Raw genomic sequence first — 187,400 nt, forward strand, 5'->3', positions numbered from 1 at the left:
CCCGTCACCCGTCACCGGGGCATGGTTCCGGCCGGGACGTTCACACCGTTCCCGCCGGGACCGGCGGCCGGGCGGCCGGCCTCCACCGCTCGTCGGTCATCCGGATCATCGCGATGCCCACGACGCCGAAGACCAGCAGCAGAATCGCCGGTCCGGCGTAGCTGACCAGCTGGTTCCCGGCTCTCGTCCCGCCGATCCAGATCACCATGCCGGACAGCACCCCGGCCGGGAACCACCAGCCCGCGTGCCCGGCGCGGGCATAGGCCGCGGCCACCGCGACCAGTCCGAGGAAGGAACCCGCCATGCCGGGGATCTGCCAGGCGAAGATCATCGCAGGCTGGGCGGCGTCCCGCATGATCGCGGTGGCCTGTTCCACCGTGAGCTGCTGGTAGGCGACGATGTCGAAGAAGTCCGAGATCATCAGGGCGGAGAAGTTGATCAGGCCCAGCACGGTCACCGCTCCGGCCACGTTGGCCAGGACCGCCCCCTTCCCCCGCACCATGTGGACCAGACCGATCACGCCGGGAACCCAGAGCACCCAGGCGTAGTGCAGCAGGGTCGCGCTGATCCCGGTGGCCACGGGGTTGCGGGCATAGCCGAGGACCTCGTCGGCTCCCGCGATCAGCGGGTCGACGACCATGCCGAGCAGGAGGCAGAGAGGGGCGAGGAGAAGGCTGACACCCGCGGCCCGGCGGCGGAAGGCGTCGGGGTTGCTGAATCCGAACATGGCGGGAACGTTAGAGACGGAGCCCGGTCCGCGTCGTCAACGCCCGCTTCGACGCCCCGTCCGCCCCGCGGGTGATGTCCACACCCTGAGACGGCCCAGCCAACCGGACTTATCCCCCGCAAGACGGATTCCCCGCCACGATCTTCCCTTTACGCTCGCCTCATGAGTCACCGCCCGCCCCCTACCCCCGTCGACTGGCTGATCTCCCTGGCCGTCCTGCTGTTCGGCGTCGCCGAAGAACTCGGCGGGCGCTCGATGGATCTCTCCCGCCGTCCCCTGTGGTGGCTCGGGGTGGTCGCGGCCGCCGCGATCCTGGTGCTGGTGCGGCAGCGGGCGCCGTTCACCGCGCTGGCCGTCTACGCGTCGATCAACACGCCGCTGACCGCGTACTACGGCGAGATATCGGCCGCCTGGCAGTTCTACGTCCATCTCCTCCTGCTGTTCACGCTGCTCGGCGTGGTCCCGCTGAAGGACCGGCGGGCCGTCGCGGGGCTGGCGGCCACGGCCGTGCTCTGCCTGGTCCTCCTCTTCATGGCCAGCTCGATGGTCACGGCCGGCGACGTCGCGGTGCTGCTGGTGATGTCCTCCATCGCGGGCGGCGCGGGCGTGGCCGTACGGCATCACCGGCATGTCGCCCTCCAGGCGCAGGAGCGCGGCGAGCTGCTCGCCCGGGAGGCGGTGACCGAGGAGCGTTTCCGGATCGCCCGTGAGCTGCACGACGTCGTCGCGCACAGCGTCAGTGTGATGGTCATGCAGGCGGGCGCGGCGCGGCTGATGCTCCATCCCGACCAGGCCGTCGAGCGCGAGGCGCTGAACGTGGTGGAGGAGACGGGGCGCGAGGCGGTGGAGGAACTGCGCCTCATGGTCGGGCTGCTGCGGACCGGCCCCGAGAACGACGGGCTCGCCCCGCAGCCGAACCTGACCCGCCTGGACGAGCTGGTGGAGCAGATGCGCGCGGCCGGTCTCGACGTGCGCCTGACCATCGAGGGCACCCCCGTCCCGCTGCCGGCGGGCCTGAACCTGTCGGCCTACCGGATCGTCCAGGAGGCGCTCACCAACACGCTCCGGCACGCGGGGCCCACCGCGTCCGAGGTGAAGGTCTCCTACCGGTCCCGGATGCTCTGCCTGGACATCCTCGACGAGGGCCCCCGCGACGGGCGGGCGCCGGGCGCGGAGGGGACGGGCCACGGCCTGGTCGGCATGCGCGAGCGCGTCGCGCTGTTCCACGGCCGGCTCGCAGCCGGTCCGCGGCCGGGCGGCGGGTACGGTGTGAGCGTCTCGCTCCCCCTCTCCGGAAGGATCACGGTGGTCACGTGACCGTCTCCGTTCTCCTCGCCGACGACCAGGCGACCGTCCGCCGCGGGCTCCGCCTCGTCATCGGCACCCAACCGGACCTGCGGGTGGTCGGCGAGGCCGCCGACGGCCGGGAGGCGGTGGAGGCCGTTCGCCGCCTCCGGCCCGACGTGGCGCTCCTCGACATCTCGATGCCCGGCATGAACGGCATCGCCGCCGCCCGGGAGCTCCTGGCCGATCCCGAACCGCCCAGGATCGTCATGCTGACGACCTACGACACCGACGAGAACCTCGAAGGCTCCCTGCGCGCGGGGGTGAGCGGCTTCCTGCTCAAGGTGTCGCCGCCCGAGCAGCTGTTCACGGTGATCCGGACGGCGGCGAGCGGCCTGGCGGCCCTCGACCCGGCGATCACCGCCCGGGTGATGGCGGGCTACGTGGGGGCGCCGGCGGAGCAGGGCGACCTCACCCCCCGCGAGCGCGAGGTCCTCACACTGATCGGCCGCGGCCTGGCCAACGCCGAGATCGCGGCCGCCCTGCACATCAGCCTGTCCACCGTCGCCACGCACATCAACCGCCTGCTCGCCAAGCTCTGCCTGCGCGACCGCGCCGAGGCCGTCCGCCACGCCTACGAGCACGGCCTGGTCCGCCCCCGCGACCTGTAGGGGCCGGTGGCGCGGCGGCCGGCCCAGGTCCGTGACATCCGGCGCCCGGCGGCCGGCGGCCGGCTCGCAGCCGTCCGGCCGCCGATCCGTGACGCCCCGTCCGGCCGTCAGCGCTGGAACCGTCCGGCCGTCAGCGCTGGAACCGCTCGGCGAGCGCGTTGAGGTTGTGGGCAAGCTCGGCCAGCTCCGTGGCCGCCGTCTCGGTCCTGGTCGCGCCGTCGTGGGTGGTGCGGGTCGCCTCGGCGACGTTCAGGATCGAGCTGGTGATGTCGCTCGAGGAGCGGGAGACCACGTCGATGCCGGCCCCGATGGACTGGGTGGCCTGGCTCTGCACCTCGATCGCGGCGACGATGGAGCGCTGGATCTCGTCGATGCGGTTGATCACCGAGCCGATGCGGCCGATGGCCTCGATCGCGTTCTCGGTGTCGCCCTGCATCGCCGCGACCTTGCTCTCGATGTCCTCGGTGGCGGAGGCGGTCTCCTGCGAGAGGTCCTTGACCTCCCCGGCGACGACGGCGAAGCCCTTGCCCTGCTCACCGGCGCGGGCGGCCTCGATCGTCGCGTTGAGCGCCAGCAGGTTCGTCTGCTGCGCGATCGAGGTGATCATGTTGACCACGGCTCCGACCTCGCCGCTGGAGGTCCGCAGCCGCTCGATCGTACGGTTGGTGGTCGTGGCCAGGCCGACCGCCTCGGCGGCGACCTGCACGGCCTCGGTGACGGCGCCGTTGATGTCCCGGATGGAGGCCTGGAGGCTCTGCGCCGCCTGGTTGGTCGAGCTGACGCTCTCGGAGACCTGGTCCACGTTGGACGAGGCGTTGTGGGCCTGGTCGGCCGCCGTCTGGGCGCCCGTCGCGAGGTTGCGGCTGGTGTCCGAGAGCCGCTCGGAGGCGGAGATGAGAGCCGCGGCGTTGTCGGCGATCTCCCCGATGGCCCCGCGGACCGTGACGACGACCTGGTCGAGGCTCGTGCCGAGCTCGGCGAGCTCGTCGGTTCCCCCGATGTCCGCCCGCACGGTCAGGTTCTTGTCCGCCAGGCTCTTCATGGCCAGCACGCAGGAGCCGATGCGGCGCGACACCCGCCGGGCGAGCAGGACCGCGGCGCCGCCCAGCAGCACCGCGGCCAGTCCGGCGGTGACCAGCGTGAGGGTCTTGGCGTCGTCCGCCAGGGCCACGGCCGCCGCGGAGGTCTCCTCGGCCTCGTCGGCGATCGCCTTCTCCAGCTTGGGCAGCGCCTCGTCGAACCGCTGGTAGCGGCTCTCGAAGTCGGGCCGCGCCTTGGCCGCGCCGATCTGCTGCGGGTCGCTGACCACCCGGCTGGCCAGGGTCACCACCCGCTGCCCGGCGGCGATCAGCTCGTCGGTCGCGCCCTCGAGCTCCTTCACCTCACCGGCCAGCTCCGGCTGGAGCCGGACGATCTGCGCGAAACTGTGGCGCAGATCCGACACGTGGCCGCCGAGCAGGTCCAGCACCTCCTGCCGCTCGGCGCTGTCCCGCGTGGTGATCGCATTCAGGACGTCGCCGCGGAACGCCACCCGGGCGGTGTCCGCCGCCCCGACGGCCTCCAGAGCCGCCGCCGCGGTGCTCGCCTCGCGCTGCGCCTCCTCAAGCTGGGAAATGCCCTGATAACCGATAAGTCCCGCTGTCGTGACCATGACGAAGCCTGTCGCCGCCAGGGCCAGGATCTGGTGTCGGATCGTGAGTCTCATTGCCGCCTCTTCCATTGCTTGTCCGGTGAATCGACAGGCAAGAGGCGAAGCTGAGGGCTCAGGTGACGTGAGTCACTGCCGATTTGCAGATTCGCAGAGAAGAACCGGCAGGCTCTCCGATCATTCAAGGACGTCCCATGCGCATCACCCCGTGGCTGGCGGCTCTCGCCACCGGCATCCTCATCACCGGCTGCTCGGCCGACCCGGGCTCCCCGGAGGGCTCCGGCACGGCGGCGCCCTCCACCGCCCGCTCCCACGTGCCCGACGACATCCGGCGGGCGGGAGTCATCGTGATCGGCTCCGACATGACGTACGCGCCCATGGAGTTCGTCAAGGACGGCGAGCAGACCGGCTTCGACGTCGACCTCGCCAACGCCATCGCCGCCAAGCTCGGCCTGAAGCTGGACATGCGGCAGACCCCGTGGGGCGAGCTGCTCGCCAAGGCGGAGTCCGGCGAGGTCGACGCCTCCATGTCGTCCATCACCGACACCGCCGAGCGGCAGCAGCGGGTCGACTTCGTCGACTACCTCAACGTCGGCTCCGTCGTGGTCGCGCGCGGCAAGATGGACGGCGAGGGCATCACGGCGCTGTGCGGCCAGCGGGTCGCCGTCCCGATCGGGACCATCTACGTCGGCCTCGCCGAGGCGCAGAACGACCGCTGCCCGGCGGGCAACCGGCTGACGATCGTCCCCGTCGAGGCGCTGTCCGACTCCAAGGGCGCGGTGCTCGCCGGGAAGGCCGACGCCTACCTCGACGACTTCCCGCCGGGGGCGGTGGCCGTGCAGGAGAACTCCTCGCTGCGCATCTCCGGGCCGCAGATCGAGGCGGCGCCGTACGGCATCGCGATCGGCAAGGGCAAGGGCACCCTGAAGAAGGCCGTCCAGCAGGCCCTGTACGAGCTGTTCGAGGACGGCACCTACGACGCGCTGCTGAAGAAGTGGGAGATCGCGGAGGGCTCGCTCAAGACCGGCGCCATCAACGGCGGCGCCTGATCCCGGCGCAGCCCCCATCGCGGGATGCCTCGCTGTCAGGATTCCTTCGTACAGGTGAGCACGATGGTGCTGCCGATCTTGACCTTGCTGCCCGGACGATGCGACTGCTTGGTCACCGTCCAGTTCTCCGGGAGGATCACGATCGTGTCGTAGGGATCCTGCGAGCCCAGCTTGATGTTCTTGAACTCGTCCCAGCCCTGGTCAACCAGCCACTGCTTCGCGACTGCCGCGTTCTGGCCCTTGAAGTCAGGCAGTTTGACGTATTCGGGCTCGTCCTGAGCAGCCTCGGGAAGTCCGGTGTCCTCCGGCACCGCCCGCGCGGCCTTGGTGCCGGCCGTCCGGTCCGGTGCCGCCATCGTGTCCGATGTGCTGCTCGTACCGCTCACGGCCACACCGCCGAGGCAGCCCGCCCCCAGGGCGAGGATGGCGATCAGCGCGACGGCGGCACCGGAGAAACCGCGCCGCGCGGGCGGCATGGAGGGCTGGTAGGTCATTGAGAGTCCTTGGGTCAGGCGGCCAGGGCCGCATCCAGGTAGGTGATGTCGCCGGCCACGGCATAAAGGCGCCGGCTGAGCAGGCGGGGACGGGACACGACGGCGACGTGCACGTCGCGGGCGGTCAGCCAATCGGCGAAGGCGACCCGACCAGGTTCTCGATGTCCAGTGAGTGAATCGACCGTCCGTTACGGAGGGATCGCATCGCAACCCCTACTCGCCTCTACTGCATCTCTAAAGAGAGAGTAAAGGCTGTGAACAGGGTATGCAAGTACTTTTACTGTGAAAGGTTCATCAGTTGAGCCGTGGACGGACGACTATCAGCACTCTTATGCAGGGAGGCGGCGACAACATCTCGGAGCGGCGTTGGAAGCATCCGTACGTCGGGATCGTGGTTGACGATCTGGTCGGCGACAGCCCAGGCAGACCGGCCATCGAAGGCCAGGCGGCCGGTGGCGGCGAAGTACATGGTGACGCCCCAGCTGAAGACGTCCGAAGCGGGGCCCACCCGGCGCCCCTCGGCCTGCTCTGGCGACATGAACGCGGGAGTGCCCGCCGCCCCGGCCGAAATGGTGAGACGGTCGACGGCCCGGGCGATACCGAAGTCGATCACGCGGGGACCGTCCTGCGCCATGAGGACGTTGGCCGGCTTGAAGTCCCTGTGCACCACACCGGCTCCGTGAATCCCCTTGAGCGCGGCCGCCGTCACGATGGAGAGCCGGATCAGACTGTCCGCAGGGCGTGGCCCCTCACGATGGATGAGCTGCTCAAGTGAGGGCCCGGGAACGTACTCGCTGACGATGTACGGCGTGCCGTCGTCGATGCCGACATCGAGTACCCGAGCGGTGGCGAACCCCGGCACCCGCGGGTCGGAATCGGCCTCGGCCAGGAAGCCCGCCTGCTCACCGAAGGCCACGCGGGCGTGCAAGAGTTTGAGCGCAACCTGCCGACCGTCAGGCGACCGGGCGAGATAGACCGCTCCCTGTCCTCCTTCACCGAGCTTGGCCAGAAGAGCGTACGGGCCCGCCCAGCGCAACACGGACGAGGTCACATGACCCGCGGACGAAGCCATACGGCCGGGGACGTAACCGACGCGAGGAAGCCGCCAGCACACCCACTTCGACCGCGAAGCAGGCCCCCGCGATGATCCACAAGGTGTGGCTGCGCAGCCGGTAGGCCATGTAGGCGACCACGAACGGGATCGGCAACCCGCCGCAGCAGAAGAACGGCACCAGCACCCAGCGCAGGCTCAGACGCTGAACCTGCCCGGTCCGGCGGGCGACCCGGTCCGAGTAGAAAGTCATGATCCGAATGATAGGCAGCGATCAGTGATGGATCGCGGCTTCAGCCCAGCGGACCCCGGCCGGTGATCCACAGCGGCAACCCCGTCGCGCTGGAGCCAATCGCAACCACAACTTAGTCAACTATAATTGAGTCAACTACAGTGCGGTCATCTATATTTAGACTCATGAGCAAACCCGACCATGTCTTCGATCGCGAACAAGAATGGGCGAGCCTGGTCGGGTTCGCCTCGGATACGGGCGCAGGCGCCCGCCTCGGTGTGGTGAGCGGCCGTCGCCGCCAGGGGAAGAGCTACCTGCTGCAGGCCCTGGCCGGCAGCATGGGCGGCATCTACTTTCCCGCACTGGAGGTGACCGAGGCGGTGGCGCTGCGCCTGTTCGCAGATGAGCTGATCAGGTTCACCGGGGCGCCCGTCCCGGCCTTCCGCGACTGGATCGATGCCATCCCCTACCTTTTCGGCGTCGTCCGCGATCGTGCCATCCCCGTCGTGTTCGACGAGTTCCCCTATCTGGTCAAGGCGTCTCCCGAGTTGCCCTCGATCATCCAGCGAGAGCTGGGCCCCGGAGGTTCCGGAGCTTCCAGCAGCGCCCGCGTTCTCCTCTGCGGATCGGCGATGTCGGTGATGGGCGGTCTGCTGTCGGGCACGGCCCCGCTGCGCGGGCGCGCAGGACTGGAGATGGCCATCAGGCCCTTCGGCTACCGCCAGGCCGCTCGTTTCTGGGACATCGACGACCCGCGGCTGGCGGCGCAGGTCCACGCGGTGGTGGGCGGGACTCCGGCCTACCGCAGGGAATTCGTCCGCGGCGACGCTCCGTCCGGGCCCGGCGACTTCGACGACTGGGTGGTCCGCACGGTCCTGAACGCCGGGGCGCCGCTGTTCAGAGAGGCACGCTACCTGCTTGCGGAGGAGACGGAGATCCGCGATCCCTCGCTCTACCACTCCGTTCTGGCCGCTGTCGCCGACGGCAACACGACATCGGGCGGGATCGCCGGTTACGTGGGCCGCAAGTCCAATGAGATCGCCCATCCGCTGCGCGTACTGGAGGACAGCCATCTCCTGGTCAAGGAGCGCGATCTCTTCCGGCCGAACCGCAGCTACTACCGGGTGGTCGAGCCGCTCATCACCTTCTATCAGGCGATCATGGTCCGCGAGTGGGCCAGGCTGGAGCGCGGGGACGCGGCAACGGTCTGGCGGGGCAGCCGGGGGCGCTTCCTGTCACAGGTCGTCGGCCCCCACATGGAGGTGCTCTGCCGGGAGTACGCCCTGCACGCCGACCCCGCGGCGGGCGAGGTGGGAAGCGGAGTGGTTCCCGATCCGTCCAACCGGACGCAGATCCAGATCGACGTCGCCGTGCTCGCGCCCGCCGACCACGGGCGTCCACGCCGGATCCTCTCCCTGGGCGAGGTCGAGTGGGACCGGGTCATGGGAGCCGAACACGTGGCGCGGCTGCGGCGCGCTCGCGACCTCCTGGCCGTCAAGGGGTTCGATACCCGAGACACTGTTCTGACCTGCTATTCAGGAGCCGGATTCAGCACCGGCATGGAGAGTGACGTCCGCCTGGTCACCGTCGACGATCTCTACGCCTGATCACTCCTCCCCGAACGACATCGCACCGACTTCTGTGAACGATAGACACAGGGATAATCCCCGGTGTGTACATAACCATGAATGAGTGCTAGCGTCGCTGTCAACGGTGCATGCCACCGAGACTGAAGAAGCACATGCTCGTCGATGAGACGCCTGCGAGACTGGGCGGGATGTCCCATTGATCGAAGGAGAAGGGCCACCACGTGGCGAAGCTGACGCTGCCGCAGCTTGAGCGGCACCTGTTCGGGGCCGCGGACATCCTCCGCGGCAAGATGGACGCCTCGGAGTTCAAGGAGTACATCTTCGGGATGCTCTTCCTGAAGCGGGCCTCCGACCAGTTCGACGTGGTCCGCGACGAGCTCATCAAGAAGTGGGTCTCCCAGGGCAGGTCGCAGCAGGATGCCGAGCGGATGGCCGCCGCGCCCAGCTTCTACCGGGGTGAGAGCTTCTACGTCCCGCAGGAGGCGAGCTGGCAGCACATCAAGGGCCGGTCGCGCCAGAAGAACGTCGGCGACATGCTCAACAAGGCGCTGGCGGCGCTGGAGAACGCCAACTCCACCGCGCTCGAAGGCGTCCTCGAGCACATCGACTTCACCCGCAAGGTCGGCCAGTCCACCATTCCGGACAAGCGCCTGCAGCAGCTCATCGACCACTTCTCCCGAGTACGGCTGCGCAACCAGGACTTCGAGTTCCCCGACCTGCTCGGCGCCGCCTACGAATACCTGATCGGCCAGTTCGCCGACTCGGCCGGCAAGAAGGGCGGAGAGTTCTACACGCCGCGTGGCGTGGTCCGGATGATGGTCCGCCTGCTCAGACCCCGACCCGGCATGGCCGTCTACGACCCGTGCGCCGGCTCGGGCGGCATGCTCATCCACGCCAAGGAGTTCATCGACGAACACGGCCTGGACTCCCGCGACCTGACCCTCGCCGGGCAGGAGTACAACGGCGGCACCTGGGCCGTGTCGAAGATGAACATGATCCTCCACGGGGTGCTCAACGCCGACCTGCAGAACGACGACACCCTGGCCGAGCCCAAGCACATCCGGGACGGCGAGCTCGCCCGCTTCGACCGGGTGCTCACCAACCCCCCGTTCTCGCTGAACTACTCCTTCTCCGACCTGAAGCACAAGGAGCGCTTCAAGTACGGCTACGCCCCGGAGACCGGGAAGAAGGCGGACCTCATGTTCGCCCAGCACGTCCTGGCGGTGCTCACCCCCGACGGCCTCGGCGCCACCGTCATGCCGCACGGCGTGCTCTTCCGCGGCGGCAAGGAGCAGGAGATCCGCAAGGGCGTCATCGAGGACGACCGCCTGGAGGCGGTGATCGGCCTGGCTCCCAACCTGTTCTACGGCACCGGCATCCCGGCCTGCATCCTCATCCTCCGCGGGACCGCCCCCCGCCCGGCCGAGCGGCGGGGCAAGGTGCTGTTCATCAACGCCGACCGCGAGTTCACCGCCGGCCGCGCGCAGAACCACCTCGATCCGCAGCACGCCGAGAAGATCGTCGCCGCCTACGAGGAGTACCGGGACATCCCCGGTTTCGCCCGCGTCGTCGATGTCGAGGAGCTGCGCGAGAACGACTTCAACCTCAACATCCGCCGCTACGTCGACAACGCTCCCCCGCCGGAGCCCCAGGACGTCCGCGCCCATCTCCACGGCGGCGTGCCGAAGTCCGAGGTCGAGGCCAAGGCCGGGCTCTTCCAGGCGTTCGGCGTCGACCCGGCGACGCTCTTCACCGAGCGGAGCGGGCGAAGCGATGAGCACAGCGCCGAGCGCGACGCCGACTACTACGACTTCCTCCCCGAGGGCTGGAAGGCGACGGCCGAGCGCCTTCCCTCGCTCGCCGCCCCCGCCGAGGCCCGGCTGCGCGAGGCGTTCTCCGACTGGTGGGGACGGCACAGCAAGCGGCTGGTCGAGCTGCCCGACACGCACAAGGTCATGGAGGTCCGGGCCGACCTCCTCGACTCCTTCGTCACCGACCTCAAGCCGCTCGGCCTGCTGGACCGCTTCGACCTGGCCGGCGTGGTCGCCGCCTGGTGGGGCGAGGCGCAGTACGACATCAAGACCCTCGGCCTCAACGGCTTCGAGGGCGTGGTGGAAGGCTGGCTGACCACCATCGAGTCGGCGTTCGAGCTGGACGAGGAGGAGCTCGAATACTGGGACAAGCAGAAGGTGGCGGCCGAGAAGCGCAAGGCCCGCGACCACCGCGTCGTCCCGGCGCTGATCCCCGACTACCTCGCCGAGCTGGAGGAGGCCGAGGCGGCGTACGCCGAGCTGAACGCCCAGTACAAGGCGGCCACGGCCAAGCCCTCCGAGGAGGACGAGGAGGCCGACGAGCCCGCCGAGGACCAGCTCTCCGAGGATGAGCTCAAGGCGCTGAAGTCCCGTACGGCCGCCGCCCGCAAGAAGGTCGGAGCGTTGGAGGACCACTTCCTGCCCCGCCTCCGCATGGCCGTCGCCGCTCTCGACGCCGACTCCCGCCGCGATCTGGTCCTCGACGTCCTCCGGGCACAGCTCACCTCTCGTCTGGAGTCCCGTACGGCTGCCAACCGCCGACTCTTCGAGAGCGCCTTCCGCACCTGGGCCGACAAGTACGCGGTAACCCTCCGCGACCTCGAAGCCCAGCGGGAAGCTGTCACCGCCAAGCTGGACATCCACCTCAAGGAGCTCGGCTATGTGTGACCTTCCTGATGGGTGGAGGCCGGTTCGGCTACGGGATACGGGAACCTGGCTATCAGGAGGAACACCGTCCACAGACGAGCCACGCTTTTGGGGTGGAGACATCCCATGGATCAGTGCCGCAAGCATGAAGGACTTCTACATTCAGGATTCCGACCGGAGACTCACCAAGAGCGGGTCATCAGCTGGGACCCGGCTCGTGGAGAAGGGCTCGGTGCTCTTCGTGGTTCGGGGCATGAGCCTGAAGAAAGAGTTCCGAGTCGGTGTAGCGCAACGAGAAATCGCCTTTGGACAGGATTGCAAGGCGATTATTCCTCGTCATGACATTTACGGAACTTTTCTCGCACTGGCACTAAAAGTGCGAGCCAACGAAGTTCTAAGTATGGTTGACGAGGCCGGACATGGGACTGGACGTCTACCTACAGACCTGATCTCCAAGCTTATGGTTGGCGTCCCGCCCCTACCAGAGCAGCGGCGGATCGCGGAGGTCATCGACACTTTGGACTCCAGGATCTCAAACCTCAATCTCGCGATGAAAAAGCAGCTCAAGACACTTGATGGAGTCGCGGATCAGCTGCTCACCGAAGATGCGAGCACAGTAGGTCTGGTTCGCCTGGGTGATTCACTCGTGGACATCGAAGCGGGCTGGAGTCCGCTGTGCGAGGAAATCACTCCCCCGCCCAACAAATGGGGAGTCCTCAAGGTGAGCGCAGTAACTTCGGGAAGCTATATCGCATCGGAATCAAAGACGCTTCTTCCTGGAATGCATCCGCGACCTGAGCTTGAAGCTCGTGCCGGTGATCTTATTCTCTGCCGGGCAAACGGTGTAAAAAGTCTTGTGGGCGTGACTACCCTGATTAGGGAAACACCACCCAAGCTTATGCTCTCGGACAAGCTCATGCGTCTTGTCACCAATAGAAATATTGTAGACAACGCGTACTTAGAGCTGGCCCTCGCCTCCGCGGGCGTTCGCCGGCAAATCGACGCGATCACGAGCGGGAGCAGCGGCCAGAACAACATATCCCAAGGCTTCGTCAGGATGCTGAGGATCCACCTTCCCTCGCTTCCTCGGCAACGCCAAGTTGTCGCATGCACCGAAGCGGGACGTGATCTGATGCACGGCCTGAAGGAGGAGCGCGACAAACTGCTGACCCTTAAGCGGGGACTCATGGAAGACCTGCTGACCGGGCGGGTCCGGGTTTCAGAAGCGGAAGCCGTACTGGAAGACCTTTAATCCTTGCCGGGGCGGCCACGCGCCGCCCCGGGACCAGGGTGATTTGTTCAGAGATAACGTTGTTCGGGGGTTTACCGAGGGGAGTCGGACGGTGACCGACTACGAGTACACGCTGGTCGAACGGCCGCTGATCGAGCAGCTGAAGGGCATGGGCTGGCAGCACCTCGCCGGGGCCGAGCATGGCGCCGTGATCCCGATGCTCCCGAGGATGTCGGGGCGACGCTCCTTCGACGAGGTGGTCCTCGAAGACCGCGTCAGGGACGCGATCGAGCGGATCAACGGGGACTGGCTGGACGACCGGGGGATCAGCCAGGCGTTCAACGCCCTGACCCGGGTGCCGGCGGCGAACCTGCTGGAGGCCAACAGGCAGGTCACCGAACTGCTGGTCAACGGCATCCCCATTGAGGACCCCGCGACCGGCAAATCACGAACGGTCCACTTCATCGACTGGCGGAACCCGGGCGACAACGACTTCGTCGTGGTCAACCAGTTCCGCGTGGACATCCCGGGGACGGGCGGACACAAGCAGATCGTCCTGGATGTCGTGCTCTTCGTGAACGGCATCCCGCTGGTCGTCGTCGAGTGCAAGAAGCCCACCGAGAGCAACCTGGGCGCGGCGGTCGCCCAGCTCCGGCGGTACTGCGCCGGCGGCACCGGGAACCCGAAGCTCTTCCACCCGGTCCAGCTCACCGTGGCCACCAGCGGGGAGGACGCCAAGCTGGGGACCTTCACCGCCAAACTCGAACACTACGTGCCCTGGCGCGATCCCTATCCGCTCACCACGGCGCAGCTCGCGGAGAAGCTGGGCAAGGGTGAGAAGCAGCTGAGCAAGCAGGAGATCCTGGCCGCCGGTGTGCTGGAGCCGGCCAACCTGCTCAACATCGTCCACAACTTCGTCACCTTCATGACCACCGACGAGGGTGTCACGGTCAAGGTCGCCCCGCGCTACCAGCAGTTCCGCGCGGTGGAGCGGACCGTCCAGCGGCTGCTGCACGGCGAGCCCGGCCGCAGGGGCGGGATCATCTGGCACACCCAGGGCTCGGGCAAGAGCCTGACCATGACCTTCCTGGTCCGGCGGCTGCGCTCGATCGCGGAGCTGGCCCACTACAAGGTCGTGGTGGTCACCGACCGGACCCAGCTGCAGAGCCAGCTCAGCGAGACCATGCAGCTCAGCAACGAGAAGCTGGACGTCGCCAAGAACAGCGCCCGGGCCAGGACCCTGCTCGGCCGCACCGGACCGGGCCTGGTCTTCGTGATGATCCAGAAGAACCAGAGCGGCGTGCCCACGGACCGGTTCGACATGGGCGAGGTCAACACCGACGAGTCCATCGTGGTGCTGATCGACGAGGTGCACCGCTCGCACACCGCCTCCCTCGGCGCGAACCTCCGGCAGGCGCTGCCCGGCGCCGCCCGGATCGGCTTCACCGGCACCCCGATCATGACGAAGAAGGGGCAGCGCAAGACCAGCGTCGAGCTGTTCGGCTCCTTCATCGACACCTACCGCCTGCGGGAGGCCGAGGAGGACGGCGTGATCGTGCCGATCCTCTACGAGGGTTTCAAGGTCAAGGGCGCGCTCCAGGACGGCCAGGACATGGACGAGCTCTTCGAGGAGGAGTTCGAGGACCTGACCGACGAGGAGCGGCAGCAGCTCCACCGGCGCTGGGCTACCAAGGGGACCGTCTCGACCGCCCAGAAGCTCGTGGACGTCAAGGCCAAGCACATGCTCCGCCACTACGTGGACAAGGTGCTGCCCGAGGGGTTCAAGGCCCAGGTGGTCGCGCACGACCGGGAGACCACCGTGCGCTACCGGGAGGCGTTCCTGGAGGCCCGCGACGAGCTGGTCCGGGACATCGAGAAGCTCTCGCCGCACCTGCTCACCCGGAGCCTGGACGAGCTCAGGCCTCGGCAGGCGCAGCTCGTCAAGGCGCACCGGCAACTCGACCTCATCAAGCGGATGGACTTCGTGCCGGTGATCTCCGAGGGGGACACCGAGCACGAGGACCGCTACGCCGAGTGGACCGACGAGGCCAAGCAGAAGCAGCGCATCGAGGGCTTCGTCCGGCCGTTCGGCGAGAACGACATCGCCTTCGTCATCGTCAAGTCGATGCTGCTCACCGGCTTCGACGCGCCGATCGAGCAGGTGATGTACCTCGACCGCAGGCTGGAGATGCACGACCTGCTCCAGGCGGTCGCCCGGGTGAACCGGACCGCGGACGGCAAGCCGTACGGGTACGTGGTCGACTACCGCGGGGTGGCGCAGAACCTGGTGGACGCGCTCAGGGTCTACGCCGACGAGGAGTTCGAGGCCGAGGAGGGCGCTGACGTGGCCGGCGCGCTCCGCGCCCTCGCGGCGGAGATCGGCAAGCTGGACCCGCAGCGGCAGCGACTGAGGAATATGTTCCGGGACTACCTGGATGTCGAGAGCTGTGTCCGGGAGCTGGCCGACCCGGCGCTGCGGGACCGGTTCACCGTGGAGCTCGCCCGGTTCGCCCGGACGGTCAACACCGTCCTGCCCGATCCGGCCGCCAAGCCGTACCTGGACGACGTCAAGCGGTTCTCGGTGATCAAACTGACCGCGAACCGGCGCTACCGGGTGGACGGCGGCGAGTTCGACCCGGGCGCCTACGGCCAGAAGATCAAGATGCTCATCGACGAGCACGTGACCTCGCTCGGCATCGAGCAGCAACTCCCGCCGATCGCGCTGACCGCGACCAACTTCGCCGCCAGGGTCGAGGCGATGACGGGCGGCTCGCGGGCCAAGGCCTCGGAGATGGAGAACGCCATCCGGCACCACATCACCGTCCACGCCGGTCAGGACCCCGCCCGCTACCAGCTGCTCAGTGAACGTCTGGAGCAGATCCTGACCGAGCTCAAGGACGACTGGGACGCCCAGCTCCAGGCGTTCAAGGACATGATGGCCGACGTCGTGGAGGACCGCCGGGACAATCCGCACGGCTTCAGCCCGGCCGAGTTCGCCGTCTTCGGCCTGCTGGTCCAGGAGCTGGCCACCTCCGCCGAGGATGTCGAGGAGGTACGGTTCGCCGACGCGACCCGGGAGATCGTGCGGCTCGCGAGCGAGACGATCCACCGGCGCGACTTCTGGGACAAGCCCTACGACGTGGACGTCTTCCGCAGCAAGATCTTCGAGATCCTGGTCATGCACGAACTCGGTGAGCCGGACCAGATGGAAGTGGTCGCGGACAAGGCCCGGGACGCCATCAGCCAGAACCGCTCGGCCGTACCCAGGGCGTGAAGCTGGCATGCTGGTGACCGTGAGTGATTTTCCCGGGGTCGTCCGGGTCGGCGATCTGGAGGTCGCCGTCTCGGTGAGTGAGCGGCGCAAGAGCGTCCGCCTCACCGTCGAGCGGGACGCCTCGGTCACCGCGGTCGTGCCACCCCAGACCTCGGCCTCCGAGCTGACCACGCTGGTGAAAGCCAAACGACCCTGGTTGTACGGCAAGATCGCCGAGAAGCGGGAGCTGGGTGAGGCGCCCCCGGACAAGACGCTCGTCTCCGGGGAGGGCTTCCGCTATCTGGGCCGTTCCTACCGGCTCCGCCTGGTGCAGGAGGGTGATGTCCGGCTGATCCGCGGCCGGATCGAGCTTCCGGAGGGCGGCGGCGTCAAGGAGCTGGTCGGCTGGTATCGGCGAGTCGGCCAGCCGTGGCTCACCAGGAGAATCCAGCCCTGGGTGACTCGGATGGGGGCCGAGCTCACCGGGCTGCGGGTCCGCCCGCTCGGTTACCGGTGGGGGTCGTGCTCCCGCGACGGTCAGGTCAACATCCACTGGGCGACCATGCAACTTCCTCCGAGCCTGATCGACTATGTGCTGGTGCACGAGCTCGCGCATCTCCATCGGGCCGATCACGGTGCCGAGTTCCGGCGGATCGTCGAGCGGGCGCTCCCCGGTCACGAGGACTATCGCGAGCGGCTCCGCCGCGCTGGAAATGATCTTTGGTTGCCGGAGGAAGGGCTGTAGATGCACGACGACGTCCTGGTCAACGCCGTGGACATCGCGCGGCTGGCCGACGTCGGCCGGGCCGCGGTGAGCAACTGGCGCAAGCGGTTCGACGACTTCCCCCAGCCGGTGGGCGGCACCGCCTCCAGCCCGGCCTTCTCCCTGGCCGAGGTGGAGCAGTGGCTGCGCAAACACGATCGGTATGTCGAGGTCGCGCCGCTGGAACGACTCTGGCAGCGGCTGCGTAGCAGCACCGACGACCTGCGGCTGGGCGAAGTGGTGGCGGACGCCGGCGCGGTCCTGTTAGGTGAGAAGACCGACCTCGGCAGGGCCCTGGTGGAGCAGATCCAAGAGGTCGGACAGGCGGAGGGAACGGTCGCCGCCTTCGACGGGATCTGCGAGCGCTACGTCGATCTCCACTCCCGGCGCCTGCTGGCCACACCATCCGAGGTGGCCAGGCTGATGGTTGCAATCGGCGCGACCTCGGGCGGCGCGGTCCTCGATCCGTCGTGCGGGATCGGCACGCTGCTGCTGGAGTCCGAAGGCAGCCAGGTGTTCGGCCAGGAACTCAACGAGACCACCGCCAGACTCGCGGACATCCGGCTCCGCCTCCGCGGCTACCGGGTGCGGATCGAAGTGGGCGACTCGCTGCGTGCCGACGGCTTCGCGGGCACGCAGGCCGACGCGGTGATGTGCAACCCGCCTTTCAACGAACGTTCCTGGGGATACGACGAGCTGACCAGCGATCCGCGCTGGGAGTTCGGCCTGCCGCCCCGCGGCGAGTCCGAGCTGGCCTGGGTGCAGCACTGCCTGGCGCACGTCCGCCCCGGCGGACTCGTAGTGATCATGATGCCGGGTACGGCGGCCGGTCGGCGCCCCGGCCGCAGGGTGCGGGGGAACCTGCTGCGCGCGGGAGTGCTTCGGTCGATCATCAGTTTGTTCTCCGGGGCCACTCCCGCCTCCAGCGGTGCGCCGGACCTGTGGGTGCTCCGCAAGCCGGAACCGGGCGACGAGCCACCGTCCGAGGTGCTGATGGTCGACGCGGGCGAGGACACGGCGCTGGCCGAGAGGGCGTGGCGGGCCTTCGACAGAGGTGATGAGCTGCCCGGGAACAGCCGGGTGGTGCGCATCATCGACCTGCTTGACGACGAGGTCGATCTGACGACGAGTCATCGCGTGGCGGTGCAGGAGCCCTCGTCCGGATTCACCGTGATGAGCGATCGCCTGTCGGCGTCGATGAAGGCTCTGGCGCCTCCCAAGCTGGCTTCCCGGCCTCGGCGGGATCTGGCGATGACCACCATCGGCGAGCTGGCCCGTGCCGGGGTGGTCGCCGTCATGCAAGGCCCGGTCAAGCTACCGGACGAAGGCGATCTGCCCGTGCTGACCGCCAAGGACCTGCTGCTCAACCGGGCGCCGAGCGGCCGGATCGGTGACTCCCCGGGGTTGGTGCGCATCGAGGCGGGTGATGTGGTCGCGCCGCTGCTCGCCGGCAGCGGCGCGGTGCCACGGGTGATGGACCGGGCGGGAGCCGTGCTCGGGCCTCAACTACTGCTCTTCCGGGCCGATCCCGAGCGGCTCGATCCCCACTTCCTCGCCGGTTGCCTGCGCGCCGGGGGCGCCGCGGGTGCCCGGACCGGCTCCGCCGTACGGCTGGACTCCCGGCGGGCGCCACTGCCCAGGCTGGCGATCGAGGAACAGCGCAGGTACGGCGAGGCATTCCGGCAACTGCTCGCCTTCGAAGACAGCGCCAGGGCACTGCGAGAGATCAGCGATAATCTTGTCGCTGCCGGGATCGACGGGCTTCTCGATGGGAGCCTGACGCCCGAGTGATCTCTCTGGAGGCACCGTGTCCCTCTTCCTCGGCCGCTACCGGCTCGCCCCGATCCCCCTGGGCCGCGGCGGCATGGGAGAGGTCTGGGGCGCTGAAGACGAGACACTCGACCGCCGGGTGGCGATCAAGTTCGTCTTGATCCCGGACCCGGATCTGGACAAGCGGTTCGCCCGGGAGGCCAGGGCGCTGTCCAGGCTGTCGCACCCCGGCGTCCCGGCCCTCTACGACTTCGGGTCCGAGAACGGCCGCCGCTACATGATCATGCAGTTCGTGTACGGAAACGGACTGCACGACGTCGTCGCCGAGCATGCCCCGGTCTCCGTCGGCTGGGTGGCCTCGATCGGCGCCCAGATCGCGTCGGTCCTGGAGGCCGCCCACGAGCAGAAGATCCTGCATCGGGACCTGAAGCCGTCCAACCTCATCCTGCGCCGGGACGGCTCGATCAGCGTCCTCGACTTCGGGCTGGCCTTCATGCACGAGCCGGAGATGACCAAGGTCACCCGGACCGGGCAACAACTCGGCACCGCCGCCTACATGTCGCCCGAGCAGGTCGAATGCGATCCGGCCACGGAGCGCAGCGACATCTACTCCCTGGGCTGTGTGCTCTACGAACTGGCCACCGGTCGCCCGCCGTTCCACGGACCGAGCGAGTTCAGCGTCATGAGCCAGCATGTGCGGACACCGGCCACCCCCGCAGGACGACATCGGGCCGACCTCCCCAGAGGCCTGGACGAGCTGCTGATGGCGATGATGGAGAAGGACCCGGGGAACCGGCCTGCCGACGCGCGCGAGGTGTATGAGCAGCTCATGCCGTACCTCTCGGGAACAGGGCCTCTGGGAGATATGACGGCCGCCGACGCGAGCCCGTTGACGCTCTACTCCCGTGCGCTGAGCCGGACGGTCATCGCCGGTCCCTCCGCACCGACCCCCAGGGAATCGGCGGCGCGGCACGACTTCAGCCGGGGCGATGTCCGGCGGGCCCGGCGCGAGGCTCAGTCGCTGGTCCGGGAGTCCCGGTACGGTGAAGCCGTCGCCCTCCTGGAGGATGCCGCCGCGCACGCGCCGCAGGAGCCGGGACTGCGGGAACAGCTCGCGGAGGTCTGGATGACCGCGGGCGACCACTACCGAGCCGCCCAGGAGTTCCGGGCTCTGGCAGCGGCGACCTCCCCGGAGGAGGCGTTCCACCACCGGCTCCAAGAGGCGGCCTGTCATCGGCACCTCGGCGACACCGAACTGGCTCTGCACCTCATGACCGCGCTGCTCGCCGACGCCGCGGCGGAAGACGACCCCCAGGCGCTGGAGCTCCGGCGCCAGATCGGTGAACTGGAGCTGGACGCGGGTCTCCTGGAGCGAGCCGAGCGGACCCTCACGGCGCTCCTCTCCGATCTCGATCGGATCTACGGCGCCGGTCATGCCGCAACGGAGCGAGTCCGGAAACTGCTCACATCGCTCTGACCCGCTGGTGGAAGGGCTGTTCAACCGCTGGCGCCATCTCGGGATCAAAGCCCCAATCAGCAGTAAGGATGTCGTAACCGGGCAGCAATCTGCGTGAGTTACCCTCCGGTCACATGCACACCAGGAAGCTCGCCCTCGTCGGCGTGGTCACGGTGGCGGCCCTGGCCGTCCCCGCGACCGCCTCGGCGTCCCCCGACAAGTCCGTGACCGTCACCGTCATGGGCACCTCCGACCTGCACGGCAACACCCTGAACTGGGACTACTTCAAGAACGCCGCGTTCTCCGACAGCCGGGGCAACCACGTCGGCCTGGCCAAGGTCTCGACGCTCGTCGACAAGATCCGGGCCGAGCGCGGCGCGGACCGCACCCTGCTGTTCGACTCCGGCGACACCATCCAGGGCACGCCGCTGGCGTACTACTACGCCAAGATCGAGCCGGTGAACGAGACCGGCGAGCTCCACCCGATGGCCCGCGCGATGAACGCCATCGGATACGACGCGGTGACGCTGGGCAACCACGAGTTCAACTACGGCCTGCCGCTGCTGGCCACGTGGGTCAAGCAGATGAAGGCCCCGGTGCTCGGCGCCAACGCCGTCCACGCCGGGTCCGGCCTGCCCGCCTACCGGCCGTTCGTCATCAAGACGATGCGGATCAAGGGCGAGAAGCCGGTCAGGGTCGGCGTGCTCGGCCTGACGAACCCGGGCGTGGCGATCTGGGACAAGGCCAACGTGGAGGGCAAGCTGCGCTTCACCGACCTGGTGCAGAGCGCCAAGAAGTGGGTGCCGGTCATCCGCGGCCTCGGCGCCGACGTGGTCGTGGTCACCGCGCACGCGGGCGACAACGGCATGTCGTCCTACGGCGGCGACCTGCCGATCGAGAACGCCTCGGCCATGGTCGCCGAGCAGGTCCCGGGCGTGGACGCCGTGCTGTTCGGGCACGCGCACAACGAGGTGGCGCAGAAGTTCGTCACCAACAAGGTCACCGGGCAGCAGGTGCTGCTGACCGAGCCGGGCCGGTGGGGCCAGCGGCTGAGCGTCCTGGACTTCCGGCTCGCCAAGCAGCGCGGCAGGTGGACCGTCGTCGGCAAGTCCTCCACCACGCTGAACACCAACACCGTGGCCGAGGACCCGAAGATCGTCTCGCTCATGAAGGAGCAGCACGACACGACGGTCAAGTACGTCAACACGGTCGTCGCCCAGTCCAGGGAGCAGCTGTCCGCGGCGGAGTCTCCGTACAAGGACACCCCGATCCTGGACTACATCTAGAACATGCGATCAGGCAAGGTTCCCGACGAACCTGCTTCCTGATCACTCCGACGCACCCCGATGCTCAGCAGTCGAGCAGAGGGGTTTTTACATGTCCAAACACGGCTCAACGCTTCACCCCTCGCAACTACGAGCAGGGACGTCAGGGACGCCAAGACATGATCGGCGACAAGTATCACTACAGGGTCAAGGGCAGCCCGCCTGCGGCGGCCTGCCGCGCGTCCGGGCGGCTGCTGGCCGCGCTGCGGCTCTCCGGCCGGTCGCGGCCAGCACCGCCCACGCGCAGATATTCACCTTAGTAAATGCCTGTCTCGATTTGTGCACTTCATAGATCATGTAGTGCAGTTTGCGCCTCCTCATGTCCGAGCGTCGCAGCACGCCGATACCACTCAACAGCATCGTCACGCCTGGTCGGAAAGAAGTGCGATAGTAGGACACCTAGCTGATACATTGCATCAACCTCCCCTGCATCAGCTGCCTTGAGAAGGTATCCCTCCGCTTCCGTAAGGCGATCAACTGCCATTAACATAACGCCGAGATCGCGCATCGCCGGAGGATATCCCTGATCAGCCGCCGCCCTCATCCAGGGGCCCCCATCTGGAAGCTGGAGAGCAAGCATCGTGAAGGAGAGGAGTCTCATAGCCTCATGGTGGCCCGCCTCTGCTGCCTTCGCGAGATGCTCTTTGGCGCCCTCTAGGTCCCCCTGTGAAAGGAGAATAGATCCGGCTTTGAATGAAGCGAGCGGATAATTTGCATCCAGGGATAGGTTCAGCCATCTCTCCGATTCCGCGGCATCCCCCAAAGTGGAAAACCTGTTGCTTAAAGCAAGCATTGCCGATGGACTTCCGAGATCAGCTGCCTCAAGCCACAGTTCCATCGCCTTGTCCGCTTCTCCGTCTTGCATCGCGAGGTGCCCGAGGAAAGACAATGCACGCGCGTTTTGCAACTCTGAAGCACGAATTAAGAGGTCCCGAGCTTCTTCAAGATTACCAAGGATGGATTGCGCCACGGCAAGGTAATACATGGATTCACTATCATTATCTACGCTCGAAGGATGAAAGCCATTCACTACGTGGGTCGCCTTAGCGTCATCCTTCATCATCTCGTCTAGCCATTTTTCAGCCTGACTGTTGCCTAACTCGGCACAACGCAGAAGCCACGAAAAGGCCTCAGTTGCAGTATTATTGGAGAGGCTGGCAAGGTATCCCCAATTCTTCATAGCTTTGATATCCCCCGTTTTTGCGGCCTCCCTAAATGTAAGCATTGCCATTGCTCCGCGCTTCTTGTCCGACTCCGTGAGCGAGCGCGGCTCTAGAGGTTCACCTTCACGGATCAGGGCTGGACTCATAAGAGCTAGGCCCAGTCGCTCCAGGACTCGTGCGTTCTGAGGATCCTCCGCCAAGATGGAGCGATAAGCACGGATTGCGATATCGTCCCTCTTCAAGAGGAAAGCAGCATCACCGATGGCCCGCAATTCATCGTCCCATGCACCTTCAAGCACGACATTCCAGACGCCGTCTGGTATCGCAGCGACACCTTCTCGTTGCGTATGGTCGACCAGATAGTCAAAGGGCTCGTAACCGCCTTCATGTGGAACCAAACAGCCGCTAGCGCCTTGCACGGGCATGGCTGCCCACTCAATTGCGCTCGTCATACCATCGGATTCGAGGGATATATCCCGACGCAAATAGAAGACGCACGCTTGCTGCAACAGTGAAGCCGGTGCTGGTCTGCGAAAACCAGCTCTTCGAATATCTATTGCGGCAGAGACTATTGCAGCGCCAACTTCTTCGTCTCCCGCCATTCCCGATTCCCACTTGCGGAGAATCTTTGGGCCCGCCGACAGGTACTCCGCGAAACCGAACTCGTCGGCTCGCGCAAGAGCTTCACGAATGCGAGGGTCAGAGCTTGAGAGCTCGCTAGCCCGACGCTTCTCCGCGTCGTCCAAATCGCGTCTCACTCTTATTATTCGAGCGCGAGCGAGTGTCTCCGCTACGGATCGCAAGACCTCCCTGTCTTGTGAGTCAAGGATTCGCCTCTCCTCGATTCTGAGGGTACCGATAGCGACTACGGCCCTCTTTTTAGCAGGACATAGGGCCTCCAGAATTCGCGCATTCAGGCCGTGGAGCAAATAATATTCAATATTGTCAAGCCAGATGACTGTACCTTTTAGCTCGACATGGGCGTCAGCTAGGACTTCAAGGGATTTCGCATTTGCTGGAATTAGAAGTTTTCTGTCCGGAAAGAGGCGACTCGCTGCTTCATAGGCGCTTCGTGTCTTCCCTGCCGCTGATCGCCCTTCGAGGATGACAAGACCACCGCATTGCAGAGCCTCTTCAAGTTCCTCGTCGTAGCCACGTGGCACATATACTGGTACGTCATCTAGTTGAGAGGAATCGTCAGAACCGCATGGGACTTCCAAGGAAGGGTGAACTCCAAGCTTCACGGGCTCGAAATAGCTGCCTACCTTGGGCAGGCGTCCGCGGCGATTAACCCCTAGGGCATGGAGTCGGAGAAGCTTTGCACGGCTCGAGCCGGAAATTACCGACCCTTTGATCACTTCCTTAATTGGGTCGGTAAGTATGGCGACGACGAGTACTGCAATCGCGCCAGTGGCAGCGGTTAGCCATGCAGGGAGAGAAAGTTTCTGTAGCAGCGCGCCAGCGATGGCGGCACCTGCCAGTAGTAAGCCTAAGAACCCCAGAACCCAGCCACGTGCACGCATAGCACCAACCTGAGGATAGGATCGGTAGAAAGAACAATATACACCTGAACGCCGACATGAAGCTTGTGCACCGCTTCCAATGCCTCGGGCTTTGGTGGCACTGCGCTCCGGATCAGCTTGCCATAGATCAATGTGGTGCAGCTACCGCTCTTGTTGATGAACAGCAGTGCCGTAGTGCAACAAGACCTCAGGTGATTACATACCCCGCCCGTAATCGGGTTGTGGCCGTGACGATCGCTCACTTCGATTCTCGCCAGCCGTGGTTGGGGCGATCGGCTGCCGCGACCCTCCTTCGTCGGGCCTTGCCACCGGATGACCACGGTTGAGGTGACAGCAGCGCTGACAGCAACGTCCTCACACGCCGACACATCCGCGCCACCCTCCACACGCGCCTGACCAGTGTGCCGATCAGCCGAGCAGGGTGATTGCTCCGCCTGAAAAGCGGATGGTCACGCCACGTCGCTTGACTGAGCGAACGTGGGACATGCTCGGGATGATCGCGCAGGAGTACGAGCCGTCCAGGGCATCCGCACAGGTCGGACGGCGTAAGGCAGCCGTACAGCTGCCACTCTCCCAACGTAGGTGCCTTCGATTTGCTTGCCGGAGCGCACCGCTTCGCCACCGGCCCCAACCGCTACACGGCCCCTACGGGGGCTCCGCATTGGCGCCGGCCGCTCCGCTTCCATGAGCGATCCCCGCGTTGCCGAGACAAGGCGTGGTGACGCCGTCCCTCCAGACCTCACGTCACCACGCCCGTCCTACCGGGCTCTTCCGGACAGGAGGGCTGTCCAGACTGCCCGAGCCTCATTGATCGGCCAGCGCGGAGTCTCGCGCACCTCGGGCATGTCGTCGAGCTGGACGGTGCGCCGGATGAACGCCTGTCCGCCGCCCTGACACAGTTCGTAGACCGTGGCACGGCATACACATGTCCACGCCATCGGTCGCACCCGTTCCAGGGTCCGGTACGGCATCCGCCAGGCTAGGCGGATGTGATCACGCTGGGCCATCGCTACGTGCGGGCTCACACACTCCTCCAGCACGATCATGACGTCCTGCCCGACGACTCCGGCAAGGGATGTACGACCCGCAGAGCCTCATAGCGCCGAGCCACACGGCGAGCGGCCCGCGCCGGATCGGTGGCCGGATGCCAGGCGTATATGAAGCGCTGGCGCTGAGCGTCCCAGCCGGTCCGCCACCAGTAGCGATCGTCCTTGCACCAGACGACCAGGCCCGTCCAGACCGACACCAGCGCCAAGCCGTATCCATCGTGCACGTCAGCGGAGATGCCGCAGCCTTCAAGCGCGAGTTGCAGTTGCTCGGCTATGTAGAGCGGGGAAGCACTCATGCAACGATCATCGATGGGGAGAAAGCCCAGGTGAATGCTGTAGTGCTCTCGGTGCTGAGGGTATTCTCCTCAGGAATATCTGTGCGATGGCATTTCCGCGCCTAACCTAGCGTTATGAATCAGGACGAAGGCCGTCTGCCGCCTCAGTTCTGGTCTATGCCCATCGTGGCCGCCGCTCTTGCCGAATGCGACATTCCCGCCGTTCTCGCCGAGGTGCAGCGCGCCAGCGGATGGACGCAAGGCCAGTTGGCTGAGGTGGTCGGTTACTCCCAGAGCTGGGTGTCCAAGGTGCTGCGCAATCGTCAGCCGCTCACCGTGGACCAGGTCCGGGAGATATCAATCCGAATCGGGATCCCGCTTCACCTGCTCCGATTCGGTGCCCGAGGGGATGACGATCCAACGAAACGCAGAGAGTTCGGCAAGGCGGTGGCCCTCACAGCGCTGACCGCCATACCGCTGCCCAGACGCGCGGAGGTAGACGAGACCACCGCACCTACTCTGACCGGAATCACCGGCGCGCAACGACGCTTGGAGTCCACGACGCCCGCTCGCGAGCTGGCACGGGGAGCCGTTGCCCATGTGGACCTCGCGGGCCGGATTCTCGGACGCGCGGGGCGATCGAGCTTCGCTGATGACATCCGCGCGGTGATGAGCGAGGCCGCCGGGTTCACCGCATGGGTGCATGCCGACATGCACGACACCGGCACCTCGCGCACCTACTACCGTCTGGCGATCGACAGCGCCCGCCAAGCTAGGCATTCCCTGCTGGCCGGTTACATGATCGGCAGCTTGGCTGCCTTCGAGATCGACACCGACGATCCCGCATTGGCGTTAGGACTCCTCACGCAGGCCCGAAAGGAGCTCGGTGAACGGCCGCCAGCGACCGCACGGGCGTGGCTGTCCAGCATCGAGGCTCTAGGTCATGCGACAGCCCGTAACGCCTCTGCCGCTCTAGAGTCGCTGAAACAGGCGGAGTCGGCGGTGGTGGCCAGCGAGAGGACATCCACTCCGCCATGGCCGTGGGTCTTCCCGTTCGACCATGCCAAGCTCGCGGGCTACCGGGCGCTGGTCATGGTACGGCTCGGCCGCGCCGATGAGGCCGTGACCGCGTTCGCCGAATCGCTGTCCTCAGCTCAGCCCGCGACCAAGCAACGCGGGGTGCTGATGACTGAGATCGCTACGGCCAAGGCCCTGTCCGGCCACTACGACGAGGCGTTCCACCTGATATCCAACGCCCTGACAGTCGGGGTTACCTACAGTTCCGAGCGGATCATCCAGCGCGCCAGGCGGTTCCGGAGGACCTACACCGGCCCTATGACGTCCGGCGTCCGCGCGTTCGATGAGCAGCTTCGGGCAACTCTCCTCTAGAAAAGAAGAGCATGATCCGCATCGCCGTCTCCGGCCACCGTGGCCTTTCCCCCGCAACTACCGCCCTGATCGACGACGGGATCAGAAGAGCGTTGGCCGAGTACGCTCCGGAGATCACAGGCTTGTCCTGCCTGGCGGATGGAGCCGACCAGATCTTCGCCCGTGCCGTCATCGACCTGGGCGGAATCCTGGAGGCGATCATTCCGGCCCACCGCTACCGGCAAGGACTGCCCGCCGAGACCTACCCGGAGTACGACGCCTTGCTCAACGCGGCCAAGCGAGTTCACCGGCTGGAGTTCACCGAATCCACTTCCGAGTCGCACATGGCCGCGAGCCTGATCATGCTGGACAACGCCGACGAGTTGTTCGCCGTCTGGGACGGTAAACCCGCGCGAGGGTATGGCGGGACGGCGGACGTCGTGGCCGAGGCCCGTAAACGCGGGTTGACCGTTCGCGTGATCTGGCCAGAGGGAGTTGAGCGCGACTGAGGACACCGGATCGCTATGGGGGTCCGGACCTCTCATCTTCGTACCGGGCGATCCGGCGAGCTGTGGTGATTCGTTGCCGGATGTGCTCGGCCCAGAAGGCTTCGCCGTGGCGGTGCCCGCTCCCGGCGTAGCGCCAGTCTTGCACGGTGATCGTTTCTCCCTCCGCCGGGTCAGGTAGGCCGAGGATCGCCCGTGCTTGCATGGCTCGGTGATCGGCGCGTGCTTGGCGCAGGTCTCCCAGAGTGATGGAGTAGTGGCGGCTCTTGGTCGAGAAGTGCCCACCGTAGCCGAGCATGTGAGCCCACTGCCGGAGCGGCACATCCCGGTACTGCGGAAGATCACCGAGGACGAAACACGTCAAGATCATGCGCCGGGCGTGCTCGGTCACGTCCAAGCTGGTCACGTCCCAGACGTTCCGGATCGGACGGTCTACGGCTCCGGCGGATTCAGCCCCTTTGGTGGCGTACTTGGCCACGTAGGAGGCCACCCGTTGATCGCTGACGCCGTCCAACTCGGTGGAGACGTAGACCGGCCGGACGTCGAGCTGATCACCCCATCCCAGGGCCAGCGACAAACGATGGCCGTCCGGAACGGAAACCGTGACCTGCCGGGCAGCCTGCCGGATCATCTGATCCAGCATGGGAACGGTGGCCCAGTCCGGCGGCCGGTCGGTTGGTCCCTCCGGGCCGTCGAGCCGGATGACGGCATGGAAGTGGACCAAGCCACGCGCCTGGTACTCGGCGACCTTGGCGTACGACAGGCGCAGCATCCGGCGCAGCTCGGTACGGCTGACACCGAGCAGCCGAGCGAAGACGGACGGCACGGTCTTGGTGAACTCCCGCCAGAGCCGTCCCGCATGGGCGTTCCACAACACCGCGTTCCGGTAGTCGTAGCAGTCCATGCAGAGGGGTTGCCCGAGCTGGGGGTCGTCGCGGTCATGGTGGGTGCCGCAGCTTTCGGGCCGCCCGTGCTCGCATACCGGGAAGTCGCGTCGAGGACGGCACGGCAGGACCTTGCCGTTCTTCTCTCTACGAGCATGGACCGCGCCGAAGGAGGGAGCGGTGAACGTGGCGAACACGCGTGGATGTTCACTCACGTCCTCCGGAACGCCCTTACCGCCACGGAGGCCGGAGATGATCAGGTGATAGGTGTCGTCCCGGTAAGTGGCCGAGCAGGACGGGCAACGGGACGCGCGCCGGTTGCCGCATGCGGTCAGCAGAAACCCGGTGGGTTCGTCGGCGGTCCGGTAGATGTCCAGGACCTCACCCGTTCCGGCGTCCACGGTCAGGCGTTCCCCGTGGAGCCGGACGGGCTGAGCGCAGCCGCCAGTTGCGTACACCATGCGTTGCCACCGGGCGAAGTCCGGCATGGCTGCACGCTGTACGGCGGCCAGGATGTCAGGCGAGAACGGCGGGACATCGCTCATGCGGCATCCCTCCCGCTCTCGGCGGGGACGGTTGGAGCGGCATCGGCCCGCTGGTGAGAGAACTCGATGCCGTAGATGGCAGCGATACGCCACCACTTCTCGGGTGAACGCTCAGGGGCCTGAGCGATCATGCGCTTAGTCCACTCCTCGATAAGCGCGGCTTGCGGTACCGGTCCTCTGGGTACCAATTCGCTCCTTTCCTCGCAGGGAAAGCCGCCGCCTGCATCGGGAAAAGGGCGAGCGCCATCGCCGGATATGCCGGAACGGCATATCCGCTCTTGCGGTGGTGTCTCTTTCAGCGAGAGCGCGGAGTGTTAGGTTTTGCGCGACGGTTTAGCCAGGTGAGCACTGCCGTTAGTGTGGGCCTACCGCTGGCCGGGTCCCCCCAGCGGAACGGCTCGTCATCGTTTTATTGCCTGGTGGCGTTCTGTGCTCGATCTGTCGCGGCTGGTGTCTCGCTGCTTCCCGAAGTACGGGGCTTTTTTCGTACTCACATTTGTACCACTCGAAAGGTGAATGTATGCAGACCAAGGTTCCCTGCAGTTCATTAACCGTGCGTCCCCGTGAGAGTGCCTAGACGTCCAGTGGCGTCCGGTTGCGTCCCATGGCGTCCGACCGCATGCGGTTGCATCTGATCGTTTGAGGAGCATAAGTAAGGGAGCTGACGCCTTTTGGTAAGGTAGCCAGCTCCCTTGATCGACGAGGACGTCTCAGGACGTCCGGTCAGTCTTCCCGCCAGACCGGTTCCAGCAGATCGGGGTTGAAGGGCTTGTAGCCCCCGCCCGCCGGATGGACGATCACGGCGAGCAGCTCTTCCCGGATGTGTGCTCGCTTCTGCGACAGAGCCAGACCGCCTTCTTCTTCGGGCAGGTCCCAACGACGGCGGAGTTCGGTGATGTCGATCGCCGAGCTTGCGCGCTGACGCTCGACCGAGGCGGCATGCCTGTTCTTCTCCGCACGGAGCCGACTGATCGTCTTCTCAAGCCGGGGAAGGGCACTGAAGAAGAACTCGTTGCTGACTTCCTCGCTCTCCCATTTCGCCGTCAGAGCATCACGGCGCTTCATGGCAGCGGACAACTCATCTTCTTTGTCCCAGGAGGAATCCTGTTCAGGGGCGTTGAAGACCGCTCCCGCTTCCATGAAGTTCAGGACGAGCTGAGAGATCGCGAAGTCCACCAGGTCACCGCGCCGACTGACACCACCGCACCCGCCCGCGCCTTTCGACTGGCACTGATAGAGGTGATAGTCCTTCCCCTTCGGCTTTGACGCCCGCAGCCGCTTGTTGCAGATCGTGCCGTTGGGCATCAGCCGTCCACACCGGAGGAACCCGGTAAGCAGATAGGTGTGCTCCCGCCAATCCTGTGAGAGAGGGCCGGAGACAGCCCCGTCGCTGCCCACTTGGTGGCCTTTCCGGCTGTCGATGATCGCTTGTACGGCGAGCCACTCTTCCGGGGTGAGAATCGGAGTCCACTGGCCGACGACGGGGTTGCCCTCCGCATCCCGTACGAAGTCTCCGTTGAGCCGACGCCAGCCGCACAACCGGGGAGCGGCCAGCATGGTCCCCAAGGTCTGCACTCGCCAGGGGTTGCCCCGAGGGGTCAGCACGCCCGCCTTCTGCCACTCCGTCACGATCGAGTTGAGGGAACGGCCCGCGATGAAGTCACGCGCGGCCTTCTGGATGAGCGGAGCTTCGGCAGGGTCGAGGGCCAGGCGATCGGCCTTCCAGCCGAACGGACGCACCCCGCCCACCGGCTTGCCCTGCATGGCCCGCGCCTGATGCGAACGGCGCATGCGGCGCTGGATCTTCCGAGCCTCCATCTTGGAGATGACCACGCCGAACATGCCCATGCTCTCTACGTCCTCGCTGTAGAGGTTCTTGACGCTCTTGGAGTCGGCGAAGACGAAGCCATCGTTGTAGGTGAACGCGTCAACGAAGCGTTCATAGTCACCCGAACGCCGGGCAAGGCGGTCATCGGCCACGACCACCACACCACGGACCGGCGTGCCGTCGGGGAGTTGGCCCTTGCGCAGGGCTACGAGCATCGCTTCGAAGCCGTCGCGGACGACATCGGCCTTCGAGGCGGACTTGTCGTTGTCGGTGAACTGATGCACAACAGTCCACCCGCAACGGGCAGCAGTCTCGTGGTTCACGATGTGCTGGTCCTTCACACCGTGTTCGTCCTTCTTGGTGTCCGCCGAGATGCGAGCGTATGAGACCACCGGGATCGGGGAGTCTGGCCCCAGCGCGACCAAGCGTGGCATGACGCCTCCTTGAGAACCTCGCCTCAAGGAATGTTCTACATCCAGAAGGTGCAGACCGAGACGGTGAAGAAGGCCCTGGAGGGGACGGCCGACGCCGCCCTGCCGGTGCTGTCGATCTCCGCGCCGTTCAGCCGCAGCGCGGTCTTCCCCGCCGGCCCGGTCAGCGTCCGCGACATGGCGGGCCTGTACATCTACGACAACACCCTGATGGCCGTCAAGCTCACCGGCGCCCAGCTCAAGGAGTACCTGGAGTATTCCGCCAGGTACTTCAACCAGCTCGCCCCCGACGCCCCGGTCGACCTGGCCGCCCTGACCAACGCCGGCGGCACCCCCGACTACAACTACGACCAGTTCTCCGGCGTCACCTACGACATCGACGTCGCCAAGCCGGTCGGCCAGCGCATCACCGGCCTGTCCTACCAGGGTCAGCCGGTCACCGCCGACCAGCAGTTCGCGGTCGCCATCAACAACTACCGCCAGTCCGGCGGCGGCGGCTTCCCGCATGTCACGACCGCCCCGGTCCTGTACAACGCCCAGGTCGAGATCCGGCAGGCGCTGATCGACTACGCCACCGCCACCGGCACCATCGACCCGGCCGCCTTCGCCGAGCCCAACTGGAAGCTCACCCGCGAGGGCCGGCCCCTCTTCTGACGGGCTGACGGATCGGTGAGCTGACGCCCTCCTGACGGCGGAAGGGGGTGACCGGGCGCCCGGTCACCCCCTTCCACCCGCCGGCGGACCCTAGCGGAGGTCATCGATCTCTTTCAGCAGCGCGGTCGCGGACCCCGGCGGGGCGGCCGGAGCCGGCGGGCGGGGGCTCTTGCGGTCACGGAACAGCCAGCCGCCCAGCAGGCCGCCGATGAAGCCGAACAGGTGCGCCTGCCAGCCGATGCCGTCCTCCTGGGGCAGCAGCCCGGGGAACTGGTAGGAGAAGCACAGCGCCATGACCACGCCGATCACGATGTCGATCAGGTGCCGGTCGAACAGGCCGCGCACCAGGATGTAGCCGAAGTAACCGAAGAGCACGCCGCTCGCCCCCGCGCCCACGCTGCCCGCCTCGGAGGTGAACCAGGCCCCCAAGCCGCTGACCAGGATGATGAGCCCGGTCACCCAGAAGAACCTGGCCACCCCCCGGTAGGCGGCGAGGAAGCCGAAGATGAACACCGGCCCGGAGTTGGCCTGGATGTGGCCCCAGTCCCAGTGCAGGAAAGGCGCCGTGGCGATCTCGGGCAGGCTCGCGGGGTTCCACGCCTGCAGGCCGTGCTCGCGGCTCAGAGCGTAGCCCGACGCCCAGTTGGCGATCTGCACCAGCCAGATGAGGACCAGGAAGCCCACCATCACCCAGAACGCCTTGCGGGCCTCAGCGACCATGATCTCTGCTGTACGGCCTCCGGCCTCCACGCGATCCCTCCCCGCTCACCCGACCCCGCGGCCCGCGCCCCGGAGCGGTCCGCACTCTGAAGCGTCCGCGCTCTGAAGCGTCCATGCCCTGGAGCGGTCCGCGTCCCGGACGCGAGAACCTTATCCGGACGGAGGTCACGAATACAGGCCCAGGACTCAGCCCAGGCGGGAGGCGAGAACCTCGGCGCGGGCCAGCTGGACCTCGCGGGCCTTGCGCGCCGCGAAGGTCAGCAGCGGCCGGGCCCACGCGCGCACCACGAGCGTGTCCTCGACCTCGGTCCCGCCGTCCTTCCCCGTCAGCCGGAACCGGTAGTCCAGCCGTACCCCGCCGGGGCTGGCCACCTCGCCCTCCACGGTCTCGTCCGTGCTCCGCAGCGTCACCTTGATCAGGTTGTCGTACTTCACGACGCCGAAGAACCTGAACCGCTCGACCGAGACGTAGCGCGTCTCGGTCTCCCCGTGCCGGACGTCCTGGACCGCGACGACCAGCGGCGAGAGCCCCACGTAGCTCTGCGGCTGGCTCAGGTGCGCCCGGAGCGCCGCCGGGCTGTTCCGTACATGAAAGGTGTGGCGCAATGTGACTCTTGGCATACTTCGCCCCCATTCGAAGATCTTTACGGGGAGACACTAACGGCTCCGGGCGCGGCGGACCCCCGATGTCACTCATCTCGTCCGAGGCGAATCGGGACGGCGCCGAAGGGGATGCAGGAGGGCGAGACGTCTTCCAGCGTGCGGACTGTTTTCGTCCGACCGCAGGTGGCGAGGGGGACGGGCGCGGAGCCCGCCGCACCTGATGCGCCAATAGGTGTTTCTTGGCCGCCGCATGGGTAACACAGGTGATCAAGAGCAGATAAGGAGCGGCACTGTGAAGAGAGTCCAGATCGTCCAACGTCCGCGCCCACCCCGTAAGCCGGTCTCACTCGACCTGCGGACGCCCTCCGGCCGGATTCTCCCCTTCTGACCCCTCAGCTCGCCTTCAGCGCTTCTGAGAGATCCTCGGCGTACAGCCAGCCGGTGGCCCTCTCGTAGAAGTGCCTGAAGAAGATCGGCATGATCAGCTCATTGACCCGGCGGCCGACCGGTCCCGCCGTCTTGGCGTCCCGGTTCGCGCTCGCGGCCCTGGCCATCTTCGCCACCCGGGCCCGGCGCTCACGGTCGTAGCGGACCAGCGCGGCGGCCACCGAATCCTCCTCCCGCACGGCCCTGGCCAGGACGACGGCGTCCTCGACGGCCATGGAGGCGCCCTGCCCCGCCCCCACCGGATGCGCGGCGTCCCCGAGGAGAACGGTCCGCCCGTCCTGCCAGACCGGCACCTCCGCCAGCACGTGGTGGAGCGTCGGGCGGTGCAGCCGGACCGCCGCTCCCAGCACCGCCGACGGCGCCCCGTCGAGGCGGTGGAGCTCCTTCACGCTCTCCAGGCTCGTGTCCGCGGGCTCCTCCGGACTGCAGACCTGGGCCGACCACCAGACCTCCCCGCCCGGTGCGGTGATGTGGATGAAAGCCCCGTGCCGCGTGAAGACCATGTTGAACACGCCGGGATCGGCCGCGACATCGCCGGGGACCCGCTCCGACACCCCGGAGACCGTGTAGATCCCGGCGTAGCGCGGCTCGGGCGCCTCCCCGGCCAGCGTCCTCCTGGTGACCGACCAGATGCCGTCCGCTCCCACCACCAGGTCGGCGCCGGCGGCCTCCGCCGTGATCGTCTCCGGCCCGACGCGCCTGCCGGTGACGATCTCGGCGCCCGCGCGGACCGCCGCGGCGCGCAGCTCCTCGACCAGGTGACCCCGCATGAGCGTCACGCTGTTGCGGGGATCGCCTGACAGACGTCCGCGGGGGACGTCGCCGAGCAGCCTGCCGGAGCCGCCCCACATCCGCTGGCGCGGCACCTCGAAGCCCCGCGCGGCCACCGCCTCCGCGCATCCCAGCGCGCTCAGGGCGCGCAGCCCGTTGCCCGCCAGGCTCAGGAACGAGCCGACCTCACCGCCGGGCTCCTCGTACGCCTCGACGACGGTGACCTCCGCTCCGACCTTCCGCAGCGCGACCGCGCTCGCCGCGCCGGCCACCCCTCCGCCCACCACGAGTGCGCGCATGGCGCCCCCTTCACTGAATTCATATTCACCGAATGTCGATTCAGTATGAAGATTGCTAACGTCGGGAGTCAAGGGACGGGAGAAAGATCGATGGGCGTGCGCAAGGCGAGGGCGGCGGAGACCGAGGCCGCGCTGAAGGACGCGGCCCGCCGCCTCTTCGCGGAGCGCGGCTACCTGAACACCAAGATCACCGACATCACGGCCGCCGCCGGCCGGGCCACCGGCTCCTTCTACGACCACTTCGCGGGCAAGGAGGAGTTGCTCCAGGCGCTCATGCGCGACATGGCGGCCCAGGCCGACACCGAGATCGGCGTCGACGCCCCCTCCGGTGACCCGCACGGCCATCCCCGCGACCACGATCTGACCGACCCCGCCCAGCTCCGCGACCACGTCGCCGTCGCCTGGCACGTCTTCCGCGACCATCTCCCGGTCATGGTCGCCCTCTTCCAGTCGGCGATGACCGAGCCGCCGGGCTCCGGCCGCGCCTGGACCGCCCTCACCGAGGACACCGCCGTCCTCCGCGACCACCTGGAGTACCTGCGGGAGCGCGGCCACCCCCTGCCCGGCGATCCCACCGTCGTCGGCGCGGCGATGGGCGCGATGTTGTCGATGTTCGCCTACGCGGCGCTGGCCTCGGGCGAGAAGGGCCCGGAGATCACCGACGACGAGGCGATCGACACCCTCACCCGCCTCCTCCTGCACGGCCTGGCGGGTCCGGCCGCCGGCGGGTGAACCCCGCTGTGGCAGGATCGCGATCATGCGCTACATCGTGATCGGGGCGGGGGCCGTCGGCGGGACCATCGGCGGGCGGCTCTTCCAGGCGGGCCACGACGTCCTCCTCGTCGCCCGCGGCGCCCACCACGACGCGATCCGGCGCGACGGCCTGCGCCTGCTCACCCCCGGCTCCGCCCGGACGCTCGACGTCCCGGTGACGCGCGGCCCGGTACGGCTCCGCGACGGCGACGTGCTGATCCTGGCGGTCAAGTCACAGGACACGGTCGCCGCGCTCGATCCCTGGTCCCGGGACGCGCCGGTGGTGTGCGCGCAGAACGGCGTGGCCAACGAGCGCATGGCGCTGCGCCGCTTCGAGCGGGTGTACGGCATGTGCGTCTGGCTGCCCGCCTCGCACCTGGAGCCCGGGGTCGTGGCGGCCCACGGGGCCCCGAAGTCGGGCCTGCTCCAGCTCGGCCGCTACCCGCGCGGCGCCGACGAGCTGTCCGAGCGGATCGCCGGGGACCTGTCGGAGAGCTCGTTCGCCGGCGTCGCCGTACCGGACGTGATGCGCTGGAAGTACGCCAAGCTGCTGGGCAACCTGGGCAACGCCTACGAGGCGCTCTGCGGTCACGCGCCCGGCCACGAGCCGATCATGAAACGGGTGCGCGCCGAGGGCCGGGCCGTGCTGGACGCGGCCGGGATCGCCTACGCCTCCCCCGAGGAGGAGCGCGCGCGGCGCGGCGCGCAGGTGGAGGTCCGCCCGATCGAGGGGGTGGAGCGCGGCGGCGGCTCCTCCTGGCAGAGCCTGGCCCGCTCCAGCGGCTCGATCGAGGCCGACCACCTCAACGGCGAGATCGTCATGCTCGGCCGTGAGCTGGGCGTCCCCACCCCGGCCAACGGGGTGCTGCAGCGCGAGGCCGATCGCGCGGCCCGCGAGCGCCTGTCCCCCGGTTCCATGGCCCCGGAGACCCTCGCCGCCCTCATCGACGCCGAGGCGCGCCGGACCGGTCCGGCCCCGGACTGAGCGCGGGCCGGAAGGTCAGGAGAACGGGGTCTTCGGGCGTTCCTGCAGGACCCCGTCCACGTAGACGTCGACCTTCTCGTCGTAGAAGGCGATCAGCCCCGCGATGCGCTGGCTCTCCTCCAGCGGGGTCCGGTAGGACCAGGCCAGGTCCGCGTGCCCGTTGACCGACCAGTACTCCGCCTGCCCCTTGTACGGGCAGCGGCTCGCCGTCCCGGTGGGCGTGAGCAGGTCGAGGCGGACGTCGGTCTTGGGCAGGTAGTAACGCGGCGGCAGCCCGGTCTCGAACAGGATCCGGGCGTGGCGGGAGTCCGCCACGGTCACCCCGTCGACCTCGACCCTGATGTGGCGGGAGGAGGGCAGGATGTCCACCCGCGCGTACGGGTCACGGGGATGGACGTAGACCTCCTCGTCCTCCTCGAACCAGGCGTCCATCGCCTCCCACTCCAGGCGCACGTGTCCGCGCAGCTCCTCGATCGGGGAGTCGGGGTAGGCCAGCGCGGCGTCGGCCACGCCCCCGATGTCGTAGAGGACCCCGTCACCGCGGCTGGGTGATCGCCTGGTCCCGCCGTTGGGCTCGAGCTCGGCGGTGACGTCCTCGCGGGGGATGTAGTAGGCCGGGTAGTGGGGGATCTCCCAGACCAGCAGCGGGCGGACGGTGTCGGCGACCGCCCTGCCGCCGAGGAAGGCCCGCACTCTCTTGGCCGACGGTTCGATCCGGACGCGTCCACGAGTGATCGGCTCCATTCCCCCGCCAACCCCGCACCGGCCCCCGCTATTCCCGGCCGGATCCAACGGCCGACTCCCACGGGGTTGATCTCCGGGCTGTTTTGTCATTTACGTCTAAGTAAGATCCGGTCTTACGTAGATCCGATCGACATTCCCCGCTTGGCATAAGAAGTGTCACAACGGCTTCCGGTCTTCACCCGGACTCCATACGCCCGATCGGCGGTCAGGATGGTCGCGGGGCGAAGATGTCCGCAGCGGTGACGCACATGACATCGGCGCCCGCGTTGGTGACGGACTCTCTGGCGCATACGGCGTAGCGGAGTTCCCCGGGACTCTTGGTCAAGTGCGCCGCCTTCGCCGCGAGGTCGGCAGCGATCCGTCCCGCGTTCACCCTCCTTCCCCATTTCGCCTCACCGACCAGAATCGGCGTCCTGGACCGGCCGCTGAGGGCCACCGCGTCGATCTGGTGCTGGCCGTCACCCCGCCACCACGGCCCGATCGCCACCACCTCGGGCCCGATCTCCGTGGCTCGGAGTCTCAGATGATCACGGAATGCCTCTTCCCAGGCGTCCCCCATGTGATCGTCCAGGGAGGCCATCAGCACCGGCAGGACCGTCTCGCCGAGACCCCGATCGATCTCGGGCAGGACACGCGAGAGCGCGCCCAGATAGAAGGCGAGAAAGTTGTCGGTGATGCGGTAGACCTTGCGGCGGGTGCGCGCGGACTCCGTGACCGGCTGAAGCCTCTCCACCAGACGGAGGGCCAGCAGATCGTTGAGCGTGCGCGTCGGATCGGCGCCGATCGCGTCGGCGATCTCGTTGTGCTTGGTGCAGCCCTCGGCGATGGCCTGAAGCGTGGCAGCGAGATGCGCTCCCTGCCCCGCCTCGGTGGCGAGCACGAGATCCCCCTCGCGGATCATCCTCGCGTCGGGACGACAGGCGAGCCGTTTGAGGTTGTCCTCGATCGAGAGTTCCTGTCTCCACCACGAGAGGTAGAGAGGCATGCCGCCGAGGATTCCGTACACCAGAGCACGGTCCGCCGGGGTCAAGCCGGGCAGCATCTCGGCCGCCTCATGCGGGCGGAACGGATGCAGCTGCATCGTCAGGTCGAACCGGCCGTAGAGAGGCGCGCGGTATTCCTGGATCGCCTGCATCGTACGGACGGCCGAGCCGCACAAGACAATGCGGAGTTTGGTCTGCCCGTGGGAGTGGTCGAGGAAGGCACGGAGCACGCCTTCCAGCTCCGGCGCCTGCCCAATCATCTCCGGGAACTCGTCGAGCACCAGCAGCAGCGGTTCCTCCCGCGCCTCCCGGCCGAGATGGTCAAGTGCCTCGTCCCAGTTCCCGAAGGGACGTGCGCGAAGGTCCCTCGTAGGAGAGCGGATGGCATCAGCGGCCCGGTAGGAGAACTCCTCTAATTCGCGGCGGGGTGTGCGATTTCCTCCGGTGTGGAAGACCACTCGCCTGTCTGACGCGAACTCTTGAAGAAGGGCCGTCTTACCCACGCGTCTCCGGCCCCAGACAAGGGCGGGCCGCGCGTCCGGCTCCCCCCACCATTCCTTCAGTGCTCCCAGTTGCTCTTGCCGTCCGACGAAAGTCATAGGAACAACGTAACCGACCTGGATGTCGGCGACATCGATATCGCCGACATCCAGGTCGGTGACGTCGGTGTCGGTGATGTTGCCATGCATAGCTGGATCTTCGGAGCATCGGAGCTCTTGAGCACCCCGAACGGGCTTTTCGGGAGCGGCGAGCGCTCGATAACCCCTTGCCAAAGCGGCGGAAACCAGGGAGGTTTGCCCCGGCCGATCGGCGTGCCGACGCGCGCCCCGGCCCGATGTCACCTGCCGAAAGGACCTCCATGACCGATTCGACGCCGCACGTCGACACCCCCGCCGCGGCCCCCCGGCCCGTCCTCGACCCCGCCGTCGGCGATTACCTGCTCGCGCACTGCTCTCCCGCCGACGAGCTGCTCCGCGAACTCGCCGCCGAGACCCGCCAGGCCACCGGCGACGCGGCCGGAATGCAGATCTCCCACGACGAGGGCGCCTTCCTGACCATGCTGGTCCGGATGACCGGCGCCCGCCGGGCCGTCGAGGTGGGCGTGTTCACCGGCTACTCCTCCATCTGCATCGCCCGCGGCCTGCCCGCGGACGGCCACCTGCTCGCCTGCGACGTCAGCACCGAGTGGACCTCCATCGCCGAGCGCTACTGGGAGCGCGCGGGCGTGGCCGGGCGCATCGAACTGAGGATCGCGCCCGCGATCGAGACCCTGCGGGCGCTCCCGGCCGAACCGGAGATCGACTTCGCCTTCATCGACGCCGACAAGACCGGCTACCCCGCCTACTACGAGGAGCTGGTCCCGCGGCTGCGGCCGGGCGGCCTCGTCGTCCTGGACAACGTCTTCCTCGGCGGCCGCGTGTTCGATCCCGCCTGCCAGGACGAGGCGGCCGTCACCATGCGCCGCGTGAACGAGATCGTGGCCGGTGACGAGCGGGTCGACTCGGTGATGCTGCCCGTGCGCGACGGCGTCACGGTCGCCCGCAGGCGCTGACCTCCCGAACGTCGCGCACGCCCGGATCCTCGGGCATCCGCCCGTTCCGGAGGGCCGCCGGGGGGCATTCTGGGGACATGCGGCGGATGGCGAAGGTGCGGGTGGCGGTCGCGACCGCCGGTGTCTGTCTCGTGGCGGCGTGCACGGCGGGCCGTACGGCGGCGCCCGCGTCCTCACCGGCGCCGGAGCGCCCGCCGGCGTCCGCCTCCCCGGCCGCGCCGGGCCGCGCCACGGCTCAGGGCGCGACACCGGACCCGCGGGCCACCGGGGAGGTCGCGGCGGCCCCGGAATGGAAGGTCGCACCCGATCCCGAGCTGTCGGGCAGCGCCGCCCTGGTGGACGTGGCGGTCGCCGGGCCGGGGGACGTGTGGGCCGTCGGCTACCAGGAGAGCGCCGAGGATCGGGAGGGCTCCCCCGCCGTCGTCCGATGGGACGGGACGCGATGGCGCGAGGTGCCCGTGAACGAGCAGGACCTGTACCACGTGGAGGGCGTCAGCGCGGGCGCGCCGGACGACGTGTGGATCGTCGGCAACGGCGAGACCGCCGTCGCTGCGCGCTGGGACGGACGGCGGTGGACGCGGGAGCGGCCGTTCGGGGTCGCGCAGGACTACCGGTTCACCGACGTCGCGGTCTCCGGCGGACGGGCGTGGTTCACCGCCAACAACCGGTCGGGAACGGTGATCCTGGAGTGGGGCGATGGCAAGTTCCGCAACGCCTACCAGAGCGGCGGGACCCTGCGGGCGATCACCGTGAAGGACGGGCACGTCTGGACGGTCGGCGACAACGAGTCGAGGCCGATGATCCTGCACGGCACCGGCGACGCGTGGGAGACCATCCACATCCCGGACATCCCCGGCGGCAGGCTGAACCGGGTCTGGCAGATCTCACCGTCCGACGTCTGGGCGGTGGGCGAGATCACGACCGGCTCCCCCGATGTGCACGACGGCCGCCCCTCCGAGCCGCTGTCCCTGCACTGGGACGGGTCTCGCTGGACGCGCGCGGAGCTGCCGGTCGCCCGGGGCTCGCTGCACGGGGTCACCGCGTTCGGCGGTGACGACGTCTGGGTCAGCGGCGTGGACGCCGACCATTCGGGCCAGCCGCTCCTGCTCCACTTCGACGGCGCCCGCTGGACCGCGCAGTACGGCCCGCTGCTCCGGCCCTACGAGGAGGACCAGCAGTACGAGGTGTCCGACGACGTCCGGCGTACCGGCATCGCCCGGGTCCCGGGCACCGGGACGCTCTGGGTCGTCGGCTCGGTCGGCTGGGGGGACGCGGAGACCGGCTTCACGCTGCGCCGCTGAGCCCCGCCGCCCCGGAGTCCGGATCTGAGACGGGAGGTCTCAGAAAGCGGACGAAACAAGCCGCTGGATGGCGTAGTCTCTCCCAAACTCCAACAAATGGGAGTAAGACATGAAAAGGGTTCAAATCCTGCAGAAGCCTCGTCCGCCCCGCCAGCCCGCCCCGCTCGACCTCCGCACCCCCTCAGGGCGACCGCTGCCCTTCTGACGCGCATATGCCCCCCCTGACCGTACGGGTGCCCTTCCGGCCCGTATGGGCGATCACGGCGGACCGCGCCTGCCATGACCAGGGCGGACGGTTCCGCGCGCCGCAGGGCGCCCGCCGGTCCCGCCCACAATCGAGTCCTTCCTGTAAGCCCCGTGTAAGTGATCCGCAAGGAGAGCCCTCTACCTTCTGATCGTCACACTTTGCAATGAAGGGCTAGAAATGTTCCGCCTTCTCTCTCCCCGCCGCATCGCCGTCGCCGTCGCGGGGGCCGCACTCATCTCCACCACCGCCGCCTGCGGTGCCGGCGCCAACGCCTCCCTCTGCGCCGACGCACAGAAGCTTTTCACCGACTACTCCTCCTCGGCTCCCGCCGCGTCCGCCGACCTCGCCAAGCTCAACGAGCTGAACGCGAAGTTCGCCGCGGACCTGAAGGCGCTGGCCGGCAAGGCCGACGGTGACCTGGCGTCCGCGCTCGGCGACCTCGCCAAGACCTGGGACGGGCTGCAGATCGACCCCAGCAACCCGAGCGCGGCCATCTCCGCCGCTCAGGAACTGACCACCAACCTCACGCAGGCCGCCGCCAAGATCGAAGGCGCCTGTTCCTGACAGATCTCGCAAGATCTTCCAGGACCTGTGTCCTCGGTGGGGCGAGGGCACGACCGGGCACGGCCGCCGTACCGCCTGTCGGGGGGGCAGCGCGGTGCGGCGGTCGCGCCCACCACCGGCCCGGCCGACGAGCCGCCGCGCCGATTCCACACAGGCACGACCATCCGGATTCCTACTCCATGCGAGTGCGCCGCAGGTAGAGCAGCCGGCACGGTGAGGGCCCCCTCCCGTGCTGGCTTCATCGTTTTCCAGACCCTGCAGCTGAACCACCACCTGAGCGCGGTACGGATCAGCGATCCCGAGAGGGATCCCGCCTGTGCGCGGTGATCGACTCGCGAGCATCAGATCGTCGGAGTACGGCGCTCCCGATGGCGCCGCCTCGGCCCCGGACAGCAAGCCCTCCTGGTCCTGGCACATCTACACGGGCGGTGACACCTACGCCCGCCTGGCCGAAGGGTTCGCCATCGGCACCACTACCGCCTGGCGCTACGTGCGCGAGGCGGTCGACCTGGTCGCCGCCTTGGCCGACGACGTGCACACCGCCGCGTGGAAGGCCTCCCGCCTGGCCTACGCCGTCCTGGATGGCACGCTTGTCCCGATCGACCGGCTGGCCGACGATGCGCCGTACTACTTTCGGAAAACATCACCGGCACGGGGTGAACGTGCAGTTCCTCGCCGATCCGGCCGGCCGCCTGGTGTGGGCCTCGCCCGCGCTGCCCGGCGCCGTGCACGATCTGACCGCGGCCCGGCGGACCGGCCTGATCGGCGCCCTTACCGGGGCCGGTGTCCAGGTCTTCGCCGACCAGGGATATCAGGGTGCGGGCGGCACGATCCGCACGCCGTTCAAGCGCCACCGGCACCGGCCGCGCCTGTCGCGCCACCAGAAGTCCGTCAACCGCGCCCACGCCCGTATCCGGGCGATCGGGGAACGCGCCGCCGCGACCCTGAAGGCGTGGAAGGTGCTGGTCCGGCTGCGCTGCTGCCCGCGCCGCGCCGCCACGATCGTCCAGGCCATCCTCGTCCTGCAGCTCATCGAGGAGAACCGCTACTGAGGATGAAAAACGCTCCTGGTGCCCGCTACCTCGTTACGAGCGACACCCTGCAACCATCCAACCTTATATAAGTCCACTGCCACATCATGAAACATTTCCTATTCTACAGGACACGCAAAATTGCTCAGTGCCCAGGCATGGCCTCCGACATACCAGCAGGCCGAACCCACGCCAAGGCCACCGTCCCGAACACTGAGCAATTTAAGGAACTCCAGCTAGACATCGGCTACCCAGCCTTACACAAATGCCGCCCTGTACCCTTCACCGCAAAGGACAGACACCACTGGAATTCCCTAGCGTCAGACAGGTCTAGATTTCCCGCAGCAGATGATATTCAGTGTTGCTGACTCTAGCGCACCTGACATTGATACCCTGCGCCGCGTAAGGGAGACTGTTTGCCGCACACAGGCTAAGTGCACTACGTCCGTAGTATATATCTATGAGCACCCAGGCCGCAGCCCGAACCGTCGAGCTCGCCCCTACGGCAGACGAAGACGCGGCTTGCGGTGACGATGCCGCTTCGGCTGGAGCTGAAAGGAATACACCCAGAGCTAAAGAGATGGCAGCACTGAGCGCCGCATACTTAATCTTCATTGCTCCCTCGACTCTCTTGGAGTTTCTCCAACACCTGAAAGCATTACACTCAAGCAGAATCTGACCAAGAGGCCAAAGGGTGCTTTATAAATTCGTTACCATATAGCGTGTAGCAATTATCTGACCTTCTGCAATACTCATCGCCCCCCTTCTCGTAAGGCAAACACTTTCTGCTCAACGTACTGACCGCAGGGCCGAAGCGTTCGGGAGTGTAAGAACAACGGTGTAACTCCTGATCAAGGAGAACGCACCTGATGAGTACTGTGATCCAGGCATCGACGGAGATCGACCTGGAGGACGCCGCAGTGGCGCGCAACAAGCCCGAGGACTCAACAGGTCGGCAGCTGGTGGCCCGGCTGGTCGATCAGGCCCGCGCCGAGGGCATAGAGCTGGTCGGGGAGAACGGGCTGCTGGGCCGGCTGACCAAGCTGGTGCTGGAGTCCGCTCTGGAGGGTGAGATCACCGACCATCTCGGCCACGACAAGCACGAGCGCTCCGGCAACGAGACCGGCAACACCCGCAACGGCAGCCGGTCCAAGACCGTGCTCACCGATGTCGGGCCGGTGGAGCTCAGCGTGCCGCGCGATCGCGACGGCAGCTTCGAGCCGAAAATCGTGCGCAAGCGGCAGCCGCGCCTGTCCGGCGTCGATGAGATGGTCATCTCGCTGGCCGCCAAGGGCCTGAGCACCGGGGAGATCTCCGCGCACCTGGCCGAGGTCTACGGCGCCGAGGTGTCCAAGCAGACGATTTCCACCATCACCGACAAGGTGCTGGAGGGCATGGCCGAATGGCAGAACCGGCCGCTGAATGCGGTCTACCCGGTGATCTTCGTCGATGCCATCCACGTCAAGATCCGCGACGGTCAGGTCGCCAACCGGCCCATCTACGTGGCACTGGCCGTCACCGTCGACGGCGAGCGCGACATCCTCGGGCTATGGGCCGGTGACGGCGGCGAGGGCGCCAAGTTCTGGCTGCATGTGCTGACCGAGATCAAGAACCGCGGCGTCGGCGATGCGCTGATGGTGGTCTGCGACGGGCTCAAGGGCCTGTCACAGGCCATCGAAAGCGTCTGGCCGCAGGCGGTGGTGCAGACCTGCGTGGTGCACCTGCTGCGCGCGAGCTTCCGCTACGCCGCCCGCCAGCACTGGGACGCCATCGCGCGTGCGTTGCGGCCGGTCTACACCGCGCCGACCGAGGCCGCCGCCCTCGAGCGCTTCATGGAGTTCGCCGAGCTCTGGGGCGGCCGCTATCCGGCGATCGTGAAGCTGTGGGAGGACGCCTGGGCCGAATTCGTGCCCCTTCCTCAACTTCGATGCCGAGATCCGCCGGGTGATCTGCTCGACCAACGCCATCGAGGCGGTCAAGGCCCGTGGCCATTTCCCGAACGAGCAGGCCGCGCTCAAGTGCGTCTACATGGCGATCATGAGTCTGGATCCGACCGGCAAGGGCCGCAAGCGCTGGGTCACCCGCTGGAAGGCCGCGCTGAACGCCTTCGCCATCACCTTCGACGGCCGCCTGACCCCGACCAGCCGATAACTAATCAAGATCGAGATACACCGTTATCTAGACACACCCAGGCTTACGGCGGCTATATCTTCTGGAGGACCCCCAGAGTGCGTTACGTGAGCCTCTGACCGCGATGTCACAGTGTAATCGCATGGACTTGTAGCGTTGCTGCCGGTTGGTGGGTCCGGATGTACTGGGATGACTCGATGACCGAGCGCAAGTCCTACCCGAGCGACTTAACCGACGCGCAGTGGGCGTTGATCGAGCCGGTTCTCACGGCATGGAAGGCCGCCCACCCCTCAGTCAGCGGCCACAAGGGCAACTACGAGCTGCGCGAGATCGTCAACGCGATCCGCTACCAGGGACGAACTGGCGTTCAATGGGACTACCTCCCCCACGATCTGCCGTCAAAGGGCGCGACGTACTACTACTTCGCCAAGTGGCGCGACGACGGCACCGACAAGACGATCCACGACCTGCTGCGCTGGCACCTGCGCGAGAAGAAGAAGCGATTAGCCGACCCGAACCTGGTCGTGCTGGACACCCAGAGTGTCCACGTCGCGGCCGGAGTCTCCGCCTCCGCCACCGGAAAGGATGCCGCGAAACGGGTACCAGGCAGGAAACGGGGCCTGGCCGTAGATGTTCTCGGGCTGGTCATCCCGGTCGTCGTCCTCGCGGCCTCTACTCATGACAACGCCGCCGGGATCGCTCGGGTCGCCGCCGTCACCGAGGGCGCCGTGACCAAAGCGCTGGTCGACCAGGGGTTCAAGAATACGGTCGTCGCCCACGGGGCCGGCCGGGGGATCGAGGTAGACATCGTCGAACGCAACCCCGCCGGCAAAGGGTTCGTCCCCCAGCCGAAGCGCTGGATCGTCGAGCAGACCTACGGAATCTTGATGTTCCACCGGCGCCTGGTCCGCGACTACGAGCACCGTCCCTCCAGTTCCGAATCACGGGTGTATTGGGCAATGACGGATGTGATGTCCCGCCGTCTGACCCGTGCCGCCCCGTCCTGGCGGTGGACATGACCCGGCCTGATGCCCGCCCGACCCCGTAACCTGGCTCCTGGACCGGCTGGACGCCCGTGAGCAGGCTTTGACCTGCCAGATCGCGCAGACCCAGGCCGAGACCGACACCCTGACCGCGCCTAGGCGAACTCAGCGAGATGATCGAGCATCTGCGGATCAGCCGCAAGACCCTCATCTCCCTCGCCGAAGAAGACCCCGCCCCGGCCGAGCCACCCGCCGTCTTCGATCATCCCGCCTACCAGCAGATCCTCACCGTCTTCGCCGAGACCAGCGGCTCTCTGCGCGCCCGCGACCTGGCTCTGGCGATGGACCTGCCCTTGACGCCCAACGGCATCCAAAACGTCCGCGCCAAGCTCAAACGCCTGGCCAGCCGCGGCATCCTCGTCGAAACCGAGCCCGGCTTGTTCACCCAGCCGCGCCCGTAGACCGAACGGTGAATCGCCGACCAACAGAGCTAATCCAGCCGCAACGACGAAAGGGGCATCAGCTCGCGTAACGCACTCTCAGATCATCGCCTGAGCGCGCGAGCCTGTTCGTAGCAGCGGTCGAAGCCCTCCAGCACGGCGGGCCAGGAACTTGCGACCGGCTCGGTCGCCCGATTGTGCGCGGCGATCGACTCGCGCAGCTCGCGGTCGCGGGCCAGCCGGGCGACCGCCGCCACCAGGTCGTCGAAGCTCCGGCCGAGCAGGCCCTCCTTGCCCTGGTGGACGAAGTCCGCCACGCCGCTCTGCGCCCGCGCCACCACCGGGACCCCGGCCGACCTGGCCTCCAGCGCCGCCAGCCCGAACGACTCGCGGGGCGCCGGGGCGACGAACACATCCGCCGAGGCGAGGACCTCCCGGATCTGCTCGCGGCTGTACCGGCCGGGCAGGGAGACCCAGCCCGTCATCCCGTTGACCCGCAGGTAGCGCTCCATCTGCGCCCGCGCCGGGCCGTCCCCGACGATCGTCGCCCGCAGCGGGACCTCGGACGGTACCCGGGCCCGCGCCTCCTTCAGCAACCGCAGCAACCGGACCGGGTGCTTGCGCGGCGCCAGCCGTCCCACGGCCACGACGTGCACCGCCGCCGCCCGGCTCACCGCGTCCCGTACCGCCGCGCCGTCCGGCACCCGCACGGGACGCCAGCCCGACACGTCGAGGCCGTTGGAGACCACGTGCACCGGCACGCCCGGCCCGGCCACGGCGCGGATCGGACGGGCGGCGGCCCCGCTCACCGCGGTGCCGACCAGCCTCCAGCGTTCCCACCCGAACAGCAGGCGCAGCCCCCGGTAGACCCCCGCGGTCACCGGGTCCCACATGCTGTGCACGGTCACGACCATGGGCAGCCGGGCCCGCGCCGCCGCGCGCACGCCCATCCAGGCGAACGGCGAGACCGCGCCCGTGTGCACGTGCACCACATCGGGCCGCCGGGCCGTCATCAGCCGGAGCAGGTGCCCCGTCCCGGCCGGGTGGACCGGGAGATCGAACGGGAGCTTCGCGACGATCCGGTGCACCCCCGGCAGGGGGTCCCCGGGAGTCGCGGTCGCCACCTCGACCTCGTGGCCCGCCTCGCGCTGCATCCGGATGAGATCGGCGACCTGCACCTCGATCCCGCCCAGCCGGGGGAGGTAGCAGTCGCTGACGTGGAGGATCCTCACGCTGCCAGGGTAGCCCCGCATGAGATCATGCTTGCGTGGCCGCTTCCCTGACTTCCCGGACTCCCGGCACCGCAGTCTTCTTCCACGCCCATCCCGACGACGAGGCTCTGCTGACCGCGGGCACCATGGCCATGCTCGCCGCCGAGGGGCACCGCGTGGTCCTCGTCGTGGCGACCTCCGGAGAGCTGGGGCAGGCCGACATCGCGCCGGGCGAGGCGCTGGGCGAGACCCGGATCGGGGAGCTCCGCAAGTCCGCGGCCGCGCTGGGCTGCGCCCGGGTGGTCAACCTCGACTACGGCGACTCGGGGCTGGCGCCCGGCGGCGGGATCGCCGAGGACCGGCCGCCGAACGCCTTCATCGACGCCGACGTCGAGGAGGCCGCCCGGCGGCTGGCCGGGATCCTCGCCGAGGAGGGGGCCGAGCTGCTGACGATCTACGATCCCGCCGGGGGGTACGGCCATCCCGACCACGTCCAGGTGAACCGGGTCGGCAGCCGGGCGGCGGAGCTCGCGGGCACCCCGATCGTGCTGGAGGCCACGGTCAACCGCGACCCGCTGCTGCGCGGCCTGAAGCTGATCAGCAGGTTCTACCCCCAGCTGGACACGCGGGCCTTCGAACGGGCCTACACCTCCGGCGAGGAGATCACCCACCGGGTGAATGTGCGCCGCTTCGCCCGGCAGAAGCGGGCGAGCATGGCGGCCCACGCCACCCAGGCCACCGGCGCCGACACGCGCACGCTGGGCGTGATGCTCAAGGTCCCGCACCCGCTCTACCGGCTGGTCTTCGGAACCGAATGGTACGTCCGGCGGGGCCTGCCCCCCGGCGCCCGGCTGAGGCACCCCTTCGAAGTTCCTCCCCAAGGATGAGCTCCGGACCGGCACACTTGGTCCAGGGGGTTACATGAAGAACAGATGGGTCCAGATCGGACTGTCAGTCATCTCGCTGGGCCTGGCCGCCACGCTCGTCGTCTTCCTCCCGCAGATCGTGCGGGCGCTGACCGGCAAGACGGTCTCCTGGACCGAGATCGGCGCCCGCTTCGCCGCCCTGGACTGGCAGACCGTCGCGCTGATGACCGCCGTCTGGCTGGCGAGCCTGCTCGCCTACACGTTCGTGCTGACCGCCTCCCTGCCCGGGCTGAGCCATCCGCAGGCCCTGACCCTCAACGCCGCCGGCAGCGCGGTGAGCAACCTGCTGCCCTTCGGCGGCGCGGCCGGGGTCGCGCTGACCTTCGCGATGACCAAGGGGTGGGGCTTCCCGGCCCGGGCCGTGGTGGTCTCCACCCTGTCCAGCGGGATCTGGAACACGCTTTTCCGGTTCATCCTGCCCGCGGTGGGCATCGTCGCGCTCCTGGCCAGCGGGCAGGCGCTCAACCCCACGGTCGTCAGGGCGGGCTGGGTGGGGGCCCTGTCCATCCTGATCCTGGTCGCCGTGGTGACCGCCGCCCTCTACTGGGACCGCGCCGCCGCCCTGCTCGGCCGCGCCCTCGACGCGCTGGCCCGGCTGGCGCCCCGCAGGATCCGTCCCGCCGGGCACGCCGCCTCCGGCGCGCTGGAGAGGCTGCGCGCCGACACCTCCACGGTCGTGCGGAGCCGCTGGCCCGGCCTCACCCTGGGAATGATCTCCTTCCTGGGGTTCCAGTGGCTGATCCTGATCTGCTGCCTGCACGCGACCGGCGCCTACCCCGGCCTGGCCCAGTCGATCGCGGCCTTCGCCCTGTCGCGGGTCCTGACCACCGCGGTGGTCACCCCGAGCGGGGCCGGGATCATGGAGGCCGGGACGGTCGGCGCGCTGGTCTTCTTCGGCGCCCCGTCGGATTCGGCGACCGCCGCGGCACTGCTTTTCGGGTTCTGGACCTACACTGTCGAAATCCCCTTCGGTGGTCTGGCCCTGGGCGCGTGGGCACTGCTGAGGCGGCGCGAAGGCGCCGCCTCGACTCCCGTCAAGGAGCCGGTCGGCCGGTAGGGGTGCGTGCGGGTCCTCCCCTCCGGAGAAGGTCGCGGGCACTCCGGGGGACGCTCATACCAGGCCAGATTGGGAAAGACCTTGTGCGCAATTCGAAAGCCCGCATACCGTGGCGGCTGACATGGTGGCGTTCCGGGTTCTCGGTCCGGTCGAGGCGTACTCCGGTGACGACGGGCTCGACCTGGGCGGGCTGCGGCAGCGTGCCGTCCTCGCCCGGCTTCTCGTCGCCCGCGGACAGGTCGTGCCGGTCGACACGCTTCTCTACGATCTGTGGGACGACGACGCCGCCAAGGGCGCCCAGTCGGGCCTTCAGGTCTACATCTCCCGCCTGCGCCGGGTCCTGGAGCCCGGCCGTCCGCGCGGGGGCCCCAACCGGCTGCTGGTGACCGTCGCCTCCGGCTACGCGCTGCGCATCGCGCCCGACCAGGTCGACGCGCTGCGCTTCGAGGCGCTGGTCCGCTCCGCCGGAGAGCACCTGGAGAGCGACGACCCGGCCTCCGCCCGGGTGGGCCTGGAGAAGGCCCTGGGCCTGTGGCGCGGCACCCCGTACTCCGACTTCGCCGACCAGCCGTGGGCCGAGGCCGAGGTGAACCGGCTGACCGAGCTGCGCCTGGTCGCCCGGGAGCGGCACGCCGACACCGGCCTGCGCCTGGGCATGCCCGCCGAGGCCGTGCCCGACCTGGAGGCCCTGACCACCGAGCACCCGCTCCGCGAGGAGGGCTGGCGCCTGCTCGCCCTGGGCCTGTACCGCTGCGGACGCCAGGGCGACGCGCTGGCCGCGCTGCGCAAGGCCCGCACGATCCTCGCCGACGAGCTCGGCATCGACCCGGGCCCGGCCCTGCGCAAGCTGGAGTCCGACATCCTGGCCCAGGATCCCGGCCTGCAGCTGCCCGTCCCGCAGCGCCAGCAGCGTCCCGCGGTGGTCGCCGACACCTGGCCGCCCCGGCCCACCATGGCCCAGGTGGAGCTGCCGCCGCTGGAGCCCGAGCCCTTCGTCGGCCGCGACGCCGAGCTCGACCGGCTGGTCACGGCCGCCGGCCGGGCCGCCCGCTTCACCGCCGCGGTGCTCAGCGGCGACGCGGGCGCGGGCAAGACCACGCTGGTCCGCCAGCTCACCAAGCGCCTGTCCGCCGACGGCTGGACCACCGCCTCCGGAGCCTGCCCCGACAGCAGCGCCACCCCGCCCGGCTGGGCCTGGGTGGAGATCCTGCGCACCCTGGTGGCGATGACCGGGCCCGGCGAGTACGCCCCGCTGCTGGCCCCGCTGCTCGACGACGCGGCCCCCGTCCCCGACGACGACCAGGCCTCCGGCGGCTTCCGGCTGCACCGGGCGGTCGGGGGTTACCTGGCCTCGGTGGCCAGGGAGACCCCGATCCTGCTCACGCTGGAGGACCTGCACTGGGCCGACGACCAGACCCTCGCGCTGCTGCGCGCGCTGCCGAGCCTGCTGGCCGGCAGCCGGGTGCTGCTGGCGGTGACCTGCCGCGACAGCGAGCTGACCGATCAGCAGGCCGACGTGCTGGCCGCGCTGGCCAGGCTCGGCCCGGTCCGGGTGGCCCTGTCCGGCCTCGACCCCAAGGCGGTGGCCGAGCTGGTCCGCGCGACCTGCGTGCGCGAGGTGGACCAGGAGGCCGTCGAGACCATCGTCGAGCGCACCCACGGCAACCCCTTCTTCGTCCGTGAGACCGTTCGCCTGCTCGACGCCGAGGCGACCAGCGACCGCGCCACGGCCGCCGAGGTGATCTCCGGGGTCCCGTCCGGGGTGCGCGACGTGCTGCGGCGGCGGATCTCCCGGCTGCCCTCGGACGCCCAGCAGATCCTGCTCCAGGCCGCGGTGATCGGCCGCGACGTCGACGTGGACGTGCTGGTGGACGTGGCCGGCGACGAGGACGCGGTGGTCGACGCCGTCGAGGCCGCGCTGCTGGCGGGCCTGGTCACCGAGCCGGGTCCCGGCATGCTCCGCTTCGACCACGACCTGGTCCGCGACACTCTTTACTCGGACGCCTCCCGGCTGCGCCGCTCCCGGCTGCACGCCGCGGTGGCGGCGGTGATCGAGCGCAGGAACCCCGGTGACGTGGCCGCGCTGGCCCACCACTACGACGCGGCCGGCACCACCGAGACCGCCGTCAAGGCGGTGCGCTACGCGGGCCTGGCCGCCGAGCAGGCCGAGCGCCGCTTCGCCCATCGGGAGGCGGCCACGCTGTGGGAGCAGGCCATCTCGGCCTTCGACCGCTCCGGCGTCACCCAGACCCCGGAGACCGCCCGCGAGCGGCTCCAGCTCACACTGCGGCTGATCAAGGCGCTGGCCCTCTGCGGCGACATGACCGCGGCCCGCGGGCGGCGGCGTGAGGCGATGGAGGCGGCCCGGCCGCTCGGCGACCTGGAGCTGACCGCCCGGGTGGCCGCGTCGCTGGCCGTACCGCACAAGGGCATGGCCCGCGACTTCACCCGCACCGCGTGGGAGATCGTGGACGTCGCCGAGCAGGCGCTGGTCGAGCTGCCCGCCGCCGAGCAGTCGCTGCGGGCGAGCCTGCTGGCCACGGTCGCGCTGGAGCTGGAGGGCTCGGCCACCTCCCGGGGCGAGCAGGCGTCGCTGGAGGCCGAGGAACTGGCCCGCAGGACCGGCGACCCCGCGCTGCTGGCGACCGCGCTGAGCGGGCGCCTGCGCCAGTCGTACGGCATCACGCCGGTCGGCGAGCGGGAGCTCATCGGCCGGGAGCTGCTGGAGGTCGGCAAGGCCAGCGGCCAGGTCGCGGTCCAGGCGCTGGCCCACCTGGTGCTGATGGAGTGCGCGGCCGCCTCGGGCGCGTTCGCCGACGCCGACGCGCACGTCGCCGCCGCCGAGCAGCTGGCCAGGCAGTACGGCCTGTCCGCCCCGGCCGCCGTCGGCGCCTGGTACGCCGGGCAGCGCCTGATGATCGCCGGCGACTTCACCGGCGCGCAGCGGGCCTACCGGGAGGCGGCCCGGCTGACCGGCCGGGCCGGGATGCTGGAGGGCCGCCAGGACCTGCCGCTGATCACCACGTTCTGCCTGCACCTGGTCAACGGCCGGGCGGCGGAGATGGTCGAGCCGCTGGGCGAGGCCCACCAGCGCGGCGCCAAGTGGACGCTGGACGCCTACGCCGTGGCCCTGGCCTCGGCCGGGCACATGCGCGACGCCCGGGCGCTGCTGACGGTCAAGACGCCGGTCCGGCCCGACTTCCTGTACGAGCTGGCGATGATCTGGCGGGCGCTGGCCGGAATGCTGCTGGACGACCGGGAGCGGATGACCGAGGCGTACGACACGCTGAAGCCGTTCGCCGACCGGATCGCGGGGGCGGGCACCGGAGTGGTCGCCCTCTGGCCGGTCGCGCTGACGCTCGGCGACCTGGCGCTCCGGCTGGGCTTCACCGACGCGGTGAAGCCCCACTACGAGAAGGCCCTGGAGGTGGCCCGCCGGGTCGGCGTGCCCCGGTGGGTGGAGGCGGCTCAGCGTTCCCTGGGCCAGGAGACCGGCGGCTGACCCGTGTCACGGAGATCGGCTGCCGGCCGTCGCCGGGCGACGGTCAGCAGCTGACCTGGAACTTCTCGCTGAGCATGGTGTCCCCGCCGTCGACCGAGAGCTTCACCCGGTACCAGCCGGGGTTGTCGACGATCCGGGGCTCCCACTCGACGGTCTCGCTCCGGCCGGTGAAGGCCGAACCGGAGGTCATGTAGACGCGCCAGCTCTTGCCGGCGGCGCTCCAGCGCTCGAGGCGCCAGCCGTACGAGACGACGCCCTCGGGGTCGGCGTTCTCGATCACGCTCTGCACCCGGTAGGGCTTCGCGCAGCCCTGGGTGCCGGTGATCGCGCTGACGGTGAGCTTGCCCGACGCCGGGATCGCGTCGGTCGTGACGGGGACCGCCTCCGCGGACAGGCTCACCGTCTGCACGGGAGCGCCCGCGGTCGCGTTCGCCCGGGACTCGCCGGAGGCGTCCCGGGACGCCTCCACCCCCACGTAGGCCCCGGTGAAGGCGAGCGTGGCGACCAGCAGCTTCACGACGCTTCCGGCCCCACTCGCCAGTACCGGCGTGACACTGCTTCGCGGACTCATGACACACACCTTCTTTCGTCACTCATATGTGTACGGCGGAAGGGTTGATCTCCGCTTGCGGTGCGCTTGCAGTGCCCCGGCGGCTGAAGATGAGGTAAGCCTGTCCTAATATCTAGTATCAGTTGGCGAAGTGATCCTGGCGGTGGTGCGCGGTGAACCGATACGTTTCGGCGGCTATCCCCGACCCCACCGCCCCGGCGGTCCTGATCCCGTTCCTGCTGGGCATGGTCGGTCTCTTCGCCGCCTTCCAGGTCTACTACTGGGTCGGCCACAAGCTCGGCCCGAAGATCTACGCCTCCCGCCTGGGCAGGAAGGTCGGCGACGACAGGATCCGCCAGGCCGAGGCGTTCGTCGCACGGTGGGGCGCCCTGGCCGTCTACGGATGCTTCTGGGTCCCCGGCGTGCGGCACTCCCTGCCCTGGGTGGCCGGGGTGCTCAGAATCTCCTATCCGAAGTATCTCGTCGCCAGCGCGCTCGGCTGCCTGACCTGGTGTCCCGTGACATACTTCGGGCTCTACTCGGTCATCTGGGGCTGGCTGGCGCTCGCCGGGCGTTCGCCGCTCACGGCGGGGGCCGTCGCCGCGGTCGTGATCGTGGCACTCGCGGTGTTCGTACGGCGCCGCCGCGCGGCCGCCGCGGAGGACGCGCCCACGCCCGCGAAGGGCTCGCCGTCCCCCGGTCCGCGAGGGTGATTCCTCACGATCGAGCCCCTGCGCCACGGATATCAATATTTCAATAGCCAAACTCCCAAGAAGCGTGTCTTTGCGGTGGGTTCTGCCACGATGATCCGTATGCATAACGGGGGAATCCGCCTCATCGCCTGTGCCGCCCTGACCGGCCCAACCCTCCTGGTCTCCGGGTTCGCCACGCCGGCCCACAGCGCGCCTGCCCGCCACGCGCCTGTCTACACAACCGCGCCCGCCCCGCCCGCCGCGTTCACCGCGCCCCTCGCGCCCGCCGTGCACGCCCGCGCGGCCTACCTGGTCGACACCACCACGGGAACGGTCCACCTGAGCAAGCGCGCCACCGAGCGGGTGCCGATCGCCAGTCTCACCAAGGTCATGACGGCCTACGTCGTGCTGCGGGAGGCCCGGCTGGGCGACGTCGTCACGGTCAGGAAGCCGGACGTCCGGCACGCCAGGCGGAACGACGCCACCCACGCCTCCCTGCGCCCCGGGGAACGCCTGACCGTCCGGGACCTGCTCTACGGCGTGATGCTCCCCTCCGGCGCGGACGCCTCCCACGCGCTGGCCCGCGTCTACGGCCCCGGCCAGGCCAGGTTCGTGGCCAAGATGAACGCCGCGGCCCGCGCTCTGGGCCTGGAGGACACCCGCTACAGCAACGCCGACGGGCTGCCCAAGCCCCGGGGCGGCGGCTACTCCACCGCCTTCGACCAGGCGAAGCTGGCCGACGTCGTGCTGCGCGACCCGGTGCTGTCGGTCATCGCCGCCGAGGACCGGTACGTCGTGCCCAGAACCGGGGTGCACCGCGCCCACACCTGGACGAACACCAACAAGCTGCTCCGCCGCGTCCCCGGCGCGCTGGGCGTCAAGACCGGTTACACCCGCGCGGCCGGCTACTGCCTGTCCTTCGCCGCCGACCTCGACGGCCACCGGGTGATCGGCGTCCTGCTCGGAGACCCGAAGTCCGAACGGCGCTTCCGCACCGCCGAACGCCTCCTGAACTGGGCCTCCGCCCAGACGGCCTACGACGGAGGCCTCTGACCGGCTCCCGTCTCCGCTCCGCCCTTCCGAGGCCGGGCGCCGTACCGGGTGGGCGCCGGGATCAGGGGCGCGCGGTCCCGCGCATCAGGCCGTGGCAGGCGATGGCGGCGGCGGCCACCACGTTGAGGGAGTCGACGCCCAGGTCCATCGCCGCCGGGCTCATCGGGATGCACACCGGCTCGTCGGCCTCGTGCAGCCAGCGGGAGGACAGCCCGTCCCCCTCGGACCCCAGCAGGAGCGCCACCCGTTCCCCCATCTCGGCCTCGTCCATGGGGGTGGCGCCCTGGTCGGGGGTCAGCGCCAGCAGCCGGCAGCCCGCCGCCCGGAGCTCCTCCAGCCCCGAGTACCAGTTCTCCATCCTGGCGTACGGGATCGCGAACACCGCCCCCATGGAGACCTTCACCGACCTCCGGTAGAGGGGGTCGGCGCAGCGGGGTGAGAGGATCACGGCCTCGACGCCCAGGGCGGCGGCGCAGCGGAAGATGGCGCCGACGTTGCCGTGGTCCACGAGGTCTTCCAGGACCAGGACGCGGCGGGGCGCGTCTCCCGCGCCGGCGCCCGCACCGGAGGTTCCACCCAGGATCTCCGCCACCGCGGGCAGCGGCCGCCGTTCCATCGAGGCGAGCGCGCCCCGGTGCACCGGGAAACCGGCGATCTTCTCCATCACGTCGTCGTCCACCACGTGGACCCGGTCGCCGAGACCGGCCAGGACGTCGTCCAGGGAGGCGGCCCAGCGGCGGGTCAGCAGCACCGAGCGGACCGGGTAGCCGGCGGCGACGGCGCGGCGGATCACCTTCTCCCCCTCGGCGATGAAGAGGCCGTGCTCGGCCTCCAGGCTCTTGCGGAGTTCGACGTCGCGCAGACCGGCGTAGTCGGCGAAGCGGGGATCGAGGGCGTCAGGCACTTTCGAATCCTGCCATGACCCGCCTGAGCTGCCAGGTGACCGCGTAGGCGAGCAGCCCGAGGCAGCAGCCGACCATCACCCCGGCGCCCAGCCGGGTCAGCACCGCGGAGCGGCTGTCGGGCGGGAAGAGCAGGGGCCAGGCGGCCGTCCACAGCAGGATCGAGCCGGCGGTCGCCGCGAGGACGGCGTAGCGGGTCCGGACGGACAGCGCCAGGCGCTCCGGCACCGGCCGGGGCTCCATCCGGTTCAGCCCTCGCCAGGCCCACGCGACCACGGCGGCCAGGCCGATGACCGTGGAGACGTACTGGAACACGCGGAACAGCGGCAGCACCCCGGCCACCCGCGTGTCCAGCCACTGCCAGCCCCAGAGCTCCGCGCTGTAGGAGTGGGTGAAGGAGTCCCACATCATGTGGGTGAACGCGCCGATCACCCCTCCGGCGAGCACCGCCGGCAGGCGGCGCGGGCCGTACCGGCCGGGGGCGAGGGCGGCCGCGCGGCCGGACAGGGAGGGCGGCAGCAGGGCGGTCAGCGGGTCGCGCAGCAGGCCGTGGAAGACGATCATCAGTAGCGCCACGGCGAGGGGCGCGAGGGTGAGGACCCCCGCCGGGGAGTGCCAGATCACGTAGTCCGGCAGGAACGGCAGGAAGATCGGCAGGTCGGGGACCATCGTGCCCAGCGCCAGCGCCCAGGGGTCGAGCACGCGGCGGATCCGCTCCGAGGAGATGAGCGGGAGCACCGCCGCGATGTGACTGGGCGTGAACGGCATGCTTCCCCCGTAGCGGTTGATATGTCCACGGTGCAGCTTACGCGGCCGGGCCGGTCACCGAGCGTCCGGAAAAGCGAGGCGATATAACGGAGGGTGAACAATCGACCACTGAACGCTCCGACGGGAATCCGGAGGCCACCGTGACCGAGCGGACCGCTGATCACGACGTGCTCCGGCGGGCGCCCGGCGAGCGATGGCTGCGGGACGCGCGCAGGGCGCGCATGTTGTCGCTGGCGACCCTGGTCTGGCTGGGCGCCGAGAGCGGGCTCGGCATCGCCGCCGGGCTGCGGGCGCACTCGGTGGCGCTGATCGGCTGGGGCGTGTGGTCGCTGGTGGAGGCCCTGGCCAGCCTCATCGTGGTCTGGCGGTTCACCGGGGCGCGGACCTTCTCGGCGGACGCGGAGGAGCGGGCGCGCAAGGCGGTGGCGGTCAGCTTCTGGCTGCTCGCCCCCTATCTCGTGATCCATGTGGCGCACGACCTGGACGCCGGGCACCGGGCCGGGCCCAGCGCGCTCGGTATGGCGGTGACCGCGGTGAGCCTGGTGGGCATGCCCGTCCTGGGCCTGGCGAAGCGGAGGCTGGGCGCGCGGCTCCACTCGGCGGCCACCGCGGGCGAGGGAACCCAGAACCTGATGTGCGCGGCGCTCTCCGCGGGAGTGCTGGCCGGGCTCGGCCTCAACGGCGCCGGCTGGTGGTGGGCCGACCCGGCGATGGCCGTTCTCCTGGCCGCGACGGCCGTACGGGAGGGCCGGAAGACCTGGCGCGGGCACTCCTGCTGCCACTGATCCACCCCCTCTTCACAGTCTCCTCCGGAGACCCAGCCGTTCCTTACCGATACGTAGCGTCATATCGGCACTAAAAGGGCTGTTTTGCCACAGTAAGCGTTACCAGTACAGTTCCGTGAATATTGCGGCGTACCTCCAGATAAGGTGACCCGCTAGCTTCATGACACCGACACCGAAGAGGGCATCGTGGGCGGACGGCACCGGACGGATGAACTCGACGACGGCTACGGCTCCTACAACGCGCCGGCCCGGCGGCGCCGGGGCGGGCGGAGCAAGGTGCTGGTCCCGCTCGCGGGATCCGTCGCCCTCGCCGTTCTGCTCGGCGTGGCGGCCTTCGTCATCATCAACCGGGATCCGGAAGGCTGCTCCGGAGACGAGGTCGCCCTCCGGGTCACCGCCTCGCCCGACATCCAGCCCGCCGTGGCGCGGGTCGCCGAGCGCTTCAACAAGGCCGGGCACGACATCGACGGCAAGTGCGCGAACGTCAAGGTGACCAAGGCGGCCTCGGCGAAGGTCGCCGCCGGGCTGAGCGGGAGCGGCGGCAAGATCGGCGCGATGGACATGTGGATCCCCGACTCGTCGTTGTGGGTGGCCGGCGCCCGCGTGAAGAACCCGGACCTGCCCGCGCCGGGCAAGTCCGTCGCCCAGTCCCCCGTCGTCCTGGTGGCGTCGGGCTCGATGGTCCCGAACCTGAAGAAGGCGTTCGGCGAGGCCAGCTGGAGCGGCATGATCAGCGCCACGAACGCGGCCAACGTCGACGGGCCCGGCCGCAAGGTGCGCGTGCTCGCGCTGGACCCCGCGCTCAACGCCGCCGGGCTCGGCGCGCTGCTGGCCGCCTCCGGGGTGGCCACGGCCGCCGGCATCGGCCAGGAGCAGCTGGTCGGCGCGATGAAGACGCTGTCCGGCTCGACCGTCAAGGACCAGGAGGCGCTGCTGTCCAGCCTGGGCGTCAAGGGCCGCCGCACCCCGCTGGGCATCTCCTCCGAGCAGGGCATCTGGGCGTTCAACACGACGAAGAAGCCCGAGGCCCCGGCCGTGCCGCTCTATCCGGCCGAGGGCACCTTCAACCTCGACTACCCGGTGGTCATCACCACCGGGGACCAGGAGGTCCGCAAGGTCGCCGAGGAGTTCACCAAGGAGCTCGGCACCGACGCCGCCCGCAAGGACCTGTACGACCAGGGCTTCCGCACCCCGGACGGCAAGGGCGGCACGGCCATCTCCGAGACCGACGGTTTCCAGGCCAAGGCCCCGCAGGCGCTGGACATGCCCGACGCCAAGACCGTCGCGCGGATGTCCCAGTCGTGGTCGCGGATGAACCTCGGCACCCGCCTGGTCACCCTGCTGGACATCTCCGGCACCATGGCGCTGCCGATCCCCGGCACCGGCCTGACCCGGATGCAGGCGATCAGCAAGATCGCCCTTGAGGGCATGCAGCTCTTCCCGACCAGCAGCGAGATGGGGCTCTGGCAGTTCTCCACCGACCTCGACGGCCCGGGCGTGGACTACCTCGAGACGGTTCCCGTCGGCCCGCTGACCGAGACCGTGGACGGCGTGCTCCGCCGGGATCTCATCCGGCAGAAGCTGGCGACGGTCCAGGCCAAGGCGACCGGTGACACCGGCCTCAACGACACCCTCGCCGCCGCCTACAAGATGATGAAGGACACCTACAAGAGCGACAAGATCAACACGATCCTCATCCTCACGGACGGCGCCGGCAACGACAACCCGGGCGGGATGACCGACCAGCAGATCGTGAGGTTCCTCAAGAAGGAGTTCGACCCGGAGAAGCCGGTCAGCATCATCCTCATCGCCTACAGCCCCGACGCGGCCGGGGGCAAGCGCCAGATGGACGCCCTGGCCAAGGCGACCAACGGCGACGCCTACGTCGCCAAGGAGATCCTCCAGATCCGCAAGTTCTTCCTGGACGGCATGGCGCGCCGCCTCTGCTCCCCCAACTGCTGATCTCCGCGCTGTGCGGCTGGTGCCCCAAGGGCACCAGCCGTTTCAGTTTTCCCAGCTCATGCCGGGTGGGCATACCAGGACAACTCCCTGCGGACAGGTGACGTCCTACGCGTGTGGGGTCTCGGGCGTGGCCCGTGAACGAACCCGTCTCGCGGGAGGAAAAGTCCGTGCCCGTATGGCCGACCGTCGGCCGAGCCGACGACCAACGACTCGCGCAGGCACTCCGGCGTGCCGACACCCAGGCGCCCGCGATCCTCTTCGACGCCTACGCCGAACGTCTCAACGACTACGCCTGCTCGCTGCTGTCCGACCGGGACGGCGCGGCGGAGGCCGTGCACGACGCCCTGGTCACCGCGCAGGGGTGCGCGCACCAGCTGGGCGACCCCGGGCACCTGCGGCCCTGGTTGTACGCGCTCGTCCGGTTCCAGTGCGTGGCCAGGACGTCCGGCGGAGCCCAGAACGGGCAGGGCCCGAAGGGCGGGCAGGGCACGACGCCGCTGCCGGTCGTGGAGGGCCACGACGACCCCCGGGAGCGCGAACTGGCCGCCCTGGTGCAGGAGGCCCTGGCGGAGCTGGGCGGGCAGGAGCGCGAGATCCTGGAGCTGGCCCTGCGGCACGGTCTGAGCACCGGCGAGGTCGGCGCGGTGCTCGGGCTGACCTCCAGGCAGGTCACGGCCCGGCTCGACCGCGCCCGCACCCACCTGGAGAACACCGCCGCCGCGGTCGTGCTCGCCCGGGTCGGCCGGGCGCACTGCCCCGACCTGTCGGCGATGGTCGACTCCTGGGAGGGGCCGCTCCCCCCGATGTTGCGCCGGAGGCTCTCGGGGCACATCGCCCGCTGCGAGGTCTGCGCCGAGCAGCGGGACCGGCACGTCTCGGCCGGACGCCTGCTCGACCTGGTGCCGGTGGTCTTCCCGCCCCTCTCGCTGCGCCGCAGGGTCGTCGAGACCTGCGTGAATCCCGAACTGGACGGGGCCCGCACCGCCATCGTGGAGGCGAGCGACCGCTTCGGCCGCGACGGTTTCCCCGTGGTGCCCGAGCACCGGGCCGCGCCGTCCGCCGCGGCGCGCAAGCCCACGCGGCGCAGGCGGCGGGGCGGGCGCGGCGTCCCGGCGGCGGTGGCGGCCGCGTGCGTGCTGGCCGCCACCGCGGGGGTGATCCTGGTCACCGGGCAGGACCTCGGCTCGGGACCGGCCGGGCGGGCCGAGGCCGCGCCGGGGCCGGAACCGGCGGCGACCACCTTCGCGCCGGATCCGGAGACCTCCGGGCCGGACGTCCTCCCCTCCGGCGAGAGCCCGGAACCGGATCCGACTCCCCCGCCGGACCCCACCGAGAGCGGGACGCCGGCCTCCGCCTCCCAGCCGCCCCGGGCGCCGGCGACCCGGCGTCCGGCCGCCCAGCGCTCCCGGACCAGCCGCGCGCCCGCCGTCCAGCCCCCGGCCGGGCGACTGATCGTCTCCTGCCCTCCGGACGTCGACCAGGGCGCGGGCCAGATCCGGCTCACGGCGCGCACGGCCGCCGTCGCCTGGTCGGCGTCCGCCTCCGGCGGATTGACCGTCCATCCCCGCCAGGGACGGCTCAAGGCGGGTGCGAGCGGAGTGATTTGGGTCACAGTTTCCGACCCCTCCGAGGGAGGCTCAGGGCAGGTCTCGTTCCGCTCCGCCGCAGGTGGGAGCAGTTGCCCGTTCGTATGGGAAACCCCGGAACCACCGGAATCCGAGCCTCCGACGGACCCTCCGCCGACGCCTTCCGAGAGCCCTTCCCCCGACCCCGGATCCGAGACGGCGACCCCTTGACCTCTTGACCACATCTTGGGGCATGTCCCGACATCTCTTTGCTGTCAGGTAAACCATGGACAGATGCCAGACGTCGGCGTTGACGTCCATGCGTGGCAGTTGGTCACATGAAGTGACGATCAGCCACCCCTTTGCCGTCCGGGAGCCAGGAGATGTCGATCAACATGCGGGTGTTCACCTGGGCACTCGCTCTCGCGTGCGTCGCGGGCGCCGTGCTCGCACTCACGGAGAGCGAGAGTCCGCTGCGCCTGTTTTTGACTCCCCTGTTCCTTCTGGTGGTGCCCGGGGCCGCGGTCACAGGGCTGCTGCGCGACCGCGACCCCCTGGCGGCGCTGTCAGTGGGGGCGATGGCCAGTCTCGTGGTCAACGTCCTGCTCGCCACCGCGATGCTCTCCTTCAACGCATGGTCGCCGCGTGCCGGCGTGGCAACGATCGCAGTCCTCAGCGGCTTCATCTACGTACTACGTCTTCTGTATCGGGGGAGCGGGAGCATGCAGACCGAGCAAGGGACCGTGTCACGGTGAACATCAGCATTGTTCGCCCAGACGACCTGGGGGATCCCGAGATCTCCCGGTGGCGGGAGCTTCAGAGGGCGGATCCGGCCCTCGACAATCCCTTTCTGTCCGTGGAGTTCGCGCTGGCCATGGGGCGGCTGCGCGACTACGTCCGCGTCGCCGTCGTCGAGGACGACGGCGAGATCATGGGGTTCTTCCCCTACGAGCGGCACGGCTTCGGGATCGGCAAGCCGCTGGGAGGGTTCCTCACCACCTGTCACGGGCTGATCTCCGCCCCCGGTCTGCGGTTGAACCCGCGCGACCTGCTGCGCGCCTGCAAGCTGACGGTCTTCGACTTCGACCACATGGTCGCGGACCAGCCGGCCTTCGCGCCCTACCAGACCGACGTACGGCCCGTCCCCGTCATGGATCTCGGCGACGGGTTCGACGCCTACGTCGAGCGGGTCCGCGCCAACTCCGCCAAGAACTACAAGACCGTCCGCTACAAGGAGCGCAAGCTCGACCGCGAGCAGGGCGGGCTCCGCTTCGAGTGGGACTCCGCGGACTCCGGGGCGCTGCGGCAGCTCATGCGGTGGAAGTCCGACCAGTACCGCCGGACCGGCCGGGTGGACCGCTTCGCCCAGCCGTGGATCGTCCGGCTGCTCGACGAGATGCACGCCGAGCGGTCGGCCGGCTTCGCCGGCGTGCTGACCATGGTCTACGCCGGGGACACCCCCGTCGCCGGTCACTTCGGCCTGCGGACGGCCGACACCCTGGTCGGCTGGTTCCCCGCCTATGACGTCGAGTTCGCCCGCTACTCCCCCGGCATCGTGCATCACCTGCTCATGGCGGAGCACGCGGCCGGCGCGGGCCTGCGCCGGGTCGACATGGGCAAGGGCGGGCGCGAGTACAAGAGCTGGCTAAAGAGCGGCGATCTTTTCGTCGCAGAGGGGCGCGTTTCTCGCCCGTCGCCCACGGCCGCCGTTCACTGGATGGGTCGGACACCTGTCAACAAAGCACGCACCATCGTGACCGACCGTCCTGAACTGTATCGACTAGCCGACCGTGTTCTGAAAGGTTTCGGCCGGATGCGCACATCCGTCCAGAGCCAATCGGCCAGCACCGTCGTCAAGGAACCGTGGGGGGCCGGCTGAGCCGGCCCCCCACCGTCCCGCGTACCTCACTTCACAGCACCCAGCCGCCGCCAGGACCCTTCATGCATCCCTCACCGCATTCGCCAATCCTCCCGATCGCCACGATCGTGTCTGGCTCCGGGGCCCTCTGGCAGTCATTCCTGACGACCGACCGCCCGGAAGGACATCTGTAAACATGAGTCCCGACAGCACCAACCCCGCGGCCAAGCCACCGCTGATGTCGATGCCGCCGGTTGAGCGCTTCACTCCGCTCACCCCGCACCTCGCCATATCTCCCACGGTCAGCGTGGTGGTTCCCGCCATGAACGAGGCGGAGAACCTGCCGCACGTGTTCGCCACGCTGCCGCAGTGGATCCACGAGATCGTCCTCGTGGACGGCAACTCGGTGGACGACACCGTCGCCGTCGCCAAGAAGCTGCGCCCCAACATCCGCGTGGTCACCCAGACGGGCAAGGGCAAGGGAGACGCGCTCGCCGCGGGCTTCGCCGCCTGCACCGGCGACATCATCGTGATGATCGACGCCGACGGGTCCACCGACGGCCGGGAGATCATCCAGTTCGTCGGCGCGCTGGTCACCGGGGCCGACTTCGTCAAGGGGTCGCGCTACGCGACCGGCGGCGGCAGCGACGACCTCACCTTCACCCGGACCTTCGGCAACAAGATGCTGACCGGCCTGGTGAACAGGATCTACGGCACCCAGTACAGCGACCTGTGCTACGGCTACAACGCCTTCTGGGCCCGCCACCTCGACGTCCTGAACGTCGACTGCCCGGGCTTCGAGGTCGAGACCCTGATGAACATCAGGGCCGCCAAGGCCGGGTTGAAGATCCAGGAGGTGCCCAGCCACGAGCGCTGCCGGATCCACGGGGAGAGCAACCTCCGCGCGGTCCGCGACGGCCTGCGCGTGCTCAGGACGATCATCAAGGAGTGGCGCACCAGGCCCGCCGCCATGTTCCCCGAGCCCCAGGCGGCCACCGCGGCGGCCGACCAGGGCGCCGCCTAGCCATGAAGAGCAGTGTCGTCATCTGCGTCTACACCGAGGAGCGCTGGGAGGACATCCGAGCGGCCGTCGCGTCGGTGGAGCGGCAGACCCGGAGGCCACACGAGATCATTCTGGTGGTCGATTACAACCCGGATCTGCACCTCATGCTCAAGCGGGAGTACCCCGGCGCGATCGTGGTGGAGAACATCTACGAGAAAGGGCTGTCCGGTGGCAAGAACACCGGTGCGGCGACCGCCTCGGGCGACATCGTGGCCTACCTGGACGACGACGCGGTGGCCGAGCCCGGCTGGCTGGAGGCCCTGGAGGGGGGCTTCCGGGACCCCTCCGTCGTGGGGGTGGGCGGGCTGACCGTGCCGCTGTGGGAGACGGGCCGCCGCCCGCGCTGGTTCCCGCAGGAGTTCGACTGGACCGTGGGCTGCACCTACCGGGGCATGCCCACGGCCCGGGCGCCGATCCGCAACGTCATGGGCGGCAACGCCGCCTTCCGCAGGGAGGCCGTCGGCGAGGTCGGCGGCTTCCACACCGGCATCGGCCGCAGCGTCCAGGGGCGCAAGCCGCGCCCCCTGGGCTGCGAGGAGACCGAGTTCTGCATCAGGCTCTCCCAGCGCAAGCCGGGCGCGGTGATGATGTTCGAGCCGGAGGCGCTGATCGGTCACAAGGTGCCGGCCGTGCGCTCCCGCTTCTCCTACTTCCGGTCCCGCTGCTACGCCGAGGGCCTGTCCAAGGCGCTCGTCACCCAGAGCGTCGGCGCCGGTGACGGCCTGGCCAGCGAGCGGGCGCACGCCCTGAAGGCGCTCCCTCTCGGCGCGCTGCGAGGGGTCGGGGAGGCACTGCGCGGCGACCCGTCCGGCCTGGGCCGGGCCGCCGCGATCGTGGCCGGTCTCGCCTGGACCACCTGGGGATACGTTGTCGGCTCTCTCCGTCTGAGGCTGGGACGATCATGATCCGCGTGCCCATCCTGATGTACCACTCGATCTCCGACCGGCCCACCGCCGGGACGGAGCCGCTGGCGGTACGGCCCTCGGCCTTCGCCGACCAGCTCTCCTACCTGAAGGAGAGCGGCTTCACGCCGCTGACGGTGGCCGACCTCGTCGCCTCGCTGCACCGCAACAACGGGCGTTCCATCCCGGAGCGCCCGGTCGTGGTGACCTTCGACGACGGTTACGAGGACTTCCACTCCCAGGCACTGCCCGTGCTCGAACGGCACGACTTCCCCGCCACCGTCTTCCTGACCAGCGGCTGGGTCAGCGACGCGGGCAAGGACGCGGCGGGCCGGCCGCTCGACCGGACGCTGTCGTGGAGCCAGGCCCGCGAGGCCGTCTCCTGCGGGATCGAGTTCGGCGGGCACAGCCACAGCCACCCCCAGCTCGACCAGCTCCCCGACGACCGGCTCCGCCAGGAGCTGCGCCGGAACAAGGCGCTGCTGGAGGACAGGCTCGGCGTCCCGGTCGCGACCATGGCCTACCCGTACGGCTACTCCAGCGCGCGGGTCCGGCGCGAGGTGCGGCGGGCGGGCTACTGGGCCGCCTGCGCGGTGAACAACGCCATCGCCGCCGACCGGCACGACGTGCTGGCGATGCCCCGGCTGACCGTGACCGACGGCACGTCGATGGCGAAGTTCCGGCGGGCGGTCGAGGGCGACCGGGTCCCGCTGATCTACATGAGAGAGCGCCTGCTGACCAGGGGTTACGCCGTCGTCCGGCGTACGAGATACGGCTTGCGCAAGGTCCGTGGACTCACGTGACTGACGCGTCCGCGGACGTGGGGGGAGACAAGGACATGAGCGAACTCGACGAGCGGACGATCGGGGATCCCGTCTTCACGGGCGCCGTCCCGAGTCCGGCCGCGGGTGCGGTCTCGGGTCCGGGCACGGGTGTCGGCGCGGGCATGGGCCGGAGCGCGGGCGCGGGCCCGATCTCCACCGCGGGTCCGGGTTCTGCCGCGGGTCCGGACTCCGGTACGGGCCCGGACGCCGGCAGGGCTCCGGGCGCGCGGCCGCGGACCGCCCCCGCGCCGGTGGGCCGGGTCCGGGGTCTCTGGCGCAGACTCCTGCTGGACCTGAGCAACCCGCTGTTCCGCAACGGCTACGCGCTCATGGCCAACACCGCCATCACCGCCGTGCTCGGCATGGGCTACTGGTGGCTCGCCGCGCAGCTGTACGACCCGGCCGACTTCGGCCGGGGCCAGGCCGTGATCACCGCGATGCGGCTGTTCGCCTCGCTGACCGCCCTCGGCTTCGTCGGGGCGCTGGCCAAGTTCATCCCCCTGGCGGGGCGCCGTACCCCCGGGCTCATCGTCCGGGCCTACGTGATCGCCGGGGCGACCGGTGTGACGGCGGCGGTGGGCTTCCTGGTCACCCTGCCGTGGTGGGGGCCGACCTACGCCGCCCTGGGAGGTCTGGGGCCGGGACTGTTCTTCCTGGCGTCGGTGCTGGTCTGGTCGGTGTTCACCCTCCAGGACGTGACCCTGGCCGGGTTGCGCAAGGCCACCTGGGTCCCGGTCAACAGCCTCGGCTACGGCATGGTCAAGATGGCCATGCTGATCGGGCTAGCGTACACGCTGCCCGGCGACGGAATCTTCGTCTCCTGGATCATCCCCGCCGCCATGGCGCTGATCCCGATCAACATCTTCATCTTCGGGAAGGTCGTCCCCCGGCACGTCCGGAAGACCGACACCGGAGCGCCGCCGCCCCGGCTCCCCGAGATCGGCCGCTTCCTGGCCGGCGACTACCCGGGCACGTTGTCGATCCTGGCGATCGTCTACCTGATCCCGGTGCTGATCGCCGCCCAGGTGGACGAGGTGGCGTTCGGATACTTCTCGATGGCCCACACCCTGGGCTGCCTGATCGAGCTGCTGGCGATGAACATGGCGACCTCGCTCACCGTCGAGGGCTCCTTCGACCGGGACGCGCTGGCGGCGAACTCCCGGCGCGCCCTCCGCAGGGCATTCATGATCATCGTTCCGATCGTGGGTGTGACGATCGTCGCCGGCCCGCTGATCCTGCGCGTCTTCGGCTCGGACTTCGCCGACCGGGGTACGCTGCTGCTCCAGCTGATGGCCCTGGCGGTGCTCCCCCGCGTGCTCATCGAGATCTACCTGAGCGGTCTGCGGGCCCGGGGGCAGGCGCGCAGGCTGGCGCTCGTCCAGGTGGGCCTGGCGGCTCTCGTGCTGGTCAGCACGTTGCTGCTCTTCCCGCACCTGGGGATGAACGCGGTGGGGTACGGCCTCCTGCTGAGCGAGCTCCTCCTCGCGGCCCTGATCTTTAGCGACCTTCGCAAAATGCTCAAATATGGCAAAACTTCGCAGTCAACGATCACGCCGGGAGCCCGCTGACCCCATGATGTCAGACGTGAGGCGACGGGCAGGCAGGACGTGACGATGGAGGCGGCGAAGACCGCCGAGGTCGAGAAGACCCGCTCCACCCCCCATGCCGCGCCTGCCGGCGAGGTTCTGGCCGCAGCGGACGGAGAGGACTCCGGCATGACCTCCTCCGGGACACCGGGCGAGCGGGACGGGACCCCCCGGCCGCACGACGACGCCGGTGAGGCGCGCGCCCCCGGCCGCGACGGTGAGGCGCACGTCCCCGGTGACGATGACACGGTGCGTGCCCCCGGCCGCGACGGCGAGGACGACGTCCCGGGCGGCACGGCCGGGGTGCGCCGTCCCGCGGCGCCCGCCCCCGGGCCGACGAGGTTGTCCGCGCTGACCCGGAGGGCCTCCGACTGGCTGCCGCCGGTGCTGACCGTCGAGGGCCTGATCATCTACGTGCTGGCCCTGCGCGTGTCGCCGGGGCCGCTGCGGGGCGTCGACGTGGCCGACATCGACGGGCTCGGGCTGATCTCGGCCCTGCCCGTCACCGCGTTCGCCGCCGTCCTGCTGATGATCGTGGCGTTCTTCATCACCATCGCGCGGAACACCGACCGCAAGTTCCTGCTGCTCTTCCAGATCTCGGCGATCACTTTCGCCCTGCACGGCGCGTCCGCTCTGATCCACGACGAGCCGCGGTTCCACACCGCGTACGTCCACGCGGGTTTCGTGGAGTTCATCGCCCGCACCGGGGAGTCCTCCCCGCTGCTGGACGCCCGCTTCGCCTGGCCCGGGTTCTTCGCGCTGACCGCGTTCGTCACCAGGGCCGCGGGGATCACCGACCTCAGCACGATCATGCAGTGGACCCCGCTCCTGTCCAACCTGCTCTACCTGCTGCCGTTCGTGCTGATCCTGCGCCAGGTGGTCGCCACCACGCGGGCCCGCTGGTTCGCCGCGCTGCTCTTCGTCGTCGTGCAGTGGATCGGCCAGGACTATTTCTCCGCCCAGGGCTTCACCTACGCCGTCTACCTGGCGTTCGTGGCGATCCTGCTGCGCTGGTTCGGGAAGGTCGAGCCGCGTGAGCCGCCGAGGGTGGGGGGCCGCCTGCGGCGGCTGCTGGCCCGGCTGCGCGGGCTGACCCCGGGCGAGCTCAGCCACTCCACCGGCGTCTACGACCGCTCGATCATGCTGATCATCCTGATCGGCCTGTTCGTGACCGCCACCACCGCCCACCAGATCACCCCGTTCATGATGCTGGGCGCGCTGGCCGGGCTGATCCTGCTGCGGCGCTGCTCGCTCAGCTGGGCCATGCCGTTCTTCCTGGGCCTGATCGTGCTCGCCTGGATCAGCTACCAGACGACCACCTTCTGGAGCGGCCACCTCGACCAGCTCTTCGGCGGTCTGGGACAGCTCCTGGAGAACCTGCGGAGCAATACGGGCGACCGGATCGAGGGCAGCGACGCCAAGCACGCTCTCGTGCTGATGGCCCGGCTCGGCATCTGCGCCGTCATCCTGCTGCTGGCCGCCGTCGGCCTGCTGCGCAGGCTGCGCCGGGGCGTCGGCGACCGGGCCGCGCTGCTGCTGCTGTGCGCCCCGGTGCTCGCCCTGGGCCTGCAGAGCTACGGCGGCGAGATCGGCCTTCGGATCTACATGTTCGCGCTGCCCGGCGCCTGCGTCCTGGCCGCCTACGCGTTCTTCCCCAACCTTCCCGCCGGCACGGCCGACGCCCCCGGCGAGACCGCTCCGGCCCGCGGGCTCACCGCCCGTCTCACCCCCCGTCTCGACGCCCGGCTGACCCGCCGGATCTCCCTGTGCCTGGCCGCGGCGTGCACGATGCTCCTGTCCATCGCCTTCCTGGTCGCCCGCTACGGCAACGAGCAGTTCGAGCGCGTCTCCACCGGGGAGGTCGCGGCGATGCACTACATCTACGAGCACGACGAGCCCAGCGGCCGCGTGCTGTACCTGGTGCCGCTGATCGGCCCGGAGGTCACACCGTCCATCCCCTGGGGCGAGCAGGACTTCGACAAGATCGAGTATCAGCAGGTGCTCGTCGACAAGAACCCCGCCGTGATCTCCTCGGCGATCGACAAGCTCAGGGTCTCACCGCCCAACACCTATCTCGTGGTCAGCCGGGGACAGGCCGCCTACCTGCAGCTCAACCACGGCTTCCCGGCCGGATGGGACAAGCGCTTCCGGGCCGCGCTGGACTCCTCGCGGCTGCTCAAGCGGGTCTTCTCCAACGGGGACGCCGCGGTCTACACGCTGCGGTCGCAGTCCGGGAACGCCGCGATCCCCGCGTCGCGCGGGCTGAGCGGGCCCGGTGACCGCACCTCGCCGTGGACCCCGGTCGGGCTGGGAGCCCTCGTGGCCTCCTGGGCCGCCCTCTTCGCCTACCAGCTGATCCGCCTGCGCGGACCCGGCCGGGGCCGGTGGGCGAGGCGCCTGCTGATGGGGATCGCCGTCCCGGCCTTCGTCGTGTCGGTCGCCGTGGTCGTCGAGCGCTTCGTCGTGATCGGGTTCACCCCGTAGAACTCCGGGTCCGTACAGGCCCGTAGAGCTCCGGGTCCGTACGGCTCGGGCCCGTGGCACTCCGGGCCCGCGGAGAACCGCGGGCCCGCGGGGGTTCACTCCCCGCCGCGCTCGTTCCACCTGATCTCGTACGGCTTCAGCTCGACCCGCCTGCCGTCCACGGTCGCGGTCACGGCCGCGGCCGAGGTGTTCACCATCACGAGCATGCGCCGCTGGGCGAGCACCCGCACCTTGGGATCGGAGGAGACGACCGTCTCCAGCGCGGTGCCGGCCGGGAACCACTTGGTGAAGCCGCTGAGCACTCCCGCCATGGGCAGTTCCGCGCCCGTGCCCGGACGCCACAGGCAGCCGGGGCAGCTCTCACCCTCCTTGCGCTGCGGGTTCCAGTAGAGCGCGGTGGTGGCGCCGCCGGTGGCGAACTCCATCATGGCCACCGCCTGCACGGCGGCGCGACGCTCCTCGGTCCAGTCGACGTCCTCCGGGGCGACGTACCACTCCGCCCACCAGACGGGCAGGTCCCCGCTCCGCTCCCGGAGCCAGGCGGTGATGGCGCCGAACTTGCCGAGCGCGGTGAACTCGTCGGGGTGGATCCCGGCGTCCTTGGTCACCGAGGCGGCGTCGATGACGATGAAGTCGGCGCCCTTCTTGTGCTCGATCCAGTATTCGACGGCGTCCAGGTCGCGCTGGTCGGCGATGCCCCAGGCCCCCCGGAGCTGCGAGGCCGCGCCGTTCTTGTTGCTCAGGATCGGCACGTACGGCCCGCCGACCTTGATGTCCTCGTCCACGGCCTTCAGGGCGTCGTAGACCTTGTTGTACAGCTCGGTGTAGGCCTCGGCGTCCCAGCGGTTCTGGGCGTTGTTCCAGAAGCCCTTGAACTCGTTCCAGACCATGAAGTGCTTGACCGTGGGATAGCGCCTGGCCACGGTCGCGGTCAGCTTCGCGAAGTCGTCGAAGTGCGCGCGCTGCGGCGCGGTCTCCAGGGAGGACTGGCTCCAGTCGGTCCGCCCCTCACTGCCGCCCTTCATCCAGTCGGGCGCGCAGCAGAGCGTGATCACCGGGACGCCCTGGGAGTCCGACATGAGCTTGACGCGGGCGTCGAGATCGCGGAAGTCGTACTTGCCCGGCGCGGGTTCGGGGTTGCCGGCGCCCCAGCCCATGATGTGCTGGTTCTGGACCATCGGGACCCGGGCGAGCAGGTGGCCGGCGACCTCGACGGCCTCCGGCAGCTCGTCGTCCGCGCTGTACTCGGTGTGGGTGACGCCCCAGCGCGGCCACGCCTGCGTGACCGGGGGCGGGGACAGCGTCGGCGCCGTCTGCGTCGGGGGGATCGTCATCGGCTGCCCGCGCGGCACGTCCTCCTCCGAGGAGAACACGGCGAACACGGTGATGAGCACCAGCGCGACGAATCCCGCGCCCAGTGCCACCGGCCAGCTTGGGCTCCTCCTCTGGTGCCGTCCTTTGGTCGGTATCACCGGTTCGTCCCCGTCCTCGTCGTCCGGATTACAGCATCACGCGACCGCCGTCACCGCGGTCGCGTTCCGGCACGCTTCACAGACAAGCGTTACCAGGTGCATTCATACCGTAATCCGCACAGCTTACGGGCCACTTGAATCCGGGGGACGACCCTCGGGATCAGCCGTCCAGCAGCCGGTGAGCGCGGTGCAGGAGAGTGGGGACGGCCGCTCCGATGTGCTCGAAGCCCTCCCCCACCGTCTTTCCCTGGATGAAGCGGGCGTGGATGCCCTCCACGATGACGGCCAGCTTGTAGGTGCCGAAGGCCACATAGAAATCGAGGTCGGAGATGTCGGTCCCGGAGACCTTGGCGTAGTGCGCGGCGAACTCCCGCGCGGTGAGGAAGCCGGGGGCGACGGTCACCCCGGCGGCCACCGGGACCGAGGCGCGCTCCTCGTCGTCGGGGTCCTGCCAGTAGGTGAGGGTGAGGCCGAGGTCGGCCAGCGGGTCGCCGAGGGTGGACATCTCCCAGTCGACGACGGCGAGGATGTCGGGGTCGGGCGAGAGCCGGGCGAGCGTGTTGTCGAGCCGGTAGTCGCCGTGGACCAGGGTCGAGGCCGAGTGAGCGGGCAGGCGCTCGCGCAGCCGGGCCGCCAGGCTGTCGTGCTCGGGCAGTTCGGCGGTCTTCGACCGCTGCCACTGCTGGCCCCAGCGCTCCAGCTGCCGGGTCATGTAGCCCTCGGGACGGCCGAAGTCGCCCAGGCCGACCTCCCGGTAGTCGACCGCGTGGATGGCCGCGAGCACCTCGGCCAGCCGCTCCGACAGCCGGCGGGTCTGCTCGGGGCTCAGGCCCGCGGCGTCCTGCTGGGTCCGTACGGCCGCGCCGTCCACGTGTCCCATGAGGTAGAACGGCGCCCCGACGACGTCCTCGTCGCCGCAGAAGGCCACCGGCTCGGGGACCGGCACCGGGGTCGCCGCGAGGGCCGAGATCACCCGCCACTCGCGCCGCATGTCGTGGGCGGTCGGCAGGACGTGGCCCAGCGGCGGCCTGCGCAGCACCAGGCGGCGGTCCCCGGTCCGCAGGACGTAGGTGAGGTTGGACCTGCCGCCGGAGATCAGGGAGATCTCCAGGGGTTCGCCCACGTCCGGGACGTGGGCGGACATCCAGCCGGTCAGACGGGTCCAGTCGATGCCAGGGACGTTCATAGCCCCTTATTAGAACCCTATTCTGGTGGGCTGCGCCAGTCCGGCCTTCCGGGCGAAGGCGGGGACCTGGGCATTTGACAGCGTGCCACCAGGTAAATCATTTACCGTTACATTACGCGCCACCCAGCATGCTGGTCAGTGCACCCGCCCACCCGAGAGTCCATGCTGGAGGGCGTAGGGGAAGCCGCACGCCCCGAGAACCAGTAGGAGCCCATGCGCGTCTCTATCGTTCACCCTCGCGAGCTCGGACCATCGGACATCGACCGGTGGAGAGACCTCCAGACCGCGTCTCCGGCCTTCGACAGCCCGTTCCTGTCGCCGGAGTTCACGATCGCGGTCGGATCCCTGCGTGACCACGTCCGGGTGGCCGTCATGCACGACGGTCCCGACGTGGTGGGTTTCTTCCCGTTCGAACGGCATCCGCTGGGCATCGGCAAGCCGGTGGGCGCCGGGCTGACCGACGCGCAGGGACTGGTGCACGCCAAGGACGCGGAGCTCGACCCGGTCCGGCTGATCAAGGGCTGCGGCCTGGCCGTGTTCGAGTTCGACCACCTGGTCGCGGGCCAGCCCCTGCTGTCCGCCCGGCACACGCGCCACCCCTCGCCGATCATCGACATGCGGGACGGATACGACTCCTACGTCGAGACGATCAAGGAGACCTCCGGCAAGACCTACCGCACGACGGCCTACAAGAGCCGCAAGCTCCAGCGGGACGTCGGGCCCCTCCGCTACGACCACGCCACCGCCGACACGGCGGCCCTGCGCACGCTGCTCGGCTGGAAGACCGACCAGTACCGCCGGACCGGCCGCACCGACCGCTTCTCCCGTCCGTGGATCGTGGAGCTGGTCGAGCGCCTGCACGCCACCGAGAACGAGCACTTCGCCGGCGTCCTGGACATGCTCTACGTCGACGGCCGCCCGGTGGCCGGCCACTTCGGGCTGCGCACCTCCACCACCCTCGCCGGCTGGTTCCCCGCCTACGACACCGCCTTCGCCAAGTACTCCCCCGGCCTGATCCAGCACCTGAACATGGCGGAGAAGGCCGCCGAGCGCGGGATCCGGATCATCGACATGGGCCGCGGCGAGAAGGAGTACAAGGACAAGCTCAAGAACGGCGAGTACCACGTGTCCGAAGGCCGGCTCGCCCGGCCGTCCGCCGGCGCCGGGGTGCACTGGATGCTCCGGGTGCCGGTCCGCAAGGCGCGTGGAACGGTCCTGGCCAGCCCGGCGTTGCGGAACACCGCCGACCGGGCGCTCAAGACCTTCGGCCGGATCCGCACCTCCGTGCAGTCATAGCAGTCACAGCAGCCACAGCAGTCATGGGAGATCGCCCGGCCATGCGGATCATCGGACTCACCGTCTCCGGCCCGCCCGAATGAGTCCCGACGACCTGATGGCCGGGCGCACCGGCCGCCACTGCCTCGCCCTGCCGTCCAACCGGCTCGGCCTCTACCTCGCCCTGCGCCACTGGTGCGCGCCGGGACAGCGGCTGCTGATGTCGCCGATCTCCGCCGACGAGATCCTGTTCCTGGTGCTCGCCGCGGGCCTGCGCCCGGTGATCGCGCCGCTCTCCCCGGCCGACGGCAACATCGACCCCGGCGCGGTCGACCTCGACGCGGTGGACGCGGTCCTGACCACCAACCTGTACGGCCTGCCCGACCGGGTCGCGGCGTTCGCGGGCAAGCCCGTGATCGAGGACGTCGCGCACGCCATCGAGACCACCGTCGACGGCCGGCCGCTCGGCACGTTCGGCGTCGCCGGGATATACAGCCTCTCCAAGCATCCGGGCGCGGGCTCCGGCGGGGTGATCGCGGTCGAGCACGAGTCGGACCTGCGGACGCTGGAGCGCGAGCGGGACCGGCTGCTGCTGCCGAGGGCGTTCCTCGGAGAGGTCCACTCCGTGCTCACCTCGATGGCCCGGCACGCGGCGCTCCGCCTCCGCCTGGTCCGGCCGGCGCTGAGGCTCTCGCGCAGCCTGGGCCTGGAGGAGGAGCGGGAGGGGTACCGCATCGCCCCGCGCCCCGACGACGTGCGGCTGGCGCTGAAGCAGGTCCCCGACCTGCCGGCCTTCGACTCCTGGGTCCAGGCCGACCTGCACGACTACCGGACCCGGCGGAGCCGTCTGTCGTGCTGGTACCAGTCGCGCCGGCTGCGGGCCCTGTCCGGACAGCGCGAGCGGCGGATCGCCGGGGTGCGGCTCCTGGCCGAGCTGCCGACCGCGGCGGCGGCCGTACGGGACCATCGGGACCAGCCGCTGTTCCGGGTGCCGCTGCTGGTCTCCGACCGGGACGCGGCGGTCGCGGAGCTGGAGCGTCACGGCGTGGCGACCGGCTACCTCTACGACCCGCCCTACGACGACTACCTGCCGGAGTTCACCGAGGCCTCGCCCGCGCCCGCGGTCGCGCGCTGGTGGGGGCGGCACGTGCTGCCGATCGATCCGTTGTACGCGCGGCGGGCGCTGCCCGTGGTCCGCTCCCTCGCCCCGGCCCCGCCCGTCAGCCCGTAGCGTCCACCCGTCCCAGCAGTTCCGCGAGGATCACGATCCCCCGCTTGACTTGGGCGAGGGAGGCGGAGCCGTACCCGAGGACGAGACCGTGCCGGCTCGGCGGCCCGTGATGGTGGCGGGCCGTCGTGTCGAGCAGCACGCCGCGCTCCCCGGCGGCCTCGACCACGGCCGGGACCGCGTGCGCGGGCAGTTCCACCATGACGTGCAGCCCCGCGGTGTCGCCCATCACCCGGGAGCCGAGGACCTCCACGATCGCGGCCCTGCGCCGGGCGTACTCCAGCCGCATGCGGCGCAGGTGCCGGTCCAGATCGCCGTTCTCGATGAGGACGGCCACCGCCTGCTGCGCCGGGCCCCCGGTCCGGTCGGCCAGGGCGTAGCGGGCCCGGGCGACGGCCTCGAGCAGCTCGGGGACCGCGACCAGCCAGCCGACGCCGATGTCCGGGGAGAGGCTCTTGGACAGGGTTCCCAGCAGGATCACCCGGGCCGGGTCGAGGCCGTACAGGGCGGGCAGCGGGGCGACGTCGTAGCGGAACTCGGCGTCGTAGTCGTCCTCCACGACGAGCGCGCCGGCGCGCCGGGCCCAGGCCAGCAGGCGCTCGCGGCGCGGGACGGGCAGGCGGCCGCCGAGGGGGTACTGGTGCGCGGGCGTGGTGTACAGCACGCGCAGGTCCCCGGGGAGGTCATCCACCAGGACGCCGTCCCCGTCGACCGGGCAGGGGACGATCTCGGCGCCCCGGGCCGCGAAGACGTTCCTGGCCACCCGGTAGCCGGGCTCCTCGACGCCCGCCCGGTCACCGGGACGCAGGAAGGCGGCCGCGACCAGGTCGAGGCCGTTGCCGGTGCCCCGTGTGACCATGATGTTCTCCGGGCCGACCGGGATGCCCCTGCTCCTGCGCAGGTGCCCGGCCAGCGCCTCACGGAGCCGGGGCAGGCCGTACGGGTCCGGGGCGTCCCCCGGCGGCAGCTCCGCCGCCCGCCGCCACGCCCTGCGCCACGCGGCCTCGTCGTAGCCCTCCACCCACGGCTGCCCCGGCCGCAGGTCGATCACCTCCCCGCCGTACGGCGCCGCCGATCCTCTCCGCCCCTCCGGCCACGGCGCGTCCCACTCCCCCGACGCCGCGCCGTACCCGCTCCCCGGCACCGCACCGCCGTCCCCGCTCCCCGGTCGGGGAGTGCGGGGTTCGGAGCCGGAGGCGACGGCGCCGGGCGATGCGGGGACGGTCAGGTCGGCCACGTACGTGCCGGAGCCGTGCCGGCCCTCGATCCAGCCCTCGGCGTAGAGCTGCTGGTATGCCTCGGTGACGACGGTGCGGCTGACCGCGAGCTGGCGGGCGAGGGCGCGGGTGGAGGGCAGACGCTCGCCGGACTTCAGGGTGCCGTCGCGCATGGCGAGCCGGAGACCGTCGGCGAGCTGGGCGCAGAGCGGGACCGGGAGGCGCCGGTCCACGCGGACGGGCAGGTCGACGAGGCGGGCGGAGCGCGGAAGGCCGCGACGGGCGGAGACCGGTGGATCGGCGGGAGGAACAGGGCGGGGCAAAGTGGTCTCCTGGAAGCGGCAGCGAGTGGACATGTTCCCTATGTCCGCTTCTCCCTAGATTAGGGTCATGCTCTCGACGACTTCCCGCACCACCCTCGGCCGTGGCAAGAAGCGGGCCCGCACGAGCCGCGACGACCTCTACGCGGTGCTGGACGCCGGCCTGATCTGCCACCTCGGCGTCGTGGTCGACGGTTACCCGATGGTCATCCCCACCGGGTACGGCCGCATCGGCGACACCCTCTACCTGCACGGTTCCACCGGGGCCGCCTCCCTGCGCGCGGGCGGCTCCGGCGGCGAGATCTGCGTCACCGTCACCCATCTGGACGGCATCGTGCTGGCCCGCTCGGTCTTCAACCACTCGGTCAACTACCGCTCCGCCATGATCTACGGCCGCCCCCGCCTGGTGGAGGACCCCGAGGAGCGCCTGGCCGGCCTGCGCGCGCTCACCGAGCAGCTCGCCCCCGGCCAGTGGGACGCCGCCCGCCCGCCGACCCGCAAGGAGCTCGCCGCCACGACCGTGCTCGCCCTCTCCCTGGAGGAGGCCTCGGTGAAGATACGGCAGGGCCCGCCGGTCGACGACGAGGAGGACTACGCTCTGCCGGTCTGGGCCGGGGTCCTGCCACTGCGCACGAGCTGGGGCGTTCCCGAGCCGGACCCGGCGATGACCGCCGATCTGGCCGTCCCGGAACACATCTCGTCCCGAATCGTAGCCATCCAGTAAGGTCTCCGCTGCCAACCAGTCGGTGAAAACGTACGTCTCAGTAGAAGTACGCACCCGGACCGGTGGAGGGCGCGATGACGGCCAGCGGATGGAGCCTGCCCGGCTACACCGAGTTACGCGAGCTCGGCGCGGGAGGCGGCGGACGGGTGGTTCTCGCCCGGCACGACGCCTCCGGCATCGACGTCGCGATCAAGTACCTGTCGGACGACCTCAGGGACGACCGGGACTTCCTGCCCCGGTTCCGTGAGGAGGCCAGGCTCCTGGTCGAGCTCACCGACCCGAACGTGGCCCAGCTCTACGAGTACGTGGAGGAGGCCGGGCACGCCGCGATCGTGATGGAGCTCGTCCAGGCCGTCTCCCTGCGCGAGCTCATCCGCGAGCACGGCTCCACCGGGCCGGAGGCCGCCCTCCTGGTGCTCAAGGGCTCGCTCATGGGCCTGGCCAAGGCGCACTCGATGGGCCTGGTGCACCGCGACTACAAGCCGGAGAACGTGCTCGTCCAGGCCGACGGCGCGAGCAAGCTGGTCGACTTCGGCATCGCCGTGCGCGCCGGCGAGGCGGACCGGCCCGCGGGCACCCCGCCCTACATGGCGCCCGAGCAGTGGGGGAGCGCTCCGGCCTCCCCCGCCACGGACGTGTACGCCGCCACGGTGGTCTTCTTCGAGTGCCTCACCGGGCACCGGCCGTACCGGGCGACCGAGCAGGTCGTGCTGCTGTACCAGCACATGAACGTCCCCGTCCCGGTCGAGGAGGTGCCCGAACCGGTCCGGGCCCTGGTCGCCCGGGGCCTGGCCAAGGATCCGATGGACCGGCCGGCCACCGCCGCCGGCTTCGTGGCCGAGCTGGAGGCCGCGGCCGTGGCCGGCTACGGCGAGGACTGGGAGGAGCGGGGGCGTCGCCACCTGGCCGCGCTGACGCTGCTGCTCCCGCTGATGTTCCGGGGCGGCCCGCCGGAGCCGTCGGGCGGGACCACCCTGTTCCGCACCGTGCTGAACACGATGCGGGGCAAGTCGGCGGGCATCGTGACCGGCGCCGGGCTGGCGCTCGTCGCGATCGGCGTCAGCGCCTACGTGCTGGCCGCCGGCCGTCCTCCGCAGGCCCAGAGCATCGACATCGCCGCGGCCACCGCGCCGACGTCCACGTCCCGGCCGCCGGGGTTCCCGATCCAGGAGACCCCGCCCCCGTCCCCGACGGATCCCCCGGCCGGCGCCGGATCACCCACGGGCGAGCCGTCCGAACCCGGCGGCGGCCTTCCCGAGGGCACCCCCGATCCGCCCGGCTCGTCCCCCACCGCGACGGAGGGCTCCGCCGGCGAGAGCCCCGCGGTCTCACCGACGGCCACTCCCTCCGGGAAACCGCCGGTGTCCACCCCCTCGGGCGGTTCCACGCCGACCCCGACCCCGACCCCCGCCCCCACGCCGACCCCGACGCCCACTCCTACGCCGACCCCCACCCCCACGCCGCGTCCCTCTCCCGAGGTGCGGCAGGTGGACGTGGTCCGGGCCGCGTTCAACGTCAGGGGCACGGCCGTCGCGTCGGTCTCGGTGAACGCCGCGAACACCCGGCCGGTGCGCCTGCGCGTCGTCTTCCGGGTGGGCCAGGCCGTCCAGCGGACGATCGTGCCGCTGTCGGGGGCGACGAACTACACCCAGACGGTCAGGTTCGCCTTCCCGAAGGCGCGCTGCGGCTCGACCTGGAGCGTGGTGGCGACCGGGCTGCCCTCGGGCCGGACCGACCAGGCACGCGGCCGGACGCCGGCGTGCCCGACCCCGACGGTCAAGCCCACCCCCACTCCCAAACCGACGCCCAAACCCCACACTCCCCCGGGTCCCGGGGACAGGCCGTCCCCCGATCCCGTCAAGACGACCTCCACCACTCCGTCGCCGAAGAAGACCCAGGAGCCCGGTCAAATCACATAATTCCTGGTCATAGCCCCCTCATCGATAGCAAGTATCAATTAATCAGCGGAATCCGTGATCTCATGGCTAAACTACGGTCCGTCTGTTACGGGTGGGGGCCCAGGCAACTGAGGAGACCGTTATGTACGGCACGTCATCGGCCTGGCGAGTCCCTGGCTACACGGAGATTCGCGAGCTGGGCGCCGGCGCCGGCGGACGCGTGGTGATGGCCCGGCACGATGCCGAGGGCGTTCTGGTCGCGATCAAGTATCTGTCCGAGGAACTCCGCGGCGACGTCAGCTTCGTGGCCCGCTTCCGGCACGAGGCCCGGATGCTGCACACCCTGCAGGACCGGCACACCGTGCGGCTGTACGACTATGTGGAGACCGGCCAGGGCGCGGCCATCGTGATGGAGCTGGTGGACGGCGTCTCCCTGCGCGCCATCCTCCGGTCGGAGGGGCCGACCGGTCCCGAGGCCGCGCTGCTGGTGCTCAAGGGCTCGCTCCTGGGCCTGTCCGCCGCGCACAAGGCCGGAGTCGTGCACCGCGACTTCAAGCCGGAGAACGTCCTGGTCGAGGCCGACGGCATGAGCCGGCTCGTCGACTTCGGCATCGCGGTCCGCTCCGGCGACGGGGACGCTCCCGCGGGCACCCCGCCCTACATGGCGCCCGAGCAGTGGACGGGCTCCTCCGCCGGGACGAGCACCGACGTCTACGCGGCCACCGTCGTCTTCTTCGAGTGCCTGACGGGCACCCGGCCCTTCCGCGCGCAGAGCATCCCCGCGCTCGCCCGGCAGCACCAGGCCATGCCGCCCCCCGTCGAGGAGGTCCCGGCCGGGCTGCGGGGCCTGGTCGAGCGCGGCCTGGCCAAGCACCCGGGCGACCGCCCGCCGACCGCCGCCGCCTTCCTCACCGAGCTGGAGGCCGTGGCCTCCGAGGCCTACGGGCCGGACTGGCAGCAGCGCGGACGCCGCCGGCTCGCCGGGATGGCCGGGCTGCTGGCGACGCTGTTCCCGAGGGAGGAGGAGGCGCCGGAGATCGACACCTCGCTCGCGGAGACCGATCTCGGGGACGGCGACTCCGCGTCGCTGCTGAGCAGGATGGGCGTCAAGATCGCGATCGGCACCGCCTGCGTCGCGGTGATCGCCATGGTGGCCGTCCTGCTGACCGGTTCCGACAGCAGCACCGCGCTCGACACCCAGAGCGCGGCCACCACCCCGACCGCGGCGCCCTCGGACCCGCCGGAGACGGTCCCGCCCGACGAGGAGACCGAGGCGCCCGCCGACGTGCCCGCGGAGGAGAGCCCCGAGCCGACCCCCACCCCGGCCGTGACCGAGGCCGGCAACCCTCCGCCGGTGGCGCCCACCACCGCCTCCCCGACGCCCGAACCGACGGCGACGCCCAGCCCGAAGCCGACCCGGAAGCCGACGAAGAAGCCGACCCCCACCCCGACGGAGGAGGAAAGCCCCATCACCGGCATCCCGGATACGCCGATCCCTCGAACCCCCACGCCGACCCCGACGTCCGTCCCGACGACACCCCCCGCGCCGACGCCCACCCCGACGCCCACCGCGACCGTGACCACCACCTCGCCCGGCGGCGGGGACGGCGGCGAGCCCACCGAGCCGCGGCGTGAACCCGCTCCCGCGGCGGCCGCGGCCCCCTCGGCCCTCCTGGCCCTGGGGCTGGTGACGAGCGGCGCGGTTCCGTTCACACTGACGGTGAAGCGAGGAATGGCGGGAAGGCATCGGAGGCGGCGGTAGATGGCGGGGCGAGCACGACCATGAACGTCAATCGGGGGGACATCGCCGGATTCCGGCTGACCGGGCGGACCTGGATCGGCGAGCTGGGCACGTGGTCCTCGGCCGCGTCGGCCGAGGGCCGGCCGGCGAGCGTGCTCAGGTTCGATCCTCGGCTCATCACCCACTCCGCGACACGTGACCGGGTGGTCGCGGCCGTGGTCGACGACCGCCGCCTGGTCCAGGGCGGGCTGACCGGGCTGATCCCCGTCGCCGACCTGATCGCCGCGCAGAACGAGGTGTGGCTGATCACCGCGGATCCGGTCAGCCCGACGGTGACCGACCTGCTGGCCGACACGCCCGGCGTGCCGCGGCCCGACGCGGGCAGTGCGGCCACCGTCCTGGTGGAGACCGCGCAGACCCTGCTGGCCGTGCACGCCGCCGGGCTCGCCCACGGGGCGCTGCACCCCGGCACCGTGGTGATCGCTCCGGGCGGGACGGCCCTGCTCGCCGAGCGCGGGCTGGCCGACGCCCTGCACGGACGGCCTCCCGCTCCGGAACGGGACGTGGCCGCCTGGGCGTCGCTCGCCCGGGGACTGGCCGCGACCTGGGCGGCGTCCTCTCCCCAGGCCGCCGATCTGCTCGAACGGGCGGCGGCGACCGCCTCCACCCGGGGCCTCGCCGCCGCCCGCGACGCCCTGCTGGCCGGGCGTGATCTCCTGCCGCCGGGATTCCCGGCCCGTGACCGGCTCGTGGAGACCACCCACTGGTGGACGGCCCGCGAGACCTCGCCCCAGGCCGGGCACCCGGTCGCGGCTCCGGCCGTCACGGCGCGGGCGGACGAGGGAGACATCGTCACCCTGCTGCACGTGCCGGGGACGTCGAGCGCGCCGGAGAGGGGCGGCGACCGTACCGAGGACGTCGTCATGCGGTTCGGGCCGGGAGTGCCGACGGAGACGCCCGCGGAGCGGATCTGGCGCACGGGCAGGGAGCAGCAGCCCACCCTCCTGCCCGGGGAGCAGGCGCGGGTGGCCCGGCCCTCGGCCGTACGGCGCCGCCGCACGGTGCTCTCCTCGGTGATCCTCGCCCTGATGGTGGCGCTGGGCGTGATCGTCTGGCTGCTGCGCGGGGCGGCGACGCCCCTGGCCGTGTCGGAGGTCGAGGTGGTCACCCCCAAGAAGACCCAGGGATGCGACACGACGGTCAAGATCCGCGGGGTCCTCACCACCAACGGGGAGGCCGGAGAGATCCACTATCAGTGGAGACGCAGCGACAAGAAGGCCCCGATCGAGCAGACCGACACGGTGGCGGCCGGGGAGACCTCGCACGAGGTGAGTCTCGACTGGACCGTCAAGGGCGAGGGGAGCTTCAAGGGAACGGCCACCCTGCGGCTGCTCTCGCCGGTGCCCGAGGGCACGAAGCTCGAGGACAAGGCGAGCTTCACCTACCGGTGCTCATGAACGTCCGCTGATGTTCATGAACGTCCTCGGCGCCACGGAATGCGGCACATTCCGGTTCTTACTACTCTGACGGCCATGACCACGCAGACCCCCGCAGGCTGGTATCCCGATCCCTACGGCTCTCCGCAGCTGCGCTGGTGGGACGGGAACCAGTGGACCGACGCCACCCACCCGGCGGAAGCGGCGGCCGGACAGGCACCGGGACCTCAGCCGGACCGGTCGTTCCCGCCGCAGAGCACGGGGCCCCACGCGGCCTCCGCGCCGCCCCAGGCGGGCACGCCGCCCCGGCCTGAGCAGCCCCAGTGGGGCGGCGCTCCCGGCGACACGGCGCAGCTGCCGACCCCGGGATACGCCCCGCCGGACGGCGGTTTCGCCAGTCCCGGCGGCCCCCAGCAGAGCGGGCCTCAGCAGGACGGGCCTCAGCAGAGCGGCGCCTTCCCTGGTCCCGGCGGACCTCAGCACAGCGGACCCTTCCCTGGTCCCGGCGGCCCCCAGCAGGCCGGAGCCTTCCCGGGACCCGGCGGCCCTCAGCACAGCGGACCCTTCGCCGGTCCTCACGCCCACCACCAGGGCGGGGCCTTCGCCGGTGGACCCCAGCAGGCCGGAGCCTTCCCCGGCCCCGGCGGCCCTCACCAGGGCGGCCCGTTCCCCGGCGGCCCCCAGCAGGCCGGGCCCTTCCCGGGTCCCGGGGGACCTCACCAGGGCGGAGCCTTCCCCGGCCCCGGCGGCCCCCAGCCCGGAGGCAAGAGCCCGCTTCCCTGGATCCTGGGCGGTGTCGGGGCGGTCATTCTGGTCGTCGCGATCGTGTTCGGGGCCATGTACCTGCTCGACACGGATCGCAACCCGACCGCGAGCGGCTCCACTTCCGCGCCGACCGCCACGGCCCAGCAGCCCACCGCCGAGCCGACCCCCACTCCCACTCCCACGCCCTCGCCCACCGCGGCCCCGCCGTCCGCGGGCCCGCTCCCCCAGCCGAAGGACGGGCGCGTCGAGGACCCCGTGACCGGCCTGTCCTACGACTACCCCGGTGACGAGTGGATCGTCCCCACCGACAACGGCAACAACCCGCTCGGGATCGTGTGGACCAGCGGGATCCTGGCGATGTCCCATGAGAACTACGACGGCCAGGGGAGCAACTGGCTCGGCAACGTCTTCACCGCCGAGCTTCCCGAGGAGGCCGGGTACAGCGGGCCCGCGAGCGCGAAGGTCGCGGCGGAGGCGGTGCTGAACGCGCTCGAGCCGACCTTCTACTCGCCCAAGCACACGAAGAAGATCGTCGAGAGCAAGGCCGTCAAGGTCAGCGGCAAGGACGCCTGGCAGCTCTCGGTCGAGCTGGACTTCACCGGGATCTCCAAGGCCAGCGGCTGGAAGTGGAAGAAGGAACGGGCCACCTTCGTGATCGTGGACCGGGGGGCGGACAAGCGTCCGGGGCTGGTGTACATCTCCATCCCGGACAACCTCGATTCCTCGCTGACCGACCGTGTGCTCACGTCGCTCAAGCTCTCGTAAGCGGAGGGCATTACTCTGAAGTCTATGAGTGACCTGCTGGTCTGGATCGACTGTGAGATGACCGGGCTCGACCTCGGCCGTGACGCCCTCGTCGAGGTGGCCTGCGTGGTCACCGACGGCGAGCTCAACCAGTTGGACGAGGGGGTCGACATCGTCATCAAGCCCCCGCCGGAGGCGCTGGAGCAGATGTCGGAGGTGGTGCGGGAGATGCACACCGCCTCCGGGCTGCTCGCCGCGTTGAGCACCGGTGTCACGCTCGCCGAGGCCGAGGCCCTCGTCCTGGAATACATCAAGAAGCACGTGCCGGAGCCGAAGAAGGCCCCGCTGTGCGGGAATTCCATCGCCACCGACCGCTCGTTCATCGCACGCGACATGCCGACCGTGGACGCCTTCCTGCACTATCGGATGATCGATGTCTCCTCGGTGAAGGAACTGGCCCGGCGCTGGTACCCCCGGGTGTACTTCGCCTCCCCGGAGAAGCAGGGCGGTCACCGGGCTCTGGCCGACATCGTCGAGAGCATCCGCGAGCTGCGCTACTACCGGGCGGCCGTCTTCGTGGCCCCGCCGGGCCCCGACTCCGCCACGGCCCGCGAACTCGCCGAGGGAGTCTCCGCCGCGAAGCCCTGACGGGAGCCGGTCACCAGCCCCCGAGCCGCGATGCACGGCATCGCCATGAACCCGCGAGGGGGCGCCGGTGAACCAACCGAGGAACGCCCGCAGCGAGGAACGAGCGAGGACGTGACGAGAGCGGGAGCCGGTCACCAGCCCCCGAGCCGCGATGCACGGCATCGCCATAAACGGGGTGCGTGAGAACTCCCAAACACCGCTACACTTTTCATGTGCCGCTGCGGCGGACATGGTGGGCGTAGCTCAGTTGGCAGAGCGCCAGGTTGTGGTCCTGGATGCCGGGGGTTCAAGTCCCCTCGCTCACCCTAGGGGGAAGATCCCCAGGTCGGAAGGCCCGGTCGGTGATGACCGGGCCTTCCGCGTTTCCGGGGTCCGTTCCCGGGCGATGCCCCGCACGTCGCGCGCGGCGGCTGACGGCTCCGGGCCGTCCGCCGCGGGGGCGGGGCGGGGACGCCGCGGCCGGCCCCGCCCTTCGCGACCGGCCGTCGCATTTCTTCCTACTTTCGACTTATCCACCAAAGAAGGATGTTGCGGGTTATGCTCGCTCCTATCGCTACGCCGTAAGTCCGGGGGCCTCGGCGACCTGATCGTGTTGCTGCGACGGAGGCCGGATGAGAGTCGACGATGCCGGGTTCAACGCCGAACCCAGAGTCGTTACGGGCTTGAGCAGGCGCGAGACGGAGGTCATGGAGCTGATCGCGAACGGTCACTCCAACGGGGAGATCGCCCGCCACCTGTTCCTGAGCGAGAAGACCGTCAAGAACCACGTGAACCGGATCTACGCCAAGCTCGGCGTGGACTCGCGAATGACCGCGATCGACGTCTGGCTGGAGCAGGCGCCACGCGACACTCCCCGCTGACCGGCCCGTCAGGCCGACAGCCCGAGATCCTGGAAGGCCGTCAGGACGCGGGCGATGGCGGCGGCGCCCTCCTGGAGCTCCGCCGCCGTGACCGACAGCGCCGGGCGGAGCCGTACCGACCGCTCGCCGCAGGGCAGGACCAGCACGCCCTCGTCCTCCCTGAGCGCGGCCACCAGCCTGTCGCGCTCCCCCCGGTCCGGGAGGTCGAACGCGCACATCAGACCGCGGCCCCGGACGTTCTCCACCAGCTCGGGGAAGGTCGCCTGGATTTTCAGCAGGGCGGCGAGGAGCTCCCCGCCCAGCTCGCCCGCGCGCTGGATCAGCCCGTCACGCTCGACGATCTCCAAGATCCGGCGGGAGCGGACCATGTCCACCAGTCCGCCGCCCCAGGTGGAGTTGATCCTGCCGCTCACCCGGAACACGTTCTCCGGCACCAGGTCCACCCTGCGGCCGGCCATGACGCCGCCCACCTGCACCTTCTTGGCGAAGGCGACCACGTCGGGGCGGAGTCCGAGCTGCTGGTAGGCCCAGGGGGAGCCGGTCGTGCCGCCCCCCGTCTGCACCTCGTCCATGACGAACAGCGCGTCGTGCTCGTGGCAGAGGCGCTCCATGGCCTGGAGGAACTCCGGACGCATGTGGTTGTCGCCGCCCTCCCCCTGGATGGGCTCGGCGATGAAGCAGGCGATGTCGTGCGGGTGCCGTTCGAAGGCCGCCCGCGCCTGGGCGAGGGCCCGCTCCTCGGCGGCCTCGACGTCCCCGAAGTGGATGGCCGGCACCTCGACGCGGGGCCAGTCGAACTTCGGGAACCGGTCGGTCTTGACCGGGTCGGTGTTGGTCAGCGAGAGGGTGTAGCCGCTGCGGCCGTGGAAGGCGCGGGTGAGGTGGAGCACCTTCATGCCGAGCTCCGGGGAGCGGCCGGCCGCGGCGTTGCGGCGGCTCTTCCAGTCGAAGGCGCATTTGAGCGCGTTCTCCACAGCCAGCGCGCCGCCTTCGACGAAGAACAGGTGCGGCAGTTCCGGATCGCCGAGCACGCGCGTGAAGGTCTCGACGAAGTCGGCGAGGTGGGTGGTGTAGAGGTCCGAGTTGGCGGGCTTGTTCGCGGCGACCTCGCCGAGCAGGGCGAGGAAGTCCGGATCGTCGTCGAACGGGTTCACGCCGAGCGGCGCGGAGGCGAAGAAGGTGTAGAAGTCCAGGTAGCTGCGGCCGGTACGGGCGTCGACGAGCCGGGAGCCCCGGCTCCGTTCGAGGTCGAGAACCAGCCGGTAGCCGTCGACGAGCAGGTGGCGAGCGAGGCGGCCGTGCACGTCCATGTCCCCTCCGCGGTGAGTCGGACAAACGATTCTCCGTCAGAAGCACATCTACCCGTAGACATTACGCGTGTATAGCTCTTCTCAAGAAGATTTTTCGACAGTGACGGCGGGAGGCACCCCGGCCCTCCGGAAGATCACCACGAGCGGGTCACAACGGGGCCGCGCCCGGTTATCGTGCACTCAGCGCCACAAGCCACATAACTCCTGCAAAACACACATCAGCGCCTACAAGCCAGCAAGGCTGGAGGAATACCCCCATGTCTCTCCGTGAATCCGCCGCCGACATGCGCGACGAGCTGGTCCGGCTCCGCCATGCCCTGCACCGCGAGCCCGAGCTCGGCCTCGACCTGCCCCGCACCCAGGAGAAGGTGCTGACCGCCCTGTCGGGGCTCCCCCTGGAGGTACGGCTCGGCGAGCGGCTGAGCTCGGTCACCGCGGTGCTCCGGGGCGCGCTGCCCGGCCCGACCGTGCTGCTCCGCGGCGACATGGACGCCCTGCCCGTCTCCGAGCGCGGCGGCGCGGAGGTCACCTCCCAGCTGGACGGCCGGATGCACGCCTGCGGTCACGACCTGCACACCACCATGCTCGCCGGGGCGGCCCACCTGCTGGCGGCCCGGCGCGACCGGCTCGCCGGGAACGTCGTCTTCATGTTCCAGCCCGGCGAGGAGGGACACCTCGGCGCGAAGTTCATGATCGAGGAGGGCGTGCTGGACGCGGCGGGCGAGCGCCCGGTCGCGGCCTACGCCCTGCACGTCATCAGCTCGGTGCTCCCGCAGGGCGTGTTCATCACCAGAAGCGGGCCGATCATGGCCGCCGCCGACACCTTCATCGTCACCGTGCGCGGCGCGGGTGGACACGGCTCGGCCCCGCACCGCGCCAAGGACCCGATCCCGGCCGCGTGCGAGATGGTCCTCGCGCTGCAGACCATGGTGACGCGCGGCTTCGACGTGTTCGACCCGGTGGTCGTCACCGTCGGCAGCTTCCACGCCGGGACGACCGACAACGTGATTCCGGAGGAGGCCAGGTTCGAGGTCACGATGCGGTCGTTCTCCACCGCCTCCCACGAGCGTGTCCGGGAGCGCGCGGTCACCGTGGTCGAGGGCATCGCGGCGGCCCACGGCCTCGACGTGGAGACCTCCTTCCCGATGAGCTACCCGGTCACCGTCAACAACGGGGCCGAGGCCGACTTCGTCGGGGCGACCGTCCGCGAGGTCTACGGCGAGGGGCGGTTCGTCACGGCGCCGCAGCCGTTCACCGGCGCGGAGGACTTCTCCCTCGTGTGCAACGAGATCCCCTCGGCGTTCGTGGCGCTCGGCGCCTGCCCCTCGGACCTCGACCCGGCCCAGGCCGCCTACAACCACGCCCCGGAGGCGCGCTTCGACGACGCCGTCCTCCCGGACGGGGCCGCCCTGTACGCCGAGCTCGCCGCCCGCCGCCTGGGCCTGGCCGCGGGGTAGCCCGGACGGCTCAGGCCGCGGGGGTGATCCGGATGGCGACGGTCCCCCGGCTCCCCCTGCGGAGCTTGCTGCCGAGGATGACCAGCCGGCCCTGCAGGCCGTACTTCCTCCTCAGGAGACCGCGCGCCCGCTCGGCCTCCTCGGCCGAGAGGATCTCCGCCCGGCCGGCGACCGCCTCGCCGCGCTCGTTGCCCCGCAGGTCGCACGCCCTCAGTGTGACCTGCGGGTTGTTGCGGATCCGCTTGACCTTGCCGGCGGAGACGGGGGTCCAGATCACCAGGGCCTCGCCGTCCGGGGCGGCCCAGACGGCGGTCGGGACCGCCGCGCCGTTCTTGCGGAAGGTCGTCACGGAGACGTACGGCTCGGCGGCCAGTTCCGGGATGCTCGTCATGAGCGGCAACCCTACGCCCCGGGCCGCGGGCGGCGTCCTACGAGGCCGCGTAGACCACCAGGGACACCGCGACGTACTGCACCAGGTAGGCGGCGAGGGTGAAGGCGTGGAAGACCTCGTGGAAGCCGAACCACCGGGGTGAGGGGTCCGGGCGGCGCAGGCCGTACACCACGCCGCCGGCCGTGTAGAGCAGGCCGCCCACGATGACCAGGACCACCGCCGCCACGCCCGCGCCCTCCATGAGCTGGGGCAGCACGAACACGGCCGTCCAGCCGAGGGCGATGTAGAGGGCGGTGGACAGCCAGCGGGGCGCGCCGAGCCAGAACACCCGGAACAGCACCCCGGCGATCGCGCCGGTCCAGATCACGGACAGGACCACCACGCGGGCCGCGCCGTCCAGCGCGAGCAGCGCGAACGGGGTGTAGGTGCCCGCGATGATCAGATAGATGTTGGCGTGGTCGAGGCGGCGCAGCACACCCTCCAGACGCGGGGAGAGCGTGCCGCGGTGATAGGTGGCCGAGATGCCGAAGAGCAGGCCCGAGGTGATCGCGTAGATCGCGGCGGCGAGCCGCGCCTGGAGCGTCGGGCCCAGCGCGACGAGGACGAATCCGGCGATGAGCGCGACGGGCAGCGCTCCGGCGTGCAGCCAGCCGCGCAGGCGCGGCTTGATGGACATCGGGAGCGACACCCTCTCCGCAGCTGTGATGGTCATGAACCTACGGTAGCGTAAGTTACGTCTGCGTAGGTTGTGACTTTTCCTACATTGCCCCGTCCGGAGAGGCGTCTCCGCCCGGGGTCCCCGACGCCGTGGCGGCCGGGGGCGAGCCGGGCGGCCGGTCACCGGGGAGGCGATCGGCGGGAGTTCAGAGGGAGTTCAGGAAGCGGGCCGCGACGGGCAGGGCGGTCGCGGCGCCGCCGCCCCCCTGCTCCACCAGGACGGCGAAGGCCGTGCCGTCGCGGTACCCGATGAACCAGGCGTGCTCCGCGGTCCCCGTCCCGGTCTCGATCTCGGCGGTGCCCGTCTTGCCCGCCGTGCCCTCGGGGAGGGTCACGCCGGAGGCCGTTCCCTCGGTGACCACGGCCCGCATCATCGCCCGCAGCCCCTCGGCCACGCCCGGCGGGAGCGCGACCTCGTCACCCTCCTGCTTCTGGCGCTCCATCATGCTGGGCTGGCGCCAGACGCCGCTCTCCGCGGCGGCGGCGACCAGGGCCATGCAGAGCGGGCTGGCCAGCACCGAGTTGTGGCCGATGGCGTCGGAGGCCAGCTCGTTGTTGTCCGCGTGCCGGCCGATCTTGCAGGTGGTCGCCGGGACCGCGAGCTCCTTGTTGAAGCCGAACGACTCGGCGGTCCTCATCAGGCCGCCGTCCTGCAGTTTGGCGACCGCCTGCTCGACGAAGGTCGTGTTGCACGAGACCGCGAAGGCGCGGGTCAGCGTGACGCCTTCCGCCGCGGTGACGGTCGAGGCGTTGCGGAACGGGTGCCCGCCCGGGGGCGTGTAGGCGGACGGGCAGGACAGCGGGGAGTCGGGGGCGAGCCCCGCCGACAGCAGGGCCGCGGCGGTGACCACCTTGAACGTCGAGCCGGGCGGGTACAGGCCGAGGAAGGCGTTCCGGCCGCCCAGCCGGTCGGCGACCGCGAGGACCTCGCCGGTGCCGGAATCGACGGCGACGATCGCGGCGGGGCGCTCCACCCCGTCCAGCGCCCTGGCCGCCGCCGCCTGGACCGTGCGGGAGAAGGTGGTGACGACCTTCCTGCCCGGCTTCGACGGCTTCTCCAGGAGCCGCTGGACCTCGCCGGCGGGCGTGACGGCCTCCAGGGCGAGCCCGTCGGCGCCCTCGGCGGCGTTCCCGGACAGTCCCCCCGCGAGCAGCTTCAGATAGTTCTCGGCGCCGCTGTCGTGCGGGAACCGCTCCTTGGAGCGGGTGACCAGCCCGGCGGGTTCGGCGGGGAGGTCCCTGAGCCGGAGCCGTCCGCCGTCCTTGAGCGCGGGGTGCAGGGTCTCCGGGGCCCACGCCACCCGCCATCTGCCGTCCCTGACCACCAGCTTCAGCGCCGAGAAGAACGGCCACGCCCCCAGCTCCTCGACCTGCCGGACGCCCTGGAAGGGCATCTCGGCCGCCTGCTCACCCTGGAAGGTGATCGTTCCCGGCGTGAGCGCCAGCGACTCGATGCCCAGCTCCTGGCTGAAGGCGTGGTGCCGCTCGATGAAGTCGTCGGGCGCGTCGACCACGAGACGGTCCATGGCGGCCAGGTCGGCGCCTTCCCAGGCCGTCAGGTAGGCCCGGGCCACATCCTCCGCGCCGGCGTCCGGGCCCGCGGGGACGGCGGGATCGTCCGCCTCTCCCTGGACGGCCGGAGCGGCCGGGCTCCCGTCCCTGGACTCGGCCGGCCTGGTCAGGGCGTAGACGCTGCCACCGACGATGGCGAGAACCACGATGAGGAGCGCGAGGACCGGTCGGGTGCGCATACGGTTTCTCCCAACGATGTCCCCTCGGATATATCAGAGAAAAGAGGATCAAAGGGATGGCCAGGCGGGAACCACAGGAGCCGATGCCGGGCCGTTATCCGGTGACCTTCGGCGAGGTCGATCTGCTGCGGGACCTGGACCGGTCCTCCGGCTGGGTGATCTCCAAGGACGGCGTGCCGCAGTCCTACGTCGATCTGGACGACCCCACCTATCTCGACTTCGAGTACGTCCAGCTGATGGCCGACGTGATCGACCTGCTGGACGAGGGGCCCCTGGACGTCGCGCACATCGGCGGCTGCGCCTGCACCCTGCCCCGCTACGTCGCGGCGACCCGCCCCGGCTCCCGGCAGATCGTCGCCGAGCCCGACGGCGCGCTGGTCCAGCTCGTCCGCGACCAGCTCCGGCTGAAGTCCGTGCCCCGGCTCAAGGTCAGGATCCTCGACGGCCGCACCGCCACCACCGGGCTCCACGACGCCTCGGCCGACCTGCTCGTACTGGACGCCTTCAGCGGCGCGACGATGCCCATCGACCTGGCCACCCGGGAGTACATGGGGGACGTGGCCCGGGTCCTGCGCCCGGCCGGGACCCTGCTGGTCAACATCGCCGACGGCAAGGGGCTGGCCTTCGCGCGACGGGTGCTCGCCACGATCAGGGCCACCTTCCCCCACGTGGCGCTGCTGGCCGAGCCCGGGGTGCTGCGCGGCCGCAGGTTCGGCAACCTCATCGTCGCCGCCTGCCGCACCGGGCTCCCCCTCGACGGCATGGCCCGCAAGGCGGCGGGCGGCCTCACCCAGGCCCGTTGCGTGCACGGCGACGACCTGGGCAGGTTCATCGCCGGGGCTCCGCCGCTGAACGACGGCGACCCGGTCGTCATCCCGGTCCCGCCGCCCGCCGTGTTCGGCTGACCGGCGGCACACGGACCACCGACCGCCGCTCCCCGCCCTCGGCCGACCGCGCGACGCGGACCACCGCCCGCCGCGCGTGCGAGACGCCTCGGTGCCGCGGGGCGGGCGCCCGGCCCCGGCCTCGGGCGGGACCTGGTTGAGGCCTCCGAGGCGGGAGGCGGGGAGGCTTACTCAGGCGGGGGCTCACTCAGGCGGGGGCCGGGACCCAGGCCCGCACCCGGGTGCCCGCGCCCGGCGTGCTCGACAGCTCCAGAGCGCCGCCGAGCGCGCTCAGCCGGTCGGCCAGCGGCCCGAGCCCCCGGCGGCCGGTGGCGGCCAGGTCGAAGCCCTTGCCGTCGTCCGACACCACGGCCTGGAGCCGGCCGCCGTCGTGCGTCAGCCGTACCTCGATCCGGGAGGCCGAGGCGTGCTTGAGCGCGTTGGCGAGCGCCTCGCTCGCGGTGAAGTAGAGCGCGCCCTCGACCTGGTCGGGGAAGCGTCGCGCGCGCAGTCCGGCGTCGGCGGTCACCGTGGTCGTCACCGGCAGCCGCGAGCAGCGCTCCTCGACCGCCTCGACCAGCCCGCCCTGGCTGAGCACGGACGGGTGGATGCCCGCCGCGAGCTCTCTCAGGTCGGTCAGCGTCTGCCGGGCCTGGTCGCGCAGGAGGGTGAGCGTCTCCGGCCGGGCGCCGGTCGCCCTGGCCAGTTCCAGACCCGCGATGAGCGCGACGAGCTGCTGCTGCACGCCGTCGTGGATGTCGCGCTCGATCCGCCGCCGCCCGGCCTCCTCGGCGTCGACCAGCCGGGCGGCCAGCGCGACGCTCTGGATGGCCAGCCCGACGGGGACGGCCAGCGCGCCGAGCTGCCGCCGGTCCTCGGCGGTGAAGCGCCCGGCGAGCTTGGGCCCGCAGGCGATGTGCCCCAGCCCCGCGGGGACCGTGAGCACCGCCTCGCCGTTCTCCTCCCCCGCCGTCAACCGGGTGCCGTCGGGGAGCACGACGGCGGCCCACCGGGTCTCCAACCCGGCGCGTACGGCGCCCGCCAGCCGCCCGAGCTGCTCGACCGGCTCCGCCTCCTCCAGCTCCGGCCCGATCTCGGTCAGCAGCTCGTCCACCGTCGGCCGCAGGTCGAAGACCAGGAAGAACCGTGACCCCCTGATTCCCACCCGGATGTCGAGGAGGTTGTGCCGGAACACCGACGCGGCGATCACCGCGGGCAGGGCGGTCATGACCGCCATGACTCCGATCATCCGGCCCAGGGCGTGCTGCGTCTCGCCGGAGACCACCATCAGGACGAAACTGCCCAGCGTGACCGTCTGGCCGACGATCATCAGGCCCAGCAGGCGGCGCTCGGCGGCGGTGGCCCGCCGCAGGCGCAGGACGAGGGAGACCAGTACCGCCACGCCCATCAGGTAGGCCACCACCTGCCCCAGGCTGCCCATGATGATCGCGGCCAGCGCCGCCGGCCCGCTGAGGCCGAGCGGGTTGCCGAACGGAAAGGGCTCGTAGGCCGCGTCCGGGCTCAGCAGGATGCCCAGCCAGTAGACGGCGATCGCCACCCCGCCGAGCCATGCTCCCGCCCGCCAGCGCCGCGAGGGCAGGCGCCCGTCGGGGAAGAGCAACGGGATGAAGATCCAGCTCAGGCCGTAGAAGACCGGGAAGAGGGAGAGCAGGACGACCCCGGCGACGGCCGCCGGACCACGGTCGCCGAGATGGAGCAGGAGCCCGAAGCCGAGGGCCCCGAGTCCCAGGCAGTCGGCGGTGGCCAGCAGCAGCCAGCCGTAGGCGTTGTCGGGGCGGCGCGTCGCGATCAGCCAGCCGATGGACGGCAGGAAGAGGCAGCCCGCGGCGAACAGCCACTGGCTGGCGGGGACGGGGAAGCCGGTCTCCATGATCGCGCCGGCGACCATTCCGGCCGCGGCCGCTCCCGCCATCGACGCGGCGAGCGGACGGGCCAGAGCCGAGGATGCCATAGCAGGCAGGGTGCCCCTCCACGGGATCCGCCGTCCATGAGGTTGTCCGCACATTCGGTGCAGTTTGCCGCACCCCGCAAGACGGGGGTTCGCCGGGTACCCCGCCGTGCCGGCGGTTCCTAGATTCGGAGAAGGCGGGAGGATCCGGAACCCCCGCCCCGCAGACCCTCGCAGAACCTTGTAGAACCTCGGACCCCCATCGACCGCAACCGCAGGGAGCCTCATATGCGACCGACGTCCCGACCGACCCGCCTGCTGGCCCTCGCCGTCGCTCTCGCGACCGTCCCCCTGGCGACCCTCGCGACCGCGGGGAACGCGGCGGCCGCGGCCGCCGCTCCGGCGATCGTCGCCGCCCCCGAGATCCCCGACAGCCCGGCGGGCAGGCAGCTGCGCTGGTTCCTCGGCGCGCCGGACCGGGCGCCGCTCGCGGAGAGCGAGGTGGCCGAGCACTTCAACGCCGCCTACCTCAAGCAGATGACCGTCGAGGGCTTCAACACCTTCCTGTCGCAGGTCAAGGGGCTGAAGCTGGAGAAGCTGACGAAGGTCGGGCGCACCGCCCTGACCGGCACGGGAACGATCGGCGGCCAGGAGTTCACGATCCAGATCGCCGTGGACGGGCAGGGGAAGATCAACCTGCTCGGAGTGGTCCCTCCCGAGCAGCCCCTCCCCGCCGCCCCGCGGAACTGGGCGGAGCTCGACGCCCGCCTGCGCAAGGTCGCCCCCGAGGTCGCCTTCGCCGCCGCCGAGATCGACTCCCGGGGACGGTGCGAGGTCGTCCACGGCCTCTCCGCCGACAAGGTCATGCCCCTCGGTTCGATCTTCAAGGTCTACGTGCTGGGCGCGGTGGCCGAGAAGATCCGCGACGGGAAGCTGAGCTGGGACAGCGAGCTCACCATCAAGCCCGAGTGGAAGAGCCCGAGCGAGGGCGGCCTGTACGAGCGTCCGGACAACAGCACCGTCACGGTCCGAGAGGCCGCCAAGCTGATGATCTCGATCAGCGACAACACCGCCACGGACATCCTCATCCACACGGTCGGCCGCAAGGCCGTCGAGACCAAGGTCCGTCAGTGGTCGGGGCACGCCGAGCGGAACATCCCCTTCCTCACCACCCGTGAGTGGGCCCTGCTCAAGGCGAAGAACTATCCGGAGCAGGCGAAGAAGTACCTCTCGCTCGACGTCGCCGGCAAGCGCGCCTACCTGAAGAACACGATCGCCAAGCAGTCCTTCGAGGGCCTCCAGCCGTGGAAGGAGCCCCGGGAGATCCACACGATCGAGTGGTTCGGCTCGCCGCGCGACGTCTGCCGGGCCTTCGCCGGGATCCTGTCGCTGAAGAGCAAGCCGCTGCACGAGGCCATGTCCGCCAACGACCTCAACATCGGGCTCGACCGGAAGAAGTGGCCGCTCGTCTGGGCCAAGGGCGGCTCCGAGCTGGGGGTCCTGGACCTGGCCTACCTCGCCCGCTCGGCGAAGGGCCGGACCTACCTGGTCACCTCGCTGACGAACGACCCGAAGACGCCCCTCGACGAGTCGAAGGCCGCCCCCGAGCTGATCTCCCTCGACAGGGGCGCGTTCGCCCTGGTCGCGAAGAAGTAGCCGACCGGGCCCGCCCGATCAGGTCCACAGCCGTACACCGCGCTCGGTGAGCGCGGTGTACGGCTGCGCCGCCGGGAGCCGGGAGTGCGCGGGGACGATCCCCGGCGTGTCCAGCCGTCCCCGCCGGCAGCTCTTCCACGCCGATTGCCCATGATCGATGAAAATGACATGCGGCTAGGCTGCCTTTGTGGGGATTCGACGCCGGCGCCTGCACCGGAGTGTGTTCGTCGCCGCGGGCGTCTACAACATCGCCTGGGGCTCATACGCGGCGGTCGATCCGCAGTGGCTGTTCCGGTTCGCCGGCATGACGCCGCAGAACCATCCGCAGATCTTCATGACCCTCGGCATGGTGCTGGGGCTGTACGGCGTGCTGTACCTGGACGTGGCCCTGCGGCCCGCGCACGGGTTCCTCGTCGCGGCCGTGGGGCTGGCCGGCAAGATCCTCGGCCCCCTCGGCTGGCTGTGGCTCGTGACCACCGGCCGGTGGCCCGCCTCCACGGGAATCCTCGTGATCACCAACGACCTCGTCTGGTGGCTCCCCTTCGCCGTCTATCTACGGGACTCCTGGCCGCACTGGCGCCGGGACCGGGAACAGGGCCGCCTGGCGGACAGCGCGGGCTGACCCCGACGCGCCACCGGCTCCCGCCGGGCCCTCCCGCCCCCTCCTTCCGAACGGGCGCCCCCGCACATCTTGTTTTCCCACACACTCGGGTGTAAACAAAGATAAAACAACGCGGAAACGGCGGTGAATCAACACCATGTACGCCGAGGAGCGGCAGCAGGAGATCCTGCGACGTGCACGGGAGGCCGGACGCGTCGACGTGGTGACGCTGGCGGAGGAGTTCGCCGTCACCACGGAGACCGTCCGCCGCGACCTGACCGTGCTCGAGCGCGCAGGCGTGCTGCGCCGCGTGCACGGCGGCGCCATCCCGGTGGAGCGGCTGGGCTTCGAGCCGGCCCTGGCCGCCAGGGACGAGGTGATGATCCAGGAGAAGGAGCGCATCGCCAAGGCGGCCCTCGGCGAGCTGCCGGAGGACGGGTCGGTCATCATCGACGCCGGCTCGACGACGGCCAGGCTGGTGCAGGCCCTCCCCGCCGACCGGGAGCTCACGGTCATCGTCAACTCCCCGCCCCTGGCCACCGTGCTGGCCGCCCGGCCCAACCTGAGCGTCATCATGCTGGGCGGCCGGGTCCGCGGGCGCACGCTGGCCACCGTCGACGACTGGGCGCTGCGCCCGCTGGCCGGCCTCCACGTGGACGTGGCGTTCATGGCGACCAACGGGTGCTCGATGACGAAGGGGCTGACGACGCCCGACCCGGCCGAGGCGGCGATGAAGCGGGCCATGATCGGCGCGGCGCAGCGCAGCGTGCTGCTGGCCGACCACACCAAGTTCGCCAACACCTACCTGGCCCGGTTCGCCACCCTGTCCGAGATCGACGTGGTGATCAGCGACACCGGCCTGGACGCGGTGACGGCGGCCGAGATCGCGGCCGCCGGGCCCGAGGTGGTGCGGGCATGATCGTGACGCTCACCCTCAACCCCAGCCTCGACCGCACGATCGAGGTCGGCTCCCTGACCCGCGGCGCGGTCATCCGCGCCGCCGCGGCCCATCTCGACCCCGGCGGCAAGGGGGTCAACGTCTCCCGCGCGCTGCTGGCCAACGGGGTCCGCTCCCGTGCGGTCATCCCCTTCGGCGGCGACGAGGGCGGGCGTCTCATCGGGCTGCTCTCCGCCGAGGGCATCGACATGGTCACCGTCCCGGTGACCGGCCCGACCCGCTCCAACGTCGCGCTCGCCGAGCCCGACGGCACGATCACGAAGATCAACGAGCCGGGCACGGAGCTGTCCGCGGCCGAGCTCGACGCCGTCGCCGAGGCGGTGCTGGGCGCCGCCGGCTCGGCGGACTGGGTGGTCGCCTCGGGCAGCCTGCCCCCGCAGGTCCCCACCGACCTCTACGCCCGGCTGTGCCGCCGCTTCGCCCACGCCGGGATCCTCGTCGCGATCGACACCAGCGGGCCCGCGCTGACGGCCGCGTTGCCCGCGCGCCCCGCCCTGGTCAAGCCGAACCGCGAGGAACTCGCCGAGGCCACCGGCATGGCGATCACCGTGCTCGGCGACGCGATCGAGGCGGCGGGCAGGCTGCGCGCCATGGGCGCGGGAACGGTGCTGGCCAGTCTCGGCGCCGACGGCGCGGTCCTGATCCAGGATGACGGGGTCTGGTACGGCGAGGGCCCCGTCGCCGAACCGCGCAGCGCGGTCGGCGCCGGCGACGCCATGCTGGCCGGCTTCCTGGCCGCCGGGGCCCGCGGCGAGGCGGCGCTGGCCGAGGCGCTGGCCTGGGGCACCGCGGCGGTGGGGCTGCCCGGCAGCCGGATGCCCGGCCCGGCCGACATCCGCCGCGACCACATTCGCACCTCCACGGCCGATCCGGCCCTGCCGCTGCGGTCCGGGGGCTGACAGCGGCGCGCCACCACCCCCCGACCGGCTCCCATCGCGCCGGTCACCCCGGAAGGAGCACCATCAGATGACCACCGACTACACTCCCGCCGTCCAGGGGACAGGGGTGAGAGCCGCCGTCCAGCGCTTCGGCGGGCACCTCGCCGGCATGATCATGCCGAACATCGGCGCGTTCATCGCCTGGGGGTTGATCACCGCCCTGTTCATCCCGACGGGCTGGCTGCCCAACGAGAGTCTCGCCGCCCTCGTCGAGCCGATGGTCAAGGTCCTGCTGCCCGTTCTGATCGGCTACACCGGCGGACGGATGGTCCACGGCCAGCGCGGGGCCGTGGTGGGCGCGGTCGCCACCATGGGCGTGGTCGTCGGCGCGGAGGTGCCGATGTTCCTCGGCGCGATGATCATCGGACCGCTCGCCGCCTACGTCCTCAAGCTGGTCGACGGTTTCGTCCAGGAGCGGACGAAGACCGGCTTCGAGATGCTGGTGGACAACTTCACCGCCGGCATCGTCGGCGGCGGCGTCGCGCTGCTGGGCGTGTGGGGCGTCGGCCCGGTCATCGAGGCGGTGACCAAGGCGGCGGGCGAGGCGGTCGGCTGGCTGGTGGGCCACAGCCTGCTGCCGCTGGCCTCGGTGCTGATCGAGCCGGCCAAGGTCCTGTTCCTCAACAACGCCATCAACCACGGCGTGCTCAGCCCGCTGGGCGTGGCCGAGGCCAGTGAGCAGGGCGAGTCGATCCTGTTCATGCTGGAGACCAACCCCGGCCCCGGCCTCGGCCTGCTGCTGGCGTTCATGTTCTTCGGCCCTCGGATGCTGCGTCCCAGCACCCCGGCCGCGATGATCATCCACTTCTTCGGCGGCATCCACGAGATCTACTTCCCGTACGTCCTGATGAAGCCGCGCCTGATCCTGGCCGTCATCGCCGGCGGCGCCGCGGGGATCTTCACCTTCCCCGTCACCGGCGCGGGCCTGGTGGCCCCGCCCTCCCCCGGCAGCGTCTTCGCCTACTTCGCCGTGACCCCCAAGGGCGGCTGGTTCGGCTCCATCGCCGGCATCCTCGCCGCCACCCTCGTCTCGTTCGCGGTCGCCGCGCTCCTGCTGGGCCTCGGCCGGGGCGAGAAGGACGAGCCCGAGCAGGACACGGTGGAGAACGCGGAGGGCGCCGTCCCGCAGGAGACCTCCCCTGCCACCGCGTCCGCCACCTCGCCCACCGCCCCGTCCGCCGCCCCGTCCGCCGCCCCGTCCGCCGCCCCGTCCGCCGCCCCGTCCGCCGCCCCGTCCGCCGCCCCGTCCGTCACCAAGGAGGCATGACCCATGGCCGCCATCGAGAGCAAGGACATCCGCAAGATCGTCATCGCCTGCGACGCGGGAATGGGCAGCAGCGTCATGCTCGCCTCCCAGGTCCGCAAGCAGCTCAAGGGGGAGGGCGTCGAAGTGGTGCACACCCCGGTCAACTCCATCCCCGGCGACGCCGACGTCGTGCTGTGCCACGCGGGCCTGGCCGACCGGGCCAGGGCCTCGGCCCCGGGCGTCGTCCTGATCCCGTTCCAGGTCTTCATCGGCGATCCGGCGGTGACCCGGCTGGTCGACACGATCAAGAAGGGCGGAACCGTCGATGCGTGAGACGGCTCCGCTCCCCCTCGACCCGCGCGCCGTACGGCTGGACGCCTCGGCCGCCGGCCGCGACGACGCCATCGCGCAGTGCGGCCGGGCGCTGGTGGAGATCGGCGCGGTCGAGCCCTCCTACGTCGAGGCCATGCTGGAGCGGGAGCGCTCGATCTCGACCTACGTGGGCGAGGAGGTGGCGATCCCGCACGGCACGCTCGCCGCCAAAAACGTGGTGCGTCACGACGCGATCTGCGTGCTGCGCTTCCCCGGGGGCGTCGACTGGGACGGCGAGCGGGTGACGGTCTGCGTCGGCATCGCCGCCCGCGGCGACGGCCATGTGCGGCTGCTGTCCGAGCTCGCCCAGATCCTGATGGACCCCGACCGCGCCCGGGCCCTGCGCGAGGCGGACGAGGTCTCCGAGGTGGTCCGGCTGCTGCACCCGACAGAGGAGGACCAGTGAAGGTCGCCCGTTTCCACGCCCCCGGCGACATCCGCGTCGAGGACGCCCCCGAGCCCGTCGCCGGGCCCGGGGAGATCAGGATCCGCGTCCGGAACTGCTCGACCTGCGGCACCGACGCCAAGATCTTCAAGCACGGCCACCACCACATCAGGCCGCCGCGGGTCATGGGGCACGAGATCGCCGGCGAGGTGGTCGACGGGGCGCGGGGCTGGGCCCCGGGCGACCGGGTGCAGGTGATCGCCGCGATCCCCTGCGGGACGTGCGGGGAGTGCCGCCGGGGCCGGATGACCGTCTGCCCGAACCAGGAGTCGATGGGCTACCACTACGACGGCGGGTTCGCCGAGTACATGGTCGTCCCCGCCAAGGTCCTGGACGTGGGCGGCGTCAACCGCATCCCCGACGGCGTCGGGTTCGCCGAGGCGTCGGTGGCCGAACCGCTGGCGTGCGTGCTCAACGGCCAGGAGCTGGCCCGGGTCGGCCGGGGCGACGACGTCGTGATCATGGGGTCGGGCCCCATCGGCTGCCTGCACGTACGGCTGGCGCGCTCGCGCGGCGCGGCCCGGGTCTTCCTGCTGGACGTCAACCCCGAGCGGCTGGAGATGGCCGCCGCGCTGGTCGAGCCGGACGCGGCCGTGCACGCCGAGGGCGGCGACTCCGCCGTGGAGCGGGTGCTCAAGCTGACCGAGGGCCGGGGCGCCGACGTGGTCGTCACCGCCGCGGCCTCCGGCGCGGCCCAGGAACAGGCCCTGCGGATGGCGGCCCGCCAGGGGCGCGTCAGCTTCTTCGGCGGCCTGCCCAAGGACGACCCGATCATCCGCTGCGACTCCAACCTGGTGCACTACCGGGAGCTGACCGTCGTCGGCGCCAACGGGTCCAGCCCCGCGCACAACGCGCGGGCTCTGGAGCTGATCGCCGGCGGCGCGGTCCCGGTGTCCGATCTGATCACTCACCGGCTGCCGCTGCCGGAGGTCCTGGACGGGATCGGGATCGTCAGCCGCGGCGAGGCCATCAAGGTCACCGTCGAACCCTGACCCCCTCCCCTCCTCCCCTCCCCGAATCCCTCTGCGAGAGGAAGTCCCGAAGATGCCGGAGAGAACAGTCACCATCGCCTCGCGCACGGGCCTGCACGCCCGCCCGGCCAAGCTCTTCGTGCAGGCCGCGCAGGCGCAGGGCGTCCCGGTCCGGATCCGCGTCGGCGACGGCAAGCCCGCCCCGGCCACCAGCATGCTCGCCGTGCTGGCGCTGGGCGCCGTCCACGGCACGGAGGTCACCCTCGCCGCGGAGGGGCCGGGCGCGGAGGCCGCGCTCGACTCCCTGGCCGCGCTCCTGGCCCGTGACCTCGACGCCGAGGAGGCCTCCGGTGGCTGAGACGGGCGCGTCCCCGGCGGCCGGGACCGGGCGGGCCGCGGCGGAGGAGACCGTCACGGCCGGGACGGGGGAAGCTCTGGTCACCGAGACGGGGGGAGCTCCGGCGGCCGGGACGCTGCACGGCCTGGGCGTCAGCCCGGGGCGGGCGGCCGGACGGGTCTGCCGGATGGCGGACCCGCCGCGTCTGCCGGCCCCGCGGCCGGTCGCCGACACCGCCCGGGAGACCGCCCTGGCGCTGCGCGCGCTGGAGGAGGTCGCCGCGGAACTGTCCGCGCGGGCCGGCAGGGCGCCCGGCTCCGAGGCGGGCGCCATCCTGGAGGCGCAGTCGTTCATGGCCGCCGATCCCGGCCTGCGTGAGACGGTCGAGGAGAACGTCGCGGCGGGCATGGACGCCGGGCACGCCGTCGACGCCGCCTGCGGCCACCATCGGCGGGCGCTGCTGGAGGCCGGCGGTCACTTCGCCGAACGCGCCGCCGACCTCGACGACATCCGCAACCGGGCCGTCGCCGCGGTGCTGGGACTGCCGGTGCCCGGCGTCCCCGACCCCGGCCACCCGTTCGTCCTGGTCGCCGGGGACCTCGCCCCCGCCGACACGGTGAACCTCGACCCCGCGACCGTGCTCGCCCTCGTCACCGAGAAGGGCGGGCCGACCAGCCACACCGCCATCCTCGCCCGCTCCCGCGGCCTGCCCGCCGTGGTGGCCTGCCGGGGCGCACCGGAGATCGGTGACGGGACCTGGGTGTCGGTCGACGGGACGGCCGGGGAGGTCGTGACCGGCCTCGCGGAGGAGGCCGCGGAGGAGATCCTGCGGCGGGCCGCCGCCGAGCGCCGCCGCCTGGCTGCGAGCACCGGTCCGGGACGGACGGCGGACGGCCGCGCGGTCGAGCTGCTGCTCAACATCGGATCCGCCGCCGACCTGGGGGCCGGCGCGCAGGCCGAGGGGGTCGGGCTGTTCCGGACCGAGTTCCTCTTCCTCGGCCGCGCGGACGCCCCCGGGTTCGAGGAGCAGGTCGCGGCCTACGAGGCGGTGCTGCGGGCCTCCCCCGGGGGGAAGGTCGTGGTGCGCACGCTCGACGCCGGGACGGACAAGCCCCTGCCGTTCCTGGACCTGCCCGAGGAGCCCAACCCCGCGCTGGGCGTGCGGGGGCTGCGGGTCGGCCGCGTGCGGCAGGACGTGCTCGACGTCCAGCTCGACGCCATCGCCGAGGCCGCCCGGGCGAGCGGCGTCCAGCCGTGGGTGATGGCGCCGATGGTGACCACCGCGGGCGAGGCGGCGGACTTCGCCGCGCGGGCCCGCGCGCGGGGCGTCACCCGGGTGGGGGCGATGATCGAGGTTCCGGCCGCCGCGCTCAGGGCAGGCCGCCTGCTGCGCGAACTCGACTTCCTCAGCATCGGCACCAACGACCTCAGCCAGTACGCCTTCGCCGCCGACCGCCAGCACGGCGAGCTCGCCGACCTGCTCGACCCCTGGCAGGCCGGGCTGCTGCGGCTGGTGGCCGAGTGCGGGCGGGCGGGCCGGGCGGCGGGCAAGCCCGTCGGCGTGTGCGGGGAGGCCGCGGCCGATCCGCTGCTGGCCACGGTCCTGGTCGGTCTCGGCGTCACCAGCCTGTCGATGTCGGCGCCGAGCCTCGCACCGGTGCGCGAGAGGCTGGCCCGGACCTCCCTGGCCGCCTGCGAGACCGGCGCCCGCATCGCCCTGGACGCCGACGACCCGGCGGCGGCGCGCGAGGCGGTGGCCGGGATGACCGCCGCCGGGGCCGCCCGGCGGTAGTTCGCCGGATCGGTGTGGCCGGCGGAGCTCGGCGTGACCGGGCCGCCCGTCCGGCATGCCACCGGCTCGTGCCCTCCCCCGAGGAAGGCGCGAGCCGGTGGCGGGGTCACCCGGGATCACCCGGAGGCCGGGTGGTCCCGGGATCGTCGTGGGACGGCCCCGGTCACTGCCGCCCGAGGGTGACGCAGGCGACCCGGGGGCCGGCCGTGCCGGCCTTGGACCCGGCGGCCTTGGTGCGCTTGGCGTGGAACACCAGGGAGCGGGGCGCCCTGGCGGGGACGAACGCCCAGTTCTGCCTGGCCGTGACCGTGGCCGCGCCCTGCGGGTCGGTGGTGAAGTCGAGCCAGACCTCGTTGTCGGCGCTGGCGTGGGCGTGGGTGTGCTGGTAGTGCGGTCCGGCGGCCTCCGGGTCGGCGCCGCACGGGTTCACGTGCAGGTGCACGCCGTACGCCCGGTCGGGCAGGAAACCCTCGACGGTGACCGTCGAGGTGGCCATCACCGCGCCCGACTCGGCCGTCACCCGCGCCGTCGCCCCGGGGGGCACCAGTTTCGGGCTGTAGGCGATCACGGAGGTTCCGGACGCCGGGGCGCCGAACCGGCCCCCTCCGGCGAGCTTGACCTCGACGGCGGCCTCGGCGGGCCCGCCGGCCTTCGCATCGTGCGCCGCCGGGTGGGTCGTTCCCTGACCTCCGCAGGCTGCCGCGAGCAGGGCGACGGCGGCGAGAACCGCGGGAAGGCGCATCGGACTCTCCTCGACCAGCCGGGTGAGACGAGGCCCCACTCTAGCGAGTAGTCACCCGATCACGCTGGGTGTTTCACGAGACGGGCCGGACGCCCCGGATCCGGCCGGCCGGGGAGGGCGCCCGGCGGGCCGCCGTCACCCGCCGTGGGAGGCGGCGATCTCGTCGATCCGGGCGGCGAGGGTGAAGTCCAGCTCCGTCAGGCCGCCCGCGTCGTGGGTGGTCAGCGCCAGGTGCAGGGTGCGCCAGCGGATGTCGATGTCGGGATGGTGGTTGAGCTTCTCGGCCTCGACCGCGATCTCGTCGACGATGCGGATCGCGGCCGGGAAGTCGGGGGCGGTCACGGTCCGGCGGATCTCGTCGCCCTCGCGCCGCCACTGGGGCCTCTCGCCCAGCCGCCGCCGTACTTCGGAGTCTTCGAGCAGGTCCATCCCCCCAGCAGATCACGCCTGCGCCCGGAACGCCAAAAGGCCGGCCCCCTCCCCGGGGAGAACGGGGAGGGGGCCGGCCCGGACTGGTTCGCCCGGCCCGCGCGGGACCGGCCTACTTGACGGCGCCCGAGGTGAGGCCCGACTGGATCTGCCGCTGGAAGACGATGTAGACGACCATGACGGGGATGATCGCCATGCTCAGCGCGGCGAACATGCCCGGCCAGTCGGCCTCGTAGCCGGCGCTGGTGGAGATGTTCGCCACGCCCTGGGTGATCAGCCACTTGTCCTCGACGTTGCCGGACAGCAGCACGATCGGCAGGAGGTACTGGTTCCACTGGCCCAGGATGTTGAAGATCGTGATGCTGATCAGGCCCGGCTTGGCCATCGGCATCATGATCTGGAAGAACGTCCGGGTGTGGGAGCAGCCGTCCATCATCGCCGCCTCGGCCACCGAGGTGGGCAGCGTCTTGAAGAACGCCGACAGGAAGAAGACGGTGAACGGCAGCGAGTAGGCGATGTAGACCAGGATGACGCCCAGGTGGGTGTCGATCAGGCCGAGGTTCCGCACCACGAAGAACAGCGGGACCAGCGCGAGGAAGACCGGGAAGGTCATGCCCGAGACGAACAGGTAGTAGACCGCCCGGTTGCCGGGGAATTTGTAGCGCGCCAGCACATAGGCGGCCATCGAGCCCAGCAGCATGGTCCCGGCCGTGCTGCACGCGACCACGAAGACCGTGTTCAGCATGTACTGGCCGATGTGGGCCTTCTCCCAGGCCCGGCCCCAGGCGTCCCAGCCGTAGGAGGCCGGGAGCGTGAGGGCGTCGCCGAAGATCTCGGTGTTGGTCTTGAACGAGGCCAGGAACGTCCAGACGATCGGGCCGATGATCAGGATCGCCCAGATCGCCAGCGCGACGTGGGACAGGGTCCCGAAGACGCCGATCGGGTTCCGGGACCTCTTCCGCCGGGCGTGCGGGACCGCCGTGCGGGGGGACGGCTTGTGCACCGGGTCCGCGGCGCTCGTGGTGCCCGTCGTGTTCGCGGCCATCAGAACTCGATCCTCTCGCGCCGGGTCACGCGCAGGGTGAGCGCCGCGAACGTGATGGTCATGAAGAACAGCGCCACGCCCATCGCGGAGGCGTAACCGAACTTGGAGAAGTTGAACGCCGTGCGCCAGATCTCCAGCGGCAGGACGGTCGTGGCGTTGTCGGGCCCGCCGCGGTCCACCGAGAGCACCTGGACCAGGGCGAAGGCGTCGAAGGCGGCGATGCCGAGGTAGACCCAGGCCACCTGCATGGTGTCCCAGAGCAGCGGCAGGGTGATGCGGAAGAAGAGGGTGAAGCGGCCCGCGCCGTCCAGCGCGGCGGCCTCGAACACGTCCTTGGGGATGGAGGACATGCCCGCGGAGAACAGGACCACGTAGAAGCCGACGGCCTGCCAGATCATCACGCCCATGATCGACCAGAGGGCGAGGTCCGGGTCGATCAGCCAGCCGATCGGCTCGACGCCGACCTTGGCGAGCATGCTGTTGATCACTCCGGTCTCGTCCGGGCGGTAGATCGCCTGGAAGAGCACGCCGACGATGGCCACCGCGAGCACCTGGGGCAGGAAGAAGACCACGCGGTAGAACTTCGAGCCCCAGATGCCGGTCATCCCCGCGCCCTTCTGCCCGCCGCTCAGGTTGAGCAGGAAGGAGAAGAAGAGCGCGATGGCGATGGTGGCCAGCGGCACGACAAGCAGCAGGACGCCGTGGTGGCGCACCGCGGCCCAGAAGACCTCGTCCTCGAACAGCCTGGTGAAGTTCTCCAGGCCGATGAACTGAGGAGTGGCCGAGATCCCCTTCCAGTTGGTCAGCGCGATCTGGAACGCCTGGATGTACGGGCTGATCACGAAGACCACGTAGAGGACCACGGGCGCGATGAGGAACCCGACGATGAACGGGTACTTGCTGTTGCGCACCCGGGCCAGGAGCGGGCGTCCGCCGCTCGGCGCCCCCGCCTTGAGCGGGTACTTGTCGTGCCGCATGGAGGACTACACCGTCCGGTTCTGCTTGGTGATGGACGAGTCGGCCTTGGTCTTGTCGGCGGCCTTCTGCATCTTCTCGCAGAACTGCTCGGCGGAGATGCGGCCGAACATGAGCGCGTTGGTCTGGCGGCGCAGCTCGGTCTCCAGCTCCTTGTACCAGCCCTCGAAGCTGTTGTAGGTGACGATGTTCGCGCCCGCGGCGGTCTGCGCGGCGCTGAGGCTGGCGTTGCCGGGCGAGAGCTCCAGGCCGTCGGCGGCGCCGGTCACGACGGTGATGTTGCCGGACTTCTCGGTGAAGCCGCGCGCGCCCTCCTTGGAGAGCATGATGCGCAGGTACTCCAGGCCGCCCTTGGGGTTCTTGGCCTTGGCCGGGACGATGTAGCCCTCGCCGGCGGCGGCGCGGATGGCCTCGAAGGGCATCTTGTCGGCGGCGGTGACGCTGGGGGTGGGCGTCAGGGCGTACTTGAAGCCGTCGGGGGTCTGGTCCTTCTGCTCGTTCTCCAGCCAGGAGCCCGACGGGTAGAGGGCGATCTTGCCCTGGTTCTGCCGGGTCTGCACCTCGGTGTGGATCAGGCCCTCGAAGGACTTGTCCATGTACTTGCCGATCTCGGCCCAGGCGGCGGCGGACTGCTTGACCGAGTCGCGCTGCCAGGCCCCGTCGACGAGGTTGTCGATGTCGATGAGGAGCTGGTTGCCCTCGATCTTCGCGGCGGAGATGAGGATCATCCAGTACGCGTAGTACGAGGCGTTCTTGCCGGCGAACGCGAACGGGACGATGCCCTTGGCCTTGATCTTCTCGCAGAGGGCCTTGAACTCGTCCATGGTCTTCGGCGGGGTCCAGCCCTCCTTCTCGAAGAGCGCGGCGTCGTACCAGAGGCCGTAGGCCGAGAAGACGTAGTTCATCACGTACGGCTTGCCCGTGATGAGGCCCGACTCGACGGTGCCCGGCGCGACCATGTCGCGCACCTTCTTGGCCGGGTCGTCGATGGAGGGGGCGTCCCACAGCTCGGTCAGCTCCAGGAGCTGGCCCTCCTGCTGCAGGGCGGCGTTGTCGATCAGGTCGGTGCCGGAGTTGGCGATCATGTCAGGGACGTCGCCGCTGGCGAACCGCGGCTGCAGGGTCTGCGCGATCTGCTGGGTGGCGACGTGCTTGATCTCCGCCTGGGGGAACGTCTTCTTGTACAGCGGCTCGTGCACGTCGGTGGCGTAGCTGTCGCCCAGGCCGCCCTTGAAGATGACGACCTCGAGGGGGGCGTTGGCGGCCACGCCGAACGGGTTGGCGGCGGAGGTGGCGGCGCCCCCGGCGGTCGGCGCGGCGGAGCTGGTGGCGGCGGGGGATCCGGCGGTGGCGCAGGCGCTGAGCAGCCCGGCGCCGGGACCGGCGACGAGAGCGGTCAGGCCGATCCGGCGAAGCATCTGCCGCCGGGTGATCTCTCCGGGCGTACCGGCCGATTTGGACATGGAACCCTCCAGGGCGGGGCATCAATTAGGAAAGTTTCCTAAACGTTCGCCCGAACGTACGTAGCACGAGAGGTCACCGTCAAGAGTCCGTAGCCGGTCTAGACCGAGCCGTGACGTCATCGCGACATTTCCGCGAGAAAGCGGTAGATCACACCGGATGATATGCGACATTAATTGACATATCACCCAATAATTCCCATACATCCCCTGGTTCCGCCGCTCCGGTCTCCATCAGGCACAGGGCCAGTGAAGCAGCCGGATCGGCAACCGGTCTAGACCAGTAGGGGCAGAATTTGCCGCTGGACCTCGCAAAGCCCTACTTTTAGGGCATGTTGCTGGCCGAGCAGCGCCGCCTGCTCTGTGATTACGGCCGCAGGGCCGCCGCGACCGGCCTGGTCGTCGGCGCGGCGGGGAACCTGAGCGTGCGGGCCGGCGACCTCATCGCGGTGACGCCGGGCGGCGTCCCCCTCGACCGCCTGGAACCCGACGCCTGCCCGGTGATCGACGTCGAGGGCTACCTGGTCGAGGGCGAGCTGCAGCCGTCCTCGGAGACGCCGATGCACCTGGCGGTCTACACGACCACCGGCGCCCGGGCCGTCGTGCACACCCACTCCGTGTTCGGCACCGTCGTGGCCACCACCATGACCGAGCTGCCGCCGGTCCACTACAACGCGCTGCTGCTCGGCGGCGTCGTCAAGGTCGCCGACTACGCCACCTACGGCACCCCCGAGCTGGCCGCCAACGTGCGGGCCGCGCTGGAGGGCAGGCAGGCCGCGCTCCTGGCCAACCACGGCGGGGTCACCATCGGCGACGACCTGGACAAGGCGTTCGAGGCGACGCGGCTGCTGGAGTGGCTCTGCGAGGTCTACGTCCGGGCCAAGTCCGTCGGGGAGCCCCGCGTGCTCACCGAGGAGCAGCTCACGGCCGTCGTCGAACGCGCCTTCAACCCTCCCGGCTTCCCCAGGCGCGCGGACTGACCGATCGAACATGTCGTCGCCGAGCTCATCCCGGACCGGCTTCCCCACGCGCGCGAACTGACCGCTCCCGCCCGGCGCCGCGACCCGCGCCCGCCCGGCCACCAGCCCCCGACCCGCGAGGATCCGTCATGCCCCTCCAGATCACCGGCGCCCCGAGCGACCCCGACCTGCTCCACCTGCCCTGGGACACCCCCCTGGAGAAGTGGCCGGAGCACCGCCTGGTCTCCCTCCCCCGCGGCATCTCCCGGCACGTGGTGCGCTTCGTGCGCCTCTCCGGCAAGGTCTACGCGATCAAGGAGATCGGCGAGCACTTCGCCAAGCGCGAGTACCGGCTGCTGTGGGATCTGAACCGGCTGGACACCCCGGCGGTGGAGCCGGTGGCGGTGGTCACCGGCCGGACCGGCACGGACGGGGAGCCGCTGGACTCGGCCCTGATCACCCAGCACCTGCAGTTCTCCCTCCCCTACCGGGCGGTCATGTCCGGGACCGTCCGGCCGGACACGCTGAACCGGCTCCTCGACGCGCTGGCCGTCCTGCTCGTCCGGCTCCACCTGACCGGCTTCTACTGGGGCGACTGCTCGCTGTCGAACATCCTGTTCCGCAGGGACGCCGGCTCCTTCGCCGCCTACCTGGTCGACGCCGAGACGGGTGAGCTCCACCCGATGATCAGCGAGGGCCAGCGGATGCACGACATCGACGTGGCGCACACCAACATCTACGGCGAGATGCTCGACCTGGAGGCCGGGGAGCTGCTCCACCCCTCCATCGACCCCGAGGAGATCGCCGACTCGATCTGCGAGCGCTACCACCGGCTCTGGGGCGAGCTCACCTCCGACGAGATCATCGACGAGGTCGACTGGCACATGATCGACCAGCGGATCCGGCGGCTGAACCGGCTCGGCTTCGACGTCGCCGAGATGATGGTCCGCCGCAAGGCCGGCACCGGCCGCCTGATCGTCCGGCCCAAGGTCGTGGACGCGGGCCACCACCAGCGCAGGCTGCTCCGCCTGACCGGCCTGGACGTGGAGGAGAACCAGGCCCGGCGGCTCCTCAACGACCTCGACGCCTTCCGGGTCGCCTACGGCCTGCGCCACGAGGACGAGGCGATCGTGGCCCACCGCTGGCTGGCCGAGATCTTCCAGCCGACGATCGAGGCCGTCCCGCGGGAGCTACGGGGCAAGCTGGAGCCGGCCCAGCTCTTCCACGAGGTGCTCGACCACCGCTGGTTCCTGTCGGAGACGGCCGGCAACGATGTGGGGCTGCCGATCGCCGTCCAGTCTTATGTGAAGAATGTTCTCATTTTCAAGCCGGACGAGAAGGCACTTATCTCCGAGAGTCTGTGACGGGAATTCCACCCGGGGTATATATCCTTCTACCCAGGAGTTGAATCCTGCATCTCCTCATATATCCGATATAACAGGGGCACTTAGTACCCTCCGGTATATCTCTACGCTGGCCGTGTCGCTTTTCCGTTGACCCGTCGGCGAGGGGGGCCAGAGTGCTCGGAATCGAAGAGTGCCTCACCGAGGTGATGGCGATCCCCGGCGCGCTGGACGCGATCCTGATCGATCAGACCAGCGGGATGGCCGTGGCCATCGGCGGCGGCAGCCGTCAGGTCGACACGGAGAAGTCCGCCGCCGGGCTCAGCGAGGCGCTGCGCGCGACCCTGGACGGGCTGGCCGTGACATCGCCCACGGGAACGGTCCGAATCCGCGACATGATCGTGACCACGGACGAGGGACATCATTTACTGAGACCGCTGGAGACCGTTTTCGACGGCCCATTAGCGATATATGTCAGGCTTGACCTAGAACGCGCAAATTTGGCGCTGGCCCTCCACCGACTCCAGTTGCTTTCCGGCCGGCTGATAACGACGTAAGCCCATGCCGAGCGTCGAGAGCATCCTCTGCGGGCTCGCCAGCGATCGGGCGACCGGAGCCCTGCGGCTGGGCAGATCCGGGACGTTCTACCTCACCGAGGGTCGCGTGACCTACGCCGAGACCCCGGCGTGTCCCCGGGTGGAGGAGCTGCTGACCTCCAGCGGGCGCATCTCCGCCTACGCCGTACGGCAGGCGAGGCAGGCGGCGGGTGAAGAGTGCTGGGGCGGCGACCGGCTGGTGCAACGGGGCGTCCTCACCCGGGGCGAGCTGGAGTTCTGCGTGCTGGGGGCGGTGCTCGACGCCGTGTTCTTCCTGTTCCAGGTGTCCGGTTCCCGGCCCCGGTTCCGCCCGGAGGAACGGCACTGGCTCGGGCCCCAGTGGTACTTCGACGTGACCGGACTGCTGCGGGAGAGCAAGCGAAGGAGAGCACAGTTGGACCAGGCGTGGCCCTCCCCCGAACTGGACGCGCTCCCGGTCGTCCCGATCGGGCGCATCCCCGCCCAAAGGGTCCTGCTGACCTCGCTCCAGTGGGAGGTGCTGGTCGGCGCCGACTGCACGGCGACCCCCGCCGACCTGGCCCGCAAGCTGGGCCGGCCGGCCTACTCGGTGCTGCTCGCCGTACGGCAGCTCGCCGCGGCGGGACTGCTCCGCACCCCGGAGCACGACCGCGAGAGCGCGCCCGCGACGCCTCCCGCCGCCCCGCGCCCGGCCCCCGCGACGCCTCCCGCCGCCCCGCGCCCGGCCCCGTCCCCCGCCCTCCCGGCGCGGCGGCCGGACGACGTCCCCGCCCCGCTGCCGCGCCGGGGGGACGGGACCCGCGAGAAGATCCCGAGCCACGACGCCGGGGCCCCCTCCCCGGCCGCCGGATGGATGCCCCGGACCACGGGCGACCCCGCCGACGTGAGCCTGCTCATCCGGCTCAGGAACGCACTGGAGGCACTCACATGAGGCCGGCCCCATGCCGCTGAAGCTGCGCACGCTGAAGCGGATCGGAAGGAGGATGCCAGTGGAATTGCGGGACGAGGTGCACCGGGAGATGGTCCTGCTGCGCCAGCGCATGCCCGACGTCAGCGGGAGCGTCGCGTGCAGCGTGGACGGCCTGACCATCGCCAGCGACATGGCAGGCGACACCGAGCAGGCCATCGAGCAGACCGGAGCGCTCTCCTCCGCCCTGCTGGCCCTCAGCCGCCGGATGACGAGCATGGTCGGCAAAGGAGCGCTGGAGGAGACCCTGATCTCCGGCAGCAACGGCTACGCGGCCTTCTACGCCGCCGGCCCCAAGATCGTCCTCACAGTCCTGGCCCGCCCCGGCACCAACCTCGGGCTGCTTCGACTGGAGGGCCGCAAGACGGCGGCCAGCCTGGCCGCCATCACCACCCGCATGTCAATCCCCCAGTGAACCGGAGGAAGCAATGGCCAGCATGGACGTCTCCCTCAAGGAGATGATGGCGATCGACGGCGCCGTCGGAGCGGTGGTCGTGGACTACAACAGCGGAATGGCGCTGGGTTCCCTCGGCGGCTCCAAGGACCTGGACCTCCAGGTCGCCGCGGCAGGGAACACCGAGGTCGTCAAGGCCAAACTCCGCACGATGGAGTCCTTGGGCCTCAAGGACACCATCGAGGACATCCTCATCACGCTCAACACGCAGTACCACATCATCCGGCCGCTCACCGGCCGGAGCGGCAAGGGGCTCTTCCTCTACCTCGCACTCGACCGCGCCCGGGGCAACCTGGCCCTGGCGCGGCACAACATGCGGACCATCGAGGAGAAGCTCGAAGTCTGACTCTCCGGTACGGCTTGCGCCCCGGCAGGCGCAAGCCGTACCGGAGTGCGAGGCGGAGGCCGTACCGGAGTGCGAGGCGATGGAGACCGCGCCGGAGCACGGGGCGCGGGCCGGACGCCGGCCGGGGCGGCTACCGTTCCGCGGCCGGGGCGAGGTCGCCGGCCGCGTCCGCGACCGCGGTGAGATCGCTGACCGCGCCGACGATGTCGGGCCAGAGGGCGCGCGGCAGGTCGTGGCCCATGCCCGGGAAGGTGAGCAGCCTGGCCCCGGGGACCGCCTCCGCCGTGGCGATCCCGCCCGACAGCGGCACCAGCTGGTCCTCCTCGCCGTGGATCACCAGGGCGGGCAGCGACAGCTCCCTGAGCAGGGGCGCCCGGTCACCCGAAGCGATGATCGCGGCGAGCTGCCGGGCCACCCCGGAGGGATCGTAGGCGCGGTCGTAGCCCGCTCCGGCGACCCTGGCGATGCGGTCGCCGTCGAAGGGGTAGCCCGGCGAGCCGATGACCTTCCAGGTCTCCAGCGCCCGCGCGATCGCCGCCTCCCGGTCCGGCGAGGGAGGCGACATGAGCGCCGCCATGGCCGCCTCGGTGGGCGGGGCGGCCTGAGGGCTCGGCGTGGACATGATCGAGGTGAGGCTGCGCACCCGCTCCGGGTGCCGGATGGCCAGCGTCTGGGCGATCATCCCGCCCATCGAGACGCCCACCACGTGCGCCGAGGCCAGGTCCAGCGCGTCGAGCAGCCCGGCCGCGTCGTCGGCCATGTCGGACAGCAGGTACGGCGCCTCCCCGCCGAAGCCGGGCGACCCGGCGTCGTGGAGGTGGGTGGACTCCCCCACGTCCCGGTTGTCGAACCGCACGACGTAGTGGCCCCGGCCGGCGAGGAGCCGGCAGAACTCCTCGTCCCAGTGGATCAGCTGGGAGGCGAGTCCCATGATCAGAAGGAGCGGGCGGTCCCCGGGGGAGCCGAAGGTGTCATAGGCGATCTCGATGCCGTTCGCCGGGGCGCGCAGAGTCATGGCCCTCCTGCCGTGCTTGTCCGTCGAAACAGAATGTCATTCTGTAAGGGCGCGGGCAAGAGCCGGAGGGCGACTCCGCCGCCGGGGCGGACCGGGGAGGCCGGCCCCGGCGGGAGGTCAGTCCCACCAGAAGGACCAGGCGTTCCTTCCGACGATCTGCTCGGCGTAGTCGATCAGCGTCCCGGCCCCGTAGACGACGCTGTCGGGGCAGAACGTCCAGTGCTCGGCGGCCACGTGCAGGGCGTGCTCCATGGTGAGGGGAGGCGCGGCGACGCTCAGGTCGAGGGTGTTGAAGCCCATTCCGACCAGGCGCGCGCCGAACCGCTCCTCCCAGCTGCGCACCACCGCCGCCAGCGGGACCATCCACTCGTTGTGGTTCAGCGCGCCCTGCCAGCCCATGGCCGCCAGCGCGTCGGCCCCCCGCTCCACGGCCACCAGTCCCAGCGGGGTCCGCCGCTCGGCCACGAGCCCGGCGTACCAGTCGGCGACCTCCCCGGGGTCGGCCCCCGGCGATCCGGGAGCGGCCGGTCCCGGGCAGCGGGCGCCGAACGGCTCCAGGATCTCCAACTGGTCGGCGTGGGCCCTCGAGACCCAGTCCGACCACACCTCGGCCATGAACGGGGCGATGCGATAGTTGTCGATCTCCTCGACGGCGTCGGGCGCGACCTGCCCGGCCGACCACGGCTGCACGGAGTCTTCCAGCAGCACCGGCCAGAGGCCGGAGCGGGGGTGCTCGGCGCGGAGCGCGGCCCACAGCCCCCCGGAGACCGCCTCGTCGCTGAGCCAGAAGGCGGGCCGGGTGTAGGTCAGGATCCGCGCGTAGCCGGGGTCGGGCCAGACCACGTCCCCGGGCGGCAGTTCGACCCTGAGGCCCCGCCCGGCGCCGCCGTCGGTGAACAACTGACCCAGCACCGGCGAGAGCCGCCCACGCTCGCAATCGTCCATCTCTACCGTCCCGATCCTGACCACGCCCCAATTCTGCCTGCCGGGCACCGGGCGCACATGGAGGCGCCGATGTCCCGCCGGGGCCGGCTGCCATGATCCCACCTGACGCCCGGAGACCGGAGGACCGGAGGCGGGAACCGGGGGCGCGGGGCCGCACCGGGAACCGGGGGCGCGTCCATCGGCCGCGGGCGCATCCGTCAGCCGCGGGCCTCTGCGCGCAGCTCGGCCAGGAGTTCGCCCTGCCCGGCCAGCACCTCGGTCAGAATCCGGCGGGCCGAGATCAGCAGGTCCGTCACGTCGGGAGTGGACAGGGCGTAGACGACGGTGGCACCCTCTCGGGTGGCGGTCACGATCCCGGCCCTGCGCAGCACCGCCAGTTGCTGCGACAGGCTGGACGCCTCGGCGTCCACGGCGGCCAGGAGGTCGCGGACCGGCAGGGGCCCGTCCTGCAGCAGTTCGAGGACCCGGATGCGGAGCGGATGCCCGAGCGTGCGGAAGAACTCGGCCTTCGCCTGGTACAACGGAACCGGCATGGTCAGGCCGTTCCGGCGACGGGCGTGCGGCCCCCACCGACGCGCGCCGGTGACTCTGCCGCGAACTCGCTCATGCTTCCTGCCTCCCGTCGAGCGCATCAGTCCCTCGCCGTCGAGCTGTGAGCTCGGGCTCCTTATAAAGTAGCAAATTGCGTAATTCTTCAAGTTGTAGAGCTCTTGGGTAAGATGCGGGCGATGCTATAGCGACGAGAGGCCCAGTGCGGCCTATATGAGGGAGTGCGGTCAATGGGACGGGGTCGAGCCAAGGCCAAGCAGACGAAGGTCGCCCGTGAGCTGAAGTACGGCACCCACAGCATCGATCTCGATCGGCTGCGCAGGGAGCTCAGCACCACCGGCGGCCCCACGGCGGCCGACGAGGCGGACGACCCCGCCGTCGAGCCCGCCGACAGGTAGCACCGGGAAACGTCCGCGCCGGACCCTCGTCAGCCTCCGGCGCAGCACGGACCCCCCGGTCCCCGGCCGGTGACGGGACCCGGCTCCACCGTGTGAAGCGCGGGTCCCCGCCGCCCGCTCATCCCAGGGCGGCGAGCTCCTCCTCGCTCAGGGTCAGCTCGGCGGCGGCCACCGAGTCGAGGATGGTCTCCGGACGGCTGGCTCCGGGGATCGGGATCACGACGGGGCTCCTGGCGAGCTCCCAGGCGAGGCAGACCTGCTGCGGCGAGACGCCCCGCCCGGCCCCCACCCGGGCGAAGGGGCCCGCGAGGCCGCCCGCCGCCCCCATGCCGCCCAGCGGCGACCAGGGCAGGAACGCCACCCCGAGCTCGGCGCACACGTCGATCTCCGGCTCGCTGCTCCTGAAGCGCGGCGAGTACTCGTTCTGCACGCTCGCCAGCCGCCCGCCGAGGATCTCGTGGGCCGTCCTGATCTGGGACGGGTCGGCGTTGGAGATCCCGGCCATCCGGATCTTCCCCTCGTCGAGCAGGTCCCGGATCGCGCCGACGGTCTCCTCGTACGGCACCGCCGGATCGGGCCTGTGGTGCTGGTAGAGCCCGATCGCCTCGACGCCGAGCGCCTTGAGTGAGCGCTCACACGCCTGGCGCAGGTAAGCGGGGTCCCCGTTCACCCCCCAGCCGTCCCCCGGGGTCCGGGTGTGCCCGCCCTTGGTCGCGACCAGGACCGCGTCCCGGTCGCCGGACCACAGCGCCAGCGCCTTGGCCACCAGCCGCTCGTTGTGCCCGATGTCGTCCGAGGACGGCGTGTAGGCGTCGGCGGTGTCGATCAGGGTGATCCCGGCGTCGAGCGCGGCGTGGACGGTCCTGATCGACTGGGCCTCGTCGGGCATGTGCCCCGCCACCGACATCGGCATGGCGCCGAGCCCGATCGCGCTGACGTCGACGTTTCCGATCGCGCGTGTTCTCATGACGCCCATCCTCCGGCCTGGAGCTCACTCCAGGTCAAGGACCGCCACTCCGCCGGCCGGAGACCGCCGGGCTCCCGGCGCGGGCCGGTGGAGGCCCGGGCCGGTGGGGGGCCCGGGCCTCCGGTGGGGGGAGGGGGTCAGTGGCAGGCGGTGGCCGGGATGGTGTCCCTGACCCTGCCGTTGTCCTGGACGAGCTGACCCGAGAAGCCGGTGTCGGTGAGGTTGAGCTTCACCACGCCGTGCAGCTTGGTCAGCCGTACCAGGCTGTTGGGGTGGACCTTGTGGGTGAAGGAGTAGTTGCCCGCGCCGCCGAGGCCCACGGTGAGGGCCAGCGGGCCGGCCGAGGTGGCCTTGCCGTCGGGGTCCTGCGGGCGGAAGCGCTCGTAGACGTGGTCGTGGCCGTTGAGGATCAGATCGGCGCCGGCCGCGTAGAGCGCGCGCCAGGCCGGCAGGCTGACCGGGTTGTAGCCCTTGCTGCCGGAGTTGAACAGCGGGTGGTGCCAGTAGGCGGCGACGCACTTCTTGGTGGTGCGCGAGAGGTCGTTCTTGAGCCAGGTGATCTGCTCGGAGCCGGCCTCCATCGGCTCCTCGGAGTCGAGGGCGACGAAGTGCCAGCCGCCGTGGTCGAAGCTGTAGTAGGTCTTGCCGTTCGGGGTGGCCAGCCTGCCGAAGTACGCCTTGTAGCCCACCGCCTCGCCCGCCGGGTCGTAGGACTCGTGGTTGCCCCGGGACGGCCTGGTCTTGTCCTTGAAGCGGCCCCAGGTGGTGTCGTAGTACTTCCGGAACTCCGAGAGCGTGCCGTCGTCGTACTGGTGGTCGCCCAGGGTGAGCACGAGGGCGGGATCGATCGACTCGACGAGGCGGGCGGTGCGCTCGTGCTCGCAGTCGGTGCCGTCGTCGGCGTCGCAGGATCCGGCGATGTCCCCGGCCGTGGCCACGGTGAAGGACCCGCCGGGGTTCCCGCCGTCGCCGCCCCCGGTGCCGTAGACCTCCATCTCCCACAGGGAGTAGCCGTAGGGGGTGCCGCGCTTGGTGCCGTGCACCCGCACGTACCGGCCGCTCGCGCTCAGCCCGGAGTGGTCGTCCACCGCCCCGTCACCCGACGTGACGTTCTTCACCGTGGTCCAGTTCGCGCCGTCCGGCGACACCTGCACGGTGTACGTCTTGGCGTAGGCCACCTCCCAGGTCAGCTTCACCCGTGAGATCGTCGCCGCCCCGCCGAGATCCACCTGGATCCACTGCGGGTCGGATCCCTCCTCCGACGCCCACCGCGTGGACGCGCTGCCGTCCACCGCCAGCTCCGGAGTGAGCGACGCGTCCTCGATCGAGGACGCGGTGACCGGTTTCCCCTGGGAGATCAGGCCGTCGGCCGCGTGGCCGGGCAGGGCGTGGACGACGGGGAGGAGGACGGCGGCGCCGAGGAGCGCGGCGGCCGATCGGACTCGTCTGGATGACATCACTTCTCCTTCTGGGGGGTTTTCAGGTCATCGCCGGGGAAGAGGCGTCTTTCATCAGGAGTCGGGGGGCGCCGGTGCCGTCGGCCGGCACGGCCCAGATGTCCCCGTCCTTGGCGTACATGACGGTTCGCGGGTCCAGCCAGGCCGCCTGATCGTCGACGTCGGCGGTCTCGGCCAGGGGTGTCTCCCGCCGGGTGGTCAGGTCGAGGGCGTGCAGCCGCCACGCGCCCGCGGGCATGCGTTTCTTGTAGACGAGGACGGCGCCGTCGGGGGAGAGCGAGGGGCACTCGGCGTTCTCCCGCAGCACGCGGGCCTCCCACGCGGCGTAGTCGCCCTCCACCAGGTAGGTCCTGCCCTTGGTCGAGACCGTCGCGTAGAAGCGGTTGTCGTCGGAGGCGAAGGTGACGCCCCAGTAGTTGACGTCGGCGGAGTGGTAGCGGCGACCGTCCTTGATCAGAGGGATCTCCTCCATGTTGACGGTCGTGTTGCCGGTCCGGGTGTCGTGGATGCCGGTCCAGGTGGAGAAGCCGTTCTCGTTGTACGAGTCGCCGGTGACGAAGACGGTCCAGGAGATCATCCGGCCGCTCGGCGAGACCCGGGCGCGGTTCGGGATGCCGGTGATCTCGATCCGGTCGATCTCCCTCATGGTCCGGTCGAGGATCAGCGCGTGGGTCCCGGGCACGGCGCCCGGCGTGACGGTGAGGCAAACGCCGGTGCCGGCCGCGGCGTAGAAACGCTCGCAGCGGGTGCGGGTGCCCCGCACCAGGCCGGTGGCGGTGTCCCGGACCAGGAGCCGGCCGGGTTCGGACAGGTCGGTCCGGGACCCGTCACGCGGCTCGCTCACCGCGGCGCCGGGCCCCCCGGACCAGACCGCGTAGCCCGTCGCGCCGCCGGCCAGAAGCAGTGTCGCGGCCAGCGTCAGCAGGCCCTTCCTCATCGTGTCGCCTTTCTCATCGTGTCGCCTTCCGCCAGAGGGCCAGGGAGACCAGGACTCCGGCGCCCATCGCCACCAGCCCGGGCACGTGCCCGGTGAACGACCACGCGGCGCCGTACAGGACGGAGGAGACCATGCGGGCGACGGCCTGGCCGGTCTGCAGCAGCGCCAGCCCGCTCGTGCGCAGCTCGGCGGGGAGGAGCGGGCCGGCGGCGGCCATGAGCACGCCGTCCGTGGCCGCGTAGAACACCCCGAGCAGCACCGGCACCGGCCAGTACGGCCCGGCCCCCGCGAGCAGCGCGTAGACGAGCACCAGCGTCAGGTGCCCGGCGACGAACACCGGGGTCCGGCCGGCCCGGTCGGCGAGCCTGCCGAGCGGCACGGCGAGCGCGAGGTAGACCGCGGCCGTGGCCAGGGGCAGCAGCGGGAGGTACGCCGCCTCGATGCCGCCCTGCTTCTGCATCAGCAGGTAGACGAACGGGTCGCTCAGCGTCACCAGTCCGAGCCCGCAGGCCAGCAGGCAGAGCCGGCGCCACCGCCTCTCGCGCAGCAGGGCCAGCGCCGGGCGGATCGAGGGCGGACCGGGGACGGTGTCGCGGTGGTCGCGGACGTACAGCACCAGCACCAGCACGCCGAGCGCGGCGATCGCGAAGCTCACCACGAAGACCGTGTCGTAGGCGCCGGTGAGGTGGAGGACGGCGAAGGCGGCCAGCGGCCCGAGCATGGCGCCGACGGTGTCCATCGCCCGGTGCACGCCGAAGGCCTGGCCCAGCCGCCCCGGCTCGGCGCTGAGCGAGATCAGCGCGTCGCGCGGGGCGGTCCGGATGCCCTTGCCCGTGCGGTCGGCCGCGACCACCGCGCCGATGAGCGCGGCGGAGCCTCCCGCGGCCAGGAGGCCGAGCCGGCAGACGGCCGAGAGGCCGTAGCCGAGGCCGGCCACCAGCTTGCGCCGCTGCCAGCGGTCCGCCGCGTGCCCCGCGGCGAGCCGTACCAGGGCCGTGACCCCGAAGTACAGCCCGTCGACCAGGCCGAACGCCAGAGGGGTGAGCCCCAGCGAGAGGACCAGGTAGAAGGGCAGGACGGCGGTGATCATCTCGGAGGAGACGTCGGTGATCAGGCTGACGGCGCCCAGTGCGAGCACGTTGGCGGGCACCGTGAGGGTGATCCGGGACAGGCTCGTCCGGGAGACGTACATGCGTCATCACTTCCCGAGGGACGCGGCGGGCGGGACCGGGAGGGCGGGGGCGGGAATCAGTCCCGGGGTCAGGGCACCCAGTGGTTGTGGGTCACCGTGATCATGGTCTGGAGCTGGATGCTCGCCCCGAAGTAGCTGCCGCCGTCGATCGGCGTGCGGAGCATCTTGTCCCAGAGCGCGTCCAGCCACGCCTGGCTGCCGGAGTCGGTCATCGCCGTCACCGCGAAGGGCGCGAAGAAGGCCGGCGAACTCCCGCCGGAGATCTGCGTGCCGTTCAGCTTGTAGCCCATGCCGATCCTGTCCGGGTTCCCGCCGGTCTTGGCCTTGACCCAGGCGTTCAGCTTCCGCGCGGCCGCGAGGGACGCGGCGTCCCCGCCGGTCACCGCGTCGGCGCCGATCCGCCAGGGGGTGCGGCAGGCGTTCCACCAGTAGTCGCCGTCGTTCACGGTCTCCAACACCTTGCCGGAGGCCGGCCGCGGGGTGCCGTCGGTGTCGACGACGAAGTCGGGCAGGAGCCCGGTGGAGGGGGCGTACTTCGACTGCATCGAGCCGAGCAGGTTCTGGTGCGCGGTCCTGATCCTGTCCCAGGCGCTGTCCCCGGTCGCCTTCCTGAAGGCCCGGAAGTGGTCCGTCATCCAGTCGGAGGTGCGGGTGACGTAGTACCACCGGTCACCCGAGCTGCTCCAGTCGCCCAGCTTGAGCAGGTTGGTGGAGGGGTTGACCTCGCTCTTCTTGATGGCGTTGATGTGCCGGACGGCCAGCTGCCGGTAGTCGTAGGCGCCGTCGCTGCCCCACTGCCGGTCGGCCAGGAGCAGGCCGTAGGCCACGTCCAGGTCGCCGTCGGTGGCGCCGTCGCCGCCGTTGACGCTCCGGCAGGCGGTGTCCTGCTCGGCCGCGAGCAGGTGGGGGTTGACCGACGAGGGGTGGTCCAGCACCCACTTGACGAGGCCGTCGAAGATCTTCTTGGCGTCGGGGTCGGCGCCCGCCATGGTGGCGACGATCACCATGCCGTAGCCCTGGGCCTCGGCCACGTAGGGGTGGTCGGCGTCGGGCGAGATGACCTGGTACCAGCCGTTGCCGCAGTTCTGCCGGAGGAAGGCCGACTTCCACCGCCGGTAGTAGTCGACGACCCTGGCGTCCAGGGCCGCCTGGTCACCCGAGGGGCGGAGCATGCCGGGCGCGTACGGCCTGCTGTGGCTGCCGAACGGCACGCCGACCCCGCCCCCGGGGCCGCCGCCGTTCCCGGCGCCGTACACCTCGAGCTCCCACAGGGAGTAGCCGTAGGGCGTGCCGCGCTTGGCGCCGTGCATCCGCACGTACCGGCCGGTCCCGGAGACCGCCAGGTCGTCGGTCCCGCCGTCGCCCGAGGCGGTGGAGAAGACGTCGCTCCACGAGGAGCCGTCCGCCGAGGTCTGGATCTTGTACGAGGTCGCGTGGGCGGCCTCCCAGGTCAGCTTGACCCGGCTGATGGTGTGCGCGGACCCCAGGTCGACCTGGATCCACTCCGGGTCGTGCCCCTCCTGGCTCGCCCACCGGGTGGAGGCGCTGCCGTCCACCGCCTTGCCGGCCTCCAGCCCGCTCGCCTCGACGGACGAGGCCGTGACGGGTCTGCCCCGGGACACCAGCGGGTCGGCCGCCGCCGGCCGGGCACTGGCCGCGCCGGCCGCGGACGGGGCCAGCAGTGTCACCGCCATCGCGCCGAGAGCCGCGAAGGTCTTCGCGGCGGTGCTTCGCTTCACGAGCGACTCCGATCGTTCCGGGCCGCACACCGCAGGCCCGTGCCGTCTGATAGTTAAGGAAGATTCCTAACTAGTGGCGGAGCGTAAACCTCAGTCAAGCCCGCTGCAAGGCCCAAATTTCCTGAAATCGGTTGAGAAAAACGGGGGGTCGAGAAAAGGTCACGGCTTCATCGCCGCCCTTGACCCACTCCGAACCACTCCGTACCTTCGACCTAAGTTAGGAACATTTACTAACGCCGAAGAGGAGGTGACGTGAAGCTTCCCGCCACCGGAACACCGCGTCTGATGCGCGCGATCAACGACCGGGCGGCCCTGGACGTCCTGCTGGAACGCGGGCCGCTGACCCGGCCCGAGATCGGCGAACTGACCGGCCTGTCCAAGCCGACCGCGTTCCAGCTGCTGGCCCGCCTGCAGGACGCCGGGCTGGTGGTGAGCGACGGGGTCCGGGCGGGGCAGCCGGGCCGTACCGCGGAGACCTACCGGATCAACCCCGCCGCCGCCTACGCCGCCGCCATGGACGTCACCCCCGACCGGATCGCCGTCCAGGTGGCCGACATCACCGGAGCCGTCGTGGGCGAGGCCACCCTGCCGACCCCGCGCAGACCGGCCGACACCCTCCTCGACCGGCTCCGCGCGGCCCTGGACGGCGCGCGGCCCCCGGGGCCGCCACGCCGCGTGGTGATCGGCGTGCAGGGCACGATCAACCCCGGAACCGGCCGGCTGGACTACGCCACGGACGAGGACATGCCGGGCTGGCAGATCCCCGACGTGGTGCCCACGCTCGCCGGGGCGCTCGGCACGACCGTCGCCGTGGAGAACGACGTCAACCTCGCCGCGACGGCCGAGGCGGCGCACGGCGCGGCGGCGGGCTGCTCCGACTTCGTGCTGCTCTGGGCCGATGAGGGCCTGGGCGCCGCCCTCATGATCGGCGGGCGGCTGCACCGGGGGGCGACCGGCGGCGCGGGCGAGATCGGTTACCTGCCCGCGCCCGGCGCGCCGACGGCCCGCGACGTCGGCAGATCCGCCAATCACGGCTATCAGGAGCTGGCCGGAGGCGAGGCCGTCGGCAACCTGCTGCGCTCCTACGGGGTGGACGACCCCGACTTCCGCGTCGCGGTCGCGACCGCGACGCGGCTGGCGCGGGAGGGCTCGGGCGACCGGGCCGACGACGCCCGCGCCGGACTGCGCCAGCTCGCCGCCCGGCTGGCGATCGGTCTCGCGGCCATCACCTCGGTCGTCGATCCCGGCCTCATCGTGCTCGCCGGCGGCATCGCCACGGCCGGCGGCGAGTATCTCCGCGATCTCGTCGAACGCGAACTGCACGTGCTCGCCATCCCGCGCCCCCGCCTGCGCCTGTCCTCCGTCGAAGGCAACCCGGTCCTGGCCGGCGCGCTCGACCTGGCTCTGAGCGCGGTCCGGGACGAGGTCTTCGGCTCGCCCAGCCCCTGACGCCCGGCTTCCCCCCGTCCCCTGATCCCCCCTGCTCCACCGCCCCCCTAGGAGTGACCCGTGCGCCCCCCGTCTCACGCATCCCGTCCCCCCACCCTCAGGCTCGTGGTCGCCGGGCTCGCCGCCCTGGCCCTGACCGCCTGCACGGCGGGCAAGGAGGCCGCGCCCGCGCTCGGCGCCCAGCCCGAGCCGTCCGGCTCCGCCTCCCTGCCGCCCGCCACGCTCGAACTCTGGCACGGCTTCTCCACCCCGGCCGAGACCAAGGCCTTCGAGGACGCGATCGCCGCGTTCACCCGGAAGTTCCCGCAGATCAAGGTCACCGCCAAGAAGGGCGTGCAGGACGACCAGATCACCCAGGCCGTCCGGAGCGGCAAGGCCCCGGACGTGGCCGCCTCCTTCACCACCGACAACGTCGCCCAGTGGTGCAAGAGCGGCGCCTTCCAGGACCTCGCCCCGGTGATCCGGCAGGACGGCATCGACCTGTCGGTCCTGCCCGCCGCCTCCCGCTCCTACACCGAGTTCGCGGGCAAGCGGTGCACGATGCCGCTGCTGGCCGACGCCTACGGCCTCTACTACAACAAGGACCTGATGCAGGGTCACGAACCGCCCAAGACGCTCTCGGAGCTGACCGAGCTGACCAAGAAGCTCACCGTCCGCGACGCCGACGGCACCATCAAGGTCGCCGGGTTCATCCCCAGTTTCCAGTACTACGAGAACTCCCCCTCGCACCTGGGCACGATGGTCGGGGCGAAGTGGTACAACGACGACGGCACCTCGGCGATCGGCTCCGACCCGGCCTGGAAGCAGCTGCTGACCTGGCAGAAGGAGCTCGTCGACTGGTACGGCTACGACAACCTGGAGAAGTTCCGCAAGGGCCTGGGCGACGAGTGGAGCGCCGAGCACCCGTTCTTCAAGGGCAAGGTCGCCATGATCCTCGACGGCGAGTGGCGCAACGCCATGATCGCCAATGACCCCGAGGCGAAGGACATGGACTACGGCACCGCGCCGCTGCCGGTCGCCGACGACAAGCCCGAGCTGTACGGCAGCGGCTTCACCGCCGGGACCGTGATCGGCGTCCCCAGGGGGGCCAAGCACCCGCAGCACGCCTGGGAGCTGGTCAAGCACCTGACCACCGACACCGACTCGCTGGTGACCCTGTCCAACTCCCTGCGCAACGTGCCCACGACGAAGGCCGCGATGGAGCACCCGCGCCTGGTCAAGGACGCCAACTTCCAGACGTTCCTCGACATCTTCGCCCATCCCGGAACCAGCACGCTGCCCGCCAACGTCAACAGCGTGTTCAACCAGGAGGCGTTCTCCGCCTTCCTCGTGTCGTGGGAGAAGGGCGCGGTCTCCGACCTGGACGCCGGGCTGAAGAGCGTCGACAAGCGGATCGACGACAAGTGGAAGCTGTCCGGGGGCTGATGCCGGATGGCCTCGCACGTCCGTGCCGCGCCGCCGCGATGGCGGCGCGGCGAGGGGCTCCGCGCCCTCCTGTGGCTGTCGCCCTGGCTGACGGGTTTCACGATCTTCTTCGCCTACCCGCTGGCCTCCACCGTCTACTTCTCCTTCCACCGCTACGACCTGTTCACCCTGGAGTTCGTCGGCCTGGACAACTACCGCTACCTGTTCGACGACGAGCGGGTGTGGCTGTCGGCGCGGAACACGCTGTGGCTGGTCGTCTTCATGGTCCCGGCGCAGGTCGTCTTCGCCCTCGCGCTGGCCCAGCTGGTCACACGGCTCAAGGCGGGCGTCGGGCTGTTCCGGACGATCTTCTACCTGCCGTCGCTGGTCCCGCTGGTGGCCGGCACCGTGGCCTTCGTCTTCCTGATGAACCCCGCCACCGGACCGTGGAACCAGCTCCTCGCGCTGTTCGGGGTCACCGGCCCCGACTGGTTCGGTGATCCGGCCTGGGCCAAGCCCAGCCTGACGCTGCTGGCGATGTGGGGCGTCGGCAACCTCATGGTGATCTTCCTGGCGGCGCTGCTGGACGTGCCCAGGCATCTGTACGAGGCCGCGGCCCTCGACGGCGCCGGGCCGTGGCGGCAGTTCCGCAGCGTGACGCTGCCGATGATCTCGCCCGTGCTGATGTTCTCCGCGATCACCGGAGTGATCTACGCGTTGCAGTATTTCACCCAGGCCATGATCGCCTCCCGGGTCGCGTCGGGCGCCACCGACTCGGCGGGCACCAGCTTCCTGCCCGGATATCCGGATGGCGCGCTGCTCACGCTCCCCCAGCACCTGTTCCAGACCGGGTTCCGCGACTGGTCCATGGGCTACGCCTCGGTGCTCGCCCTGATGCTGTTCGCCACCTCGATGGTCTTCACCCTGATCCTGCTCCGGCAGTTCCGCCGCGCCGAGGAGCTCACATGACCGTTACCGTGACGCGCCGCGCCGAGGAGGTCCGCGCGCCCCGCCGCGCCGCCGCCCCAGGCGGGCGCCGGAGGCGGCGGCTGGCCTTCGTCGCCACGCACGCGATCGCCATCGCCGTGGCGCTGATGTTCCTCGCCCCGCTCGTCTTCGTCGCGCTGACCGCGCTGATGACCGACGAGCAGGCGCTCACCAGCGAACTGTGGCCGGACGACTGGAACTGGGGCAACTTCGCCGAGGTCTTCGCCAAGAGCGACATGCTCCGCTGGACGCTCAACACGTTCCTGTACGCGGGCCTGGGCACGCTGTTCACCGTGGTGTCGTCGGTCCCGGTGGCCTACGCCCTGGCCAGGTTCCGCTTCCGCGGGCGGCGGGCGGCCTTCCTGCTGGTCATCACCATGATGATGCTGCCGCCGCAGGTGATCGCGGTCCCGGTCTACGTGCTGTGGGCCAGGTTCGACCTGACCGGCGGCCTGTGGCCGCTGATCCTGCCGATGCTGCTGGGCGACGCGTTCTCCATCTTCCTGCTCCGGCAGTTCCTCATCACGATCCCGCGCGAGTACACCGAGGCGGCCCGGGTGGACGGCTGCTCCGACCTCACCACGCTGCTGCGCGTCATCCTGCCCATGGCCCGGCCCGGCATCGCGGCGGTGGCGCTGTTCCAGTTCTTCTACTGCTGGAACGACTACTACGGGCCCCTGCTGTACGCGCAGACCAACGAACACTCCTGGACCCTGTCCCTGGGCCTGGCCACCTTCAAGGCCTTCCACAGCGTGCAGTGGAACCTCACCATGGCCGCCACCCTCCTGGTGACGGCACCGGTGATCATCGTGTTCTTCCTGGCCCAGCGGGTCTTCATCGAGGGCGTGACCCTGACCGGGGTGAAAGGGTGAGATCTGCCGGCATGGGGGAGGACCGGAGCGGCGCTCGACGGACGGTGCTGGCCGTCGACGGCGGAAACAGCAAGACGGACGTGGCGCTGCTGGCCGAGGACGGCACGGTGCTGGCCCGGCGGCGGACCGGCCCGTTCGCGCCGCACCGGGTGGGGACGGGCGCCGCCGTCGACGTGGTCGAACAGGCGGCGCGGGCCCTGCTCGACGGTCTCGGCGATACGGCCCCGCCGTGCGCCGACGCCATGGCCGCCTACCTCGCCGGGGCGGACTTCCCGGTGGAGGAGGAGGCGCTGCGGGCCGAACTCGCGGCGCGCGGCGTCGCCAAGGAGGTGTCGGTGGCCAACGACACCTTCGCCGTCCTGCGCGCCGGGGCCTCCCGGCCGTGGGGCGTGGCGGTGGTCTGCGGTGCGGGCATCAACGCCGTGGGCCTGTCCCCCACCGGCCGGACCGTCCGCTTCCCCGCCCTGGGCAGGATGAGCGGCGACTGGGGCGGCGGCGAGGAACTGGCCGAGGAGATCGTCTGGCACGCCGTACGGGCCGAGGACGGCCGGGGCCCGGCCACCGCCCTGACCGGGCTGGTCCGCTCGCACTTCGGCCTGGCCACCGTGACGGACCTGGTCCTCGCCCTGCACTTCGGCGAGGCCGACCGGGACCGGTTGCACGAGCTGGTGCCCGGGCTGTTCGCGGTCGCCGCGACCGGCGACCGCACGGCCGTGGAGCTGGTGGAACGGCAGGCCCGGGAGGTGGCCACGCTCGCGGAGGTCTGCCTGCGCCGCCTGGGCCTGCCGGCCGAACCCGTGGAGGTGGTGCTCGGCGGAAGCGTGCTCACCGCCCGGGACCCCCTGCTCCACGGCCTGGTCGAGACGGCGCTCGGCGCGGCGGCGCCGCACGCCCGCGTCGTCGTCGCCGCCCTCCCGCCGATCGCGGGCGCGGCCCTGCACGGCCTGGACCTGCTGGACGCGCCGGATGCGGCCCGCGAGCGGGTGCGCGCCCACTTCCGGTCCCAGCCCCCGCCCTGACCGGTCCCGCTCCCACCCGTCCCCCGACCCGCTCTGCCCCTCCCGTTCCCGCTCTGCCCCCGTCCCCCGTCCCGACCTGTTCTGCCCCCGTCCCGCCCGTTCCCGCTCTATCCCCCGCCCGTCCCCCGTCCCGACCCGCCTCAGCATCGATCTTGGAGGATCCGGTGAAGAGACCCCTGGCCGCCGCGCTCGCGCTGGCCGTACTGACCACGGCAGGCCCGGCTCTGGCCGAACCGGCGTCCCCGAGCCCGGCCCCGGGGGACCCGGCGTCCTCCGGTTTCGTCCGGGTCGACCAGGTGGGCTTCGCCCCCCGGGAGGCGAAGCACGCCTCGTTCATGTCCGCGGCGGCGGTCGCGGACCCGCGGTTCACGGTCGTCGACCGCCGCGGCCGCGTGGTCCTGCGCGGTACGGCCGGGCGGGACCTGGGCGCGTGGAACGAGAAGTACCCTCACGTCTACGACGTGGACCTGACCGCGCTCCGCGTGCCGGGCAGCTACCGGATCAAGGTGGGGGCGGTCACGTCCCCCGAGTTCACGGTGGCGCCGGCCCTGTCGTTCCTCGGGCCCGCGGCCAAGGTCGTCGCCTTCTTCGGCCGCCAGCGCGACGGCGCCGACGCCCAGCGCGAACCGAGCCACCTCAACGACCGGGCGGCCTCGGTCTACGAGTGGCCGGTCTTCACCGGGCCCGACACCGATCAGATCAAGGGCGGGCTCCGGCGGATCGGCGGGCCCGTCGACGTCGAGGGCGGCTGGTTCGACGCGGGCGACTACCTGAAGTTCACGCACATCCTGGCCTACGTCGACACCCTGCTGTGGGCGGCCAGGCGGGACGGCAACCCCGATCCCCGCCTCCGTCGTGAGGCCTCCCACGGTCTGAGATATCTGGACAAGATGTGGGATGAGAAGTCCCGGACGCTCTACATCCAGGTCGGCATCGGAGCGGGCGACGCCGAGGGCACCTTCGTCGGCGACCACGACATCTGGCGCCTCCCGGAGGCCGACGACGGCGACACCGGCCCCGGCCGTCAGTTCATCCGCAACCGCCCGGTCTTCCGCGCCGCCCCGCCCGGCGAGAAGATCAGCCCGAACCTGGCGGGGCGTACCGCCGCCGCCTTCGCGCTGGCCGCCCAGCTGGAGCCGTCCCGCACCCGGGCCAGGCGGCTGCTGGAGCAGGCGGCCTCCGTCTACGCGATGGCCGGGACCGACGACGTGGGCACGCTGGTGACCTCGCTCCCGCACGCCTTCTACCCCGAGAGCGTCTGGCGCGACGACATGGAGCTGGGCGGGGCCGAGCTGGCGCTGGCCGCGCTGCGCCTGGGCGACCCGCGCGCGTCCGGGTGGCTGGCGCAGTCGGCCCGCTGGGCGGCGGAGTACATGCGGCACGAGTCCGGGGACACGCTCAACCTGTACGACGTGAGCGCCCTGGCCCACGCCGACCTGGTGCGGGCGCTGCGGAAGTCCCGCGCCGCCGGCCTGGCGGTCACCGAGGCCGACCTGATCGGCGGGATCCGCGCCCAGCTGGACATCGGCGCGGAGCGCGCGGCGGCGGACCCGTTCCGCGCCGGGGCCCGGTACGACCAGTTCGACTCCGTGCCGCACGCCTTCGGGCTGGCCGCGACCTCGCGGCTGTACCGGGACGTCACCGGGGACGGCTCCTACGACGCCTTCGGCACCGCGCAGCGCAACTGGGCGCTGGGCGGCAATCCGTGGGGCGTCTCCTTCGTCGCCGGGGTGGGCGAGAACCCCATCCGGTGCCCGCATCACCAGATCGCCAACCTCACCGGGGAGCAGGCCGTCGGCGCGGTGGTGAACGGCCCCAACGACACGTCGTACTTCGACGGGGGTCTGGGCGGCCACTTCGAGGAGATGGCCGCGTGCCCCCCGGACGGCGTGGACCGCTACGCCCCGTTCACCGGCCGCGGCAGCCGCTTCGTCGACGACGTGCGCTCGTGGCAGGCGTCGGAGCCCGCCGACGACTTCGCCGCGATCGCCCTGTACGCGCTCACGCTGACGTCGAAGGGCTGAACCGACGGGCTGAGCCCAAAAGAGAAGACCCCGTGCCGAGAGGATCGGCACGGGGTCTTGCGCTGTGCGCCGCCAGGGACTCGAACCCCGGACCCGCTGATTAAGAGTCAGCTGCTCTAACCAACTGAGCTAGCGGCGCGTGAAGCCCTTGAAGGATAGCGCACTCGCCGGTGTGCTTCGAAATCGATTGATTCGACCGGGTAAGCTAGAACAACATTCGGTTCTGTCTGGGAGCACACATGTGGTTCGCCTCGCCCGCCGACGTCCGTGAGCGTCTCACCGCCGTGGACTACCTCGCCGACGACGCCATCGCGACCTCGGTCTTCCTCGCCTCCGCGCTCGGCAAGCCGCTGCTCGCCGAGGGCCCGGCGGGCGTGGGCAAGACCCAGCTCGCCAAGGCCGTCGCCGCCGCCACCGGGGCGCGGCTCATCCGGCTGCAGTGCTACGAGGGGCTGGACGAGGCCCGCGCGCTGTACGAGTGGAACTACAAGAAGCAGCTCCTGCGCATCCAGGCCGGCGCCGGGCCCGAGGGGGACCGGGACTGGAGCACCACCCACGACGACATCTTCACCGAGGAGTTCCTCCTCGAACGGCCGCTGCTGGCCGCGATCCGCACCGAGACGCCCACGGTCCTGCTGATCGACGAGACCGACAAGGCTGACGTCGAGGTGGAGGGACTGCTGCTGGAGATCCTCTCCGACTACCAGGTCACGATCCCGGAGCTGGGCACGATCACCGCCGTGAGCAGGCCGTACGTCGTCCTGACCTCCAACGCGGCCCGCGAGCTGTCGGAGGCGCTCAAGCGGCGCTGCCTCTATCTGTACCTGGAGTACCCGACGCCGGAGCGCGAGCGGGACATCGTGCTGGCGCAGGTGCCCGGCATCGAGGCCGAGCTGGCCGAGCAGCTCGCCCGGACCGTCGCCACGATGCGCGCCCTGGAGCTGAAGAAGGCGCCCTCGATCGCCGAGACCATCGACTGGGCCAACACCCTGCTCGCGCTGGGCCGGACCGAACTGGACGAGGAGACCACGGGGGCCACCCTCGGCGTGGTGCTCAAGCACGCCTCCGACCAGGCGCGGGCCCGCAAGGAACTCGGGCTGTGAGTGAGCGGGGCGGCCCGGCGGGACCGGCCGGCGGAACCGGCGGCGGCGCGGAAGGACACGGCGGGGAAGGGCACGGCGGGCTGCTGGGGCGGCACGTCGGGTTCGTGCACGCGCTGCGCGAGGTGGGGCTGCCCGTCTCGCTGGCGGAAGGACTCGACGCGGCGCGGGCGCTGACGGTGATCGACCTGACCGAGCGGGAGTCGCTGCGCGCCGCGTACGCGGCCACGCTGGTCAAGCGGCCCTCGCACCGGCCCGGCTTCGACACCCTCTTCGACCTGTGGTTCCCGCCCGCCACCACCGGCCTGTACGGCTCCCGCCCCGGTCCCGACGCCGGCGACGACCTCGACCCGGAGACCGCCGAGCTGCCCGAGCTCCGCGACCGGCTGGCCGGGCTGCTCGCGGCCGAGGACGGCCCGGGCGACGAGATGAACGCCTTCGCCCGCGCGATGGTGGAGCGCTTCGGCCGCCAGCCCGCGAGCCCGGGACGGCAGAACTGGTTCTCCTACCCGGTGCTGCGGGCCCTGTCGCCCGAGACGCTCATGGCCCGCCTGCTGGCCGAGGTCCTCGCCGGGCAGGAACGGGGCGGCCTGGCCGAGAAGGTCGCCCGGCAGCGGATCGAGCGCAACATCGAGCGGTTCAAGGACGCCGTCTCCACCGACGTCCGCCGCCGGATCGCCGAGGACTCCGGGATCGAGCGGATCGCGCGCTCGGCCGTACGGCCCCCGCTGGAGCAGCTGGACTTCCTCCGGATCACCCGGGCCGACCTCGCCGAGCTGCGCCGGGAGGTCTACCCGCTGGCCCGCCGCCTGGCCGCCCGGCTGACCGTCAAGCACCGGCTCGGCCACCGGGGCCGCCTGGACTTCCGCCGCACCGTGCGGGCCTCGCTGTCCACCGGCGGCGTCCCGCTGACCACGCACCTCAAGCCCAAGCGTCCGCACAAGCCCGAGCTGGTCGTCCTGTGCGACGTCAGCGACTCGGTCGCCTCGTTCGCCCATTTCACGCTGCTGCTGACCTACGCGCTGCGCGAGCAGTTCACCAAGGTCCGGGCGTTCGGCTTCGTGGACACGGTGGACGAGATCACCCGCTTCTTCGTGCCCGGCGCGGACGTGGTCGAGGCGATGACCCGGCTGACCTCCGAGGCCGACATGGTCCGCTTCGGCCGGACGAACTACGGCCACGCCTTCGAGCGCTTCGCCGAGCGGTACGGCGACGCCGTCGGCCCGAAGACCTCGCTGCTGATCCTGGGCGACGCCCGGTCCAACTACCAGCCGCCCGCGTTGGAGACCCTCAAGCGCCTGAGCTCCGGCGCCCGGCACGCCTACTGGCTCAATCCGGAGCCGGTGAACCAGTGGGACACCGGCGACTCGGTGGCGACGGCCTACGGCGCGGTCGTGCCGATGCGCGAGTGCCGGAACGTCGCCCAGCTCGCGGCCTTCGTCGAGGAACTCGCCTGACGCCCCGGCTCGGAACCCGGGGCTCGGACCCGGAACCCGGGGCTCAGACCCGGGAGCGTGCCCGGCCGCGGGGAGGGGTCAGCTCATCCGCCGCAGCACACGCGCCGCCGTACGGGCGAGCACCTCGACCTGGCTCTCGTCGAGCTCCTGGCGCGGGGCTCCGAGAACCCAGGAGGCCACGTGGCGCGGCTTGAGGAGGGTGACGCCCTCGGCGGTGACCGTGCGCCGCCGGTCCGCGCCGTGCACGAGCTTCCCGCAGTGCACCGCGATCAGCGGCTCGATCGTCACGGACACGCCCGACTCGCGGCTGAGCACCTCGGCCAGCGATCCGGCGACGCCGACGAGGGCCGCGGCCTCCTTCGAGCCGTACTTCTCCCCGAAGAACAGCCGCCCGCCGTACGTGGCGATCTCGGTGTCGGGATCCCAGGACTCGTTGTCCACGATCCACACGCCGCCGGGACCGATGATCAGGTGGTCCGCCGAGGCCTGGCCGGGAACGGCCCGCCCGCCGAGGATCCGGTAGCCGCGCCTGCCGAGCCTGCGGCGGAGCAGCCTGCCGGTGACGGTCTCGCCCCGGCGCCTGCCGCGCCAGACCGCGGTGGCCTCGTACGAGCGCCAGGCCACGATCCCGTCCGCGACGCCGACCGCCAGCCCGAGCAGGAGCCCGACCAGCACCGGCGCGGGCAGCTCGAACCGGTAGCCCAGCGCGACGCCCGCGACCAGGCCGACCGCGGCCTTGATCCCTCGCAGCTTCCAGCGTTCCTTGGCCTCTTTCCGCCAGTACTGCTCGTACATCACCTGCGGTGACAACCCGTGGAGCCGGTCGGCATCCGGCACGTAGATCGATCCGCCAGGCACAGCGAACCCCCGAGGGTCGAGTGGTGGGAGGGGAACGGATCTGCGGCGTCGGAGATCCTTGGTAATCAAATACCCAAGTGGGGGCTCCAGGCATGGGAAAGTGACGGAAATAACACGCCCTCGCCATCCCGCCCCTCAGCTGACCGACCAGTCGGTATGCTTGTCCCATCACATGAGGGGAAAACGATGAGCCAGGATCAGGAGCCGGTACGGCAACGTCTGCTCGGCGAGGCCACCCGCCTGTTCGCCGAGCGGGGGTTCGAGAGCACCTCGGTGCAGGAAATCGTATCCGCTGCGGGCGTCACCAAGGGCGCCATGTACCACTACTTCGACTCCAAGGACGATCTGCTCCACGAGATCTACGCCCGCGTCCTGCGCCTGCAGACAGACCGGCTCAACCACTTCGCCGACGCCCCGGGACCGGTGGCCGAGCGTCTGCACGCGGCCGCCGCCGACGTCGTGCGGACCACGGTCGAGAACCTGGACGACTCCAAGATCTTCTTCCGCTCCATGCACCTGCTCGCGCCGGACACCCGCAAGAGCGTGCGGGCCGAGCGCCGCGTCTACCACGAGCGCTTCCGGGACCTGGTCACCGAGGGCCAGCGCGAGGGGGTCTTCCGCGACGACATCCCCGCCGACATCGTGGTCGACTTCTTCTTCGGCTCGGTCCACCACCTCGGCACCTGGTACAGCCCGGAGGGCCCGATCTCCGGCGCCGGACTGGGCGCCCACTTCGCCGACCTGCTGCTCACCTCGCTACGGCCGGAGAAGCCGGAGTAACCGGAGAGGCCACCACCTTCCGGGTGACCATCCGCCCGATCAGGGCGATGAGCTTGCGCGGGCGGCGGGGCATCAGGTGGGCCAGGCCGATGTTGCCGAACCCGGGCACGACGTAGCCCCGGTCGCGGTCGAGGGCGCGCAGCGCGCTGCGGACGACCCGCTCGGGGGTGTTCATCCGCGCGCCGATCGCCGCCTCCCGCGTCCCCATCACCTCGAAGAAGGGGGTCTCGACCGGCCCCGGGGTGACGGCGAGCACCCGCACCCCCCGGCCGCGCAGCTCGCTCCAGAGCGCCAGGCTGAAGTTGAGCACGAACGCCTTGGACGCGCTGTAGGTCGCGAAGAACGGCGAGGGCTGGAAGCCCGCGGTCGATCCCACGTTCACGACCGCGCCGCGTCCGCGGGCGAGCATGCCCGGCACGAGCGCGTGCGTCAGGCCGACCGGCGCGACGACGTTGACCATCAGCTCGTCGTGCTCCCGCTCCGCCTCGATCTCCTCGAAGCGCCCGGCGGTGCCGAACCCGGCGTTGTTGACCAGCACGTCCACCGTCAGCCCGCGGGCGGCCAGCTCCCCGGCGATCGCCGAGGCCGCACCCGGATCCGCGAGGTCCTGGACGAGCACCTCGGCCCGCACGCCGTACGCCTGCCGCAGCTCGCCGGCCAGCCGCTCCAGCCTGTCGGCCGAGCGGGCCACCAGCACCACGTCGTGCCCGCGGCCGGCGAGCTGGCGGGCGAACTCGGCGCCGATGCCCGAGGAGGCGCCGGTCACGAGGGCGGTTCCAACCATGATGATCTCCCATCTCCGTCTTTCTGTGTCAACAAAGTATCATCTTCTTCAATATCTGCAACATCAATGTTGCAGATAGAAGGTGAACAGAGTCGGTGGTGTAACTTCTGAGCATGAGTACGACGGGCCGTAAGCTGCGGGCGGACGCCGAGCGCAGCATCAGGACGATCATGGAGGCGGCCGAGCGGGTGCTCAGCGAGAACCCCGGCGCGACGATGGAGCAGATCGCCGAGGCCGCGGGGGTGTCCAGGACCACCATCCACCGGCGTTTCGCCAGCCGCGAGGCGCTGATCGACATCATGACGGTGGCGGCCTGGAAGGAGATCGCCGAGGCGGTGGACGCCGCGCGGCCCGCCACCGCGCCGCCCCAGGTGGCGATGTACCAGGCGACCGCGAACGTGCTGCGGGTGAAGTCCGGCTGGCGCTTCGCCCTCACCGGCCAGGGCCCGCTCTCCGGCGAGCAGGCGCGGGCCGAGGCCGCCCGGATCGAGGCCGACACGATCGGCAAGTGCGACGTCGTCATCCGCCGCGCCCAGCAGGAGGGGGTCATCCGCCCCGACGCCGATCCGCTGTGGGTCCGCCGGGTCTATCTGGCGCTCCTCACCGAGGCCGCCCACGGGGCATACTCCGGCCACGCCGGCGCGCCCGGCGAGGCCGCCCCCGCCGAGACGGACGCCGACATCGACGAACTCGCCACCCGCGTCATGGACACCCTGCTGCGCGGGTTGGGCCCAGGGAGCTGACGCGAGGAACCGGCCGGAAAAGCTCGATCCGGGAGAGACGGCCCGGGGGAAGGCGATCCAGGAGGACCGGCCTTGGAGAGAGCCGCCGGGCAGAGGCCGGCCCGGAGAAAGCGATGCGGGGAAAACACGCCGGGAAAGTCCGACGACCCCGGGCGCCTGTCCCGGGGTCGTCGGCCGTCATGCTCGGGCGAGGCGCTCGGGCCCCGTCCCATTCAGGCAGAGCGCTCGGCCCCCTCCCATTCGGTCAGGGCGCTCAGACCGGGCCGGGGAGGTCGGCCAGCTCCGCCACCGCGTCCTCGTGCGCGCCCGGGGCGCCCAGCGCGATCTGCGCCGCCTTGGCCCGCTTGAGGTACAGGTGCACCGGGTGCTCCCAGGTCATGCCGATGCCGCCGTGCAGCTGCACGCTCTCCTCGGCGACGTGCAGCGTCGCCTCCGAGCACCACGCCGCCGCCACCGCCGCCGCCAGCTCCGCGTCGGCGCCCGCCCCGCCGCTCGCGCCGGAGGGCGCGGGCGGGTCCGAGGCCGGGGCCGAGGACGCCGCCAGCAGGTCGGCGGCGTTGCGCGCGGCCGCGCGGGCCCGCACCACGTCGAGCCAGAGATCCGCCATCCGGTGCTTGATCGCCTGGAACGACCCGATCGGCCGGGCGAACTGGTGCCGCTCCTTGATGTAGGCCAGCGTCGTGTCCAGGCACCACTCGGCCACGCCGAGCTGCTCGGAGGCGAGCAGGCCCGCCCCGAACGCCAGCACCCTCCGCGCGTCGAAGCGCCCGAGGGCCGTCGCGGGAGCGCCGGCGAAGGTGACCGTCGCGATCGGCCGGGTCAGGTCCAGCGAGGGCACGACCTCGACGCGGGCGTGCTCGGCCGCCACCCGGTACAGCTCCGCGCCGACCGGGACGAGCAGCACGTCGGCCACGTCCGCGCCCGCCACCGCGCGCACCTGCCCGCTCAGCGTGCCGTCCTCGCCGACCGTCACCGTCTCCGGCAGCGGCCGGTACGGCGAGGCCGACAGCGGGACCGCCAGCGCCGCCGTGACGTCACCCGAGGCGAGCTCCCGGACCAAGTCCTCCTCGCCCACCTCCAGCAGCGCCTTCGTGGCGAGCACCGCGCTGGTCAGGAACGGCACCGGCGCGACCGCCCGCCCCAGCTCCTCCAGCACCACCGCGACCTCACGCGCCGTCGCCCCCGCGCCGCCGTACTCCTCCGGCACGAGCAGCCCGGCCACCCCGATCTGATGGGCCAGCGTCTTCCACAGGTCCATGTCGTACGGCGCGTCGGACTCGATCCGCTTCAGCACGGCGTCCGGCCCGCAACGGTCGGCGAGCAGATCCCGGACGGAGGCCCGGAGTTCCTCCTCGACCTCGGTGTACAGCAGTGTCATCAGTCGCTCACCACTTCATCATTCGCTGCGCGGAGCTTGCCGCACGCGGTCGTCATCGGGGCAGGTCCTTCCAGGGGACGTCCTTGTCGACGCGGGGCTCCGACGGCAGGCCCAGCACGCGTTCGGCGACGATGTTGCGCAGGATCTCCGAGGTGCCGCCCTCGATCGAGTTGCCCTTGGCACGCAGGTAGCGGTATCCGGGGCCGCGGCCGAAGAAGTCGACGCTCTCGGAGCGGCGGAAGGACCAGTCGTCGTACTCCAGGCCCTCCTCCGCGCGCAGCTCCACGTCCAGCCCGGACAGCGCCTGGTTGATCGAGGCGAAGGCGAGCTTCATGCCCGACCCCTCCGGCCCCGGCTGCCCGGCCGACAGCTGCTCGCGCAGGCGCGTCCCGGCCAGGCGCGTCACCTCGGACTCCACCCAGAGCCGCAGCAGCCGCCGGTGCAGGTCGTGGGTGCGCAGCTCGGGCCGGGACCGCCAGGTCTCGGTCACCACGCCCATCATGCCGCCGCCGCGCCGCACCGGGGCCCCGCCGATGGCGACCCGCTCGTTCATCAGCGTCATCTGCGCGACCCGCCAGCCGTCGCCGATCTCGCCGAGCCGCAGGTCGTCGCCGAGCCGTACGCCCGTCAGGAAGACCTCGTTGAACTCGGCCTCACCGGTGATCTGCCGGAGCGGCCGGACCTCGACGCCCGGCGCGTGCATGTCGCACACGAAGTAGGTCATGCCGCGGTGCTTGGGCACGTCCGGATCGGTCCTGGCCACCAGGATCGCCCAGCGGGAATGGTGCGCCCCGGAGGTCCACACCTTCTGCCCGTCCACGACCCACTCGTCGCCGTCGCGGACCGCCCGCGTGGCGAGGGTCGCCAGGTCGGACCCGGCCCCGGGCTCGCTGAACAGCTGGCACCAGATCTCCTCGCCCGTCCAGAGCGGGCGCAGGAACCGCTTCTTCTGCTCCTCGGTGCCGAACGCCAGGATCGTCGGCGCCGCCATGCCCAGGCCGATCCCCTGGACCCCGGTGTCGAGCTGCGGCGTCCCGGCGAGCTCGCGCTCGACGACCAGCTGCAGCTCGCGGGGGAGGCCGAGGCCGCCCAGGCCCTCGGGGAAGTGCACCCAGGCCAGTCCGGCGTCGAACCGGGCCCGCAGGAACTCCAGCCGGTCGCCCGGGTCGTGCGCGGCCAGGAACTCCCTGGCCAGGGATGCGACGTCGTCGCCTGTCATGAACGGTCTCCCATGTGCTTCTTGAGTTCGCGATATGCCAAGGAGCGCTTGTGGACCTCGTCCGGTCCGTCGGCCAGGCGCAGCGACCGCGCCCCGGCCCAGAGCCCGGCCAGCGGGAAGTCCTGGCTGACGCCGCCGGCGCCGTGGACCTGGATGGCCTTGTCGAGGATCCACTCCACGTCCCGCGGAGTGGCGATCTTGATTGCCTGGATCTCGGTGTGGGCGCCGCGGTTTCCGACGGTGTCCATCAGCCAGGCGGTCTTCAGGACCAGCAGCCGGAGCTGCTCGATCCGCACCCGCGACTCGGCGATCCAGTCCTGGACGACGCCCTGCTGGGCGATCGGCTTGCCGAACGTGGTCCGGGACAGGGCCCGGGCGCACATCAGCTCGACGGCCCGCTCGGCCATCCCGATCAGCCGCATGCAGTGGTGGATGCGGCCCGGCCCGAGCCGGGCCTGGGCGATCGCGAAGCCGCCGCCCTCCTCGCCGACCAGGTTGGCCGCCGGCACCCGTACGTCGTTGAAGTCGATCTCGGCGTGCCCGCCGTGGTCGGCGTCGGTGTAGCCGAACACGTGCATGCCGCGCCGGATGTCCAGCCCGGGGGTGTCGCGCGGGACCAGGACCATCGACTGCTGCCGGTGCGAGGGCGCCTCCGGGGCGGTCTTGCCCATCACGATGAGGATCCGGCAGTTCGGGTTCATCGCGCCGGACGCGAACCACTTGCGGCCGTTGATCACGTACTCGTCGCCGTCGCGCACGATCGACAGCGAGATGTTCGTGGCGTCGGAGGACGCCACGTCCGGCTCGGTCATCGCGAACGCCGAGCGGATCTCCCCGCGCAGCAGCGGCTCCAGCCACTCCTTGCGCTGCCGCTCGTCGCCGAACATGGAGAGCACCTCCATGTTGCCGGTGTCCGGAGCGGCGCAGTTGGTCGCGGTGGGCGCGATCCTCGGCGAGCGGCCCATGATCTCGGCCAGCGGCGCGTACTGCAGGTTGGTCAGCCCGGCGCCGTGCTCACCCGGGAGGAAGAGATTCCACAGGCCGCGTTTGCGCGCCTCCTCCTTGAGGTCGTCCAGCAGCGGCGGGGCGGCCCACCCGCTCTCGGCCGCCTGGGCCTCGAACGCCTCCTCCGCCGGGTAAACACATTCGTCCATGAACCCCAGGAGCCGCTCCCGCAGCTCCTCGGTCCTGGCGTCGAACCCGAAATCCATGGGTCCTCCTCACGGTCTCACCCGGAGCGTACCGACCGGACGGTATGCCTGTCGACCGCTACCAGCGGGCACATGGAGCCCCTGTTCTTCACCACCCCGGCGGACTTCCGCGCCTGGCTGGAGAAGCGCCACGCCACCGAGACCGAACCGCTGGCCGGGTTCTGCAAGAAGGGCGCCGGCCGCCCGTCGGTCACCTGACCCGAACCGGTCGAGCAGGCCCTGTGCTCCGGCTGGATCGACGGCGTGCGCAGGAGCCTCTCCCCTGACGCTTACACGATCCGCTTCACTCCCCGCAAGGCGCGCAGCACCTGGAGCGCCGTGAACATCGCCGAGGTCGCCCCGCCCACCCCGCGGGTGGCACCCGGGAAAACGCCCTGAGTGGACCTACTGGCAGGTCCACTCCCCTCCTAAGGTCGGGCGCATGACCGCGAACATGCCCTCCCCCGTCACTCTCGAAGGCGGCGCCGTACGGCTGGAGCCGCTCACCCTCGACCACATTCCCGACCTGTTCCCGGCCGGAGGCGGCGACGAGGAGGTATGGCGCTGGCAGGGTGGCCCGGCACCGAGGACCGAGGGGGAACTGGCGGCGATCGCCCGCCACCTGATCGAGGACGGCCGGCACGTCGCGTTCGCGGTGATCCTCAAGGAGAGCGGGCGGGCGGTCGGCTGGACGACCTACATCGACGTCCCCGGCTACGACGAGAGCGTCGAGATCGGCTGGACCTGGTACGGCAGGGCCGTCTGGCGCACCGCGGTGAACACCGAGTGCAAGATCCTGCTGATCGACCACGCCTTCGGGCTCGGGTTCAACCGGGTCCAGCTGAAGACCGACCATCTCAACACCCGTTCGCAGGCCGCCATCCGCCGCCTCGGCTGCGTCTACGAGGGAACGCTGCGCCGTCACCGCCGCCGCCCCGACGGCACCTGGCGGGACACGGTCTACTTCAGCATGCTGGAGGAGGAGTGGCCGGCCAACCGCGCCCGGCTGGCCGCCCGCCTCGCCGCCGGGACCTCGCCGGTCACCGTCTGATCCGCCCCGCCCGGGTCACCGTCTGATCCGCCCCGCCCGGGTCACCGCCGGGCCCGTCTCCGTTCGGGTCATCGTCCGGACCCCCCCGGCCGCGGCCCGGTCTTTCCGCCCTCAGGCTACGGCAGCATCCCCCGCAGCAGCTCCCTCAGCCCCAGGCGGATGTCGTCGAGGACCGGCTCCGCCCCGGCCCCGGCGACGGCGTCGAACATGATGCCCTCTCCGAAGGCGACCAGCTGGCGGCCGTGCCGTACCGGATCGCGGGAGCCGGCGGCCGCGAGAACGGCGACGGCGGGATCGCGGAACCGCACCCCCGCCCGGTCGTAGATCGCGCGCAGTTCGGGGCGGCGGGTGGCCTCCAGGGCGAGTTCGTAACGGGCGATCGTACGGCGCCGCCCGGCGGTGAGCTGCCCCCACAACGCCTGGGCCATCAACTCCGCGAGCGCCTCCAGCCCGCGTTCCCCGATCGCCCCGCCCTCGTCGGTCACCCTGCCCTCGTCGATCACTCCGCCTTCGAGCAGGGCCGAGAAGTGGCGCGCCTCCAGCTCGGTGAGCCGGGCGAGGGTCAGCTCCAGCAGAGCCGAGCGGGTGCGCGCCAGGTTGGACGTCGAGCCGGGCGGCAGGCCCGCCGCCTCGTCGACCGCCCGGTGGGTCAGCCCGCGCATCCCCCGCTCGACCAGCAGGGTGATGGCGGCGTCCGCGACCAGCTCACCACGTTGGGACTTCACCCGTCGATACTACATTTGTAGTTGGACTACAGGCGTAGTAACCTTCACTACATCCGTAGTGAGGAGATGGTCATGGCACACGCAGTGGTGGTCGGGGCGGGAATCGGCGGGCTGACCGCGGCGGTGGCGCTCCAGCGGCGCGGCTGGGAGGTGACGGTGCTGGAGCGGGCGGCGTCCCTGGAGCCGGTCGGCTCCGGGCTGGCCATCGCGGTCAACGCGCTCAGGGCCCTGGACACGATCGGCGCCGGCGACGAGATCCGCAAGCTCTCGGCCGTCCAGGGTGACGGCGGCGTCCGGAGCGCCGGCGGCCGATGGCTGGCGCGGACCAGCACGGAGGCCGTCTCCGCCCAGTACGGCGACTCGGTGGTCCTGCTCCGCCGGGCACAGCTGGTCGACATCCTCGTGGCACGGCTGGCGCCCGGCGCGATCCGGCTGAACACCGCCGTGACGGGCGTGGACCCCGCCACCGGGCAGGTGAGCGCCCTGGAGAACACGACGGGGAACGCCATGAAGAGCGCGACGGACGCCGTGAAGCACACGACGGACGCCGTGGGGGGCGCGGCCCCGGCAGCCGCCGGCACCGCGATCGAACTGCGGGCCGATCTGGTGGTGGCCGCCGACGGCATCCACTCCCCCATCAGGGGCGCGCTGTTCCCCGGCCACCCGGGGCCCGTCTACTCGGGGACCACGAGCTGGCGGGTGCTCGTCCCCGCCGAGGGCGTCCCGGGCCAGGCGTCCGAGAGCTGGGGCGCGGGCGGGGTCTTCGGGATCATGCCGCTGGCCGGGGGCGTGACCTACTGCTACGCCACGGACGTGGTCCCGGCGGGAGCCGGGGGCGGCGACCAGCTGGCGGAGCTGCGGCGCCTGTTCGGCCGGTGGCACGCCCCGATCCCGGCCCTGCTCGCCGCGGCCTCGCCGGAGAACGTCCTGCGCAACGACGTCTACCACCTGGCGACCCCGCTGCCCGCGATGCACCGCGGCCGGGTGGCCCTGCTGGGCGACGCGGCGCACGCCATGACGCCCAACCTCGGCCAGGGCGCCTGCCAGGCGATCGAGGACGCGGTGGTGCTCGCCCACGTCGCCGGGCCCGGCGAGGGACCCGCGGACGACATCGCCGCCCGCCTGGCGCACTACACCGCCGCCCGCCTGGAGCGGACCTGGAAGATCGTGAGCCGTTCGTCCTCGATCAACCGCGCCACAAAGATCCGCAACCCGCTGGCCGTACGGCTGCGCGACACCCTGATGGCGCTGGCCTCCCGGCTCGCCCCCGGCAGGGTGGCCGGCGCGGCCGACGACATCTTCGGCTGGCGCCCGCCCGCGGCGTGACAGGCCCGGGGCTCCCTCAGCGCGTGGCCGAGACGGGCTCCAGGGCCCCGTCAGCACACGGCCGAGACGGACTCCGGCGCACCGTCACCGCGTGGCCGAGACGGGCTCCGGCGCCGGAGCCGAGGTGCGCGCGCCGTGATCGGGGGCGAGCCGTCCGAGGGTCATCGTCCCCCAGATCATGAGCGCCCCCGCGAGCAGCGCGGGAATGACGTTGGACCAGCCGGAGGGCACGGCCTCGTCGAGCAGGAGGACGCCGGCGAGGATCGAGGTGATCGGGTCGAACACCTGGACTCCCGCGTAAGCGATGCCGAAATATCCCACTTCGTAGGACTTCTGCAACAGCACGGTGGCGCAGATGAGCAGGATGGGCACGGCGAGGGTGAACCAGCTGAGCAGCTTGGCCCAGTCGCCGCCGAAGTTGCCGCCCACCACCCGGACGAAGGTGGACACGCTGGCCGTCGTCGCGCCCGCCCCGATCGAGAGCAGCAGCGCCTTGGTCGGACCCGTCGCCTTCCGCCCGGCCAGATGCGCCAGGAGCACGACCAGTCCGACGCAGCCGAGGAACCCGAAGGCCTCCCGGCCCGTCATGTGCGGCGTCACGGAGTGCACGGGGACCAGCAGGAGCAGCCCCAGCAGGCCGACGGCCACCGCGACGGAACCGATGATCTCCGCCCGGTGCGGCTTGCGGCCGTGCAGCATCGCCGCCAGGGGCACCGCGAACACCAGCGTCGCCACGCTGATCGGCTGCACCGCGACCAGCGGCGCGAAGCTCAGCGCCACCGCGTGCAGGGAGGCGCCGGTGAACCCGATGATGCCGCCCAGCCACCAGCGGGGGCGTTTCATCAGCTTGAGCGAGGCGCCCTCGGCGACCGCCTCGAACTGCTGGAGTGCGGCGCCCAGGGCGTAGCCCAGCGCACCGACCAAAGCGATGGAGATGCCGACCCAGGTCATCGCCACCCGCCAGGGGAGGACGCGCACGGGGAGGGAAGCGATACTCGGGTCATCCATCCAGCTTAGGGTGCCGCGTGAGTCGATAACGGCGTTCCCGAGCGGGATCAGTAATAAAACAGGTCAAATCCCGACGGAACGGAGTGACCTGCCGTGCCCCGCGGCGGTGCCGCACGGCCGCCGCATCCGGCGACGGCCTCACGCGGCCACCGGATGCGGCGACGATGCCGCACAGCCGCCCGGCGGCGGCGTCACGCGGCCGCGCGCTCGCGCTGGATGGTGCGCACCCCGGCGACTCCCAGCGGCAGGAACAGCAGCGTGAAAGCGACGCCCATCACGTAGGTCAGGTGGATCGGGACGAACATCATCGAGACGAAGGCGCCGAGGTAGACCGCGGTCAGCCACCAGCCGGTGACACCCGCGCGGGCGAGCCCGGCGCAGAGGGCGAGCAGGCCGAGGAAGGCCAGCATCTCCGTGCCGCTCCACAGCGGCATGAACGACGAGGTGTCCACGGTGTCCGAGATCCGCACCGCGGCGTCCAGCGGGAGCTGCTGGCCGGTGACCATCCGCCACCAGTCGTCGCGTACGGCCCCGGACACGTTCAGCATGCCGATCGCGGCGGCCAGCGCGCCGAACACCGCCAGCCCCCGGCCCTTGCGTCCGCGGACCAGCCCCGGGACGATCATCGCGCCGAGCGAGCCGACGATCAGGCCGTAGTGCAGCAGGATCGCCGAGAGCTCGGTCAGGAAGGAGTCGCGGGCGAGCGAGGTGATGTAGTCCGCCGCCGAGTCGGAGTCCTGCGGCGGGCAGGTCATCATGCCGGCGAACATCAGCACGGGACTGGCGATCAGGGCGGCGCCGCCGGCGAGCCGCAGGAACCGGCCCGCCCGGTCGGTGTGCTCGGACTCCGCCGCCGGGGCGTCCGCCGGAAGCTGGGTAATGGGGTTCATTTCGTACCTCTTGGTTTGCGTTTCGGTGTGAGAAGGACCCTCTCGCGGGGAGGTACGGCGGCGCGTCAGCCGTTGCGCACCGTGATCGATCCGCCCTTCGTCGGAACGGATCCCGGCGGGGTCCGCTGTTCGACGGACCCGTTGAGCTGCGAGGGTCCCCCGTTCGGCGGAATCGGCAGTCACCGGCCGCGATTACGATCGGTGGCTATGACGATGACCCGGCTGAGGGACGTGCGCCTCATTCCCCTGGTGTTCGGGCCTCTGGTCGGTGCGCTCGCCGTACTGGAGACAGAGCTCGACGGCTTCTTCGGCTCCGCCGCCGCGGCCACCCGGATCTCCGGGGTCGCGATGGGCGCCGGTCTGATGGTCGCGGCCTGGCATCCGCTGGCCGGCACGGTCATCGCGGCCGTCTGCCTGCCGGTGGGCATGGTCCTGTTCGACGCTCCGGGAGTCAGCGGCGCGACGATGATCGGCATGATCGGGGCGGTCGCCTGGGCGGGCCGGCGCGAACCCCCGCGCCGCTCGGCCGTGGCGCTGTGCGTCGCGGGAGTGTCCTTCTCCAGCACGGCCCTCGTCGGAGCCTCGGCGTGGGAGTTGTTCTTCGTCCCGGCCGTCCTGCTGCCGGGCTGGTTCATGGGGCTGCTGGCCCGGCGCAGCAGCGATCGGGCCGCCGAGCTGGCCGAGCTGGCCGCCGCCCTCGACGCCGAGCGCGAGGCCAACGCCCAGGCCGCCGTCGCGCAGGAGCGCACGCGCATCGCCCGTGAGGTGCACGACGCGGTCGCCCACTCGGTCAGCGTGATGACCCTGCAGCTGGGCGGCCTGCGCCGGCTGCTCGCCGACCGGCCGGCCGAGCAGGAGGTCGTGGTCGGGCTGGAGCGCCTCGGGCGGCAGACGGTGGACGAGATGCGCGGCCTGGTCGGCATCCTGCGCGAGCGCGTCGACGGCGAACGTCCCGCCCCCGTGCCGTCGCTGGCCCGGCTCGACGAGCTGGTCGCGGACGTCCGCGCCGCGGGTCTCACGGTGACGCTGGACGCCCCGGCCGAGCTGCCCCGGCTGCCGCCGGTGCTGGACCTCACCGCCTACCGGGTGCTGCAGGAGGCGCTGACGAACGTGCTGCGGCACGCCGGCGGAGCCCCGACCGCGGTCGCCGTCGGCTGCACCGCTCAGGCGCTCACCGTGGAGGTGCGGAACGGCCCCGGGCTCGCGCCGCGCGAGCCGGCGGCGAGCCGTACCGACCACGGCCTGGTCGGCATGCGGGAACGGCTGGCCATGGTGCACGGCAGCCTGCACGCCGGTCGCGAACCGGACGGCGGCTTCGCCGTCCGCGCCCGGTTCCCCCTGCCCCGCACCTGACACGGACATCCCCGCCCGCACCCGGCGAGGAGATCCCCTCGCGCCCGGCAGCCCCCTTCACCCCCCACATCCGGCGACCCCCTCCCCCGCATCCGATAGGGACGACGACATGACGATCTCCGTAGCCCTCGTCGACGACGAGGCCATGATCCGCGTGGGCCTGCGGATGGTGCTCGGCATCGAGCCCGACATCGAGGTCGTCGGCGAGGCGTCCGACGGGGCCGAGGCCCTCGACCTCGTCGCGCGCACCCGCCCCGACGTCGTGCTGATCGACGTGCGCATGCCGCGCATGGACGGCCTGGAGGCGGCGCGGCGGCTCGTGCGCGACCACCCGGACAGCAAGGTCATCGTGCTGACCACCTTCGACGAGGACGCGCACGTCGCCGCCGCGCTCCGCGCGGGGGTCAGCGGCTTCCTGCTCAAGGCCGCCCCGCCGGAGCACCTGGTCGAGGCGGTGCGGACGGTCGCCGCCGGCGGAGGGCTGCTCGATCCGGCCGTCACCCTGCGGGTGATCGCCGCCTTCGCCGGACAGCCGGACCCCGCCCGCGCCACGGGCCGGGCGGCCGAGCTCGACACGCTCACCGGCCGGGAGACCGACGTGTTGAGACTGCTGGCTCAGGGACTGACCAACACCCAGATCGCCGCCCGGCTCCACCTGGGCGAGGCGACCGTCAAGACCCACCTGTCCCGCGTCCTGATGAAGCTCGGCCTGACCACCCGCGTCCAGGCGGTCGTCTTCGCCTACGAGAGCGGGCTGGTCCGCCCCGGCGAGCGGGAGGACACCTGACGCCTGGCGCCTGGACGGATGCGGCCGCGCCGCCTGCGTACCACCCGGTGGCCGTACGGCGTCAGCCTTCGCAGGACCGGTCGGGGATGCGGGACAGGTCCAGCACGACGTAGTGCTTCTCGTCCCGCGTCGGCCAGAACAGAATCGGCTCCTGCCGGTTCGTCGCCCCCACGCGGACCCGGGGAGATTCACCGGCCTCTCGCTGCGCTCCGGCCCGTGCGGCCTTCCCGGTGCAGCGGTCGTAGACGACCGCGTGCGCTCTCAGATCATCCGATGAGATGTCGACAGAACCGCCGCCATAGACATAGGGCTGGTTGAACAGTCCGAATCTGTCACCGATCAAGGTCCGTCCGGAGGAGGCTGCGGCGACGGCGGTGCGTCCCGAGCCGTCCCTGCGCTGCACCAGCATCGTCGTCACCTCGTTCCGCCGGGGCCGGACCTCTCCGACGCACCATTCGACACCGCAGCTGAACTCTCGCACCTCCGGATCTGCCGCCACCGGCCGGGGACCGGCCGACGGGGAGATCTCCGACATACCGCGGCCGCCCCTCAGCGGGACCAGGTAGGTGCGGTTCTCTGACTCGTTTGTCCAGGTGGCGTTGTCACCGGTGACGGTCAGCTCACCGGAGGGAAGGTCCCCGTGCTCGGTCAGCCACGCGACCGGCCGCATCATGCCGCCCGAACGCGGCATGGCCCACAGCTCCACGTGCCGCTTGCCCGGGTTGCCGGACTCCGAGCGATAGATTCCGGCGGTCCAGACGATATCGGTCTCGCTCACAGCCACGTTCATGACCTCGAAGCACAGGTCGCACTCGGCCCATTCGGGAGCGGTCGCCAGTGCTCGGTGCCGTCCGGTCCGGCGATCGTAGGCGAAGAAGGTGGGACGCATGTCATGTTCCGTGACCATGAGGGCCGTGTCACCGTCCAGCATGGCTACCGGGTGCACGAGAGGGCCGTTCTCAAGTCGGGGGGCGGGGTGAGCATCGCCGCGGGCCACACCACGTCGGCGGGCTCCAGCTTCGGTATGTCCGGCAGCTTCCTTACATCCGGCATGACCGTGGGGGATGGCGAGGACCGGGACGACAGGAGCTGCGCGTCCTGGTTGCCGCCCACCGTACAAGCCGATGACAGGCCACCGAAAAGCTGAGAATTCTCCGCTCTAACGAGAAATGATGTCCCAACTCCTTACATAGGCACAGATGTCCGTAGATCGAACTATCAGGGAGACGGGCATGGGAATGCCGAGGAGATCTGGCCCGGAAGTGGCCTGTGGATAGCGGGCGGGCCAGGTTCGAGACCGTCTACCGGGAAACGTACGGCCGGATCACGGCGTACGCGGCACGCCGCTGCGACTCGCCGCAGGACGCGGCGGACGTGGTGGCGGAGACCTTCGCCATCGCCTGGCGGCGGATAGGCGACCTGCCCGACGGGGAGGAGGCCACGCTGTGGTTGTACGGCGTGGCCCGCAAGGTGCTGGCCAACCACTATCGAGGCGAGGTCCGCCGCCAGGCTCTCAGCGTGGAGCTCGACGCCGAGATGGCCGATCTGTACGGCGCCTCGCCCGACAGCGGGGTCGAGGTGAAAGCGATCGCGCAGATCTTCCGGACCTTGCCCGATGACGATCGTGAGCTGTTGTCGCTGGTCGCCTGGGAGGACCTGGACCGGCGTGAGATCGCCGCCGTACTCGGCCTGTCGCGCAACGCCGTACGCATCAGACTCCACCGCGCCCGCAGGCGCTTCGCCCGCGCGCTGGCCCGGGTGGAGCCGGGCCGGCCGGGAGACCGACGTGCTGAGACTGCCGGCGCAGGGGCTGACCAACACCCAGATCGCCGCCCGGCTCCACCTGGGCGAGGCGACCGTCAAGACCCACCTGTCCCGCGTCCTGATGAAGCTCGGCCTGACCACCCGCGTCCAGGCGGTCGTCTTCGCCTACGAGAGCGGGCTGGTCCGCCCCGGCGAGCCCCAGTCGTAGACTCCACCGTCTCTCACGGTCCCGGGCACGGCGACCGGGTGACCGTCCGCCGCCCGGCGACGGGCGGGGCATCCGGTCCCGCGCGCATTCCGGATTCACCGGAACGGACCCACGGGGGCCCGAGCGCTCCACGGCGTACGCGAGCTAGCTTGGCAGGGTGAGCATCACCGCCGGTAACTACACACTGGGACCCGCGTCCGGCCGGCTCCTGGTCAAGACGACACGCACCGGGCTCGGCGCGAAGGCGGGCCATGATCTCACCATCGGGGTCACCCGCTGGCGCGGCGACGCCACGCTCGACCCCGCCGACCCGGCCGCCTCCTCGGTGACGGTCGAAGTCGACGCCGTGTCGTTGAAGGTCCTGGAGGGGAACGGCGGGGTCAAGCCGCTGACGGGCTCGGACCGCGACGAGATCGAAAAAATCATCCGGGAGAAGATCCTCGGCACCGGCCGTCACCCGGTGATCCTCTTCCGGTCGACACGGGTCGAGGGAACCGCCGAGTCGTTCCGCCTCGAAGGCGACCTCACCATCGTCGGGGAGACACGCCCCATCGTGATCCAGGGCTCGCTGGCCGGGGGCCGCGTCCACGGCTCGGCCGCCGTCGTGCAGTCCCGCTGGGGCATCCGGCCCTACTCGGCGTTCTTCGGCACCCTCAAGCTCAACGACGAAGTCCGGGTGCAGTTCGACGTCGCTCTCGTCCCGGAGCGGTGACCCCGCCCCGTCCCTGAATTCCCTGCCCGGAGATGTCCGGTCGGCCCGTCCGGCTCCGACGTCTCTTGCGACGCGATCGAGAGGGCGCCGCCAGGAGGACTTCACCTCACTGCGCGCGGTGGGCGCGTTCACGCTCCGACGGGGGGCCCGCCGCTCCCCGGCCCCTCCCGAGCAGAAACCATCTCGCACGGGGAGGAAATCCCGATGACACACCAGACTCCGGCCACCCCGGCCACCCCGGCCACCACGCCCGGCACTGCCCGCCTGCTCGACTGCGGAGTCGCGGCCGGACCGCTGTTCCTCGCGGTGTGGGCGGTCCAGGCGGTGACCCGCGACGGCTACGATCCCACCCGCCATCCGCTGAGCCTGCTGAGCCTCGGTGAGCTGGGATGGGTGCAGATCGTCAACTTCGTGCTCTGCGGCGCGCTCCTGCTGGCGGCCGCCGCCGGCCTGAGACGAGACCTCGACTCCGGACGGGGCCGCCGGTGGGCGCCGATCCTGGTCGGCCTCAACGGCGTCGGGCTCATCGTGGCGGGGATCTTCCCCACCGACGCGGGGGCCGGTTTCCCCCCGGGGGCGCCGGCCGGCGCTCCCGAGATGAGCTGGCACGGCGTACTGCACGAGGTCGGTTTCCTGATCGCCCAGGTGGCGTGGTTCGCCGCCTGCCCGGTGTTCGCCCGGAGATTCTCCGCCCTCGGCCGCAGGAAGTGGATGCGGTTGTGCGCGGCCGCCCCGGTCGCGGCTCTCCTCGTCCTCGCGATACCCCACGTGGACAGCTTGAGCGTACGAATGGTCCTCGCCACGGCGATCCAGCTCGGCCTCCTCACCGCGCTCGCGAGGCACCACGTCCGAACGTGATCATCCGCTCTCGGCCGGCCCCGCCGCGGTGCGCCACGGCTGCGGCGCGGATGCCGCCGGCGAGCCGGAGGGGGATCGCGGGCGGCCACGCCGCCGGAGCCGAGGACGGATGCCGGGACCGCCGAGTACGGCCTCGGGCACGGGTTCAGCCTCGGCGGGGCGCTCTGGCCCGTCGCCTTCGGATCCTGGTCGCCGGGGGCTCGTCTCCACGCGCGCCCTGGGCGTGCCCGTCCTCGGGTTCGCCGTCGTCGCAGCCCTCGACGCCTTCCACCGGGCCGACTCCCACCGGCCTGTCGAGCGCGCGCTGTGGTCCCTGGCGCCCGTCATGGCCGTGCCGATCCTGCTGATGTGGGGCGCCTTCCTGAGCGCCGCCCGCCCGCGGCCCGGCCGGTCCCGGCCGGATCAGTCCAGGTAGGGGTCAGGTCGGCCGTTCATAAGGGTCAGGTCAGCCGTTCGTCGCGCGAGGGAAGGCTCGCCGGTAGTCGCCCGGAGACACTCCCAGCTGCTTGAGGAAGTGGTGGCGGAGGTTGTTGGCCGTACCGAGCCCGCTCAGCTCCCCGACCTTCGCGATCGGCAGATCCGTTGATTCGAGCAGGCCCCGGGCACGTGCCAGGCGCTGGTCGAGCAACCACTGCAGCGGTGTCATCCCGGTGGCCGCCCGCAGTCGCCGGTAGAAGGTCCGGGGGCTCATCGCGACTCGCCGGGCCAGTCCCTCGACCGTGAGCGGCTGATCCAGGTGGGCGCGGGCCCATTCCAGGACGGGCCCCAGACTCTCGTCGTCGGTCGCGGGCACGGACAGATCGATGAACTGCGCCTGGCCGCCGGGCCGATGGGCGGGCACCACCATCCGGCGGGCCAGTTGGTTGGCGATGTGCGCGCCGAGGTCACGCCGTACCAGGTGGAGACAGAGATCGAGGCCCGCGGTCAGCCCGGCGCTGGTGAGCACGTCGCCGTCGTCCACATACAGCACCGAGTCGTCGACCCGCACCTTCGGGTAGCGCTCGGCCAGCTGGGCGGTGTGCATCCAGTGGGCGGTGGCGCGGCGTCCGTCGAGCAGCCCCGCTTCGGCGAGGGCGAAGGCGCCGGTGCACAGGGAGACCATCCGGGCGCCGGCGGCGTGGGCGCGACGCAGTGCCGTCACCAGCTCGGACGGGAGCGGCGCGCCCTCCTCGACACAGGAGTCGGGAACCGAGGGCACGATGACGGTGTCCGCGCCGACGAGGCCGTCGAGCCCGTAGTCGGTCCGCAACGTCAGCCGTGATCCGGCGGGACCGCTCCGGCTCTCCGGCGGCCGCCCACCCGTCCCGCACAACCGCAGGTCGTACCAGGGATCGGCGAGATCGGGATGCGGCTTGCCGAAGACGGTGCAGGGGATGCTCATCTCGTACAGGTCCCAGGAGGGGACCTCGATGTCCTCGGGCACGACCACGGCGATGGAACCGGCGCTCATGATCCCGGAGCCTATGGCAGGAATTTGGCGGTACCGGTCATCCCCGTCACTGTCCCCCGCCGCGGACCGCTGAGAACGTGGTCTCCGCGTGATCGACCGCCGCGGGCGGACAGACGAGGAGTTACGGATGACTTTTGACCACCCGGCCGTGTCATGGCCGGACCTGGTGTCGGCCGTCGCCGACGACTGCCTGGCCGTTCTCCTCAAGGGGGCCGACGAGGACTGGTCACGCCGGGCCGGCGGTCTCGACTGGACCTGCCGCCAGACCCTCGATCACCTGGCCCTCGGCCTGATCGGCTACGCGGGTCTCCTCATCGCCCGTCCCCGCGACCGCTACATCACCCTCTTCGCCTCCCTCGACCCCCACGCCTCCGTCCCCGCGTGCCTGGAAGGGCTCGGCATCGCCGCGTCCCTGCTCAGCGGCACGGTCCGGGACACAGCGGCGGACGTGCGGGCATGGCATCCCTGGGGCCACTCCGACGCCGCGGGCTTCGCCGCGATGGGCGTCGTCGAACTGGCCGTTCACACCTACGACATCACCCGCGCCCTCGGCCTGTCCTGGACACCGCCCGGCGAGCCCGGCACCGCCGCCCTCGCCCGCCTCTTCCCCGACGCCCCGGCGGGGCATGACCCGTTCGCCACCCTGCTGTGGTGCACGGGCCGCATCCCGCTCCCCGGAATGCCCCGTCGCGCGGAATGGCAGTGGTACGGCAGCGCCGCCTAGGGGTCCCGTCCCGCAACCGCTGAGCTGACACGGGTCGGCGCCCGACGAGATTCATGTGCGCCCCGCCGTACCGATCATCCGCCACGCCCACCCCGGCGGCCAGGGCGTCCAGATCGGCCCGCTCGTCCACACCCAGGCGTCGCAGGCCGGCGTCGGCGACTTCGCGGATCCGCTCGCTCCCGGTTCGGTCCGTCGACCCTTTGATCATGAAAAGCGGCCGACAGGAAGTCTTCCATCGGTGACACCAACGTCAAGCTATGTGACCCGTTCACGGGAAGCCGGGCCGTACGGCTGTCCCTCCAATACAGACTCGACTTCGCTTCCTGGCAGCTCTCCATACATCGGCGGATGAGGCTGTTTACGCCCGCTGTCCCGTTCACCGCTTATCAGAATGTGTTCTGACCTACGATGATGGAGTGAGCACCAGCAACGCCGACGCCGACGCCGTCACCTTCTCGGACCTGTCCAGAAACCCCCGAGCCGTCGCCGAACGCGCCGCCCGCCTGGGCCGGGTGCGCATCACCCACCGCGACGCCCCGGACTTCTACCTGACCGCCGCCGACCGCGAAGACCAGCGCGGCGAAACGCTGACCACGGCATCACGCCTGTTCCTGGCCCTCCTCAAACACGACCCCACCGCCCGCACGCTGGTCATCGCCATGCCCGACGTCTTCCCCTGGGTCCGTCACCTGAGCCCCGACGAGCTGCGCTCCTTCACCCTGGAACTGGTCGAGGCGCTCTCCGACGCCGCGGAACTCGATGTCGACACCACCGCCCAGGAAGTCATCGCGGGCTGGCGGGCCACCGCCCGCATCAAAGCCGACCCCGTGCGCTACGCCCAGGCGCGCACCGCCACCAGCGGCGACTTCGGGCCGGTCGAGGTCACCGCGTGAGTCCCAAGCGCGGCGACCGGGTGACAGTCCCGCCACCCGACGGCGAATGGGACCTCCGGTTCGGCACCGGCGATGCGGTCAAAGGCTGGGAGGAGCTGTGCCGCCACGCCCTGGCCAACACCCGCCGCTGCTTCGAGACGCTGCGCGCCGATCCCCGTTCCCGGGCAGATCACGGACGCCAGCACCGGCTCCGCGGCGACCTGGCCACCCATCGCCACAACGGCCACGACCTGGAACAGTGGGAATTCGAAGTCACCAGCGGCGGGCGCGTCCGCTACGCCATCGATGACGACACCCACACCGTCTGGATCATTTACGCCTCACCCCGGCACCCGAAAGACACCGACGCCTGAGGCTGCGGACAGGAGTCCGATCGGGGGATCCTCCTCCAGGAACATCCACAGACACGCCGACGGCTATCGCCGCCTCGGTGGCGCCGGTGTTGCATGTCCCGTCGTGTTGATGGGCGGACATGGATATGAGGTGGAGCCCGGGGCCGCCGGCTCGTTACGGTTGGCGTGTGCCGACCTTCCTCATCGCCCCCGTCATCTCTCCCCCGCCCGCCCGATAGCGGGCGGCATCTCTCCTGTGTGACCGGGTCGGAGTGATCCGGTGGGTGGTCGCTGCCCGCAGACGTGCGGACGTTGACGACCACTTCCCCTGGAGAGATCTCCATGACGCATGTCTCCGTACGGCAGGGACTGCTGTACATCTCCCTCGCGGCCACCGCGTGGGGCACCGGCGGCGCCGCCGGGGCGCTGCTCGACCGGGCCGGCGGGGTCGGGCCCGTCGCGGTCTCGTTCTGGCGGTTCGCCGTCGGGGCGACGATGATCCTGCTGGTCACGCGGATCCTGGGCGTGGCGATTCCCCGGCATTCCGCGCTCGGTCGCGCCGTGGTCCTGGGCGTGGCGATGGCCGTCTGCCAGACGGCCTACTTCGCGGCGATCGCCGAGTCCGGGCTCGCCGTGGCCACTGTGGTCACCACCGGCGCGACTCCCGTCTTCGTCGCCGCCGGATCCGCCGTGCTCCTGCGGGAGCGGCCCGGGGCGGCCGGGCTGGGGTGTGTCGCCGCCGCCCTGGCCGGGCTGGCCCTGCTGGCCTCCGACGACGGCCCGGCGGGCTTCTCCCCGGCCGGCGCCGGGTGGGCGCTGCTCTCGGCGGCCGGTTACGCGGGCGTGACGCTGCTCAACCGGGCCCGGCCCGCCGAGCCGTACAGCACCGCGATGGGCGGCTTCGCGGTCGGCGCCGCCTGCCTGCTCCCCGTCGCCCTGGCCCACGGGATGCTGCCCTCGGGCGAGCAGCTCGCGTCCTGGGCGCTCATCGCCTACCTCGGCGCGATCCCGACGGCTCTCGCCTACGGGCTGTTCTTCGCCGGGCTCGCCGCGGTGCGGGCCATGACCGCCTCGGTGATCACGCTGGTGGAGCCGGTCGGGGCGGCGGCCCTCGGGGTGCTCCTGTTCGGCGAGCGGCTCAGCCCGCAGGCCGCGGGAGGCGCCGCGCTCCTGCTCGCCGCCGTCGTCCTGCTCGCCCTGGGCGAGAGGAAGGAGGCGCCGAACCCTGCCTGACCTGCGGCGGGACGGTCCGGGGCAACCGACGACAGAATCACATTCTGTTAACGAGATGTAAAACGCAACGTTTCGTTATTGATTAATGGTCCCGAATGCCCGATTCTCTGGATGCATGACGGACGAGCAGCGCCGGCGCCCCGGCCGGCCCCGGAGCGAGCAGGCTCACGACGCGGTCCTGGCCGCCGCGCGTGAGCTGCTCGCCGAGGTCGGGTACCCGCGGCTGACGATCGAGGGCGTGGCGGCCCGCGCCGGGGTCGGCAAGACCACCATCTACCGCTGGTGGTCCAGCAAGGCCGAGCTGGTCGCCGAGATCCTCTACCGGCCGATCCGCATCGAGGAGATCCCCGAGTCCGGGTCTCCGCGCGACGACCTCGCGGCCAACATCCGCATCCTCGTCGAGCCGTTCGCCGACCCCTGGTACGGGCCCGCCCTCACCGGGGCGCGCAACGACCTCAACACCGATCCCGAGGGCCAGAAAGCCTTCCAGGCGCAGATCCTGTCGGGCCGCCGGGACACCGGACGGGCGATCTTCCAGCGTCTCGTCGACGCCGGGGACCTGCCCGAGGACACCGACGTCGACTATCTGATCGACGTGATGTCCGGCCTGCTGGTCTACCGGGGCGTCATCTGGCGTCAGCCGATCACCGAGAACGACGTCCAGAAGCTGGTCGCCCTGCTCGTCGACGGCGACCCGCCCCGCCGTACCGCCTCCTGACCCCGTTCGCCGAGGACCACCCCGCCCCTCCGGCCCCCTTCCGCCCTCGCACAGCCACGGCCGCCGTCCCGCCGTACCCCTTCCGGCTGCCCGCTCTTCTCCCCTCCCCCTCCTCCCCCGCCCGGATTCGGAGCGCGCACGTGACCCAGCCCCTCAACCCACCCCCCGTGAAGGTGTCCGCCGTCGTCGGGCTCCTCGTCTTCGTCGAGATCACCAGCGGTCTGATCCAGGGCATGATGCTCCCGATCACCCCCGCCATCGGCAAGGCCTACGGCGTCTCCAACGCGGCCCTGCACTGGGTCAGCGTCGTCCAGCTGCTCTCCGCCGCGATCTGCGTGCCGATCTTCGCCCGTCTCGGCGACATGTACGGCCACCGCAAGCTGCTCCGGATCTCCCTGCTCTTCCTGCTGGCCGGCTCCGCCCTGGTCGCCTGGGCGCCCAGCTTCGAGCTGCTGCTGGCCGGCCGGGCGCTGATGGGCCCGATGTCGGCGCTGCTCCCGCTGGAGTTCGGCATCGTGCGCAGCCGCCTGGAGCCCGGGCGGGCGCGTTCCGCGATCGGCATGCTGGTCGGCTCGCTCACCCTCGGCACCTCGCTCGGCCTGATCGTCGGCGGTGTGGTGCACGCCGTACTGAAGGACGTCCACCACACGCTGACCGTCCCGGTCGTGATGACCGCCCTGTGCGTGGTGGTCGTGGCGTTCTGGGTGCCGGAGAGCGTCGAGCGGGCGGTCGCCTCGATCGACTGGGCGGGCGCCGCGGCGCTCAGCCTCGGCCTGGTCACGCTCCTGCTGGGGGTGAGCGGCGGGCCGGTCGCCCTGCTCGGGGCCGCCGCCGCGCTGCTGGCCCTGTGGGTCCGGATCGAGCTGCGCGCCGAGCACCCGCTGGTGGACGTGCGCAACCTCGTCCGCCCGCGTCTCGTCGGCCTCTATGCCGCCAGCTTCATGCTCGGCTTCTCCATGTTCGGCGCGCAGACCGCCTCCGCCACGTTCATGGCGAGCGTCCCGGAGAAGGTCGGGTACGGCTTCGGCTTCGACGCGCTCCCCCTGGCCCTGATGATGATCCCCAGTGGCCTGTTCGCGATGGCCGGGGCGTCGGCGATGGCCGGGATCGGCACCCGGGTCGGGCACGACGCCACGCTGCTGCTCGGGCTGGGCCTGACCGCGGCGGGCTACCTGCTCGTGACGGTCCTGCACGCGCACCCCGCGCAGTTCCTGGCCGCCACCGCGTTCATCTCCCTCGGCACCGGCGTCGCGCTGGCCTCCATCCCCGCGCTGATCGCCGAGCGCGCCCCGATCACCGACATCGCGATCTCCACCGGCATGTACAACACGTTCAAGACCCTCGGCGGCAGCGTCTCGGGCGCGGTCTTCGCCGGGGTGCTGTCCACGATGGTCATCGGGGGCACCGCCAGCCCGACCGAGGGCGGCTACGTGACCGTCTGGCTGATCTGCGCCGCCGCCTCCGTCCTCGCCGTCCTGTTCCTGCTGGCCGTCGCCCGCCGCGCCTCCGCCGCCGGTCCCGCCGCCGGCTCCGTCCCCGCCTTCGCTTCCGCTCCCGGTAAGGAGTCCTGAAATGTCCACCCCGTCTCCCGAGAAGCCCCTGTCCGCCGAGAAGGCGGCGGCCCGGGCACGGATCTCCGCCGCCGGCGACGAGCTGGTGGCGTTGAGCCGGAGCATCCACGCCGAGCCGGAGCTGGCCTTCGCCGAGCACCGGTCGGCGGAGAAGGTCGCCGTCGCCATGGAGAGGGCCGGGTTCGACGTCACGCGCGGCGTCTGCGACCTGCCGACCGCGCTGAGCGCCACGTACGGCGGCGGTGACCTGGTCGTCGCGCTGTGCGCCGAGTACGACGCGCTCCCGGAGATCGGCCACGCCTGCGGGCACAACGTGATCGCCGCCTCCAGCGTGGGCGCGGCCCTGGCCCTGGCCTCGGTCGCCGACGAGCTGGGCATCACCGTGAAGCTGCTGGGCACCCCGGCCGAGGAGAGCGGCGGCGGCAAGCAGCTCATGCTGGACCGGGGCGCGTTCGACGACGTGGCGGTGGCGATGATGGCCCACCCCGCCCCGGTGGACCTGCACATGCCGGGCGGCCTGTCCACCAAGGCCAGCGGCCACTTCGAGATCGTCTACACGGGCCTCGAGGCGCACGCCTCCGCCGCCCCGCACACCGGGATCAACGCCCTGGACGCGGTGACCGTCGCCCAGACGGCCCTCGGCCTGCTCCGCCAGCACATGGTCCCCGGCGGCCAGTTCCACGGGATCGTCCAGGAGGGCGGGCTGCGGCCGAACATCGTGCCCGCGCGCACGAAGCTGGCCTATTACCTGCGGGCCGACACCCTGGCCGACATGCACCGGCTGGAGGCGCGGGTGCGCGACTGCTTCGCGGCGGGCGCGCTGGCCACCGGCGCGACCATGGAGATGACGCGGACCAGCCCCGACTACGCCGAGATGCGCAACGATCCGTGGCTGGCCGACGTCTACACCGCCAACCTCGCCGTCACCGGCCGCGAGGCGTTCCCGGTGCCGCCGGAGTTCCGCGGCGGCTCGACGGACATGGGCAACGTCTCCCACGCCCTGCCGGGCATCCACCCGGTCATCGGCATCGACCCGGCCGGGTTCAGCATGCCGCACACCCCCGCCTTCGCCGCGGCGGCGGCCACCCCGGAGGCCGACAAGGGCGTGATCGACGCGGCCGCGGCGCTGGCGTGGACCGCGATCGACCTCGCCCTCGACGACGCCCGGCGAGCGGGGGTGCTGGAGGCGCTGGCCGTACGGCGAGCGGATTAGTCGCGGGTCGGGCAGACGCAGAACAGGTGTCCCTCGGGGTCGGCGAGCACGGTCCAGTGCTCGCCGCCGGGCTGGAAGTCCGGCTTGCTCGCCCCGAGCTCCAGGTAGTCCTTGACGGCCTGCTCCACGTCCGGGACCCGCACGTCCAGGTGGAACTGCTTGTCCGGGCCGGGCCAGGCGGCGGGCTTGCGCTCGGTGTTCTTCTGGAAGTAGATGGTCACGGCGCCGTCGCCGATGCCGGCGTAGTCGTCCTCGACGTGCTGGACTTCGTAGCCGAACACGGTCGCGTAGAACTCCGCGAGCCGCCCGGGCTCGGCGCAGTCGATGTTGACGGCGAGAAACTTCGCTGTGGTGGTCATGCGACCGATGCTTCCGCCTATACCTGTCATCTGATGGCAGGTACGGACGGGAAGCTCCTCACGTGGCGGGCGCGCTCTCGCCCTCCCCCGCGGAGACCGGGACGGGCTCGCCGCCGGCCGGCGGCTCGTCCGCGGCGGGCAGGGCGACGACGAAGCGGGTACCGCCGGTGTGATCGGTGTCGAGCCAGATCCTGCCGTGGTGATATTCGACGATCTTCCGGCAGATCGCGAGGCCGATCCCCGTGCCCGGGTAGGCGTCCCTGGTGTGCAGCCGCTGGAAGATGATGAAGATCTTTTCGGCGAACCGGGCGTCGATGCCGATGCCGTTGTCGGCCACCGAGACGCACCACTCCGGCCCCTCGCGCCACGCCTCGATCCTGATCACCGGCGCGCGGTCGGGGTGGCGGAACTTCACGGCGTTGCCGATGAGGTTCTGCCAGAGCATCACGAACTGGGACCGGTCACCGCTGATCACCGGCAGGTCGCCGACCTCGACCTCGGCCCCGGCGTCCTCGATCGCGGCCGAGAGGTTCCGCAGGGCCGCCGCGACCACGTCGCCGAGGCCGAACGTCACGGGGTCTCTGGTGATCCGGCCCACCCGGGAGAAGGTGAGCAGCTCGTTGATGAGCTCCTGCATGCGCTTGGCGCCGTCCACCGCGAACGCGATGTACTGCCGGGCCCGGTCGTCGAGCTGGTCGGCGTAGCGCTGCTCCAGCATCTGGGTGAAGCTGGCGACCTTGCGCAGCGGCTCCTGCAGGTCGTGGCTGGCCACGTAGGCGAACTGCTCGAGCTCGGTGTTGGAGCGCTTCAGCTCCTCGGCCCGTTCGGCCAGCAGCCGCTGGGAGCGGCGGGTCTCCTCCAGCTCGGCGACGATCCTCCCGCGCATCGCCTCCATGTCGCGGGCCAGCTCGGCGAGGTCGGCCGGGCCTCCGGTGTCCACGTGGTGGGAGAAGTCCCCGCCGGTGACCCGGCGGGAGGCGGCGGACAGGCGGTCCAGCGGGCGGAACACCACCAGCCGGAGCAGCACCGCCATCGCGACGACGGCGAGCAGGAGGGCTCCGATGATGACGATGAAGACCGTGTCCCGCGTCACCCTGGCGGCGGTGAGGTCGGCGCGGGCCGCCTCCCGCTGCCGGCTCCAGGCGGCGTTGTAGGCGTCCAGCGCGCCGCGGACGGCGTCGAAGGACTCCTTGCTCTCCTCGGTCCGCGCCTGGGTGACCATGTCCGGCCCCTCGGTGCGGGTGAGCACGATCATCGGCTCCGCGTGCCGGCCCCGCCACTCCGCGGCGAGCCGCTCCAGCTCCTCCAGCTCACGCAGCCGCCGCCCCGGGTTGAGCTGCCGGATGCGGGCCGCCGCCTGCAGCTGGGCCACCTGGCCCTCGAGGTACGGCTCCAGGAACTCTTCCTTGCCGGTGAGGACGAACCCCCGGACGCCGCTCTCCTGGTCGAGCAGGGAGCTCTCCAGGCGCTCCCCCTCCACGCGGGCCGGGGAGATGCGGTCGACCAGGCGGTTGGAGACCTCGGCGGTGTGCTGCAACGCCACGGCCCCGGCCACGGCGGACAGGCACAGCAGGACGGCCATGGCCGCGAGCAGGAGGGCGAACCACGACTGGGCGCTCCAGCGGCCCGCGCGGGAACTCGCCGGAGGTCTGGCGAGCTTCTCGTCAGCGGGCATCGAACTCCGATCCGGCGGCGCGGTCCACAGGGCGTGGGTCCGGGCGGGAGGCCCGTCCGCGCCTGAGGAAAGATACCCGAAAGCACGTTCTGTGCGACATGGCCGGACCATCCGGACTATCCGGTCCGGTCGGCCCCGGGAGCCGGCGGCCCCGGGACCAGCTTCCCAGGCCCCGGCGGTTCCCGGGACCGTTTTCCCCGGATCGGACCTTCCACGACCGACAGTGGTTCTATAGCCGGTTAACCGGACACGCCCCTTTCAGTGAAAGACGGCCCTTCTGGTGGAACAGGCCGGATCTAGTCGAACAGGTCCGGGTCGGAGGCGGCGATCTGGTCGTACAGGGGCTGGAAGTTGACCCAGCCGACGAAGTCGTTGCCGATCTGCCCGTGGGTGAGCTTGGCGTTCTCGTGCTCGATCGGGACGGTGGGGCCGGCGGCCTTGGCCAGCAGCTGGGCCTGGCAGCTGCGCTCCATGGTGATGAACCACCAGGCGGCGGCGTCGACGCTGTCGCCCACGGTGAGCAGGCCGTGGTTGCGCAGGATGACGGCCTTGTGCGAGCCGAGCGCCTGGGCGATGCGCCGGCCCTCCTCGGTCTCCAGGACGACGCCGGTGTAGTCGTCGAACAGGCCGTGGTCCTCGTAGAACGCGCAGGCGTCCTGGGTCAGCGGCTCCAGCGTCGTGCCCAGGGACGACAGCGCCTTGCCGTACACCGAGTGCGAGTGGGCGGCGGCGACCGCGTCGGGGCGGGCCTGGTGGACCATCGCGTGGATGGCGAAGGCGGCCTGGTTGACGTGGTAGCGGCCCTCGACGACCTGGCCCTCGTGGTTGACCAGGATCAGGTCGCTGACCTTGATCTGCTTGAAGGACATCCCGAACGGGTTCACCCAGAAGTGGTCGGTGTGCTCGGGGTCGCGGGCGGTGATGTGACCGGCCACGCCCTCCTCGAAGCCGAACCGGCCGAACAGCCGCAGGGCGGCGGTCAGGCGCTCCTTGCGGTGCCGCCGCTCCTCCTCCACGGTCGCGAACGTCGGCGGCATCCGGAAGGTGAGCTGGTCGGCGGGGACGGGCTGCAGATCGGACAGGCTCATGCGCGCTCCAGTACGGAAGGGTCGAGGTCGGCGGGCGTGCGGAAGCCCGCAAGCCCGAGGGTCAGGTCGAGGTCGGCCAGGATGCTCCGGAGCACGTGGCGCACGCCGTCCTCGCCGCCGTTCGCCAGGCCCCACATGTACGGCCTGCCGAGGAGCACGGCCCGCGCGCCCAGGGCGAGGGCCTTGACGACGTCGGACCCGGTGCGCACGCCGGAGTCGAACAGCACGGTCAGCCGGTCGCCGACGGCCTCCGCGATCGGCGCGAGCGCGTCGAGGGAGGCGAGCGCGCCGTCCACCTGGCGGCCGCCGTGATTGGAGACGACGACGCCGTCCATGCCCGCGTCGGCGGCGCGGCGGGCGTCGTCCACGTGCTGGACGCCCTTCAAGACGATCGGCCCGTCCCAGTTGTCGCGCAGCAGCGGCAGCTGGTCCCAGGTGTGCGCGCGGCCGTTGAACATCGGCACCCACTGCATGATCGCCGCGTCCGGGTCCTCCTCCACCGGCCGGGCCAGCCGCGAGCGGAACACCGGGTCGGACAGCGGGATCGCCAGCCCCGTCCCGCGCAGGAACGGCAGGTAGGCGCGGTCGAGGTCGTTGGGACGCCAGGCCAGGGTCCAGGTGTCGAGCGTGACCACCAGGGTGTCGTAGCCGTTCTTGCGGGCGCGCTCCAGCAGGCTGAGGGTGACCTCGTCGTCGTGCGGCCAGTACAGCTGGTACCACCGGGGGCCGTCCGCCTCGGCGACCTCCTCCAGCGTGTGGGAGGAGGCGGTGCTGAGCACCATGGGGACGCCGAGGGAGGCGGCGGCGCGGGCGGTGGCCAGCTCACCGTGCGGGTGCACAATCGACTGCACGCCGACCGGGGCGAGGGCGACCGGAGCCGGATACGTCCTGCCGAACAGCTCGGTGCTCAGGTCGCGGACCGAGACCTCGCGCAGCATCCGCGGCACGATCCGCCACCGGTCGAACGCCTCGCGGTTGGCCCGGTCGGTCGCGCCGGTCCCGGCCGAGCCGGCGACGTACCAGTAGGCCCCGGGATCGAGCCGCTCCCGGGCGGCCCGTTCGAGATCGTCCACGCCGGCGGGGTACGGCGGACGCTGGCCGGCCAGGCCGTTGAGGTAGATCTCGTACTGGTAATCGGAGAAGGCCACGGGTCCAGAGTGGCCCTCGCGACCTGGCCTGTCCACGGCCCGCCGACGCGAATCACATTCGGTTCCGTTGTGCGACGGCACAAACGGCACGGTGACGCCCCCGGTCCTGTGCCACACCCGGAACGGTGACGCGACCGGCCCGGTGTCACACCCGGAACGGTGGCGTACTCGGCGCGGTCATGCCCTCGGCCCGATGACACAATCGGCTCCGTGGCACACCCCGACTTCGCGGCGCTCAGCCGCCGCCTGCTCGGCCGGGTGGACGAGCTGGCCGGGGAGCTGGCCCGGCGGATCCGCGCGGCCGAGGCGGACCTGGCCGTCGTCCCGCCGGAGGACCTGACCGCCGTGTGCGTCCGGCACCTGCGCGGGATCTACGCCTACCTGGCCGGCGAGAGCCCGATGGAGCTGGAGACGGTCCGGGACAACGCCCGCCGCCGCGCGCTGCAGGGCGTGCCGCTGGCCGCGCTGCTGCACAGCTACCGGGTCGGCACCCTGTTCATCTGGGAGACCTTCGTCACGGCGGCCGACGAGCGGGTGCAGGCGGTGCTGCTGGAGAGCGTCAGCGAGCTCTGGCTCGGGCTGGAGGACTACTCCGAGGCGGTGCGCAGCACCTACCACGAGGTCGAGGCCGAGCGCGAGCTGCGCGTCCGCCGCGACCGCGACCTGCTCTTCGACGCGCTCCTGGGCGCCGACCACGCCCGCATCCTGGAGAGCGCGGACGCCCTGGGCCTGCCCCAGCAGGGCCGCTTCCACGTCCTGGCGGCCGAGACGGCGGCGGAACCGCGGCTGCCCGGCCACGCCGTCTGGCGTGAACTGCCCGGCGAGCGCCTCGCCGTCGTCTCCGTGCCCGTCCCGCGAACCATCGCACCCGCCGCACGCCCAGCCTCCACCGCACCCGCCGCACGCCCGGCCTCCACCGCACCCGCCGTGCGCCCGGCCTCCACCGCACCCGCCGTGCGCCCGGCCTCCACCGCACCCGCCGCGGCACGCCCCGCCGTACCTCCACCGGGTGGCCCGTCCCCCGCCGCTCCCCCGCCGGACGCGCTCCTGGCCGACCCGCCGCCCGGCCGGTTCGGGATCAGCCCGCCGTACACGCAGATCTCGCAGACCGCCTCCGCGCTGCGCCTGGCCCGGCTCGCGCTGGCCGCCGTCCCGCCCGGCGAGGACGGGGTCTGCCGGTACGGCGACCGCCCGGTCGCCACCCTGGTCGCCAGCAGCCCGGAGACGGCCGGCGACCTGGCCCGGCGGCTCCTCGCCCGGGTTCTGGAGCTGCCCGGCGAGGATCGGGCCACGCTGCTCGGCACCGCGCGGGCGTGGTTCGCGGCGGGCGGTTCGACGGCGCGCACGGCCGAGGCGCTGTTCTGCCACCGCAACACCGTGCGCTACCGGCTGACCCGCCTGGAGTCGCTGACCGGCCGCCGCTTCGAGGACCCCCGCGAGGCCGCCGAGCTGTTCGTCGCCCTGGAGACCCTGCGCGTCCTGCCCTGACCGGCGGCACTCCGCTGCGAGCGTGATCCATTTCGGCCGGTACGGTGAACAGACGGCGGGAACACCGCGGGAACACCGTGGGAACGCAGTCCCGCGAACGGGCGTTGGAGGGAACGTGGCCTCGATAAAGCAGCTCTTCAGGCGGTTCCTGGAACGTCCCGGCTCCATCGACCTCGCTCCCCACGAGCGGGTCGTGGCGGCGTCCCGGGCCCACGAGGAGCGCCTGAAGGACCTCGCGGAGCTGCCCGCCCCCTCGATGGACGACCTGGCGGAGTTCTGCGCGATCGCGCGCGAGGCCGCCGACCGCGCCCTCGGGCTGCGCCCGTACGACGTGCAGCTGGTCGGCACGCTCGCCATGCTGTCCGGCAACGTCGCCGAGATGGCCACCGGCGAGGGCAAGACCCTGTCCGGGGCCATCGCCGCCGCCGGATACGCCCTGCGGGGCCGGCGGGTCCACGTGATCTCCGTCAACGACTACCTCGCCCGCCGCGACGCCGAGTGGATGGAGCCGCTCTACACCGCGCTGGGCGTCTCGGTCGGCTGGATCGGCCAGACCTCCACCCCGGAGGAGCGCCGCGCGGCCTACGAGCGGGACGTGACCTACGGCTCGGTCAGCGAGATCGGCTTCGACGTGCTGCGCGACCGGCTCCGCACCGACGTCGCCGACATCGTCGTGCCCGAGCCGGAGGTCGCGCTGGTGGACGAGGCCGACTCGGTGCTGGTGGACGAGGCCCGGGTGCCGCTGGTGCTGGCCGGGGCGACCGACCCGGGCGACGCGGTGCCCGAGATGGCGGCGCTGGTCCGGCAGCTGGTCCAGGGGTACCACTACGAGACCGACGACCAGCGGCGCAACGTCCATCTCACCTCCAAGGGCATCGACACCGTCGAGCGGGCGCTGGACGTCGAGCTCTACGACGAGCCGGCGACCCTGGCCGAGGTGAGCCTGGCCCTGCACGCCCACGCCCTGCTCACCAAGGACGTCGACTACATCGTCCGGGACGGCAAGGTGCACCTGATCAACCCGTCCCGGGGCCGGGTGGCGCTGCTGCAGCGCTGGCCGGACGGCCTGCAGGCGGCGGTCGAGGCCAAGGAGGCGCTGCCCGCCTCGGAGACCGGCGAGATCCTCGACTCGATCACGGTCCAGGGGCTGATCACCCGCTATCCCGAGCGGTGCGGCATGACCGGCACGGCCGTGGCCGTCGGCGACGAGCTCCGCGAGTTCTACGACCTGCAGGTGGCGGCCGTCCCGCCGAACCGGCCGATCGTCCGCCAGGACGCGCCGGACCGGCTGTTCGAGTTCGCCATGGACCGGGACCTGGCCCTGGTCGAGGAGATCGTCGAGGCGCACTCCACCGGCCGGCCGATCCTGGTCGGCACCCTCGACGTGGCCGAGTCCGAGCGGCTCGCCATGAACCTGTCCGGCCGGGGCCTGGAGTGCGTCGTGCTCAACGCCAAGAACGACGCAGAGGAGGCGTCGATCATCGCCGCGGCCGGGGAGCGCGGGGCGATCACCGTCTCCACCCAGATGGCCGGGCGCGGCACCGACATCCGGCTCGGCGACGGGGTGGACGACCTCGGCGGGCTGTACGTCATCGGCTCCGGCCGGCACACCAGCAGCCGCCTGGACGACCAGCTCCGCGGGCGCGCCGGACGGCAGGGCGACCCCGGCGGCTCGGTCTTCTTCGTCAGCGGCGAGGACGATCTGATCACCCACTACGTCTCCGACGAGTACACCTCGGGGGTCCCCTCCCAGCGGCTCGTCGGGCACGCCCAGCGCGTCGCCGAGGGCGTCAACACCCAGATCCACCGCAACACCTGGCGCTACACCCGTCTGCTGGAGCGCCAGCGGGACCAGGTCCTCGAGCGCCGCGGCCGGGTGCTGCGCGGGCGGACCGCCGGGGACGCCATGGCGGAGGCGCTCCCCGAGCGGTGGGCCGAGGTGGTCGAGGCGGCGGGCGAGGACGCCGCGCACGCCTCCGCCCGGCAGGTCGTGCTCTTCCACCTCGACCGCTGCTGGTCGGAGCACCTGGCCCACCTGGCCGAGGTGCGCGAGGGCATCCACCTGCGCGTGCTGGGCCGCGCCAGCCCGATCGACGAGTTCCACAAGGAGGCCGTCACGGCCTACCAGCGCCTGCTCGCCGAGATCGAGTCCCGCTCGCTCGCCACCTTCGAGACCGCCCCGGTCACCGCCGACGGCCTCGACCTGGAGGAGGAGGGGCTCAAGCGCCCCACCGCCACCTGGACCTACCTCGTCCAGGACAACCCCTTCGGCAGCGAGTGGGAGCGCATCGCCGGCCGCCTCGCCTCCAAGATCCGCCGCCGCTGACCGCGCGGGCCCGGTGGGACGGGGCTCGTCTGAGGGCCCCGGCGGATAATCGTTCGCCGTCGTCCCAGGTGAGCGGGGAGACTTGCGGGGTGGATCGGGTACGGGGCCGTACGGCCGGCGCGGTGGTGACCGCGGGAGACGAATGCCTGGGGACCTTCGGCCCCTTCGCGCTGGACATCCCCTGGTGGGCGGAGGTCGAGTCGGTCGTGGCGCACCTGACGGCGGCCCTCGGCGTGCCGGTCATGGTGCTGCGCCTGATCGGCGTCGAGGGCGGCGAGGGCGGCCGGGACGGGCACGCGACCTACCACGTCGAGGCGTTCGAGCGGCCGCGCGGCGGGCTTCTCGGCCCGCCCCCGGCCGACGCCGGGGAGTTGTTCCGTCCCGCTCCGCGGCGGTCCGGCTGGGCGACGGCCGCCGGGCTGCGGGAGGCGCTGGAGTGGGCGCGGGCGGCGCTCGGCGCGGCGGGCCGGCCGGTGACCGGGACCGTACGGCAGCTCAAGACCTGGAACCTGGCGGGGCTGTTCCGCATTCCCGCCTCCGGCGGGCCGGTGTGGCTGAAGACGACCCCGGAGTTCGCCACGCCGGAGGCGAGCGCGATCGGCCTGGTCGCGAGCGTGGACCCGGGGATCGTGCCCGGCGTCGTGGCGGCGGAGCCGGGACGGGGCTGGACGCTTCTGGAGCACGTGCCGGGAGAGGACTGCTGGGACGCCTCCCCGGAGGTGATCCGGGCGGTGATCGGCCGCTGGGTCGCGGCGCAGGCGGCACTCGCCGGACGTCTCGACACGGCACGGGCGGCATCGGCCGGACCGGCGGACGGGGCGCGGACGGCATCGGCCGGTCACCCGGGCGGAGTCCCGGACGGGCTGCTCGACCGGCGGCTCCCGGTCCTGGCCGGGCGGGTGCGCGAGCTGCTGGACGGCGAGGCGGCGGCCGAGCTGACCGGGGACGAGCTCTCGGCGGCGTGGCGGCTGGCCGGCTCCCTGCCCGCGCTGATCTCCGCGATCGAGGAGTGCGGCCTGCCGGACACGGTCGTGCACGCCGACTTCCACTCCGGCAACTGGCGCTCCGACGGGCTCCGCTCGGCCGTCGTCGACTTCGCCGACAGCCACATCGGGCACCCCGTGCTGGACGGCCTGCGCGTGCGGGACTTCCGGCCGGGACCCCACCGGGCGGAGAGGGAGCGCGCGTGGGTCTCGGCCTGGTCGGCGCGCGTGCCGGGCTCCGATCCGGCCAGGGCGCTGGCGCTGGCCGAGCCGCTGGCCCATCTGATGTACGCCGTGCGCTACCAGGAGTTCCTCGACGGCATCGAGACCAGTGAGCGGATCTACCACGAGGGCGACCCGGCAGCCGAGATCCGCGCGGCACTGGAGTCCGCTCACCTCTCCTGACGGGATCACACATCATCATCTTCGTTACATAAGCGGTAATGGTTGCGTCGATCACCGTTGGTTATGGTGGGTTTTGTGACCACCACGAGCGCGAACCGGCCGGTCGGCGAACTGCTGCGCCAGTGGCGGGAACGGCGCCGGATGAGCCAGCTGGACCTCTCCATCCAGGCCAACATCTCCACCCGTCACCTGAGCTTCGTGGAGACGGGCCGGTCCAAACCGAGCCGGAGCATGATCCTCCATCTCGCCGAGGAGCTCGACCTGCCCCTGCGCGAGCGCAACCGCCTCCTGCTCGCCGGCGGGTTCGCACCGGTCTACGCCGAGACCCCGCTGAACTCCCCGGAGATGATCTCGGTCCGGGAGGCGCTGGGCCAGGTGCTGAGCGGGCACCAGCCGTACCCCGCCGTGGTCGTCGACCAGCGCTGGAACCTCGTGGACCGCAACTCCGCCACCGGGCTGCTGCTCCGCGGCGTCGCGCCCGAGCTGCTCGAGCCCCCGGTCAACGTGCTCCGGCTGAGCCTGCACCCGCGGGGCATGGCCCACCGCATCCTCAATCTGGGCGAGTGGCGGGCGCACCTGCTCCACCGGCTCCGCCGCCAGATCAGCCTGACCGCCGATCCCGACCTGACCGAGCTCTGGCGGGAGCTCGACGACTACCCCTGCGACCAGCCGGAGCCCGAGATCAGCCCGGGACCGGGGCAGATCGTGATCCCGCTCCGGCTCCGCCGCGGCTACCGCGAGCTGGTCTTCTTCAGCACGATGACCACCTTCGGCCATCCCATGGACATCACCGTGGCCGAACTCGCCATCGAGGCGTACTTCCCCGCCAACCCCGAGACGGCCGCCTACCTGCAGCACCAGCACCACCCCGACTGAGAGCCCGCCGGACCTCCGCCGCTCCCGCCGCGCCGGGCCCTCCTCCCCGCCGCCCCTGCTCCCTTCCGGGCCCTCCTCCCCGCCGCCCCTGCTCCCTTCCGGGCCCTCCTCCCCGCCGGAGTCCGGTCCCGGCCGTCACGGCACGGACGGCATCAGCACCGTGGTGAAGATCCTCCTGACCCGCCCCTCTCCGGGACCGTGGTCCGCCCGCGCCTGGACCACCCGGCGGAGGTCGGCCGCGAACTCGGCCAGTTCCTCGTCGGAGAGCCACAGCGCGGCGTGGCGGTATCCGACGCCGTCCCGGCGCAGATCGATGTCCTCCCGCTCGGTGTAGCGGTCGAAGTCGGCCAGCAGCCCCGCCACGAACCCCATGAACGCCCGCCGGTGATCCTCCGGTGACATCGCGAGCAGGTCCTCCTCCGCGACCTGGGCCGCGGACAGGCGCAGCGCATAGGTGCGCTCCACCGCGCCGCGCACCCGCTGCTCGTCCACCACCTCCAGAACCCCGGCGTCCGTCAGGGTGGCGACGTGCCGGTAGAGCGTGGCGGTGGAGACATCGGACAGCTCGGCGGCGAGGGCCGCGGTGGTCATGCGGCGGTCGCCCAGCAGCGCCTGGACGATGCGCAGCCGTACCGGATGGAGCAGGAGATCAGCCGTCGTCTTCATGGGTCAACAATCTCACATTTGACATCAATCTCAAAGATGAGAATACTCATGACCGGACACAGAGGAAAGGAAGCACGATGGCGACGATGACGATGACCGGCGGCGAGCTGGTGCTGGCGCTCAGCCAGGGCGAGAAGGTGGCGGGCCTGCACGGTGACATCCGCATGCCGCGCGCCGCGGTCCGCGAAGTCGCCGTCGTGGAGAACGCGGTGGCCGACGCCCGCGGCCTGCGCTCCCCCGGCCTGGCCCTGCCGGGACGGACCAAGATCGGGACCTGGCGGAGCCCGGGCCGCCGGACCTTCGTGGTCGCCCGCCGGGACGTGCCCGCCGTACGGGTGACCCTGAGCGGGGCCGGCTACGACGAACTGCTGGTCAGCGACGAGAACGCGCCGGAGCTCGCCGGGCGCATCCGCGAGTGGGCCGGCCTGCCCGCACCGGTCGCCGAGGAGCGCGTCACCTTCCGCTCCGGGGACCTGGTCCTCGGCGGCACGCTGGCCCTGCCCGCCGGACCGGGGCCGCACCCGGTGGCGGTGATCATGACGGGCTCGGGACCGCTGGACCGCGACGCCGACCACAAGCGCATGCCCCTCGGGGTCAGCCGCGACCTCGCGCACGCCCTGGCCCGCGCCGGCGTGGCCTCCTTCCGCTACGACAAGCGCGGCGTCGGGGAGTCACAGGGCGACTTCCTCGCCGCGGGACTGAGCGACAACATCGACGACGCCCGGGCCGCGCTGGCCTGGGTCCGGGGCCGTACGGAGATCGACCCGGCGGCGGTGTTCGTCGCGGGCCACAGCGAGGGAGCCGTCATCGCCACCGCCGTCGGCGCGGCGGAGCAGGACGGCCTGGCCGGGCTCGTGCTGCTGTCCGGCATGGCGAAGACGGGCGAGGAGACCTTGCGGTGGCAGGCCCGGCAGATCGCCGGGGATCTCCCCGCGCCGATCCGGGTGATCCTGGGCCTGCTCCGCACCGACCTGTTCAAGAAGCAGGACGAGGCCATCGCCGCCTACAAGGCCGGCACCACCGATGTCATCCGGGTCCAGGGACGCAAGACGAACGCCCGCTGGCACCGCGAGTTCATCGCCTTCGACCCCGCGCCGCTCCTGGCCGGGCTGCGCGTCCCGATCCTGGCCGTCACCGGCGCGAAGGACGTCCAGGTCGACCCCGCCGACCTCGATGTCGTCGCCGCCACGGCGGGCGGCGACGACGTCACGACCGTCCGGATGCCCGACCTGACCCACCTGCTCCGCCGCGAGGCGGGCCCCGGCGGCCTGAGCACCTACAAGCACCAGATCCGCAAGCCCACCGACCCCGAGGTCCTCACCCTGGTGGCGGACTGGATCACCGAGCGCCTCCCGGGCCGCCCGGCCTGACCCCGCCGCCGGAAGCCCCGTGATCAGTCCCAGCGCTGGGCGTTGTCGTCGTCGAGCTTGCCCGGGGCGTCCGGGATGACGCAGAACAGCAGCCCCGCCGGGTCCCGCATGATCCACCAGCGCTCGTTGGCCTTCTGCACCCGCTCGGCGCCCAGCCGCTCCAGCCGCTCGACCTCCGCCTCCAGGTCGTCGGTGTGGATGTCGACGTGGACCCGGCTCTCCCCCTCCCCCAGCCGCTGGATCATCAACGCGAACTCCTGCCCGTGCAGCAGGGCGCCGTGGTACTCAGGGAAGTGCTCGTTCGCCTTCAACGCCGGGCCGATCGCCCCCTGCCAGAACGCCACCTCCCGGTCGTGATCAGATTCAGGAACGTCGATGACGACCGTGTAGAGCCTGCTGTAGTGGGCCATGTCCATTACCTCCGTCAATGGGCCCGTACCCCGGCATCGCCGCGAGGACCCGTAATCACCGACACGTCGGCCCCATGATCTGGGACTCCCGCGCACGACGCATCCCCCGCCCGGCGGGTTTCCCCCCTCGGGCGGGTACGCCGCCGGGACGAGCCCCGGATCACCGGGCGATCCGCTTGCGGTGGATGACGACATCATCCCCACGGCCCGGATAGGCCATGATCAGCAGCCGCTGCGCGCCCGACGGGAGCCAGGCGTGGTGCACGCGGATCCGGTAGTCGCCGCTCCTGCCCCTCAGGGCGAGGTCGGGCAGCGTGGAGCCGCCCATCGGATCACTGAGGACGATCTCTCCGCCCGGGCTGCGGTAGCCGACCTCGACGACGTGGTGCCAGCCCCTGGTCTCGACGGGCGGGCGGCGCGTGTAGGTCTCGGTCGTGACACAGGCCACGGCATCGGCGTGGACGTCGATCACCAGTCGGCCGGGGACGGCGGCCACCAGCCCGTTCCTCTCCAGAAGCTCGTACGGACGCCCCTCGAGGGGGTCGCTGCCGGCGGTCTCCTCGTACGCCTCCAGAGTCCCGTTCTCCGGCCACACGGGTTCCTTGACCACCGTCACCGAATCCGGCCTGATCCGGGGACGGTGGCGGAGCGCCGCATCGCACATGCGCTGCCGTTCCTCCTCCCATTCCCGCATCTCGCGCTCGTCGGCGTCGCTCCCCGCCTTGGCCACCGCGGCGGCGGACGGGCAGATCTCGTCGATCGTGTAAGTGAGGTCCCTCACGTCCACGTCGCCGGCCGAACGGACTCGGGCGATCTCCGCCGGGTCGTCGCGGGTGTAGACGCCGCACAATCTGCGGCCGTACGCCACCAGCGCGAGGTCGGGTGCATCCCGCGCGCCGGGCAGAGCTGTGGATTCCCGCACCTCACAGACGAAGGCCGGCTCGGGACCGAGCGGCGCAGCCGCGACGTCCTCCCCGTACGGCCCGCTCGCGGAGCGCAGCCGCTCGCATTCCTCCTTCGAGGTGAACGGGCCGCGCGACTGGTCGGCCGCCGGGAGGAGGCAGAGCGGCAGGATCGACACCGTGACCGCCAGGGCCGCCGTCCGGTACGGCGAACGCCGGGCCGGGCTCCAGCCGTAGCGGAACAGCAGAATGAGCGCGGAGACGGCGAAGGCGGCGCTGTGCCAGAGCGGCGAGATGCCGAGAAAGCCCGAACCGCCGCCCGCCTCGGAGGCGAACACCCAGTCGGGGTACATCTCCGGGCCGCCGTAGCCGAGGGAGATGTTCCTGACGACCGGTCCACCGCTGCCGATGGCGTACTCCGGGTCGGGCGGGGTGGTGAGCGCGGTGACGACCCCGACCACGGCTGCCAGAAGCAGTGTGCACACCGTCACCCACGCCAGGCGCCGCGTCCTCCGTACCACCACGACCAGGGCCAGGAGGGCGAGACCGCCGATCCCGACGAGGAAGTCGGCGTAGAGCCAGAGCTGAGCCGGCGACTCCGAGAGATGCTCGCCGACGACTCCCCGCGGGCCGATCCAGAAGGGAACACCGCGGTCGAGGCCGACGAGCGCGGGCAGCAGCGGCAACACGGCTGCGATGACCGGCAGCGGCCACCAGCCGAGCGGCGCCCTGACCGGGGCCGGCCGCCTCCGGCCCGGTACGGCTCCCACGTCCGGCCCGGCGAGGTCGTGGGCGGATCGGGCCAGCCATACCGGGGTGAAGATGTGGGAAACGGCCCAGATGCTGATGACCAACGCGGGATAGGAGTCCTCACCCGGGGAATGGAAGCCGAGGAGCAGCGACGGGATGAGGAGCGGCATCGCCAGGCTCGCGACCCCGGCCCACACCGTGGTCCTGCCCCACCGGCCGTCCCTCGCCTGCGCCACGATGAGCAGCACCGTCCACAACGTCCAGGACGTCCCGTCCAGCAGCGCGTGCCCGAACATCTCCCCGGCGGCGTCGAGCCCGAGGGCGCCCGTCACCTGCGCGCCGATGGAAGCGATCATGACGAATGTCCCGGCCGCGAGCACGGTGAACCTCAGTGGCCGGGACACACCGGTCAGCACCCGGTGGAACAGCAGCACGAGAGCCAGCTCCAGCAGGCTCCAGCAAACGTTCACCCACCATGCGTCGGGGTAGTCGAGGAACCGGTAGAAGAGCAGGTGGAGGACCAGGTTCGCGTAGAGCGCCCAGCGCAACCAGCGGACGGCCCCGCGCGGACGGGCGCGGTCTCCGGCCACCCGCCCGCGAAGAATCTGCCAGAGGGCCCAGCCCTGCGCCCCTCCGGCCAGCACCGGGAGTAGAACGGACCAGCCCGTCGGGTCCTCCCGTGGTCCCGACCGGTAGTCGGAGAACAGCAGCCGCCAGAGGAATCGGTCATCGTCTGTCAGTGCGATGACGGCTGCCACGAGGACGGTGAGCATGTAACCGATCGCGACGAACGCGGCGGGCCGTCCGAAACGGTACCGGCGGCCGGAGCGGAAGGAGGGCACGTGGACTTTCCCGGGAAACAAAAGGAATTTGCCGAACAAATCGCCCAACCCTAGCGAGCCGCTCCGACAAAGTCGATCATCCGGATCGAGCGCCCGACGGCCGGACGCCACAGCACTCCTGACGGCCGAGCGCCACACGCACCCTGACGGCCGGATGCCATACCGCATCCCGGCGCGGGCGCGCAACACTCCGTGCCCGCTTCTCTTCCCCGGGACCCGATTCCGAGCCGTGACCACGCTCCCATGCGGCGACGGAAGCGCCTGGTCGCGACTGGATTCCGTCCCCGGACGAAACATCTGTCTCCGGGTGATCCAGAAATTTCATCCATACCGGTAGTAACAGACGTCGTCGATAACCGCCATGGGCTCCTTTACCGTGCTGCACCGACCCCCCGGACAAGGAGACCTCAATGACGTTCGCCCCGCGGCGGCCGGCTGCCCTCGTCGCCTCCGCCCTCGTGGCCTTCCTGGTCCTGGCTGCTCAGCCCGCGACGGCCGAGCCGGACACCCCCCCACCCGCGACGGTCAAACCGAGCACGTCCCCATCCGCGACGGCCGGGCCGGACGCGTCCCTGCCCGCGGCCTTCGACCAGGCCGCGACCCGATACGGCGTCCCCCGTGACCTGCTCGCCGCCCTCGCCTACGCCGAGACCCACCTCGACGACCACGGCGGCGAGCCCAGCGCGATGGGCGGCTACGGCATGATGCACCTGGTCAGCAACCCCACCACGCGCGCCCTGGAGAAGGCCGCCGAGCTCACCGGGCTGCCGGTGGAGAAGCTGCGCGCCGACACGGGGGCCAACATCCTCGGCGGCGCGGCGGTCCTGCGCGCCCACGCCGACGGGCTGGGCCTCGACGAAGCCGCCAGGAAGGACATGGGCCGCTGGTACCAGGCCGTGGCGAAGTACGGCAACGCCTCGTCCCCCGAGACCGCCCGCCTCTACGCCGACGCCGTCTACGAGCTGCTCGGCACCGGGTTCGCCGCCGGCGGCGTGACGGTCGCCCCGCAGGTGGTCACCGCGGACCGGGGCCCCTACGCCGAGGTCCCCGACCTCGGCGCGATGGCCGCGCCCGGTGCCGAATACCCGCCCGCGTCCTGGGTGGCGGCGAGGTCGAGCAACTACACCGTCGCCGACCGCCCGTCGAGCCGGAAGATCGACCGGGTGGTCGTCCACGTCACCCAGGGGTCGTACGCGGGCGCCATCTCCTGGTTCCAGAACCCCGGCGCCAAGGTCTCGGCGCACTACGTGATCAAGTCGTCGAACGGCGCCGTCACCCAGATGGTGCGGCACAAGGACATCGCCTGGCACGCGGGCAACCGGGACTACAACCACCGGTCCATCGGCATCGAGCACGAGGGCTACGTCAACAACGCCTCGTGGTTCACCGACGCGATGTACCGCTCCTCCGCCGCGCTGACCCGCCACCTCTGCGACAAGTACGGCATCCCGAAGGACCGCAAGCACATCATCGCCCACAAGGAGGTGCCGGGGGCCACGCACACCGACCCGGGCCCGCACTGGAACTGGACCACGTACATGAAGTACGTCACCGGCGGGAGCGCGACGAAGCCGTGGTCGACCACCACGGACAACACCACCGCCGGCCGGTTCACCGCCGGCGCGAACTGGCGTGTCTCCACCTATTCCAACCAGCGCCTGGGACCCGACTACCGGTTCGCCGCCCGGGCCTCCGCCGCCGATCCCGCCTGGTACAGGATGAAGGTCCCCGGCACCGGCAGGTACCGGGTCGAGGTCCGCTACCCGGCGCACCCGGGATACAGCAGCTCGGCGCCGTACATCGTGGTGGCCTCCGGCGGCAACAAGACGGTCTACGTCGACCAGCGCTCGGGCGGCGGGGCCTGGCGCGGCCTCGGGACGTTCACGCTCAAGGCCGGGACCTACGACGTCGTGGGCGTCAGCCGGCAGACCTCGGGCATCGGCTACATCATCGCGGACGCCGTCCGCATCAGCCGCCCGTGACGTCCGTACGGCGTCAGGGGGACAGCGCGGCGAGCAGCCGCCTGACCTGCTCCGAACGGGAGCGGTCGATCTGCCGGGCCAGCTCCACCGTCTCGGGGTTCCCGCCGGTCTTCACCTCGGCGCGGGCCATGTCCAGGGCGTTGTGCTGGTGACCGATCAGCACGTTGAGGAAGGCGGTGTCGAAGGCGGCGCCGTTCAGCGCCGCCAGTTCGGCGACCACTTCGGGACCGGTGACGTGCAGGCCGCCGTGGGCGTCGTGGGCGTGCGCCCCGGTCTCCAGCGGCTGCTTCCAGGCCGTCAGCCGGTCGGTCATGACCTGGACCTGGTCGCTCTGGCCCGCCACGATCTCCGCCGCCAGCGTCCGCACCTCCTCGCGCGAGGAGCGGGTGGCGGCCAGCATGGCCAGCTCCACGCCCCGGCGGTCGTGCGGGATCATCATCTGCAGGAACATCACGTCGTCGGCGGTGAAGCCCCCGGCCGCGACGTCCGTTCCCGCCCCGCCGTGCGTCACCCGCACCGTGCCGCCGGTCGTGCCGCCGGTCCCGTGGGCCCCGTGACCGGTGCCGTAGTACGCGGCGGCCGGGGTCCCGCAGGCGGAGACCGCCAGCGCGGTCAGGGCGAGGGCGACGGTGAGGGCGGAGCGTTTCATGGGGGTCGATTCCCTCGATCGGGGCGTGTCCTGCGGTGGGGGCGTGTCCTGCGGTGGGGGCGTGTCCTGCGGTGGGGACGGGCCGGCCCGGAGTGCGGGCCGGCCCGGGCGGCGGATCAGCCCACGCGCTTCCAGAGGGCGGGGACCTTCGGCGGCGCCCAGTCACCGTAGGCGGTGTGCGACTGGAGGCAGCGGTACTTGACGCCCCCGTAGGTCACCACGTTGCCGATGACGTACTTCCCGCCACGCTTCCACGTGCCGGCGGGGGTCGTGGGGTGGGTCGTGGGGACCGAGGTGGGCTTCGGGACCGAGGTGGGGCTCGGGAGCGGGGTCGCGGTCTTGGTGGGGGTGGGCGCCGGGGTGGTGGGCTTCTGGGTGGGGGTGGGGGTGGGGGCCGGGGCGCCGCCGCCGGTTCCGCCGACCTGCAGGTCGATGCAGGAGTAGAAGGCGGCGGCGGTGTCGGCGATGTTCCAGACGGCCAGGACCTTCTGCTTGCCGCTGTAGCCGGCGAGGCTCACGTTGTGGGTGACCGTCGCGCCGGGCTGCTTGCCGTTGTCGTTGAAGGACGCGATCAGCTTGTTGCCGATGTAGTACTCCCACGTGCTGGTCGAGTGCCGGGCGGTCAGCACCCAGTTGAAGTTGACGCTGGTGCCGACGGCCGTGGTCGGCCAGGCCTTGCTGTCGTCGTTCAGCTCGGCGAAACGGGCGACGCCGCCGTGGCAGTTGCGCTGGCCCTTGGCGCCCTCCACGCTCTGCGGCTCGTACTTGACGGCACCGCAGGCGACCTTGCCCTGGGCGCAGAACGCCTGACGGCTCGGCGGTGACGACACGTAGCCGTGGGCCATCGCCGGGGAGGCGGCGACGATCGTGGCGCCGAAGGCGAACGAGGCGACCGCGGCGAGCGTGAGAGTCCTTCTCATGTACCGTTCCCTACCGTTGATTCATCAAATACAGAGCGGATTAACAAATTCAAAGAATGGCCGTCCGGCCCGTTCCCGCGAATTCAGCGAAAACGCACGGCGCCGTGACGGCGGCTTCCCGGAGTCGTGGACCGCGGCATGGGCGACCACCGGCAGATGTCGTGCCGACGCGGCCTGACCTCGCCGTCGGCACAGACGGCCTGCGCGTTCTGGGGCGCGGCGAGGCTGCGGGGGGTGCTCACGGTGGGCGACTCCTTCGTGCCGTGTGAAGTTAATTTTTTCTATCACGCACGAACAGGAATAAAGCTTATAGGCAGCTTAAGGACCGTTTAGGATCACCATAACGAAGATCGATTGGGGGTGGGCATACCACAATCAACCCGATCGTCAGGTCTTTTCCCGCGCCCTTCACGTTCTCGCCGGCGCCCTCTCCCGGGCGGGTCCGGCGGGGGATGACACAATCCACTCGTGGAGACAAGAGATCATGTGACCGCGTTAGACGACTCCGGGGTCCGGCTGGCCGAGGCCGCGGCACAGGCGGGGCTCGACGCCCCGGTGCCGACGTGTCCCGGCTGGACGGTGCAGGACCTGCTCGACCACACCGGAGGGGTGCACCGCTGGGCCACGGCGTACGTCGCCACCGGGAAGACGGAACCGTTCACGGACGAGGAGAAGGCGGAGTTCTTCTCCGCCCCGGCCGGCGAAACGCTGATCGACTGGTTCCGCGACGGCCACGCCGCGCTGGTCCGCACCCTTCGGGAGGCCGACCCCGCCCTGGAGTGCTGGGCCTTTCTCCGGGCGCCCTCCCCTCTGGCGTTCTGGGCCCGGCGGCAGGCGCACGAGACCACGATCCACCGGGTGGACGCCGAGTCCGCCGCCGGGAAGATCACCCCGATCGATCCCGTCCTGGCCGCCGACGGCGTCGACGAGCTCTTCGACGGCTTCTTCGCCAGGCCGCGGGGGCGGCTGGTCGCCGACCCGCCGGTCAGCCTGGCCGTCCGTGCCACCGACCAGCCGGCCGCCTGGACGATCCGGGTGGAGCCGGAGGGGCGGACCATCGCCCCCGGAGTGCGGGACGACGCCGACTGCGTGGTGTCCGGCCCCGCGACCGGGCTGTACCTCCTGCTGTGGAACCGGGTGGACGCCGACGGGCTCGACGTCCACGGCGACCGGGACGTGCTCGCCCTGTGGCGGGAGAAGGCCCGGGTCGTCTGGGGCTGAACCCGGGCTCCCAGGCCGGCCGTCCCGTACGGCACCGCGGTGGCCTGGCCGTGGGATCAGGTGAGGGCGAGGGGCCGGAGGATGGGGAGAGGCGAGGTCCCGGGGGTCAGGTGAGCTGCGGCAGGACCTTCGCGCCGAAGGTGTCGATGAACGCCTCCTGCTCCTTGCCGACGTGGTGCAGGTAGATCTCCTCGAAGCCCAGCTCCGCGTACTCGTTCAGCCGGGCGGCGTGCCACCCCGGGTCCGAGGAGACGTTGACCACCTCGGCGACCCTGGACGGCGGCACGTCCTCGGACACCACGTCGAAGAGCTCGGCCGTGTCGAGGTCCCAGCAGACGGGCGGGCGGAAGACGTTGCTCCGCCACTGGTCGTAGGCGACGGCCAGGGCCGTCTCGTCGTCCTCGGCCCAGCTGAGGTGAACCTGGAGCGCCAGCCGCCCCCGGCCGCCCGCGTCCCGGTACGCCCCGATCATCCGGCGCAGCGTCTCGATCGGCGCGTTCACCGTGATCAGTCCGTCGGCCCACTCCGCGCACCACCGCGCCGTCTCGACGCTCACCGCCGCCCCCACCAGCTCCGGCGGGGTCTCCGGGCGGGTCCACAGCCGGGCCCGGTCCACGGTCACCAGGCCGTCGTGGCTCACTTCCTCTCCGGCCAGCAGCGCCCGGATGACGTCGACGCACTCGCGCAGCCGTGCCGTACGGACCGGCTTGCGCGGCCAGCCCTCCCCGGTGATGTGCTCGTTGCTCGCCTCACCGGTGCCCAGCGCGGCCCAGAACCGGCCGGGGAACATCGCGGCGAGGGTGCCGATCGCCTGGGCCACGATGGCCGGGTGGTACCGCTGGCCCGGGGCGTTGACCACGCCGAAGCGCAGCCCCGTCGCCTGCAGCGCCGCGCCCAGCCAGGACCAGGCGAAGCCGGAGTGTCCCTGGCGCGCGCTCCACGGGGAGAAGTGGTCCGACGACATCGCCGCGGCGAAGCCCGCCTGCTCGGCCCGGACCACCGCCTTCAGCAGCGCGGCCGGATGGATCTGCTCGTGTGAGGAATGGAAGCCATAGGTCGCCATGCCCTCCGGTTACCCAGAGAACGGCGTTCCAGACGGGGATCAGGCAGGCGGACGGCCCGGCAGGCGAGGGGTCAGGCAGGCGGACGGCCAGGCAGGCGAAGGGTCAGGCGTCCCGTCCACGCGAGGCCGGGCGGGCGGAAGACCGGGCGGCCCGCCCGGGAGGCGTCAGGCGGCCCGTTCGTCGTCCAGGCGGGCGGCGAAGATCTGCGGCCTGACCACGGCGACCGGGCAGTGGGAGTGGTGCAGCACCCCGTGACTCACCGAGCCCAGGACCAGCCCGGCGAGCGCGCCCCGCCCCCGCGTCCCCGTGACGACCAGGTCCGCCCCCTCCGAGGCGTCGATGAGCGCCTGCACCGGGTGACCGGTCACCACCTGGCGGACGATGTCGAGTTCCGGATGCTCCTTCTCCACGGCCCCCACCGCCTCCTCCAGGACATGCGTCCAGGCGGCCTCGATCTCACCGAGTTCGATGAGCAGCGGGGGCATCGACTCGGCCGCCGGGGTGGTCAGGGTCCACGCCAGGATCGCCCGGAGCCGCGCCCCGCGCAGCACGGCCTCGGCGGCGGCGAACCGGAGCGCCTCGGCGCCCGCCGGTGAGCCGTCCACGCCGACGACCACCTCGTCGAACGACTTCCCCGGTTCCAGCGGGCCGCGGACCACCACCACCGGGCAGGACGCCTGGGGGACGACCTTCAGGGCCACCGAGCCGAGCAGCAGGCCGGAGATCCGGCCCGTCCCCCGCGAGGCCACCACCAGCATCTCCGCCTCTTCGGCCTCGGCCACCAGCACCTGGGCGGGGTCGCCGGCCGCGATGGCGTCATCGATCTTCAATCCGGGTTCGCACTCCCTGGCGCACGCCACAGCCTGGTCGAGGAGCACGCGGCCGCCGTTCAGCAACCACTTCCGGACCTCCTCTATCCCGGCCTCCGACGGATGGTGCAGCCACGCGTACACGGCATGCACCACCCGGAGCGAGAGCCTCCGGCGCACCGCCTCCCGAGCCGCCCACCGCACGGCCCGCAGGCTGTCCGCGGACCCGTCGACACCCACCACCACATGTCTCATGGATGGCCCATACCCCGTGGAAAAGGCGCCATCCCGGTCGGCGTCCCGCCCGGTAATCGGGATGCAACCGGTGTGAAAGCGATCTCCGATTCTCTTGATCCGTTACAACAGCACGCCGTATTTCTGGGAACGGGGAACGTCGATGACACGGATGAGGATGCTGGGCATGGCGGTCGGGGGCTGCGGCGCCGTCCTCCTCGCCGCGGGAATCACCGGGATGACCATGTGGCCGATGCCGGGCTGGGCGACTCCGGCGTTCGTCTCCGGCATGATGCTGACGCTCCTGGGATCCGGCGCGACGGCGTGGGCCTTCCACGCCGCGACGATGAGCCGGGTCATGTCCGCCTTCGAGCCGAACACCTCGGCCACGACGGTCGGCGGGCTCTTCGGGATGGTCCACGAGATGGCGCGGGGCAACGACGACCTGCGTTCCGGCGGGACTCCCGCGACGGCGCTCGTGATCTCCATGACGGACACCGGGGTGACCGTGAACGACCTGCCGATGGTCGCCTTCGAGCTGGAAGTGTGCCGCGCCGGCGCGGCCCCCTACCGCGTCTCACACCGGGAGACCCTGCCCCGGCTGCTGGTCGGGGCCGTGCTGCCCGGCTGCGTGCTGGCCGTGCGGATCGACCCCGCCAGGCCGGAGCGGCTGGCGATCGACTGGAGCGTGCCGCCGGGCGAGGGCGGGCCGGTGATCACGGAGCGCCTGTCCGCGGCCGACCTGCTCGCCCGGGGTCTGCCGGGCTCCGCCACCGTGCTGGGCACCTTCGCCCTGAACGGCATGACCGCCGAGAACGGCGACCCGATCGTTGGGTTCATGCTGCGGGTGACCCTGGACAGCGGGTACTCACCGTACGAGGTGCGGCTGGGCCACCGGGTGCCCTCGGCGCACCTGCACCGGACCCTGCCCGGCACGAACCTGCCCGTACGGGTCGCCGCCGAGGACCCCGAGAAGGTCGCCATCGACTGGGAGGCGTGACGGACGGCCCGGGTCACCCTGTGACCCGGGCATCCGGATCACTCCATGTCGTCCGGCGACTGCGCATGCGAGGGCAGCCAGTCGCGCTCCGCGCCGGGCTGGGCGTCCCCCTCGGGCTCGGCGTCGGGCGACTGGGCCAGCGGCGGCTGGTTCTCCCGCCCGCCCGGCGCGGGCTCCTCCCCGGGACGCCCTCCTCCGGCCTCCCCGGTGCTCTCCCGCCCGCCGGCGCCGGTCTCTTCTGACTGGACCATGGCTCTCTCCTCCTGTCGCTCAGGCTCACGCATACCCGGCCCGATCAGGAGAATTCCCAGGGTCACCCCTCCGGCCGGCCCCACCGGCGCTTCCTCAGAGGGCGGCGGCCGAGCCGCCGACCCGTTCCTGCTCCGCCAGGATCGCCTCAAGCACTTCGGCGTCGTCGCCGTGCGCCGTCATGACGAGCCCGGCGTCCAGTTCGGCCTGCGAGAGCGGGCCCGTGGTCCGGGTCGCGTACCACCGGCCCGCATCGCTTCTCCAGATCGACCAGACTCCGGCGTACCGCCTGCGCACTCGTTCCCAGCCAGCGTCCTGCAGCGAGAGCAGCACGTGTCACCACCTCCAGGGAGTCAACGGGGAACCTCAGAATCTCCCCGCGCGGACACACGCGGTAGTGAGAGACTCCCTCACCGTCCGGAGGCGGATCTTCCTGTCTCCCTGCCCCGCGTCTCCTCTCCCCGCCGTCCCCGGTTCCGGTTCCGGTTCCGGCGTGAATCGCTCCCCGGGACGTCCGGCGCGGGTCACTCCCCGGGCAGCCTCCACACGCCCGCGCGGATCAGGTGGTACAGGAGGATCAGCTGGGTGATCCGGAGCGGCTCGTTGCGGGAGCCGTCCGGCATGCGGCCCAGGCAGGCGGGGAGCGGCTCGGGCACGCCGAGATCGTGCCAGATCGCCTTGGCCACCACGTCGGCCTCCAGCGGGTCCGCGTCCCCGTGGACGTGCAGGGCGTCCACCGGGCCGCCGTCGGAATCGCGGGTGAGCGTGAGGTGGGCCGCCGCGCCGGTGGCGCTGGAGAGGATCCGGGCGAAGTCGGGGTGGCGGATCGTGGGACGCAGCAGCAGCGTCGCCGAGAGCGGAACGTCCTCGCGGCCCTCGACGGGCGCGAAACGGACCACGATGTCCGCTTCACGGCGCTGGGGGCGGACGAAGGTCGCCGAGTCCGCCTCCCGCCGGGAGATCTCGGCCACGGCCTGCGCGCGGGTGTAGCCCCGCCGCGCCGTGTCCCGGTTGATCTTCCATTCGCTCCTGACCCGTTCCGGCGGATCGAGGTAGACGGTCACGTCGAAGCAGGCCCTGGCCAGCTTGGTGTGGAGCGGGAGGAGACCTTCCACGATCACCAGGTCGCGCGGTTCGACCAGGCGCGGCCGGCCGAGGGAGCCGTCGCGGTGGTCGTAGACGGGCTTGAGGATCGGCTGGCCCATCGCCAGCAGTTGCAGATGCTGCTCCATGATCTGCATGTGGTTGCAGGTGGGGTGGAGCGGGGTGAACGGCAGGCCGCGCCGTTCGGCCCGTTCGTAGCGGTGGTAGTCGTCCACGCAGACCGAGGTGCTGCGCTCCTCGCCCAGCGCCTCGGTCAGACCGCGGGCGACGGTCGTCTTGCCGGCCGCGCTGTCTCCGGCGATGGCGAGCATGGCGGGCCGGAACGACTCGGCCCGGTGGATCCGCATCAGTTTGTGGGGCATCGGGCGGCTCGCTTCCACGGGGTGAGGCGGGTCGGGGCGCGCCGTGGAGCCTCGCCTTCCCGCTTCGCGGCGGAGGGGGGTTCCGCGGCAGGCCGTCACCCGGACGGTACGCCGCGTGACGGAAGCCGCCTTCCCCCATCCGGGTGAGACGCTGGGGGATCCTTAAGTGCCCCCATTTTTCGTACCTTGGGCGCATGAGGAGCCCACCTCTCCGGCTCGTGACCGTCGACGACCACCAGATGGTCCACGACGGCCTGCGGGCCATGCTGCGGTCCTACGGCGACCAGGTGCGGATCGTCGGGGAGGCGCGCGACTCCGACGGGGCGCTGCAGGCCGTCCTGGACCACGAGCCCGATCTGGTCCTGCTCGACGTACGGCTGCGCGGCGAGAGCGGCCTGGACGCCTGCGCCAAGATCCTGCGGGCCCGGCCCTCCTGCCGGGTGGTCTTCATGACCGTCTACGACGACGAGCAGTACGTCTACCAGGCGCTGCGGATCGGCGCCTCCGGGTTCCTGCTCAAGGACGTGACCGGCGCCGAACTGGTCGGCTCCCTGATGCGGATCGCGGCCGGGGAGGTCCTGATCGCCCCGATGCTGGCCGGCCGGATCGCCCTGTCCGCCGCCCGGCTCCACGCCGGCGAGTTCTGGCCGGGCGCCCATCTCGGTCTCACCCAGCGCGAGAGCGAGGTCCTGGCGCTGATGGTGTCGGGGCTGACCAACAAGGGCATCGCCGCCCGCCTGACCGTCAGCGAGGAGACCGTCAAGACCCACACCCGCGGCATCTACCGCAAGCTCGGCGTCAACGACCGCGTCACGGCGGTGGCCACCGCCCTGCGCGAGGGGGTGTTCCGGTGAGCCGGCTCGGGCTGACCGATCCGGAGCGGGAGGCCCGGCTGCTCTCCCGGATCATCGAGACGATCTCCACCGGGCTCGACCTGGGCGAGGTCGTGCAGGGCGTGGCCGCGCTGATCACCGAGACGACCGAGACGGACGTCTGCTTCGTCCACCTGCTCGACGACAGCGGCCGGCGGCTCGTCCTGCGCGGCGCCACCCCGCCCTTCGACGAGCTGGCCGGCCGGATCGAGCTGAACCTCGGGGAGGGCGTCGCCGGCTGGGTCGCGGCGCACGGCAGGCCCGTGGTCATCGACGACGACAAGCTCGCCGACCCCCGTTACAAGTACATCCCGCAGTTGCGGGGCGAGGACTTCACCTCGATGTGCTCGGTCCCCATCGCCACCCGCCCCGGTCACCTGGTCGGCGTCCTCAACGTGCACACCCGGGTGCGGCGGGCGTTCACCTACGCCGACGTCGAGCTCCTGCACTCCGTGGGCGGGCTGATCGCCGGGCCCATCGAGAACGCCCGCCTCCACCGCCGCCTGGCCGAGCGCGAGGAGGCCATGGAGCGCTTCGCCGAACGCGTCGTCCTCGCCCAGGAGACCGAACGGCGCCGCCTCGCGGGAGAGATCCACGACGGCATCAGCCAGCGCATCGTCAGCCTCTCCTACCACCTGTCCGCCGCCCTGGACGCGCTCCCGCCGGAGAGCGCGCACCACGTGACCGCCGAGCAGATCAGGCGGGCGCGGGCGCTGGCCGACGACGCGCTGGCCGAGACCAGGTCCGCCATCGAGGGTCTCCGTCCCCCGGTGCTCGACGACCTCGGCCTGCCCGCCAGCCTGGCCAGCCTGGCCAGGTCGTTCCCGCAGCTGACGGTCGAGGTCGATCTGGCCCCCGTGCGCCTGCCCGGACACGTCGAGACCGCGATCTACCGGGTGGCCCAGGAGGCCCTGTCCAACGTGGCCAGGCACTCCGGCGCCGGGTCGGCCGTGATCAGCCTGGCCGTGCGGAGCGGCGACGTCGAGCTGGAGATCGAGGACGACGGCGTCGGCTTCGACCCCTCCCGCCTGGCCGAGCACCCCGCTCCCACCGGTTACGGCCTGGGCGGCATGCGCGAGCGCGCCGAGTTGCTCGGCGGGCGTCTGGAGGTGCACAGCCGCCGGGGCGCGGGCACCCTGCTCCGGGTCGTCATCCCGGTGAAGGGCGCTTTGTGACCCGCCGCGGACGCGTCGCTACCAGCGGTTGCGCACCTCCTCCGCCCAGCCGGTCAGGCCGTCGAGATCGATCCACTCGCCGTCGTCGGCCCGCGCCCGCCCGGTGAAGTGGCCGAAGCACTGGTGCGTCTCGTTGGCCACCACGCCCAGGTCGGTACGGGCCGCCTTCTCGTGGAACGGGTGGAACTCCGCCTCGACCCGCGGGCCGGTGATCCGCCACGGGCGCAACCAGTCCGTCCGGTCGTAGCGCCACTCCAGCTCATCGCCGATCTTGTGCAGCCGCCCGGCCACGAACAGCGCGTTCTCCGTCAGGCCGGTGCCGTCGGTCCACTTGCCGCCGAGCTGGATCGCCACGCCGGGACCGCTGCCCGCGGCCCAGTTCCAGGTGATCGCGTACGGCCACTTGCCTCGGCCGTGGTCGAGCACCGCGAAGGAGTCCTCCTCGCTCACCTCGTGCTCGCCGGACTCCAGCCTCAACCGCCCGCGCACCGGGCGCCCGACGTCCTTGACCGTGTACTGGAACCGGCTGGGTCCCCAGGGGATCACCACGCCCAGCGACTCGTGCCCCTCGGGCAGCGGCATCTCCAGGTCCAGCTCGACCCCGGGCGCGACCGCGCGCAGCGAGCTGCCGCCGGGATGCTGACCGATCTCGATCGTCACGCCGCCGCCCCGGACGGAGGCCGTCCCGTCCCCGCTGCGCTCGGGCAGCACGGCGCCGCGCGCCAGCGGCACCACGACGTCCTTGGAGATCTCCGTCCCGGTGTCCCGGTCCAGTACGTAGACGCCGTGCAGGCCCGCGTAGTCGAGCGACGAGGCCACGATCCCGATCACATGCCGGGGGGTGACGATCCCCCAGTACTCCCAGCGCTTGGCCCGGCCCCAGCCGCGCAGGTTCGCCCGGTGCAGCGGGCGCCGGGTCCACCCGACCGCCTCGGGGTTGAGACGCCCGTCCGGCAGGCACAGGTCGGTCGGGACGACGATCTCCCGCTCGCGGGTCAGCATGACCAGAGCATAGTTACACAAACCACCCCAGCCACAGCCGGAGCCGGCCGTCCGATGTTCTACGGCAGCAGTCCGTTCTTCCGCGCCCATTCGAGGAATCCGAGGGGAGCGGGCGCTGTTCGAGCAGCATCTGACGCTCCGGCTCTCGGACCAATCCCAGGTTCTTCAACTGGGCGCAGAGCGCCGACCAGCTCACACGGTATTCCGCCGCCAGCCGGATCGCGCGTGTCCGGATGCCTTCACTCGACGCGTTCCAAGCGGTGGTCAGCGACGATCGCGGCAGGAGCAGATGGACGGCGAACGCGTTGATCCTTCGCTCCGTCTCACTCCCGGCCTCTCCCATGGACATGTCCGTGGCGTACTTGTCGTCGAAGAGGTGGCGACCGAGCTCCCGGGGCGCATCGCCGCGTCGCCGATGTCCTCCAGCACCCCGTCCGGCATCCCGAGGCGCCCCCGGACCAGCCGGGCCGTATCTTCCGCAGCCTCGAAGCTCGCGGGCATCGGCAGACGGTAACGTTCCGGGGTCCTCAGAACATCCTCACCGAGCAGCAGCTCGACATCACGCGCGAAGCGATCCACCACCCGGTCGAGCCGGGGCGTCTCCCCCGCGGCGCGCCTCGGCCCGCCTTTCGAGGGGCCGGATACGGTTGTCATCTGCGCAACACGTCTCTCCTCGCCTGCTACTCGTCCAGCTGGAATGCTTCCAGCAACTGTTCCAGGGTGAACTTGTTGCGCAGTTTGCAGGCGCTGTTCTGGTTAGCGAACATTCCCGGGGTCCAGAAGGCCTGATCACGAGGAACCGTCCGAGTCCATGTGACAGGAACTACGTACTCCGACAGCGTCTCGTCGTGATCATCACCTCCGTGTCGGTAGCTTCCTCTCAGATCGAGGTCGGTGAACCGGCGCGGCTCCCCGTCGATCTCCAGGGACGCTTCGCTGGCGGGACGCGCTTCACCGGTCACGGTGCCGACGCCGACATAACCCGCCTTGGGAATATGGGTGAAGATACGCGCCCTGCTGGGGAGACCGATGAGCGTCTTGGAGAACCAGGAGCCGCCACCAGCGGAGACGAATCCGTACCTGCGCGCGTCGTCCCAGTTGCGAACCTCGTCTTCCCCCATGGACACATACCAGTCCTGCCCGTTCCATGCCTCCTTGGTGCCGCTCCGTCTCTGGACGGAAGCCGCACGAGACGGCTTGGTTTCGTCGATCAGCCAGGTGCGTGCCAGGTATCGGCGGCCCTCGTCTTCGAAGTACCGGAAGAACATGACGTTGACCGGAACCTCGAACGAGCTGAGATAGTTCACGATGCGTTCCGTGGCGGGATCCGCATCATGAGCCACGATCGTCAGACGGTGATCGGCATTGAGTTCGTCAGGAGGACTGACACCGAACACCTTGGAGAAGGCCACCTCGAAGGGGGCCTCTTGACGGAATGCGGTGTAGACAGCCAGGACATCCTCGTGGCTCAGGTTCTTGACCCACGAGGCATAGTCGAGGATCTGAGCCACGACTTCCCGCGGAGTACGGCCGCGTTTCAACTCCAAGACGTGAAGCGTGCCGTCGCCGTCGATCCCGAGCAGGTCGATGAGCCCGCCGAAGTCCGTGGGCACCTGCCGCCCAATGATCAACATCGGCTCGCCCAGGATCGCGGGATCCTGGGCGATCAGCGTTTCCAGTTGTGATTCCAGTGGAATCGCACCGGAGGTGACGCGAACCGGTTCACCGCTCTCACCTATCCGCCAGAGTCCTACCTCGTACGCCATGCGAACCCCCTCGCCCAGGAGACTTTGGCCGGCACCACGCTCGGCTGCCGGGCGTCATGGTGCCCCTCATGGAGGCACTCGGCACGGAGCGAACACTCACCAGTGTTTCAAGAAAAATCCGGTTATAGATCAAAATTGCCTGGGCGTGACCTACCATCTTCCGTGATGCGGTCGAGCGGATCGGGGAGAT

The 187,400-nt window shown here is 70.9% G+C and carries 166 protein-coding genes, 2 tRNA genes and 4 pseudogenes; 105 read left to right on the top strand and 67 right to left on the bottom strand.

Annotation, left to right across the window (positions count from 1 at the left end; translation table 11 throughout):
* Positions 1-40 precede the first annotated feature (40 nt).
* Positions 41-727: a hypothetical protein gene (locus tag Plo01_RS21255; RefSeq protein ID WP_203892415.1), complete on the bottom strand. Its 687-nt coding sequence runs from the start codon at positions 725-727 to the stop codon at positions 41-43.
* A 162-nt stretch (positions 728-889) separates the two neighbouring features.
* On the opposite strand from Plo01_RS21255, the gene Plo01_RS21260 reads away from it, so the two are divergent.
* Entirely contained in the window at positions 890-2,044 is a 1,155-nt protein-coding gene (locus Plo01_RS21260; protein WP_203892416.1) for a sensor histidine kinase, read from the top strand.
* The gene (locus Plo01_RS21265) at positions 2,041-2,682 is read left to right on the top strand and encodes a response regulator (protein ID WP_203892417.1); all 642 of its coding nucleotides are present in this window, start codon (positions 2,041-2,043) and stop codon (positions 2,680-2,682) included. The genes Plo01_RS21260 and Plo01_RS21265 overlap by 4 nt, the downstream gene beginning before the upstream one ends.
* A 130-nt stretch (positions 2,683-2,812) precedes the next feature.
* Here Plo01_RS21265 and Plo01_RS21270 read toward each other — a convergent pair whose 3' ends face one another.
* On the bottom strand, positions 2,813-4,387 hold the full coding sequence (locus Plo01_RS21270) for a methyl-accepting chemotaxis protein (protein ID WP_203892418.1): 1,575 nt from the start codon (positions 4,385-4,387) through the stop codon (positions 2,813-2,815).
* A 137-nt stretch (positions 4,388-4,524) separates the two neighbouring features.
* On the opposite strand from Plo01_RS21270, the gene Plo01_RS21275 reads away from it, so the two are divergent.
* Positions 4,525-5,379: an ABC transporter substrate-binding protein gene (locus Plo01_RS21275; protein WP_203892419.1), complete on the top strand. Its 855-nt coding sequence runs from the start codon at positions 4,525-4,527 to the stop codon at positions 5,377-5,379.
* Between the two features lie 35 nt (positions 5,380-5,414).
* On the opposite strand, the gene Plo01_RS21280 is transcribed toward Plo01_RS21275, so the two are convergent.
* From Plo01_RS21280 to Plo01_RS21290, 3 genes are all read right to left on the bottom strand, one after another.
* Positions 5,415-5,873 (bottom strand): PASTA domain-containing protein, encoded by a 459-nt coding sequence (locus Plo01_RS21280; protein ID WP_203892420.1) that lies wholly within the window; start codon positions 5,871-5,873, stop codon positions 5,415-5,417.
* 277 nt (positions 5,874-6,150) lie between these two features.
* Entirely contained in the window at positions 6,151-6,945 is a 795-nt protein-coding gene (locus Plo01_RS21285; RefSeq protein WP_239316770.1) for a serine/threonine-protein kinase, read from the bottom strand.
* Positions 6,866-7,177, bottom strand: coding sequence for a hypothetical protein (locus Plo01_RS21290; protein ID WP_203892422.1), 312 nt, complete (start codon positions 7,175-7,177; stop codon positions 6,866-6,868). Before Plo01_RS21290 ends, Plo01_RS21285 begins: the two co-directional genes overlap by 80 nt.
* Before the next feature lie 164 nt (positions 7,178-7,341).
* Here Plo01_RS21290 and Plo01_RS21295 point away from each other — a divergent pair, with 164 nt between their 5' ends.
* The 8 genes from Plo01_RS21295 (at position 7,342) to Plo01_RS21330 (ending at position 21,182) form a co-directional block, all read left to right on the top strand.
* Positions 7,342-8,763: an AAA family ATPase gene (locus Plo01_RS21295; RefSeq protein ID WP_203892423.1), complete on the top strand. Its 1,422-nt coding sequence runs from the start codon at positions 7,342-7,344 to the stop codon at positions 8,761-8,763.
* A 203-nt stretch (positions 8,764-8,966) separates the two neighbouring features.
* Complete coding sequence (locus Plo01_RS21300) at positions 8,967-11,444, top strand: type I restriction-modification system subunit M (RefSeq protein ID WP_239316773.1); 2,478 nt, start codon at positions 8,967-8,969, stop codon at positions 11,442-11,444.
* A complete protein-coding gene (locus tag Plo01_RS21305) occupies positions 11,437-12,675 on the top strand; it encodes a restriction endonuclease subunit S (RefSeq protein ID WP_203892424.1) in 1,239 nt (412 codons plus the stop codon). The genes Plo01_RS21300 and Plo01_RS21305 overlap by 8 nt, the downstream gene beginning before the upstream one ends.
* 91 nt (positions 12,676-12,766) lie before the next feature.
* Positions 12,767-15,928: a type I restriction endonuclease subunit R gene (locus Plo01_RS21310; RefSeq protein WP_203892425.1), complete on the top strand. Its 3,162-nt coding sequence runs from the start codon at positions 12,767-12,769 to the stop codon at positions 15,926-15,928.
* A 19-nt stretch (positions 15,929-15,947) separates the two neighbouring features.
* Positions 15,948-16,652, top strand: coding sequence for a M48 family metallopeptidase (locus tag Plo01_RS21315; RefSeq protein ID WP_203892426.1), 705 nt, complete (start codon positions 15,948-15,950; stop codon positions 16,650-16,652).
* Positions 16,653-18,461, top strand: a complete 1,809-nt coding sequence (locus tag Plo01_RS21320) for an N-6 DNA methylase (RefSeq protein WP_203892427.1) — start codon at positions 16,653-16,655, stop codon at positions 18,459-18,461.
* Positions 18,462-18,477: 16 nt separating this feature from the next.
* The gene (locus Plo01_RS21325) at positions 18,478-19,917 is read left to right on the top strand and encodes a serine/threonine-protein kinase (protein ID WP_203892428.1); all 1,440 of its coding nucleotides are present in this window, start codon (positions 18,478-18,480) and stop codon (positions 19,915-19,917) included.
* Positions 19,918-20,030: 113 nt separating this feature from the next.
* Positions 20,031-21,182 (top strand): metallophosphoesterase, encoded by a 1,152-nt coding sequence (locus Plo01_RS21330; RefSeq protein ID WP_239316775.1) that lies wholly within the window; start codon positions 20,031-20,033, stop codon positions 21,180-21,182.
* Between the two features lie 325 nt (positions 21,183-21,507).
* Here the strand turns inward: Plo01_RS21330 and Plo01_RS21335 are convergent, their stop codons facing one another.
* Together Plo01_RS21335 and Plo01_RS21340 are read right to left on the bottom strand one after the other, a co-directional pair.
* Complete coding sequence (locus Plo01_RS21335; RefSeq protein ID WP_203892429.1) at positions 21,508-23,907, bottom strand: SEL1-like repeat protein; 2,400 nt, start codon at positions 23,905-23,907, stop codon at positions 21,508-21,510.
* A 1,042-nt stretch (positions 23,908-24,949) separates the two neighbouring features.
* Positions 24,950-25,252, bottom strand: coding sequence for a hypothetical protein (locus Plo01_RS21340; protein ID WP_203892430.1), 303 nt, complete (start codon positions 25,250-25,252; stop codon positions 24,950-24,952).
* 114 nt (positions 25,253-25,366) lie between these two features.
* On the opposite strand from Plo01_RS21340, the gene Plo01_RS21345 reads away from it, so the two are divergent.
* On the top strand, positions 25,367-26,620 hold the full coding sequence (locus Plo01_RS21345) for a helix-turn-helix domain-containing protein (protein ID WP_203892431.1): 1,254 nt from the start codon (positions 25,367-25,369) through the stop codon (positions 26,618-26,620).
* An 11-nt stretch (positions 26,621-26,631) separates the two neighbouring features.
* Positions 26,632-27,108 (top strand): hypothetical protein, encoded by a 477-nt coding sequence (locus Plo01_RS21350; protein WP_203892432.1) that lies wholly within the window; start codon positions 26,632-26,634, stop codon positions 27,106-27,108.
* A gap of 13 nt (positions 27,109-27,121) precedes the next feature.
* Here Plo01_RS21350 and Plo01_RS21355 read toward each other — a convergent pair whose 3' ends face one another.
* Both Plo01_RS21355 and Plo01_RS21360 read right to left on the bottom strand, forming a co-directional pair.
* Positions 27,122-28,534 (bottom strand): replication initiator, encoded by a 1,413-nt coding sequence (locus Plo01_RS21355; RefSeq protein ID WP_203892433.1) that lies wholly within the window; start codon positions 28,532-28,534, stop codon positions 27,122-27,124.
* A 723-nt stretch (positions 28,535-29,257) separates the two neighbouring features.
* Positions 29,258-30,796 carry a recombinase family protein gene (locus tag Plo01_RS21360; RefSeq protein ID WP_203892434.1) on the bottom strand — a complete coding sequence of 513 codons (1,539 nt, stop codon included), beginning with the start codon at positions 30,794-30,796 and terminating at the stop codon, positions 29,258-29,260.
* A gap of 30 nt (positions 30,797-30,826) precedes the next feature.
* Here Plo01_RS21360 and Plo01_RS21365 point away from each other — a divergent pair, with 30 nt between their 5' ends.
* On the top strand, positions 30,827-31,447 hold the full coding sequence (locus Plo01_RS21365) for a 5'-nucleotidase C-terminal domain-containing protein (RefSeq protein WP_239316777.1): 621 nt from the start codon (positions 30,827-30,829) through the stop codon (positions 31,445-31,447).
* Positions 31,448-31,537: 90 nt separating this feature from the next.
* Here the strand turns inward: Plo01_RS21365 and Plo01_RS21370 are convergent, their stop codons facing one another.
* The 3 genes from Plo01_RS21370 to Plo01_RS21380 all read right to left on the bottom strand — a co-directional run bounded on the left by Plo01_RS21370 (position 31,538) and on the right by Plo01_RS21380 (position 34,287).
* Positions 31,538-32,167 carry a rhomboid family intramembrane serine protease gene (locus Plo01_RS21370; RefSeq protein ID WP_203892435.1) on the bottom strand — a complete coding sequence of 210 codons (630 nt, stop codon included), beginning with the start codon at positions 32,165-32,167 and terminating at the stop codon, positions 31,538-31,540.
* A 186-nt stretch (positions 32,168-32,353) separates the two neighbouring features.
* Complete coding sequence (locus Plo01_RS21375; protein ID WP_239316779.1) at positions 32,354-32,773, bottom strand: SRPBCC family protein; 420 nt, start codon at positions 32,771-32,773, stop codon at positions 32,354-32,356.
* A 389-nt stretch (positions 32,774-33,162) separates the two neighbouring features.
* The gene (locus tag Plo01_RS21380) at positions 33,163-34,287 is read right to left on the bottom strand and encodes an FAD-dependent oxidoreductase (RefSeq protein WP_203892437.1); all 1,125 of its coding nucleotides are present in this window, start codon (positions 34,285-34,287) and stop codon (positions 33,163-33,165) included.
* A 90-nt stretch (positions 34,288-34,377) separates the two neighbouring features.
* Between Plo01_RS21380 and Plo01_RS21385 the strand changes: the two genes are divergently transcribed.
* Together Plo01_RS21385 and Plo01_RS21390 are read left to right on the top strand one after the other, a co-directional pair.
* Entirely contained in the window at positions 34,378-35,019 is a 642-nt protein-coding gene (locus tag Plo01_RS21385) for a TetR/AcrR family transcriptional regulator (protein ID WP_203892438.1), read from the top strand.
* A 25-nt stretch (positions 35,020-35,044) separates the two neighbouring features.
* The gene (locus Plo01_RS21390; RefSeq protein WP_203892439.1) at positions 35,045-36,025 is read left to right on the top strand and encodes a ketopantoate reductase family protein; all 981 of its coding nucleotides are present in this window, start codon (positions 35,045-35,047) and stop codon (positions 36,023-36,025) included.
* A 15-nt stretch (positions 36,026-36,040) separates the two neighbouring features.
* Here Plo01_RS21390 and Plo01_RS21395 read toward each other — a convergent pair whose 3' ends face one another.
* A complete protein-coding gene (locus tag Plo01_RS21395) occupies positions 36,041-36,769 on the bottom strand; it encodes a DUF427 domain-containing protein (protein WP_203892440.1) in 729 nt (242 codons plus the stop codon).
* Between the two features lie 205 nt (positions 36,770-36,974).
* The gene (locus Plo01_RS21400) at positions 36,975-38,441 is read right to left on the bottom strand and encodes an ATP-binding protein (protein WP_203892441.1); all 1,467 of its coding nucleotides are present in this window, start codon (positions 38,439-38,441) and stop codon (positions 36,975-36,977) included.
* A gap of 170 nt (positions 38,442-38,611) precedes the next feature.
* Here Plo01_RS21400 and Plo01_RS21405 point away from each other — a divergent pair, with 170 nt between their 5' ends.
* From Plo01_RS21405 to Plo01_RS21435, 7 genes and pseudogenes are all read left to right on the top strand, one after another.
* Positions 38,612-39,304, top strand: coding sequence for an O-methyltransferase (locus Plo01_RS21405; protein ID WP_203892442.1), 693 nt, complete (start codon positions 38,612-38,614; stop codon positions 39,302-39,304).
* Between the two features lie 77 nt (positions 39,305-39,381).
* The gene (locus Plo01_RS21410) at positions 39,382-40,605 is read left to right on the top strand and encodes a hypothetical protein (RefSeq protein WP_203892443.1); all 1,224 of its coding nucleotides are present in this window, start codon (positions 39,382-39,384) and stop codon (positions 40,603-40,605) included.
* 424 nt (positions 40,606-41,029) lie between these two features.
* Complete coding sequence (locus Plo01_RS21415; RefSeq protein ID WP_203892444.1) at positions 41,030-41,416, top strand: DUF8711 family protein; 387 nt, start codon at positions 41,030-41,032, stop codon at positions 41,414-41,416.
* Between the two features lie 357 nt (positions 41,417-41,773).
* Positions 41,774-42,468: pseudogene (locus Plo01_RS21420) on the top strand (transposase family protein); the annotation flags it as partial.
* Positions 42,469-43,316: 848 nt separating this feature from the next.
* Positions 43,317-44,598: pseudogene (locus tag Plo01_RS21425) on the top strand (IS256 family transposase).
* Between the two features lie 176 nt (positions 44,599-44,774).
* A complete protein-coding gene (locus Plo01_RS21430; protein WP_203892445.1) occupies positions 44,775-45,596 on the top strand; it encodes an IS5 family transposase in 822 nt (273 codons plus the stop codon).
* A 137-nt stretch (positions 45,597-45,733) separates the two neighbouring features.
* A complete protein-coding gene (locus Plo01_RS21435) occupies positions 45,734-46,021 on the top strand; it encodes a hypothetical protein (RefSeq protein WP_203892446.1) in 288 nt (95 codons plus the stop codon).
* Positions 46,022-46,104: 83 nt separating this feature from the next.
* Here Plo01_RS21435 and Plo01_RS21440 read toward each other — a convergent pair whose 3' ends face one another.
* Entirely contained in the window at positions 46,105-47,232 is a 1,128-nt protein-coding gene (locus Plo01_RS21440) for a glycosyltransferase family 4 protein (RefSeq protein ID WP_203892447.1), read from the bottom strand.
* Between the two features lie 35 nt (positions 47,233-47,267).
* Here Plo01_RS21440 and Plo01_RS21445 point away from each other — a divergent pair, with 35 nt between their 5' ends.
* From Plo01_RS21445 to Plo01_RS21455, 3 genes are all read left to right on the top strand, one after another.
* Entirely contained in the window at positions 47,268-48,098 is an 831-nt protein-coding gene (locus tag Plo01_RS21445; protein ID WP_239316781.1) for a PIG-L deacetylase family protein, read from the top strand.
* A 34-nt stretch (positions 48,099-48,132) separates the two neighbouring features.
* Positions 48,133-49,194, top strand: a complete 1,062-nt coding sequence (locus Plo01_RS21450) for a lysylphosphatidylglycerol synthase transmembrane domain-containing protein (protein ID WP_203892448.1) — start codon at positions 48,133-48,135, stop codon at positions 49,192-49,194.
* Between the two features lie 121 nt (positions 49,195-49,315).
* Positions 49,316-52,696, top strand: a complete 3,381-nt coding sequence (locus tag Plo01_RS21455; protein WP_203892449.1) for an ATP-binding protein — start codon at positions 49,316-49,318, stop codon at positions 52,694-52,696.
* A gap of 43 nt (positions 52,697-52,739) precedes the next feature.
* On the opposite strand, the gene Plo01_RS21460 is transcribed toward Plo01_RS21455, so the two are convergent.
* Complete coding sequence (locus tag Plo01_RS21460; RefSeq protein ID WP_203892450.1) at positions 52,740-53,267, bottom strand: hypothetical protein; 528 nt, start codon at positions 53,265-53,267, stop codon at positions 52,740-52,742.
* Between the two features lie 152 nt (positions 53,268-53,419).
* Here Plo01_RS21460 and Plo01_RS21465 point away from each other — a divergent pair, with 152 nt between their 5' ends.
* Positions 53,420-53,959 (top strand): DedA family protein, encoded by a 540-nt coding sequence (locus Plo01_RS21465; protein ID WP_239316783.1) that lies wholly within the window; start codon positions 53,420-53,422, stop codon positions 53,957-53,959.
* A 99-nt stretch (positions 53,960-54,058) separates the two neighbouring features.
* A complete protein-coding gene (locus tag Plo01_RS21470; RefSeq protein ID WP_239316785.1) occupies positions 54,059-54,991 on the top strand; it encodes a D-alanyl-D-alanine carboxypeptidase family protein in 933 nt (310 codons plus the stop codon).
* 61 nt (positions 54,992-55,052) lie between these two features.
* Here the strand turns inward: Plo01_RS21470 and Plo01_RS21475 are convergent, their stop codons facing one another.
* Together Plo01_RS21475 and Plo01_RS21480 are read right to left on the bottom strand one after the other, a co-directional pair.
* Positions 55,053-55,895: a TrmH family RNA methyltransferase gene (locus tag Plo01_RS21475; protein ID WP_203892452.1), complete on the bottom strand. Its 843-nt coding sequence runs from the start codon at positions 55,893-55,895 to the stop codon at positions 55,053-55,055.
* Entirely contained in the window at positions 55,888-56,661 is a 774-nt protein-coding gene (locus Plo01_RS21480; protein WP_203892453.1) for a DUF4184 family protein, read from the bottom strand. Before Plo01_RS21480 ends, Plo01_RS21475 begins: the two co-directional genes overlap by 8 nt.
* 140 nt (positions 56,662-56,801) lie before the next feature.
* On the opposite strand from Plo01_RS21480, the gene Plo01_RS21485 reads away from it, so the two are divergent.
* The 10 genes from Plo01_RS21485 to Plo01_RS21530 all read left to right on the top strand — a co-directional run bounded on the left by Plo01_RS21485 (position 56,802) and on the right by Plo01_RS21530 (position 69,690).
* Positions 56,802-57,446: a cation diffusion facilitator family transporter gene (locus Plo01_RS21485; protein ID WP_239316787.1), complete on the top strand. Its 645-nt coding sequence runs from the start codon at positions 56,802-56,804 to the stop codon at positions 57,444-57,446.
* Positions 57,447-57,632: 186 nt separating this feature from the next.
* Positions 57,633-59,408, top strand: coding sequence for a substrate-binding domain-containing protein (locus tag Plo01_RS21490; RefSeq protein WP_239316789.1), 1,776 nt, complete (start codon positions 57,633-57,635; stop codon positions 59,406-59,408).
* A 167-nt stretch (positions 59,409-59,575) separates the two neighbouring features.
* Positions 59,576-61,204, top strand: coding sequence for an RNA polymerase sigma factor (locus tag Plo01_RS21495; RefSeq protein WP_203892454.1), 1,629 nt, complete (start codon positions 59,576-59,578; stop codon positions 61,202-61,204).
* A gap of 152 nt (positions 61,205-61,356) precedes the next feature.
* Positions 61,357-61,728, top strand: a complete 372-nt coding sequence (locus tag Plo01_RS21500) for a hypothetical protein (protein ID WP_203892455.1) — start codon at positions 61,357-61,359, stop codon at positions 61,726-61,728.
* Positions 61,729-61,829: 101 nt separating this feature from the next.
* Positions 61,830-62,852: a GNAT family N-acetyltransferase gene (locus Plo01_RS21505; RefSeq protein WP_239316791.1), complete on the top strand. Its 1,023-nt coding sequence runs from the start codon at positions 61,830-61,832 to the stop codon at positions 62,850-62,852.
* Between the two features lie 175 nt (positions 62,853-63,027).
* Complete coding sequence (locus tag Plo01_RS21510; protein ID WP_203892457.1) at positions 63,028-63,855, top strand: glycosyltransferase family 2 protein; 828 nt, start codon at positions 63,028-63,030, stop codon at positions 63,853-63,855.
* A gap of 2 nt (positions 63,856-63,857) precedes the next feature.
* The gene (locus Plo01_RS21515; protein WP_203892458.1) at positions 63,858-64,799 is read left to right on the top strand and encodes a glycosyltransferase family 2 protein; all 942 of its coding nucleotides are present in this window, start codon (positions 63,858-63,860) and stop codon (positions 64,797-64,799) included.
* Complete coding sequence (locus Plo01_RS21520; RefSeq protein WP_203892459.1) at positions 64,796-65,599, top strand: polysaccharide deacetylase family protein; 804 nt, start codon at positions 64,796-64,798, stop codon at positions 65,597-65,599. The genes Plo01_RS21515 and Plo01_RS21520 overlap by 4 nt, the downstream gene beginning before the upstream one ends.
* A 35-nt stretch (positions 65,600-65,634) precedes the next feature.
* The gene (locus Plo01_RS21525) at positions 65,635-67,188 is read left to right on the top strand and encodes a hypothetical protein (protein ID WP_203892460.1); all 1,554 of its coding nucleotides are present in this window, start codon (positions 65,635-65,637) and stop codon (positions 67,186-67,188) included.
* A gap of 45 nt (positions 67,189-67,233) precedes the next feature.
* Entirely contained in the window at positions 67,234-69,690 is a 2,457-nt protein-coding gene (locus Plo01_RS21530; protein ID WP_203892461.1) for a hypothetical protein, read from the top strand.
* Between the two features lie 95 nt (positions 69,691-69,785).
* On the opposite strand, the gene Plo01_RS21535 is transcribed toward Plo01_RS21530, so the two are convergent.
* Together Plo01_RS21535 and Plo01_RS21540 are read right to left on the bottom strand one after the other, a co-directional pair.
* Positions 69,786-71,114, bottom strand: coding sequence for a GH39 family glycosyl hydrolase (locus Plo01_RS21535; protein WP_239316793.1), 1,329 nt, complete (start codon positions 71,112-71,114; stop codon positions 69,786-69,788).
* 208 nt (positions 71,115-71,322) lie between these two features.
* Complete coding sequence (locus Plo01_RS21540; RefSeq protein WP_203892463.1) at positions 71,323-72,348, bottom strand: phosphotransferase family protein; 1,026 nt, start codon at positions 72,346-72,348, stop codon at positions 71,323-71,325.
* A gap of 213 nt (positions 72,349-72,561) precedes the next feature.
* On the opposite strand from Plo01_RS21540, the gene Plo01_RS21545 reads away from it, so the two are divergent.
* Entirely contained in the window at positions 72,562-73,644 is a 1,083-nt protein-coding gene (locus tag Plo01_RS21545) for a GNAT family N-acetyltransferase (protein WP_203892464.1), read from the top strand.
* Between the two features lie 79 nt (positions 73,645-73,723).
* Positions 73,724-74,854, top strand: a complete 1,131-nt coding sequence (locus Plo01_RS21550) for a DegT/DnrJ/EryC1/StrS family aminotransferase (RefSeq protein ID WP_203892465.1) — start codon at positions 73,724-73,726, stop codon at positions 74,852-74,854.
* On the opposite strand, the gene pdxR is transcribed toward Plo01_RS21550, so the two are convergent.
* Positions 74,844-76,391, bottom strand: coding sequence for a MocR-like pyridoxine biosynthesis transcription factor PdxR (gene pdxR, locus Plo01_RS21555; RefSeq protein WP_239316795.1), 1,548 nt, complete (start codon positions 76,389-76,391; stop codon positions 74,844-74,846). The two genes, Plo01_RS21550 and pdxR, sit on opposite strands and share 11 nt — an antisense overlap.
* Positions 76,392-76,458: 67 nt before the next feature.
* Here pdxR and Plo01_RS21560 point away from each other — a divergent pair, with 67 nt between their 5' ends.
* The 8 genes from Plo01_RS21560 to Plo01_RS21595 all read left to right on the top strand — a co-directional run bounded on the left by Plo01_RS21560 (position 76,459) and on the right by Plo01_RS21595 (position 85,204).
* Positions 76,459-77,112 carry a pyridoxamine 5'-phosphate oxidase family protein gene (locus Plo01_RS21560; protein WP_203892467.1) on the top strand — a complete coding sequence of 218 codons (654 nt, stop codon included), beginning with the start codon at positions 76,459-76,461 and terminating at the stop codon, positions 77,110-77,112.
* 74 nt (positions 77,113-77,186) lie between these two features.
* Positions 77,187-79,031: a serine/threonine-protein kinase gene (locus Plo01_RS21565; RefSeq protein WP_203892468.1), complete on the top strand. Its 1,845-nt coding sequence runs from the start codon at positions 77,187-77,189 to the stop codon at positions 79,029-79,031.
* 121 nt (positions 79,032-79,152) lie between these two features.
* A complete protein-coding gene (locus Plo01_RS41050; RefSeq protein ID WP_203892469.1) occupies positions 79,153-80,772 on the top strand; it encodes a serine/threonine protein kinase in 1,620 nt (539 codons plus the stop codon).
* A gap of 20 nt (positions 80,773-80,792) precedes the next feature.
* Positions 80,793-82,208: a protein kinase family protein gene (locus tag Plo01_RS21575; protein WP_203892470.1), complete on the top strand. Its 1,416-nt coding sequence runs from the start codon at positions 80,793-80,795 to the stop codon at positions 82,206-82,208.
* Between the two features lie 75 nt (positions 82,209-82,283).
* Positions 82,284-83,717, top strand: coding sequence for a DUF2510 domain-containing protein (locus tag Plo01_RS21580; protein ID WP_203892471.1), 1,434 nt, complete (start codon positions 82,284-82,286; stop codon positions 83,715-83,717).
* 24 nt (positions 83,718-83,741) lie between these two features.
* Positions 83,742-84,344: an oligoribonuclease gene (orn, locus tag Plo01_RS21585; protein WP_203892472.1), complete on the top strand. Its 603-nt coding sequence runs from the start codon at positions 83,742-83,744 to the stop codon at positions 84,342-84,344.
* A gap of 232 nt (positions 84,345-84,576) precedes the next feature.
* Positions 84,577-84,649 (top strand) — tRNA-His (locus tag Plo01_RS21590).
* 306 nt (positions 84,650-84,955) lie between these two features.
* Positions 84,956-85,204, top strand: coding sequence for a helix-turn-helix domain-containing protein (locus Plo01_RS21595; RefSeq protein WP_203892473.1), 249 nt, complete (start codon positions 84,956-84,958; stop codon positions 85,202-85,204).
* An 8-nt stretch (positions 85,205-85,212) separates the two neighbouring features.
* On the opposite strand, the gene lat is transcribed toward Plo01_RS21595, so the two are convergent.
* Positions 85,213-86,514: an L-lysine 6-transaminase gene (gene lat / locus Plo01_RS21600; protein WP_203892474.1), complete on the bottom strand. Its 1,302-nt coding sequence runs from the start codon at positions 86,512-86,514 to the stop codon at positions 85,213-85,215.
* 257 nt (positions 86,515-86,771) lie between these two features.
* On the opposite strand from lat, the gene Plo01_RS21605 reads away from it, so the two are divergent.
* Positions 86,772-87,971 carry a M20 metallopeptidase family protein gene (locus tag Plo01_RS21605; protein ID WP_203892475.1) on the top strand — a complete coding sequence of 400 codons (1,200 nt, stop codon included), beginning with the start codon at positions 86,772-86,774 and terminating at the stop codon, positions 87,969-87,971.
* A 10-nt stretch (positions 87,972-87,981) separates the two neighbouring features.
* Here the strand turns inward: Plo01_RS21605 and Plo01_RS21610 are convergent, their stop codons facing one another.
* The 3 genes from Plo01_RS21610 to Plo01_RS21620 form a co-directional block, all read right to left on the bottom strand.
* On the bottom strand, positions 87,982-88,362 hold the full coding sequence (locus tag Plo01_RS21610) for a PPOX class F420-dependent oxidoreductase (protein WP_203892476.1): 381 nt from the start codon (positions 88,360-88,362) through the stop codon (positions 87,982-87,984).
* A 37-nt stretch (positions 88,363-88,399) separates the two neighbouring features.
* Positions 88,400-89,074 (bottom strand): PAQR family membrane homeostasis protein TrhA, encoded by a 675-nt coding sequence (gene trhA / locus Plo01_RS21615; RefSeq protein ID WP_203892477.1) that lies wholly within the window; start codon positions 89,072-89,074, stop codon positions 88,400-88,402.
* Positions 89,075-89,225: 151 nt separating this feature from the next.
* Positions 89,226-90,830 (bottom strand): penicillin-binding transpeptidase domain-containing protein, encoded by a 1,605-nt coding sequence (locus Plo01_RS21620; RefSeq protein WP_203892478.1) that lies wholly within the window; start codon positions 90,828-90,830, stop codon positions 89,226-89,228.
* A gap of 56 nt (positions 90,831-90,886) precedes the next feature.
* On the opposite strand from Plo01_RS21620, the gene Plo01_RS21625 reads away from it, so the two are divergent.
* Positions 90,887-91,735, top strand: a complete 849-nt coding sequence (locus Plo01_RS21625; RefSeq protein ID WP_239316797.1) for a spermidine synthase — start codon at positions 90,887-90,889, stop codon at positions 91,733-91,735.
* A 187-nt stretch (positions 91,736-91,922) separates the two neighbouring features.
* On the opposite strand, the gene Plo01_RS21630 is transcribed toward Plo01_RS21625, so the two are convergent.
* Positions 91,923-93,686: a sensor histidine kinase gene (locus Plo01_RS21630; RefSeq protein ID WP_203892479.1), complete on the bottom strand. Its 1,764-nt coding sequence runs from the start codon at positions 93,684-93,686 to the stop codon at positions 91,923-91,925.
* 225 nt (positions 93,687-93,911) lie between these two features.
* On the opposite strand from Plo01_RS21630, the gene Plo01_RS21635 reads away from it, so the two are divergent.
* From Plo01_RS21635 to ptsP, 10 genes are all read left to right on the top strand, one after another.
* Complete coding sequence (locus Plo01_RS21635; RefSeq protein WP_203892480.1) at positions 93,912-95,279, top strand: serine hydrolase; 1,368 nt, start codon at positions 93,912-93,914, stop codon at positions 95,277-95,279.
* 187 nt (positions 95,280-95,466) lie between these two features.
* Complete coding sequence (locus Plo01_RS21640) at positions 95,467-95,901, top strand: hypothetical protein (RefSeq protein WP_203892481.1); 435 nt, start codon at positions 95,467-95,469, stop codon at positions 95,899-95,901.
* Positions 95,902-96,037: 136 nt separating this feature from the next.
* Positions 96,038-96,799 (top strand): DeoR/GlpR family DNA-binding transcription regulator, encoded by a 762-nt coding sequence (locus Plo01_RS21645; protein ID WP_203892482.1) that lies wholly within the window; start codon positions 96,038-96,040, stop codon positions 96,797-96,799.
* The gene (gene pfkB / locus Plo01_RS21650; protein ID WP_203892483.1) at positions 96,796-97,737 is read left to right on the top strand and encodes a 1-phosphofructokinase; all 942 of its coding nucleotides are present in this window, start codon (positions 96,796-96,798) and stop codon (positions 97,735-97,737) included. The genes Plo01_RS21645 and pfkB overlap by 4 nt, the downstream gene beginning before the upstream one ends.
* A 67-nt stretch (positions 97,738-97,804) precedes the next feature.
* On the top strand, positions 97,805-99,043 hold the full coding sequence (mtlA, locus tag Plo01_RS21655) for a mannitol-specific PTS transporter subunit IIC (RefSeq protein ID WP_239316799.1): 1,239 nt from the start codon (positions 97,805-97,807) through the stop codon (positions 99,041-99,043).
* A gap of 3 nt (positions 99,044-99,046) precedes the next feature.
* The gene (locus Plo01_RS21660; protein ID WP_203892484.1) at positions 99,047-99,355 is read left to right on the top strand and encodes a PTS sugar transporter subunit IIBC family protein; all 309 of its coding nucleotides are present in this window, start codon (positions 99,047-99,049) and stop codon (positions 99,353-99,355) included.
* The gene (locus Plo01_RS21665) at positions 99,348-99,800 is read left to right on the top strand and encodes a PTS mannitol transporter subunit IIA (RefSeq protein WP_203892485.1); all 453 of its coding nucleotides are present in this window, start codon (positions 99,348-99,350) and stop codon (positions 99,798-99,800) included. Before Plo01_RS21660 ends, Plo01_RS21665 begins: the two co-directional genes overlap by 8 nt.
* Complete coding sequence (locus tag Plo01_RS21670) at positions 99,797-100,831, top strand: zinc-dependent dehydrogenase (RefSeq protein ID WP_203892486.1); 1,035 nt, start codon at positions 99,797-99,799, stop codon at positions 100,829-100,831. The genes Plo01_RS21665 and Plo01_RS21670 overlap by 4 nt, the downstream gene beginning before the upstream one ends.
* A 52-nt stretch (positions 100,832-100,883) precedes the next feature.
* On the top strand, positions 100,884-101,168 hold the full coding sequence (locus tag Plo01_RS21675; protein WP_203892487.1) for an HPr family phosphocarrier protein: 285 nt from the start codon (positions 100,884-100,886) through the stop codon (positions 101,166-101,168).
* A 76-nt stretch (positions 101,169-101,244) separates the two neighbouring features.
* On the top strand, positions 101,245-102,939 hold the full coding sequence (ptsP, locus tag Plo01_RS21680) for a phosphoenolpyruvate--protein phosphotransferase (protein ID WP_203892563.1): 1,695 nt from the start codon (positions 101,245-101,247) through the stop codon (positions 102,937-102,939).
* Positions 102,940-103,102: 163 nt separating this feature from the next.
* Here the strand turns inward: ptsP and Plo01_RS21685 are convergent, their stop codons facing one another.
* The 5 genes from Plo01_RS21685 to ngcE all read right to left on the bottom strand — a co-directional run bounded on the left by Plo01_RS21685 (position 103,103) and on the right by ngcE (position 107,593).
* Positions 103,103-103,681, bottom strand: a complete 579-nt coding sequence (locus Plo01_RS21685) for a superoxide dismutase family protein (protein ID WP_203892488.1) — start codon at positions 103,679-103,681, stop codon at positions 103,103-103,105.
* 135 nt (positions 103,682-103,816) lie between these two features.
* Positions 103,817-104,110 (bottom strand): 4a-hydroxytetrahydrobiopterin dehydratase, encoded by a 294-nt coding sequence (locus Plo01_RS21690; RefSeq protein WP_203892489.1) that lies wholly within the window; start codon positions 104,108-104,110, stop codon positions 103,817-103,819.
* Positions 104,111-104,222: 112 nt separating this feature from the next.
* Positions 104,223-105,155 carry a carbohydrate ABC transporter permease gene (locus Plo01_RS21695; protein ID WP_203892490.1) on the bottom strand — a complete coding sequence of 311 codons (933 nt, stop codon included), beginning with the start codon at positions 105,153-105,155 and terminating at the stop codon, positions 104,223-104,225.
* Positions 105,155-106,132 carry a carbohydrate ABC transporter permease gene (locus Plo01_RS21700; RefSeq protein ID WP_239316803.1) on the bottom strand — a complete coding sequence of 326 codons (978 nt, stop codon included), beginning with the start codon at positions 106,130-106,132 and terminating at the stop codon, positions 105,155-105,157. Before Plo01_RS21700 ends, Plo01_RS21695 begins: the two co-directional genes overlap by 1 nt.
* A gap of 6 nt (positions 106,133-106,138) precedes the next feature.
* The gene (gene ngcE / locus Plo01_RS21705) at positions 106,139-107,593 is read right to left on the bottom strand and encodes an N-acetylglucosamine/diacetylchitobiose ABC transporter substrate-binding protein (protein ID WP_203892491.1); all 1,455 of its coding nucleotides are present in this window, start codon (positions 107,591-107,593) and stop codon (positions 106,139-106,141) included.
* 329 nt (positions 107,594-107,922) lie between these two features.
* Here ngcE and Plo01_RS21710 point away from each other — a divergent pair, with 329 nt between their 5' ends.
* The 6 genes from Plo01_RS21710 (at position 107,923) to Plo01_RS21735 (ending at position 112,234) form a co-directional block, all read left to right on the top strand.
* Positions 107,923-108,570 carry a class II aldolase/adducin family protein gene (locus Plo01_RS21710; protein WP_203892492.1) on the top strand — a complete coding sequence of 216 codons (648 nt, stop codon included), beginning with the start codon at positions 107,923-107,925 and terminating at the stop codon, positions 108,568-108,570.
* A 128-nt stretch (positions 108,571-108,698) separates the two neighbouring features.
* On the top strand, positions 108,699-109,913 hold the full coding sequence (locus Plo01_RS21715) for a DUF4032 domain-containing protein (protein ID WP_203892493.1): 1,215 nt from the start codon (positions 108,699-108,701) through the stop codon (positions 109,911-109,913).
* A 155-nt stretch (positions 109,914-110,068) separates the two neighbouring features.
* Complete coding sequence (locus Plo01_RS21720) at positions 110,069-110,449, top strand: roadblock/LC7 domain-containing protein (RefSeq protein ID WP_203892494.1); 381 nt, start codon at positions 110,069-110,071, stop codon at positions 110,447-110,449.
* 4 nt (positions 110,450-110,453) lie between these two features.
* Positions 110,454-111,398, top strand: a complete 945-nt coding sequence (locus Plo01_RS21725) for a DUF4388 domain-containing protein (RefSeq protein ID WP_203892495.1) — start codon at positions 110,454-110,456, stop codon at positions 111,396-111,398.
* 52 nt (positions 111,399-111,450) lie between these two features.
* The gene (locus Plo01_RS21730) at positions 111,451-111,849 is read left to right on the top strand and encodes a roadblock/LC7 domain-containing protein (protein WP_239316805.1); all 399 of its coding nucleotides are present in this window, start codon (positions 111,451-111,453) and stop codon (positions 111,847-111,849) included.
* A gap of 13 nt (positions 111,850-111,862) precedes the next feature.
* Entirely contained in the window at positions 111,863-112,234 is a 372-nt protein-coding gene (locus Plo01_RS21735; RefSeq protein ID WP_203892496.1) for a hypothetical protein, read from the top strand.
* A gap of 130 nt (positions 112,235-112,364) precedes the next feature.
* Here the strand turns inward: Plo01_RS21735 and Plo01_RS21740 are convergent, their stop codons facing one another.
* The 3 genes from Plo01_RS21740 to Plo01_RS21750 all read right to left on the bottom strand — a co-directional run bounded on the left by Plo01_RS21740 (position 112,365) and on the right by Plo01_RS21750 (position 114,727).
* A complete protein-coding gene (locus Plo01_RS21740) occupies positions 112,365-113,249 on the bottom strand; it encodes an alpha/beta fold hydrolase (RefSeq protein ID WP_203892497.1) in 885 nt (294 codons plus the stop codon).
* Between the two features lie 117 nt (positions 113,250-113,366).
* A complete protein-coding gene (locus Plo01_RS21745; protein WP_239316808.1) occupies positions 113,367-114,218 on the bottom strand; it encodes a DUF4253 domain-containing protein in 852 nt (283 codons plus the stop codon).
* A 173-nt stretch (positions 114,219-114,391) separates the two neighbouring features.
* Positions 114,392-114,727, bottom strand: a complete 336-nt coding sequence (locus Plo01_RS21750; protein WP_068926157.1) for an ArsR/SmtB family transcription factor — start codon at positions 114,725-114,727, stop codon at positions 114,392-114,394.
* Between the two features lie 246 nt (positions 114,728-114,973).
* On the opposite strand from Plo01_RS21750, the gene Plo01_RS21755 reads away from it, so the two are divergent.
* Positions 114,974-115,141, top strand: coding sequence for a DUF3073 domain-containing protein (locus Plo01_RS21755; RefSeq protein WP_203892498.1), 168 nt, complete (start codon positions 114,974-114,976; stop codon positions 115,139-115,141).
* A gap of 118 nt (positions 115,142-115,259) precedes the next feature.
* Here Plo01_RS21755 and Plo01_RS21760 read toward each other — a convergent pair whose 3' ends face one another.
* From Plo01_RS21760 to Plo01_RS21780, 5 genes are all read right to left on the bottom strand, one after another.
* Complete coding sequence (locus Plo01_RS21760) at positions 115,260-116,108, bottom strand: aldo/keto reductase (RefSeq protein ID WP_203892499.1); 849 nt, start codon at positions 116,106-116,108, stop codon at positions 115,260-115,262.
* A 137-nt stretch (positions 116,109-116,245) separates the two neighbouring features.
* Positions 116,246-117,565 carry a discoidin domain-containing protein gene (locus Plo01_RS21765; protein WP_203892500.1) on the bottom strand — a complete coding sequence of 440 codons (1,320 nt, stop codon included), beginning with the start codon at positions 117,563-117,565 and terminating at the stop codon, positions 116,246-116,248.
* A gap of 22 nt (positions 117,566-117,587) precedes the next feature.
* Positions 117,588-118,502: a TolB-like translocation protein gene (locus Plo01_RS21770; RefSeq protein ID WP_203892501.1), complete on the bottom strand. Its 915-nt coding sequence runs from the start codon at positions 118,500-118,502 to the stop codon at positions 117,588-117,590.
* A gap of 13 nt (positions 118,503-118,515) precedes the next feature.
* Positions 118,516-119,694, bottom strand: a complete 1,179-nt coding sequence (locus tag Plo01_RS21775) for an MFS transporter (protein ID WP_203892502.1) — start codon at positions 119,692-119,694, stop codon at positions 118,516-118,518.
* A gap of 68 nt (positions 119,695-119,762) precedes the next feature.
* On the bottom strand, positions 119,763-121,433 hold the full coding sequence (locus Plo01_RS21780) for a glycosyl hydrolase family 8 (protein ID WP_239316810.1): 1,671 nt from the start codon (positions 121,431-121,433) through the stop codon (positions 119,763-119,765).
* Between the two features lie 252 nt (positions 121,434-121,685).
* Here Plo01_RS21780 and Plo01_RS21785 point away from each other — a divergent pair, with 252 nt between their 5' ends.
* The 6 genes from Plo01_RS21785 to Plo01_RS21810 all read left to right on the top strand — a co-directional run bounded on the left by Plo01_RS21785 (position 121,686) and on the right by Plo01_RS21810 (position 129,188).
* Positions 121,686-122,882 carry an ROK family transcriptional regulator gene (locus Plo01_RS21785; RefSeq protein ID WP_239316812.1) on the top strand — a complete coding sequence of 399 codons (1,197 nt, stop codon included), beginning with the start codon at positions 121,686-121,688 and terminating at the stop codon, positions 122,880-122,882.
* 60 nt (positions 122,883-122,942) lie between these two features.
* Positions 122,943-124,307, top strand: coding sequence for an extracellular solute-binding protein (locus Plo01_RS21790; RefSeq protein ID WP_239316814.1), 1,365 nt, complete (start codon positions 122,943-122,945; stop codon positions 124,305-124,307).
* Between the two features lie 6 nt (positions 124,308-124,313).
* The gene (locus Plo01_RS21795; protein WP_203892503.1) at positions 124,314-125,255 is read left to right on the top strand and encodes a carbohydrate ABC transporter permease; all 942 of its coding nucleotides are present in this window, start codon (positions 124,314-124,316) and stop codon (positions 125,253-125,255) included.
* On the top strand, positions 125,252-126,145 hold the full coding sequence (locus Plo01_RS21800) for a carbohydrate ABC transporter permease (protein WP_203892504.1): 894 nt from the start codon (positions 125,252-125,254) through the stop codon (positions 126,143-126,145). The genes Plo01_RS21795 and Plo01_RS21800 overlap by 4 nt, the downstream gene beginning before the upstream one ends.
* A complete protein-coding gene (locus Plo01_RS21805) occupies positions 126,142-127,164 on the top strand; it encodes an N-acetylglucosamine kinase (protein WP_239316816.1) in 1,023 nt (340 codons plus the stop codon). The genes Plo01_RS21800 and Plo01_RS21805 overlap by 4 nt, the downstream gene beginning before the upstream one ends.
* 164 nt (positions 127,165-127,328) lie before the next feature.
* Positions 127,329-129,188, top strand: coding sequence for a glycoside hydrolase family 9 protein (locus tag Plo01_RS21810; RefSeq protein WP_203892505.1), 1,860 nt, complete (start codon positions 127,329-127,331; stop codon positions 129,186-129,188).
* 65 nt (positions 129,189-129,253) lie between these two features.
* On the opposite strand, the gene Plo01_RS21815 is transcribed toward Plo01_RS21810, so the two are convergent.
* A tRNA-Lys gene (locus Plo01_RS21815) sits at positions 129,254-129,327 on the bottom strand.
* Positions 129,328-129,427: 100 nt separating this feature from the next.
* On the opposite strand from Plo01_RS21815, the gene Plo01_RS21820 reads away from it, so the two are divergent.
* Both Plo01_RS21820 and Plo01_RS21825 read left to right on the top strand, forming a co-directional pair.
* Positions 129,428-130,291, top strand: a complete 864-nt coding sequence (locus tag Plo01_RS21820) for an AAA family ATPase (protein ID WP_203892506.1) — start codon at positions 129,428-129,430, stop codon at positions 130,289-130,291.
* On the top strand, positions 130,288-131,745 hold the full coding sequence (locus tag Plo01_RS21825) for a vWA domain-containing protein (protein WP_275415409.1): 1,458 nt from the start codon (positions 130,288-130,290) through the stop codon (positions 131,743-131,745). The genes Plo01_RS21820 and Plo01_RS21825 overlap by 4 nt, the downstream gene beginning before the upstream one ends.
* A 78-nt stretch (positions 131,746-131,823) precedes the next feature.
* Here Plo01_RS21825 and Plo01_RS21830 read toward each other — a convergent pair whose 3' ends face one another.
* Positions 131,824-132,603: an NERD domain-containing protein gene (locus tag Plo01_RS21830; protein ID WP_203892507.1), complete on the bottom strand. Its 780-nt coding sequence runs from the start codon at positions 132,601-132,603 to the stop codon at positions 131,824-131,826.
* A gap of 186 nt (positions 132,604-132,789) precedes the next feature.
* Between Plo01_RS21830 and Plo01_RS21835 the strand changes: the two genes are divergently transcribed.
* The gene (locus tag Plo01_RS21835; protein WP_203892508.1) at positions 132,790-133,383 is read left to right on the top strand and encodes a TetR/AcrR family transcriptional regulator; all 594 of its coding nucleotides are present in this window, start codon (positions 132,790-132,792) and stop codon (positions 133,381-133,383) included.
* On the opposite strand, the gene Plo01_RS21840 is transcribed toward Plo01_RS21835, so the two are convergent.
* On the bottom strand, positions 133,352-134,167 hold the full coding sequence (locus Plo01_RS21840) for an SDR family NAD(P)-dependent oxidoreductase (RefSeq protein WP_203892509.1): 816 nt from the start codon (positions 134,165-134,167) through the stop codon (positions 133,352-133,354). The two genes, Plo01_RS21835 and Plo01_RS21840, sit on opposite strands and share 32 nt — an antisense overlap.
* 113 nt (positions 134,168-134,280) lie before the next feature.
* Between Plo01_RS21840 and Plo01_RS21845 the strand changes: the two genes are divergently transcribed.
* Positions 134,281-134,910 (top strand): TetR/AcrR family transcriptional regulator, encoded by a 630-nt coding sequence (locus Plo01_RS21845; RefSeq protein ID WP_203892510.1) that lies wholly within the window; start codon positions 134,281-134,283, stop codon positions 134,908-134,910.
* Positions 134,911-135,163: 253 nt separating this feature from the next.
* Here Plo01_RS21845 and Plo01_RS21850 read toward each other — a convergent pair whose 3' ends face one another.
* The 3 genes from Plo01_RS21850 to Plo01_RS21860 are packed head-to-tail and all read right to left on the bottom strand — an operon-like array spanning position 135,164 to position 138,718.
* Complete coding sequence (locus Plo01_RS21850; RefSeq protein WP_203892511.1) at positions 135,164-136,288, bottom strand: acyl-CoA dehydrogenase family protein; 1,125 nt, start codon at positions 136,286-136,288, stop codon at positions 135,164-135,166.
* 52 nt (positions 136,289-136,340) lie between these two features.
* Entirely contained in the window at positions 136,341-137,507 is a 1,167-nt protein-coding gene (locus tag Plo01_RS21855) for an acyl-CoA dehydrogenase family protein (RefSeq protein WP_203892512.1), read from the bottom strand.
* On the bottom strand, positions 137,504-138,718 hold the full coding sequence (locus Plo01_RS21860) for an acyl-CoA dehydrogenase family protein (RefSeq protein ID WP_203892513.1): 1,215 nt from the start codon (positions 138,716-138,718) through the stop codon (positions 137,504-137,506). Before Plo01_RS21860 ends, Plo01_RS21855 begins: the two co-directional genes overlap by 4 nt.
* 72 nt (positions 138,719-138,790) lie before the next feature.
* On the opposite strand from Plo01_RS21860, the gene Plo01_RS41055 reads away from it, so the two are divergent.
* The 3 genes and pseudogenes from Plo01_RS41055 (at position 138,791) to Plo01_RS21865 (ending at position 139,748) form a co-directional block, all read left to right on the top strand.
* A complete protein-coding gene (locus Plo01_RS41055) occupies positions 138,791-138,916 on the top strand; it encodes a YdeI/OmpD-associated family protein (RefSeq protein ID WP_275415410.1) in 126 nt (41 codons plus the stop codon).
* Positions 138,917-138,931: 15 nt separating this feature from the next.
* Positions 138,932-139,096: pseudogene (locus Plo01_RS41545) on the top strand (hypothetical protein); the annotation flags it as partial.
* A 43-nt stretch (positions 139,097-139,139) separates the two neighbouring features.
* The gene (locus Plo01_RS21865; protein WP_203892514.1) at positions 139,140-139,748 is read left to right on the top strand and encodes a GNAT family N-acetyltransferase; all 609 of its coding nucleotides are present in this window, start codon (positions 139,140-139,142) and stop codon (positions 139,746-139,748) included.
* A gap of 116 nt (positions 139,749-139,864) precedes the next feature.
* Here Plo01_RS21865 and Plo01_RS21870 read toward each other — a convergent pair whose 3' ends face one another.
* The gene (locus Plo01_RS21870; RefSeq protein ID WP_203892515.1) at positions 139,865-140,473 is read right to left on the bottom strand and encodes a TetR/AcrR family transcriptional regulator; all 609 of its coding nucleotides are present in this window, start codon (positions 140,471-140,473) and stop codon (positions 139,865-139,867) included.
* Positions 140,474-140,545: 72 nt separating this feature from the next.
* Here Plo01_RS21870 and Plo01_RS21875 point away from each other — a divergent pair, with 72 nt between their 5' ends.
* Positions 140,546-141,799 (top strand): FAD-dependent oxidoreductase, encoded by a 1,254-nt coding sequence (locus Plo01_RS21875; RefSeq protein WP_203892516.1) that lies wholly within the window; start codon positions 140,546-140,548, stop codon positions 141,797-141,799.
* Positions 141,800-141,883: 84 nt separating this feature from the next.
* Here Plo01_RS21875 and Plo01_RS21880 read toward each other — a convergent pair whose 3' ends face one another.
* Both Plo01_RS21880 and Plo01_RS21885 read right to left on the bottom strand, forming a co-directional pair.
* Positions 141,884-142,807 (bottom strand): DMT family transporter, encoded by a 924-nt coding sequence (locus Plo01_RS21880; RefSeq protein ID WP_239316820.1) that lies wholly within the window; start codon positions 142,805-142,807, stop codon positions 141,884-141,886.
* Between the two features lie 191 nt (positions 142,808-142,998).
* Entirely contained in the window at positions 142,999-143,697 is a 699-nt protein-coding gene (locus Plo01_RS21885; RefSeq protein ID WP_203892517.1) for a hypothetical protein, read from the bottom strand.
* A gap of 207 nt (positions 143,698-143,904) precedes the next feature.
* Between Plo01_RS21885 and Plo01_RS21890 the strand changes: the two genes are divergently transcribed.
* Both Plo01_RS21890 and Plo01_RS21895 read left to right on the top strand, forming a co-directional pair.
* Positions 143,905-145,050 (top strand): sensor histidine kinase, encoded by a 1,146-nt coding sequence (locus Plo01_RS21890; RefSeq protein WP_203892518.1) that lies wholly within the window; start codon positions 143,905-143,907, stop codon positions 145,048-145,050.
* Positions 145,051-145,159: 109 nt separating this feature from the next.
* Positions 145,160-145,837, top strand: a complete 678-nt coding sequence (locus tag Plo01_RS21895) for a response regulator (RefSeq protein ID WP_203892519.1) — start codon at positions 145,160-145,162, stop codon at positions 145,835-145,837.
* Between the two features lie 61 nt (positions 145,838-145,898).
* Here the strand turns inward: Plo01_RS21895 and Plo01_RS21900 are convergent, their stop codons facing one another.
* On the bottom strand, positions 145,899-146,726 hold the full coding sequence (locus tag Plo01_RS21900; protein WP_203892520.1) for a hypothetical protein: 828 nt from the start codon (positions 146,724-146,726) through the stop codon (positions 145,899-145,901).
* Between the two features lie 380 nt (positions 146,727-147,106).
* Here Plo01_RS21900 and Plo01_RS21905 point away from each other — a divergent pair.
* The 5 genes and pseudogenes from Plo01_RS21905 to Plo01_RS21925 all read left to right on the top strand — a co-directional run.
* A pseudogene (locus Plo01_RS21905) lies at positions 147,107-147,529 on the top strand (RNA polymerase sigma factor); the annotation flags it as partial.
* 94 nt (positions 147,530-147,623) lie between these two features.
* The gene (locus Plo01_RS40440) at positions 147,624-147,809 is read left to right on the top strand and encodes a response regulator transcription factor (protein ID WP_444980766.1); all 186 of its coding nucleotides are present in this window, start codon (positions 147,624-147,626) and stop codon (positions 147,807-147,809) included.
* 157 nt (positions 147,810-147,966) lie between these two features.
* Complete coding sequence (locus Plo01_RS21915; protein WP_203892522.1) at positions 147,967-148,521, top strand: YceI family protein; 555 nt, start codon at positions 147,967-147,969, stop codon at positions 148,519-148,521.
* A 204-nt stretch (positions 148,522-148,725) separates the two neighbouring features.
* Complete coding sequence (locus tag Plo01_RS21920) at positions 148,726-149,379, top strand: DUF998 domain-containing protein (protein ID WP_203892523.1); 654 nt, start codon at positions 148,726-148,728, stop codon at positions 149,377-149,379.
* Between the two features lie 223 nt (positions 149,380-149,602).
* Entirely contained in the window at positions 149,603-149,794 is a 192-nt protein-coding gene (locus Plo01_RS21925) for a hypothetical protein (RefSeq protein WP_203892524.1), read from the top strand.
* Positions 149,795-149,824: 30 nt separating this feature from the next.
* Here the strand turns inward: Plo01_RS21925 and Plo01_RS21930 are convergent, their stop codons facing one another.
* Positions 149,825-150,829 carry a GlxA family transcriptional regulator gene (locus Plo01_RS21930; RefSeq protein WP_203892525.1) on the bottom strand — a complete coding sequence of 335 codons (1,005 nt, stop codon included), beginning with the start codon at positions 150,827-150,829 and terminating at the stop codon, positions 149,825-149,827.
* A 127-nt stretch (positions 150,830-150,956) separates the two neighbouring features.
* On the opposite strand from Plo01_RS21930, the gene Plo01_RS21935 reads away from it, so the two are divergent.
* From Plo01_RS21935 to Plo01_RS21965, 7 genes are all read left to right on the top strand, one after another.
* Positions 150,957-151,553: a maleylpyruvate isomerase N-terminal domain-containing protein gene (locus Plo01_RS21935; protein ID WP_203892526.1), complete on the top strand. Its 597-nt coding sequence runs from the start codon at positions 150,957-150,959 to the stop codon at positions 151,551-151,553.
* A 416-nt stretch (positions 151,554-151,969) separates the two neighbouring features.
* Positions 151,970-152,446, top strand: a complete 477-nt coding sequence (locus tag Plo01_RS21940; RefSeq protein WP_203892527.1) for a hypothetical protein — start codon at positions 151,970-151,972, stop codon at positions 152,444-152,446.
* Complete coding sequence (locus tag Plo01_RS21945) at positions 152,443-152,799, top strand: hypothetical protein (protein ID WP_203892528.1); 357 nt, start codon at positions 152,443-152,445, stop codon at positions 152,797-152,799. Before Plo01_RS21940 ends, Plo01_RS21945 begins: the two co-directional genes overlap by 4 nt.
* A 321-nt stretch (positions 152,800-153,120) precedes the next feature.
* Positions 153,121-154,011, top strand: a complete 891-nt coding sequence (locus tag Plo01_RS21950) for a DMT family transporter (protein WP_203892529.1) — start codon at positions 153,121-153,123, stop codon at positions 154,009-154,011.
* A 115-nt stretch (positions 154,012-154,126) separates the two neighbouring features.
* Complete coding sequence (locus Plo01_RS21955) at positions 154,127-154,729, top strand: TetR/AcrR family transcriptional regulator (protein WP_203892530.1); 603 nt, start codon at positions 154,127-154,129, stop codon at positions 154,727-154,729.
* Between the two features lie 167 nt (positions 154,730-154,896).
* Positions 154,897-156,300: an MFS transporter gene (locus Plo01_RS21960; protein ID WP_203892531.1), complete on the top strand. Its 1,404-nt coding sequence runs from the start codon at positions 154,897-154,899 to the stop codon at positions 156,298-156,300.
* A gap of 1 nt (position 156,301) precedes the next feature.
* Positions 156,302-157,513: an amidohydrolase gene (locus Plo01_RS21965; RefSeq protein ID WP_203892532.1), complete on the top strand. Its 1,212-nt coding sequence runs from the start codon at positions 156,302-156,304 to the stop codon at positions 157,511-157,513.
* On the opposite strand, the gene Plo01_RS21970 is transcribed toward Plo01_RS21965, so the two are convergent.
* The 4 genes from Plo01_RS21970 to Plo01_RS21985 all read right to left on the bottom strand — a co-directional run bounded on the left by Plo01_RS21970 (position 157,510) and on the right by Plo01_RS21985 (position 161,783).
* A complete protein-coding gene (locus Plo01_RS21970; protein WP_203892533.1) occupies positions 157,510-157,872 on the bottom strand; it encodes a VOC family protein in 363 nt (120 codons plus the stop codon). The genes Plo01_RS21965 and Plo01_RS21970 overlap by 4 nt on opposite strands.
* Positions 157,873-157,930: 58 nt before the next feature.
* A complete protein-coding gene (locus Plo01_RS21975) occupies positions 157,931-159,547 on the bottom strand; it encodes a sensor histidine kinase (RefSeq protein WP_203892534.1) in 1,617 nt (538 codons plus the stop codon).
* A 296-nt stretch (positions 159,548-159,843) separates the two neighbouring features.
* Entirely contained in the window at positions 159,844-160,635 is a 792-nt protein-coding gene (locus tag Plo01_RS21980) for a class II aldolase/adducin family protein (RefSeq protein WP_203892535.1), read from the bottom strand.
* Complete coding sequence (locus tag Plo01_RS21985) at positions 160,632-161,783, bottom strand: lactate 2-monooxygenase (RefSeq protein ID WP_203892536.1); 1,152 nt, start codon at positions 161,781-161,783, stop codon at positions 160,632-160,634. The genes Plo01_RS21980 and Plo01_RS21985 overlap by 4 nt, the downstream gene beginning before the upstream one ends.
* Before the next feature lie 210 nt (positions 161,784-161,993).
* Between Plo01_RS21985 and Plo01_RS21990 the strand changes: the two genes are divergently transcribed.
* The 4 genes from Plo01_RS21990 (at position 161,994) to Plo01_RS22005 (ending at position 167,861) form a co-directional block, all read left to right on the top strand.
* On the top strand, positions 161,994-163,271 hold the full coding sequence (locus Plo01_RS21990; RefSeq protein WP_203892537.1) for a PucR family transcriptional regulator: 1,278 nt from the start codon (positions 161,994-161,996) through the stop codon (positions 163,269-163,271).
* Between the two features lie 115 nt (positions 163,272-163,386).
* Positions 163,387-165,597 (top strand): accessory Sec system translocase SecA2, encoded by a 2,211-nt coding sequence (gene secA2 / locus Plo01_RS21995; protein ID WP_373871705.1) that lies wholly within the window; start codon positions 163,387-163,389, stop codon positions 165,595-165,597.
* 89 nt (positions 165,598-165,686) lie between these two features.
* Entirely contained in the window at positions 165,687-166,985 is a 1,299-nt protein-coding gene (locus tag Plo01_RS22000) for a phosphotransferase family protein (RefSeq protein ID WP_203892538.1), read from the top strand.
* Between the two features lie 75 nt (positions 166,986-167,060).
* Positions 167,061-167,861: a helix-turn-helix domain-containing protein gene (locus tag Plo01_RS22005; RefSeq protein ID WP_444980767.1), complete on the top strand. Its 801-nt coding sequence runs from the start codon at positions 167,061-167,063 to the stop codon at positions 167,859-167,861.
* Positions 167,862-167,996: 135 nt separating this feature from the next.
* Here Plo01_RS22005 and Plo01_RS22010 read toward each other — a convergent pair whose 3' ends face one another.
* On the bottom strand, positions 167,997-168,527 hold the full coding sequence (locus tag Plo01_RS22010; protein ID WP_203892540.1) for a helix-turn-helix domain-containing protein: 531 nt from the start codon (positions 168,525-168,527) through the stop codon (positions 167,997-167,999).
* A 77-nt stretch (positions 168,528-168,604) separates the two neighbouring features.
* Between Plo01_RS22010 and Plo01_RS22015 the strand changes: the two genes are divergently transcribed.
* Positions 168,605-169,897 carry an alpha/beta hydrolase family protein gene (locus Plo01_RS22015; protein WP_203892541.1) on the top strand — a complete coding sequence of 431 codons (1,293 nt, stop codon included), beginning with the start codon at positions 168,605-168,607 and terminating at the stop codon, positions 169,895-169,897.
* Between the two features lie 23 nt (positions 169,898-169,920).
* Here the strand turns inward: Plo01_RS22015 and Plo01_RS22020 are convergent, their stop codons facing one another.
* Positions 169,921-170,307: a VOC family protein gene (locus tag Plo01_RS22020; protein ID WP_203892542.1), complete on the bottom strand. Its 387-nt coding sequence runs from the start codon at positions 170,305-170,307 to the stop codon at positions 169,921-169,923.
* 160 nt (positions 170,308-170,467) lie between these two features.
* Positions 170,468-172,801 carry a hypothetical protein gene (locus Plo01_RS22025; protein ID WP_203892543.1) on the bottom strand — a complete coding sequence of 778 codons (2,334 nt, stop codon included), beginning with the start codon at positions 172,799-172,801 and terminating at the stop codon, positions 170,468-170,470.
* 410 nt (positions 172,802-173,211) lie between these two features.
* On the opposite strand from Plo01_RS22025, the gene Plo01_RS22030 reads away from it, so the two are divergent.
* Positions 173,212-174,783, top strand: a complete 1,572-nt coding sequence (locus tag Plo01_RS22030) for a golvesin C-terminal-like domain-containing protein (RefSeq protein ID WP_203892544.1) — start codon at positions 173,212-173,214, stop codon at positions 174,781-174,783.
* 13 nt (positions 174,784-174,796) lie between these two features.
* Here the strand turns inward: Plo01_RS22030 and Plo01_RS22035 are convergent, their stop codons facing one another.
* Both Plo01_RS22035 and Plo01_RS22040 read right to left on the bottom strand, forming a co-directional pair.
* Positions 174,797-175,432 (bottom strand): DUF305 domain-containing protein, encoded by a 636-nt coding sequence (locus tag Plo01_RS22035; RefSeq protein WP_203892545.1) that lies wholly within the window; start codon positions 175,430-175,432, stop codon positions 174,797-174,799.
* Between the two features lie 116 nt (positions 175,433-175,548).
* Entirely contained in the window at positions 175,549-176,352 is an 804-nt protein-coding gene (locus Plo01_RS22040; RefSeq protein ID WP_203892546.1) for a lytic polysaccharide monooxygenase, read from the bottom strand.
* A gap of 486 nt (positions 176,353-176,838) precedes the next feature.
* Between Plo01_RS22040 and Plo01_RS22045 the strand changes: the two genes are divergently transcribed.
* The gene (locus Plo01_RS22045) at positions 176,839-177,573 is read left to right on the top strand and encodes a maleylpyruvate isomerase family mycothiol-dependent enzyme (RefSeq protein ID WP_203892547.1); all 735 of its coding nucleotides are present in this window, start codon (positions 176,839-176,841) and stop codon (positions 177,571-177,573) included.
* A gap of 106 nt (positions 177,574-177,679) precedes the next feature.
* On the opposite strand, the gene Plo01_RS22050 is transcribed toward Plo01_RS22045, so the two are convergent.
* Entirely contained in the window at positions 177,680-178,636 is a 957-nt protein-coding gene (locus tag Plo01_RS22050; RefSeq protein ID WP_203892548.1) for a TIGR03885 family FMN-dependent LLM class oxidoreductase, read from the bottom strand.
* A 165-nt stretch (positions 178,637-178,801) separates the two neighbouring features.
* Positions 178,802-179,701, bottom strand: a complete 900-nt coding sequence (locus Plo01_RS22055; protein ID WP_203892549.1) for a universal stress protein — start codon at positions 179,699-179,701, stop codon at positions 178,802-178,804.
* A 142-nt stretch (positions 179,702-179,843) separates the two neighbouring features.
* Between Plo01_RS22055 and Plo01_RS22060 the strand changes: the two genes are divergently transcribed.
* Positions 179,844-180,680 (top strand): hypothetical protein, encoded by an 837-nt coding sequence (locus Plo01_RS22060; protein WP_203892550.1) that lies wholly within the window; start codon positions 179,844-179,846, stop codon positions 180,678-180,680.
* Positions 180,681-180,718: 38 nt separating this feature from the next.
* On the opposite strand, the gene Plo01_RS22065 is transcribed toward Plo01_RS22060, so the two are convergent.
* From Plo01_RS22065 to Plo01_RS22075, 3 genes are all read right to left on the bottom strand, one after another.
* Positions 180,719-180,931, bottom strand: a complete 213-nt coding sequence (locus Plo01_RS22065; protein WP_203892551.1) for a hypothetical protein — start codon at positions 180,929-180,931, stop codon at positions 180,719-180,721.
* 94 nt (positions 180,932-181,025) lie between these two features.
* Positions 181,026-181,262: a hypothetical protein gene (locus Plo01_RS22070; RefSeq protein ID WP_239316823.1), complete on the bottom strand. Its 237-nt coding sequence runs from the start codon at positions 181,260-181,262 to the stop codon at positions 181,026-181,028.
* A 191-nt stretch (positions 181,263-181,453) separates the two neighbouring features.
* Positions 181,454-182,395: a phosphoribulokinase gene (locus Plo01_RS22075; protein WP_203892552.1), complete on the bottom strand. Its 942-nt coding sequence runs from the start codon at positions 182,393-182,395 to the stop codon at positions 181,454-181,456.
* Between the two features lie 194 nt (positions 182,396-182,589).
* On the opposite strand from Plo01_RS22075, the gene Plo01_RS22080 reads away from it, so the two are divergent.
* Together Plo01_RS22080 and Plo01_RS22085 are read left to right on the top strand one after the other, a co-directional pair.
* Positions 182,590-183,249, top strand: coding sequence for a response regulator (locus Plo01_RS22080; protein ID WP_203892553.1), 660 nt, complete (start codon positions 182,590-182,592; stop codon positions 183,247-183,249).
* Positions 183,246-184,442: a GAF domain-containing sensor histidine kinase gene (locus Plo01_RS22085; protein ID WP_239316825.1), complete on the top strand. Its 1,197-nt coding sequence runs from the start codon at positions 183,246-183,248 to the stop codon at positions 184,440-184,442. Before Plo01_RS22080 ends, Plo01_RS22085 begins: the two co-directional genes overlap by 4 nt.
* 18 nt (positions 184,443-184,460) lie before the next feature.
* Here Plo01_RS22085 and Plo01_RS22090 read toward each other — a convergent pair whose 3' ends face one another.
* The 3 genes from Plo01_RS22090 to Plo01_RS22100 form a co-directional block, all read right to left on the bottom strand.
* Positions 184,461-185,444 carry a DUF2804 domain-containing protein gene (locus Plo01_RS22090; protein ID WP_203892554.1) on the bottom strand — a complete coding sequence of 328 codons (984 nt, stop codon included), beginning with the start codon at positions 185,442-185,444 and terminating at the stop codon, positions 184,461-184,463.
* Positions 185,445-185,457: 13 nt separating this feature from the next.
* Entirely contained in the window at positions 185,458-185,793 is a 336-nt protein-coding gene (locus Plo01_RS41345; protein WP_203892555.1) for an ImmA/IrrE family metallo-endopeptidase, read from the bottom strand.
* Positions 185,794-186,124: 331 nt separating this feature from the next.
* Positions 186,125-187,210 (bottom strand): endonuclease NucS domain-containing protein, encoded by a 1,086-nt coding sequence (locus tag Plo01_RS22100; RefSeq protein WP_203892556.1) that lies wholly within the window; start codon positions 187,208-187,210, stop codon positions 186,125-186,127.
* Positions 187,211-187,400: the final 190 nt, after the last annotated feature.

Origin of the sequence: Planobispora longispora (assembly GCF_016863135.1) — a bacterium.
GTDB lineage: Bacteria > Actinomycetota > Actinomycetes > Streptosporangiales > Streptosporangiaceae > Planobispora > Planobispora longispora.

Coding starts and splice junctions, on each gene's coding strand:
- Plo01_RS21890 (WP_203892518.1), top strand. CDS start 143,905: ATGACGATGACCCGGCTGAGGGACGTGCGCCTCATTCCCCTGGTGTTC.
- Plo01_RS21920 (WP_203892523.1), top strand. CDS start 148,726: ATGACACACCAGACTCCGGCCACCCCGGCCACCCCGGCCACCACGCCC.
- Plo01_RS21400 (WP_203892441.1), bottom strand. CDS start 38,441: ATGCATGGCAACATCACCGACACCGACGTCACCGACCTGGATGTCGGC.
- Plo01_RS21795 (WP_203892503.1), top strand. CDS start 124,314: ATGGCCTCGCACGTCCGTGCCGCGCCGCCGCGATGGCGGCGCGGCGAG.
- Plo01_RS21395 (WP_203892440.1), bottom strand. CDS start 36,769: ATGGAGCCGATCACTCGTGGACGCGTCCGGATCGAACCGTCGGCCAAG.
- Plo01_RS21355 (WP_203892433.1), bottom strand. CDS start 28,534: ATGAGCGATGTCCCGCCGTTCTCGCCTGACATCCTGGCCGCCGTACAG.
- Plo01_RS21430 (WP_203892445.1), top strand. CDS start 44,775: ATGACCGAGCGCAAGTCCTACCCGAGCGACTTAACCGACGCGCAGTGG.
- Plo01_RS21550 (WP_203892465.1), top strand. CDS start 73,724: ATGAGTCCCGACGACCTGATGGCCGGGCGCACCGGCCGCCACTGCCTC.
- Plo01_RS21690 (WP_203892489.1), bottom strand. CDS start 104,110: ATGGACCTGCTCGAAGACTCCGAAGTACGGCGGCGGCTGGGCGAGAGG.
- Plo01_RS21435 (WP_203892446.1), top strand. CDS start 45,734: ATGATCGAGCATCTGCGGATCAGCCGCAAGACCCTCATCTCCCTCGCC.
- Plo01_RS21415 (WP_203892444.1), top strand. CDS start 41,030: ATGTTCCGCCTTCTCTCTCCCCGCCGCATCGCCGTCGCCGTCGCGGGG.
- Plo01_RS22035 (WP_203892545.1), bottom strand. CDS start 175,432: ATGAAACGCTCCGCCCTCACCGTCGCCCTCGCCCTGACCGCGCTGGCG.
- Plo01_RS22010 (WP_203892540.1), bottom strand. CDS start 168,527: ATGAAGACGACGGCTGATCTCCTGCTCCATCCGGTACGGCTGCGCATC.
- Plo01_RS21510 (WP_203892457.1), top strand. CDS start 63,028: ATGAGTCCCGACAGCACCAACCCCGCGGCCAAGCCACCGCTGATGTCG.
- Plo01_RS21275 (WP_203892419.1), top strand. CDS start 4,525: ATGCGCATCACCCCGTGGCTGGCGGCTCTCGCCACCGGCATCCTCATC.
- Plo01_RS22055 (WP_203892549.1), bottom strand. CDS start 179,701: ATGAGACATGTGGTGGTGGGTGTCGACGGGTCCGCGGACAGCCTGCGG.
- Plo01_RS21560 (WP_203892467.1), top strand. CDS start 76,459: ATGCTCTCGACGACTTCCCGCACCACCCTCGGCCGTGGCAAGAAGCGG.
- Plo01_RS21500 (WP_203892455.1), top strand. CDS start 61,357: ATGTCGATCAACATGCGGGTGTTCACCTGGGCACTCGCTCTCGCGTGC.
- Plo01_RS21620 (WP_203892478.1), bottom strand. CDS start 90,830: ATGCGCACCCGACCGGTCCTCGCGCTCCTCATCGTGGTTCTCGCCATC.
- Plo01_RS21645 (WP_203892482.1), top strand. CDS start 96,038: ATGTACGCCGAGGAGCGGCAGCAGGAGATCCTGCGACGTGCACGGGAG.
- Plo01_RS21970 (WP_203892533.1), bottom strand. CDS start 157,872: ATGACCACCACAGCGAAGTTTCTCGCCGTCAACATCGACTGCGCCGAG.
- Plo01_RS22015 (WP_203892541.1), top strand. CDS start 168,605: ATGGCGACGATGACGATGACCGGCGGCGAGCTGGTGCTGGCGCTCAGC.
- Plo01_RS21330 (WP_239316775.1), top strand. CDS start 20,031: ATGCACACCAGGAAGCTCGCCCTCGTCGGCGTGGTCACGGTGGCGGCC.
- Plo01_RS21880 (WP_239316820.1), bottom strand. CDS start 142,807: ATGGATGACCCGAGTATCGCTTCCCTCCCCGTGCGCGTCCTCCCCTGG.
- Plo01_RS21385 (WP_203892438.1), top strand. CDS start 34,378: ATGGGCGTGCGCAAGGCGAGGGCGGCGGAGACCGAGGCCGCGCTGAAG.
- Plo01_RS21675 (WP_203892487.1), top strand. CDS start 100,884: ATGCCGGAGAGAACAGTCACCATCGCCTCGCGCACGGGCCTGCACGCC.
- Plo01_RS21610 (WP_203892476.1), bottom strand. CDS start 88,362: ATGACGAGCATCCCGGAACTGGCCGCCGAGCCGTACGTCTCCGTGACG.
- Plo01_RS21625 (WP_239316797.1), top strand. CDS start 90,887: ATGGCCAGGCGGGAACCACAGGAGCCGATGCCGGGCCGTTATCCGGTG.
- Plo01_RS21895 (WP_203892519.1), top strand. CDS start 145,160: ATGACGATCTCCGTAGCCCTCGTCGACGACGAGGCCATGATCCGCGTG.
- Plo01_RS21715 (WP_203892493.1), top strand. CDS start 108,699: ATGCCCCTCCAGATCACCGGCGCCCCGAGCGACCCCGACCTGCTCCAC.
- Plo01_RS21900 (WP_203892520.1), bottom strand. CDS start 146,726: ATGCGTCCCACCTTCTTCGCCTACGATCGCCGGACCGGACGGCACCGA.
- Plo01_RS21540 (WP_203892463.1), bottom strand. CDS start 72,348: ATGAACGTCCCTGGCATCGACTGGACCCGTCTGACCGGCTGGATGTCC.
- Plo01_RS22080 (WP_203892553.1), top strand. CDS start 182,590: ATGAGGAGCCCACCTCTCCGGCTCGTGACCGTCGACGACCACCAGATG.
- Plo01_RS21340 (WP_203892430.1), bottom strand. CDS start 25,252: ATGAGTGCTTCCCCGCTCTACATAGCCGAGCAACTGCAACTCGCGCTT.
- Plo01_RS21290 (WP_203892422.1), bottom strand. CDS start 7,177: ATGACTTTCTACTCGGACCGGGTCGCCCGCCGGACCGGGCAGGTTCAG.
- Plo01_RS21455 (WP_203892449.1), top strand. CDS start 49,316: ATGGTGGCGTTCCGGGTTCTCGGTCCGGTCGAGGCGTACTCCGGTGAC.
- Plo01_RS21770 (WP_203892501.1), bottom strand. CDS start 118,502: ATGAGGAAGGGCCTGCTGACGCTGGCCGCGACACTGCTTCTGGCCGGC.
- Plo01_RS21365 (WP_239316777.1), top strand. CDS start 30,827: ATGTTCTACATCCAGAAGGTGCAGACCGAGACGGTGAAGAAGGCCCTG.
- trhA (WP_203892477.1), bottom strand. CDS start 89,074: ATGACCATCACAGCTGCGGAGAGGGTGTCGCTCCCGATGTCCATCAAG.
- Plo01_RS21700 (WP_239316803.1), bottom strand. CDS start 106,132: ATGCGGCACGACAAGTACCCGCTCAAGGCGGGGGCGCCGAGCGGCGGA.
- Plo01_RS21380 (WP_203892437.1), bottom strand. CDS start 34,287: ATGCGCGCACTCGTGGTGGGCGGAGGGGTGGCCGGCGCGGCGAGCGCG.
- mtlA (WP_239316799.1), top strand. CDS start 97,805: ATGACCACCGACTACACTCCCGCCGTCCAGGGGACAGGGGTGAGAGCC.
- pfkB (WP_203892483.1), top strand. CDS start 96,796: ATGATCGTGACGCTCACCCTCAACCCCAGCCTCGACCGCACGATCGAG.
- Plo01_RS21950 (WP_203892529.1), top strand. CDS start 153,121: ATGACGCATGTCTCCGTACGGCAGGGACTGCTGTACATCTCCCTCGCG.
- Plo01_RS21800 (WP_203892504.1), top strand. CDS start 125,252: ATGACCGTTACCGTGACGCGCCGCGCCGAGGAGGTCCGCGCGCCCCGC.
- Plo01_RS21605 (WP_203892475.1), top strand. CDS start 86,772: ATGTCTCTCCGTGAATCCGCCGCCGACATGCGCGACGAGCTGGTCCGG.
- Plo01_RS21270 (WP_203892418.1), bottom strand. CDS start 4,387: ATGAGACTCACGATCCGACACCAGATCCTGGCCCTGGCGGCGACAGGC.
- Plo01_RS21875 (WP_203892516.1), top strand. CDS start 140,546: ATGGCACACGCAGTGGTGGTCGGGGCGGGAATCGGCGGGCTGACCGCG.
- Plo01_RS21955 (WP_203892530.1), top strand. CDS start 154,127: ATGACGGACGAGCAGCGCCGGCGCCCCGGCCGGCCCCGGAGCGAGCAG.
- Plo01_RS21410 (WP_203892443.1), top strand. CDS start 39,382: ATGCGGCGGATGGCGAAGGTGCGGGTGGCGGTCGCGACCGCCGGTGTC.
- Plo01_RS21335 (WP_203892429.1), bottom strand. CDS start 23,907: ATGCGTGCACGTGGCTGGGTTCTGGGGTTCTTAGGCTTACTACTGGCA.
- Plo01_RS21980 (WP_203892535.1), bottom strand. CDS start 160,635: ATGAGCCTGTCCGATCTGCAGCCCGTCCCCGCCGACCAGCTCACCTTC.
- Plo01_RS21295 (WP_203892423.1), top strand. CDS start 7,342: ATGAGCAAACCCGACCATGTCTTCGATCGCGAACAAGAATGGGCGAGC.
- Plo01_RS21740 (WP_203892497.1), bottom strand. CDS start 113,249: ATGACTCTGCGCGCCCCGGCGAACGGCATCGAGATCGCCTATGACACC.
- ngcE (WP_203892491.1), bottom strand. CDS start 107,593: ATGTCCAAATCGGCCGGTACGCCCGGAGAGATCACCCGGCGGCAGATG.
- Plo01_RS21965 (WP_203892532.1), top strand. CDS start 156,302: ATGTCCACCCCGTCTCCCGAGAAGCCCCTGTCCGCCGAGAAGGCGGCG.
- Plo01_RS21665 (WP_203892485.1), top strand. CDS start 99,348: ATGCGTGAGACGGCTCCGCTCCCCCTCGACCCGCGCGCCGTACGGCTG.
- Plo01_RS21855 (WP_203892512.1), bottom strand. CDS start 137,507: ATGACAGGCGACGACGTCGCATCCCTGGCCAGGGAGTTCCTGGCCGCG.
- Plo01_RS21545 (WP_203892464.1), top strand. CDS start 72,562: ATGCGCGTCTCTATCGTTCACCCTCGCGAGCTCGGACCATCGGACATC.
- Plo01_RS22050 (WP_203892548.1), bottom strand. CDS start 178,636: ATGGCGACCTATGGCTTCCATTCCTCACACGAGCAGATCCATCCGGCC.
- Plo01_RS21520 (WP_203892459.1), top strand. CDS start 64,796: ATGATCCGCGTGCCCATCCTGATGTACCACTCGATCTCCGACCGGCCC.
- Plo01_RS21370 (WP_203892435.1), bottom strand. CDS start 32,167: ATGGTCGCTGAGGCCCGCAAGGCGTTCTGGGTGATGGTGGGCTTCCTG.
- Plo01_RS21280 (WP_203892420.1), bottom strand. CDS start 5,873: ATGACCTACCAGCCCTCCATGCCGCCCGCGCGGCGCGGTTTCTCCGGT.
- Plo01_RS21765 (WP_203892500.1), bottom strand. CDS start 117,565: ATGTCATCCAGACGAGTCCGATCGGCCGCCGCGCTCCTCGGCGCCGCC.
- Plo01_RS21405 (WP_203892442.1), top strand. CDS start 38,612: ATGACCGATTCGACGCCGCACGTCGACACCCCCGCCGCGGCCCCCCGG.
- Plo01_RS21935 (WP_203892526.1), top strand. CDS start 150,957: ATGACTTTTGACCACCCGGCCGTGTCATGGCCGGACCTGGTGTCGGCC.
- Plo01_RS21820 (WP_203892506.1), top strand. CDS start 129,428: ATGTGGTTCGCCTCGCCCGCCGACGTCCGTGAGCGTCTCACCGCCGTG.
- Plo01_RS21515 (WP_203892458.1), top strand. CDS start 63,858: ATGAAGAGCAGTGTCGTCATCTGCGTCTACACCGAGGAGCGCTGGGAG.
- Plo01_RS21470 (WP_239316785.1), top strand. CDS start 54,059: ATGCATAACGGGGGAATCCGCCTCATCGCCTGTGCCGCCCTGACCGGC.
- Plo01_RS21930 (WP_203892525.1), bottom strand. CDS start 150,829: ATGAGCGCCGGTTCCATCGCCGTGGTCGTGCCCGAGGACATCGAGGTC.
- Plo01_RS21735 (WP_203892496.1), top strand. CDS start 111,863: ATGGCCAGCATGGACGTCTCCCTCAAGGAGATGATGGCGATCGACGGC.
- Plo01_RS21975 (WP_203892534.1), bottom strand. CDS start 159,547: ATGCCCGCTGACGAGAAGCTCGCCAGACCTCCGGCGAGTTCCCGCGCG.
- Plo01_RS21630 (WP_203892479.1), bottom strand. CDS start 93,686: ATGGCATCCTCGGCTCTGGCCCGTCCGCTCGCCGCGTCGATGGCGGGA.
- Plo01_RS21635 (WP_203892480.1), top strand. CDS start 93,912: ATGCGACCGACGTCCCGACCGACCCGCCTGCTGGCCCTCGCCGTCGCT.
- Plo01_RS21775 (WP_203892502.1), bottom strand. CDS start 119,694: ATGTACGTCTCCCGGACGAGCCTGTCCCGGATCACCCTCACGGTGCCC.
- Plo01_RS21835 (WP_203892508.1), top strand. CDS start 132,790: ATGAGCCAGGATCAGGAGCCGGTACGGCAACGTCTGCTCGGCGAGGCC.
- Plo01_RS21255 (WP_203892415.1), bottom strand. CDS start 727: ATGTTCGGATTCAGCAACCCCGACGCCTTCCGCCGCCGGGCCGCGGGT.
- Plo01_RS21755 (WP_203892498.1), top strand. CDS start 114,974: ATGGGACGGGGTCGAGCCAAGGCCAAGCAGACGAAGGTCGCCCGTGAG.
- Plo01_RS21760 (WP_203892499.1), bottom strand. CDS start 116,108: ATGAGAACACGCGCGATCGGAAACGTCGACGTCAGCGCGATCGGGCTC.
- Plo01_RS21580 (WP_203892471.1), top strand. CDS start 82,284: ATGACCACGCAGACCCCCGCAGGCTGGTATCCCGATCCCTACGGCTCT.
- lat (WP_203892474.1), bottom strand. CDS start 86,514: ATGGACGTGCACGGCCGCCTCGCTCGCCACCTGCTCGTCGACGGCTAC.
- Plo01_RS21285 (WP_239316770.1), bottom strand. CDS start 6,945: ATGGCTTCGTCCGCGGGTCATGTGACCTCGTCCGTGTTGCGCTGGGCG.
- Plo01_RS21750 (WP_068926157.1), bottom strand. CDS start 114,727: ATGCCGGTTCCGTTGTACCAGGCGAAGGCCGAGTTCTTCCGCACGCTC.
- Plo01_RS21260 (WP_203892416.1), top strand. CDS start 890: ATGAGTCACCGCCCGCCCCCTACCCCCGTCGACTGGCTGATCTCCCTG.
- Plo01_RS21565 (WP_203892468.1), top strand. CDS start 77,187: ATGACGGCCAGCGGATGGAGCCTGCCCGGCTACACCGAGTTACGCGAG.
- Plo01_RS41345 (WP_203892555.1), bottom strand. CDS start 185,793: ATGTCCATGGGAGAGGCCGGGAGTGAGACGGAGCGAAGGATCAACGCG.
- Plo01_RS21480 (WP_203892453.1), bottom strand. CDS start 56,661: ATGCCGTTCACGCCCAGTCACATCGCGGCGGTGCTCCCGCTCATCTCC.
- Plo01_RS21530 (WP_203892461.1), top strand. CDS start 67,234: ATGGAGGCGGCGAAGACCGCCGAGGTCGAGAAGACCCGCTCCACCCCC.
- Plo01_RS22065 (WP_203892551.1), bottom strand. CDS start 180,931: ATGGTCCAGTCAGAAGAGACCGGCGCCGGCGGGCGGGAGAGCACCGGG.
- Plo01_RS21685 (WP_203892488.1), bottom strand. CDS start 103,681: ATGCGCCTTCCCGCGGTTCTCGCCGCCGTCGCCCTGCTCGCGGCAGCC.
- Plo01_RS22020 (WP_203892542.1), bottom strand. CDS start 170,307: ATGGCCCACTACAGCAGGCTCTACACGGTCGTCATCGACGTTCCTGAA.
- Plo01_RS21695 (WP_203892490.1), bottom strand. CDS start 105,155: ATGGCCGCGAACACGACGGGCACCACGAGCGCCGCGGACCCGGTGCAC.
- Plo01_RS41055 (WP_275415410.1), top strand. CDS start 138,791: ATGGAGCCCCTGTTCTTCACCACCCCGGCGGACTTCCGCGCCTGGCTG.
- Plo01_RS21660 (WP_203892484.1), top strand. CDS start 99,047: ATGGCCGCCATCGAGAGCAAGGACATCCGCAAGATCGTCATCGCCTGC.
- Plo01_RS21840 (WP_203892509.1), bottom strand. CDS start 134,167: ATGGTTGGAACCGCCCTCGTGACCGGCGCCTCCTCGGGCATCGGCGCC.
- Plo01_RS22040 (WP_203892546.1), bottom strand. CDS start 176,352: ATGAGAAGGACTCTCACGCTCGCCGCGGTCGCCTCGTTCGCCTTCGGC.
- Plo01_RS22090 (WP_203892554.1), bottom strand. CDS start 185,444: ATGCTGACCCGCGAGCGGGAGATCGTCGTCCCGACCGACCTGTGCCTG.
- Plo01_RS21845 (WP_203892510.1), top strand. CDS start 134,281: ATGAGTACGACGGGCCGTAAGCTGCGGGCGGACGCCGAGCGCAGCATC.
- Plo01_RS21360 (WP_203892434.1), bottom strand. CDS start 30,796: ATGCCACGCTTGGTCGCGCTGGGGCCAGACTCCCCGATCCCGGTGGTC.
- Plo01_RS21350 (WP_203892432.1), top strand. CDS start 26,632: ATGATCCGCATCGCCGTCTCCGGCCACCGTGGCCTTTCCCCCGCAACT.
- Plo01_RS21525 (WP_203892460.1), top strand. CDS start 65,635: ATGAGCGAACTCGACGAGCGGACGATCGGGGATCCCGTCTTCACGGGC.
- Plo01_RS21345 (WP_203892431.1), top strand. CDS start 25,367: ATGAATCAGGACGAAGGCCGTCTGCCGCCTCAGTTCTGGTCTATGCCC.
- Plo01_RS22030 (WP_203892544.1), top strand. CDS start 173,212: ATGACGTTCGCCCCGCGGCGGCCGGCTGCCCTCGTCGCCTCCGCCCTC.
- orn (WP_203892472.1), top strand. CDS start 83,742: ATGAGTGACCTGCTGGTCTGGATCGACTGTGAGATGACCGGGCTCGAC.
- Plo01_RS21450 (WP_203892448.1), top strand. CDS start 48,133: ATGAAGAACAGATGGGTCCAGATCGGACTGTCAGTCATCTCGCTGGGC.
- Plo01_RS41050 (WP_203892469.1), top strand. CDS start 79,153: ATGTACGGCACGTCATCGGCCTGGCGAGTCCCTGGCTACACGGAGATT.
- Plo01_RS21460 (WP_203892450.1), bottom strand. CDS start 53,267: ATGAGTCCGCGAAGCAGTGTCACGCCGGTACTGGCGAGTGGGGCCGGA.
- Plo01_RS21595 (WP_203892473.1), top strand. CDS start 84,956: ATGAGAGTCGACGATGCCGGGTTCAACGCCGAACCCAGAGTCGTTACG.
- Plo01_RS21850 (WP_203892511.1), bottom strand. CDS start 136,288: ATGACACTGCTGTACACCGAGGTCGAGGAGGAACTCCGGGCCTCCGTC.
- Plo01_RS21865 (WP_203892514.1), top strand. CDS start 139,140: ATGACCGCGAACATGCCCTCCCCCGTCACTCTCGAAGGCGGCGCCGTA.
- Plo01_RS22100 (WP_203892556.1), bottom strand. CDS start 187,210: ATGGCGTACGAGGTAGGACTCTGGCGGATAGGTGAGAGCGGTGAACCG.
- Plo01_RS21860 (WP_203892513.1), bottom strand. CDS start 138,718: ATGGATTTCGGGTTCGACGCCAGGACCGAGGAGCTGCGGGAGCGGCTC.
- Plo01_RS22060 (WP_203892550.1), top strand. CDS start 179,844: ATGACACGGATGAGGATGCTGGGCATGGCGGTCGGGGGCTGCGGCGCC.
- Plo01_RS21725 (WP_203892495.1), top strand. CDS start 110,454: ATGCCGAGCGTCGAGAGCATCCTCTGCGGGCTCGCCAGCGATCGGGCG.
- Plo01_RS21305 (WP_203892424.1), top strand. CDS start 11,437: ATGTGTGACCTTCCTGATGGGTGGAGGCCGGTTCGGCTACGGGATACG.
- Plo01_RS22075 (WP_203892552.1), bottom strand. CDS start 182,395: ATGCCCCACAAACTGATGCGGATCCACCGGGCCGAGTCGTTCCGGCCC.
- Plo01_RS21885 (WP_203892517.1), bottom strand. CDS start 143,697: ATGAACCCCATTACCCAGCTTCCGGCGGACGCCCCGGCGGCGGAGTCC.
- Plo01_RS21730 (WP_239316805.1), top strand. CDS start 111,451: ATGCCAGTGGAATTGCGGGACGAGGTGCACCGGGAGATGGTCCTGCTG.
- Plo01_RS21575 (WP_203892470.1), top strand. CDS start 80,793: ATGAACGTCAATCGGGGGGACATCGCCGGATTCCGGCTGACCGGGCGG.
- Plo01_RS21320 (WP_203892427.1), top strand. CDS start 16,653: ATGCACGACGACGTCCTGGTCAACGCCGTGGACATCGCGCGGCTGGCC.
- Plo01_RS21390 (WP_203892439.1), top strand. CDS start 35,045: ATGCGCTACATCGTGATCGGGGCGGGGGCCGTCGGCGGGACCATCGGC.
- Plo01_RS21710 (WP_203892492.1), top strand. CDS start 107,923: ATGTTGCTGGCCGAGCAGCGCCGCCTGCTCTGTGATTACGGCCGCAGG.